The following is a 225,541-nucleotide window of genomic DNA, read 5'->3' as shown; positions in this document are numbered from 1 at the left end:
ACCAGGTACCGCGGGAGATCGAGGAAGCCGCGGCCGTCGACGGCGCCTCCAACCTGCGTACCCTGCTGGTCATCATCGCGCCGCTGGCGGTGCCCGGGGCGGTGGCCACCGGCGTGCTCGTCTTCATGGAGGCGTGGAGTGAGCTGTTCTTCGCGTTGACACTGACCAGTGATTACACCACCCCGCCAATCTTGGCTGGATTCCAGAGCCTGCAACACTTCAACTGGACGGTATTGGCGGCGGCGACGGTGGTGACATTGATCCCGCCAGTGGTCATCACCATGGTGTTCCAGCGCTATGTGGTGACGGCGCTGACCCAAGGCAGCGGCAAGTAGAGTGGTGGCGTGACTGTAGTCCAGCAAGCCACGGGCGCTACGGAGGCGACCGGCTCCATCAAGTCCGCCGAACGAGTCATGGACCTGCTCGACCTGCTGTCGCAGCACCGCGACGGACTGACGTTCGTCGCCATCCGGACCGCTCTTGGGCTGCCGAAGAGTAGTCTGCACGGGTTGTTGCGGGCGATGACCGATCGAGGCTATCTGAGTCTCGACCCGCAGGCCCGGGTGTACCGGGTCGGCATCAGGGTCTGGGAGTCCGGGCACGCCTTCCAGTTCGGACATCACCTGTCCCGGGTGGCGTTGCCGCATCTGGCCGCGCTGCGCGACGAGGTTGACGAGACCGTGCAGATGGCTGTGCTCGACGGACTGGAGAACGTCTACCTCGCCAAACAGGAGTCGGCGCAGCCGCTGCGGCTGGTGTCCGATGTCGGGCGCCGGCTGCCCGCGCACAGCACGGCGCTGGGCAAGATGCTGCTCGCGATGCTGCCCGAGGAGGAGTTCGACAGGCGCCTCGACGGGGCCACCCTGACCCGCTTCACCGACCAGACCGTCGCGGACGTGCCGGCCCTGCGCAAGGAGATGGCCGAGGTCCGGCTCCGTGGGTATGCCGAGGATCTCGGTGAGTACACCGCCGGGCTCTACTGCGTGGCGGCTGCGGTGTTCGACGCTCGCGGCACCGCGGTGGCCGCGATCAGTTGTTCGGTTCCGGTCGTCCGGCTCACCGATGGTACGAAGAAGCAACGCCAGTTCCTGGAACCCTTGCAGCGCACGGCCGCGGCCATCTCGCGAGACCTGGGTGCCCGCTGAGCGCTACCAGTTGACGGGCAATGGTGCCTGGATGCCGTCCTCGATGTACCGGAACTGTCCGTTGTGGACGGCCGCAGGCTCGTCGACGAGGCGTCGCAGGAGGTCCACCACCCTCGACGGCGGGTCGCCGCCAGCCGCCTCGATCCGCGATACCAACTCCCGCAGCGGCTGCCCATCCGGGCCGAGCCGGTCGGCACGCGCGCCGATGTGCTCCCAGATCTCGGTCCACACGTCGCCGGGGTGGATCGCGATCGCTGCGACCTCCGTACCAGCGACCTGCTCGGCCACGCACCGCGTGTAGAAGTTGAGTGCCACCTTGGTGGTGGCGTACGCGGCGACCAGTCCGGCGGGCGGATGCAGGGCCTGCGCGGAGGAGACGTTGACGATCCGGCCCCAGCCGGTCCGGATCATGTGCGGCAGGAAGGCCTCGGTCATCGCGACCGGCCCGAGCAGGTTGACGTCGACAGTCTGCCGCCACTCGGCGAGGTCGGTCTCGCCAGCCGGTGCGATCGGGCCGCAGACGCCGGCCGCGTTCACCAGCACCAGGCGGTCCCCGGGTCGCAGGGCGGTCGCGTCGTACGCCGTCCGGGCAGTCGCCGGGTCAGCCATGTCGGCGGCGACCGCGACAGTTAGGTCCGGATACCGATCGACCAGCGTGGCGAGCCGGTGAGCGCGCCTGGCCACCAGGGTTACCCGGTAACCCCGTGCCAGCAGATCCTCGGCGAGCGCGGCGCCAACTCCGCTGGACGCCCCGGTGACGACTGCCTTCATATTGCCTCTCTCGGATTGGTCCGGCCTGCGGGGACGGTCGTGCCCGGACCGTCCCCGGTCGGCGGCCACGACGCGATGAGTGCGGCCACCCGGTTCACCCAGCCGAGGCTGCCGGCTGGTGCCAGGCCCCAGTTGTACAGCCCGATCCGGTCGATCCCGGCGTCGGCGCAATGCTCCACAATGGACATCAAATTGTCCACTGTGGACGTTTGATGTGGCAGGAACGTCTGCACCACCTGTACGTTTGCTGCCGGTACGAGTCCGGTCACGTAGTCGATCTCGCGGGCGACTCCGGCCGGGTCGGGCGCGTAGGCGAGCAGGGTCAGCCCGTCGCAGACGCGGCTCAGTGCCTCGATATCGTGCCCCTCCTGCCAGGTCATCGGGGCCGGCTGCCCGAACCCGGCGACCGCGGCCACCGTCGCCACTCCGCTCGGGCGCAGCCGCGTGGTGATCCGCTCGAAGAGTCCGGTGACGACCGTGTTGCGCATGCGGACCCAGGCGTACAGGTCGGGCCGGCGTACCAGAGCCGCCGCCACCTCCTGTCCCTCGTCGGCGGTACGGGCGGCGGCAAGTGGCCCGTTCCACGACGTGGCCAGCGTTTCCGCCACCCAGTCGGCGAGGGCGGTGCCGTCCACGCCGATTCGTTCGCCCTCGACCAGGCAGGCCGAGCAGAAGCACAGCGATCGCAGCAACCGGCCCACCGGATCCAGCCGTACGGCGGAGAGCTGGTGCGGATGGCCGTGCCCGGCCATCGGGTAGGCGAGGCTCTCCAGCATCAGCGTGTCGAAGTACCCGGTTTCGCCGAGCGCGGCACACAGTTCAACGGCGTACCGGGCGACCTCGGGCTGGCTCGGGCACAGCCCGTGCGCCCAGTTGTCGCCGAAGCAGTTGCGCCCGGCCAGGTCCGGGTGCCGTTGAGCCAGGTCAGAATGGTGGAGCACGACCGTCCAGCCGGTGAGCCCAATCCCCGCGGCGGCGGCGGCCTTCGCCAACCGGGGGAAGACATCGCAGCCCGCGAGCGCGCCGAGCCGCGGTGTGAGGAGACCGAACCGGCCGGTGTTGATCGGGGTGTGCACCACGTTCGGTTCGATGAGCAGGTTGACCCTCTTGCGGCGGCGGGGGCGCAGCACCTCGGCGGAGTGGTACGCGGTGGCCACGGCGATCCGGCGTACTCCGCGCCCGGCCAACTCGGCCACCAAGGATTCCGGTTCTTCGTCCAACACGTCCCACGGATAGACGAACATGGTCAGCTCAGCCACGGGCAACGACCCTTTGTTCGCCATGGCCGGCCGCGCTGCGGTACAGCGCCTCGGTGATCGCGTCGCGTGCCATCTGTTCGGCGAGCGCCCGGTCGGGCCGGCTGACCACGACCAGTTTCACGTCGTCGCGAGCGGCCAGGGTCGGGAGGTGGACGCTACGCGACCAGGCTCCTGCGCTCAGTACTCCGACTCGGACGGCCATGGCTCTCCAAGTTCTTCAGCATGAACTGGTGTTCAGTATCATGGCCGTTTTACTCGATCGGTGCCGGGCCGGTCAAGGCCCGGCGGGCAGTGCGGTGGCGATTTGGGCCGCGGCGGCGCGCAGGGCCGGCAGGTACCGCTGGGCCCGCTCGGGCCCGGTGCCGGCCCGGGCTACCGGGATCGAGCAGCTGATCGCGGCGGGCGCCGCTCCGGCCGCGGTGCGTACGGGCACCGCCACGCAGTACAGGCCGACCATGTATTCGCCGTCGTCTTCTCCGTACCCCCGGGTTCGCACCAGCGCGAGTCGGCGCAGCAACTCGGACTTGTCGCTGATCGTCGCTTCGGTGAAGCGTTGCAGTCGCACCCCGGCGAGGCGGGCCCGTACCTGGTGTCCCGGCAGACCGGCGAGGAGGACCTTGCCGAGCGCGGTCGTGTGCGCGGGCAGGCGCAACCCGACGTCCGAGACCAGCCGCAGGGGTTGCGCCGACTCCTCCTTGGCGATGTAGACATTGTCCAGTCCGTCCAGGGTCGCCATCTGGATCGTCTCGTCCAACTCGTCACGCAGTACCCGCAGGATCGGCCGGGCCGCCGTGACGAGGTCCTGCGTCCGCGAGTAGGCCTGGCCTACCTCCCAGGCCCGGATTCCGACGCGGTAGCTGCGCGTGCGCGGCTCCAGTGCCAGGTAGCTGTGCTCGGTCATCACTTGCAGCAGCCCGTGCAGGCTGCTCTTGGGCAGGTCGAGCCGGGCGCGGATATCAGCAGCGGCTAATCCTTCCCGATGTCCGGCGACCAGATGCAGGATCCGCAGCACTCGCTCGGCCGACTTGATTGAGCCCTCCATGACCAGGCAATCTATCAACGGGGTCCAGAGATATGAACCGTGGTTCTCGAATGGAGCCAAGATCGGCGGTGGTTCACAGGTCGCGTAGCCGAGAGGCGTCGATGCGTCCCGTCCAGCGGGCGGAGGCCTCGGTTGCCAGGGCGGCGGTGCCGAGGACGGCGGCGAACAGCGCGCCGAGGAACGCCCATGGGACGACCGGATGCTGGGGCGGCGGATCGAAGATGCCGTTGAGGACCTTGACGAGCTCAAAGGCGATCAGCGCGCCGGTGACGAGCCCGCCGGCCACGCCCGCGATGACCAGGGCGCGTGCTTCCGTCCGGAGGAACCCGGCGCGTTGCCGGTTGTCGGCGCCCAGGACGGCGAGCGCGATCATGGATCGGCGGCGTTGCACGGCGCCGACGACGAGGATGAGTCCGGCGCTGGCGCTGGCCAGGAGCAGCCCGAACGCGAGGGTCAGGCTGGCCAGGCCGGACAGGCTGCCGGCGGCGAGCCCGGAGGCGGACGGGACGGCGACGCGGGGGGCGGTGATGTCGTTCACGAGCGCGCCCGCGGGGGCGTGGATGCGGGCCGCGACCTGCTTCGGACTGCTGGTGCGGATCAGCAGGGTCTGGACCGCGGACAGGCCGGTCGCCTTGGCAAGGTAGGAGCGGTTGGCGATGACGAAGCTGTCCCGCGGCGCGGTGGCGAATTCGGTGATGACGCCGACGACGTGGAACGACACCGTGGTGTAGCTGCCGGTCGCCGTCTTCAGCCGGAGCTGCACCAGGTCGCCGGTCCGCAGCTGGTAGTCGTGCAGGGTCTCCTGGGACAGCAGCACGCCGTCGGGCGTGTTGGCCAGGTTGTTCAGCACGGTGCGGATGGAGCTGCCGGGGGTGAAGGCGTCCTGGAGCGGTGCGGCCCGGCCGATCGTGGCGGGGTCGATGCCGTACAGGTCCTGCAGGTCGGGGCCGACGTACACGAGCCGGTGGCTGACCTGCTCCACGGCGGTGACGCCGGGCACGTTCGCCAGCGCCGGGTCGAGGGTGTTGGTGCTGTCCGGGGCCGTGGTGACGGCGACGTCGGACCCGACGGTCAGGGCGGTGTCGAGGCGGGCCTGCTGGTCGTAGGTGTTGGTGAACACGGCGGCCGAGACCGTCACGGCGACCGCGACGGCCAGGCCGGTGGCGCCGCGGGCGACCAGGCGCCGCCGGCGGCGGACCACGTCGCGGCGCAGGTCGGGCAGCCGGCCCGCGGTGTCGATGGTGGGCCGGCGGACGTGTCGGTTGAGCACGAACGCGGTGACGCGCCAGATGAGCAGGGCCATCCCGGGCCAGGCGAGGGCCGGGGCGAGCAGCGCGGCGTAGTTCACCGAGGTGACCGGCACGCCTTCGGGGACGACGACGACCTGGTAGCCGCCCCGCGCCGTCAGCCACCACATCACTGCCGAGCCGGCCAGGAGCAGCACGTCGAGTCCGAGCCGCAGGGCCAAGGGGGTACGGGCCTGGGGGAGTTGGGTGGCCCCGTCCTGCACGGTCGGGGACTCGCCACGCAGCAACCGCGCGACGGGCGCCAGTTCGGTACCGATCGCGAGCAGGACCCCCACGAGCGCGCCGACGCCGAACCAGACCGGCGAAAGATGGGCCGTGGGCCCCAGCGCCAGGGTGTTGGCGAGGATCGCGCCGACGGCGCCGAGGGCCGCCCCGAGGAGCCCGTCGGCCAGAGCGGTGAGCCCGAACAGCGTCGCGGCGCGCCGTGGTGTGACGCCGCGGAGGCGCAGTAGGGCCAGGTCACGACGCTGCCGGTCGTTTCGCAGCGAGATCACCATCGCGGTGACGACCGCCGACAGCACCAGTCCCGGCACGCCGAGCAGCAGCACGAGGAGGCGCGAGTACAAGGCGTCCTCGCGTGCTGCCGACAATGACACGCCGAGGTCGTTGCCGACCAGAGCCCCGCCGGCGATGTCGGCGACATAGTGGTTTACCCGCTGGGTGATCTCGTCGGCGGCAGCCGCCGGATCGCTGGGCAGCGTGGTGTGGTCCAGGCGGACGTGCAACTGACGGATGACGGTCGCCCCGGACGCCAACGAGCCGAACAGCGAGGGCGGGACGAGGAGCACGTTGTCGGGTGGGGCGCTGGCGCCGGAGCCGGCCGGCGCGCCTACCACCTGGAAGAAAGAGTCGGCGTTCGGGAGGTCCACGACGCCGGTGACGTTCACGTCCTTGCCGGAGCCCAGCACCGTGACGGTCGCGCCCGGCGCTGCGCCGAGGTTGGCGGCGGTCTGCTGCTGCAGTACCGCCCCGCCGGAGGTGCCGGCGAGCATGCGGATCTCGCCAGGAGCGAAGGACGCGTAGTCGTCCGGCATCGATACGACGTACGCCGAGCCCGTGGTACGGGTTCCGGCGGCTGAGACGAGCGTCAGCCCCGGCACCTTGGCGTAGTCGACGGCGCGGAACCCGGCGAGGCCCGTGACCCGCCCCAGTGCCTCGGCCGCGGCCGCCGCATCGCCGTTCGGGGTGACCTGGACCTGCCAGTCCACAGGCACCCGCTCGGCCGCGCGCAGCGTCAGGCGCGAGCCGGTCTGAGCCACGAACGAGCCGAGCGAGGCCAGGAAAGCGACCGTGAGGGCCACGGCGACGGCCGCTGCGAACGTCTCGGACGGACGTCGACGCAGTGACTGCAAAACGTAGCGGGGCGTCATCTGATGAGGTCCTCTTGGGTCAATGGGGCGATCACGAGCTGTCGGGGGAAGCGAGCGGCGAGCCGAAAGTCGTGGGTGGCCACCACGACGGTGGCGCCGGTGTCCGCGGCGTACTCGTTCAGGACGTCGACGATCCGGGCGCCGGTCGCCTGATCCAGCGCACCGGTGGGTTCGTCGGCGAGCAACAGGCGTGGCCCGACGGCGAGCGCCCGCGCGAGGGCTACCCGTTGCTGCATGCCACCGGAGAGCTCCGCGGGCAGCGCGTCGTCGGCCTGGGCGAGGCCGAGTGCCCTGAGCTGGTCGCGGCCCCGGCTTTCCGCAACGTCCGGAGCAACCCCCCGGACCCGCAGGCCGAGCGAGGCGTTCTGCAGCGCGGTCAGCTCGGGTACCAGCGAAGGAGCCTGCGGGACGTAGACGACATCCTCGGGTCTGAGTCGAAGATCAACGGTGCCGGCCGTCGGTCGCAGCAGACCGGCGAGCACCAGCAGCAACGTCGTCTTGCCCGAGCCGGACCGGCCGGTCAGCGCGTACCGGTCGCCCTCGTCGAGCACGACGGAGAAGCCGTCGAACACGACCCGGCCGGTGAACGCGACCTTGAGGGCGTCGGCGGACAGGATCATGCGAGTCTCCCGTCGATCAGGTGCACGACCCGGTCGGCCTGCTCGGCCACCGTGCTCGAGTGGGTCACGATGACGGTCGCGCTGTCGGGCGGACGCCACCGGCGCAGGAGTTCGAGGATGGTGGTCTCCTCGTCGGCGCTGACCTCGGCGGTCGGCTCGTCGGCGAGCAGCACGGTCGGGGCGCCGGCAAGCGCGACGGCCAGCCCCGCGCGAGCGGTCTCGCCGCCGGACAGCGTGCGGACCGTGGCGCGCCGTACGGCCCGCAGCCCCAGACCATCGAGAACCTCCTCCGGGGACGGCCCGCCGCCGGCGCGCAGGCCAGCCGCGAATTGAACGTTCTCCAGGACGCTGAGGTGTCCGAGCAGCCCGCTGCTCTGGGTCAGGACTCCGATGTGCTGGGCGCGGATCCGGGCGGCGACCGTCGGGGTCTGGTGGCTCAGGCGCTGGCCGGCGACATGCACCGAGCCCCCGTCCGGGTCGTCGAGGCCGGCGAGCAGGCCGAGCAGTGTGGACTTTCCCGAGCCGGACGGCCCGGTCACCGCCACGGTCTCGCCGGCCTGGCAGGTCAGCGACACGTCCAGCAGTGCGGCCACCTCGCTGTCGCCGCGGCGGTAGAACCGATGCAGCCCGCGCGCCTCCAGCGGCGTCACGTGAGCCGCAGACTTGAGATCATCGTCTTGTACGCGTCGACGTTGTCCGCCCCGACCGGGCCGTACAACTCCATGATCACCTCACGGCCCGCCGACACCAGTTCGTAGCGCTCGACCTCGTCGCGGTACTGCCGCCCGGTGACCGGGTCGGGTGCGGAGTTGCGCCGGTACACGATCCGCACGCCTTGACCGGCCGGGAAGGTCACGGCCGTGATGCCGCGCAGCTCGAAGGCTGCCTGGCTGCTCGTCAAGGCCGGGACATCCTGAGTCTTGGCGCTGTCGACCGTCGGAGGGGTGGTCGCAGTGCCGGTCATGGCCTGCACGCCGTTGAGCTTGTCGGTGAAGGTCACGACCGTCGTCCTCGTGGTCTCCGCCCAGCCCTCCGGATGCGTGAACGTGTACTTGCCGGCGGTGTTCGTGTAGCTGACGAACGCGATATTGTCCGGGATATCCCCGGCTGGGTTGCTCTCGGCGGGAACGGGCGCCTGTGCACCGCCCGAGGCGGCACCGGGTGCGGTCGTCGACGCCGGAGGGTTCGCCTGACCTGACGGAGGAGCGGTGCCGCCGCAACCGGCGATCAGCATCCCCGTGCTCAGCATCCCCATGACGAGCAGGCAGAGTCGTCTCATATGTCCGACGCTAGACAGGCCCTGGCCAGCGCCGAGCCAAGCGAAGGTAAAGGCGGCGTTTGCCTTCGTCGGCCTACAGTCGACGCATGGCGCGACCACGACGAGAACCACGGACCCGCAGCCTGCGCGCCCGGGTGCGGGACGCGATCGCGCTGGTGACGGTCCTTGCCCTGCTGCTGTTCGGTGTTCCGCTGGCCGTCGTCCTGGACCGGCTCATCACCACCCAGGCCCTGACCGCGCTGCAACGCGACGCCACCCGCGCCGTTGCCGCGGTGCCGGACAACACCCTCGAGGCCGGCACGCCGGTGCCGGTACCGCGCGGGACGGGCGACATCCGCATCGGGGTGTACGACGCGCGGGGCACCCGCGTCGCCGGCGTCGGACCGCCCACCTCAGCACTGGCGTCCCGGGCCGCCGACGGCCACGAGCACGACGGATCCGACAGCGGCGAGTTGGGCGTCGTGATGCCCGTCCTGTCGGACACCACCGTGGCCGGCAGCGTCCGCGCCGCCGTTCCTCTCGCGCAGCTGCGGGCCCAGGTCTACCGGGCCTGGGGACTCCTCGCCGCGCTCGCACTCGCCATCATCGGCGTCGCCGTCCTCTTCGCACGCCGGGCCGCCGTGCAAATCTCCCGGCCGTTCGAACAACTCGCCACAGCCACCCGGCACCTCGGCGACGGTCGGTACGACGTGCGGCTGCCTCGGTGGGGTATCGCGGAAGCAGATGCGGCCGGCGACGCGCTGCGGGACAGCGCCCGCGAGATCGACACCCTCGTGAGCCACGAACGCGCATTCGTCCGCGACGCCTCACATCAACTGCGAACACCACTGGCCGGGGTCCTGCTCTTCCTCGAGCAGCAACCACCCGACGTGGCCGCAGCGCTCACCCGCGCTCGCGACCTGGAGACGACGATCGCCGACCTGTTGTCGCTGCGCAGCCCGACCGCGACGGGTGCCTGCAACCCCGGCCGGATCGCCGGCGAGGCGGTGCGTCGCTGGACTACACCGGACCGGCCTGTCGTCCTGCGCACCGATCACACCGGCGACGTCGCCATCACCGGCCCCGCCCTCCGCCAGAGCCTCGACGTCCTGCTCGACAACGCGGTACGCCACGGCGGCGGCACGGTCACCGTCACGGTCGAAGCCTACGGCGAGACCATCGTCGTGGAGGTCGCCGACCAGGGGACGGGCTTTCCCGACGACAGCACGCCGGGCACCGGCCTGCAACTCGCGACCAACCTTGTGGAACGCGCTGGCGGGTCGCTGCTGATACGCCGCCGTGCACCCCGGGCCAGGGTTGCGCTCCTGCTGCCGCCCTCCCGACCGGCACCGGACGGTACGCCCGAAGCTCTGGCCTGACTGCGGTCAGTCCAGCTCGAAGCGGTAGCCGTACCCTCGCAGTGTGGCGATCCGGTCCCATCGCTCGCCGGCATCGGCCAGCTTGCGACGGACGTTTGCGACATGCACGTCCAGGGTCTTCGTCGATCCTGACCAGTGTTCGTCCCAGACCTGCTCCATCAGCTGCTCGCGCCGCACCGCCTCACCGGCGGAGGCGACCAGTACCGCCAGCAACTCGTGCTCCTTCGGGCGCAGCGCGATCTCCAGATCCCCCACCCACGCCCGCCGGGACCGCTGGTCCAGCCGTACCAGACCGGCCCGCAACTCCGGCTGCCCCGACTCGCCGCGCCGTCGCAGATGGGCCCGCAACCGGGCCAGCAGTTCGATCGGACGGTAGGGCTTCACGACGAAGTCATCGGCACCCCCATCCAGGGCCCGGACCGCATCAGCCTCGTCCGTGCGCGCGGTCACCACCACCACGACGGTGTCCGCGTATCGCTCGCAGATTTCGCCGCAGAGGTCCAAGCCGTCGCGGTCCGGCAGCCCAAGATCCAACAGGACCAGGTCGGCGACGCCGTCGTTCAACAACCGGCCGGCTTCCTCGGCGCGGCGTGCCCAGCGAACCTCGTGCCCATCCGCGGCGAGCAGCCCAACCAGGCCAGCGCCGAGGCTCTCGTCATCCTCGACGACGAGCACACGCGACGATGAGGCTTGCATCCCCCCAATGGTAGGCGGTTCGGCGCCGAGCCTGCCCGACGGCGTGATCAGGCGCCCGGCCGGTGCCCGGCCCGGGATGAAGACGACCGGGTCGGGCGCAGGTGTCAACGGCCAGGGCGAGCTCAATCCGGCCACGCCACGCAGCGCACCCCAGCAGCGACGGCGTGGTGGGCGCCCTCGGGCGCTGCTCACGCCCTGCATGTCGACGTCGAGATCGCCATACCACCGATCCTGGATTGGTCTTGGCGATGCCGGACCAATTCGGCCAGTGTTATTGCCGTGCGCCTGCTTCTGCCGCTGCCGACCGACCGTGTGGTGCTGCGCTGGACCATGCTGCTGTGCGGATTGGGGCTTTACGGGTTGAGCAGCGGGTTGATCCTGCAGGCGGGCCTGGGTGTGGACCCGTGGGACGTCCTGCACCAAGGCCTGGCCCGTACGTTCCGAGGGCAGGTCGGCACCTGGGCGATCCTCGCCAGCGTCGCCGTCCTGCTGCTGTGGCTGCCGCTGCGTGCACGCTTCGGCGTCGGCACGCTCGCGAACGCTGTGCTGGTGGGACTGTGCATCAACCTTACGGTCTGGCTGGTACCGGCGACGCACAGTCTTGCCCTGCAGGCGTTCCTGCTGGTGACCGGCGTCTTGCTCAATGCCTTCGCCACGGGCCTGTATATCGGTGCAGGTTTCGGGCCGGGGCCCCGAGACGGGTTGACGACCGCGGTCGCGGCCAGGGGACATTCGATCCGGTTCGTCCGCACCGTCATCGAGATCACCGTCTTGGTCGTCGGCTGGCTGCTCGGTGGGTCGGTGGGGATCGGGACCCTGCTGTACGCAGCGACTATCGGGCCGCTCACGCACATCACCATTCCGCTATTGAGGCCCGGCGTACCCGTTACACCCCCTGCCGGCGACAGGCGCTGATCGCGGCGGGGAGCCAGGGGTCAGCTGCGTCAGCCGCGCACTAGGCCGGGCCCAAGCGCGGCACCAGCACCGGGCAGCCCACGAACAGCCCGGCGACCGACAGCGCCGCACCGACCCGCGCGATGGCCAGGTACCCGTGAGCCGGCGAGGGTCATGTGGGGACGTTGGACGCGCCGGGGTTCGCTCGCCGAGCTGTTCGTGCTGTGCGACCGTAGTGCGGCTGCTCATCGCGGACCGGCCGCGGGTGCTCCGCCCGGTCGTCCCGAGAGGCTTGACGCGTGGCGCCGCTTCTGGCTGGTCTGGGCGCTGCTCGGGCAGGCCGACGGTGCGAGGCGGAGCAGGTGCTGCGGACCGGACCACGCCGCCACCTGACGCTGCTGCGGTGGGTGTTGCGGGCCGCCAGCGCCGCGAGCACGGTGGGATGCCGGTCACCACAACGAACATGGGCAGCCACGCGAGGATGGTCACTCCCTCGACCGTGAGCGCGGCAGCGCCGCCCGGCAGCTCACCGTGCGTGGTGCCGGGTGCACCGTTCGGCTGGCTTTTGGGATGCCGCGTTTAGCGTGCGGGGCCGTCGTCGCGTTCGCTGATGTGGTGGGCCTGGTCGTGGTCGGCTGCCTGGGGCGCGCCGGCGAGTTCGCGTTGCAGCGCGGTGAGGTTGGTGGGTGGGCTGAAGTACTTCAGCTCCCGGGCGATTTTCGCCTGCTTGGCCTTGGCTCGTCCGCGTCCCATTGCCTGCCCCCGTTCGTTGGCGGGTCGCCGCTGCGACCACTCGAGAAGTCCGTTCGTGTCGGACACGGTACCTCGATCCGGGCCCCGCGACGAGGCACCTGGGTTCGGGCGTGGCAGTCGGCTCAGTCCAATGTCGGGTCCACCCGGTTGCCTGGCGCGTGTGTTGGGGAGCCGGACCAGGTGCCCCGGATGCCGAACGTGCGTCCGGTGTCCGGGGCGCGCCGGGTGTGTGGTCAGCTCGCTTTGCGGTGTCGGGGGACGAGTGCTGCTGCGGCGTCGGCTTTGGCGCGTTCGAGCTCGAGTTCGTGGATGGAGGTGTACGTGTCGGCGGTGATGGTGATGGAGGAGTGGCCGAGGGTTTCCTGGATGTCTTTCATGTCGGCGCCGGCGGCCTTGAGGAGCACAGCGCCGACCCGCATGCGGCGGTTCGCCGCATGCGGGTCACGTCCGCCGATCGTTGCACGGATCACTTGGCCTGGAATCCGCCGTCGATGTTCAGGATCGCGCCGGCGACGAACGACGCCTGGTCGGACAGCAGCCAGTGGATGCCCGCGGCGATCTCCTGCGGCTGGCCCATGCGGCCCATCGGGTGCATCTCGGTGATGGTCGCCTCGTCGTACTGACCGAGCGTGATCGCGCGGGCGATGATGTCGGTCTTGATCGCGCCGGGGGCCACCGCGTTCACCCGCACACCCTGCGCCGAGTATTCGATACCTGCGGTCTTGGTCAGCCCGACGACCGCGTGCTTGGTGGCCGCGTATGGGCCACTGTAGGGGATGCCGTTGAGCCCGGCGATGGAGGCGAGGTTGACGATGGCGCCGCCGCGTCCGCCGGCGAGCATCTCCTTGATCTCGCGTTGCATGCACAGGAACAGGCCCATCACGTTCGTCGACAGCATCTCCTGGAACTTCACCGGATCGGCGTCGGCGATCGCGGCCGTCTCGTGGGCCAGGCCCGCGTTGTTGACCGCGTAGTCCAGGCGGCCGAACTCGGCGACGACGGAGTCGAACAGGGCGCTGATGCTGTCCTGCGAGTCCATGTCGGCCACCAGGAACGAGGCGCTGCCGCCGTTCGCCGTGAGCTCGGCGATCGTCTGCTCGCCGACGTCCTTGCGGCGGCCGCTCAGCACGACGTGCACCCCGTCCGCGACCAGCAGTCGTGCGGTCTCCTTGCCGATGCCGGTCGCGCCGCCGGTGATGACGGCGATCTTCTTGTCGCTGATCTTCTTGTCGCTGCTCATGATGCCGATCTCCTTGGCTTCCGCTGATCGCACGTCCTGTGCGCTGACATCAATTTAAGAGACCGTCGGTCTCTTCACAATAGACCAGCGGTCTTTTAGTTGCGTGACGTGTATCACGCGAGTCGCGAAGGCCGGACGACCGTAAGACACACAAGAGACCAGCGGTCCGGTGGGCGCTACCATGAAGCCGTGCCCGAAACGTTCCAGCGCGCCCGCAGCGATGAGCAACGCGAGATCCGCCGCGCCGCGATCCTCAGCACGGCGTCGGCGATGCTGCGTGAAGCGCCGGTCGCCGACCTGACGCTGAACGAACTGGCCCGTCGGGTGGGCCTGGCGAAGTCGAACGTGCTTCGCTACTTCGAGTCCCGCGAGGCGGTCCTGCTGGACCTGTTGACGTCGGAACTCGACCAATGGCTCAAGGCTCTCGGGGACGACTTGGGACGGCTCGGCGACGCCGGGGTGGACCGCCGCCGCATGCGCGTCGTTTCGGCCCTCCTTGACACCCTGAAGCAACGGCCCGTGTTGTGCGACCTGCTCAGTGCCCAAGCGGGCGTCCTGGAACGGAACGTCTCGGCCGATGTAGCGGCGAAGTACAAACGCGCCATGATCAGCGACGTCGAGGAGCTGGCCGGCATCGTCCGAGACCGACTCCCCGAGCTCGGCACGGTCGCGGCACACCAGTTCGCCGCGACCGTACTCATAATGTCGGGCGCCGTCTGGACCCACGCCCAGCCCTCCGACGCGATGAAGACGGCCTACGCACGCGAGCCGGAACTGGCGTCCCTGGCAATGGATTTCGGCCAGACGCTGAGCGGCATGCTGGATGTGTTCCTCAAGGGCCTGCTCTCGACCCCGCGAGCATGACCGCAGCACCGGAAGCCTCTGTCCGGGTCGGCCGCGACCGGGCACGGAGGCCTTCAACCTCTGATCGGGCGTGGAACTCCTCGAGTGCCGATGGGACGAGGATCGGTGCTTCGGCGAGGAGGAGTTCCACGCCGCTGTCGGTGACAGCGACGTGCATGGTGCTCAGCTGGGTGATGCGCACGGCACGCTGGGCGTAGGGGAGGAGCAGGTCATCGGCCGAGCGCGCCAGGGCGCCGCAGATCTTCAGTGATGGCGTCTGCTAGTCAGCCCAGGCGTCGGGCGCCTCAGTGCACCTGTCGAGTGGGCCAAGGGCTGACAGAGTCCGGGTGTTGAAGCGGATCCGCCACATCGTGCCGTCCTTGGCGAAGACTGCGATCTCGTCGTTGCCCGTGAAGCTGGCGCGGTCGAACAGCCACTCCGGCCCGGCGCCGGATGTCTGGTCGATGAAGCATGCGAGGTTCTCACTACCCTCGCGGCTGGTGAGGCCTTCGCGGGTGCGCACTCGCAGCACGATCCTGTCAGAGCTGAAGAACCCCGGAGATCGGTACGACACAACCTTGAAGTCGGCGGACGTGGCCACGACGGATTCGTCCGAAAGCGCGTCGCCCATGGAGTACCCGAGCATCCCCAAGAACAGCGCGACGGCCGCGACCAGTGCCGCGGCCGCCTGTGCGCTGAACCGTCGAGCGGCGTGCTGAACAGCGAGTTGAGCGGCCGTTGCGAGCATCGCAGCGGCGATGGCGACGCCCAGAAACGGATGGGCCAGCGGCCGCAGATACACGTGCCCACCGTTGGGCGGGTTGACCTGCAACTGTCCACCGTCGGCAGTCGCGAGAATCGCCACAGTGGCGATAGCCGCCGCGGCAACCAGAAGTCCGAGCGCAAGCCTGCGACGAACCTTTGTCGTCATGGTCGGCAGTCTCTCACGCTAACCCTTGCCGATGGGTGCTCGCGGGCATCGCAGGCAATACCGAGCACTGGCTGCGCCGGGAGGGCTACGCACCCCGGCAGTTCTGGCGCAACGCGCGACCGCAGGAGTAGAAGAAACAGCAGGCGTCCTCTTCTGCCGCCGATCGCGTGCGGCCGCCGGGCCGAGGTCTTGGTCGGTGAAATGACGTCCGTGTCCAGCCGGCTCCGTTTGCTCAGCCTATGGCTGGAACCATGAGACGGTGAGATCGAGACTGCGGAAGCTGCACATCGACGGTCGGGAGTACACCTGGAAGGCCGACGTGCGGGCGGCGCCCGGTCCGGACCACCGCAGGCATCGCTGCATCCGGATCCGGATCTGGGGTGGCGGCAAGACCGGCTGCGTCCTGCAGGCCGACGTGACCGAACGGCCGCAGCCAGCCTCGGCCGGGGAGTCATATCCATATCCGGTGGCGGCGGACGTCCGCGCACTAATCGACTACGGCCTACACGCCGGCTGGGTTCCAGACACCCGCGGCGGCACGTTCCAGGTCATGTCGGGAGCCGACGTGGCGCTGCCCGGCTTTGTGCTCACCGACCTGCTGTGGATCGCTGAGCAGCGACAGACCTAAAGTTGCTCCCGGGATGAGTCAAGGTCACCGGTCCAGGGCGATCCAATAGCGCCTGACCGGACCATCCCCGGTGTCGCGGCTGCCTTCCAAGACGCCGCCGTTGCGTTCGATCGTGCGGGCCGAGGCGACGTTGTCCGCGAGGCACAGGATGAGGACGCGGTCCAGGCCCAGGACGGCGCGGGCCTCGCCGAGCATCTCACCCAGTGCCCAACTTGCCAGCCCGCGGCGGCGCGCGAGTGGGCGTATGCCGTAACCGATGTGACCGATCTTGTCGTCGAAGATGTGCCGCAGGACGATTCCTCCGAGCACCTCACCGTCCTCGACGATCCAGCGCGGTGAGCCGTGCTTCTCGTCCGGACAGGGCTCCCCGGCCCAATGGGTCAGCCGGACCAGCTGATGCACCCAGGCGGCGAAGCCGCCGGGTGAGTCCACGTCGTCGTCGGCGCCCAGGCCGAAGCCGTCCTCGTGGAGGCCAGGGCCCCAGTCGTCGCGGCACTCCAGAAAGGCGGCGTGTAGGCGGACGGTCGGCAGGACCAGTTCAGGCATGCGGCGACCGTAGCCGGGGTCTGGCCGCAAGACGAGTCGCTACCCGCTCACTTCAAGAACGCCCAGAGGGCGATCCTGCCCCGAAACTCCCCACCCCGTTTGGGGGAGTACGAGGAGGCTGCGTTGGGCGCTCGAAGGCAGCCTCACTGCCACCGGAACGAAGGTTCCTCGCCGAAGCAAGGCCGGACGCGATGCGGACTCCTGAGCCATTCTAGTGATCTAGGTCACAGCTGATGGTATCGAAGAGGCCGATACCGCCGGGCGCCGCGCAGGCAGTGTCCGATTGATTTGCGAAGGAATTCGTAGCCGGCGAGTTTCGTCAGATGGAACGCACTCGCATGCCGCGGCACGTGTATCAAATCTCGTTGACTCCGGCGTGACTCGGGCGCGGGATGTCCTCCACGACGCCCTCGAACTGGGCGCTGCCGAGCGGGGTCGTGCCGGCCACCGGCGCCGGCTTGGCCGCCACGGCCACGGACGGTCTGCGCCGCCCCCTGACGGGTCCTGGCGATTGTGGGACTCTGGCACGATCATGGCCATGCCTCACCTTGATGACCGCGGAGACCTTGTGTGGACGATGCCGCTCACGCTCGTCGTCAGCGGGGTGGCGGTCCTGGTCGGCGTGGGGGCGGCGGTCGGCTACCGGATCACAGGACACGACGGCCCCAATGCGGTTACGGTGCTCGCCGGCGTCGCGGTGTTCGTCGCTGTGAGCGGCAGGATGGTGACTGCCCGCAATGAGCGGTGGGAGGGTGTCACCGAGCCGCCGACGATGCCGGTCCGGGTGCGGCGCGGCCGGGTGGTGATTCCGAGGCGGGACGTCACCGCCCGCATCCTGTTCGGAATTTTCGCCGGCGGCGTCGCCGTGTGGTTGCTCCCCGGCGCGCCGGCGGCCGGTGCCTGGGCCGCTTTCGGCCTGTTCGGGTCGCTCGCGATCCTGTTCGCGCTGCAGAGCTTCGCCGGCCGGGTGGTCGTCACGCCGACCGAGCTGGTCGTCCTCACCGTGTTCAACCGGCGCGCGATACCCCGCCACCTCGTTTCGGGGCTGCGCGGGACGGCCAGCGGTGCCGTTACGATCCAGATCGAGAGCCGGCGGGCCGTCACCGTGCCCGCCGGCCCGATCATCATCGGCGGGAGGTGGAACTACCGGCCCGCGGAGCTCAAGACCGCCGGACGGATCCAGGCCGCCCTGGCCGCTGTTCCGGCGGCGCCGCCCACAACCCGCAACGTGCTGGAGCGTCGGCGCCCGGTGACGATCGCCGCGGCGGTGCTGGCTACGGCCGCATTCCTCACGACGTTCGTCCTCATCATGTCCGGCGTGGTCGGCGGTTGACGAGCCACGGCCCGGGCCGCAACCGGACACACGGCCGAGACGACGGCCGACGGGCCACGGTCAGGGCGGAACCCGGCGCTCAGCCGGCGCGGTGACGCCGGCTGAGCCGTGGAGCAGCTCACGGACGATGCCCAGGTGGCCCGCGTGCCGGGCGACCTCCTCGATCATGCGGATGAGGCTCCCCGCATCGACGAAATCGTCCAGGTCAGACGCCGTCGAACTTGTTCAGGGTGCCCATCAGGGTCGCGAGTGAGGAAGCGCAATCGGCCTGCGTGGGGGTCGACGCGCGCAGGGCGGTGAGCACCGCGTCGATCTGGTCGTCGAGCTGGTGCCATTTGGTGGAGTCGCGCGGTTTGAGCCCGGCCTCGGCGTCGTCCCACGCCACCTCGAGGTCCTTCACGCGGATTTTCCCACCTGCCAGGTCGTTCTTGGCGACCTTGCCCTGGATGTCGTCGACGATTACGGCGAACTTGCTCAGGTCGCCCAGCCGGGTCGTCGGGTGCGCCTGACGCGCCGCGGCCGCAGTCCCGGTCGCGTTGCCGCCGCCCTGCTGGCCCGGCGCGACCGTGCCCTGCTCGAAACTGGCCTGCGTGTCCGTGGTCGGCTGCGATGCGTGCGCCGTGCTGAGCCCGAAACCGAGGACGGCAACAGCCAGGGCGGCAGCACCGGCCCACGCGTAGTCCCGGCGGTGGCCGCCAACCGGCCCGGCGCCCTTTTCAGCGACACCATGGCGGTTGACCAGTACCTGTTCGCGGACGACCAGCACGAGAATGACCGCGAAGAACAGCAGGCTGGTGGCGCTCGCGCCCAGCGCCAGCCCACCGAAGTCCTTGTCCTGGGTGAGCAGGTCGCCGAACGAGGCGCCGAGCGGCCGGGTGAGCACGTAGGCGATCCAGAATGTGAGCACTTGACCGGCGCCGAGGCGGTACGCGATCCAGGTAGCCAGGATCAGCCCGCCGAAGATCAGCGTGCCGTTCCGGAAGCCCAGGTTGAGTGCCTCGGTGGCCAGGTCACCGGCGGCGGTGCCGAGCGCGAACGTGGTCAGGATCGCGCACCAGTAGAAAGCCTCACGGCGGGGCGTGTCGATGGAGGCGATCGCGAGCGTGCGCTCCTGCCGATACCAGACGACGAACACAATCGCGAGGACGACCGAAAAAACGGTGGTGCTGATATAGAGGCTCACACCCAGCGTGTCGGTGAAGAAGTCGGTAATCTGGGTGCCGACGATGCTCACCAGCACCACGCACAACCAATAAATCCAGGGCGTGTACTTCCGGGTCCGGAATTGAACGACGAGCGCGGCCACGAGAACGGCGAACATTATCGCGTCGGTCACTGCGGGACCGAGGCCGACGTTCACGGTCAGATAGTCCGCGAACGTCTCCCCGATCGTCGTCGACAGAACCTTGATGACCCAGAACGTGGCGGTGATCGCCGGCACCTTCGTCAGCCACCCACGCGAACTCACCAGCCGATTTGCGGCAACGGACACAACTCTCCCCTTACGACAACCCTGCAGACATCGGTTTCGTAGAAATGCGGAGGGGAGCATAGGGTGGCAGCCCTGAAATCTTGCTGAAGAACTCATTTCGATGACGGTTACGCTGTGTGGCGCACGCGTCACCTTGGCCGAGCTGGTTCAGGCTCCGCCGATCTCTCTCGACAAGGCTGCCGATGGCATAGCGGCACAGTGCCACATCGACGGGCCCCCGGCGAGCTGGCTGCCTTGTCATATCGCAAATTGACATTCAGATCCGGCCGGGACGGCGCCCGGAGTTGGTGGCCCCGGGCGCCGTTGTGGGCTCAGCTCACGGTCAGTGCCGTGTCGTCGATGACGAACGAGGTCTGCAGCGAGGCGTCCTCGGTACCGCTGAACGAGATGGTGACCGTCTGGCCGGCAAACGCCGCCACGTTGAAGGACCTCAGCGTGTACCCGGACGCCTTGTCCAGGTTCGAGTACGTGGCCAGGGTGGTCGAGCCCACCTTCACCGTCAGCTTGTCATACGCCGTTGACGTCGTCGTCTCCGACGTGTCGATGTGCAGGTAGAACGAGAACGTGTACGACGTGCAGCCCGCCGGGATGCTCACCGACTGCGTGAGCGTGTCCGTGTGCGTAGTGCCGTACCCGTCCAGCCACGCCTTCCAGGAGCCCGAGTGCGCCGGCTCGCTCGACGAGTTGTTGATCACGCCGGAGGTCGCGGTCCACGGCGACGCCGAACCCGTCTCGAAGCCGGGGTTGCCGAGCTTCTGGCCCGGGCTGGCGCAGCCGCCGCCACCCGACGGGTTGATGGTCCACGTGAACGACGCGCTGCCGCTCTGGCTTCCGCTGGTCGCGGTGGCCGTCACGGTGTACGTGCCCGTCGTGGTCGGGGTGCCCGAGATGACCCCGGTGCTGGAGTTGATCGACAGGCCGGCCGGCAGGCCGGACGCCGACCAGCTGTAGGAGCCGGTCCCGCCCGACGCCGTCAGCGTCAGGCTGACCGCGATGCCCACGGTGCCGGTCTGGTTGCCCGGGTTGTTCACCGTCACGCCGCCGGTTCCGCCGCCGCCGACGATCGCGTGGGTCATCTGACAGCCGCTGACCTCGTTGGACCACGTGGTCTGCATTGCGAATGTGCCGGTGGAGAAGGTCACGTTCGCCGACGCACCGGCGCCGCTGCTGACCCACGCGCACTTGTCGGCGTTCTCGTAGCCGGTCGAGTCGGTCCAGCCGCCGGCCGGGTTCTGGTCGGTGATGGTCTCGGCGTACTCGTGCCCCTCGACGATGGTGACGCCGTCGAGCGTGCCGGGCGAGTTCACGAAGCCCTGGCCGCAGCTTGAGCCGGCGTCGGTCACGTACGGCATGTTGGTGAACGCGATGTCGCCGACGGACGAGCTGACCGCGCCGCCAGTCAGCGTGCTGTCGCCGTTCCAGTCGTGCCAGGCGCAGAACCCGCCGCTGGGGGTGTTGAAGCCGTCCGGCGTGGTGCCGTGCGGGGACACGATGACGTACTGCGCGTTGCGGTTGGAGGCCGCCGTGGTGTTCCCGAAATGCGACGCGGCGGCTACCGCCACCACGCCGAGCTGGTGCCCGGTCGCCGAGGACGGCGAGGCGGCACCGGTGTCCGCCCAGACGCCGGCGAGCGCGCCGCCCGTGGGGTAGCCGACGTAGGCCGAACCGGCCGGGCAGCTGGTGGCGCCGCTCGCGACACCCTCGCAGTACTGGGTCATCACGCCGGACCACAGCTCGTTGTTGGTGCCGACGCCCTTGAACAGCTGCTGCAGGCGAGGCGCCATACCCACCGAGTCGCCGGAGAACGTGACGTTGCCGTTGGCGTCGGTGCCGGTGGTGCCCCACTGGGAGCCATAGAACACCAGGTAGACCTTGGGCGCGCCGGTGGTGACGCCGATGCCGTCGACCCCGCCGCCGTAGCGGAGGTTTCCGGAGCCGACCGCGGGCGTCGCCGGGGCCGCGGTGCCCGGGTGCGCCGCCTCGTAGCCGCGCATCTGGTCGTTGACCTCGCGGGTGGGTACCGCGCCGTGGCGGTACGGGTGCGCATACGCCGGGGAGTACGGGTTGGGGGGTGCTGCCTGGGCCGGCGCGGCCAGGGCCACGATGGCGCCGGTCACGAGCGTGAGCGACGAGAGCGAGGCGAGGCCGATTCGGGCGGCCCAGCGGGGTGACACCGGACGTGTCATGGTCGGTCCCTTTCTGCGGGTTGCGCAAGGAGAGGAGCCTTGGACGCGCGCGGGTGGCGCACGCCTGACCCCGAGCGCCGGGGTAGGCGTCGAGGTCCGGGCCGACCATAGGGACGACTGCGTTCGTCGGTCAACGAATGTGAATGTATTAATATCCATGCATCTGGGCGCTCCGCCTGACCGCGTCGGCGCCGGCACCATGATCCACACCATTCGGCGCCGCATGCGTACATTGGAATGTGACACCTCGTTATCCCGAAATGAAAACGAGTATCGTTTGCGCGTCCGTCCCTGTCGAGGAGCGCCGATGCCGACGCCGTATGTCCCGCGCCACGAGCGAATCAGTGCGCTGTTCCGTGCCCTCGCGGCGCCGTTACGGCTGGCCATCGTCGAACTGCTCATCGTGCACCATCAGCTGCACGTCCACGAGATCGTCGAGGCGATCGGCGCTCCGCAGACGCTCACCTCACAGCACCTGCGGGTCCTGCGCGACGCCCGGCTGGTGGAACGGGCCCACGAAGGCCGGCACATGGTTTACCAGCTCGTCGATCCGGAGATCGCCTCGATCCTCGCGGCCGCCGTGCGGTTCTTCGGCGACCTGCCATGACACCGCGAGCCGGGCTGCCTCGCGTGAGCATGTCGTGCGAGGCAGCCCCGATCGGTGGTCATCCGGATACGCTGGCCATGCGGGTCTCGATGTGGCCGGTGAAGCGCTGCGACCAGGCCGGGTCGACGTCGACGGTGATCGTGAAGTCGTACCAGCCGTTGGTGTACGCAACGGCGTTGAACCAGTCGTCCACGGTCTGCCCGGCACCCACCAGGTAGGTCCAGGGGCCGTCCGTGCGGTACTGGTTCGAGGTGATGGTGAAGGTCATCGCTGACGCTGATGTGTTCTTCATCCGGAACCAGATCGCCTGCTTCCCGGTGTTGGGTGCCACCGCGTAGTAGCTGCTGACGAAGGCGTCCTTGCCGGCGGTGGTGGCGTTGCCGATGAGGCGGCGCAGGAAGCGGTTCGGGCCGACCATGCTCAGGTCATATTGGCCTGAGCCGTAGCCTGCCCCGATGTTGAAGTAGTCGGTTGCGGTGCCGCCGGCGTTGACCGTGTACTGCCAGGGGTCGCGGTTGCGGTACGCGTTGGGGTGGATCGAGAAATGGACCGCGCGCGTCGCCTCGGCGCCCTGGTTCACCATCTGGAACCAGGCCAGGATCTTGCCATTGGCGCCGAACTCGAGCCGGTCGAGGTATCCGTTGGGCTGGTAGGGCAGGGCTCTGGCCGGCCGGGTGCCGGGCTCCTGTGAGGGTAGGGCGTTGGTGCTCGGGGTCGGGTTGGGCAGCGTCTTGCAGTAGGCGTGGGTGATCACGCTTGTGGCGGGCAGCTGCGGCAGCCCGTACACGGGCGAGGCGAAGTCGAAGACGCCGGTGAGGTCGCCGACCACCATTCGGCGCCACGCGCTGATGTTGGGGCAGGTCGCCGGCGTGCCGAGCGCCGCGGTCCACCGTTCCAGGAACCGGATGGCGGAGGTGTGGTCGAAGACCTCCGAGCTCACCCAGCCGCCGCGGGTCCACGGCGAGATCACCAGCATGGGTACGCGGAAGCCGAGCCCGATCGGCACGCCGCCGAGGAACTCGTCCGTGGTGCCGCCCGGGGGAACCGGAGGCGGCACGTGGTCGAAGCAGCCGTCGTTCTCGTCGTAGTTGAGGAACAGCACGGTCGAGTTGAAGACGCTTGCGTCGGCGTTGAGGGCCTGGATCACGAGGTTGACGAAGTGCGCGCCGTCGCCGGGCGGGGCGGAGGGGTGCTCGGAGAACGCCTCGTTGGCGACCACCCAGGAGACCCGCGGGAGCGTGCCGTTGACGACGTCGGCCCTGATGGCGTCGGCGATCGCCTCGTGCGTGGGCTTCGTGCCAGGCACCGAGGCCATGCCGCGATCGTAGCGGGGGTTGCCCGGCGAGGCGCTCGTGAACTGCTGGAAGTAGGCCAAGCCGTTGTCGCCGAAGTTGTCGCTGGAGCGCTGGTAGACCTTCCATGTCACCCCGGCGTTCTGCAGCGCCTCGGCATACGTCTGCCAGGTCAGCCCCGACTCCTCGCCGCCGTCCTTGCTGTTCGCGTCGATCTTGCCGCTCCACAGGAAGGTACGGTTGGGTCCGGTCGCGCTCAGCGCCGAACAGAAGTAGGCGTCGCAGATGGTGTAGTTGTCGGCGAGCGCGAAGTGAAATGGGATGTCGCTTCGGTCGAGGTAGCCCATCGTGCGGACGTTGCCGACTCCTGAGATCCAGTTGTCGAGTTTGCCCGTGTTCCACGCCGCGTGCTGCGATGACCAGCTGTGCGCCAACTGCCCGTTGCACTGAGCAATGTCGCCGGGGTTCGCGCCGCCCGCGGGAAGGGTGCTGCTCATCTTCCACGGGTACTGCCACCCGGTGCCGTTGGGCTGGCGGAAGATCGAGCTGCCGGTGCTGGTCGTGACGGCGCTGCGGTCGCCGAAGCCGCGTACTCCCTTCAGGGTCCCGAAGTAGTGGTCGAAGCTGCGGTTCTCCTGCATCAGGATGACCACGTGCTGCACATCGGTGATCGTGCCCGTGGTCGCCGCGGCGGCCTTGGCCGGCGTGCCGGTTTGGATTCCCGGTGCCATCACCGCGCCTGCGGCGGCGCTTGCGGACAGCGTGACGAAGCTTCTGCGGCTGAACCGTCCCATAGGACGTCTCCTTCCTGGTGAGTCCTGATCGTCGGGCAGTGCATGAGCTGCCGAAGCGTGCGGAAACCCCGGTCGGGTCAGCCGACCCCGAAGACGGTCAGGACGGCGGCGTGGTCGGACGGCCAGGCGTTGCCCGACGGGTCGGACTGGGACGGGGTGCCTTCCCAGAGCGCGTCGGAGGACAGCACCGTCAGCGGCCCGCGGTAGTGGACGAAGTCAATGCGGTCCTGGGGCTCCGGCTCGCCTTGGTGGGAGTCGTACCCGTACCCACCGGCGAAGGTCTTGTCCACTGGGGACCACGTGTTGCCCGGATCCCGTGCCGGGTCGGGGTGGGCCTGGCGGTAGGAGTCGGTGAGGCCGGCGTTGGCAGGGGCCGTGGAGGAGGGCCAGGGGACGGCGCCGTACCCGCAGCGGGAGTTCGCGGCCGTCCAGTCCAGGTGCGACGGCGCGTTGAAGTCGCCCGTCAGCAGGACCGGGGTGCTCGCGGACGCGGCGAGGTCGGGCGCCATCGCGGCCATGATGTCGTTGATCTGGCCGGTGCGGCCGGAGGAGGCCTCCCGGTCGAGCAGCTGCTGCACCGTCAGGTGGCCGAAGCACGCGTCGTATGGGCCGTAGGGCGTGTACCCGAGGTGGGCGTTCCACAGCCGCAGCGAGCGCGAGCCGAGGTCGATCCGGGCCGCGACCGCCGATCCGGCGACGGTGGGCGTCGTGGCGGTGATCGGGTAGCGGCTCAGCACGGCGGTGTCGGCGTTCTGGAAGTACGACCACCCGAGCGCGGTGGCGAGCGCCTGCGCCGCCGCGCCCTCGTTCTCCTGGATGCCGACGACGTCGACGTCTCGCTCGAGCAGGAACTTGAGCTCCTTCTCGAGCCCGTTGGACACGACGGTGCCGCCGCGCCAGAGGTTCCAGCTCAGGGCGCGCAGCTGCGGTACGAGCGCTGCGGCCTGCACCCGGATCGTCACCGTCGCGTCGGCGGTCCCGGCGGCGGTCGTGGCGCGGATGCCGATGGTGGCGGTCCCGGCCGCGCTCGGCGTGCCCGTGACGGCGCCGGTGCTGGAGACCGTGGCCCAGGCGGGCCCGGACGTCTTGGCGAAGGTCAGCCCGGCAGTGTCGCCCTGCACGAGGCCGCCGACCGTGGCGGAGTAGGCGACGCCGACCTTGGCGTTGCGCAGGGTGAACGCCGTCGTGGGGAAGTGGGGCGCGCCGCTGCCGGTGATGCGGAGGTTGACCGGCTGGGCGAGCCAGGTGTACCCGTCGTTGTACAGGTAGTACACGATGTAGTCGCCGGCCGCCAGCCCGGACGTGGGCAGCGAGGCGGAGCCGCTGGCGCCCGCCGTGTAGGCCCAGCGTTCGGACTGGCCGACGTAGGCCTGGTTGACGGGGCCGTTGCCCGGGTTGTGGTACAGCCCGATCCAGTTCGTGCCGCTCGGCTTCGAGGTTGTGTACGTGGCCTGGATCGGCGTCCCGGCCGCGACCGTGGCCGAGGCGAGCGTGAGAGTTCCCGACGCGGCGATCAGCTGCAGCCGCACGGGCTGGGCGAGCCATGTGTAGCCGTCGTTGTAGAGGTAGTACAGGATGTACGCGCCCGGGGCCAGCCCGGCGGTCGGCAGCGAGCCGGAACCGCTCGCCGACGGCGCGTACGTCCACTTGGTGGACTGGCCGATATAGGCCTCGCCAACCGGGCCGTTGCCCGGGTCGGTGTACAGGCCGACCCAGTTGGTCGCGCTGGGGCGCGGCGTGGAGTAGCTGAACCGAAGCTCGGACCCGACCGTGACGGACGTCGCGACGAGCGAGCCGTCGGCCGCCGCGAGGACGGGCCGCGCAGGCGCGGCGACGGCCAGAGCGGCGACGAGGACGGCCAGCGCCAAGGGGAGGAGTCTGCGCATCTGGTCTCCAACTCATCGAAATTCATCAACCTGATGACTTTGGTTGGCCACACCGCGCAGGCGGTGTGGCCAACGTGAAAGCGGCCTATTTCGGTAGTGACCACTGCTGGTTGGCGGCTCCGGTGACGCAGTTCTGGATCTGGAGCTGGGTGCCGGATCCCCCCGAGCCGGGGTCGGTGAGGCAGCGGCCGGACTGCGGGTTGACGATGGTGCCGTTGGACTGCGGCTGCCAGGTCTGTGCGCCGGTGCTGTTGCAGGTGTACAGCTGAACGGATGTGCCGTTGGCGGTGAGGCCGCCGCTCACGTCCAGGCACTTGCCGAGTGCCTGCAGGGTGCCGTTCGATGCCACCGTCCAGAACTGTGAGGCGGTTTGGTTGCAGGTGTACACCTGGACGGGCCTGCCATCAGTGTTGATGCCCCCCGACACGTCGACGCACAGCCCGGCGTACCCGGTGATCGGGCCGGCCGGCGGCAGCTGCGGGACGGCTGACGTGCTCCAGCAGTTCCAGCTGTACGCGTCGCTGAGCGATCCGGCCTGGGCGAAGGCGGACTCGTTGTACGGGTAGCCCCATGCGCAGCCGTCGTTCATGTCGAGTGCGACGTGCGCGCCGGAGTCGGTGACGCACTTCCAGTCGTAGGCGGTGGTGCCGTCGCGGCTGACGCCGCCAATGTTGCCGATGGACTTGCAGTAGCTGTCGAGGTTCAGACCGCCGAGCCGCTGGAAAGCCGGCGCGGTGGTCATCGTGACGGTGACGCTGGTGGCGCCGGCGGGCAGGGTGACGACGCCGTTGGCGTTGTCGACCGTGCCGGCGCTGGCGGATGCGATGTTGCCGACGAACGCCGGGATCTCGAAGCTGACACCGCCGGCCGGTGCGGCACTGCTCAGTGCGAGCGTGACGGCGTTGCCACTGGTGGTGATGGTGGCGCCCATCCGGTTGCCGCCGGCGATGGGGTAGTTGGTCGCGCTGATGGTCTGACCGCCGCGCAGCCATTCGTTGGGAATCCCTCGGCCGACGATGACCTGGCCGTTGGACTTCTCGGCGATCAGGGAATCGAGCAGGACGAGGGAGGCGTTGGCCTGGCCCCACATGTGCGGGCCGGAGCCGGTGCCGGTCGTGGCGTGGTTGCCGGGGCCCCAGTTGGTCGGGCCGGCCGATGGGATGCCCTCCCACCACGAGAACGGGGCGCTCTGCGTATTGTTGATCATGAATTGGTAGCCGTAGATGCCTTCGGTGCGGTGTCTGGCGCTCGCCAGTCCGGCTTCGCCGTAGCCGGCGTTGTATCCGGTGCTGTAGCCGGCGTAGCCACCGTAGGTGTGCGGGGGCAGGCCAGCCAGGCGGGCGAAGCCGTAGTCGTAGGTGGCATCGACCATGGTGGCCAGTGGGCCGGTCTTCGCGGCTCCGAACAGATAGCCGTTCCAGTTCCAGCGGCCGAACAGCAGCATGGAGGCCCAGTTGGCGTCGTTGGTGTTGCCGCACACGTTGGCGGTGTTCGGGGCGTTGATCGCGCAGGGGATGTAGCTGAGGTTGTTGGCGGTGATGGTGGACTGGAGCTGGGTGTTCACCGCGGAGAGCAGGGTGCTGTACTGGTTGGCCGCCCAGGTGGCCTCGGCGGTGTTGCCGAGCTTGCCGGCGATGTACTGGTAGGCGAGCAGCCCGAGCAGCGCGGACTCGTCGTCGACGGTCCAGTAGCCGGTGGCGTCGATGGCGTAGGACGCCTTCATGGTCCCGCCGGGGCCGGTGGCGTTCGCGGCGATCTGGTGCGCGTTGGCCTGGATGGTGCCGAAGTTGGCGGACACGAACGCGGTGTCGCCGCTCTTCTGCAGGTACACCGCCCACGGCCAGCTGTACTTGTACAGCGCGTCCGGGTACTGGTTGTAGAAGAGGGTCTGCAGGTAGGCCTTCGCGTTGGACAGGTCGCCCTGGCTCAGCAGGTTGGTCAGGATGCCGGTCAGGTCGTGGTCGAACAGCTGGTCGTAGCCGTTTTCGCCGACGTTGAGGTTGTTGCCGTCCTTGACGATGTGCGTGTAGATGTAGCCGGCCTTGTAGGCGTTGACCAGTCGCGGGTCTGGGACGTTGATCTGGGCTATTCCGGCGAGCTTGGCGTCCCAGTACGACGTCATGTGGGCGTAGTGGGCGTCGAAGCCGCCGGCGGCGATCAAGCTGGCGTCGGCGGGCCAGGGGTAGCCGTTGCCGAATTTGTCGATGGCGGAGACGTAGTCGTGGTTGACGGTCTGGCCGGGCGACACCGTGTTCGGGACCGAGCTGAGTGCGAGGAGCTGGGCCGAGGGCGCCGGGTCTTCGGTGTGGGCGACGGTGTCGTGGTTGTAGACGCTCACGCGGGAGTACACGGCGACGTAGGCGTTGCCGCCGATCGTGACCTTGTCGCCGAAGTTGGTGATCGTGACCGTGGTGTTGTCGCGCTGGAACTGCGTGACCAGCGCCGGGTAGTAGCCGCCGGCGTTGAACCACTGCAGGCTGGCGGGGTTGTTGTAGATCCCGAATCCGACGGTGATGTTCTTGCCGGCGCGGATGTCGAAGCTTCCGTCGCGGTGGACGATCGCCGCGTCCTTGTCGCCGTCCCAGCCGATCACGGCGCTGTCCACCTGCGTGGTGTTGGCCTGCGCCGGCGCTGGGTACGCGATCTGCACTACCCCCGTCGCGACCAGCGCGGCGGACAATCCGGCCGCCAGCCGGCCGCGGGATCTGTGCTTGCTCATTCGGGGCGTCTCCTCCTCCGTTCGCGCCCCGCGCGGCCAAGCTGCACAGGGCGGCTATGGATCGAAAAAAAATCGTGAGCCGGACGTAACCATCGGGAGACATCTCTGTCAAGAGCGGGTCATGGAGTGCAACGTATTCATAACGGAGTCTTGCTACGTCTGAGGGGGCTGGTGTCACATTGGATCGGTCAAAAGAGCCGCCGCAGCGCTCCTGATGCCTCGCACACCCCAGCCGGACGCCCACCGGGGCGGCGCCGTCGGAAGGAAACATTATGGACAAAACCACCATCGCGCGCAGGACACTGCGCCGAGGCCCCGCCGTGGCCGCCCTCATAGCCTTGACAGCAGGGCTGGCGGCGTGTTCGCCCTCGGCGTCGAGCAACGACGCGGGCGCGGCGGGGGACCGCGGTCCGATCACGTTGGCCACCGGCAAGGACACGACCGGCACGCTGCAGAAGCAGCTGGACGCCTGGAACGGCGCACATCCCGACGAGAAAGTCACGCTGATCGAGCTTCCGACGTCGGCGGACCAGCAGCGTCAGCAGCTGGTGCAGAACGCGCAGACGAAGTCCGACGCGTACACGGTCGAGGGCTTGGACGTGGTGTGGACCGCCGAGTTCGCGGCACACCGCTGGATCGACGAGATCCCGGCCTCCTCGGTGCCGACGAGCTCGATGATCGCCTCGACGGTGGCGACCGGCCAGTACTTCGGCAAGCAGTACGCGATCCCCTATCAGACCAACGCCGGCGTCTTGTTCTACCGCAAGGACCTGCTGGACGCGATCGGCGCCGGGGCTCCCAAGACGTGGTCGGACATGCAGGCGGACTGCGCGAAGATCGCCAAGCTGCCGCAGGGCGCGGGCGTGGACTGCTACGCGGGCCAGTTCGACAAGTACGAGGGCCTGACCGTGAACTTCTGCGAAGCCGTGCAGTCGGCGGGCGGGTCTGTGATCGGCCCGGACGGCAAGCCGACGTTGAACACTCCGGCCGCCAAGACGGGGCTGCAGACGCTGCTCGACGCCTTCAACAGCGGCATGATCTCCAAGACCGCCACGACCTACAAGGAGGAGGACGGCCGCAAGCAGTTCCAGGACGGCAACCTGGTCTTCCACCGGCAGTGGCCGTACCAGTGGGATCTGGCGAACAAGACCGACGGATCCTCCAAGGTGGCCGGAAAGTTCGCGGTGACCGCACTGCCGGGCATCGGCACCTCGACCGGGTCCTCCACGCTCGGTGGACTGAACCTGGCGATCAGCGCCTACGGCAAGCACAAGGCCACCGCCGCCGACTTCATCAAGTTCCTGACGGGTGGGGACAATGAGCGGCAGGCCCTGGAGGACAACTCGACCGCTCCGGTCTACCCCGACCTGTACACCGATCCGGCGCTGCAGGCGAAGTTCCCGTACCTCGCGACGTTGAAGGCGGGGCTCGACACGGCGGTTCCGCGGCCCAAGGTCGCCAACTACGGTGACGCCACCAGCTTGATCCAGAACGACGTGGCCGCCGCGATCTCCGGGTCGATGTCGGTGGATGCCGCCTTGGCCGACCTGCAGTCCAAGCTGACCGCGCTGGTCAACGCCCAGTAGCAGACAGCTGCCCATGGCAAGGCGCCGACGGTCGTCGCGCGCCTTGCCTCCGTCGTTGATAGGAGGCTGCGTTGGTCACCGCCAGCGCCACCGAGACTCAGGCCAGCCGCCAGGCCAGACGAACACCCACCGGACGGATGACGAAGAGCCGGCTGGCCGTGGTGTTGCTGTCTCCGACCATGGCGTGCCTCGCACTGGTCGTCGGGTATCCCGTCATATCCGCGGTACGGCTGGCCTTCCAGATGCAGAGCCAGCACATCGACAAGACCACCGGTTACCTGACCACCACGACCTCGTTCGGGCTCGGCAACTTCACCGACGCCCTCACCGGGGACCAGGCGTCACGGTTCGTCAACGCTTTCTGGAACACCACCACGTTCACCGTCGTCTCGGTGGGGATCGAGACGGTCATCGGGGTGGCGATGGCGCTGGTGATGCACCAGGCGGTGCGCGGCCGCGCCCTGGTGCGCGCCGCGATCCTGGTGCCCTGGGCGATTCCGACGGCGATTTCCGGCCTGCTGTGGCGCTGGGTGTTCGCGTCCGACGGCATCGCCAACAGCCTGCTGAACGCCCATGTGCTGTGGACTGCTGACGGCTTCCCGGCCTGGTGCGCGGTGATCATCGCGGACAGCTGGAAGACGGCGCCGTTCATCGGTCTGCTGGTGCTGGCCGGCTTGCAGACCATTCCGGCCGAGGTCTACGAGGCCGCCCGGCTGGACGGGGCGACCGGGTGGAAGTCCTTCTCCAGGATCACGCTGCCGCTGGTGCGGCCGGTCCTGGTCGTCGCCGTGCTCTTCCGGCTCCTGGATGTGCTGCGCATGTTCGACCTGCCCTACGTGCTCATCGGCCCGCGCAAGGGCTCGGTGGAGACCCTCACCATGATCGCCGTGGACGAGATGCAGAACCTGCACTTCGGGGCGGCCTCCGCTTACGCGGTCGTGTTGTTCCTGTACATCGCGGCCGTGGTCACGGTGTTCGTCAGTGTTCTCGGCGCCGACGTCCTCGGCGCCTCCGGCCGGAAGAGGCCCGTCCGATGAATCGACCCCACACCCACCATAGCCGGCTGGCCTATGCCGGGACGGCGTTCATCGTCGCCTACTGCCTGGCGCCGTGCTACTGGATGGTGGTCTCCGCCCTTCGGCGCCCCAACGACCAGTTTTCCAACGCGCTGCTGCCAAACCCGGTCTCCCTCGACAACTTCTCCGCCGCGTTCGATCCGGCCAACGGTTTCGGCCGTGGTCTGTTGAACAGCCTGGTCGTGGCGGGCGCAACTACGGTGATCACGCTGGTGCTGGCGTCCTGCGCAGCCTATGCGCTGGCTCGGTTGCGGTTCCGCGGTAAGCCGGTCGTGCTCGGCCTGATCGCGGCCACGGCCATGTTCCCCGGCATCACGCTGCTGATCCCGCTGCTGAAGCTGTTCGCGGGTGTCGGTTGGATCAACACCTACCAGGCGATGGTGCTGCCAAGCCTGACGTTCGGGCTGCCGCTGGCCGTGTGGAACCTGACCGCGTTCTTCCAGCAGTTGCCACGCGAGTTGGAGGAGGCTGCCGAAATCGACGGGTGCTCCCCGGCCAATGCCTTCGTCAAGGTGATGCTTCCGCTGGCTGCCCCCGGGGTGTTCACAACCGCGATCCTGGTGTTCATCGCCTCCTGGAACGAGTTCCTGTTCGCGGTCAGCGTCGTGAACAAAAAGGACATGATGACGGCCAACGTCATCGTGTCGCTGTTCAACGGCCGCTACGGTTACGACCAGCCCTATGGCAGCCAGATGGCCGCAGGCGTCGCGGTGACGCTGCCGTTGGTGGTCGCCGTCCTGTTCTTCCAGCGCCGCATCGTCGCCGGGCTCACCGCCGGCGGCGTCAAGTAATCGCCGGTTCCTCGCGCCGCCGGGTCAGACCGCGGCGCGAGGAGCCCCGGACGATCAGTTCCGGTTCCAGGAGCACGGACAGCGGCGCGGATCCGGCTTGTCCCGGGATCAGCGCCTGCACGATCTCGGCACCGGCATGGGACAGCGGCTGGCGCACGCTGGACAGGTCCATGACCTCGGCCGACGGGGTGTCGTCATACCCGACCAGCGCCACCTGGTCGCCCGGCGTCAGTCCCAGGTCACGCACGGCCTGCAGTGCGCCGGCCGCCAGCGTGTCGGAGACAGCTATCAGCGCGGTCGGCGGATCCGCGCGCTCCAGCAGCTGCCGGGCCATCTTCGCCCCGCTCGTGAACGTGTCCTGGCCCCGGACGTCCAAGCGGTAGCTGCCGGCCAGCAACCCGTGCCGATCCATCGCGGCCACCCAGCCGTTCGAGCGGTCGTCCCCGACGCGGTGGCCGTCGGGGAAACCCAGGAACCCGATCCGGCGGTGCCCGGCATCGACAAGGTGGTCGACGACCAGCTCGACACCGCGGGTGTTGTCGATATCGACCCAGGACACCTCGCCGCCGTGCTCGGAGGCGCGACCGAAACAGACGAACGGCACCTGGGCTACGAGCAGTTGCGCCGGCCGGATGTCGTCCGGCCGCGGGTCGCAGATCACCACGCCGTCGACCGTGCCGGTCCGCCACAGCCGGATGCACGTGGCCGCCTCCTGCTCCGCGTCGTCGGCGGCGAACAACATCACATGCCGTTCTGAGGCCTGGCCCGCCTCCACCAACGCGTGCAGGAAACGGTCCTGCCAAGAGGTCAGGGCGTCCGAGGCAATCGGCTCGATCCGGCACGCGATCATCCCGCTGGAGCTTGCCTTCAGCGCCCGCGCCAGGCGGTTCGGCTGGAAATCCAATTCGGCCACCGCGCGTTCGACCCGCTCGCGCGTCTCAGGCCGCACCCTCTCCGGGTAGTTCAGCACGTTGGAGACGGTCTGCTTGGAAACACCAGCGGCCGCGGCCACGTCGGCCATCGTCACGGTCTCTGCCCCCGGCCGCTGCGGCGCGGTCTGGGCGGGCGCTGTCCTCACCTCGACCCCTCTCCCGTAGTCACATCGCCTAGGGTATCGTCCCGCTCAAGGTTTTTCGATAAAATTGCTGGCCGGCCCGCCGCTACAGAATCCTGCCCCTCCCTGACAGAATCGAGTCCGCTGTGGCCGCATCCACAACCGTCAGTTCCACCTCGTCGGCGCCGGTGGATCCGCAGTCTCCGGGAGCCGTCCCGCACAACCAGCCTGACGTGCACGACCTCCTGTGCACCGTTGCGGCTCCGGTCCAGTGGCTGTCCCGGCACAGCGGACAGACCGCTGGGGGCGTGGAAGGCCTATACATCGCCGACCGTCGCGCTCTCGCACGTTTGACCGTGACAATCGAGGGCGCGGACGTTCGTCCGATCGCAGGCGCTTTGACCGGCTCGGACTCTGCCCGCTTCCTGGCCCGGCTCTTCGGTCTCGGCGACGCCACCGGCGATCCGACCGTGACGCTTGAACGCCACCGCACCGTCCTTCCCGATCGGGGAGTCGAGCGACTGACCGTGGTCAACTCCTCCCGGGCCACGCTGTCGACGACGCTGATCCTTGCCGCCGGGACCGACCTGGCACCGATCGGCCTGGTCCGGGCCGGGTACCCAACGGCCCTGGTGGCGCCTGAGATCCGGACCGGCCGGGACGGGCTGATCTGGCGCTCCGAGGACGGCTACGCCGCTTCGCTGGTGGTCACCGAGCAGCAGACGGTCGCCGACGTGGCACCGGAGGCCGGGACCGTGAGCTGGCCGCTGACCTTGGAGCCCGGCCAGAGCTGGTCGGCAGAGGTCACGGTTCACATGGAGAGCGAGCCGGCGCGATCCCGGGGTTCCTTTGTGCCGCTGCCGGTCGCCGACCCGGACGCTCTGCTCACCGTGCCCCAGGTGCACAGCGCCGATCACCGTTTCGATGAGATGGTGTGCACAGGGTTTGCCGACCTGAAAGCACTGCTGCTGGCCGACTCCGCCGATCCCGGGGACGCGTATTTCGCCGCAGGATGCCCGTGGTACCTGACGCTGTTCGGGCGCGACTCGCTGTGGGCCGCACGGATGTCCCTGCCGCTCGGATGGCGTGTCGCCGCCGGAACCCTTCGAGCCCTGGCGCGGCGCCAGGGTCGAGCCGTGGACCGCGCCACCGAGGAGCAGCCCGGCAAGATCCCGCACGAGCTCCGCCCCGTCGACGGCGCGACCTGGCTGCCGCCGGTGTACTACGGCAGTATCGACGCCACACCCCTGTTCGTGGTGACCCTGGCCGAAGCGTGGCGTTGGGGCATGCCCGAGGACGAGGTCCGCGCCCTGCTCCCCGCGGCCGAAGCGGCCTTGACATGGATGGCCGTCTTCGGCGACGCCGACGGTGACGGGTTCCTCGAATACCTGCCCGGCAACACGGTCGGCCTGACGAACCAGGGGTGGAAGGACTCCGACGACGCCGTCCGCTTCGCCGACGGCACGCGCGCGACCGCGCCGATCGCCCTGTGCGAGGTGCAGGGCTACGCCTACGAAGCCGCGATGCAAGGCGCGCTGGTGCTGGAGCACTTCGGGCGGCCCGGCGCCGACGGCTGGCGAGCCTGGGCCGGCACGCTCGCTCAACGCTTCCGCCAGGCATTCTGGATCGACGACCCCGACGGCGCCTACCCGGCGATAGCACTCGACGGCCGCAAGCGGCCGGTGGACGGACCCGCCTCGAACATGGGCCATCTCCTCGGCACCGGAATCCTGTCGCAGCACGAGGAAAGCCTGGTGGCCGCGCGTCTCATCGGCCCGGAACTGTTCAGTGGCTATGGGCTGCGTACCCTGAGCGCACGTACTGCCGGCTACAACCCGTTGTCCTACCACGCCGGATCGGTGTGGCCCCACGACACGGCGATCGCCGCCTACGGACTGCACCGGTCCGGGCGGACCGAGCAGGCCGCGCGGCTCTTGTCCGGCCTCCTCGCCGCGGCACCCCACTTCGGCGGCCGCCTGCCTGAGCTGTTCGGCGGCCACCCGGCCGATACCGGCCTCGGACCCGTGCCGTATCCCTCGGCCTGCAGCCCGCAGGCGTGGGCCGCCGCGGTCGCACCGGTGGCCCTCACCGTGATGCTCGGCCTGCGGGTCGACATACCCGCCGGAGAGCACGAACAGCACCCCCCGAGGCAATTCGGAGTCAGGGAACTGTCCGTTCAAGGACTGCCCGTCGGGGCACACAGGACGACGGACACCGCACCGTGACAACGCTCAATGCAACGGTGCCGGGCCGGCACGCCGCGGCACCGCTTGGCGGGTCAGGCGACGGTACTTTCGCGAACGACGAGGGTGAACGGGGTGACGATGTCCTGCGGGTGCTCGGGGCCGTCGTGGACTGTGGCCTGGGCGAGGTTGATCGTCGCCACGGCGATCGCCGCCTTGTCGGGGGCGATCGTGGTCAGCCGCGGCGCGGTGTAGTTGCCTTCGTCGACGCCGTCGAAGCCCATCACGGCGATGTCGCCGGGGATGCTGAGGCCGCGGTCGCGGGCGGCGCTGAGTGCGCCGACGGCGAGCAGGTCATTGAAGCAGAAGACGGCGTCTGGCGGCTCGGGCAGATCGAGCAGGTGACGCATGGCTGCGGCGCCTTCGGCGCGGCTGTAGGCCTCGGCCCGCACGGTCAGTGCGGGATCGGGCGTGATCCCGGCGGCCCGCAAGGCGCCGAGGTATCCGTTGAGGCGTAGCGCGGCGGTACCGTGCCGGCCGGGCTGGTCGCCGATGGCCGCGATCCGGCGGCGGCCGAGGTCGACGAGATGCCGCGTCGCGGTTGTCGCGGCCGCCACGTTGTCGATGGCGACGTGGTGCGCCGGTGCGTGCAGGGCGCGTTCGCCGAGCAGGATCAGGGGAGTGCCGGTGGCGGCTTGCGCGAGATCGGTGGGGCGCAGGCCGATCGGGCTGAGGATGATGGCGTCCACGAGCGAGCGGTGCGCCACGTTGATGACGGCCATCTCCTTATCCCGCACGCCGCCGGTCTGCTCGATGAGGACGGTCCAGTCGTGCCGTGCTGCGGCGCTCATCACCAGCCCGCAGAGTTCGGCGAAGTACGGGTTGACGAGCTCGGGCACGGCGAGGGTGAGGAACCCGGTGCGGCCCTTGCGCAGGTTGCGGGCGCCGATGTTCGGGACGTAGCCGAGGTGGTCGATGGCCTCCTGAACCCGGCGGCGGTTCGCCTCCGTGACGAACGCGTATCCGTTGACCACGTTCGACACCGTCTTCACCGAGACGCCGGCGCGCGCGGCGACGTCCTTGAGCCTGGCGACCATCAATCATCCTCGCTTTCGGGCCCTGCCGATCCACGATACAACGTTGTAACGAATTTCTCCAAAGGTCTTTACAACGTCGTTCCAACGATGGAACATCGCTGCAATCTCCTGAGCTGGGACGGAAGGTCGATCCGATGAGATCACCATGGAAGATCGCTACAGTTCTTGCCATAGGCCTGCTGACGGCGGCGGGATGCGGCTCGGGTACAGCCGGCACGGACGACGGCGTCGTCTCGCTGAGCCTGTGGACCGGGTTCACCGGCCCGGACCGCCCCGCCTACGAGGCGCTGGTCAAGCAGTTCAACGACAGCCACCCCAAGATCAAGGTCACGATGGACGTGCAGCCTTGGGACGCCATCGGGCAGAAGCTGCCCGGCGCCTGGGCCACCGGACAGGGGCCGGACCTGGCAACGCCCAACTTCGATCCGGGCGTGCTGTTCACCTACGCGAAGACGAACTCGTTGCTGCCGTTGGACGAGGCGGTCGGCGACGGTGACGGCAAGCTCAACACCACGCTGTTCCCGAAGGCGGCCACCACCGCGTTCACCATCGACGGCAAGCTGTACGCCGCACCGGCCAACATGGCCACCCTCGTCCTCTACTACAACAAGGCGATGCTGTCCGCCGACGCCGTCGCCGTGCCGGCGACGGCCGACGAGTTCGCCGCCGCCGCGAAGAAGCTGACCAAGACCGACGGCGGCAAGGTCACGCAGTACGGCATCTCGCTCGCCGATCACGCGACCATCCAGATGTGGCCGATCCTGCAGTGGATGAACGGCGGCGACATCGTCGACGCGAAGGGCTGTGCCACCATCGCCCAGGCCCCCAGCGTGCAGGCGCTGCAGAACTGGGCCGATCTGGTGGCCAAGGACAAGGTGAGTCCGGTCGGGCAGACCGGCGCCGACGCCGACACGCTGTTCTCGGCGAAGAAGGCTGCGATGGAGATCAACGGACCGTGGGCCGCGGCCGGGTTCAAGGAGGCGGGGATCGACCTCGGCATCGCGGCCATCCCGGTCGGCGCCGGTGGGCCGGTCACGCTGGCCTCGACGGTACCGCTGGCGATCGGCAAGTCCACCAAGCACAAGGCGCAGGCGCTGGAGTTCCTGGCCTGGTGGACCGGCAAGACGGCGCAGGCCGCCTTCAGTGACGCGTCCGGGTTCCCGCCGGTTCGCACCGACGTCACGCCGAGCAATCCGGTCGTGGCGCCGTTCGCCGCCGGGCTGCCGCACGCCCGGCTCTACCTGCCCGGCCTGAGTACCTCCGCCAAGATCGATGCCGATGTCTACGTGCCGCTGATCGGCAAGATCACGCGAGGGGAGCCGGTCGAGCCGGCGGCGCAGGCCGCCGCCGAGGCGATCAACAAGATCACTGGCTGCAAGCCCTGACACGATGGCCAGTCCACCGCCTTCGCGGTGGACTGGCTCTCCACCGGAAGGACGGCATGACCACCGCCACCCTGACCCCGGCCACCGGGCGCGCGGCGCCACCCCGGGTCCGGCGCCGGATGCGCTTCAATCCGGCGTACCTGTACGTTGCGCCGAGCCTGCTGCTGATCGGCGTCTTCATCGCCGAGCCGATCGTCCGCTCGGGCTGGATGAGCCTGCACGACTGGACCGTCGGTGAGCAGACCCACACCTGGGTCGGCCTGGGCAACTACCGCGAGCTGCTGGGCGATGAGCGGTTCCGCAACAGCCTGATGGTCACCGGCCTCTACGCGGTGGTCGTGACGACCGGGCAGGTGCTCGGCGGTCTGGCCCTGGCGCTGTGGCTGCGGCGCACCACCTGGCTGACCTCGCTGCTGCGATCGGCGTTCTTCTTCCCGACCATCGCCTCGTTCGCCGTTGTGGGCGTGGTCTGGAAGTTCCTCCTGGACCCGCAAGTGGGTCTGGTCAACGCCTGGCTGGAGCCCGCCGGGCTGACCGGTCCGGGCTGGCTGACCGACACGAAGCTGGCGCTGCCCACCGTGATGGCGGTCGGCATCTGGAAAGGCGCCGGCTTCGCGATGATCGTGCTGCTCGCCGCCTTGCAAGGGGTGCCGCACACGCTCATCGAGGCGGCCACGTTGGACGGTGCGGGACGCTGGCAACGGCTGCGCGCGGTGATCCTGCCGGAGCTGCGCCCGGCGCTGCTGTTCACCACGGTGATCTCGACGGTCACCTCGTTGCAGCTGTTCGACCTGGTCTATGTGATGACCGGCGGCGGGCCGCTGTTCCACACCGAGTCCATCGTGGCCTATCTCTATCAGCGCGGCTTCGTGGAGTTCCGGTTGGGCTACGCCAGCGCGATCGCCTGGGTGCTGTTCCTGCTGATCCTCGCCGTATCACTGCTACAGCTGCGGATTGCGAGGCACGACGATGACGAGTGAGCCGGTCGCGGCGCCCGCCTGGCTGCCGGGTGCGCTGCGTGTCCTGCGGCACATCATCCGCTACGCCGCCTGGGCGGTGCTCGCCGTCGCCGCGGCCGCCACCATCCTGCCGTTCGTGTGGATGGTCGGGGTCTCCGTGCGTACTCCCGCCGACCTCTACGCCGACCCGGCGCGGCTGTGGCCGGGCCACTGGAGCCTGGCCGGATTCCACGCGGTCCTCTCGCAGCTGCCGTTCGCCCGGCTGGCGTTCAACACCTTCATCTTCGCCGGTGGAACCACGATCCTGCTCGTCTTCCTGGACTCGCTGGCCGGCTACGCCCTGGCCCGGCTGACATTCCGTGGCCGCCAGGCGATCTTCCTGGTCATCCTGGCCACGCTGATGGTGCCGTTCCAGATCACCATCATCCCCGTCTTCCTCACCCTGTTCGACCTGGGCTGGCTCAACACGTTCCAGGGGCTGATCATCCCGCGGGCCACCAGCGCGCTGGGAATCTTCATGCTGCGCCAGTTCTTCCGCACCCTGCCCCGCGAGCTCGACGACGCCGCCCACATCGATGGCGCCAACAGTTTCCAGATCTACTGGCGGATCGTCCTGCCGCTGGCGCGCCCCGCGCTGGCCTCGCTGTTCGTCATCCAGTTCATGGCCCTGTGGAACGACTTCCTCTGGCCCCTGGTCGTCTCCAGCACCCTCGACATGCGGACACTGCCGTCCGCGCTGACCCTGTTCTCCAGCCAGTCCGGCGTCGACCACGCCGCGCTCATGGCCGGCGCGGCCATCTCGCTGGCCCCGCTCGCCGTGGCGTTCCTGTTCGCCCAGCGCTTCTTCGTACAGGGCATCGCCACCACCGGCCTCAAGTGACCCCGAACCAGATGGGAAGTACCGTCGTGCTCACCTGCACTGTCACGCTCGACCCCGCCTTCGGCATCGCGGCCGTGGACCCGCGCCTGTTCGGCTCGTTCGTCGAGCACATGGGCCGCTGCGTCTACGGCGGCGTCTTCGAGCCGGACCATGCCGAGGCCGACACCGACGGGCTGCGTCTCGACGTGCTCAAGCTGGTCCGGGAGCTGGGCATCACCGTCGTGCGTTACCCGGGCGGCAACTTCGTCTCCGGATACCGGTGGGAGGACGGCGTCGGCCCGCTCGCCGACCGTCCCCGCCGGCTGGACCTGGCGTGGCGGTCGGTGGAGACCAACGCCTTCGGGGTCAACGAGTTCATGACCTGGACGCGCCGCGCCGGGGTCGAGCCGATGATGGCGGTCAACCTCGGTACCCGTGGCATCCAGGAAGCCTGTGACCTGCTCGAGTACACCAACCACCCGGGCGGCACGCACTGGTCCGACCTGCGCCGGGCGCACGGCGTCGCCGAACCGCACGGGATCAAGCTCTGGTGCCTGGGCAACGAGATGGACGGTCCGTGGCAGGTCGGCCACAAGAGCGCCGATGCCTACGGTGCTCTGGCCGCCGAGACGGCCAAGGCGATGCGGCAGGTCGACCCCGGCATCAAGCTGGTCGCCTGCGGCAGCTCCAACGACCGGATGCCCACCTTCGGCTCCTGGGAGGCGACCGTCCTCGACCACACCTTCGAGCACGTCGACTACATCTCGCTGCACGCGTACTTCGAGAAGCACGGGGAGGACAGGGCCGGATTCCTCGCTTCCGGCGCGGCCATGGACCGGTTCATCGACGGCGTCGTCGCCACCGCCGACCACGTTGCCGCCAAGAAGCGCTCCCGCAAGCGGCTGCAGCTGTCCTTCGACGAGTGGAACATCTGGTACGAGAGCCGGTTCGCCGGGCACACCAACCTCGAATGGGCGCAGGCGCCGCGGCTCATCGAGGACGAGTACACCGTCGAGGACGCGGTCGTGGTCGGCTCGCTGCTGATGAGCCTGCTGCGGCACGCCGACCGGGTGGGCGTCGCGTGCCTCGCCCAGCTGGTCAACATCATCGCCCCGATCCGGGCCGAACCCGACCGCCCGGCGTGGCGGCAGACGATCTTCCACCCGTTCGCGCTCACCGCCCGGCACGCCCGGGGCACCGTTCTGCGCGTCGAGCCGATCACCCCGACCTACGACACGGCGCAGCACGGCGACGTGCCGGTCGCCGATGTCGTCGCCACCCACGACCCCGACACCGGTCACCTGACGGTCCTCGCGGTCAACCGCAGCGAAACCGACGCTGTCACACTCACCGCCCACCTGCGGGCACTGCCCGACCTGCGGATCGTCGAGCACCTCGTCCTCGGCGGCGTCCCCGACGAACTGCTGCACACCAACAACGTGGCCGACCCCGACCGCGTCCAGCCGCGGACCGGCGACGCCAGCACCCTGACCGACGGCGAGCTCACCGCCGCGCTCCCGCCGGTCTCCTGGACCATGCTCCGCCTCGCACCTGCCGCCTGACCCAGGGCAGCGGCACTCCCAGCGAAGGAGACGCCATGCACCGCGCGCTACTGCGCACCCTCTCCGTCCTCTGTCTCGTCGCGGCCGCCACCGCGATCCCCGAATCGGCCGCCGCCGTCGGCGCCAACGTCATCTCCGTCGACGCGAGCGCGCCGATCGGCGTGGTCCAGCCCGGTGTCACCGGCCAGATGATGGAATGGGCGTCCGACGAGATGAACGGCGCCTGGGCCGAACGTGTCGCCGACCGCTCCTTCGAGACGGAGCAGGTGACGTCGGCCCGCAGCACCCTCTACGACGGCTTCACCGGGTCCACATTGGACGCCTCCCGGTGGACGCCGATGAGCCTCGACGGCGCGCCCGCCGGCACCGTCGCCCTGACCGGCGGAAACGTGCTGATCACCGCGGGTACGCCGGGCCGGTACGGGATCATGAGCAACCCGATCCCGGACAGCCGGTACGCCACGGTGAGCGTGGAGACGAAGATCATCTCGTACACCGGGACCAATGCCATTCTCAGCATCTACGGCGGGACCGGAGCCGGCGACTTCAGCCACTTCGCCGAGTTCGCGATCGAGGGCGGTGTGCTGAAGGTCTTCGCCGACGGCCAGCCCACCTGGGTCGGCGGTGCCGCGTCGACGCCGGCCACCCTGCGCGTCGACGTCTCCGGGCTGGCCGGAACCGCCCGTACCCTCGGCTTCTACTACAACGGCACGCTCGTGCACACACTGTCCGGCTTCACCGGCCTGCCCGGAACCTATCGCGCCTTCCTCTACGGCTGGTCCGGGGCCGTCACCGCCGACTACCTCACCATGACCCCGGACGGGACCTACGACGCTTTCGACGGAACGACCCTCTCCCCACGATGGACGCCCACCCGATTGGAAGGCGCTAGCAACGGCACGGTCGCCGTCGGCGGCGGCAGCCTCACCGTCACGGGCGGGGCGAACTCCCGCTACGGGGCGCTGTCGGACTACATCCGCAACAGCTCCACCGACTGGACCACGATCGACGCCCGGCTGACCGGCGTGAGCGGCACCAACGGGCTGCTCAACATCTACGGCGGCACCGGCGCCGGGGACTTCAGCAAGTTCATCGAGTTTGGCGTCGAGGCCGGCGTCGCCCGCGTCTTCACCAGCGACGGTACCGGCAACTTCACCGGCGGCGCGGTCACCCTGCCCGCCACGCTGACCGTCCAGATCAGCCCGTACTGGTCGAACGGGCGGCTGTTCCGGTTCTACCTCAACGGCACCAAGGTCCACGAGCTGGCTACCCGGTTCGACGTGCCCGCACCGGACTTCCGGCTGTTCCTGTACGGCTACGGCACCTCGACGACGACCTGGGACTCCGTCAATGTCCGACAAGTGCACATGCTGGACCGCTGGGACAACCATTTCGAAGGCGGGCCGGGCATCAGCGCCGCATGGACCAACTCCACCCTCGCCGGCGGCTGGGGCACCTCCAGCATGTCCAACAGCCAGATGGTGATCAACGGCGCCGCGAACAGTCGTTACGGCATCATGTCCCAACCGGTCTCCGAGTCCGACGTCTACGACTACACCGTCGAGGCCAAGCTCGACTCGTACACCGGCACCAACGGCCTGCTCAACATCTACGGCGGCACCGGGCGCGGCGACTTCTCCAAGTACGTCGAGTTCGGCGTCGAAGGCGGGACGCTGCGCGTCTACGGCGACGGCGTCACCCCCTGGACCGGTCCGGCGATCAGCCTGCCCGTGGTACTGCGCGTCGAGGTCGGCCGGTGGACCGGCGCCGGGCGCACCGTGAACTTCTTCGCCAACGGCCGGCTCGCGTACAGTCTCGCCTCCACGACAGCGGTCCCGAACGGCGACTACTCGGCCTTCCTCTACGGCTGGGGTACCTCCGTCACCAAGTGGGACTACCTCACCTGGTGGCGCACCGACGGCTGGGCCGAGGACGGCTACGCCGACCAGGCCGTCTACAGCCAGGACCGGACCGGCTACAACGGCACCTACGCCCAACGCATCGACATCACCCAGCACACCACCGGTCGCAAGGGCCTCAGCCAGGGCGCCATCGCCGTCACCGCCGGCCGCGCGTACCAGGTCAGCGCCTATCTCAAGCAGACGGCCCTGAGCAGCCCGGTGACCGTCACGCTCGGACCGGACGTCGGAGACAGCGCGAGCTATCCCGCGTACGCCGCCACGACGTTCAGCGGCATCGGCTCCGGCTGGACCAAGTTCACCGCGACCCTGACCTCGACCACCACCGACCCCTACGCGAAACTGTTCCTCGGCACGGCCGGCACCGGAACGCTGTGGATCGACATGGTCAGCGTCATGCCGCTCGACCCGGCCGAGGTGACACTGGGCGGCTGGCGCAAGGACTTCGTCGACGCGCTGACCGCCCTGAAGCCCGGCGCGATCCGCTGGCCCGGCGGCATCATCGCCGACAGCTACACCTTCACCGACGGCATCGGCCCGCGCGACAACCGCCCGCCCATGCACTACAACCAGTGGGACGCGCTCTGGCTGACCAACGACGTCGGCACCGACGAGGTCCTCGCGCTGGCGGCAGCCCTCGCGATCCCGGTCTATCTCAACGTCAACTGGGGCCGCGGAACCCCGTCGACAGCCGCGAACTGGGTCGAGTACACCAACGGCAGCGCGGCCACGACCTACGGCGCGCAGCGCGCCGCCAACGGCCGCAGCCAGCCGTGGAACGTCCACACCTGGGAGATCGGCAACGAGGTCTGGGGCGCGTGGACGCCGGGCTGGACGTCGGCGGCGAACTACGCCGCCAGCTACAACACCTTCCGGGACGCGATGGCCGCGAAGGACTCCACGATCGCGTTCATCGGCGAGGGCGGCGACGGCACCAACAACGACCAGACCTGGAACACCACGGTCCTGACCACCTCCGGCAGCCGGATGGACCACCTGTCGGTGCACTACTACAGTCCGCAGCCACTGCCCGCCAACTACGACAACCTGACCGTCTACCAGGCGTCGGTCGGTGCACCCACGGTCATCGGCGACCGCATGGCCACCGCCACCGACACCATCCTGGCCAGCGGCGGCGGCCGCGACATCAAGCTCGCCGTCACCGAGCACAACGCGATGTACTTCAACGAGGAACACCGCCGCACGCGCACCGTCGAAGGTGCCCTGCAGGAAGCAGGGCTGCTCAACCTGTTCATGCGCCGGGCGGACGCGAACGAGATCAACGGCGCGTCGGCGCTGGTGAACTTCTGGGACGGCAGCGCGATCCGGCTGGCCAACCGTGGCAGCTTCGTCACGCCGGGATATCTGGTGCAGAAGCTGGCCGCCACCCAGCGCGGCCCGCTGCTGCTCGACACCGCCGTCACCGGCCCCACGTACAACGCGCCCGCGCTCGGCAACCTGCCCGCCCGAAGCGGCGTACCGGTACTCGACGTCACGACCACACGGTCGGCGGACGGCACGAAACTGTACCTGTCGGTCGTCAACCGCGACCCCGCCGCCGTTCAGACCTCGACGATCAACCTCACCGGCGCCGGCGCGATCGGGTCCACGGCAAGCGTCGCCACGGTGACCTCGCCGGGCTACCTCGACCAGAACACCTGGCAGAACCCCGGTCTCATCCAGACCGCGACCAGCACCATCACCGGCGTCGGGGCGAGCTTCGACCACACGTTCCCGGCACACTCGTACACCGTCATCACCGTCACCATCGGCGCGAGCCCGGTCAGCGCGCCGACGATCATCGGGCGGGTCACCACCACCGGCGGCACGCCGATCTCGGGCGCCACGGTGAATGCCGGCGGCGGGCTCACCGGCACGACCGACGCCGCGGGCTACTACCGCATCACCGCGCCCGTCGGTACCTACACGTTGACCGCGTCCAAGGCCGGCTACACCACGAAGGTCCGCACCGCGGTCGAAGTCTCCACCCTCGGTGCCACACCGCTACCGCTCCGGCTCAGCTGACACCGCGCCGGTGCTGTGCCGCGGCATGCGGCACAGCACCGCGGGTACGGACGTTGCCGTGCGTGTCCTGGTTGGGCAGGTCGAGGCGCTGCTTAGCCGGTGAACTGCCGGAAGATGTTGCTGAAGCCGTAGTTCGGTTGGGTGATGCCGCTGCACGTACCGCTCAGGGTGCCGGTGGCGCATCCGAAGTCGCGGTTGATCGCCCAGAAGCTCAGTCGGGCCATGTGTTGCTGCTGAGCGAAGGCGAGCAGCAGCTGCGCGTCGGCCAGGGTGAATTTCTCGGTCGGATCGTCGTTCTGGCCGATCATCGGGGTTGCCGCGATCATGGCCCACAGCTGCGCGTCGCTGCGCCCGGGCAGCAGTGTCTTCAGCTGGCCCTGAACCTTCTTCAAGGCGTCGATACTGGCCTGACCCATCCGGCTGCCGGACACGCCGTCGTAGTAGTCCATGGTCATCGGGTTGACCACCTCGAATTCGAGGCCGCGGGCGACCGCCGACTGCAGGACGTAGAGGTTCTCGCCGCTGAGGCCGCTGGCCGGGCTGACCCCGAGCGTGAACGACAGGTGGAACGTCTTGCCGGCTGCGCGCAGGTTGTCCTGCATGATCTTCAGCGCGTCGTTGCGCTTGTCGACCACCGCGCGGTCGAGGTTGTTGTGTACGTCGCCGTGCTCGGCGTCAATGTCCAGGTACGTCGTCGCGTACGCGGTCAGCACGCTCTGGTATGCGGCGGCGATGGCCGCCGGTGTCGTGCAGTGGCTGACCAGGTCATCCGCGTCCCAGCCGCCGGAGGAGACGATGATGTCGCCTCCCATCGCGCGTAGCCGGGCCACGTTGGTCCGCAACCGATTGTCGTCGGTTGACCAGATCGGCTGGCAGTTGCCGGTGCCGTTGACGAATCCGAGGGTGTAGAACTTCTGCCCGCTGTCGGTGGCGAACTTCGCCACGTCGTCACCGATGAACGTGGCGATGTAGGGCGCGAAGGGAAACGCCTTGGCGGTCGGTGGGGTGGTGCTCGGTGGGGTGCTGGTGGGCGGGTTGGTGGGGCCGCCGCCGGGCAGCGTCCACTTCTGGTTGGCGCCGCCGCCGCAGGTCCAGATCTGCAGCCGGGTGCCGTCGGCCGAGCTGACCCCGGTCGCGTCGAGGCACTTGCCGGAGTTGGTGTTGACGAGCTGGCCGTTGCTGGCCGTCCACTTCTGCGCGCCGGTGCCGTTGCAGTCGTAGAGCTGCACCTTGGCGCCGTCGGCGGTGCTGGCCGCCGTCACGTCGAGGCATTTGCCGAGCGCCTGGATGCTGTTGTCGCTGTTGCCGACCGTCCAGGCCTGGGCGTTGGTGCCGTTGCAGGTCCAGAGCTGCACCGCGGTGCCGTTGGCGGAGCTGGCGCCGGCGACGTCGACGCACTTGCCGCCGAATCCGGTGATCGGCCCGCTGGAGGCGGCCGAGGCGGCCGTCATGCCGACGGCGGTCACGCCGATGACGGTGGCGGCCGTCGCGGCGATGGCGAACCCGACGCGGCGGCGCGGCCGGCGTCGGGCGGTGGTTGAGGGTGTCACGTGCGGCTCCCTTTCTGGGCGGCGCCCGCACCGGACCGTGTGGTTGGGGTGGTCCGCGTGTCGGGCGGGAGCAGTCCCCGGCCGACCGCGTGGGTGACGGCAGAGGTCGGATCTGTCAAGACTGTTAACAGATCTACCGGAGGCTATGCCCGCACCCGGGGCAAGTCAATACACGACCTAAATTAAGGTGCTGAGCTGCCGTTTCAGCGAGAATTTGCACTCAAGGCCGCAAGCTGAGCCCTGACTCGCGCGATGGTTGTAGCGCCGTCAGTGTCATCATCGAGCGCGTTGGTTTCGCGGATGTGTTCGGGTCCGGTCGCAAGGGCCAGATATCGACGCCACGCCCCGGCGGCTTCGTCCGATCGGCCCAGCTGAGCGAGGACCGCACCATGCGAGTGGAGCAGCCGCAGCTCAGCATGGGCGGCACCGTCACGGCGAAAAACCTTCAATGCGCGCTCCGCGTCATCGGCCGCCTCTTCGAAGCGACCCGTCCGCGCCAACGCCCGTGAACGACCCGAAAGTATGTGCGGTTCGAGAGAGAGGAGGTTTCCCGCCGGGCCGGCAAGCCGCCGAGCTTCATCGAACGCCGCTAGCGCGTCCTCGCAGCGCCCGGCCCAGAGGTATCCGAGTCCTAGGGAATGGACCGACATGGCCAGAGTCGGCTGGTCATCGAGTTCACGGACGACCGCCACTGACTGTTGGAGCATCGCGATCCGCTCGGCCGAATCCATCGGCAGCGTGACGCCCATGCTGCGATAGACAGCGGCCAAGCCGAGAGCATCGCTGGACTGGCGATACGCGGCGACGGCTTTCTCGAAGTACGTCCGGGCGCGGCCGTGCTGATCGGTGCGGGCGAAGTTGGAGGCCGCATCCCGGTAGACCTCGGCTCGTACTGCGAGATCGTCGACGTGTTCAGTCGCTGCGATCGCGAGGTCGGCGAAGGGCAACATGTCGCGCCGGGCATCAATCGCCTGGCTCATCGGCCGCCAGTCGAGCATCAGCAGGAGCGCCGACCGGTGGTCGCCCAGGTCGAGTGCTCGGCGGAAGGCGGCGTGCAGGACGTGCCGGTGCTCCGCGTACCACGCCGTTGCGCCAGTGCTTGACATGAACTCCTCGGCGACCACGCCGTTCAGCACATCGGCGGCCCTGGCTGTCGGGGTCTGCCCGAAGCTGGCGATCGCACGGCCGGCCGAATGGACGTAGTGATTGACGAGGCGGCGAGAGGCGTCGGCGAAGCCGTCGCCAAGCAGTTCGGTCGCGTACTCGCGAACGAGATCATGGAATGCGTACCGTTCGGGCCTCGTCGGACGAAGCACGTTGGCGCGAGTGAGCTCGTCCAGCACCTCGCGCGTTCGGCGGGCATCTAGCCCGGACATGCTGACCGCGGCAGCGGCCGAGATTTCCGGGCCCGGGTGAGCGCTGAGAACGGCGAACACCCGTGCGGCATCGTCGGTCAGACCCTGCCGTGACCAGGAAATGACGTTACTGAGGTCCACCTCCGCGCTTCCGGCGCTCAGCACGGGGAGTACAGGTCCCCCCACAGCGAACTCTGAGACGAACAGATCAAGCGGAAAGTGCGGATTGACCTGGGCTCGCGCAGCCACAACCGCGAGTGCGAGGGGAAGACCGCCGCAGGCTCGCCCGAGTCGTACCAGGGCTTCGCGGTGATCCCGGACCTGGTATCGGGGGAGCCGCTGAACGAAGAACTCGACGGCTTCCTCATCGTCGAATGGCTCAAGCACGATCGGCTCGACCTGATTGAACGCCACCAAGCCCGTCAGGGCATTGCGGCTGGTGATGATCGTCAGGTTGTCACCCGCGCCGGGCAGGAGGGGCTCAACCTGGTGGTAGTCGCGCGCGTTGTCGAGTACCAGGAGTACTCGCCGGCTGGCCAGGCGGCTGCGCAGCAATCCCGATCGGGCCCCGAGCGAATCGGGCATCGTCTGGGCCACCACGCCGAGGCCGTGCAAGAGGTCCTGAAGGGCATCGAGCGGATCGGTCGGGCGGGCCGCCGCGTCGAACCCTCGAAGGTTGACGTACAACTGGCCATCAGGGAAGTGGTCTGCGACGTCGGCCGCGTGCCGAAGCGCGAGCGAGGTTTTGCCCACGCCGGCCATCCCGGTGATGAGTAGGCGCCCGGAAGCGACCCGATCAGACGCAAGGGCGGCGAGTTCCGCTCGGCGGCCGGTGAAGGTGGGCAGAGGGCTGGGCAACTGCGCCGGAACGGTGTCCGTGGGGCCGAGGGTGGACCATTCCTCGGAGGCTCCGTCGCGCAGCGCAAGCGCGTGTGCCGTTTCGAGTGCCGCACCAGGTGACGTGCCGAGCTCGTCTCGCAGCGCCTCGCGGACTGTCCGGTAGACCGCCAGCGCCTCAGCGAGGCGACCTGTCCGATGCAGCGCGGCAATCTCATGCGCGCGAAGGGACTCGTCGAGCAGATGTCGACTGCCAGCCGCACGAAGCACCGGCAGCACCGCCGCGTGGTCATCAGAGGTCTCACAGAGCGTAGCCGCGGCGACGATGGCCCGAATGCGTTCATCCTCCAGGCCGACGAACACGGGGAGAGTGCGTAGCCGATCGTCGCCTGCAGGGGCGCTCGCGATGTCCAGTGCCGCAAGGTAGAGGCGGAGCGCATCGCGCCGATGGCCACTGTCGACCAGACGCACCGCTCGTTCGACGAGCGCGCGGAATCGCAGCACGTCGGAGTTCTCCGCGTCGAGTATCAGACGGTATCCGCGGCCCGCGGAGGTGATGTAGCGGCCCTTGTGCCGAGGCGGCAGACCTGGTTGACAGAGCCGCCGAAGGGCACCGATATGCCTGTGTACCTGATTGACTACCGACGCCGCCGGCTCGCCCGGCCAAAGCGCGTCGATCAATTCCGAGAGCGTGACCAGCTCGCTCGGTGTAGCGAGCAGCATCGAGAGGATCCCGCGCTGCTTGGGCTGAGTGATCTCAACGGCAACCCCGTCGCGGACAAGGCGGACGTAGCCAAAAAGACCGAAGCGGACTATTCCGCCGGTCTCGTGCTCTTCTTGCGCCATTCCACCCAAACGCTGTGCACCTCTGCCTCGCCCGTCCGGCCGACTGCCAGGGGCGCGGTCGAGGCTAGCAGCTCCCGAGCTCAATTCGTCCTGCTGGACAGCCGCAATGCTGCGGTCGAACGAGTCAGCCGCTCTCGCCTGGCGGCGATGCGAAGCGTGCCCCGGCCCATGGCGGTGGACCGGGGCACGTGTTGCGAGCCTCAGCAGGTCGCCTTGGCGGCGTCCTCGATGAGATCGGCGGTGATCTTCGGGTGGCTGATCATTGCGACGTGCGACGAGGTCGGCACTTCGACGACCTTGCGGGCCTTCGCACGGCTGTACATCCAGCGCTCGCAGTCCGGCGGGATCGCTTTGTCCTGGCCGGCGACCAGCCCCCACGACGGGATCGTCCGCCACGCGGCGGCCTGGGTCGGATAGATGAAGGAGTCCGCATCGAACGGCCGCTGGGTGGCCTGCAGGAGCCGGAACGTGGCGGTTGACACGTCGGCGGCGAAGGCGGCCTGGCCGTCCTTGCTCAGGTACAGGTCGGTTCCGGTGGTGCCGTCGGCCTTCGTGTAGGGGACCGGCACGCTCACCGGCAAGACCTGGCTGCCCGGGAACTTGTTGATGAGGTCCCCCTGCGTCTCGCCCACGTCGGGCACGAAAGCGGCGACGTAGACCAGCGCTTTGACGTTGGCCTTTCCGGCGGCGGCGTTGGTGATGACGGTTCCACCCATGGAGTGTGCGACCAGCACGATCGGCCCGCTGATGGAGTCCAGCAGACTAGCGATGTAGGGGGCATCAGTGGGGATACCCCTCAGCGGGTTCGACCCCGCGATCGTGGTGTAGCCCTTCTGCTGCAACTCCTGGATGGTCGCGTTCCAGCACGACGAATCGGCGTATCCGCCGTGCACCAAGACGATTGTCGGTTTCACCTTCGGGTTCTCCTTACTGGTAGCCGTTGGGGCTGCGGCCGCTACGGCCGTTCCCAGCGGGCTGGCTATCATCGCCGCCGACCCGGCCAGCGCCGTTCCAGCGGCCAGTACCTGGCGGCGGGAAACATTTCTACTCATGGGGCTCCTCACGGAATTGGGGGGCAAAGGAATTGGCCCGACAGGCAACTCGCCACCGTCGGCACGTGCGTTCACCCGATCGAATGCGCGGCCTCCGCGATGAGATCTGCCGTCGCGCGCGCCTGCGACAAGTACAGCGAATGGCTGGCTGCGACTTCCTTGACCGTCGCCCCCGCGCGGTCGGCCATTGCTCGCTGGGCCGGCGGCGGGATCATGCGATCCTCGGTCGCGACCAGGTACCACGAGGGCTTGTCGCGCCAGGCCGGTCGGGTGACGGCACCACCAAGCGCGTCGACACCCCACGGAACCTGCGAGTTGGCCATGAACAACGCCAGGCCCTCCGGCAGATCGGCCGCGAAGGCACTCGCGAACTTCTGCTTGTCGAGGAACAGGAAGCCGTCGACCGGCGGCGTGATCGGCGGCGCCGGCGTGCCGGGCGGCGGGTTCGCGATCAGCGTGTTGACGGATTCACCGCGATCCGGTGCGAACGCCGCAATGTAGACGAGCGCCGCCACTCGGTCGTGATCGCCGGCCTCCGTCACGACCACACCGCCATAGGAGTGGCCGACGAGGACCACCGGCGCGTCGACGGCATCGATCGCGCGGCGCGTGACAGCCACATCGTCAGCCAGCGACAGCGTTGGGTTCTGAACGACGGTGACCAGAAACCCTCGAGCGATGAGCAGGTCATGAACCTGCTGCCAGCCCGAGCCGTCGACGAATCCTCCGTGAACGAGTACGACGTGGGCAGCGGGAGTGCTCATGGTGGTCCCCCTGTGAACCATCGACCGGATAGGACATGGGGGACGTTAGGCAGGACAAGTGCGCATCTAGTGCGCAGTTAGTGATCGGGCAATCGGGCGCGCTGTGGCATACCTCGCATCGCAACGCTCGGCGGCGTGAGCGCGCACCTGCCGTCCGGCTTCGGTGGTTGCTTGCGTCAGGGCAGATCCCGGCGCAGGACGTAGTTCAAGCCGAACTCTGTCTCGGTGGAGCGGACGTCGATGTAGCCGAGCCGGCGGTAGAAGTCATGCGCTGTGATGCTCGCGCCGGTTTCCATGTGGTCGTAGCCGTCGATCACGGCCAGCGCCTCGATGTGGCGCATGAGGAGCCGTCCTATGCCGCGACCGGCGGCCCGGGGGTGCACGAACATGGTGTACACCTTGTTGCCGTCGCGGGAGACCGTGCCGGCGATCCCGTTTGCTTCGGCGACGAACATCTGCCGTTGCGTGGCGAGTTCCTTGACGCGTTGTTCGGTGAAGTGGTCGCACATCCGCTCGATGACCTCGCTCGGATAGTCGCGACTGTTGACCTCACGCAGGCAGCGTTCGATGAGCCCCGCCACGGCGAGGGCATCGGCGTTGTCGAACCGTCTTATCGTCACCATCGATCCATCTTGCCTGCATCAAGCGCAGCCGGCGCTCGTCAACCGACCGCGATACCGCGCTGCCCCTCGGCGAGGCGATCCTTCACGAACTCGCGGTGCCGCCGCAGGATGGCCTTGATGTTCGTCGGCACCGAGTCCAGGGTCGCGAGCAGGCTGTACAGCTGGCCGATGGCCGCCTGGGCGATCTGGTCGATGCGCTGCCGCGCCTCCTCGAGCTCGTCGGCGTTGCTGAACTGCGACTCGAACAGCGCCCGGATCGCGCGGAGGAAGTCGAGGTGGACCGCGGGCTCCCCGTCGACGAGAACGATCGCGTTGGCGGCTCGATCGGCCAGCCGCTGCACGACTGCGATGCTCAGCACCTCCTCGGCGGGTGCCGATGCGGGCACTGCCGGAAGGTCGTACGAGCTGAACATGCCGACGTAGTCCAGGAACATCAGGGCCCACCGGCCCTCCTGAATGCGGTCCACCATGGCCCGCTGCTCGTAGAGCTCGAGCTGGATCTGCAGCCAGTACGCATGGTGGTTGCGATGGCGCACCCGATGGTCGGGGTCGTGCTCGATGAGCATCTCGAGGATCGAGAGGTTGTCGTCGACCGGCAGCACCGTCTCGAACTCTGGATAAACGGTTTTCAATGCATTCAGCGCCAGTTCGCTGTCCAGCTCGCCGCTGAGACCGCCACCGGCGGAGCTGTTCGCGGTGGTGCGCAGCACGAGCATCCTGGTCAGGCCAACGATGCCGGAGAGCGTGTAGGTCTCCGGCGCCCGCAGCACCTCCACCGCGGCCGTCGTCAGGGCGGCCGGATACGGCCCGGGCTGCCGGAACAGCCGTAACAGGACGGCGGGGAAGAAGGCGCTGGTCACCCTCTCCTGCCACTGGGCGATCACCAGCTCGACGTCGACGTTGCCGGGCTCGAGCTGCAGGGCCATGAGGTCGAGCAGGTCGACGACCCATTGCCGCTGGGTGGGGTTGGTCATGTGCGCGCCCCGGGTGCGCAGCGGCTCCAGCAGCGTGTCCGCGCTCTCCGCGTGGCCGCGGGCGATGTTGCCGAACCAGATTGCCATCGTCTTGAAGTCCTCGTCGCTGACCTCGCCGATGAACCACATCAAGCGCGTCGTCTGCGGATCGATGCGCAGCGGGGCCAGCAGATAGTCGAGCAGGTCGTCATAGCCGACCTCGTAGGCGTGCACCCGGGACAGCGCGAGCACGGCCGCTTCGCTGGAGAGGCGCTCGCCGACGTGGGCGCCGAGCAGTGCCCGCGCGCCGTGCAGCAGCATCTCGGCGGAGAGCTCCTGGGCCTCGGCGGTGCGCTCGGCCAGGGTGGCGTTGGCTAGGAAGCCCTGGATGCCCGGCCGGCGCAAGTGGTCGGTCAGGCGCGTGATGAGTTCCTCCTCGGAGCTCAGTGACAAGCTCATCTGGGCGAAGCGCAGCGCTAGGCCGTCGGCGACCTGCTCGAATCCCAGCCGTCGCCAGACAAGCTCAACCAAGGCCAGGCGGACGATGGCATAGCCCAGCGCGGCCTTGTCCGGCTGGTCGCCGTCCAGCACGTCCGACGGGGCGTCGGCCCGTTGCAGCAAGGTCGTGCGCAGACCCTCTAACCGCGCGCGGATCGGGTTGACGATGCCCCGCGGCCAGCGGACCAGGGCGAACGAGCAGGCGGCGAGCGTCATGACGGCCAGCTCCTCGGCCAGCATGTCGACCATCAGGTCGTACCGGGAGGCGAGTTCGCTCCTCGTCCGCCGCAGCCCGATCTCCTCGGCGACGAGCCAGGACGTCTCGAGCACGTCGGCGAACTGGGTGCCGTCGATGTCGGCTGTCACATCGTCGCTCCGCCGCTGCTCGTCACCGGCCCAGGCCCAGCACCAGAGCAACAATGACAGCGCAACGACGTCGGAGTTGTCCCACTCCTGGGAGGTGACTGTGGCGCCGAGGTCGTCGGCGAGGCGGTTCGCCACCCGCAGGACGCCGGTTGCGTTCCGGCCGGTGACAGCGAGCGGGCTGCTCCGGGTTTCACGAGCGGGTCGAGCGACAGGGCGATCCAGATCCCGTTGGCGCAGGCGAAACGGCGCAGGCCCGCGACGGCCGGGTCGCGGCGGCCCAGGACGTCCACGAGGCCTCCGAGGCGACGGGTCACGATCGACTCGGCGAACAGCGCGACGAACTCGTCCTGCGCGTCGGCCTCGAGCGTCGCGGCCGACGGCTGCTCCTCACCGAGGAGGTCGAGCAGGATGCCGAGGATGCGGGTGTCGCCGAGGACGGCGTAGCTGTCCCGGCACAGCCGCCGCAGCCGACGCAGCGGGGCCGGGCCCGGGGGCCGGTAGAGCTCCGCGAGGCGGACCAGTTCGGGAACGTAGTTGACCATGGTTAACCCGAGCGCCGTCCGGGCGGTGGCGACCAGAGCCTCGAAGACCGCGGCCTGGATCTGCTCGGCGTCGCCGCGGAACTGCTGGGCGTATTCGGTCGGCCCGCCCAGCCGTGACAGGTGTCGTGCCGTCTTGTCGGTCCAGAAGGCGTCCGTGCGTTCTTGGCCGCGCAGGTCGAACCAGTAGAGGCCCCAGTACAGGTGCAGGAGCTCGGGATCGGCGACCGCCCGGTCGCGCCACTCGGACCGCAGGGTCCGGCCGGCGCGCGGGTCCACGCTGAGGGAAAGGGAGTTGTCGGTGTCCTCGAGCTTGAGCAGCGGACCGAAGTCCTTCCGGAGCCGCACAAGCCGGCTCGTGATGTCTCGGCGGGTCAGCGGCGTCTGGCTCAGGACGAGCCGGAGCACGGCCGAGCGGACGAGGTCGCCGCGGCCCAGCGTCGTCGCGAGGTAGCGGTCGGACCAGGTGACGTTGCCGGAGATCGCGGAGTCCGCGGCGAGGAGGTGGAAGAGCTCGAACGCCGCGAACAGGCGCACGTCGGTCCGCTCACTGCCGAGCGGCACGATCTCGCCGAGCATCGCCGAGACAGACAGTGAGTCGTCGGACAGCATCCCCTTGATCGTGGTGAATTGGGCCCGTTCGGGCGGAAGGCCGTGCTCCGCTACCAGCGCCAGGCTGGCCGGCACGTCGAGGGGCAGCAGGTCGTAGAGCTGGGTGCGCCGACCGGATAGCGGCGTGTGCCCGTTCGGAACGCCGCGCCGCAGCCGGGCCGTCGTCACGTCGAGCTTGATCGTGCTCTTCGCCGGATCGTCGGCTGCGTCGAGCATGACCCAGAGCTCCGGCATCTGAATCTTCACGTACAGGTCAAGGTAGCGCCGCATGACCTTCGTGGTCAGCGCGTCGACATTCGTCCAGTCGTCGACAACCACCGCGCGGTAGGGCGCCTTACGGGCAAACGCGACGGCGAGCTCGTCGACGAAGCGCTCGTACGCGTCGCTGTCGGTTCCGTCGCGCAGATCCTCCGCAAGGCGGGCCATCAGCGGCTTCTCCGGGTTGAGCCGCAGCCAGTTCGTCAGCAGTTGCCCGCCGACCAGCATCGCGCCCAGCCCAATCGTGACCGCGATCGACGCAGGCTTGAACAGCGCGCCGAGACCCCCGTGTACCTGCGGCACGGCCTGCAGGTACGACTGCAGCAGGGCGATGGGCAGGGCGAGCGCCGCGCACAACGCGATGAGCCCGGCCGTCAGCCATGGATTCGGGGGCCGGAACGTGGTCGCCACGCCGCTGCGGCGGGCCGCCTTGGCCACGGCGCCGCGGGGCAGGGTCCGCAGGATCGGCGGCAGACCGCCGAGCGCGCCGCCCTGGATCTCCAGGACCGTCAGCTGCCGATGCCTCGCGCGCACCGTGGCGGCGGCCAGGTCGGCCAGGTAGCTGACGCCGTCGCCCTTCCGCGCGCAGATCGCAAGGCACCGGAAGCCCTGATGCACCGCCCCGTCCACCTGTGCGATCTGCCGGGTCAGCACCTTCGTGAACGGAACGGTTTCCTGCGCCTGCGCGGTGCCGACGAGCTGGAGCAGCCGCTCATAGCCGGTTCCCGCTGGTTGTTCGAGGCCGTCGTCGGCCAGTGACCGTTTCGGAGACATCTTCTCGTCCTCGGATGACGCGGCCCGGAATCGCCACCGGTCGCAGCGGGGACGCTTCGTCGATCGAGCATGCACCTTGCGTGACGCGCGTCGACATCGTCGAAAGGCCAAATCGCCGGGTGTCTTTGTCGGCTGGTCGCGGCCATCCACCCGATCCGCCGGCGCCTCATGACCGAGGTCATTCCGAGCCGAGGGGCACTCCGCGCCCCAACCGTGCTGTTCGGCGAGGGCGGGGTGAGGCGCTGCCACCCGTGCCGGGCGAACCTTCTTGGGTCGGACGGCCCGATCGCAAGCGTGTGGGATGTTGGGGTGGAGGGGGCTACCGGCTTCCGTGGCGCCATCGAGGAAGTCCCGTGTACCACTGAGGGAGGCGGTCAGCATCCAGAACGCGGTATCGAGGTAAGTGACTTCTTCCACATCGGACCGGAGGGCCCGGTCAACGGTCTGGATCCCGAGCGCCGTACCTGCCGCTCGCGGGCCTCGTTCAACGACCCGGACAGCAATGTATGGCTGCTTCAGGAGATCACCAGCCGCCTTCCGACGCGAACGCCACCCCTGCGGTGTCCAGCCCAGGCGAGCCTGCGCTGGCCGGCCAGACCGTCGTGGTGATCGGCGGCAGCGCGGGCAGCGGTCGGGAGACCGCTCGACGCGGCCGGGCCGAGGGTGCCGAGGTCATCCTCACCGGCCGCGACGCCGACCGGCTCGCACAGGCAGCTCGCGACGTTGGAACTACGACAGAAGGGAACACTGAGATGAGCGTCGTCGTTGTTGCCACGGCCCATCCCCTGCCCGAGCACCGTGCCGAAGTTATCGCGGCCTTCGAGGCGGCGGTCGCCCAGGTGCACGACGAACCGGGCGTCGACCTCTACGCCCTCAACGAGGGACCCGACCGGCTCGTCATGATCGAAAAGTACGAATCCGAGCAGGCGCGATCGGCGCACGCCAAAGGTCCGGCCCTCGCCGACCTGCTCTCAGCGCTACGGGGCAAGCTCCGCGGCAACCTCGACGTGCAGGTCCTCGTACCGCACCCGGCCGGAAATCCTGACAAGGGCAGGCTCTGACGACCCGGCACCGGCCCGGCCTGTCCGCGAACTCGCTTTGCGCGGGCGCGATGCGACGGGGTCGATGGAGGACTCGACAAGGCCCGACCGGTGCGAAGGAACGCTCATGAAGCAGACCGGGGACGCCACCGGCGCGCATCTCGCCCGCGGCGGCCGGTACCTCATGAAGAAGCTGCCCGAGGTCACTCTCGCTTTTTGGATCATGAAGATCGCCGCCACCACGCTGGGGGAAACCGCCGGGGACTTGTTCGCCCAAACCCTCGAACTGGGGTACTTCCTGACCACGATCGCCCTGTTCGGCATCTTCGTGGTCACGTTGCTCGTGCAGTTGCGCTCCCGCAGGTACAACCCCTTCTCCTACTGGACGGTCATTCTGTCCACGAGCATGGCTGGCACCACCATTTCCGACTTCATGAACCGCGACGCGACCGCCAAGTACCTCCCCGCCGGCGCCGACGCGCTCGGGTGGGGGCCGCAAGGACTGGGACTTGGCTACCCGACCGGCGCGGCGATTCTCGTCGCATTGTTGATCGCCATCTTCGTGGCGTGGCGATACACCGGGCTCACGTTTGCGATCCGTGACATCGACACGTTCCGCGGCGAGGCGCTGTTCTGGGCAGCGATCCTGGTATCGAACACGCTGGGTACCTCGATGGGTGACTTCCTGTCCGACAGTTCCGGGCTGGGCTACGGCGGCGGCGCCCTGCTCATCGCCGGCGCCCTCGCGGCCCTGCTCGCCCTCAAGTGCGTTCCTTTTGTGCCGAATGTCGCATTGTTCTGGGCCGCGTTCGTGCTGACCCGACCACTGGGCGCCACAGCCGGCGACTTCCTCACCAAGCCCACCGCCAAGGGCGGCCTGGACCTCGGCACGCTCGGCTCGTCCGTAGTCCTGCTCACAGTCCTGTTCGCGCTCATGGCCTACGCCCACGTCAAGGACCGCAAGCGCGGCCCGCGTCTCCACGAGCGCCGCGCCGGAGCCGTCGGCGAGCATCTACCAGGAGAAGGGTGAACGACAGGATTTACGGGACCGTAACTTTCCGGAGAGTAACTTACGTAGGGCTTGGGCCCGCCCGGGCGTGCTACGGTGTGTCCCGTTGCAGTTGTGATTCCGAATACTTTGCCAGCGCCTGGTGGGTATCTGATCCCCCTGGGCGCTCTGTGTTTTTCCGGTCATCTCCGGGGGGCGATCAACACCGCGACACCTGGGCCCGCACGGCGTGGGTCCCGGATCCAGCCTTCGAAGGAGAAGACATGACTGTCGGTACTGTGAAGTGGTTCAACGCGGAAAAGGGCTTCGGGTTCATCACCCCGGACGGCGGTGGCGCGGACCTGTTCGCCCACTACTCGGCGATCGTTTCGAACGGCTTCCGGAGCCTGGACGAGAACCAGCGGGTCGAGTTCGACGTCACGCAGGGTGCCAAGGGCCCGCAGGCCGCGAACATCCGCGTCATCTGAACCGGCCGCCGACCGCGTGCCCGCCGCCCCTCGGCGGTCGGGCACGCGGTCGGTGTGTGTGCAGCACCCGCCCCCGAGGAGTCGTCATGTCCACAGCGTCGACGCAAGCCCGCACCGGAAGCCCGTACGCGCATCTGCTGCACCAGATCCGCGGCGCCGGACTGTTGGAGCGCCGCACCGGGTACTACATCTGGAAGATCACCATCACCGGTCTGCTGTTCGCGGCCGGCTGGACGGCGTTCGGGCTCATCGGGGACTCGTGGTGGGTCCTGATCGCCGCCGGCTTCCTCGCGTTCGTCTTCACCCAACTCGGGTTCCTCGGCCACGACGCCGGGCACAAGCAGATCTTCGCGTCCCGGCGGGCGAACTACGTGCTCGGGCTGCTACATGGCAACCTGGCCATCGGGCTGAGCTACGGCTGGTGGGTGGACAAGCACAACCGGCACCACGCCCACCCGAACACCGACGGCGCCGACCCGGACCTCGAGATCGGCGCGCTCGCGTTCACCTCCCGCCAGGCCGGCGCCCGCGGCCGCGTCGCCGCGTTCGCGTACCGCTACCAGGCGTTCTTCTTCTTTCCGCTGCTCCTGCTGGAGGGCCTGAGCCTGCGCGTGGCCAGCGTGCGCGCCCTGCTGGGTCGCACCGGACGTCCCCGCGTGTGGGAGTCGGTACTGTTCACCAGCCACATCGTCGGCTACCTCGGCGCGGTCTTCCTCGTACTTTCGCCGGTCCGCGCGATCGTGTTCATCCTCGTCCAGCAGGGTCTGTTCGGGCTCTACCTCGGGTGCAGCTTCGCGCCGAACCACAAGGGCATGGCCGTCCTCGCCGCCGGTGACCGCACCGACTTCCTGCGCCGCCAGGTGCTCACTTCGCGGAACGTACGCGGCCACCGGCTGACCGACTTCATGCTCGGCGGCCTCAACTACCAGATCGAGCACCACCTGTTCCCCAGCATGCCCCGACCGAACCTGCGCCACGCGCAGGCAATCGTCGAATCGTTCTGCCGCAGGCACGGCCTTGCGTACTGTCAGACGAGCCTGTTCGACTCCTACGCCCAGGCGCTGCGCCACCTGCATACGGTCGGGCGTACTCCGTACCCGGCCGGCGCCTGAGGCTGGTCGCCAGGAAACGCCGACGTGCCCCGACCGATCGGCCGGGGCACGTCCGGTGTCCGCGTCTACGGCTGGCCGACGAAGACGACCTGTACCGTGGCGGAGCGGGCGGTGGCGCTGGTCGGGGAGGGCGCGAACGTCACGGTGCCGGTTCCGCCGCAGGGCAAGACCAGCGTGGTCGGGATCTTCGCGCTGACCGCCCACATCTGCAGCACGATCGGGCTGCTGCCACTGGACGCGGGGCCGAAGTTCACCAACACCGAGTTGGCGGCGCTCCCCGTATAGCCGGCCTCGGCGGGGCTCGGGCCGATCACCGGGAGCACCTTGACGGTTTGGCCGTCCATCGGATGGCCGGTCTGGCCCGGGCGCACCGGGCCGAAGCAGGCCATCCGGATGGTGGCGTTGGCGGTCTGGTCGTTGACCAGGCCGACGAATGACTGGTTGGGCCCGATCGGGGCCGGGTCGATGACAGGGCCGGCGAACGCTGGCACGGGTGCGGCGACGAGGGCGCCGGCCGCGGCCAGTGACACACACCAGGAACGCAGCTTGCGAGACATGATTCCTCCGGAGGTGGAGCGGACGCCTGGCGGGGCATCCGTTGGGGGCAGCAAGACGGTAAGGCGCAAATCGTCGATGGTCAATGGCCAGTTGTTCTGCGTGCGACCTTGCCCGCCTCGGCCCGCGCGGCGAGCAGGTTGTCCAAGCTGCCAGCGGCCCGCCGTTGCGGACGACGAACAGATCACGTCGGCGTCGGCCAGCGCCTGCCGGCGCTAATTTGTTGTACTGCGGAAGTAAGAAACCGTGACATACTTTTGTAATGAAACCTTCCAGGGGCACCGAGCCGTCGCGTCCGAAGCCAGCGCCCGCCTGGTCGCCTCCTGCCGACCGTTCGCTCGCCGTGATGCTCGAGGTGCTGATCCATGGGCCGCTCTCGCGAACCGAGATCGCGCGCCGGCTGGAGCTGTCGCAGCCTTCCCTTTCGCGTCTGAGCGCACCGCTGCTCGACAGCGGTCTGCTCGTGGAGGGCGAGGAGCGCAGTGACGGGCGAACCGGTCGCCCCTCGCGCCCGCTCGACGTCATCGCCGGGTCGCGCCACTTCGTAGGGGTGAAACTCACCGGCGAAGAGGCGCTGGGCGTGGTCACTGATCTGCGTGCCAACGTGGTGGCCTCGGCCGCCCGGAGCCTGGCGAGTCGCGATGCCGAGGAGGTGGCCGACGTCGTGGCCGCCCTCGTGCTCGAACTGTCCGCCGGTGTGCCGGCCCTCGCCGCGCTGGGAGTTGGGCTGGGAGGCCTGGTCAACGACCAGAACGAGGTAGTCCGCGCGCCCTTCCTGGGGTGGGCGCGGATCCCGCTGGGCCGCATGCTGAAGCAGCGGACCGGTCTGCCGACGGTCGTCGAGAACGACTTGGTGGCGCTTACCGAGGCGGAGCACTGGTTCGGCGCCGGGAGGGGACTGGAGCGCTTCGCCGTGCTCACGGTTGGGGCTGGTGTGGGCTACGGCGTCGTCATTCACGACCGGATCGTGGTCGGCGAGGACTCCGGTGTGGGCCTGGTCGGCCATTGGCCCCTGCAGCCGTTCGGTCCGATGTGTCCCGAAGGTCACCAGGGTTGCGCGCAGGCGCTGCTCGCGGTGCCTTCCATCGTGAAGTCCGTGTCCACCGTGCTCAACCGGCCGCTCACCTACGATGCGTGTCTCGATCTGGCGGAGGCCGGCGACCCGGCAGCCCGCCGCATCATCGACGACGCCGGGCGCGGCTTGGGCCGTCTCATCGCGGCCGTCGGCAACCTCACCGTGCCCCAGCTGATTCTGCTTGGTGGTGAGGGCGTCCGGCTTGCGCGGGTGGCCGCCGCCGCGATCTCCCAAGGCATACAGCAGGACCGGGATCCGCGCGCCGGCGCCCTCGACATCCACATCCTCGACGGCGACGCGACCGAGTGGTGCCGGGGCGCCGCCGTCATGGCGATCCAGACGTACGTGCTGGGGGAGCAGCCGCGGCGGCGGCGATAGCTGGCCCCGGCCGGACCGAGAGTTCCGGGACTTTCTTTCTTGACGAATGCAATTAACATGAGTTTAACTACTCGGCATGATGCTGCTGGCCACACCCACGGCGGTCGCGGACGCGACCGCGGCGAGCGGCTTCGTGACTGTGCCTACCAAGGGGGCGATCGCCTGGCCGGAGATCGCCGCCGCGCTCGGCTTGTCCGCCGGCACGACCACCGGAGCGGTCCGGTCTGACTCGTCCGGACCGGGGGACCGCGTCGGTATCGGAGTGGGTGGCCACGCGGATCCCGCAGCGCAACATGATCTCATCCGTCCGCTGCCCGACCGTATTCGGGCACGGGGGTCGGCGGCGGTCGCCATCCAGCACCCGCTCCTCGGTCCCGTGTCCAGCAACGGCCGCTGACCCTGGGCCCGCCTGCGGTGAACCGGGCTGCACCCCGGTCACCATGCCCCTTCCCCCACCCATAGGAGTCTGAGCATCGTGCACACTGTACTCACCCGCCGGCGCATGCTGACAACCGGCACCGCCCTGCTCGCCACGGTGGCCATGTCGCTGTCGGCGTGCGGTGGACAGGACAAGCCCTCCTCGTCAGGGGACGCGCTGTCCGGCACCATCACCTTCTGGCACGGCTACAGCAGCGACGCCAAGGAGGTCAAGGTACTCCGCGAAGTGATCATCCCTGGCTTCCAGGCCAAACACCCGGGCACCACGGTCAAGGACGTCTCCGTCAAGGACAGCGACCTGCGGCAGAAGGTGCTGACCGCGGCGACGGCCGGGCAGGGACCGGACGTGCTGCGCGCCGACATCGCGTGGGTCAGCGAGATGGCCAAGCTGGGACTGCTCGACAAGCTGGACACATCCATGCCTGACTTCCAGACCTACGCGGGCAAGGTGTTCCCGGGCACGCTGGCCACCAATAAGTACCGCGACGGCTACTACGGCCTTCCGCTCGACACCAACACCCGCGTGCTGATGTACAACGCGGACGCCCTGACCAAGGCCGGTGTCACCAAGCCGCCCGCGACGTTCGAAGAGATGACGGCGCTCGGCGACAAGCTCGCCGGCACGGACGTGCAGGCCTTCTACGAGGGCGGGCTCGGCGGCTGGCAGATCCTGCCCTGGATCTGGTCAGCCGGCGGCGACATCACCGACGCCGACTACACGAAGGCGACCGGCCACCTCAACAGCCCGCAGTCCCTGGCCGGGGTGCAGCTGCTCTACGACCTGTACAAGAAGAAGCAGATCGCGAACAACATCACCGGGGCCACCGGCGGCGTGGACGGATCCACCGGCCTGCCGACCGGGAAGTACGCGACGATCCTCGACGGCCCCTGGATGTACCCGATCTTCGCCAGCCAGCACCCGGACTTCAAGGTTCAGGTGGCGCCGGTCCCGGCCGGCCCCGGCGGGAGCATCAGTGTCGTCGGTGGCGAGGACGCCGTCGTGTTCAAGAACTCCAAGAACAAGGCCCTTGCCCTGGAGTTCACGCGCTACCTGCTGTCCGACGAGGCGCAGACCGAGTTCGCCAAGGCGGGCCAGATGTCGGTGCTCAAGGACCTCGACCAGGCCGCGATCAACCCCACCTTCGGGCCGTTCGCGCAGCAGCTGAAGACCGCGCGTCCGCGTCCTCCGGTGCCCTCCTGGAGCAAGATCAACGACCTGCTGGAGAAGAAGCTGCAGGCTGCGTTCAAGGGCGAGACGAGTTTGCAGCAGGCGTTGGACTCCGCCGCTGCCGAAATTGACACCCTGCTCGCCAAGGACTGAAACGGCATGTCAGCCACCGTGCCCACCGTTGCCCGGCGCCCTCGCGCCGGGCAACGCCCCCCGAAGTTCGCATCGCCGCGAGGCCGCAGCCGCGCGCAACTCTTCGCCCGCCTCGTCCCATACCTGCTCCTCGCGCCCGCCATCGCGTTCTTCGTCACGGTCATGCTGATTCCGATGGGCAAAGCGGTCCAGGTCAGCCTGTACGAGTGGAGCCCGATGCCCGGCGCCGACAGCCCCTTCGTGGGCGGGGCGAACTACGCCCGGGCGTTCGGCGACGCGGAGTTCGGCCGCAGCGTGGTCAACGCGACCGTCTACATGCTCGTCACCGTGCCCGGCCAGATCGTCCTCGGGCTCGTCCTGGCGCTGCTGCTCAACAACCGGCTGCCGGGTCGCACGCTCTTCCGCGTGCTGTTCTACCTGCCCGTCGTCACCAGTTGGGTCGTGGTCTCGCTGTTGTTCCGCTACCTCTTCGCCAACGACGGCGCGCTCAACTGGCTGCTCGTCGAGGCGCTCGGCGTCTCCGGAGAGCGGGTGGGCTGGCTCGATTCACGCTGGACCGCCATGGTTGCGCTCTGTGCGCTCGGCATCTGGAAGGGCGTGGGCTGGACGGCGGTGATCCTGCTGGCCGGACTGCAGGGAGTCGCGGCCGACCAGTTGGAGGCGGCCGCTGTGGACGGCGCCGGCTACCTGCGCCGGCTGTGGCACATCACCTTACCCGCCCTTCGCCGCACGCTGCTCTTCGTGACCATCCTGCTCGGCATCGGCGGTCTCCAGGCGTTCATTCAGGTCCTGCTCCTCACCGACGGCGGACCCGCGGGACAGACCGAGATGCCCCTGACCTACGTCTACAAGCAGGCTTTCGACTTTCTCGACTTCGGATACGGCTCAGCGCTGGCCGTGCTGATGACCGCCGCCGTGCTGATCATCTCGATCACCCAGACCGCCATCTTCAACCGCCTCGACAGGGGGGTGCAATGATCTCCACGCCGGTGTCCCGCCGAATCGCGGCCGGGGCACGCCTGCTGGCCCTCGGCGCGGGTGCCGTGATCATGGTGCTGCCCCTGGTGTACATGATCAGCGTCTCGTTCACGCCGAACGTGCTCGCCTTCGCCTGGCCGCCCAGGCTGCTGCCGGAGCATCCCACTGCCGGCAACTACGTCGAGGCGTGGAACACCAACGACTTCGGCCGATACTTCGCCAACTCGGCAATGGTCGCCTGCGCCACGACGCTGCTCACCACGCTGCTGTCGGCGCTGGCCGCCTACGCCTTCGCCCGATTCACCTTTCCGGGTCGGACGCTGCTGTTCTGGACGCTGATGCTCGGCTTGATGGTGCCCAGCATCGTCATCCTCATTCCCCAGTTCCTGGTCGCCACCACGCTCGGCCTCACCGACTCGCGCACCGGCCTGGTCGTCTTCTACGTCGGCGGCGGCATCGCCTTCAACACATTCCTGTTGCGTGGCTTCTTCGAACGGGTGCCGGTCGAACTCGACGAATCCATGACAGTGGACGGAGCTGGCCCGCTGCGCCGCTTCGTCGCGTTGTACCTGCCCATTTCGCGGCCCGCCCTGGCCACCGCCGCGGTCTTCGCCTTCCTGGCCGCCTGGGACGAGTACTCATGGGCGCTGACCAGCATCACCGACCCCGAGAAGAGCACACTTCCCCTGGCCATCGCCCAGTTTCAAGGCTCGCACCTCACGAGCTGGAGCCTCGTGTTCGCCGCGTCGCTCATCGGCGTGGGTCCGGTCGTCCTGGTCTACCTGCTGGGCCAGAAGCACTTCGTCACCGGCCTGACCTCAGGCGCACTGAAATCCTGAAGGAGAACGAACCATGCTGCTCCCGAGCAAGGCCTCCTACCTGCCCGGCGAGAGCGTCCACATCGACGTGTCGCCGGCCGGCCACCAACGCCGGTTGAGCGTGTCGCACCTCGGCGTCGAGGTTGCCACGACGGACGTGCCATCCGGTGTGCACCGACTCGTCCTGCCCGTCTTGCCCGAGGGCGGCTACGCCGTCGCGCTGCTCGACGACCAGCACGACACGCAGTGGACCGCGGTCGAAATCCTCGCCGACCCGGTGTCGCGGCTGCGGTACGGGTTTGTGGCAAGCTTCGCGCCCAACCGCGACATCGACGCCGTACGGTCTCACTTTCGCCGGCTGCACCTCAGCGGCGCGCAGTTCTACGACTGGGCTTACCGGCACGCCAACCTGGTCGGCCCGGCCGAATACGAAGACCCGCTCGGCCAGCCGGTCTCCATCGACACCGTCCAACGGCTCGCCGGCGGGCTTCGTGACGGCGGCACGCTGCCCATCGGCTACGCCGCCGTGTACGCCGTCGGCAAGGACGAATGGCCGGCGTGGGAGCACATCGCGCTGGTCAAGCCCGACGGCACGCCCTACGCGCTCGGTGACTTCCTGCAACTGGTCGATCCCAGCGACCCGGCGTGGCTGTCGCACTTCACCGAGGACCTGCGCGCGGCTGTGCGTGCCGGAGGCTTCAGTGGTTTCCACCTCGACCAGTACGGATGGCCGCGCCACGCGATGCGTACGGACGGGCGGACGGTCGACGTGGCACGGGCATTCGACACCCTCATCCAGGCGGTCCGAACCGCACTGCCGGAGGCGACCCTCGTCTTCAACAACGTCAACGACTTCCCGGCCTGGGTCACCACCGCCAGTCCGCAGAACGTCACCTACACCGAGGTCTGGGATCCGCACCACACGCTCGCCGATCTGGCGGCGGTGGCGACTCGGTCGCGCACGCTCGCCCCGACCCGGCCCGCGGTCCTCGCCGCCTACCAGACGGTCTACGCGAACCACCCGGCCGAGGTCGCCGACCTCACGACCCGGTTCACCATGGCGACCGCGTTCTCGCACGGCGCCACCCAGTTGCTCGCCGGCGAGTCGGGCAGCGTGCTGGTCGATCCGTACTACGTACGCAACCATCGAGCCCTTCCGTCCACACTGGACATGCTCCAACGCTGGTACGACCTGCTGGTGGCCGCCGGCGACGTCCTGCTGGCCCCCGGACTGTCCGACATCACCCGATCGGTGGTCGGCGGCCTCAACGACGAGATCGACGTGATCGGCCCCGACGGCATCACCATGTCGCACGAGGCCCGGCCGGGCACGGTCTGGCGCCGGGTCGTCGACACGCCGCACGGCACCGTCATTCACCTGATCAACCTCACCGGCCAGGAGGAGGCGGGTTGGGACACTCCCAAGACCCCGCCGCCGCCGGTGACCGGTCTGCGGTTGCGGGCGCGTCTGTGCACGCCGGAGCTGCCGACGATACGCGTCGCGGACCCCGATCGCAGCCCGGCCTTCGCCGACGTGCCCGCCGTCAGGGAGGGCGAGCACGTCGAGGCGGATCTCCCGCCGCTGAACGTCTGGGAAGTCGTTTTCCTCCCTCGTTGACCGATCGTTCGCCCCTCGACCAGGAGTACCTCATGACAACGACCGATCGGGCCTGGTGGCGCGATGCGGTGATCTACCAGGTCTACGTCCGTTCCTTCGCCGACTCGGACGGGGACGGCATCGGGGACCTCGTGGGTCTCGCCCAGCGGCTGGATCACCTGACAAGCCTGGGTGTGGACGGCCTCTGGCTCAACCCGTGCTATCCATCCCCCGGCGCCGACCACGGCTACGATGTCGCGGACTACATCGACATCGACGCCCGTTACGGCGGCCTGCCGGCGTTCGACGCGCTGCTGGCCGAGGCACATCGACGAGGCCTGCGCGTGCTGATGGACCTTGTGCCCAACCACTGCTCCGTGGAGCACGAATGGTTCGTCGCGGCACGCGAGGCGCAGCCAGGCTCACCGGAACGCGAACGGTTCATCTTCCGCACCGGCCGCGACGCCGGTGCCGCTCCGCCCAACAACTGGCGATCCGTCTTCGGCGGGCCCGCATGGACCCGCGTCGACGGTACCGACCAGTGGTACCTCCACAGCTTCGATCCCAGCCAGCCCGACTTCAACTGGCGCAATCCCGACGTCGTCGAGTACTTCGACAAGGTGCTGCGGTTCTGGTTCGACCGGGGCGTCGACGGCATCCGCATCGACGTGGCACACATGCTCGTCAAGCGGGCCGACCTGCCCGACTGGACGTTCCCGCCCGACGGCGACTCGGACTACAACGGCTACGCGCAGAACCAGCCCGAGGTGCACGAGGTGCTCCGGCGATGGCGAGCGCTGGCCGACTCGTACGGCCGGGATCTGACCCTCGTCGGCGAGATATGGGTGCCCACGGTGACGGATCTGGCCGCCTACCTTCGCCCGGACGAGCTTCCGCAGGCGTTCTACTTCGACCTGCTCATGTGCCCGTGGGATGCGGCGGCGTTTCGAGCCTCGGTGTCCCGCGGTCTTGCGGAGATCGCCGCCACCGGTGCCACCATCACGTGGACCCTGGCCAACCACGACGTCCACCGCGCGGTCACCCGGTTCGGCCTGCGCGCCGCCGATCCACCCAGCTCCGCCGATCCGGTCGGCAACGTCGCCCGAGCCCGGGGAGACGTGGACATCGCCGGCGGACTGCGCCGGGCCCGTGCGGCACTGATGCTGCTCCTCGCCCTACCGGGGTCGGTCTACCTCTACCAAGGAGAAGAGCTCGGCCTGCCCGAAGTGCTGGACCTACCCGACGACGCACGTCAAGACCCGATCTGGTTCCGCTCCGGCGGCGCCGAGCACGGCCGCGACGGATGCCGCGTGCCCCTGCCGTGGCAAGCCGACGGTCCTTCACTCGGCTTCGGCCCGGGGCCACAGAGTTGGCTGCCACAGCCGGCCTGGTACGCCGAATACGCCGCGTCGGAACAACTCCGGACACCGAACTCGACGCTGCGCCTCTACGCTGATGCGCTGACCAGTCGCAAAGCGCTCGCCAGCGAACTGGCGGACCACGAACTGCGCTGGTTGGCCGTACCGGGACGACCTGACGTGCTCGCCTACCGGCGCGGTGAACTCGTCTGCGTCACCGTCTTCGGCGAAGAGCCGTTCACCCCACCATCGACCTGGGGCCAGATCGTGCTGGCGTCGGCTCCGGCAGACGGCGGACGACTGGCCGGCGAGTCCGCCGCCTGGCTGAAGCCGACGGGCTCGTAAGTCGCGGGCTGCAGCGGTTCGCGCCCTGACGGCCTATCGCGTGAACGGGCCGTCAGGGGGTAGGTGACAAGCATGAAGATCGGTGTGATCGGCGCCGGCAAGATCGGCTCTACGCTGGCCCACCTGTACACCGCGGCCGGCGACGACGTCGCCATCGCGAACTCCCGAAGTCCGGACACCCTGCGCGACCTCGAGCATCAGCTCGGCCGTCACGCCCACGCCGTCACCGCGGAGGAGGCGGCCCGCTACGGCGACGTCGTGATCGTCGCTGTGCCGTTCGGCCACTATCGGGACCTGCCCGCCAAGGCCCTGGCCGGCCGAACGGTGATCGACGCGACCAACTACAACCCGGAACGCGACGGGCACGACGAAGCGTTGGAGCACGGCGATGTGACCAGCAGCGAGCTGCTGCAGCGGCACCTTGCCGGCGCGCACGTGGTCAAGGCGTTCAACGCGATGCGCTGGGACCACCTGCGCGACCATGGGCGATCGGCCGGGGCGAACCGCCGGTACGGCATCCCGGTCTCCGGCGACGATCCGGACGCCAAGTGGCAGGTCTTCGACCTCGTCGAGCAGATCGGCTTCGAACCCGTCGACGCCGGTCCGCTCGTCGAGGGCGGCCGCAAGCACCAGCCCGGCACGGAGGTCTACACCGCGGACCTGTGGGCCGACACGCTGCACGCCCGCATCGGCATCGAGGGCACCTGAGCCTGCCGGTCAGGACCCCTCCGAGGAGAAGGAAGTTATCGGGTCAGCCAGCGGTCCAGTTCGGTGAGGATGTTTTCGATCTCCGGGCGCAACGCGTCGGCTATCTCGGCCGGGGTCTGGCCTTCTCGGGTACGGCGGCCTGACTCGCTGATGATGATCTGGAACACGCCAGCCAGCGCGATGCCCTGCAGGCGGGCGATCTCCGGTGCGATCGGGATCGTGTCGCTGATCGCCGCGGCCAGCGCGGTGGCCTGGCGGTCGGTCAGTTCCAGGGCCAGCCGGTTGACCGCGGGGCTGATGGCTGCCAGATAGCCGAGCGTGCCGCGGGCTATCTCCGGCGGCACGCCGCGGATCTCCGACACCGTCTGCAGGACGAAGTCGCGGATGGCGGCGGCCGGGCTGGTTCCCGCCGGCCGGGAGCGGATCAGGTCGCTCAGCCGGTCCTGTATCTGCTGCTCGCGGTCGGTGACCAGCTGTTCCTTGGTCGGGAAGTAGTTGTAGAGCGTCTGCTCCGCCACCTCCGCCTCGCGCGCGATCTCACTGACCGTCACCCGCTCGTAGCCCCGATCGGCGAACAACCGGGCCGCGGTCTCGGCGATGAGCCGGCGGGTGCGCGCCTTCTTGAGGTCACGAAGTCCGGTTCCAGCCACTCCCGGAGTCTACCAAGCCACAAAATTAGAGTGGACCAAAATTATGGATTAGACTCCAATAATCACTCCACGCGGAGGGAGCGCGCATGGGCGCCCAACGTCACGAACACGTACGCGAGCACGAGGAACCAGTGATGAGGTCTCCTGGTTCTCCCCGGTCCTTGCGGGGAGCTTGGATGGCCTTGGCCGGACTGTCCGCGGTGTTTTTGTTCGAGATGCTGGACAACTCGATCTTGAACGTCGCGCTGCCCACGATCGGACGCGACTTGCATGCGTCGACGATCGCGCTGCAGTGGGTGACGGGTGCGTACGCGGTCGTGTTCGGCGGGTTGATGCTGGTGTTCGGTGCGACGGCCGACCGGTTCGGCCGCCGGCGGATCATGCTCATCGGTCTGGTGCTGCTCGGTGTTGCGAGCCTGGCGACCGCGTTCGTCACGACAGCGGAGCAGCTGATCGTCGTCCGCGCGGTGATGGGGGTCGCGGCGGCGATGACGACTCCCGGGTCGCTGGCGCTGACTTTCCGGCTGTTCGACGAGGACAGCCTGCGCGTCCGTGCGACGACCCTCATTTCGACCGTGGGTCTGGTCGGGCTCGCGATCGGCCCGACGGTGGGTGGTTTCGTGCTCGCGATCGCTCCGTGGCAGGTCCTGCTGCTGGTGAACGTGCCGATCGCCGCGCTCGCCATCATCGGTGTACGAGCGGGCATCGCTGCGGACGAGCCGGCTGATCTGCACCGCGACCCGGTGGACGTCCTCGGTGCGGTGCTGGGCACGGTGACGATCGTGCTCACCCTCGTCGCACCGACACTGTTCGTGAACGAAGGCTCCGGCTCATGGGCGCCGTGGACGGCGACCGCCGCGGCCGTCGTAGGAGCGATCCTCTTTGTCCTGCGCGAGCGTTCGGCGCGTTACCCGCTTCTCGACCTGAAGCTCGTTGCTCGCCCGCTGGTTTCGAGCGGCCTGGCCTACAAGGCCGCCGCCGGGCTGGCAACCGCCGGTCTCGGTTACATGGTGACGCTGCAACTGCAGCTCGCCTGGGGCTGGACGCCCGCACATGCCGCGATCGGCATGCTGCCGCAGGTCGTCGTTCTCGTCGCGGGCGGCCTGTTCATCAATCCGTTCGTGCAACGGGTCGGTCTCGAGCGGGCCGCATGGCTCAGCGCTGCCGCGGTCGTGCTCGGACTTGCCGTCTACGGCCTGATGAGCAGTTTCGGATACCTGTGGGTCGCTGTCGCGCTCGTGCTCGTGGCCGCCGGGATGCGCGTGGTCGGCGTTGTCGCCGGGGTCAACGTTCTGCGTGGCCTGCCGAAGAACCGGACCACGATCGGCGCCGCGCTTACCGACACTGCCACCGAGGTCACCTCCGGCGTCGGCATTGCCGTTACCGGCACCATCCTCGCGGCCCTCTTCACCGGCGACATCGCCACATCGGACTGGAGCACGCAGCAAGCCGCGCAGTTCCAAGAGGCCGTCACCATCGCCGGCCTCACGCTGACGGCCGTGGCTGGAGCGCTCGTCGGCTGGGCGATCCTGCGCACGCGCAGCGCCGCGGACGGCCAGGCGAGCAAGTCAATGGCCGAAGTCTTCGGCGCGTAGACGTGACGTTCGGACGCGACACCCGAGGACGGGAAGGCACGCGGCGCAAGTGCGGGGAGTGGGTTGGAACGCCCGCTCCCCGCACTGTACCGGAAACACGGACGGAGAACTCTTCAGCGTCGCGTGAACGGTTCGGGCGTCGGTGTTCCAGGTGCACGCGGAACGAACTCCAAGTCCTCGAATTCGAAGTTCGCCTGATCTATGGCCTCCTGCCTGGTTGGGTGACAAGTGTCCGTCAGAACCTCCCAGTCGGCGGAGCAGTAGAACAGGTAGTAATCGGAGTCCCGGTCATATCGCGCAATCGCCAGGTTGGATACCATTTCCTCAAATCTGTCGACCGAGTGCCTGGTCCGACGAGTAGGCCGCTGCGCGCCACCCACTTGCGCGTACAGCTCGACCATGGCGCCGTCAAGAACTCTGGGCGCTGGCATGTTGACCTCCTACCTGTTCGGCGCCGTCGGTGTCCCTTTCGCGGCCTCCAGGCTCACGTCACTACGCGCCGCTCCCCGCCCGTGCCGGCGTACAACGCCACGACCTTCGTCGAGTGTGCACCGCCTCGGTGGGAATGTGGCGGGCCCGGGGCCGGACCCGCCACGTTCACCGCTACGCCGTCACGATCGAGGCAGGGTGGCCGTGCTGCGACTCCGGCCCAGGACTACCAGGCAGACGCCGGCCAGGAGCAGTGCGGTTGGTGGGTTCAGTGGCCGAGGAGCTTGTCGATGACTCCGGCCACCCAGAACTCGTACTCCCGCTGGGTCCACCCGCAGCCGACGACGAGCTGCTGGTAGACGTCGACGTCGAGCACTGCGGTCAGCCCGTCGCGTTCCTCGCCCGTCAGGGCGGCGCCCTTGACGAAAGTGAGGCCATGCTCGATGTTCTGCCGCCGGCGGGCGTCGCATATGACGAGATGCTCGGCGAGGCTTCTGTTGCCGGGCGCCGCTTGGCGCAGCGCCAGGTAGAGCGCGGCGGTGCGGTGGTGCACGTCAGTCAGCAGCGACGCCGCCATCGCCACCCGGGCCGGCCGGGCACCCTCGCCGAGCGCCGCAAACTCGGGCCGCTGCGTCAGTGGGACCGCGCTGGAGTCGCCTACAAGCGCCTCCTCCAGCGCAGTCACCAACAGGTCGGCCTTGGACGGGAAGGAGGCGTAGACGGTCTCGACCGCAACTCCCGCGGCGTGGGCGATGTCGCGCATGCCGGTAGCGGCCCAGCCTCGCTCGCGGAACAGGCGGGTCGCCGTCGCGAGTACCGCCGCGCGCGTCCTGGCCGCACGTTCCTCGCGGATCGGTGAGTGATAGTGCCGCCGGTACGCGGCTGCGATGCGCATGGGCTGCCCGCCTATTCGCCGGCCCGCCAGAGGAGATCGGCACGCCGGCGGTAGGGGCCTGCGAAGAAGCGCAGCAGTATGAACCGCGGCACCGCCGGTACCTCGCCGACGACGAGCTGGTAGCCCTCCGGGTCGATGCCGTCGAGCAGCCAGTGACCGACGAAGCCGAGCTCCGACAGGGGCTTGCCCTTGACGTTGCGTTCCTGGTCCCAGGCATGCCAGTCCGCGTGGGTGATGCTCGCCGACACCACCGGCATTGCCTCGGCGACCTCGCGTTCCAGGTGCGGGACGAGGACCGAGGTCAGGGCCTGCAGCGCGTCGTGGACTTCCACACGCTCGACATCGCCGGTAGACCCGGAGTAGGCCTGTCCGGCGGCCGCGAGCCGCTCGGCAGCCGGAGCGATCGCGCGATGGTCGGCCTCGAGAGACTCCAGCAGCGGCCCGGCGTCGGGATTGCGGTCGCGCACCATCGGCCACAGGCCCTCGTCTTCGCCGGTGTGGTGTTCGTGCAGGAAGCGCATCAGCCACGCGACATGCTCGCCGAGCGCCTGGCGTCGCCGCCCCTGCGGGTAGGGCTTCGCCGTGACGGCGTCACCGACGCGCTGCAGGTCGCGGGTAAGTGCCCGGTGCACGACGGCCATCATGCGGGTGTCTGCCGGTGCAACTGAAGTCGACATCCATGTCCTCCCTCAAGGCCATCGCAGGATAGGAGGGCGGCGAATTCAAGTACAACCTCGTTCTAGCCAATTCCGATTCGGACCGGTTAGGGCGATTCACGCCCGCGACTCGGGTGCCTTCAGGCGCCACTATGTCCACATCGGATGCTCGTTTCCGGTGCGGCATCGAGCTCTGCATCCGACGGCTGACCCGGGCCTGCGCCGCCGGCCCGGGTTCCCGCTCGTGCATCAAGGCAGGAACTGCTCCTCGAACTTGATGACGGTCCCGTGCTGCACCGTCAGCCAGAACGGCAGCACCGCGAGGTTCGGTGGGGTGAGCGCCATCCCCTTGTTCTGCTGCGTCAGGAATGCGGGGAAGGCGGCGAAGCTGATCGTCTTGGTGTCCGTGCCGCCCAGCGTCTTCAGCACCACACACTGAGCACTCGCGGCGACCGGCAGCGTCCGCAACGTCTTGTTGTTGTTGACGATCATGTAGTCGTTGTCCAGGCCGTTGGGGTCCTCCGGATGCTCCTTCTTCCACGCCGCCTGGGCCGCGTCGCCGGTCAGGAACTCGATCAGGTCGAATGTGACGGTGTTGTGGGTGGTGTCCAGGCCGGTGATGTAGGCGGCGCTGCGGCCGTCGGCCAGGACCGGTGAGGAGTTGGTCGACGGCTCGCCTGTGGTGGCCGCGGGCGTGGTGGTGGCCGCAGTAGTGGAGTCGGAGCTCGGGCCGACGGAGGCCGAGCGCCCCGTCGCCGTATCCCCGGTCGTCGCGGATCCGCGGCATCCAGTCGTCCCGGCCAACGCGAGCGCGAGTACGGCCGTCCCGCCGACTGCCAGGGTCCACATGTTTCCGCGCTTCATGCCCGCTCCCGCGTCGATGATCAGGTTGCGACACATGATGCGGGCTCCGCGGCCGATTTCCCGCCCACTGTCGGAACCTTGGCTTTCACTTACCAAGATCGACCCGATCCTCCGTCCCCGCCAGGACGCCTGAGGATCGAGCGCTCCGGCGCTCGACGCCATGCCTGGTGGATGCCGCACGCCGGCCGCGCCGCCGCTGTCGCTCGCGGGCGGACGAGCACCTCCTGTTGGGACAGGCTTCAGCTGATCCACTATTGCCATCGACGGCGATTGCCCTCAAAGTAGTGGCCACCGTCCATTCGACATGTGTCGATGCGAGTCACGGTGGGCTGCTACCTCAGGAGGAACGCCTTGGCAACCCCCGCGTCCCGCTGGAAACAGCGCCTCGCCACTCTCGCCACCAGTCTCGCCGTCACCCTCGCGGCATCCGTGGCGTGGGGCCTGCCCGCACACGCGGCCACCGTTGTGTACACCGCGCTGGGCGACTCGTACTCGTCCGGTGTCGGCACCCGCAGCTACTACTCGGACGGCACAAGCTGCCAACGCTCCCAGTACGCGTATCCGGTCCTGGTCAAGAGCCAGATCGGGGCCACCACGTTCGTCTTCGCCGCCTGTTCGGGAGCGAAGGTCGGCGATGTGCTCAACACCCAGCTCGGCAGCCTCTCCGCCTCGACGACCCACATAACCCTGTCGGTGGGTGGCAATGACGCCGGCTTCGGCAGCGTCATCAGCAAATGCGCCCTGCCGTGGCCGTACACCTGCTGGGGTGAGATCAACAACGCCAACGCGTACATCACCAACACACTGCCCGGTGCGCTGGACAACCTCTACAACCGGATCCGGGCGCTGGCGCCCAACGCTCGCGTCGTGATCGTCGGCTACCCCCGTCTGTTCAACGAGAGCGACTGCCAGTCGTTGTCCCGCATCAGCCCCGGAGAGCAGGTCGAGCTGAACCACACGGCGGACCTGCTCGCCACCACCATCCAGAGCCGGGCGGTGGCACACGGGTTCGCGTTCGCCGATCCCCGGCCCAGCTTCAAGGGCCACGCCGTCTGCGACGCGACCGAGTGGATCAACGGCATCTCGAACCCGACGTCGGAGTCCTACCACCCCAATCAGACGGGCCATGCCAGCGGCTACACGCCCCTGGTGAAGAACGCGCTGCAGTCCGCGACGGTCAAGGCCGCCGCCGCCGCGAAGTCCAAGAAGTAGAACGGGCGCGGCTCTTCTGAAGGAATGATCAACAAGGCTCCAGGGCTGACCCGGCTTGCGCCGGGTCAGCCCACCAGAGTGCCTGCCGCCAAAGACGGCGCGGCGTAGCCGCAGCGTGCGGATCGCCGCGAAACTGGACGTTGGCGCGGGGATAGTGGCGGCGTTGCCTTGAGTCCAGTATCCGGTGCCCGCCGCGACTTCGAGGACGTCGCGGCCGGTGAAGTGCGCAGGGATGATGTAGAACGAGTACCGATGAATGTTCGGCGGCGCAAGAAGCTCACCACCCGCCTGATGGCGTCGCTGTTGCGCGACGATCTGCCGGGTGTGCTTGCGGCTCTGCGTGCGGGAGCCGACCCGAACGCGCCGGGCCGCGACGGTACGACGCCGCTGTATCTGGCGGCCGTGCAGAGCGCGCCCGCGGCGGTACGGCTTCTCCTGGAGGCCGGCGCGGACCCCGACCTCGAAAGCGGGCGTGGTGAGCAGGGCACGCCGTTGACGGGTGCCTCGGCGTGGGGGAGCACCGACGTCGTACGCGTGCTCCTCGCGCATGGCGCGGACCCGAACCTCCGCGAGGACCACGGAAACGGGCTGTCGCCGCTCGACTGGGCCGTCCGGGGCGGCCATGACGAGACGGCGACGCTGCTCGTGGCCGCGGGTGCGGCCGATCGTCAGGGGCCCCACGAGTAGCGACCCGTTGAGGTTGTCGCCGATCGCCGCAATGGTCGCGAATACCAGCCGGCGCGCGCCGCGCCGGGCCCGGTCGTCACGCCGCCTGTGGTTGGTGGGCGATCAGGATCGGGCATTCGGCATGGTGCATGAGATGCTGGCCGACCGAGCCGAGCAGCAGGCCCGCGAAGCCGCCGTGGCCGCGGCTGCCGACCACCACCAGCTGGGCGGTGTGCGACGCCTCGACCAGTACCCGTGCCGGGCGGCCCCGTGCCAGCAGCGTCTCGAGCTTCACGTCCGGATACCTCTCCCGCCAACCGCCCAGGGAGGACTCCAGGGCCTCGCGCTCCGCAGCCTCGACCGCGCTCAGTGGTACCACCACCGGGCTCGGCGGTGCGAACGCCCGGATCGCGATCAGCTCCGTGCCGCGTGCCGCGGCCGCTTCGAACGCCAGCGTGAGCGCCGCATCCGTCGATGGCGAGCCGTCGACGCCGACGACGACCGGGCCATCGGTCGCCGTTGCGCGGCCGCGGACCACCGCCATCGGGCCGCGGGCGTGGGTCGCGACCTGCTGGCTCACCGAGCCCAGCAACAGGTTGGCCATGCCGCCGGCGCCGCGGTTGCCGACGACGAGCAGCCTGCTGTACTCCGTGAGGTCGAGCAGGGTCGGCGCGGGCGCCGCGTGCACGGACGTGCCGGTGACGGACACGCCGGGGTGGTGCTTGCGCACGTGTTCGACGACCTCGCCGACGGTGCGCTCGGCGCGCTCCTCGGCCTCGACGGCGATCACGGCGCTGTCGCCCTCGTAGTGCGCGGAGGGCCACGCGAACTGGTACGCGTACACGATCAATAACGGCGTCGCGGAGCGGGCCGCCTCGACGGCCGCCCAGTCCACGGCCTCGCGGGCCTCGATCGACCCGTCGTACCCGACAACGATGCTCGCTGCGGTCATCTCGCCCTCCTCGGAAGGTCCCCGAGTCGAGCATCGAACGAGCGACCGCGCGGAAACAGGGACGTTGGAGCGACCGCCGCGGGACCTTCGACCCGACCGGCGACCGGCCCCTCGCCGCACGATGGGCGCGATACGCACGCGAGAGGAGCGGGTCATGAAAGCCGCGCGTCCCGGCGCTGGCTCGCGGGCGGGCGCCGGTCGGCTGACGGCACGGGCCGAGGATCGACGCCGGTGACAGCGGTACGGTGCCGGGATGAGCTCGTTCCGGCATCCCGGCACCGTCCTGACCGACCACGTCCTGGAGGTGCCGCTCGACCACGACGCCCCGGCGGGCGAGACCATCTCGCTCTTCGCCCGCTCGGTCGTCGCGACCGACGGCGGCGACAAGCCGTGGCTGGTCTTCCTGCAGGGCGGCCCCGGCAGCCCGTCGCCCCGCCCGATCGGCCGCGACAGCTGGCTGGACCGTGCCCTGCGCGACTACCGCGTCCTGCTGCTCGACCAGCGCGGCACCGGGCGTTCCGCCCGGGTCAGCCGTCACTCGGTGCTGCGCCGCGGCGGCCCGGCCGAGCAGGCCGAGTATCTTTCCCACTTCCGCGCCGACAGCATCGTCCGCGATGCCGAGCTGCTGCGCCGGCACCTGCTCGGCGACGCACCGTGGAGCGTGCTGGGCCAGAGCTTCGGCGGCTTCTGCGCGGTCGCCTATCTGTCGCACGCGCCGTCCGGACTGCGCGAGGTGCTCATCACCGGCGGCCTGCCCGGCCTGACCGCCACCGCCGAGGACGTCTACCGCGCCACGTACCCGCGCGTGGCGGCGAAGAACGCGGCCCACTACGCTCGGTACCCGCACGACGTGGCCGCGGTCCGCGCGATCACCGAGCACCTGCTGACCCACGACGTCCGCCTGGCCGACGGCGCCCCGCTCACGGCGGCGTCCTTCCAGTCGCTCGGCCTCGCCCTGGGGAGCAGCACCGGCTCGCACGAGCTGCACTACCTGACCGAGGACGCCTTCGAGTCCCCGGGTGTGCTCTCCGACGCCTTCCTCGCGCAGGTACACCACCGCCTGAGCCTGGCCTCGACGCCGCTCTACGCGGTGCTGCACGAGGCCTGCTACGCCCAGGGCGCGGGTGCCACGGCCTGGGCCGCCCACCGCCTGCGCGCCGAACACCCGGCCTTCGACGCCGCCGCCGCGCTCGCCGGCGACGCCCCTGTCCTCTTCACCGGCGAGATGATCTACCCCTGGCAGTTCGAGACGGACCCGGCCCTGGCCCCGCTGCGAGAGGCGGCCGAACTGCTCGCCGCCCGCCCGTCCTGGCCCGCGCTCTACGACCCGGCGGCCCTCGCGGCGAACACGGTACCGGTGGCCGCCGCCGTCTACCACGACGACATGTACGTAGACCGCGAGCTCTCCCTGCGCACCGCCGAGGCGATCAAGGACGCCCGGGTGTGGGTCACCAACGAGCACGAGCACGACGGCCTGCGCGTCAGCTCCGGCGCCGTGCTCGACCGCCTGATCGCGATGGCGCGCGGCAACGCCTGACCCCCGGCGGCGCGGCATACGGTGAATTCACGGCGTCGCGAATTGTCCGCCCGGCGGCCATCGCGGTGCCCTGATTGGTGGGTGGTCAGTCCAGACGATTCGAGCTCGTGCCGTCGGCGAGGCTGGCGAGGTTGCTTGCTGATTCGAGCGTGTGCGCCGTGGGTGCTCGGGTCGCTAGGGTGGAGTGGTGGCGCGGCTACCGTGGGTGCACGGCGTAGGTCAGGTGCGTCACCCGCGGCGACGGCTCCGAACGGACCGGCTCCAGCGCGACCCTGGACGCATCCACGCCGTCGAACAGGCGGATTCCGGAGCCGAACAGCACGGGCGACAGCGCGATCGAGAACTCGTCGACCAGGCCGGCGTTCACGTACTCCAGGATCGTCGCGCCGCCGCCCGCGATGCGGACGTCGCGGTCGCCGGCGGCCTCGCGGGCCTGGTCGAGCGCGGCCTCGATGCCGTCGTTGACGAAGTGGAAGGTGGTCCCACCCGGCCGCTCCCAGGGGTCACGCTTGGTGTGCGTCACGACGAACACCGGCGTGTGGAACGGCGCCTCCTCCGGCCACGCCGCCTCGCCGGCGTCGAACATGCGCTTGCCCATCACGCTCGCGCCGGTGCGCTCGAACGTCTCCCGCACGATGTCGTTGTCGCGCCCCTCTTCCCCGCCCTCGCCGAGCTTCAGGTTCTCCCGAAAGAACCGCAGCGGGAAGATCCACTGCTGCAGTTCCATCCACTGCTGCCCCATCAAGTCCTCGAGGGACTCGGGCGCGCTGAAACCGTCCAGCGACATCGACACGCTGAAGAACACCTTCCCGGCCATCAGCCCTCCGCTCCCTTCCGAACGATCTCGGTGACGTAGGCCGCCAGGCTGCTCAGGGTCTGCTGGCCGCCCTCGATCGCGTGGTACTTCTCGACCGCCTCGTCGCGCAGTTCCTTGGTGGGGAACACCGTGCGCATGACGATCCGGGTCGCCGCACCTTCCGGCGCGAAGGTCAGGACCGACTCGAAGGCGTTCGGGTCGTCGCGGGACTCACCGTGCTGCAGCGCGATCCGCTCCGGTGGGACGATCTCGGTCCAGGTGATCCACTCGGAGTAGTCGGTCCCGTCCGGCCCGTGCATCACGAAGTCCCAGGCTCCGCCGACGCGGAACTCGAAGGACCGCGTGGTGGTGGTGAACCCCTCCGGACCCCACCACCGCGACAGGTGCCGGACCTCGGTGAACGCCTGGAACACCAGCTCCCGCGGGGCGTCGATGACCCGGGAGATCACGATCTCCCGGTCGGCCGTCGCCGGCTCCGCCCGCGTTTCTTGCCCTGCCCCTGCCATCGGTCATGCCTCCTGCCGTGCCTGCTTGAGGTCCTGCACGTAGGTGTCCAGCCGGTCGAAACTCTCGTTCCAGAACCGCTCGAACCCGCCGACCCACTCGTGGACCGGCCGCAGCCCGCGGGCGTCCAGGCCGTAGAGGCGCTGCTTGCCCACCCCGCGGACCCGCACCAGCCCCACCTCCCGGAGCACCCGCAGGTGCTTGGACGCCCGCGGCGGGCTCATCCCCAGCTCCTGGGCCAGGTCGGTCACCGGCCACTCACCCGCCCGCAGCAGCGCCAGGATGTCCCGGCGTTGTGGCTCGGCGATCGCGTTGAACGCGTCCGACGTCGTCGCTGCTCGTGCCATGGCAGCCACCATATTTTCCCATATGGGAAAACGTCAAGCCGGTTGGGTCGACGCGCGGTGGGGACAGTGGCCGGCGACATGAGGCGAAGGGATCCGATGCCGATTGGGGTCGTGCGCCACCGTCATCGCCGGGGTCAGCGGTCGGCCTCGGCTCGTGCTGGCGAGTCACCGACGCTGTCGAGCGTGAGAGGCTCCGTTGATTGCCGTTGTCGCCACGCCCCGGGCGGGATGCCGTGGTGGCGGCGGAAGGCGGTCGCGAAGGCGTACGGTGAACCGTATCCGACCGCTGCGGCGATGCCCGCGAGGTTGAGTTCGCCGGCGCGCAGGTGGTCTCGGGCAAGCGTCATTCGCCAGTCCGTGAGGTACTGCAATGGAGCTTGCCCGAGCGTGTCCCGAAAGGCTCGCGCGAAAGCGGCCCGGGACAGGCCGCTGATCGCCGCAAGCTCGGGCACCGTCCAGGGGTGACCGGCGTCTTCGTGCATGGCCTGCAGGGCGGTCTGCAGCCGCGGGTCCGCGGACGCCCGGTACCACCGCGGCGCGGCTGCGCTGCGCCGGAAGTCGCTGCGCAGGGCGAGGACGAGCAGCACGTCGAGCAGGCGATCCAGCACGGTCTGTTGACCAGGCTCCACGGTGGTGAGTTCGCGAGACAGCAGCATGATCACGTCGCGGAGTGGTTCATCGATCGCGGACGAGAGCGTCAGCACCGATGGAAGCGCGTCGAGCAGCCCGCTGCCGACATCGCCGGAGAATTGGTAGGCACCGCACAGGAACACTGTCGCGGCGGGGTCGGCGGCGGGTGCGCTCTGTGCGTGCTCGGCCCGGAACTCATCCGGCTCCATGCAGTCGGCACCCCGCGCGTGCGCGATGTGGTGAGCGGACCCGCCGCGCACGAGGGTGATCTCCCCGGGCAGGAGCTCCACCGCGTTCGCCGGGTCGTCGAGCCACATCCACGCCCGGCCCCGGGTGACAGCGTGCACGGCGAGCTGGATGGAGCCGCCCAACCGCAGTCCCCATGGCGGCATGACGACAGTGCGGGCGAAGACCGCCCCGGTCGCGCGCGCCCGCATCAGGTGGTCGTACAGCAGATCCACAGTCCCAGATTGTGAGTGACGCTCCATGAAGTCAACGCTTTGAGAGGATCACACAATAAATCCAGCGCATAGCGCATTGATACGCTCACTCCAGCGGCGAAAGACTGAGCACATGTTCAGATCACCAGCGACACTTGTCCTCGGCGGCAGCGGCAGGACGGGCTCGCTCGTCGCCAAGCACCTCGCGGATCGCGGAGCACGTGTCCGCACCGGGTCCCGGCACGGCAGCGACCTGCTGTTCGACTGGGACAACCCGGCCACCTACACGGACGCCCTCGCCGGAGCGGACCGCGTCTACCTCGTGACACCCGTGATGCGGGTGCGGTATGCGGATCAGGTCGCCGCGTTCCTGGACCGCGCCGAGGCCGCCGGCGTGCGTCACGTCACCCTCCTCAGCACCTACAACGGCGATCGGGCGCCACGCGAAATCGACGTCGCGGCCGTCGAGACCGACCTCGCCGGCCGGGAGGCGTTCACACACTCGATCCTGCGCCCCGCGTGGGTGATGCAGAACTTCACCGACGATCACCTCCCCGTCATCAACGGAACGCTCTGCGTCCCCAGCGGTGGCGGTACCGAGGCATTCGTCGACGCGGCCGACATCGCGGCGGTCGCGGCCGAGACCCTCCTCAACCCTGACGCACACGCAGGCGCCCGCTACGCTCTAACGGGACCGCAGGCCATCACCTTCGACGACGTTGCCGCGACCATCGCCGCCGTGAGCGGACATCCCGTCGTGTATCAGGACCTCGATCAGGAAACCTGGATCAACGGCGCCGTCGCCGCCGGCGTGCCCGCCGACTACGCCGCGATGCTTCGGTGGCTCACCGGCGCCATCATCGCCGGAACCGGATCCACGCCCACCAACGACATCGAGACCGTCACCGGCCGGCCGCCGACCAGTTTCGAAGCGTTCGCGCGGCGCGCCGCCGCCTGGACCTCGGAGGACAAGTGACCAAGTACAGCCGTGACAGCTCCAATTTCGGAGCCGACGGCCCCTTCTTCCGCATCATCCGCGAAGGGCTCGAAGGTCTCGCCGACGGCGAGGACTACTTCGACCTCCTCGCCGACGATGTGGTCTTCGAGTACATCATCTCGGTGCCCGGCTACCCCAGGCGCGTCGAAGGGCGACAGAACGTCATCGACCTGTACAGCGACTACGACGACTACATGACGGTGCACAGCGCTGACAGTCTCCGCGTCTACCGGGATCCGGAAGCGTCGGTGGTCGTCCTCGAATACGAGGTGCACGGCGAATCGGCGCAGACGGGCCGGCCGTACAACAACCGCTTCGTCTCCATCATTACGGTCAAGGACCACAAGGTGACGCACTGGCGGGACTACCTCGACCCGATCGCGGTATTCGACGCCGCGGGTTGGCCCGACACCCCCGCCTGAGATATCACGATCGAGTTCACCCGCCCGCGCACGAAGGTGTCGGTGGTGGCGTGGTCGACGCCAGCGTCAACTGCGCCTGGCGAGGCCTTGGGTCGGTGGGGGCGTGCCGGCGCGGGCCAGGATCCCCGCCGCGGCGACCGCGCAGGCACCGCCGATCGCGATGAGCGTGGTGCTGTACCCGGCGGCGGACGCGAGGGCGGCGGCGGCGAGCGGGGCGGCGGCTCTGGCGAGGGTGACTGGCGTGTTGAGGGTGCCGGCGATGGTGGCGTAGCCGGTGGTGCCGTACCGGTCGGCGAGCAGCGCGGGCGAGGCGAGGGAGGCGACGCCGAACCCGACGCCGAACGCGACCACCACGGCCACCGCGCCGGCCCGGCTGTCGGCGACCAGGGGCAGGGTGGCCGCGGCGACGGCCTGGACGGCGAACACGCCGGCCACGACGGTGGTCAGGCGGAGCCGGCGCCGGGCGCCGGTGAGCAGCAGCCGCCCGGTGACGGATAGGACGCCGAGCAGCCCGGCGACGGTGGCGGCGAACGTGGCCGGGTGACCTCTACTCGTCAGGAACCCGACGAGGTGGATGGTCATGGCGCTCATGGCGGCGCTGTGCGCGACGAACGCGGCCGCCAGCCACCAGAACCGGCCGTCCCGACGGGCTGCCCGGACCGCCGCGGCCCGCTCGGCGGCACTCGGTCGTGGCGTTCCAGCGTGCCGTTTCGCTGGCGGCCGTAGGACGACGGCGTGCAGCGGGACGGCGACCGCCGCGTACAGCACGGCGAGGAGCAGCAGGGTTGTGCGCCAGCCGTGGTGCTGCTCGAGGAGTCCGGTGAGCGGCATGAAGATGGTGGAGGCGAACCCGGCCACGACGATCATCGCGAGGATCGCCCGGGGGCGGCGGTCGGCGTCGAACCAGGAGACGATGACCGCGGTGGCGGTGTCGTAGAGGGCCATGGCCATGGCGACGCCGAGTCCGGCGAAGACGAGGTACAGCTGCCACAGCGTCTCGACCTGGGACCAGGCGACGAGCAGCGCGGCGCCGGCGAGTGACCCGGCGGTCATGAGCGCGCGGCCGCCGTGCCGGTCCAGCCACCGGCCGACCGGGATCGCGGCGGCGGCCCAGGCCAGGACCGCGGTGGTGAGTGCGCCGGTGACCGCGGCGGGGCTGGTGCGCAGGTCGGTCGCGATCGGGTGGAGCAGGACGGCGAAGGCGTAGTAGAGGCAGCCGTACCCGACGGTCTGGGTGACGGCGAACGCGGCGACGATCCGCCAGCCGTGGAAGATCGGCCGGTGGCCGCGAGCCTTGGCGGTCGCGGCCACCGGCGTGTCGGTGGTCATGCTCGGCGACGGGTCAGCTGCAGCAGGCATCGCCGGCTTGCTCGCCGCCGGGGCTGACGACGGGCAGCAGGGTCAGCGGTGCCGCGAGGAGCCCACCGCTGATCCCGGTGGCCAGGCCGCGGCCGGCCGGTGCGGCGACCGGGGTGGGGCCGCAGCACCCGCCGCCGGCGGCGTCGATGGTGGTGTCGCCGACAACCGGGTTGCTGTTACATACCCCGGTCTCCGGCAGGTCCAGCTGCACGTCCCGGGCCGCGTCCCAGTCACCGGCGAGGGCGGCGACGACGGAGCGGGCCTGCTCGTAGCCGGTGGCGAGCAGGAATGTCGGGGCGCGGCCGTAGGACTTGACGCCGATGGCGTAGAAGCCGGGCTCCGGGTGGGTGAGCTCGTCGACGCCGTGCGGTGGGACGGTGCCGCAGGAGTGCTCGTTCGGGTCGATGAGCGGGGCGAGGGCCCGGGTGGAGCCGAGGATCGGGTCGAGGTCCAGGCGTAGCTCGGCGGCGATGGCGTGGTCGGGCCGGAACCCGGTCGCCGACACGATCCGGTCCGCGGTGATCTCCCGGGTGCCGTCGGACGCGGTCACCCGACCGTTCCCGGCGGTGGTCAGGGCCTGGATCGAGTAGCCGGTGACGAGTTCGATGTTCCCGGCCCCGACGTGCTCCCGCAGCCGGGTGCCGATCGCGCCGCGGGCCGGCAGTGCGTCCGCGGCCTCACCGCCGTACGTGCGGGCCGGGCTGGCCGAGCGGATCGCCCACACGACGGACGTGCCCGGCACCTGGTCGGCGAGCTCGGCCAGGGACAGCAGCGTGTTCGCGGCGGAGTGCCCGGCGCCGACGACGAGGGTGCGCTTGCCGGCGAACCGGTCCCGGTCGGCGCCGAGCACGTCCGGCAGCGCGTGCTCGACGAAGGCCGTCGCGGTGTCCTCGCCGTGGGCGGGGATGCCGGAGGCGCCGAGGACGTTCGGGGTGGTCCAGGTGCCGGAGGCGTCGATGACCGCCCGGGCGAGCACGTCGGTACCGTCGGTGAGCCGGACGAGGAACGGCACGGTGTCGCGGCCGGCGGTGCGCAGCCGGTCGACGCCGAGCCGGGTCACGGCCTGGACCCGGGCGCCGTAGCGGACGTGGGGCTTGAGCGCGGGCACGTCGGCGAGCGGCTGCAGGTACTCGTCGGCGAGCCGGCCACCGGTCGGCAGCGTATCCGGGTCGGGCTCGACCCAGCCCGCGTCGGCGAGGAGCCGGCGGGCGGCGGCGTCGATGTTGTACCGCCATGGGGAGAACAGCCGTACGTGGCCCCACTCGCGCACCGCCGCGGCAGGCCGGTCGCCGGCCTCGAGGACGATGAACGGCAGGCCGCGCCCGGCCAGGTGCGCGGCGGCGGCCAGGCCGACCGGGCCGGCGCCGATGACGACGACCGGCAGGCCGTCGAGCTGGGTGGTCATATTGGAGATCCCTTCGCTTGTCTTGACGAATATCGAATCAGGAGAGCGGATTGCGCCCACACTGGGATGCGGTGGACGGGACTGGTCTAGCTGACGTGTGGGCTGCGACGTTCGATGAAGACCACGTCGCGCCACCGGTTGCCCTGGGTGACGTGCCGGGCGACCCGCTCGCGGACGCCGACGGTACGGAACCCGACGGCGTGATGCAGGGCCAGGCTCGCCGTGTTCTCGGGAAAGACGCCGGCCTGGATGGTCCAGATCCCGGCCGCCTCGGTCGAGGCGATGAGCGCCTGCAACAGTGCCCTGCCGGTTCCACGGCCCTGGGCGGCGGAGTCGACGTAGACGGAGTGCTCGACCACGCCCGCGTACACCGCCCGCGCCGACACCCGCGAGACTGCCACCCAGCCGAGCACCGCCCCGGCATCGTCGACAGCGACCAGGCGGTGCTCGGGTAGCTTCGACGCGTCGAACGCCACCCAATCCGGCGCGGTGTGCTCGAAGCTGGCGTTCCCGACGTCCAGCCCCGCCTGATAGATCGCCAGGACCGCGTCCGCGTCGCCGGCGGTCATCGGCCGGATGAGGGCGGTGACACGCGGTGTGCTGTTCATGCGCAGCCTCCGGTCGGAGTCGGGGCGGGCCGGCCCATGACGACGTCTGCGGCGGACGGGAAACACGCGATACACGCCTCGTTGACCCGGTAGTGCCGGGCCGTGCCGACCGCCTCCACCAGTACGAACCGGACCTCGGTGAGGATCTTCAGATGCTGCGACACGGTCGACTGCGCCAGCCCGACCGCCGCCACGAGTTCCCCGACGCTGAGCGGCCTGGCCTGGCGCGCCAGGTACTCCACGATCTGTACCCGCGACGGGTCGGCCAGGGCCCGGAACCACGACGCGTAGGTCTCCGCCGTCGCCCGGTCGAGCAGGTCGCCCACTATCCACCAGCTTCATCGTCTATCGCCGATCTACGATGAAACTCTAGCGGGGCTGGTGTTGATCAGCAACCCGGTCGCCACGACGAGCCGCGCCACCGCGGTCAGTGTGGCCGTCTCGACCCGGTCCGGGGTGTCGGCCGGGCTGTGGTAGCCGGCCATCCCGGCGCCGATGCCGACGGCGGCGAGACCGGCCGCGGCGTAACGGCGGTTGTCGGAGGCGACGGGCCCGGCGACGAGCGGCAGGCCGGTGTGCCGGCCGGCCTGGTCGAGCGTGGCGAGCAGCGCGTGCGCCGGCCCGCCGGCCTCCACCGCGGCCGCCTCATGCAGCTGGCCGGCCCCGTCGACGTTGACCACCAGCGGCGCCGCCCCGCTCGCGCGCAGCTGCTCGGCATGGTGGGCGGAGCCGAGCGCGCCGGCCTCCTCGCCGTCCAGCAGCGCCACGCACAGCCCGACCCCCTCGGGCAAGGTCCCGGCGAGGATGCGGGCAGCCTCAAGGACGACGGCCACACCGCTGCCGTTGTCGGCCGCCGCAGGCTGGCGCAGCCCGGGGTGGTCACCGACGCCGTCGTAGTGCGCGGTCAGCAGCAGTTCCGGCCCGCCTCCGGCGGTCCGCCACCGGCCGTGGATGTTGGCCGCGGGCACGTCGAGCCGGCGGATCGGCGTGTTGCCGCTGAGCCATCCGGCGCCGGCCGTGGCCGCGTGATGCACGGCGGTGTGGGTGGCCGTGTCGAGGGTGAGGATCGGCAGTGGCCCCGGGTTTGGCCCCGCGAGCATCGTGTACTGCCAGCCGTCCGCGTCGACGCCACGGCCAATCAGCAGCCCGAGGGCGCCGTGGGCGTCGCCGTAGGCGTCGAACAGGGTCATCCCGGCCGGCACCACCAGCCACCGCCCGGCCGGATCGCCGACCCCGGCGACGGCGAGTCCGCCGCGCCGAACGAGTGGCTGGTCGGCGGAGGCGAGGTGGACGGCGACGTCCCGGCCGAAGGTGAGCCGCTGCTCGGCGCCCCCGTCGGACCAGCGCACCGCCGGCGGGCTGTAGACCTCGGGGACGTGCGGCACGGCGAACGCCTCGAACGTCACCGCGGCGCCGGCGTCGCCGAGCTGCTGGGCCAGCCAGGCCCGAGCGGCGGCCCCGCCCGCGCTGCCGACCCGCCGCCCGGCGAACGCATCCCCGGCCAGCGCGGCCACGGTCGCCGCCATCCGCGCCCCGGACACCTGCCTGAGCGCCGAGTGGAGCCGGTCCAGGGCGGGCCCGGTGGCAGGCGCGGCTGACGGCTGGGCGGGCGTGTTCATCCGCAGCAACCCCGACCGACGGCGTCGGCCTTCGCCGCACTGCCGCAACAGGAGGCTTCCGCGGCCGCCTCGGCCGTGGTGCCGCAGCACGGCGCGCCCGCGGCGGCCGGCTCGGGCAGGGCGAGGGTGCCAGTGGGCGGGTTGCCGCAACAGCCGCTGGTCCCGGCGACGGTCAGCGCTGCGGCCGGGTCGCCCGCGAACCCGCCGGTCGTGGTGGTCTGGGTGTCGCTCATGATCGTGGTCCTTCGCTGTGGTGAGTGGTTGTCAAGGTCAACGACGTGGAGGGCGGGCCAGCCCAAAGGTCGGCCCGGCTGTGTTGGACGGTCAGCGCGGGCCGGTGATGGCCGTGAGGTGGGTGCGGGTTCGCTCGATCCGGGTGCGGGTGCGCTCGTCCGGCGTGGACACCGTGGCGCAGCCGTCACAGAACCGGACCCCGGTCTGCCGGCTCGCGCGGCGCAGCGTGCGGAACATATGACTGCCTCCAGATCATGACGCCAAGGCTGTCTCGACGTCTGTCAAATCAAACAGTTGCACGCTGATTTGAGATCTGTCAACCTAGAGGCATGTCGAAACAGCCGGCGGTGCTCACCCTGACCGACCTCAACGCGGCCGAGCCGTGCTGTAGCCCGCTCGCGCAGCAGCGCATCCCCGCACAGACCGCCGCCGTGCTCGCGCCGGCGTTCAAGGCTCTGGGTGACCCGGTCCGGTTGCAGCTGATGTCGATGATCGCCTCGGCCCCGGACGGGGAGATCTGCGTGTGCGACCTGACGCCGGCGTTCGAGCTGTCCGGGCCGACGATCTCGCACCACCTCAAGACGCTGCGGGAGGCGGGTCTGGTCGACGCCGACCGGCGCGGCACCTGGGTGTACTACCGGGCTCGGGCCGGCGTGCTGCGCCAGCTGGCCGGCCTGCTGGCGGTCGCGGAGCCCGCGGCCGCATAGTCACACCAGCGCGGCACCGCCCAGGCGCTGGGATGTCTGCCGCGCGGGGCGCCTCAGAAAGTGTTGGGTAACCGAGTAGCTACTTCTCGTTGAGTTCCTCGTTGAGGCGCCGGGCCGCTTCGGTCTCGATCGGGCCTTGCGGTTTGACGTCCTCACCGGCCAGGCGGGCCGCCATGAGCCTGATCATCGCCACTTTGATCATCGCTTCGGCGTGCGCGGGTTTGCGCTCGTAGTCGCGTGCCAACCGTCTGCACCGTCCCAACCAGGAGAACGTCCGTTCCACCACCCACCGTCGGGGCAGCACCTGGAAGCCTTTCACGTCCGCATTGCGGGGCACGATCTGCAACTGCACCCGACCGTGCTCGCGAGCCCAGTCCAGCAACCCCGCGTCGACCCGGTTGACGTACCCGCCGTCGGCCCAGACCAGGCCCAGCAACGGAAACTCATCGCTCACCCCGGCCAGGACCAACTTGGCTCCGGCCCGTTCCTGTACCGACGCGGCGTGCACCACTACCCGCAGCAGCAGCCCGAGCGTGTCGACGAGCAGATGCCGCTTGCGGCCCCGGGTGCGTTTGCCCATGTCGAACCCGATCGCCGTGCCACCCTGATGGCTGTGCGCGGTCTGCGAGTCCAGTACCGCGGCCGACGGCTGAGGGTCCCGACCGTCGGCCACCCGTACCGCGTCACGCAACCGGTCGTGCACCCGATCCCAGGTGCCGTCGGCGCTCCACCGCCGAAACCACCGGTACGCCACATCCCACGGCGCCAGATCGTGCGGCACCAACCGCCACGCACACCCGCTGCGCAGCACATACAGAATCGTGTCGATCACCAACCGGCGCGGGTACCGCAACGGCCGGCCACCCCGGGCAGGATCACGACGCGGCAGCAACGGCTCGATCACCGCCCACTGCCCATCCGTCAACGACGAGTCATACGGCGGCTTGCACACGCACGCACACACATCCGTGATCTTCGCTGATCGAGATCAGCGAAGATCACGGCGAGGTATCACAACACTTTCTCAGACGCCGGCGTCGCGGTGCCGTACCGTCGTCCGGCCGTCGGGGGTCGGTGTGATGCAGTGGCGGATGGCGGTGGTGTGCCGCACGGTGATCACGCTGCAAGCGATCCGGGTCAGGCTGGCCGCGGCCGCGACGACCGCGAGCGGTGGTACCGCTGTGGCGGACCACGCCCAGACGCCGATCACGGCCGTGTCGGTGGTGAGGGCGAGCGCGGCGACCGCCGTGGTCGCGGTGACCGCCTGGCGGGGGCCGGCTTCGGGGATCCAGCGGATGAGTCGGCCGGTGGTGGCCAGCGTGGCGCCGGCGGCGACGACTGCGAACGCGACCAATGGGACGACGGGGATGGCGGCCAGCAGCCCGGCCGGGCCGGTGCGCCAGGCGTGCGGCTGCAGCAGGAGGAGCCACCAGATGCCGACCAGCGGGCCGGTGGCGATGAACCAGGCGAGCGCGCGCCGGGCGTAGCTGGTGGCGAGTTCGGGGGCGAACGCGTCGGCGATGGCGGCTGGGCTGCCGAACTGCTCGATCGCCGCCGTGACGGCCCGGTCGGGCGGGAGGCCGGCGGCGGTGTGGTCGGCGATGGCTTGCTCCAGCCCGTCGCGCAGCTCGTCGAGGATGCTCGCCCGTCGGCGGCGGGGCCCGCGCAGCCCTGCGGCGATCTCGGCCAGGTATGCCGTGCGTCGCGCCTCGGCGGATGCCGTGGGCTGGGCGGCGTTCATGCCGTCGCCGGGCCCGGTCGCCGGGTCAGCACGGCGGTGACGGCGGCGGAGAACTGGTCCCAGACGGCGCGCTGCTCGCCGAGCGCGGCGTGGCCGGCCGGGGTGAGGTGGTAGGCACGGCGGCGGCGTCCACCGACGCTGTGCCAGTCGCTGGCGATCAGACCGGCTCGTTCCAGCCGGTGCAGCGCCGGATACACCGTCCCGGTCGGCAGGTCCAGTGCGCCGCCGCTGCCGCCGCGGAGGGCCTCGATGACGGCGTAGCCGTGCTGCGGGCCGGTTTCCAGGACCGCGAGCAGCAGCGTGTCGAGATGGCCTTTGAGCAGTTCCGGTCGCATTGGCAGCACGAACGCCTCCTGAGTTGCTTGCCGGCTCCAGCCCAGCACGCCTACTGTAGCGTCACAATACTTTGCGATGCTACATATGGGGGTGGTGATGGACGCGGATCGTTCGCTGGTCGATCTCGGGGATGCCACGGGCCTTGGCGTGGCGGTGGTGGGCCGCAAGGCGGCGGTCTTGGCCGAGCTGGCCGCCGCCGGGTTCGCGGTTCCGCCCGGCTTCGTGGTGTCCGCCGCCGCGCTCGACGACCCCCGGCTGGAGGAGTGGCTCACCGGTGCGGCCCGTCGCCTGGGTGCGGACCGGTTCGCGGTGCGGTCGTCCGGTGTGGCCGAGGACCTGCCCGGCGCGTCCTACGCCGGCCTGTACGAAACCGTGCTGAACGTGGCCGCTGGTGAACTCGGTGCGGCGGTGCGCCGGTGTTTCGCCGCGGCCGGCGCCGAGCGGGTCGCCGCCTACCACGGCCGCCGCGGCGGTCCGGGGGCGGCGATGGCGGTCCTGGTCCAGGTCATGGTGGACGCCGCCGCGGCCGGGGTGGCGTTCACCGCAAACCCGGTCACCGGCGACCGGGGCCAGACGATCGTCACCGCGGTCCGCGGGCTCGGTGAGCCGCTCGTGTCCGGGGAGGCGACCGGCGAGGAGTGGACCACCACCGGCGTGACCGCGAGGCTGACCCGGCCCGGCCCGCACGGCGCACCGGTGCTGACCGCCGGGCAGGCCCGAGCGGTCGCCGGCCTGGCCCGGCAGGTCGCTGCACGGTACGGGCAGCCGCAGGACGTCGAGTGGGCCATCGACCAGCGCGGCCGGCTGTGGCTGCTGCAGGCCCGGCCGATGACCGCGGTGCCGGAGCCGGTGTCGTGGACGCCGCCCGGGCCGGGGCTGTGGATGCGCAACTTCCGGCTCGGCGAATGGCTGCCAGAGGCGGTCACCCCGCTGTTCGGCACCTGGCTGCTCCCCGTGCTGGAGGGCGGCTACCTCGACGGGATGCACGGCAGCATCGGGGTCCGGGTGCCGTTCCGGTACGCGCTGGTCAACGGCTGGTACTACAACGCCACGCCGATCCCGTCCCCGGCGCTGCTCGCCCGCGTGCTGCGGCAGGGCCGCGGCCGGGCGATGCGGACCCTCTACCACGCGCTCTGGCGGGTGGGCCGCGACCCGGCCGCCGCCGACCGGGCCGTGCTCGCCGCCCTGCACCGGCACTGGCGCGACGAGCAGCTGCCCCGCTACCGGCACCTCGTCGCCGCCGCCGAGGCCGAGGCCGGCACCGCCGAGCCGCGGCGCCTTGCCGCGCTGGTGGAGCAGCTCGGCCGGGAAGCCGGGGTCTGCCTGTGGTACCTCGCGATCGTCGGCGGCTCGGCGTGGAAGATGGAAGCCTGCCTCACCCGGTTCGCCCGCCGACACCTCGCCGACGTGCTCCCCGACACCGACGGCGGCGCCCAGCCGCTGCTGCGGGGCTTGCCCGGTGCCCGACACGGTCTGCCACCGCACGCGGTGCAGAGCGTCGACTGGTATCACCCCCTCGCCGGCGACCTGCCCGCCACCGTGTCGACCGCCGGCGAGGACCGGCACGCCGAGTTGGCCGCGCAGCGAGTAATCACGCAGCAGCGGTGCGCGGCGGCGCTGGCCGACCGGCTCGACCTGGCGGCCCGGTTCGAGCGGCTGCTGCGGGTCAACCAGCGCTACGCCGAGATCCGCGAAGCGCAGGCCCGCGAGCTCACCCTCGCCTGGCCGGTGCTGCGCACCTGCGCACACCGCCTCGGCCGGCACCTCACCGACATCGGCGCCATCGGTGTGCCGGACGACGTCTACTTCTGGACCCGCGACGAGCTGCTCGCGAGCCTTGCCGGATCCGGCGGGCCACCGGCGGCTGCCGTGGCCGAACGGCGTGCGCTGTGGCAACGGCAGCGACGGCTCGCCGCACCGCTCACCCTCGGCCGGCCGCCACGGCTGATCGGCGACGTCATCGCCCGCACCGTCGCCCAGGCCCGCGGGCCCGTCACCACCGGCGATGGCGTGATCGTCGGACACCCGGCCTCCGCCGGACGGGCGAGCGGCCCGTCCGCATCGTCGACGGCCCGCAGGACTTCGCCGCCTTCACCGACGGCGAGGTGCTGGTCGCCAAGGCCACCGCGCCCGCGTGGACGCCGCTGTTCGGCCGGGCCGCCGGGGTCGTCACCGACGGCGGCACCCTCGCCGCCCACGCCTCCCTCATCGCCCGCGAATACGGCATTCCCGCCGTCGTCGGCACCGGCGACGCCACCCACCAACTCCGCACCGGTCAACTCGTCACCGTCGACGGCACCACCGGCACCGTCACTGTGCACCCGGCTGACCCGGCACCAGCGCTGACCCCATGATCGTCGTGCCAAGCAGACGCCCTGCCCGGCCCGTGCAACCACGGGCGAGCGCGGATCACGTCCGGATCAGACTCCGCGACAACGCCCTTGACTACGATAAATGACTCAGCAATCATTGAGTCAATGAACGTCGAGCTTTTCTCGTTGGAGGCGCGGGCCCGGGTGCACGCCGCGCTCGGCGACCCGGCCCGCCTCGCCATCGTCGACGCGCTCACCCTCGGCGACGCCTCGCCCGGTGAGATCGGCCAGGACCTCGGCCTGCCGACCAACCTGGTCGCGCACCACGTCAAGGTGCTGCAGGACGCCGGCCTGGTCACCCGCACCCGCTCCGAGGGCGACCGGCGCCGCACCTATCTGCGGCTCGTGCCGGAGGTCCTCGCCTCGCTCGCCCCGCCGCCACTGGCGGGCGCGGATCGGGTGGTGTTCGTGTGTACGCACAACTCGGCCCGTTCGCAGCTGGCCGCGGCGCTGTGGCGGGACCGGGTCGGCGGCCCGGTCGCCTCGGCCGGCACCCACCCGGCGGCCCGGGTGCACCCGCGGGCGGTGAAGGTCGCGCACCGGCACGGGCTGAGCCTTGACCCGGCTGGCACCGCGCACGTCGGCGACATCGTCCACGACGGCGACCTCGTCATCGCGGTCTGCGACAACGCCCACGAAGACCTCGCCGGCCCGGCCGCGCCGGTCCACCCGCGGCTGCACTGGTCGGTACCGGACCCGGTCCGCGTCGACACCGACGCTGCGTTCGAGGCCGCCTACATCGACCTCGCCGACCGCATCGACCGCCTCGCTCCAGCGGTCATCCCCGCAGGCGTCCCGGCCCCGCACCGCCCCGAGTAGCACCTGGAGTCCGTCATGACCGACGCGATCGCCCACTTCTACCACCCAGACCTCTCCGTCGATCAGCAACTCGCACTGCGCACCTCCGCCCAACGCCTCGCCCGCGAGTTCGACGGCACCTACAGCAGCGAGACCATCGAACGGTTCCTGCACACCAGCTACGACCAGTTCGCCAGCCTCTCCAGCGTGCCGAACTTCCTGCCGCTACTGGCCGAACGCTTCGCCCGCCAGCGGCTGCACGCCCTGGCCCGGGTCGAAGGGCATCACCGCGACGGCAAACCGGTCGTGCTGTTCCTGTGCACCCACAACGCCGGCCGCTCCCAGATGGCTCTCGGCTTCTTCACCCACCTCGCCGGCGACCGTGCTGTGGCCTGGTCCGGCGGGTCCGAGCCCGGGTTCGAGATCAACCCGTCGGCGATCGCGGCCATGGCCGAACGCGGCATCGACATCACCGACGAGTACCCCAAGCCATGGACCGACGAGATCGTCCGTGCCGCGGACGTCGTGGTCACCATGGGCTGCGGCGACGCCTGCCCCGTGTTCCCGGGCACCCGCTACGAGAACTGGGACATCGACGACCCGGCCGGCCTCACCGTCGCCGACGTCCGGCCGATCCGCGACGAGCTCGAACGCCGCGTCCGCCGCCTGATGGACCACCTCGCCGTCACCACCACCTGACCGCCCGATCCCAGACTGGAACCGCATCCTCGTGAACCCCACCCTGTGGCGACGCCTGCTCGCCGAGTTCGTCGGCACCGCCCTGCTCGTCGCCGCCGTCGTCGGCTCCGGCATCATGGCCACCACCCTCAGCCCCGGCGACGTCGGCCTGCAGCTGCTGGAAAACTCCGTGGCCACCGCGTTCGCCCTCGGCGCGCTCATCCTCACCTTCGGCCCGGTGTCCGGTGCGCACTTCAACCCGGTGGTCTCCGCCGCGGACTGGTTCCTCGGCCGCCGCACCGGCACCGGCCTGCCCGCCAGGGACCTCGCCGGCTACGTCGTCGCCCAGGTGCTCGGCGCGATCGGCGGGTCGATCCTGGCCGACCTGATGTTCAAGCTGCCCGCCGTCGACTTCTCCACCAAGCACCGTACCGGCGGCAACCTGTGGCTGGGCGAGGTCGTCGCCACCGCCGGCCTCCTGTTGCTGATCTTCGCCCTGGCTCGGTCCGGTCGGGCCGCGGTCGCCCCGGCCGCGGTCGGCGCCTACATCGGCGCCGCCTACTGGTTCACTTCCTCGACCAGCTTCGCCAACCCGGCCGTCACCATCGGCCGCGCCTTCACCGACACCTTCGCCGGCATCGCACCCGGCTCCGTGCCTGGGTTCATCGCCGCCCAGGTCGTCGGACTGGCCGCCGGTGTCGGGCTGCTGCTCGCCTTGTATCCGTCCGTCGGCACTGCCGCCGGTGACGTCGTCGTCGCCCACCCCGACGACGAGACTGTCCGTTCCTGACTACTGCTCACCGACCGCACGCTGTTCCAGGAGGAAGCGCCAGATGAGCGCCACCAAGCCCACCGTTTTGTTCGTGTGCGTACACAACGCCGGCCGTTCCCAGATGGCCGCCGGCTGGCTGCGCCACCTCGCCGGCGACACCGTCGAGGTCCGCTCCGCCGGCTCCGAACCCGCCGATCGGATCAACCCGGTCGCGGTCGAGGCCATGCGAGAGGTCGGCATCGACATCACCGCCAACACCCCGCGCAAACTGGACTGGGACACCGCCGAGTCCTCCGACGTGCTCATCACCATGGGCTGCGGCGACGTGTGCCCGGTCTTCCCCGGCAAGCGCTACCTGGACTGGAAGCTGGACGACCCGGCCGGGCAGGGCATCGAGGCCGTCCGGCCGATCCGCGACGAGATCAAGCGCCGCGTCGAGCAACTGCTCACCGAACTGCCCGTCGCCACCGGCTGACCGCGTCAGACAGGTTTGCGGTAGGCGACGATTCAGCGGTGACCGCCGCCGTCACCGCGGACCGCCGAGAGATCGGCGGTGCCGGGCCGGGTCAGGTTGACCGGGACGACGACCCGGTCGTACAGGTCCTCGCTGACGCCGCGGTCGAGCGCCGCGGCCCTGAGGGTGAGGTCGCCGTCGATGGCGTGGTGGGCGATCTGCGATGCGCGGTCGTAGCCGATCACCGGCGACAACGCGGTCACCATCATGACCGACCGGTCCACGTTGTGGCGCAGCCGTTCCTCGTCGAGTTCGGCCCCCTCGACGAGGAACCGGCGGAAGTGGTCGGCGGCGTCGGCGAGGATGCGGATCGAGTGCAGAACGTTGGTGATGACGATCGGCCGGAAGGCGTTGAGCTCGAAGTTGCCCTCGCCGCCGGCGATGGCGACGGCCGTGTCGGCGCCTTGGACCTGGATGCAGACCATGAGCATGGCCTCGGCCTGGGTCGGGTTCACCTTGCCCGGCATGATCGACGAGCCGGGCTCGTTGGCCGGCAGGTTCAGCTCGTGCAGCCCGGTCCGCGGCCCCGACCCCAGCCAGCGCATGTCGTTGGCGAACTTGAACAGCGCCACCGCGATGCCGCGCAGCGCTCCCGACGTGCGGACGAGCGCGTCGAGCGAGCCCTGGGCGGCGAACTTGTTGGGCGCGGTCACGAACGGCTTGCCGGTCAGCTCGGCGATGCTCTTGGCGGCGGCCGCGTCGAAGCCGGGTGGGGCGTTCAACCCGGTGCCGACCGCGGTGCCGCCCATGGCCAGCCGGTACAGGCCGGTCATCGTCGCGATGAGGTGGGCGCTCGCGTCGGCGAGCTGGGCGGCGTAGCCGGACCACTCCTGACCGACGGTCAGCGGGGTCGCGTCCTCCAGGTGCGTCCGGCCGATCTTGACGACGTTCGACCATTGCCGGCTCTTCTGAGCGGTTGTGTCGTGCAGCCGGGCCAGCGCCGGCAGCAGCTGCTCGTCGATCGCGGTCACGGCGGCGATGTGCATCGCGGTCGGGAACGTGTCGTTGGAGGACTGGCCCATGTTGACGTCGTCGTTGGGATGCACCGGGGTCTTGGAGCCCAGTTGTCCGCCGACGAGCTGGATCGCCCGGTTGGAGATCACCTCGTTGACGTTCATGTTGGACTGCGTGCCGGAGCCGGTCTGCCATACGTACAACGGGAACTCACTGTCGAGGCGGCCATGGATCACCTCGTCGGCCACCCTCGAGATGAGGTCGGACTTCCATTCCGGCAGCCGTCCGGCCCGCGCGTTGACGACCGCGGCGGCCTTCTTCACGTATCCGTAGGCGTGGTACACCTGTTTCGGCATGCGGTCGTCGCCGATGTCGAAGTGCACCAGCGATCGCTGCGTCTGGGCGCCCCAGTAGTGGTTGGCCGGCACCTCGACCGCGCCGAGCGAGTCGGTCTCGGTGCGGGTGCCGGTGGCGTCCAGACCGATCGGCACGTCGTGCACCTGGTATTGCACGGCGTCACCCGGCCTTGATCGGGCGATACGCCGGCTGCCACATGGTGTCCTGCACCTGCTGTACCGGATCGGTCAGCTCGGTTCGGGCCAGCCCCTCGGCGGCGGCGCGCTCGGCCACCGCCACGGCGACCGTGGCCGACACCGTCCGCAGGTTCTCCACCAGGGGCAACAGTGAGGCGCCCGGCGCGCTCACGTCCACCAGGCGGCCCACCGCGTCGGCCGCCGCGGCGAGCATCCCGTCGCTGACCTTCCGGGCGCGGGCCACGATCGTGCCCAGCCCCAGGCCGGGGTACAGCAACGCATTGTTCGCCTGCCCGATGGCGTACGTGACGCCGTTGTACGTGACCGGCGGTACCGGGATGCCGGTGGCGATCAGCGCGCGCCCGTCGGTCCACGGGATGAGCTGGTCCGGCATCGCCTCGATGCGCTCGGTCGGGTTGGACAGCGGGAAGATGATCGGCCGGTCCACGTGCCGGGCCATCTCCCGGATGATGTCCTCGGTAAACGCCCGATGCACCGTCGACGTGCCGATGAGCATGCTGGGCTTGACGTTCGCGACGGTCTCGCGCAGACCGACCTCGCCGTCGCGGCGCCAGCCGGCCACCTCGCGCGCCGGCCGGGCGTACGGCACCTGGAAGTCCCGCAGGTTGCTCATGTCGTCGGTGAGCAGGCCCTGCCGGTCGATACACCAGATCTGCCGGGTCGCCGCGTCGCGGTCCAGGCCGTCGCGGACCATCGCGTCGCGCAGTTGGTCGGCGATGCCCACCCCGGCGGTACCCGCACCGAAGATGACGATCCGCTGCTCGCGCATCCGCGTGCCGGCCACCCGGGTGCCGCTCAGCGCGGCGGCCAGCACGATCGCGCCGGTGCCCTGCATGTCGTCGTTGAACGTGCACACCCGGTCGCGGTAGCGCTCCAGGATCCGCCGGCCGTTGCTCGGGCCGAAGTCCTCCCAGTGCAGCAGGGCCTTGGGGAACAGCTTGGTCGCGGCCCGCACGTAGGCGTCGATGAAGTCGTCGTAGCGCTGCCCGCGCACGCGGCCGTGCCGGTTTCCGACGTACCTCGGGTCGTTGAGCAGCCCTTCGTTGTCCGTGCCCACGTCCAGCGACACCGGGATCACCCGGGCCGGGTCGATCCCCGCCGCCGCGGTGTACACGGCCAGTTTGCCGACGGCGATGTCGATGCCGCCGACGCCCCAGTCGCCGATCCCGAGGATCTCCTCGGCGTCGGAGGCGACAATCAGATCCACCTCGTCGGGGCCGAGCCCGAGGTCGGCGAGGGCCGTCTCCACCCGGTCGGGTTCGCCGATGGACAGGTACACCCCGCGCGGGCGGCGGTATTCGTGGCTGTACCGCTTGATCGCCTCGCCCACCGTCGGGTCGTACACCACCGGCAGCATCTCCCGCAGATGCTCGCCCAGCAGCCGGTAGAACAGCACCTCGTCGCTGTCCTGCAACATCGTCAGGAACACGTTCTTCTGCAGATCGGTCGGCTGCTCGTGATACTGCTCGTACGCCCGCGCGACCTGATCCTCCAAGCTCTGCACCGCCGACGGCAACAGCCCCGTGAGGCCCAGCGCCCGCCGCTCCTCGCGGCTGTACGCCGTGCCCTTGTTCAACAACGGAATCTCCAGCAGCTCCGCCCCGCGCGCGCTCGTCACGTAAGCACCGTCCTGCGCGCGGAACTTCCGCCGCGTCGCGACATTCGCCATTGCCGTCATGCCGGCCGCCTACCCCCGCGAGCCGTAGCCGCACCCGCCACGGCCGCGATTCACCTCCGTTGGTGACCACGGGGTTGACAGCCGAACTACCACTTGTCCGCGTTGCGCTCATGCTGTGGGGGTGAACCGCAGTCGCTGTCCGCGATGGCCGGCTCGGTTTCGCGCCCGCGGTACGACAACTGCTGGCTACGCTCCGAGCGTGCCTGTCCCTCCCGCCGAAGCGCCACGCAATCGCATGCTGGTGGTCGCGCTGCTGTTCCTGTCGACGTTGTTCTCAGCCTGTGATGCACATCCCGCCCGCGACGCGCGTTGGAGCGGCGGCGGGACGCCTTCGCCGGTGTCGAGCCCGTCGGCCTCCGGGCCGGGCGGCACCGCGCTGCAGGGTAGCGGCCCGCCCTCGGCCGAGACCTATCGCGACCGCCTACCGGCGTTCGGCAAGGCCCCGCCCGCGCGTCCGGTCACCCTCACCGTCGCCGACGGCGGTGACGTCCCGTGGATCTCACGGGTGCCGACCGATCAGCCAGTGGCGTTCGTGACCATCGACGACGGCTGGGTCAAGCATCCCGAGGCGGCCGAGCTGTTGCGGGAGGCGCACGTGCCCGTGACGCTGTTCCTCACCGTCAACGCGGTCAGCGACAACCCGGCGTACTTCAAGAAGCTGCAGGACATCGGCGCCGTCATCGAGGCACACACGATCACCCACACCATCCTCAGCGGCAAGTCGTACGTCTTCCAGAAGGACGAGATCTGCGGCTCGGCCGATCAGCTCGGCGCCCTCTACGGCCGGCGGCCGACGCTGTTCCGTCCGCCGGGCGGGATCGAGGACGCGACGACGCTGCGGGCCGTGCGCGACTGCGGGATGAAGGCCGCGTTCTTCTGGAAGGAGTCGGTCAACCAGGGCAACGTGTGGTACCAGGAGGTCAAAGCCATCCAGCCGGGTGACGTGATCCTCATGCACTTCCGGGCGCAGTTCGTCGAGGACTTCATCGCCGCGCTGCGGGCCATCAAGGCGGCCGGGTTGACCCCGGCCCAGCTGGAGGACTACTTCCCCTGACGGCGGTGGTGGTGGCGGCGCGCGGATGCGGGTGAGCGGCCAGGGCGGCTCACCCGCATCCGAACGTCCGATCAGTACCACGCATCGTGATGGTACCGACCCCCGTTGTATACCGCTCACAGCTTGCGGCTCTGCGATACAGGCGTGATACGTGTCGCGTACCTGCGCAGCCGCCCCCCTCGCGTCGATTCGGTATCCTCCGATCTCGGTGGGATTTCCCCCACGTCGGGCGCGGGAGTTCGGGCATCGATGGAGTTCGGGATTTTAGGTCCCCTCACGGTGACCGTCGACGGGCGTGCGCTGCACGTCGGAGGGCTGCACAGCCGGCTTGTCCTGGCCGGACTGCTGATCAACGCGGGCCGGCCGGTCAGTGTCGAACAACTCATCGACCTGGCCTGGCAGGAACCACCGGCGACCGTGCGTCAACAGGTACGCAACGCCGTACACCGATTACGTCACCTCTTCGACGCTCATCGCGACGGCCGCGAGGCTGCGTCGCTGCGCACGGTCCAGATCGGCTATCAGCTCGACCTCGGCGACAGCCGGCTGGACGCCGAGCAGTTCACGGCCGGCCTGGCGAGCGCCCGGCAGCTCGCCGCGAACGGTACGCTGATCGACGCGGTCGCGGCATTCCGCGGCGCGCTCGGACTCTGGCGCGGCGCCGCACTGGCCGGGCTGCCCGGCGCCGTGCTCGCCCGGCATGCGACCGGGCTGGAGGATCTCCGGCTGGCCGCTGTCGAGGAGTGCGCCGAGGCCGAACTGCGCCTGGGCCTGCACCGGCGGCTCATCCCCGAGCTGCAGCACCTGCTCGCCGAGCATCCGCTGCGCGAACGGTTCGCGACCCTGCTGATGACCGCCCTCATCCAGGACGGCCGACGACCCGACGCCATCCAGGTGTACCACGAACTGGTGCAGCGACTGCGGGATGAGCTCGGCATCGATCCGGGCGAGCCGTTGCGCGACGCCTACCTGGAGGCGATCCGCACCCTCGACCAACCATCACCATCGCCGGCCGAGGGCGAGACGGTACCGGCCGGCACGGCGACGACCAGCACGAACGATCCGCCGCGGTGTCTGCCGCGCCCACCGCTGCGCCTCATCGGCCGCGAACACGAGCTGCAACAGATCCTGGCGGCCGGCCCGGCCCTGGATCGGGCCGGGGCTCGCTCGCCGCAGGTCGTGGTCATCGACGGGATGGCCGGGGTTGGCAAGTCGGCGCTCGCGCTGACCGTCGCCCACGCCATGGCCGACCGTTTCCCCGACGCGCACCTGTTCATCGACCTGCACGGCCACAGCGAGCAGCAGCCGGTCACCACGCACGAAGCGCTCGGGACGCTGCTACGGCAGCTCGACCTCGGCCGGCAGGCGATGCCGGACAGCGTTCCCGACCGTATCGCGCTGTGGCGACGCCGGCTGCACGGCCGGCGCGGCATCGTGCTGCTCGACAACGCCGCCCGGACCGCCCAGATCGAACCGCTGCTGCAGCTCGACGGCCCCAGCCTGATCCTGGTCACCAGCCGCACCCGGCTCGCCCCGATCGACGGTGCCATCGCGGTGTCGCTGGACCTGCTCGACCCGCGTGACGCCGTCGCGCTGCTCCGGCACACCGCCGACCAGCGGGTCGACGACGATCCGGGCGCCGCGGCGGCGATCGTCGAGCTGTGCGGCCGGCTCCCGCTCGCGATCCGGCTCGTCGGGCACCGGCTGCGCCACCGCGCCCGCTGGAGCGCCGCCATGATGCAGACCCAGCTCGCCACGGCTGCCCGGGCGCCGATCACCATCAGCGTGGAGGGGCACAGCACGGCGGCAGCCTTCGACCTGTCCTACCGGCAGCTGTCCGAGCCGCAACAGCTGCTGTTCCGCCGGCTGGGCCTGCACCCCGCCGGCACCCTCGAGGTGTGGGCGGCCGCCGCACTGGCCGACCTGCCGGCGCACGACACCGCCGACCTGCTCGACGAACTGGTCGAGGTGAACCTGGTCCAGGCCGACATCCCCGGCCGGTATCGGCTGCACGACCTGATCCGCGCCTTCGCCGCGACCCTCGTCACCGACCAGGAACACCGGCCCGCGACGCTGCGGATGCTCGACGCCTATGTGCAGACCCTCGAGGTCGCCGGCCGGCACCTGGAGACGCACCGCTGGAACATCGGCGCACCGCAACCGACCGCCCGCCCCGGACAAGCATTCAGCACCTCCGCCGACGGTGCGGCGTGGGCGTTCACCAATTGGTCCACCATCGTCGCGCTGGTGGACATCGCCGAACAGGCCGGCGCGCACCGGCACGCCGCACTCCTGGCCCGCATGGCGTACCGCTCTGCCGAAGTGTTCGGCCTCAGCACCGAGGCGCTGCGGCTGGCCGAACGGGCGCTCGCCGCCACCGAGGCACTCGGCGACGACGCACTGACCGCGGACACCAACGCGCTGGCAGGAGCCCTGTACCTACGCCTCGGCCGGCACGCCGAGTGCCGCGCCTGCGTCGAACGGGCCACGCACCTGTACCAGCGATTCGGCAACGACCAGCTCGCACTCTCCATGCAGGTGAACACGACAGTCCTCCTGCGGCACGAGGGACGGCATCTCGACGCCGTGCGCACCGCCGAGGCGGCACTGTCGGTGGCCCGCGCCCGGCTCGACCGCTTCCTCGAAAGCAGGGCGCTGGTCGAGGGAGCCGCAGCACTGCACGAACTCGGCCGGCACGAGCAGGCCCGCCGGATGCTCGTCGACGCCGCCCAGGACCTGCGCCACCGCAGCGCGCATGCGCTCAGCATCGCCCTGGGCTGGCTCGGCAGCGTCCACATCGCCCTGCACCAGCCGGACGCGGCCGCGATCGCGCTGCTGTGGGCGATCAACCTGAAACGGCAACACGGCAACATCGGCGGCGCCGCCGAAGCACTCAGCGACTACGGACGGCTCCTCGCCACCGAGGGTAACCCCGAGGCTGCCCTGCGCTACCAGCGGCAGGCATACGAACAGGTCCGCACGACGGTCGGCGACGGCTACTTCGAACCGATCATCGCCAACCACCTCGGCGAGACACTCACCGTCCTCGGCCGCTACGACGAGGCCATCGCGTTCCACCGCCGCGCCCTCCGGGAAGCCGAGCACCGCCACTGGCCCTACGAACGTGCCCGCGCACGAGCCGGCATCGCCGCCGCGTTACGCCACAGCGACCCCGACGAAGCCGACGTCGTCCGCACGCAAGCGATCACCGAACTGGTCGCCATCGGCCTCGACCCCGATACCGCGTACGCCTTGGCGCATCGATCCGGTCAGTCAGGCACTCCCGCCGCCCCGGAAGCCAGAGCCCGGCGGACGGTGGTGCGCGGGCCGGTCAGTACGTGATGGTCAGGCACGCCACCCGGCCGCCGGCGGTGCCCGCCTCGCCGGCCCCCGTCTTCGTCTTCTCCTCGTGGATCACCAACGAGTACGGCCGGTGCTGCGGGGTCAGCGCCCACGGCTGGTCGGCGTTCGACTTGGCCTTGCCCTCGGCGTCGGTGGTGAAGTCCAGCCACACTTCGTTCTGCGGATTGGCGTACTTCGGGTCGTTGGACGGCGAGGAGCTCGCCGTCGGCTCCGGATGATGCTGGAAGTGGCCGCCGGCCGCCTTCGGATCCTTGCCGCACGGGTTGACGTGCAGGTGCGCCCCGTAGGTGCGCTTCGGGTTGAACCCGGTCACCGCTAGCGCGACCTTGGTGTGCCCGCCGACGGTGTGCAGGGTGAGGACCGCGGCGGCGGACGAGGTCGCCGCGGAGGTGTCGTACAGCAGCGCGGTGCTCCCCGGCGGCGCCGTCGCCGCGGGCTGGAAGGTGCCCTTCGCCGTCACCATCGCCGGCTCGGTGCCCGACGTGTTCGACGGCTGGGGCGGCGCCGACGCCGACGCTGCCGGCCGCTGCTGCGACGGCGAGTCGCTCCCGCAGCCGCCGGCGAAGAGCGCCGGCCCGAACAGGACCAGCGTGGCGGCAACTCCACGTTTCATCGCAACCCCCTCGTTGTCGGTGGGCGCCGGGGCGGGCGTCGGCGGCGCGACGACCAGCACCGGCACATACACCAGCCTGGCCGTCACCGGTGCGGCCGGACCCCGGACACCCCCGACGACCACCCGATGGGTCACCACCCGGAGCGCGAAGGGTTGCCCGGTTGCGCACGTGGCCGAGGACCCGCACGTGGGTGGCGGGACGGCCCGGCGCGTCACGGCCGTGCGGCCGCCAGGGTGAGGGCCATCGACAGGGCGCCGATCAGGGGTGCGTCGTCGACGAAGCTGGCGGCGGCCAGGCGGGGCGGGAACGGTACCGAACGATCCAGCACCGCCGCCACGCGCGGCAGGATGTGGTGTGCCGCGCCCATCAGGCCGCCGCCGATGACCACCCGCTGCGGGTCGAGGACGATGCTGAGGTTGGCGACCGTGCGGGACAGGGTGTCCAGGGCCTCGTCGAGCAGGCCGGCGACGCTCGGGTCGGGGTACGACTCGAACAGCTCGGCGGCGGTGACCGGGCGGCCCAGCAGGGCCGAGCCGCGGCGGGCCAGGGCGCTGCCGGAGATCGCCTCCTCCAGCGGGGCGCGGTCGTCGGCGAAGGCGGGCGCGTCCGCGGTGTCGCGCAGGTAGCCGATCTCGCCCGCGGCGCCGTTCGCGCCGGGCAGGATGCGGCCGCCGGCCACGAGGGCGGCGGACAGGCCGGTGCCCACGTTGACGTACAGCCCGGTGTCGGCGCCGCGCAGGGCACCCCAGCGCAGTTCGGCGACGGCGCCGGCGTTGACGTCGTTGTCGATGGCGACCGGGGTGTCGCCGAACGCCGCGCGCAGCAGGCGGGGCAGGGGCAGGCCGTCCCAGCCGGGGACGTTCGGGGCGAGGCGGACCACGCCGTCGCGCAGGACGCCGAACGTGGCGACGCCGACCGCGGCCGGCTCGGCGACGAGGTCGCGGGCGGCGGCCAGGGTGCGCTCGACGACCTGCGCCGCGCCCTCGGCGCCGCGGGTGTCCAGGCGCACCGTGGCGTGCGGCCGGCCGTCGGTCGCGCCGACCGTCGCCGTGCCCAGCGCGACCTTGGTACCGCCGAAGTCGATCGCCAGAACCCGCCGCGTCACCGGGGCCGGCCCGGCCGGGCGAGGGAGTCGATCGCGACGGCGACGGCGAGCACCGCGGCGGTGACCATGTACCGCACCGAGGAGTCGACGCTGAGCAGCAGCATGCCGTTGGTGATCGACTGGATGACGAGGATGCCGAGCAGCGCGGCGTAGGCCCGGCCGCGGCCGCCGAAGAGCGAGGTGCCGCCGATGACCGCGGCGGCGATGGCCATGAGCAGGGTGTCGCTGCCGCCGGAGCTCTGGTTGACCGCGGCGAGCCGGCTGGCGGCGATGATGCCGCCGAACCCGGCCAGGGTGGCGGAGGCCATGAACGCGATGACGCGGATGCGCACGATGCTGATGCCGGCGCGGCGGGCCGCCTCGGCGTTGCCGCCGACCGCGTACATGTGCCGGCCGAAGACGGTGTGGCGCAGCATCAGGTCGAGGGCGACGACGAGCGTGCCGAAGATGACGAGCAGCAGCGGTACCCCGCGGTCGGCCGACAGCACCGAAACGGCGACGGCCAGGACGGCGGCGAGCCCGCCCAGCCGCAGCGCGAGCCACAGCCCGGAGCCGACGGGCAGGTCGGCGGCGCGGCGCAGGCGCCGCTGGACGAGCGAGCCGGCGGTCCATCCGGCGACGATCGCGCCCGCGAGCAGCCAGCCGGCCCACGGGGGCAGCCAGGTGTCGCTCAGCCCGGCCAGAAACCCCTCGAAGGGCAGGTTGATGGTGCCGCCGCGGCCCAGGAGGTACAACATGAGGCCCTGCCACCCGATGAGCCCGGCCAGGGTGACGACGAACGACGGCATCCGCAGCCGGGTGAACATCCACCCGTGCACCAGGCCGATCAGCGCGACACAGCCCAGCGCCACGCCGACCGCGGCGACCGGGTTCCAGCCGTGCCGCACCGACAGGATCGTCATGACCACCGCGCACAGGCCGCTGACCGAGCCGGCCGAGAGGTCGATCTCGCCCAGCAGGATCACCATGATGACGCCGAGCGAGATGGTGCCGGTCGCGGCCATCTGCAGGGCCAGGTTGGTGAGGTTTTCGGCGGACAGGAAATGCTCGTTGAGGGAGCCGAACACCGCCGCGATGACGACGAGGCCGCCGACGACCGGCCACGCGCCGAGGTCGGCGCGGCCCGCGCCGCGCAGCGGGATCAGCGACTGGTACAGCCGCCCGGTCGTGGTGGTCACGCGATCTCCTCGGGCGCGGGGGCGGCGGCGCCGCCGGTGATGGCGGCGACGACGGCCTCGGGGGTGGACTCGGCGGTGGCGAACTCGCCGGCGTTGCGGCCCAGCCGCAGGACCACGATCCGGTCGCTGACCGCGCGCACGTCGGCGAGGTTGTGGGAGATGACGAGGACGGCCAGGCCCCGGTCGCGCAGCCGGCGGATCAGGTCGAGCACCTGCGCGGTCTGCTCGACGCCGAGCGCGGCGGTGGGCTCGTCCAGGATGACGACCCGCGGCTCGCCGATGAGGGCGCGGGCGATCGCCACGGACTGGCGCTGGCCGCCGGAAAGCATGGCGACCGGCACCCGGATGTCGCGGATGCGCACGTCGAGCGAGGACAGCAGGTCGCGCGCCGCGCGCTCCATCCGGATGTGGCTGAGCACGCTCCAGCGGCGCCGCTCCGCGCCGAGGAAGAGGTTGCCGACGACGTCGAGGTTCTCGCACAGGGCGAGGTCCTGGTGGACGGTGGAGACGCCGAGCCGCTGCGCGTCGTGCGGGCTGCCGATGCGCACCGGGGCGCCGTCGAGCCCGATCGAGCCACTGTCGGCGGTCACGACCCCGGACAGGACCTTGACGAGCGTCGACTTGCCGGCGCCGTTGTCGCCGACCAGCGCGACCACCTGGCCGGACGGGAGGTCCAGGCTCACCCCGTCGAGAGCCTGGACCGCGCCGTACCGCTTGCTGACGTCGGTTGCGGAGAGCACTACTGGATTCCGGCCGTGGTGCAGGCCGCCGCGACGGCGCCGGTGCAGATCTCGGAGGCCTTGTAGAAGCCGTCCTTGATGATGGTGTCCTTGATCTTGTCCGCGGTGACCGCGGTCGGGTCGAGCAGGAACGCGGGGATGTCGCCGGTACCGTTGGCCACCTTCGTCGGCGCGGCCGGCTTCTCGCCCCGGGCGAGCGCCACGGCCAGCTCCGCCGACTGCTCGGCCTCCCGCCGGATGTCGAGGTAGATGGTCATGTACTGCTCGCCGGTGAGGATCCGCTGTACCGCGGCGAGCTCGGCGTCCTGGCCGGTGATCGGCGGCAGCGTCGCGTACCCGGCGCGCTTCATCGCCGCGATGGCGCCGCCGGCCATGCCGTCGTTGGCGGAGAGCACCCCGACGACGGTGTCCCGGCCGAGCGCGGTGATGGCCTGCTCCATCTCCTGCTGGGCCTTGTCCGGGCTCCAGTCCGGGGTGTCGTACTCGCGGCCGATCTCCACCTTGCCGTCGAGGACCTTGTGCGCGCCGGTCTTGTAGTCGGCGGAGCTGGGGTCGGTGGGCGAGCCGTTGATCATGACGATCTTGCCGGCGTTCGCCTTGCCGGCCTTGTTCAGCGCGTCGAGCAGCGCCTGGCCCTGCATCTCGCCGACCCGGACGTTGTCGAAGGAGACGTAGTACTCGTACGTGATCCCGGAGATGAGCCGGTCGTAGGCGATGACCGGCACCTTCTTCTGCTTGGCCTGGTTGACCAGCGACGCGACCGCGCCGGCGTCGACAGCGTCGAGCACCAGCACGTCCGCGCCCTGGGTTAGGGCGGCCTCCACCTGCTGCTGTTGCTTCGCGGCGTCCTGGTCGGCGTTGGAGTACAGCACCTTGCAGGTCGCGCAGAGCGCGCTCACCTTGGCCTCGAACAGCGGCCGGTCGAACGCCTCGTAGCGGGTCGTCTTGGACTCCGGCAGGAACAGCGCGATGGTCAGCGTGTCCTTGCCGCCCTGCTTGTCACCGGTACTGCCGCCGCCACACCCGCCGGCGAGGACCGCCGCGGCGGTCAGCACTGCGACGAACCATCTGGCTCTCACGGAGGGCACCTTTCCTCGGAGGGTTCTCGCGAGGATGTTCGGGCACTCGGCCGACCCTTGGCAAGGTCCTTTACAAAATTGATAAGGGACCTTTCTGAACCCCTGTGGCACGCTGTACCCCGTGCAGACCACCGCCACCGCCAGCACGACCAGCGTGCTGCGGGTGATGAACGAGCGAGCCGTGTTCGCTGAGACCTTCCGCCTCGGCGCGGTGTCGCGCCCCGAGCTGGCCCAGCACACGGGGCTGTCCAAGCCGACCGTGGCCGGCGCCCTGGCCAACCTGGAGCGCGCCGGGCTGCTGCGCCAGGTCGGGATGCGCGCCGGCGCGGCCGGTCGCTCCGCGGTGCTGTACGAGGTGCGCCCCGAGGCCGGCTGGGTCTTCGCCGTCGACGTCGGCCGCTCCTACGTCCGTGTCGCCCTGGCCGACCTGGTCGGGCGGATCGTCGCGCGCAAGGACGAGCCGTCGCGCAGCGTGCGCGCCCGCGACCTCGTCGCGCAGCTCACCCGCCTCGCCGAGGAGCTGGCCACCGCGGCCGGCATCACGCGCGACGACATCACCCTGGCCGTCTTCGGTACCCCGGGCATCCACGACAAGGCCACCGGCGCCCTGCACCTGGCGCCGAACCTGCCCGGCTGGAACCGCCGCGGGAGCGTCGAACGCCTGGCCGGCATCGCCGGCGCGACCTACGTCGTGGAGAACGACATCGACCTGGCCGCCGTCGGCGAGGCCACCTACGGCCTCGGCCGCGGCGTGCGGCACTTCGTCTACGTCTCCATCGGCACCGGCACCGGCATGGGCATCATCATCGACGGCAAGCTGTACCGCGGCTTCCGCGGCGCCGCCGGCGAGATCGGCTACCTGCCGGTCGGCGAGGACGACCCGCTCGCCGACGAGCCGGCCGCCCGCCGGCGCGGCCTGTTCGAGTCGGTCGCCTCGGCCGACGGCGTGGTCGCCATGGCCCGCCGGCTCGGCCTGACCAGCGTGAGCACCGCGAAGGACGTCTTCGACGCCGCCCGCGCCGGCGTCGAGATCGCCCGCCAGGCGGTGGCGCGCGAGGTCGACCACGTCAGCCATGCCCTCGCCGGCATCACCGCGGTGCTCGACCCCGAGCTCGTCGTCCTCGGCGGCGGCGTCGGCAGCCAGCCCGGCGACCTGCTCACCACCCCGGTCGCCGAACGCCTGTGCGACCTCGTCGCGCTGCGCCCGCCACGCATCGAGGTCTCCACCCTCGGCACGGACGCCGTCCTGCTCGGCGCCCTCGCCGTCGGCCTGGCCGACGCCAGGGACCTGGTCCTGGACACCGCGGCCGCCGGCTGACGGGCGGCGGTGTCAGGGCGTGACGTCGACGTCGTGGCGGTTCGCTGCCATTGCCGCCGCGGCTTGTCGCAGTGCACTCCCCACGGCGATGACGGCGGGCGCATCGGCCGCGGTGGCGCGGGTGGCGGTGAAGACGGTGCGTTGGAGGCGCTCCTCCATCAGCGACTGTGTGGTGATCTGCGGCAGCGCCGCGGTGAGCAGCGCCGGTAGCAGGGCGACGGCTCGGCCGGAGGCCACGAGGGCGCCGAGCACGAGCCCGTCGTCGCTGCGATGCCTGATGCCGGGTTCGAAGCCTCCCAGACGGTTGCAGACGTTGCGCAGCACCGCGTCGAGGCCTGTCCCGCGGTGGCCGGTGGCCCACGCCATGTGCTCGCAGGCGGCGAGGGGGAGGGGGCCGCGCGTGGCCAGCGGGTGCTCGGGGTGCACGGCGAGGAGGACGTCCTCGCGCATCAGGTCGCGCCGGTGGATGTCGCGTTGGCGCCCGACGGGAACGGGGTCGTACTCGATGCCGACCACGAGATCGACGGCGCGTGAGCGCAGCTCGGCCAGTGCCGGCGCCGTCTCGCGCTGATGGACCTCGACCTGCAGGTCGGGCGCCGTTGTCGCGAGCCGGTCCAGCGTCGCGGGGAGCAGCGCCAGCGCTGGAGTCTGGACGATGGTCATCCGCAGCCGCCCGCGTGGTGCGTCGCCGATGCTCGCGAGTTCGGCTCGAACGGCCTCGTCGGCGGCGAGGGCGTCCGCCGCGTAGACGGCCAGCCGGCGACCGGCCGGGGTGAGTTCGACGTTGCGGCCGACTCGTCGCAGCAGCTTGGCGCCCGCCTCACGTTCGAGCTGGGCAAGCTGCGCGGACACGCTCGACGGGCTGTATGACAGCGCGTCCGCGACCGCGGCGACCGTGCCCAGCCGGGCCAACCCGTCCAGGAGGCGCAGCCGTCGCAGTTCCATAGTTCGGATTATCCTACGAATTTCCTTCGCGAATAGGAGCTGGTAGCGAACGTTAGCATCGGACACGCTGGCTGGCGTGATCCTCATCCCGCTCCTGCTCGCTCCGGCCGTCATGGCCGCTGCCGCCCTGATCGAACGACGGCTCGGCCCCTCGGCGGCCGGATGGGTCGCGGCGCTGCCGCTCGCGTTCGCGGTGGCGGTGGCCGCCGTGACGGTCGACGCGAATCCTCAGGCGGCGGGCTCGATGGCCCTGAGCGCGGCGGCGCACGTCCCCGCACAGGTCGTTCTCGGCGTGGTCCTCGCACGGGTCCTGCGGCGGCGTGGCCTGATCAGCGGTGCCGTGTGCGGCGCATCGGCCTACGTCATCTGCTCGTTCGTCGTCCACCAGGTGCCGGCCGCACTCGCGGTGGCCGTCGCGGTCGGCGCGCTCGCGGTCGCCCCACGGCTCATGCCCTCCGCGCAGCCGCGGCTCGGCTCGCCCCGCCACTGGTCGACCACGGCCCTGACCTGTCTGTGCGCGGCGGCCATCGTCGCAGCCGCCGTGCTGAGCAGCCGGCTCGCCGGCCCTGACCTCGCGGGCGCGATCGCGGCCTTCCCGACGATGTGTACGACGCTCACCGTGGTCGCGGTGACTCGCGACGGCGCGATCGCCGGCGTCCACACCCTGGTCGGCCTCGTGCGCAGCCTGCCCTGCTACCTCGCCTTCTGCCTCGTCGTCGCGCTGAGCGCCCCCGTGATCGGACTCGCCGGGGTCGGGCTCGGGCTGCTCGCCTGCCTGGCGATGGCGGGCGTCACGTGGCGACGGGTGCCGATCGCGCCGGCAGTCGGCTTCGACGCCGGTGGGTCTACCCGCTGGTGACAAGGTGCCGGGCGGCTGCCGCGATGTGGTTGGCGTCGATGCCGGCCCAGGCGAGGAGCTCTGCTCCACTGCCGGAGCCGGGCATGTCGCGGACGGCCAGGTGGGTGATGTGCAGGTCGGAAATGCCGTCGGCGACCAGGCTGTCGATGACGGCGCAGCCGAGGCCGCCTTCGGGATGGTGGTCCTCGGCGACGACGATGCGGCCGCCGGTGGCGGTGGCGGCCGCGGCGAGGGTGGTGCCGTCGATGGGTTTGACGGAGTACGCGTCGATGACCCGGGCGGTGATGCCGGCTTCGGCGAGGTTGTCGGCGGCGGCGAGGCAAGCGTGCAGCGTGACGCCGGCGCCGATGAGGACGACGTGGTCGTGGTCGCTTTCGCGCAGGACCTTGGAGCCGCCGATGGGGAAGGGTTCGCCGTCGGGGTACAGGACGGGGTAGGCGCCGCGGGTGGTACGCAGGTAGCTGATGCCGGGGTTGGTGGCCATGGCGTTGGTCAGGGCAACGGTGCTGGTGGCGTCGGCAGGGTAGAGCACGGTGGAGCCGTGCACGGCGCGGATCATGGCGATGTCTTCCAGACCCATCTGGGAGGGGCCGTCGGCGCCGATCTCGAGGCCGGCGTGGGAGCCGACCAGGCGGACGTCGACGCCGCTGATGGAGCCCATGCGGATGAAGTCGTAGGCGCGGGTCAGGAACGCGGCGAAGGTGGAGGCGAAGGGGCGGTAGCCGCGTGCGGCGAGGCCGGTGGCGGCGGCGATCATCTGCTGTTCGGCGATGAACATTTCGAAGTACCGGTCGGGAAAGGCACGGGCGAACTCGAAGGCATAGGTGGAGTTGTTGACTTCACCGTCGAGCGCGACCACCCGCGGGTCGCGGGCGCCGAGGGCGACCAGGGCGTCCCCGTATGCCTTGCGGGTGGCGACTTTCGCGCCGAGCTCGTAGCTGGGTCGCGCCTTGTCGCCGGCGGCGGCGGGCGCGCGACCGTCCGTGCCGCGGCCGGCCGGGCGCCGCGGGCCGCGGATGGTGAGGTGTCGCGGGCCGCCGAGTTCGGCGATGGCGCGTTCGGCCATGTCGGCGGGGAAGGGTTTGCCGTGCCAGCCTGGGCGGTCCTCGACCTCGGAGAAGCCTTTGCCCTTGACGGTTTTGGCGAGGATCACGGTGGGCCTGCCATCGGCATCGGTACTGTCGGTGGCGGTGGTGAGCGCCTGGTCGATGGCGGTCAGGTCGTGGCCGTCGATGGTCAGCACGCGGGCGCCGAAGGCTTCGGCGCGGGCCGCGTAGGCATCGAGGTTCCAGCCGAGTTCGGTTTCGCCGCGCTGGCCGAGCCGGTTGACGTCGACGATGACCGTGAGGTTGGACAGCCGGTAGTAGGAGGCCTTGTCGAAGGCTTCCCAGATGGAACCTTCGGCGAGTTCGCTGTCACCGCACAGGACCCAGATCCGGTAGGGCTTCTTGTCGAGGTACTTGCCGGCCAGGGCGACGCCGACGCCGTCGGGCAGGCCCTGTCCGAGCGAGCCGGTGGCCACGTCGACCCAGGGCAGCGCGGGGGTGGGGTGGCCCTGCAGGCGTTGCCCGAAGCGCCGGTAGTCGTGCATCAGCTCCTCGTCGGTGACCACGCCGACGGCCTTGAAGACCGCGTAGAGCAGGGGTGAGGCGTGACCCTTGGAGAAGATCAGGTGGTCGTTGGTGTCGGCGGACGGGTCGTCCCAGTCGTAGCGCAGGTGCCGCGCGACGAGCACGGCGAGCAGGTCGGCGGCGGACATGCTCGAGGTGGGGTGGCCGGATCCGGCGCTGGTGGACGAGCGGATCGCGTCGACCCGCAGCTGGGCGGCGAGCTGCGCGACGGTGTCCAGGCTCGTGTCAGGCGGGGTGGTGATCGTGGTCATGTCGGTTACTACCCGCCCGTCGCGGCGGCTAACGGTAAGCGGGCCGCCCGGTCAGTGCAAAGGGCAAACGTCCTGGCGTTCGCGCTATCGGGCCGCCCGAGCCGGCGGCCGGGAAATCGACCGCTGGGCGGTCGCCGCCCGCGGCGCCAACACCTGACCGGCACCGCCGCCGGTCACTCGCGCTCGGCACCGGCCTTCGCGCGGGCGGGCCGCTTCGCGAACGTCCTCAAGGCGGTCAGCCCGATCAATCCGGTGGCGATCGGGTTGAGGCCGACGACGAGGAACTGAACGGCCAATGGAACCCCGGCGAGCAGCCCGATGGTGGCCGTACCGGCCGCCGCGGCAGTGATTTTGAGGCCCGCGCCGATGGTGAAGACCTGCGCCCGGACGTCCTCGGGCGACAAGGCGTTGCGCGCGGTGAAGAGCGCGCCGACCAACGGCCCGAGGAAGAACCCGGAAAGGGCGAGCGCCGCGGTCAACACGGGCAGCGAGGTGGTGACGGCGCCGACCAGCACGGGGAGACCCGTACCGCACATGCCAAGCATGACCACGGCCGGGGCGAGCCGCGTGGGTGCCGGGCGGGCAGTCCACAGCAGCGAACCGAGCAGGCCGCCGAGCGCGACCGCGGAGAGCATGAGCCCGGACGCCGAGGCATGGTGGTGAGCCTTCGCCGCCAGTGCGACCACGACCGGCACCGCGCCGGGACCGAGTTGGCCGATGGCGCTGGCCAGGATCACGGTGGCCAGCGTCTTGTTCGCCACGATGGCCCTGGCCCCGCCGGTCAACGACGGCCGGCCCGTGGCTCCGGCCGCCCGCTCCTGCCGCACCGGCAGGGCCGCTGCCAGGACGGCGCCGGCGGCCGAGAATGCTGCCATCAGCAGACATGCGGCCGTACTGCTGACCAGACTCGCCGTAAGGCCGGCCAGCGCGGGCCCGCCGATACCGGCGAGGTTGTAGGTCAGCGCATCGACGCCGAAGATGCGCGGCAGTGACTCCGGCTTGGCGAGCCGGGAAACCTGGCTGCTGAGACCCCCGGTGAGCGCCGGCCCGCAGGAGCCGCCCAGGAGCAGGATGAGCAGCGACGTGCTCAGCGGCACGTGACCCAGGGTGATCGCGGTGAGCGCCAGCGAGGAGGAGAACCCGAGCGTGAGTCCGGCGATCGCCAGGGACGGCCGCCGTGCCCAGTCCGTCAGCGCCCCGACCACCGGCGCGGCGACGACGTGCGGAATCATCAAGCAGGCGACCAGCAACCCGGTGGCGCCCTCGCGATGCAACCGGTCAAAGGCCAGCAGGATCAGGGCGACACGCCCGCCCTCGTCGGCCGCCCGCACCATGACGGCGGCGCTCGCGTATGCAACCAAACGGGATGCGGGCACGCGCCACCCTAAGCGTCGGCGAGCCGATATGTCAGTCGTCGGCCAGCCAATCGATGGTTTCGGCGGCGGAGCCGGCCTCATAGCCGTCGCAGGCCGCGGATCGAATGTCGATCTCCCGATCGCCTGCCTCCGCGCGGGCCCTGACGTCGCCGTTCCGGTCCAGGAACGCCGTGTGTTCCGGCGTCAGACGCATCACGATCCGGTCCTCGTTCCAGTCGGCGGTCACCGTCACGATCCCGTGGTCGCCCTCTGCCATGAACTCGGCGATGCCGCGAAGTACCGTGAACGCCCAGACCAGCGTCGGCAGCCGAAAGTCGACCCGGCAGGAGAAGTCGATGGCCAGCGACCCGGAATCCTCGTCGAACCGGAACATCAGCTCGTCGTCTTGCGCCAACTCACCGAACACGGTCGCGTAGTCGCCTTCGAGCCACCGGTCGCATTCCTCGATCGCGGCGGGAAGCTCGTCGCGGCACGCCTCGCTGATGCCGGCCCACTGCTGTTCCGGCCATCCCGATGCCGGCTTGACCGGTGCTCTCAGGTACGCCTGCAGGCGCGGTTTGGCGACGGCGATCGCCGCCGTCAGGAACACCGTTTCGGACACCGAATGACCTCCCAGTACGCACGGCAACCCCGGTCGGCACTATAGATCGGCCGCGACCGGGCGGATGGCCGAGATTCCGCGGACGTAATGTGGGGTCGTGCGTTCGACGGTACCGGTGCTGCTGCTCGACCTGGACGGCGTGCTGAATCCGTTCGCCGCGCCGGCGTGTCCCGACGGCTACCAGGAACGTGTGTTCTTCGAGGGGGAGGGGCCCGAGCGGTACTGCGTGGCGCACGGGGACTGGATCCGCGAGCTCGCGGCCGCCGGGGAACTGTGGTGGGCCACCGGCTGGGGCGAGCACGCCAACGAGCGCTATCTGCCCCTGCTCGGCGTCGATCCGCTGCCGGTGGTCCGGTTCCCGCCGGCGCCGTTCGAGCCCGAACTCAAGGTTCCGGCCGTCGACGCCGTGGTCGGCGACCGCCCGGCGGCCTGGATCGACGACAACCACACCCCGACGGGCCGGCGCTGGGCCGCCGGGCGCGTGGCACCCACGCTGCTCGTGTCGATCGACCCGGCGATCGGGTGGACCCGCGCCGATGTGGACCGGGTGCTCGACTGGGTGCGGAGCCTGCCGCGGCCGGCCCGACCGCGACCGCCAGGGCGGTCGCGTCGGCATCCGCGGCCGTTTGGTCGACGGCAGGATGGAACGGGGAACGCGACGAACGCGTCGGATCGGGCGTGAAGCGACTTCTCCTCGTGCTGATGCTTGTCGGCGTCTGGTCCGGCGCGAACGGGTGCGGCACATCAGACGCCGGCGGCCAGCCGGCACCGGGCGCCGCACCCCTGCGGGGTTTCGGCATCGACGTGGACCAGGCGGTCTCGGCCCGCGTGCCGCAGGTACACCTGAAAACCTGCGGCACGTGGGGCTGCGCCGAGCAGGACGTGCCGCTGTTGATCGCCGGTCCGACGAGCAGCGCGCCCTGCCCGGGGGCGTCGACGGGTCCCGACGCGGTGGCGTGCGGGCCGGTGCAGCTGCCGGGTCCGGGGCCAGGGTACGGCTACGCTCCAGTGCCGCAGCTGACCCTCGACCCGGTGATCGTGACCGTGACGACGCCGGCGGGCGCGCCGACGCCGATCTCCGCGGAGGTGCGGGTACAGCCACGCCTGATCTGCCCGGACCCCGACGCCGGGCAGAGCGCGTGCGCGGGCGGCGCACCCCAGGCGCGGCTGCGCATCGCCGCGGACGGCACGGTCGACCAAACGGCCTGATCGGACGCCACGCCGCGAGCGCCCCGTCGTTTCACCGGGTGACGGTGTCGTCGGGCGCCGCGGTGTCGGCTGCCGGCGTGGCGGGATTGCGCTGGGGGCCCCGGAGGAGGACGTAGACGAACAGCACCGCCATGATGGTGAAGCCTGCCCACATGGCCTTCTGCCAACCCTCGACGAAGGACTCCTGGGCGGCGCGAATGAACGAGTGCGCGCGGGGTCCGGCTGCGTCGGCAGCTTCGAGGGCGTTGGCGATGCCGCCCCGGGCGGCGTCGGCGGCTGCGCCGGGGACTGCGTCGAGCCGGGAGTCAACGGCGTCGCGGTAGCCGGCCGACAGGACCGCTCCGAGCAGGGCGACGCCGAGCGCGGTACCGAACTCCCTGGTCACGTCGTTCAGCGCGGACGCGACGCCTTGGTGCTCGCGCGGCAGCGCGGTGGTGATGGCCTCGGTGGACGGGGTCATCGACAGGCCCATGCCGAGTCCCATGGCCAGCATGCCGGGCAGCACCGAGAGGTACCCGCCTTCGACGGAGACGAATACGGCCATGAGCGCCAGGCCGGCGCCGCCGAGGAAGATGCCGGACGCCATGGTCGAACGGCTGCCGATGCGCGCTGCCATCCGCGGCGCGAGGCCGGAGGCGAACATCATCAGCACCGCCATCGGCATCAGCGCCAGTGTGGAGCGCAGGCCGGACCAGCCGAGCACGGCCTCGAAGTACGGAAAGAGCACCACGAAGATGCCGGCCTGCACGCCGAACACCGCCAGGAGCGACACGGATCCGCTGGCCAGACCGCGCTCGCGGAAGAGCCGGACGTCGAGGAGCGGGGCCTTCTGGCGCAGCTCCCATGCCACGAAGCCGACGGCGGCGACGGCTCCGATGACGAGGCTCAGCAGCGTCACGGGCGCGGTCCAGCCCCGTTCGGGGCCTTCGTGGAGGACAAAGATGAGTCCGAGTACGGCGACCGCGGAAGTCAGCGAGCCGATGGCGTCGAACCGATGGTCCGACTGCTCGCGGGAGTTCGGGACCGACCGGACCGTCACGGCGGCGGCGGCGAGGACGAGCGCGACCGGCAGGACGAACAGCCACCGCCAGGTGGCCAGGTCGACCAGGAGGGCCGACAGGTACATCCCCAGGATGCCGCCACCGCCGGCGACGGCGGTCCAGACACCGATCGCCTTGGCGCGCTCTTCGTCGGGGAAGGTCGAGGTGATGACGGCGAGGGTGACCGGCATGATCATCGCCGCGCCCACACCGCTGATGAGCCGCGCGGCGAGCATCACCTCGGAGGAGGTGGCCAGGCCCGCGGCCGCGCTTGCCACCCCGAACACAGCGAGGCCGGCGAGGAGCACCGGCTTGCGGCCCAACCGGTCGCCGAGCGCGCCGAGCGGAAGCAGCAGTGCGGCGAGGCTGATCGTATAGATGTTGATGATCCACAGCACGGTGCTCTGTGCGGCGCCGAACTCGACAGCGAGCCTCGGCTGGGCGACGTTCAGGCCGGACACCGAGGCGATGACGGCCATGAGGGCGATACAGACCGCGATCAGGATCGCGCGACGCTGGCGTGGGTCGTGGATGGTCTGGTCGGCGTCGCCCGCCTGTGCGGACAGCTTCGTGCTCATCGGGTTTCCTGTCGAGCGGGCAGCGGGCATCGGCGCCGGGTGGCGCGCACGACGACGTCGTGGAGGAGGGCCTCTGCGCCCCCGTGACCGATGAGCGTCCGGTGGCGCTCCTCGGCGGTGACGATCTCCCACGCTGTCTCGTCCAGGCGCGCGGTGATGGCCGCGGCGGTGGCTGACGCCTCGGCGGGCGGATGGTGCCCGGACCCGTGGCCATGCTGGCTGTGATCGTGGCCGTGGCCGCCGCCGGTTGCGCTGTGGGTGTGGAGGTGACCGACGATCAGCAGGGTGCCGCCCGGTGCCACCCATCCGGCGATGCGGTCGTAGAACTCCAGCTGCGGCATCGCCGGATGGGCGTAGTGGGTCGTGACCAGGTCGAACCGCGTGCCAGGGTGCCAGACGCACAGGTCCGCCTCGACCCACCGCAGGCGCTCGGAGGCGCCGCTCGCCGTCGCGCGCTCGGCGGCGCGGGCGAGTGCCCCGGACGAGATGTCGGCCGCGGTCACCTGCCACCCGTGCGAGGCGAGCCAGATCGCCTCGGCGCCGGCGCCGCACCCCGCGTCCAGCGCCGTGCCCGGTACCAGCTCGCTGGTCTCACGAGCGAGGTACGGGTTCGGCGGATTCCCGCCCATGGATCCGGGACCGTCGGCGCTTCCGTGCCGCCAGTGCTGCTCCCAATACTCCTTGTCGAACCCATGTGTCATCGGTTGCTCCCGGTTCGTCTCACTAGGACCTGGTCCAGCGATGGTGACAATCGCGACGGCAAGTCGGCAAAGCCTGTTGCCGAATGGCAAACTCGGGGCATGGACGATGCAGTGGAGCGCACCCTCGATGCCGTCGGGCCGAGGCTGAAGCAGCTACGACAGCGGCGCGACGTCACCCTGGCCGACCTCGCCGAAGAGACGGGCATCTCCACCAGCACGCTCTCCCGGCTCGAGGCCGGCCTGCGCAGGCCCACGCTCGAGCAGCTCCTGCCGCTCGCCCGCGCCTACGGGGTGACCCTCGACGAGCTCGTCGACGCGCCGCCCACCGGCAACCCTCGTATCAACCTGCGCCCGATCGCCTGCAGCGACGGATCAACCATCCTGCCGCTGACCCGCAGGCCCGGAGGCATCCAGGCCTACAAGTTCGTCCTTCCGAGAGGAGACGACGACACCGAGCCCGACCTGCGCACGCATGAGGGTTACGACTGGGTCTACGTCCTCAACGGCACGCTGCGCCTGGTCCTGGGCGAGCACGACCTCATCCTCAAGCCCGGGGAAGCCGCGGAGTTCGACACTCGAACCCCGCACTGGTTCGGTGCCACCAGCGCCGGCCCTGTCGAGTACCTCAGTCTCATCGGGAAACAAGGCGAACGCGCGCACGTCCGCGCAGCCCCCAAGGCGCCGCCGTTGCGTACGGGTGCCGGGGGTTCATAGCCGAGCGGTGAAGCGGAGCAGCCGGCGCGTGATCGTGGCGGCGGCGACCGCGGTGAGGACGGCGGCGCCGACGCCGGCGAGCGCCGCCGCGGACGGTGCGCTGAGGTGGATGAGCTGGCCGGCCGGGGTGAGGGCGACGATGAGGCCGGTGAGTGTCGCGATGGCCGCCCAGGCGGGGAAGGCCGGGTTGGCGCGCCACGACAGGCCGGGTCGGGTGCGCAGGGTCCAGGCGATGGCGGCGTGCCCGGCGAGCCAGCCCAGGACGGCGGCCGCGCGTGCCGCGCTGAGGTGGGTGTGGGCGAGCAGGAGGTAGCCGGGCAGGGTGGCGAGGATCAGGGTGGCCGCGACGGTGACGATGGCGGCGAGTTCGGGCCGGTCGAGGAACCGGGCGCCGGGTGGGCGGGGCGGTTGGCGCATCGCCGCAGGGGCGGCGGGTTCGGCGATGAACGCCACGGAGGCACCGAGGTCCATGAAGATCTCGAGGAGCACGATGTGGACCGGGTCGAACGGGACGGGCAGGCCGGTGCCGAGGGCGGCGAGCAGGACGGTGACGAGCGCGAGCTTCGCGCCGAGGTAGAACGCGACCGCGCGGCGCAGCTGGGCGCTGATGTTGCGCCCTTTGGCGATCGCGGTGACGACGGTGGGGTAGGCGTCGTCGGTGAGGACGAGGTCGGCGGCGGCGCGGGCGAGTTCGGCGCCGCGGGCGCCGAGGGCGATCCCGACGTCGGCGGCGGCGAGGGCGGGGGCGTCGTTGGCGCCGTCGCCGGTGACCGCGACGATCTCGCCGCGGTGTTGCAGTGCGGTGACGACGCGGTGTTTCGTGGCCGGGGTGGCCCGCGCGACGACGGTGCCGTGCGTGAGCAGTGGTTGCAGGTCGGCGTCGGGGAGTTCGGCGAGTTCGCCACCGCGCGGGATGGACGGTCCGCCGGTGAGCCCGGCCCGGTCGGCGATGGCGGCGGCGGTGTCGGGGTGGTCGCCGGTGACGACGATGGTGGCCACGCCCGCGGTGGTGAGGGCGGCGGCGGCTTCGGCGACGCCAGGGCGTAGCGGGTCGGTGAAGGTGGCCAGCCCGACGTAGGTGAGGTCGGTTTCGGCGGTGTCTCGGTCCTGGGGGATGTCGGGCAGGGTGCGTTCGGCGAAGGCGATGATCCGCAGGCCCTGCCGGGCCACGTCATGCAGGTGCGCGTCGAGTTCGGCCCGGTGGGCCGGGTCGAGGCGGCAGCGGTCCAGTACGGCTTCGGGTGCCCCGGCGGCAGCGAGCCAGACACCGCCGGGGCCGGTGTCATGGCTGGGGTGGGCGCGGGAGACGAGCTTGCGGTGCGGGTCGAACGGGAACGCGACGAGGTCTTCGGCGGGGTCGGGTAGGCCGATCTGATGTGCGGCGTCGGCGAGTTGGGCCTCCATCGGGTCGCGGGCGGCGCCGGGCCGGGGTTGGGTGGCCAGCGCGACGGTGAGCACGTGGCGGCGGTCGCCGTGGATGTCGACGAGGTGGAGCTGGTTCTCGGTCAGGGTGCCGGTCTTGTCGGTGACGACGACGGTGACCGCGCCGAGGGTCTCCCCGGCGCGCAGCCGGCGCAGCAGTGCGCCGTGGCGGGCCAGCTGCCGGCCGCCGACGGCGAGCAGGACGACGACGAGAATCGGCAGTTCCTCCGGCACGGTGGCGAACGCGACGGTGAGCCCGGACAGGATCATGTCCTGCAGCGGCTGCCCGGCCAGCAGCCCGACGGCCGGGACGATGACGCTGGCGGCGATGGCCAGCACGAGCACGGCGCGGGCGAGCTCGGTCAGGGTGCGTTGCAGCGGCGTCGGGGGTTCCTTGGCGTCGGCGACCAGCTTGCCGAGCCTGCCGAGTTCGGTGCGGGCGCCGGTGGCCACGACCACGGCGGTGGCTTCCCCGGCCTGCACGGCGGTGCCCGCGTGCACGATGCTGGCCCGGTCGGCCAGTGCGGTCCCGGCAGGGACCGGTCGGGGGTCTTTGCCGACCGGGTGGGCTTCGCCGGTGAGGGTGGACTCGTCCACCCGCAGCCCCCGCGTGGTGAGCAGCCGCGCGTCGGCCGGCACGAGGTCGCCCACGGCGACCCGGACGACGTCGCCGGGCACAAGGTCAGCGGCGGGGACCTGACGGCCGTCGCCGAGGCGGGCGGTAGGGGCGCTCATCGCCCTGAGCGCGCCGATGGCGCGGGCGGCGCGCATCTCGGTGGCGGTCTCCAGCACGGCGACCGCGGCGATGACGACCGCGATCGCGACCGCGTCGGACAGTTCACCGAACACGGCCGAGAGCACCGCGACCGCGATGAGCAGCAGTTGCAGCGGCTCGGTGAACGACTCCGCCAGCTCCGGCAGCCACCGCTTCGGCTTGCGGCTGGTCACCGCGTTCGGCCCGTAGTCGGCCAGCCGTGCGGCGCGCTGCGGCTCGGCCAGCCCATCGGGTGTGCTGCCCAGCGCGGTCAGCACGTCGGGCACGGACAGGCCGCCGCCTGATCGGCCGCGATGGCGGCCGGCGCGTCGGTCATGCCTCACGCCTCCAGAGACAGGTCAACAGTGTGAGCGGGTCGTGGTCAGGGGATGGCCTCGGTGCTGCGGCCGGTGCAGTCGAGCAGTGTCAATCGATGACGATCACCGTGCCGATCACCATGAAGACACCGGGGACGATCCAGTGTCCGTAGCGCTGTACGACCTCGATGATCCTCTTGTGCGAGCCGAGCCAGGACCCGGCCAGGCACCACAGGGCGACGCCGGCGGCAAACACGGCGATCGTGATGAGGCTGCTGGTCAGGGCGATGGTGCGGAACATCGGGGTGTACACGCTGATGTTGTCCGCGCCGTTGGCGATGGTCACCCCGGCCACGGACAACAGCCCCGTCGCGGCCGTCGGGGCGGACAAGTCGTCATCGCCGTGCGCACGGATCGCCGAGATCAGGCCCTTGACGCCGAGAGCGAACGGCACGAGGCCGAGCAGCCCGACCCACCGGTCGGGCACGATGGTCAGGCCGAGTGCCGCGACCGCGGAGAGCGCCACGAGCACGCCGATTCCGGCGTACTGGCCGAGCCAGATCTGCCCGGGCCCTGGTTTGCCAGTGGCCCGGGCGGACAGGAACAGCACCGTCAGCACGATGAGGTCGTCAATGTTCGTGCCGACGAACACCCCGACCGCGGCGCCGAGCATTCCGAGTAGATCTCCCACGATCACGTATTGTCCATGCCCGACCGGTGCCTGCCGACCATGCGGCAGGCGAGGCGGGTTTCGTTGAGCTACGCGGCGAACGTGAAGATGCGGCCGCTGGGCGGCGGGAGTTGTGGTTGGGCGTGCAACTGGTGAACGCCCACGGAGAACAGCACGTCGGGCGGCGCGTGGAATGCCTGTTCGGTGAAGCCCGCGTCGGCGAACCAACCGCGGACGGCTGGGGTGAGATCGGGCGTACGACGGGTCCTGGTCCAGATCACCGTCGCGCGCGGTGCGCACAGCTTCGGCATGGCATTGACCGTTGCTCGCACGTCGGCATCGCTGATGTTGCCGAGCACGCCGGCGAGGAGGACCAGGTCGGCGGGGACAGCATCGTGGTACGCGGCGAAGTCCCCGGCATCAGCTTGGACGGCGGTGATCCCGTCGAGCCCGGCGGAGGCAATGCGGGCCCGGGCTGCGGCCACGTTGCGTGGCTCATATTCGATCAGCCAGGCCCGCACCCGTGTGGCGTCCGGCCGCTGTGCCAGGACGCCGATCAGGTCATGCCCTTGCCCCGCGCACACGCTGACCGCTCGAAGCGTGGTCTCCGGCCGCTCGTCAAGCCAGTCGCTGATGTGTTGCTGGACGAGCCGGAGCCGTCGCGACAGCGGGGACGTGTGGTCGCCGTACGGCAGGTGCCATTCGTGCCAGTCGGTCGAGGCCGTCATCGCTATGCGTCGTTCGTGGTGGCCGGGGGTTCGGAGGTGGGCTCGGGCGATGCGGCGGCGGGTGGGAAATGGACCGAAGGATCGGGGCAGATCATGTACGGCACCGGCCACGGGTATCCGCTGGGATGGACCGGCGCCGGCCAGCCCGGCGCCGGGGGTGTCGCGGTGCGCGGGACGAAGTAGCGGTGCGCAGGAGGCAGCGCCAGCAGTAGCACCACCGCGCACGTCAACATGAGCACCGCCAGCGCGCCGGCGCCGCCCGCCAGGATGGACACCTCGGAGAACGGGTCCGAACGCGAGTACAGGGTTTCGAGGAACTTGGACTGCTCCAGCGGTATCTCGCCGGTTCCGGAGGCATTGGGCCCGGAGACGTTCCCGCTGTCGAGCGCGAAGAAGAGCGGCGCGAACAGGAACCCGCCGCAGCCTTGCAGCATGCAGACCAGCAACTGCCCGCCCCCGGCGACGAAGACGAGGATCCGCGCGACGTTGCTGCCCCGCAGGACCGGCACCGCCGTCGCGGCGAGCCAGACCGCGAGCAGGAGCGTCGGCACGCCGAGGACCAGCGCCATGAAGACGTTTCCGAACCGCTCCGAGCTCACCTCGTCCGGGGCCGCGTCGGGCACCAGCGCGACGGCTCGGGAGATCTCACCGTCGAAGTGCACAGCGTACGCGACGACCAACCCGGCGATGCCGAGCAGCAGGGCGACGGCGGCGAGCTGCAGCCAGAACGCGACGGTCACCTGCGCGGGCCGGGCCGGACGTACGGCATCGACGGTCATGACGTTCAACAGTACGGGTGCGGCGTCACGCCCGGATACGCCCGTTCGGCCAGAAAATGGATCAACCCTCTTCCGTACCGAGCGGACCTCCGTTTCGTCTCCGTAGGATGTCGCGGTGACGGTGGTGCTGAAGCTCCTGCTGGCTCCGGCGCTGGTGGTCGCCTCCTCCCTGGCCGGACGCCGGTGGGGTCAGCGGGTCTCGGGCACGCTGGTCGCCCTGCCGATCGTGGCCGGGCCGATCCTGCTGATCACCTGTCGCCGCCTTCGCGCTGGCCCAGCTCGGTTCCCCCGGCGCTGTGCGGGTGCTGCACGGCGTTGCTCGGGGACTGCTCGGCTTCTCGGTCTTCTGTTTCCTCGTGGCCGTTCTCGTCGTGTCGCTCGGCACCGCCGCCGCGTTCGTGATCGCCCTGGCCGCCACGCTCACGGTTCAGGTGGCGTGGCGCGCGGTCACCGCGCGCCTGGCATCGCCTGCCGACTTGCCGGAGGAGGCCCTCCGGCACGTTCGTGCCGACCGTGTTCGACACCGGCGGTGCGCGGGTTCTCCCTGATCATGATCATGGACAACCCCGCGCACGCCGGTCGGGGACAGGTTGTTGAGCCACAGCGGATCAGGCGGGGACCTTGAGGGCGCGCCGTGCCGCGGCGATGACGAGGGAAATCAGCAGGGAGGTCACGACCTCTACCGCGATGGTGGCAAGTACCTGGGTCATCAGGGTCTCCTAGCAGGCAGATGGGAAATCGGCAGCGTTGATTCGGTGCTGGGCAGCGGACACGCCGGTGAATGAACGCTCAGGATGTAGGCGGCGCCGACCAGCATGCTCCCGGCATTGCCGAGCGAGCAATATGGGCACACGCCAATTCCTGCGCCGTAGCGGCGGTCTGGTCGGCAAGCTGGCCGAGTTAGCGGGCGCCCAGCATCGAGAGGGCCTTCGGCGAGGATCGCCGACTGCGGCCCGGACTATCGCTGTCCATCACTCGCCTCCCTCCGGTCATGACGCCACGGCGTCTGATCATCCGACACCGACGAGAGGCAATTCAGCTTCGGGAATTGATATCCCGGCCAGCACCTCTCTCGTTAGAGCTTTAGCACTCCACGGCGTAGCGCGGCCGTTAGGTCGCCACGCAGCCACTTGGCCTTTCCCCTTAATCCGGGAAGAGGTGTCCTGATCCGTAGCGTCTCTCGACGGGTGGGATCAGTGGCCTGTGTCCGTGGAGACGCCTCACCGAACGAGGTGTCCCATCTATCTTCCCGCAATTATAGCGCCTGTCTCGTGATGGCCCCGGGACACAACGGCGACAGCTCGCTTTTCGCGGTGCCGGCGTCGGCCTCCTGGCTGTTCACGGATTGCGGAACGCGCACCGGAATCGCACGCCTTCGCCGCATGACGGTGCGTCCGGGGGGCATCTCACGGTTTTCTGGGCCGATCTGGGGGGACCTCATGACGCAGCTAGTCGTCACATCGTACGGCGATCCGCGCGAGTCCGTATCGCTGCAGCGGGAGCCGGGCCTGCTGCTGGGTACTGACGACATCCTGGTCGAGATGGAGGCCGCGCCGGTCAACCCGTCCGACTTCCTGCTCGTCCGGGGCGACTACGGGGTCCGGCCGCGGCTGCCCAGCCCGGTCGGCGGCGAAGGAGTCGGGCGAGTGATCGACGCCGGTGGCGCTGCCGGCACGCGATTGGTCGGGCAGCGGGTCGTCATCCTGCCCACCTACGAACAAGGCACCTGGGCCGACAAGGTGGCGACCTCGTACCACAATGTGGTTCCCGTGCGAGAGGACGCCGATCCGTTGCAGCTCGCGATGCTGCCGATCAATCCGGCGACCGCGTACCTGTTGCTGCACAAGTACGCCAAGCTGGCCGCCGGCGACTGGGTCGGCCAGAACGCCGCCAACTCGGCCGTCGGCCGCTGCGTCATCGCCCTCGCCCGGTTGCAGGGCCTCAAGACCCTCAACATCGTGCGGCGCGAGGCCGCGGCCCAGATCGTTCGTGACGCCGGCGGAGACCGCGTGATTGTCGCCGGTGACGACCTGCCTGCCCAGATCGCCGACGTACTGGACGGTGCGGAACTCGCCCTGGCGCTGGACGGCACGGCCGGCCCGATCGTCGCCGACATCGCCGGTGCGCTCAGGTTCCGCGGTGTGATGGTCACCTACGCGTTCGTGACCGACGTACCCCCGGCCGTCCCGGCCCACGATCTCATTTTCAACGAGGTGACGCTCACCGGATTCTGGCTGATCAACTGGTTGCGCAACGCGCCACGCGCCGAGATCGAGCAGACCTACCGTACGCTGAGCGACCTTGTCGCCACCGGCGTGCTGACCGTCCCGATCGAGGCGACCTACCGGTTGGACGATTACCACGAAGCGTTCAAACATGCGATGACGCCAGGACGCACCGGAAAGATCCTGTTCACGTTCCCCTGATTAGCCACTCGGTGTGGGACGCAGAATGACCTTGTCGTAGTGGTTGTCGAAGAAATGGACGAAGGCGAGCGCCTCGGGTACGACGCCCATGCTGTTGCTGGTCGCCGACAGCAGGGCGGTGGCGTTCTGGCCTTGGACGGCGTACACGGTGAACCTGCGATTGGGGGGAAGGCCGCGGACGTCGATGACGATCTCGTCGAGTCCGGGAAGAGCCCGGATCTGGGCTGTGCCCACCCCGGTGACGCCTTGCACGTCAACGGGCAGGACCTCGTTGCGCGCGCCGAGTCCCTGCCGGCTCAGGTTCGCCGTGCTGGCGGCGCCGGTGCGGGCGACGTAGACCAACGCCATCGGCGACTGCCCGATGCGCAGGTTGTCGATCACGGTCATGGTCCGGGTGTCGATCACGTCGACGGCGTCGGAGTACTGCAGCGCCACGTAGACGCGGGTGTTGTCGGGGCTGGGCCAGATGCCGTGCGAACCGGCGCCGTGGTCGTGGATGCGCTTGACCAGCGTGGGTGGACCGCCGTTCGGCGAGCGGCGGTAGACGAGGGTCTGGTTCAGATCGCCGACGGTGAGGTAGGCGTAGTTGACGCCGCCGACGGTGACGAAGTTGGGGTGGTTGGTGCGCGGGCCGGTGTCCAGGACGGCCTCGACGCGGTGTGTGGTGGCGTTGAGCACGGTGGTGGTCTTGCCGTTGTTGGGCATGCCCAGCCAGATCTCCTTGCCGTCCGGGGAGATGGCCTCGTCGGACGAGCCGCCGGCGTTGCCTGGGATCGGAACCCGGGCGGTGATCCGGTGGCTGGCCACGTCGATCACGTCGAGCGCATCGGCTCGCAGATGGTTGACATAGGCCAGTCGGCCGTCCGGGCTGAACACCACTTTCGACGGGCCGTCTTCGGAGACGATACGGTCAACCACTCGATCGTTACGCCAGTCGATGACCGCGACGGTGTCCTGGCCGCGCTCGGCGACCCACAGCTGATTTCCATCGGGGGAGAAGAACCCCTCGTGCGGGGCGCGGCCGAGGTAGATGGTGCGTACGACGGTGTTGGAGGCGGTATCGATGACGTGTGCGGCGTTGGTGGTCACGTCGATGACATCGAGGTAGCGGCCGTCGCGGGAGAATCCCAGACCGTGGACGTTGATCTGGCCGTCGTACATCGCGCCCAGGACATCGGCGTCGGTATCCATCCGCACGCTACCCAGCGGGATCGTGCCCAGCACCGTGCCGGTCTTCGGGTTGATCACGCTGACCGTGTTGGAGTCCTGGTCAGCGGTGTAGACCCGGTCGTTCGCCGAGATCGGCTGGGCGCCGGGCAGTGCCGGGGCCTGCATCACGGTAGGCGGGCCGGTCGGGGTGACCTGCGACCGTGACCCACTGGCCGTCAAGGCCACGGCCGGGCAGAGCGCGATCGTCACGACAGCGGCCACAACCATCCTGCTCACGGCGGAACGGTGCCAGCGGTGGGGCAAACGCATGGCTACTCCTGCCAGTGATCGGCTGCACTGACGCAGGGAATCGATCTCACTGCCCCTTCGCGACCTGGGGAAACCTCTTCTCTCGAACGAGTCGCGCGAAATCGGATGAGCGGCCAGGGTGATGTCGGGGCACCCGTGGCCGGTCCTCGCTCACTCCTGAGGGCGCCCTCCTCGCCGGTCCGGCCAGACCTCGGGGATGACGTCGCTGAGCAGGAGGTCAGCCGCCTCGGAGGGGTCGGGGCCGAGGGGCGCCCCGACATAGCATTCGGTGTAGCCATGCGCCGCGGCCAGGTCGCGCAACTCGGTCATCGGACCGATGCAGTCCTCCGGTGAGCCAGAGATGATCAACGCGTCGGCGAGCGACTCGGAGCAGCGTTGCGCCGCGCCCTCGACACCGAGGCCGTTGTCGAACGCTGCCTTGACCTCGCCGGCCGACTCGACGTCGAGCCCGACCGCGGCGAGATCCGGCCAGAGTCTGGGGCTGCCCATCATCAGGGAAACCTGACGCCGGGCATGCGCCCGGGCCCGATCACGGTTCCTCGAGACCGAGATGTTGATGCCGAAGATCAACCTCAACGGAACGCTGTCGACAGGCCTCGCGCTGAGTACGTCGTCGAGCCCCGAGATCTCGCCGAAGCGTCCGGAGAGCAGCGCGGCCCGCGACAGCGTGGGTATCATGCTCGGCGAGATCAGGCCGTCCGCATGCGCCGCAGCGATGGCAAGGATCTTCGGGCCGATGCCGGCGACCACGATGTCCGGGCGTCGCCGCACCGGATAGGTCAGCTGGGCATTGGCCCCCGGGCGGTAGCCGAGCGCGGCGCCGAGGACCGGGAAGGCGTCCAGCGGGACCGGCTCACCGGTCCAGAGGGCGCGCATCAATGTGACCGCCTCACGAACCGCGCTCACCGGCCTGGCCTTCCGGAAGAGGCTGTTGACCAGGACGCCACCCGTGCCAATCCCGACCACGACCTCGCGGTCGTCGCGGACCAGCTCACCGATCGTGGCGACCGCGGACGCCATCTCGATCGGATTGCGGCCCACGGCGTAGGTGACGCCGGTGCCCACCCCGCAGCCGGCCTGGGCGAGGGCACCAAGCAGCGCGTAGACGTTGCGGGCGAGCATCTGGTCCGGAACCCACACCAGGTCCACCACATCGCTGAGCCGGCGGCCGACCTCGACCAGCTCCCGCGAATCGTGCCATGGCTGGATCTGGACGCCCAGCTTGGTCACGATGGTCGGGTAGGCGAGATGCGGTCGCCGGTCTGCGGAACGAGCATCATCGACTTGCCATCGCGTGCCGCGGCAGCGCCGTGAGCACGCGGACGATGAACTCCCGGAACTCCTCCATGAAGTGGCGCAGGAACCGCTCCGTGCCGGCGTCGGTGACATCGCCGGCGTCGGTGATCAGGCCCGGCCTGAAGCGGATGTACGCCTCCGGGTGGTTCATCTGCGGCGCATTGCAGTAGCCGAGCACGCTGCGCAGGCTCTGCTGAGCGACCGCGGTCCCGATCGCCCCCGGCGACGCGCCGATCACCGCGGACGGCTTGCCCGAGAACGAGTTGTCTCCCCACGGGCGGCTCGCCCAATCGATGGCGTTCTTCAAGCCGCCGGGGATGGAGCGGTTGTACTCCGGAGTCACGAACAGCACGGCGTCCACGGCGGCGATGGCGTCCTTGAGCGCCCGGCCTTCGGCCGGGAAGTCGTCATCGTAGTCGTAGCTGTAGAGCGGGAGGTCCTTGATCGGGATCTCCACGAACTCCAGGTCCGGCGGGGCCAGGCGGATCAGCGCCTTGGACAGCATGCGGTTGATGGAAGCGGTCGCCAGGCTACCGACGATGTAGCCCACCTTGTACCTGGCCATGTCGGTTCACCTTCCTGCTCTCTCGACTGGACCGTCAACCGCCTACCCGTTCTCGCCGGTCTCATCCGGGACATCCCAAAATCGCCCGAGCGCGGCCCGTCAGCTCAGCGCAGCATCCGGCGCGTGTCACCTTGTGTAGCTGAGCGAAGCTTGCGGCATGCAGAGTTTCGTCGATCAGCTCCCGGCCCTGTTCGGTGTCGTGCTGGGGGCCGCGGGGGCCATGGCGTCCAGCAGCCTGACCGACCGGCTGCGCTGGCGGCGCGACCAGGTGGTGCGGTGGGACCAGCGGCGGCTGGATGCGTACATCGCCTTCGCCGCCACGCTGAAGGAGATCCACGCTATTGCCTCACGGCTCATCGGCGCCGAGCGGGACGAGCGCGCGGCCAACCTCGTGCTGCTCGCCGCGGCCAATGTGCGCAGGACACAGGACTGGGAGTCGCTACTGCTGCTCGGCGACGAGGCCACCGTGGCGGCCGGACGGCGCTGGCGGGACGCCGTGGCGCAAACCGAGCGCGTCGCCCGGGCCGAGGCGGGGGACGTCGATGCGTGGCAGGCCGCCGTCAACGAGAGCGACCTGGCCCGCGACACCTTCCACGCCGCGGCCCGGCGAGGGCTGGGCGTCGGCGGCGGCTCGGTCGAGCAGTTCCACCACCTCCGCGCCAACCGCTGACTGACAAGGATCGGCACCCGCGAGGAGCCGACGACACGGTACGGTGAATAATCACGCGTCGTGTCGATCGTAGGTATGGATGCCGAGGTCCCGGCCGGCACTGTCGTCATCGTCATCGATGTTATTCGCGCCTTCACGACGGCCGCGCTCGCCTTTGAGCGTGGCGCGACGGAAATAGTCTGCGCGCCGTCGGTCGAGGCCGGCCGAGATCTGCGGCGGCGGCACCCGGGTCGCCTTCTGGTCGGCGAGACCGGAGGGCTCAAGCCGGCGGATTTCGACTTCGGGAACTCGCCGTTCGAGATGTCGATGGCGCAGCTTGACGGCCGGCGTTTGATCCAGGCGACGTCGAACGGCACGCGCGGGCTCGTCCGGTATCCGGCCCCGGCGGCGCTGCTCGCGGTGTCGGCACTGAATGTGAGTGCCAGCGCTCGATGGATCGGGAAGCACCACGCCGAGACCCGGTACACCCTGGTCTGCACCGGGCTGACCGCTGAGGACCGGGCCTGCGCGACCTACCTGAACGACCTTCTCCACGGGACAGCGCCGAGGCGGGAAGATCTGATCGCGGGCATCATGGACGGCGCCGCCGAGCATGCCCGTGCCTATGCACGGCAACCCGCGCACGAACGCGTCGATCTGTCCAGGGATCTTCCCTTCTGCTGCGATGTCGACCGGTCCGCATTCGCCATGGTGGGCGAAATCCGCCAGGATCACGTCGTGCTTGCCTGGGTGCCGTGCTGAACGAGGGTCAGCCGGCGGTCAGGACTTCGCGGAGCCTCGCGGCGAATTCCTCGGGCTTGCCCGCGTAGCCGGACTGACCACCGAGGAAGCCGCCGTGGTGGCTCGGGAACACCGTGGCCTGCTGGCCGAGCAGGGCCGCGGTGGCGACGGCCGTACGCGCTGTGTACGTGCCCGCCGACTCCTCGCCGACCGCGATCACGATCCGGGTCGATGCCGCGTTGAGCCGGCCCTTGTCGGGGCGGTAGTCGCTGATCGCCCACGAGTGCTTCGACAGCAGTGGATCGTCGCGGGTGCCGTCGTCGTCGGTCGGCATGCCGAGCATTGCCGGGTCGGCTGCGGGCTGGGCGAAGTAAGCGTCGGTGAACTCGCCCTGCCAGGACGTCATCGCGATGAACGCGGCCATGCCCGCGCCGAAGCCGTTCGCCTGATACGCCTCGTGGAACGCGGCCCGGGCGCGCTCGGCGCCTGCGGCGTCGGGAAGTACGGCGTTGATCGGCGGCTCGTGCGCCACCAGCGTGACAACGTCGCCGGGGTGGGTCGCGACCAGTTCGAGCGCGGTCACCGCACCGCCACTGCTGCCGAATACGTCGACCGGACCGGCGCCGAGCGCCTCGATCAGCAGGTGCAAGTCGGCCGCCTGCTGCTGCGGCGTGTTGTCGGACCGACCGTCCGCGCGAACGCTGCGGCCCAGGCCGCGCGGGTCGTAGGTGACAACGGTGCGGTCCGTGAAGTTGGCGGCGAGCGCGTCGAAGCCCACCGCCGTCATCGGCTGACCGATCATGAGCAACGCGCGGCCGTCAGCCGGCGAGAGGGGTTCACGGACGTCGTAGACCAGATCGGCGCCGGGCGCGGCGAGCGTGTGTGTCTGCATCGTCGTCATGAGGGTGAGCCTACGGCCAGGTGGCCAGCGCATGGCGGATCTCGCCGATCCCGCATAGCCCCCGGAAGGAAGGCGATATGACCGCAGCCGGCCCGGAAATCAACGCAGCACTCGCTGCGAGCCTGATACGCCCAGCCGCGCCGGACCGAACAGGAGCGGGCGTTCGCAGCCGTACTGCGGGACGCCTCCGGCGACTGACGGGCCGCCCCCGCCCCGTCAGGACGATGTGTCGTGTGCCGCGAGTGGCGGGGCCCGCCGGACGGCGGGGCTGGCGGTGGCGGTGATCGCGGCGATGAACATGACCGCGGTGAGCACCCATACGGCGCCGGTCGGGCCGAGGGCGGCGAGCAGATACCCGGCGCCGAGGGAGGCCAGCGGCATGACTCCCCAGGACAGGGTCATGGCCGCGCTGGTGACGCGGCCCAGCAGTTCGTTGGGGACCAGAACGGTCGCATAGGTGGCGATCACGACGTTCCAGAGCGGTCCAATGAACGCGCAGGCAGCGCCGATGACGCCGATCTGCAGCGGGCTGGCGGCGATGGTGAACAGGGGCAGCAGCGCGGCCCAGATCCAGTTGACGCCGATGATGACCGCTCGGGGGGTGACGTGGCGGTGCAGCCTGCTCGCCGCGAGGGCGCCGATCAGACCCCCGCCGCTGTAGATGCCGAGCATCACGCCGATGGTGGCGGAGGTGGCATGCTGGCGCTGGGCGAGCACGACGAGGATCAGGATGAGGGCCTGGAAGACCAGGTTGCTGACCGCGATCAGCACGATTGCGGTGCGGATGAGCGGGTGGCGCCAGACCCAGCGCAGACCTGCGGCGGCCGAGCGCCACAGCGGTTCGGCCGGTGCACTGGTCCGCTTCTGCAGGTCGCTGCGGATGAACAGCAGCCCGATGGCGCCGATGGCCAGGGACACTGCGTCGGCGAGGAACGGCAGGGCCCGGCCGAGGCCGAAGAGCAGGCCGCCCAGCGGCGGTCCGGCCAGCGCGGCACCGCGGCTTCTGGCCTCGTTCTGGGCCACCGCCGCGGGCACCTGGGCGGCGGGGACGATCATGGGGAGGGCGGCGCGCTCGGCCAGCCCGAAGAAGACGAAGCAGAGTCCCTGGGTGAAGGCGACCACGACGAGTTGGGTGATCGTGAGGATGCCCAGCCACATGGCGGCCGGGACGGTGGCGAGTGCCAGGCCCGCCACGATTTCGCTGACCAACAGGATCCTGCGGCGGTTCCACCGGTCCACGAGCGGTCCGGCGGGCAGGTTCGCGACGAGGAAGGGCAGCGTGCCGGCGGCTCCGACGAGCCGGCGTCGGTGGGGGATCCGCTCGTCGACAGTACGAGCAACGGCATCGCGGTGGCGCTGATCTGGGCGCCCAGGGTGGCGACGACCTGACCACTCCACAGGGCGACGAACTCGCGGTTGCGCCACAGCGAGGACCGTGCCGCGGTTCCCTGCGCGGCCGGGGAGGTGGTCACGGCGTGTTCCCACCGTCGGGAGTGGGGAACGCGTGGAACACCACGGAGATGTGCCGGCTGCCGGGGGAGGCCCGACCGGGTTCGCGGTGCCAGCTGGAGAGCAAGGCGATGTACTCCTCGCTGAACTGCGCCAACTCCTCGGCGGTGAGCATGGTGCCACCGAAGGAGTGCTGGGCGGCCGCGGCGAACTCGCCGAACGCCTCCCTGTCGGCGAGGTAGGCGGTGAGGTCGCGCTCAGCCCGCTCCATCCACTGCCGGCCGATCTCGTCGGCGGCGGCAGCGATCTCGGCGTCTGCCGGGCGGCGCGGCAAGAGGCTGCCGCAACCGAACGTGACCGCGCTGGTAGCGTGTGGCTGCATTCCAGCCAGCCCGCAGCGGCGGAGTGTTTTAGGAGCACCGCGTGGCCGTCATCCTCTCCGAGATCTCCCGCACCCTCAACGAGTACCTGCTCGTGCCGAACCTCACCACCGAGGACTGCACACCCGACGTCGTCGACCTGTCCGCCCCGATCGTCCGGCACCCCGTCGGGGAGACGTCCCCGCTGCGGATCGCGGTCCCGCTCGTCAGCGCGATCATGCAGGCGGTCTCCTCGCCCCGCCTCGCGATCGCCCTCGCCCAGACCGGCGGACTGAGCTTCGCGCACCAGAACCAGCCCATCGACGAGCAGGCAGCGATGGTCGGCGCCGTCAAGCGGCACAAGGCCGGCTTCCGGCACTCCGACATCAACACCAAACCCACCGCGACGCTCGGCGAGGTCAGCCGGCTGCTGAAGGCCGCCGAACGCGACATCGCCGTCGTCACCGACGACGGCACCCCCACCGGTGTCTTCGTCGGACTGATCTCCACCAGCGACTTCCACCCGCAGCGGCACGACCTCAACGACACCGTCGAGTCCCGTATGCGCCCAGCGGGCACGCTCGTCACCGCACCACCCACGATCTCGCTGTCGGACGCGAACACCCTGATCTGGGACCGCCGGCTCGATCTGCTCCCGATCGTCACCGCCGGGGGGCGGCTCGCCTCGATCGTGCTGCGCCGCGACTACGAGCTGCACAAGCAGTTCCGCAACGAGTCCATCGACGCCGACAAGCGGTTCCGGGTCGGCGCCGGGATCAACACCCGCGATTATCGCGACCGCATCCCCGCCCTGATCGAGGCCGGCGCGGATGTGCTGTGCATCGACTCCTCCGACGGCTACTCCGTCTGGCAGCACAAGACGTTGCGGTACGCGGTCGAAGAGCTCGGCGGGATCATCCCGGTCGGCGCCGGCAATGTCGTGGACGGACGGGCGTTCCGCTACCTCGCGGACGCCGGCGCGGCGTTCGTCAAAGTCGGCATCGGCGGCGGGTCGATCTGCATCACCCGCGACCAGAAGGGCATCGGCCGCGGCCAAGCCTCGGCCCTCATCGACGTCGTCGCCGAGCGTGACCGGTACGCCGAAGAAACCGGCGTCTACGTGCCGATCTGCTGCGACGGCGGCCTGCTCGCCGACTACCACATGGCCATCGCCCTCGCCCTCGGCGCCGACTTCATCATGCTCGGCCGCTACTTCGCCCGCTTCGACGAAAGCCCGTCCAACCTCGTCAACCTCGACGGGCAGCTGTTCAAGGAATACTGGGGCGAAGGCTCACAGCGCGCCCGCAACGTCGCCCGCTACGACCAGGGCGAAACCGAGCTGCCGTTCGAGGAAGGCGTCGACGGATACGTTCCCTACGCCGGCAGCCTGTACGCCAACGTCGCGCGTACCACGGCGAAACTGCGCGCCACCATGGTCAGCTGCGGCGCGACCACCCTGCGGGACTTCCACCGCGACGCGGTCCTCGTCCAGGTCTCGCAGCAAAGTTACTCCCAGAACGGCGCCGAGGTCCGGCTGCGCAGCGGCTCCAGCGGTGGCGCCCGGTAGCCCGGACGCACCGGTTCCTTACGTCGTCGAGGCGCGGTAGATGCCTGCGATGGAGGTGTCGAGCACCTGGTTGAACTCCTCGTCGGTCTGCTGGTGGCGCAGGTCCTCGGTCAGCGCTCGGGAGAAGCTGGCGATCAGGCCGTGGTTGCGAGCGAGCCGCGCGTCGGCGTCGTGCTGGGAGTAGCCGCCGGACAGGGCGACCACCCGCAGGATCTTCGGGTGCTCGATCAGCTCGGCATAGAAGTCGTCCTGGGTCGGAATGGAGAGCTTGAGCATCACCTGCCGCCCGTCCGGCAGTGCCGGCAGGCGGTCGAGGATGCCCTGTCGCAGCACCTGCTCGGCCGGCTGCTTCTCGTCGCTGTGGATGTCGACCTCGGGCTCGAGGATCGGCATGAGGCCGGCGTCGAGGATCCGTTTGGCGTAACCGAACTGTTGATCGAGTACGGCGGCGACGCCGGCCGGGTCGGCCCGGACGATGAACGAGCGCATCTTGGTGCCGAAGACGTGCCGGCGGGTGGCCCGCGCGAGCAGGTCGTCCAGCTTGGTGAAGGGCCTCATCAGCCGTACGCCGTCCTGCTCGTCGGCGAGCCCCTCGTCCACCTTGACGAACGGAACGACCTGCTTGTGCTCCCACAGGTACTGCGGAGCGGCCGTGCCGGCCACGTCGCGGTCCATGGTCTGCTCGAACAGGATCGCGCCGAGGACGCGGTCGCCGTCGAAGGCCGGCGCGGTGATGATCCGCGACCGGAACTCGTGCATGAGGTCGAACATCTCGTCCTCGGTCGCGTAGCCCGACTCCGGCACCCCGTACTGCGCCAGCGCCTTCGGCGTGCTGCCGCCGCTTTGGTCCAGGGCGGCGAGGAAACCGCGGCCGTACGCGATCTTTGACCGTTGCTCCTGGTTCATGCCCCGATCCTGGCACCAGCGCCGGCCGGCCGCCGACGTTATCGCGCATCACCAGGGCGCGATTTCCAGGTGAGCCCCATGGCGGTCGGGTGGCCCCACGCCCGGGGCCTCGAAGATCGAGACCGGCTGGGCCGGTAAGCTATTGTGTTCGCTACGCGATCCACAACGGTGTGGGATGAGCCAGTCACGCAACTGGAGTAGAACCCCGTCACACCGGAGGTGGCCTTGTCGACGCAGACCAAGCTTGAGTCGATCTTCAGTACCGTCGTGCGGCGCAACCCCGGTGAGCACGAGTTCCATCAGGCGGTGCGGGAGGTGCTCGACAGCGTTGCCCCGGCGCTGGACAGGCATCCCGACTATGCCGACGCGAAGATCATCGAGCGGATCTGTGAGCCCGAACGGCAGATCATCTTCCGGGTGCCGTGGGAGGACGATCGCGGCGAGGTGCACATCAACCGCGGGTTCAGGGTGGAGTTCAACAGTGCGCTCGGGCCGTACAAGGGCGGGCTGCGGTTTCATCCATCGGTGTATCTGGGCATCGTCAAGTTTCTCGGCTTCGAGCAGATTTTCAAGAACGCGCTGACCGGCATGCCGATCGGTGGCGGCAAAGGCGGCTCCGACTTCGATCCCAAGGGCCGTTCGGACCGCGAGGTGATGCGGTTCTGTCAGTCCTTCATGACCGAGCTGTACCGGCACATCGGCGAGTACACCGACGTGCCGGCCGGTGACATCGGCGTCGGCGGTCGTGAGATCGGCTACCTGTTCGGCCAGTACAAGCGCATCACGAACAGGTACGAGTCCGGGGTACTGACGGGCAAGGGGCTGAGCTACGGCGGCGCGCAGGTGCGCCGGGAAGCGACCGGCTACGGCGCGGTGTTCTTCGCCGACGAGATGCTGCGCGCCGTGGGCGACAGCTTCGACGGAAAGCGTGTCGTCGTCTCCGGCTCGGGCAACGTCGCGATCTACGCGATCGAAAAAGTGCATCAGCTCGGCGGAACGGTCGTGGCCTGTTCGGATTCCTCGGGCTACGTCTACGACGAGAAGGGCATCGACGTCGAGGTGCTCAAAGACGTCAAGGAGACCCGGCGGGCCCGCGTCGCGGAGTACGTCGAGGTCCGGTCGCACGCGTCCTTCGTCGCGGACCGAACCGTGTGGGAGGTGCCGTGCCAGGTCGCGGTGCCGAGCGCGACCCAGAACGAGATCAACGCGGCGGACGCCGCCGCGCTCATCAACGGCGGATGCGCGATCGTGGTCGAGGGGGCGAACATGCCGACCAGTCCCGAAGCGATCCGCGCCTTCGACCAGGCCGGTGTCCGGTTCGCGCCGGGCAAGGCCGCCAACGCCGGTGGGGTCGCCGCCAGCGCATTGGAGATGCAGCAGAACGCCATCCGCGACTCGTGGACGTTCGCGTATTCCGAGGAGCGTCTGCAGACCATCATGCGCGACATCCATGCCCGCTGCCATGCCACCGCCGAGGAGTTCGGCATGCCCGGCAACTACGTCGCCGGCGCCAACATCGACGGATTCCGGCGGGTCGCCGAGGCGATGCTGGCCCAGGGGCTGATCTGACGGCCCCTGAAACAGCGGTCCCGAATCACTTTCTGGAAGAAGCTCCGGCCGTCCACGGCCGGAGCTTCTCCGGGTTGCGTACCGCCCAGATGTGCCTGATCCGCTCGCCTGGGATGTCGAACGCCGCCACCGTCACGGTGACGCCGTCCAGCCGGGCTACCAGGCCTGGCTGACCGTTGACGGTGCGTTCCAGGATCGTCAGGTTGGATGCGCCATCGGCGAAGGCAACAAGGTAGCGTGCGATCCGCTCGCCGCCTTCGATCGGGCGGAGCGCGGTGCTGGCCAGGCCGCCGCCGTCGGCGATCGCCGTGGCGTCGGGGTCGAGCAGGCCGACGAGGGCGCCGATGTCCTTGGCCTCCCATGCCTGCTTGAACTCTCTGATGATGCCGGCCCGCCGGGCCGCCGGCGGCGCGGGCGCCTGTGACGCGGGAATCCGGCGACGGGCCGACGAGGCCAGCTTGCGACATGCCGCCGGCGTGCGGCCGACGATCTCGGCCACTTCGGTGAAGGGGTACCGAAAGACGTCGTGCAGGATGAATGTGACGCGCTCGGCCGGGGTCATCGATTCGAGCACGACGAGGAAGGCCATGTTGACCGACTCGTCGAGAGTGACCCGGTCGGCCGGGTCGTCTGTGGTGCCGCCCGGCCGTTCGTTGATCCACTCCGTACGGTCGGGCAGCGGCTCCGGGATCCATTCGCCGACGTAGCGCTCCCGCGTGGCCCGTGCCGAGCCGAGCACGTCGAGGCAGATGCGACTCGCGACCGTCGTCAGCCAGCCGCCCGGGGATTCGATGGCCTCCTGCTGCTGCCGGGGCATGGCGTACCAGCGGGCGTACGTCTCCTGCACGACATCCTCGGCATCGGCCAGCGAGCCGAGGAGCCGGTACGCGAGGTTGATCAGGTGACGCCGCCTGCCCATGATCACACTGAGGCTCGGATCGACCCGGCCGTCTTCCGGCCCGGATGGGGTGCTCACGGCTACCAGTTGTAGCCCAGGTTCACGGCAAGTGCGGCCACCGCGGTGGAGCAGAACACGGCCCATCCCACGAGCTTGCGGGAACCCACGCGCAGATGCGCGAAGAGCGCGCCGAGGAAGTACAGCACGAGGCCGGTGGCGGCGAGCGTCCCCAGCAGCGGCACGGCGAACCCGGCCAGCAGCCCCAGGGAGCCCGCGGCCAGCAGCATGCCCAGCACCGGCACCCACGACCGTGGCACGCGCTTCATGTCCGCCTGGGCCTTTGGATAGTCGTGGCCGATCAGGTAGGTGACGGCGGCGATGCCGTTGAAGACGGCGGCGACGATGGTGACCGTGACGTAAGCAGTGAACATGCTTCAAGGGACGAACGAGCCCGGTGAGATGTGAGGGCGCCGCGCTGTGACGTGAGGCACAAGCGGTCAGTGGATCCCGAGGTCCTGTGCGAGCTGCGGCAGGACCTGCGCGAAGGCTGTGCCGGCGAACTGCCAGTTGTGCCCGCCGTCGCCGGTGAACTCGTGGGACGTGGCACCCGCCGCGGCGGCGGCCTGCGCGAGCTGATGGGCGGCGACGATGCCTCTGGGATCGTCGGCGCCCGCGGCGAACCAGGCGCTGACCTGGTCGTACCGGCGGGTGGCGAGCAGGTACACGGGGTCGTGGGCGCGCTCGGCGGCGGCGGAGCCGTCGAACAAGGTGAGCAGGGTCGAGCGCGGGCCGTGCAGCGTCGGCCGCGACTCGCCGCCCAGGTCGACGAGGTGCCGGAAGATGCCGGGGTGGCGCAGGACGAGATCGGCCGCGCAGGTGCCGCCCTCGGAGAAGCCGACGACGGCCCACGTCGTGGCGTGGTGCGGGATGTGCAGCGTTGCGGTGACGAACGCGGGGATGTCGACGGTGAGGAAGGTCTCGGCGTTGCCGAGCGGCCCGTCGACGCACTCCGTGTCCCGGTACGTCCCGCCGTTCTGGTCGACGAAGACGAGTACCGGCGCGACTCCGTGGTGATCGGCGGCGTAGCCGGCGGCGGTGGTCACCGCCTTGCCCGCCTGCGGCCACTGGCTGGTCCAGCCCGGCACGCCGGCCAGCACCACGATGACGGGCAGGTTCGGGCGGTCGGCGGTAAAGTAGGCCGGCGGCAGATACACGTAGCCGGGCCGGTGCTGGAAATGTGAGATCGTCGCCGGCATGTCGTATACGCCGAGCAGGCCCTGCTCGCGCACGGCCGGAGGCGGCGCCCGCAGCGCCCGGTCGAGCGCGCCGCCGCCCAGCGCGCGCGTGTGGCCGAGGAGGTCGCCGACATTCGGCCAGACGGCGTAGACCTGGTCGAGGACGAGGAGGCCGCCGGCGAGCGTCAGCGGCACCGCGGACACGGCGGCGATCCGGCGGACGAGGCCCGGGCGGGACAGCGCGAACGGTACTCCGGCGATGGCCGCCACCGCGAGGGCGAACCACGCGGCGAAGATCGGCGGGTAGCGGTCACGGATCGTCCCGGTCACCCGCAACGTCACCACGGCCGCGACGGTGAGCACCAGCGCCGAGCCCCACAGCAACGGCAGCGTGCGCGACAGCCAGCGCTGGTCCCGGCGCGCCCACGAGCCGACCAGGGCGGCGAGGGCGAGCAGCTCGATCGCGCCGGCGGCGGCCGGGTTCAGCAGCGGCACGCCGTCGAAGAGCCCGGCGCCGGTGCCGAGGACGAGGGCGAGGAGCACCGCGACCACGGCCACGGCGCAGATGGTTCTGCGGTTCAGCCAGTTCATGGGTCACCGCCTCGTCAGGGCGCGGCACGGAAGACCCAGCCGCGCATGAGGACGAATCGCACAAGGGTGGCGGCCAGGTTGGCCACGACGAGCACGCCCATCTCCAGGACGCGGGACGGATGCTGGTTGACCCGGTTGAGCACGGCGAGCGAGCTGCTGGTCATGCCGAGTCCCAGCACGAAGATGAGGATGCCCTGGAACTGGTGGCGCACGGCGTGTGCCCGGCCGCGGACGCCGAACGTCAGGCGCCGGTTGACGGTGGTGTTGCCGACCGCCGTGACGAGCAGTGCCAGCAGGTTCGCCGGTTGCGCTCCGGCGTCCGGGCGCAGCACGGCATACAGCGCGAGGTAGGCGAGCGTACTGAGCACGCCGACGATCGCGAACCGCGCCAGCTGACGGGGCAGCCCTCGCGGTACACCGGGAATGGGGGGCGGCAGCGGCCCGCGGCCGAACTGGACCCGCAGCGCGGTGAGGGACGGCCGGCCGGTGACCGCCGCCTGGACGAGCCGCGCGATGCCCTTGAGGTCGGCGAGCGCGGTGGCGGGGATGTCGACCCTCGAGTCCGGGTCGTCGACCCAGTCGACGGGCACCTCGTGGATGCGCAGGCCGGCGCGCTGGGCCAGCACGAGCAGTTCGGTGTCGAAGAAGAAGCCGGTGTCCCGCACCAGCGGCAGCACCTGGTCGGCCACGTCCTTGCGGATCGCCTTGAACCCGCACTGCGCGTCGGAGAAGTGGGCGGCCAGCGTGCCACGCAGCAGCAGGTTGTACGAGCGGGAGATCCACTCACGTTTGGCGCCGCGGACGACGCGTGCGCCGTCGGACAGGCGCGTGCCGATGGCCAGGTCGGAGTGGCCGGACAGCAACGGTGCGACGAGGGGCAGCAGCGCCGCCAGATCGGTGGACAGGTCGACGTCGGTGTAGGCGAGCACCGCGGCATCCGACGCCGTCCACGCCGCCCGCAGTGCGCCGCCACGCCCCTTCTCGGCCACGTGGACGACGGCGACCTCGGGCAGCTCGGCGGCCAGGGCGCAGGCGACGTCGAGCGTGGCGTCGGTGCTGCCGTTGTCGGCGACGGTGATCTGGAACGGGTACGGGAACGTCCCGGTGAGGTTGGCGTGCAGCCGCCGCACACACGGCCGCAGGTCCGCCTCCTCGTTGTGCACCGGGATGACGATGTCGAGGACCGGCGCCTGGAGGCCGGACCGGGTGTCGCACGTCTGGCTGGGCGCGCGCGGAGGCCGGACATCGGTCACCGTCTCACCTCGAGAGGTCGTAGATGGTGATGCCGTCGATCGTGGAGGCCGGGTAGTGGTGCTGGACCCAGCCGGCGATCTGGGCGCTGTCGCTCGAGTGGCTGCCGCCGAAGGCGCGGGCGAACGGATCGTCGATGAAGTAATGGATCCGCTTGGCGGCGACGTCCCGCTGGAACTGTGCGAGCGTGGGCGCCGGGTCGGTACCGCTGAAGCCGCCGACCGCCATCGCGGGCCGCCCCGTGGCCAGCTGATAGGTCGCCGCACCGCGGGAGCCGATCGTCGCGACGACCCAGGTGTACGCGCCGGCGTTGCGCGTCAGCAGCGCGCGCACCCGCGGGTCGGGAGCACGGTCGGCCAGCAGCCGCGCCATGCCGAACGTGCCGGTAGTGCGCCCGCCGCCTGAGATGCCCGCGTCCGGCGATGCGCCGTCCATGCCGCCGCCCCGCCCGGCGCGGGCGCCGGGCACGGCGGGGCCCGCGGATACGAGCGGCCCGGACCGTGGCGCCGCGACGGTCTGCAGGCAGTACGCCACCGGACCGGCGAGGACGGCGACGAGCGCGGTGGCCGCGGCGACCGCCGCAAGCAGCGCCGTCCAGCGACGGTCGCGCCGGCGTTGTCCGGCCGGGCGCGTGAACAACGTCAGCGCGACCGCCGCGAGCAGTCCCGTCACCGCGACCACGGCGCGCAGCCACGGATGGAACGCGGCGCTGCGATCGAGGAGCAGGCAGGACCAGGCGGCGGTGCCGGCGACCACCGCGGCCAGCAGGAGCGAACCGGCCCGGTCGCAACGCAGTCGCCAGAGGGTGTGCGCGCCCATGCCGGCCAGCGCCGCCACCGCCGGGGCGAGCGCCAGCGTGTAGTACGGGTGGAAGATGCCGTGCATCAGGCTGAGGACCAGCGCGGTCACCACCAGCCAGCCGCCCCACAGCACGTATGCGGCCCGCCACCGCCCGGCCTGCGTGGGTGTCGCGGCGCTCCGGCCCGCCAGCGCGAGGCCGGCCACGCACAGCAGCACGGCGGCGGGCAGCAGCCAGGCGATCTGTCCGCCTGTCGCGGCGCCGAACATCCGGCCCCAGCCGGGCTCGTCGAAGCCGAAGCGCCGCCCGTCGAAGCCGGCGATCTCGTTGCCGGTGAGCCGGCCGAAGCCGTTGTACCCCAGGGCCAGTTGCATGACGCTGTTGTCGGTGGAGCCGCCGACGTACGGGCGGTACCGTGCCGGCGTCAGCTCGACGATCGCCACCCACCAGCCGGCGGACGCGACCATCGCGGCCCCGCCGAGCAGCACCTGCCGGACCCGGCGCCCGACCGGGGCCGGCGCGAACACCAGGTAGGCGAGCGCGAACGCCGGCAGGACCAGCAGCGCCTGCAGCATCTTGGTGAGGAAGCCGAAACCGACGCACGCCCCGGCGAGCACCAGCCAGCCGGTGCGCGCGTCCTCCACCGCCCGCACGAGCGCGTACGCGCCGGCGACGAGGGCCAGCATGAGCAGGGCGTCGGGGTTGTTGTACCGGAACATGAGCGTCGCCACCGGGGTCGTGGCGAGCACCGCCCCGGACAGCAGCGCCGGGCCCGGCCCGAACCACCGGCGTACGACCGCGTACAGCAACGCGACCGTCGCCACGCCCTCCAGCGCCTGCGGCACCAGGATGCTCCACGGGTTGAGCCCGAACAGCCGTACCGAGAGGCCGGAGACCCACAGCGCGCCCGGCGTCTTGTCGACCGTGATGAAGTTCGCGGCGTCGAACGACCCGAAGAACCACGCCTTCCAGCTCGTCGAGCCGGCCTGCGCCGCCGCCGAGTAGAACGAGTTGGCCCACCCGGACGCGCCGAGCCCCCACCCGTACAGCAGCGCGGCGACGACCAGGAGGACAACGAGCGCCGGCCTGGCCCAAATCGGGTCTCCGTCCCGGCCGCGCAGCAGCCGCCGGGAGACCATTGACCAACGGGATGCGCCGCCTCGAGATGTCTCGTCGACCGGCGGCAGTGCCGTGGACATGGCTCAACCGTAGCCTCCACGCCCGTCCGCACCGCCGCCGTCGACCGTGAACTTGCTGTGAGGTGGCAGGCGATTGCACCGCTCGCCGCTGGGTATGGCCGCCGCTGGGCTCGTACAGGAAGGCGAGACGCATGGCGCTGGTATCTCGACTGCTGGCTGCACGAGCGCAGGAGCGGCCGGAGGAGCCGGCGTTCATCGCCGCCGCGGACGGTCACGCGATGTCATGGGCCGCGCTGGCCGCGTACGCCGACCGGCTCCGCGAGCTGGCCGGCGTGCGCCGGTTGCCGCCGGGGGCGCGGATCGGTCTGGTCGTCGCCGACCCGCTGGCCTTCGCTGCCGTCTACCTCGGTGCGCTGGCCGCCGGCCTCACGGTGGTGCCCGTCGACCCGCGGCTGCCGGCGCCGGCCCTGGAGAGCCTCCTTGCCCGGTTGCGGGTCGACGTCGTCATCACCGACGCGCCGCTCGCGTCGCCGGTGGCGGGGGTGGAGACGTGGGTGGCCGAACGCGCCGCGCCGGTGCCGGTTGGCGTGGCCTCGACCGGCGTGCGGCCGAGCGCCGGTGCCGCGTCGCGTCCAGCCGTATTGCTGGCCAGCTCCGGCACGACGGGTGAGCCCAAGAGTGTCCCGCTGTCGGAGGCGCAGCTGCTGCACGCGGCGCGGCGGGTCGCCGGGCACCACCGGTTCGGGCCGGGCCAGCGCGGGTACAGCCCGCTGCCGCTGTTCCACGTGAACGCGCAGGTGATGGGATTGCTCGCGGCGCTGGTCAGCGGTGCGTCGCTGGTGCTGGATCGGCGCTTCGAGCCGGACGCGTACTGGTCGCGGGTGGCGCAGTGGTCACCCACCTGGCTGAACACCGTACCGGCGATGCTGCACGCCCTCACGGCGCAGCCCGCGCCTCCCGAGGCACCCGTCGCGCGGCTGCGGTTCGCCCGTTCCGCATCGGCGCCGCTGCCCGCCTCCACACAGGACGCGTTCACCGCACACACCGGAATCGCGGTGCTGAACACGTACGGCATGACCGAGGCGGCCGGTCAGATCACCGCCGATCCGCTCGACGTCTCCGCCCGGCGCGCCGGCTCCGTCGGGCTGCCGGTCGGCGTCGGGCTGGCGGTCGCCGGCCCGGACGGACGGCCCGTGCCGCCGGGGTCGCAGGGCATGATCGTACTGCGTGGGTGGCAGGTGGCCAGCCGGTATCTGGAGCCGGCCGGGCACGGGGCGGAAGCGAGCCGACCGGCCCGGGACGCGCGCGGGTGGCTGCCCACCGGCGATCTGGGGTTCCGTGACGAGGACGGCTACGTGTACCTGGTCGGCCGCGCCGACGACGTGATCAATCGGGGCGGGGAGAAGGTCCACCCGCAGGAGGTGGAGAACGTCCTGCTCGGCCATCCCGCGGTCAGCTCGGCCGCCGTGGTCGCCGCGCCGCACGAGCGGCTGGGCCAGGTGCCGGTCGCGTTCGTCACGCTCCGGCCGCACCGCACGGAAGCGGGGCTGGTCGAGGAGCTGGACCGGCTGTGCGCCCAGCGGCTGCCCCGCCGCAAGTGGCCGGTCACCGTCACCGTCACCGCCGAGCTGCCGACCAGCCCCACGGGCAAGGTGCTCCGCCGTGCCCTCCGCGCCGACCTGACGGTCCTGGCCGGCGGGCCGGCCCCGGGCGGTAGCCGGTGAGCGGGCCGCCGCGGCCGCTCGCCGATCTGCGCACGGCACCCGACGGCGGACCAGCCGCCCAGACGCGCCCGCCGCAGGACGTGCCACGCGCACCCGCCCACCTCGTCGCGGTCGACGTCGTCCGGGTGCTGACCGTTGCGCTCGTCATCGCCGTCCACGTGCTCGCGCAGCAGCCCGGCGGCGTGCGGTTGTCCAACGGTGCGCCGCTGATCGTGCTGCATGTCAGCCGCGAGGTGTTCTTCCTGCTCACCGCGTTCGTGCTCGCCTACAGCTATCGCGACCGCGCGCCGTCGCGCTGGTCGGCGTTCTGGCGGAAGCGGTACCTGCTGGTCTGCGTGCCGTACCTGCTGTGGAGCGCGGTGTACTTCCTCACCGACGGCGAGCCGCTCCGGCCGGTCGGCGACGCGCTGGCCGGGTTCGGGAACGATCTGCTGACCGGAGCCGCCCGCTACCACCTGTACTTCCTGCTGGTGACCATGCAGGTGTACCTGGTGTTCCCGCTGTTGCGCCGGCTGCTGCTGGCCACCCGCGGCCGGCATCGATGGCTGCTGACCGGCGCCGCCGTCTACCAGGTCGGCTGCTACACCGCCGTCCAGCAGGGATGGGGGCTCGGCGATCCGAGCGCGTACCTGCCCAGTTACCTGGGGTTCGTCGTGGCCGGCGGCGTGGCGGCGTGGCACGCGGAGACGCTCATGCGGTGGACCCTTGGGCGGGTGTGGTGGGTCTTCGCCGGATGCGCGCTCGCCGTCGCCGCGGGCGTCGCGGTCTTCTTCGTCCAGGCCTGGGGACTGGGGCAGCCCCCGGTCGTCGCCGGCGCCGTGTTCCAGCCCGTCGTCGTGGTGGAGAGCGTCGCCGTCGCCTGGGCGTTCCTGGCGTGCGGCGTCGCCTGGCAGCATCGGGGCGCACCGGGCCGGCGTCTGGTGCGCTCCGCCTCGGACGCCTCGTTCGGGGTCTACCTGGCCCACCCGTTGCTGCTGCAGGGTCTGCTCGCGGTGTGCGCGGCCACCGGCGTGACCGCCGTGGCGCAGCGCCAGCCCGGCCCGCTCGTCACCGCGGTCGCGGCGACCGTCGTTGCATTGGTCTATCTGGTGTGCTGGTCGGTGGTCGCGGTGGTGCTGCGCACGCCGCTGAGCCTCGCGCTGACCGGCCGCCCCCGACGCGGTACCCCGGGATGACCCCTTGAGGAGGATGCGATGCGAACGTCACCCGGCATCACGATGGTGATCGACAGTGGCCTGCCCACCGGTGCCTTCACCGATCTCATCACCAGCCACGGCGAGTACATCGACCTGGTCAAGTTCGGCTGGGGCACGGCCCTGGTCACCCGGGACCTCGATCGCAAGGTCGCGGTGCTGCGAGACGCCGCGATCGGGTTCTACTTCGGCGGCACGCTGTTCGAGCACCAGCTGTGGACCGGGCAGCTGGACGAGTACCTCCGCCTGGTCCGGCGCACCGGCGCCACCCACATCGAGGTGTCCAACGGCACCATCCCGCTGGACCAGCACGGCAAGGCCGAACACGTGCGGCGCCTGTCGCAGTACCGCCCCGTGCTGTCCGAGGTCGGCTACAAGGACGCCGACCGCTCGGCGCGGCTCACCCCGGCCGAGTGGGTCGACGCGCTGCACGAGGATCTCGACGCCGGCGCCTTCATGGTCGTCACCGAGGCCCGTGAGAGCGGCCGCAGCGGCATCGCCCGGGCCGACGGGCACCTGCGCCGGGACGTCCTGCACGCGGTGCTCGACAACGTCGACACCGGGCGGGTGATGTTCGAGGCGCCGACCAAGACGCTCCAGGTGGAGCTGATCAACGCCGTGGGCCCGGACGTCAACCTCGGCAACATCGCCGCCGCCGACGTCCTCGGGGCGGAGACGCTGCGCCGTGGGCTGCGGGGCGACACCCTGCTGCAGGTGGCCGCCGGCGTGGGCGAGACCGAACGCGTCCCGTCCCGCGTTCCGCCCGGCGCCTGACCCTGCCGTGTTCCCAACTGTCGAGGAGACCACCATGCGATCCACGCACGACGCCTTCCACGTCGCGGTGCCCACCCACGATCTCGACGAGGCGGTGCGGTTCTACGTCTTCGGCCTCGGCGCCAAGCTGGCCCGCCGCTACGACGACCGCGTCACGTTCGACTTCTTCGGTGACCAGCTCGTCTGCCACCTCGACGCCGCCGCCGTGGCCGCCGAACCCGTCGAGTATCCCCGGCACTTCGGTGTCACCTTCGCCCGCGCCGAGGACTTCGACCGGCTGCTCCGGCTGGTCGAACACCGCAAGCTGCGGGTCCTGTCCGGCCCCGCGACACGATTCGAGGGCACCGCCGAGCAGCACCGCACCATCTTCCTCGCCGACCCGTCCAACAACGTGCTGGAGTTCAAGCAGTACGAGGACCCGAGGCTGCAGTACTGACCATTGACCCGCCACTGAGCCGCCACCGATGCCCGTCGGCCCGGATCGTCGCGCCGGCCGCAGGCCGCCACTGCCCGCCGCGGCGGCGCTCGTCGCGCTCGTGTGCCTGGTCCTGACCGCGTCCCGCGCTCCGTCCGTCCGCACGCCGCCGGGACCGCCCGTCAGGTGGACCCAGACGACCGTCCCGATCGTCGTGGACGGCCTGCCCCGCAGTTACCTGCTGGCCCGTCCGTGGCCGGCCGGCGCGGCTCGGCTGCCCGTGCTGGTCACCCTGCACGGCTGCTGCGTCACTCCGGAGTATGAGCAGCAGCGCGGCGGGTTCGCCGACGTGACCGGGCCGGCGATCCTGGTGTACCCCGCCGGGATCGGCCAGTCCTGGAACGCGGGTAACTGCTGCGGCCCCGCCCAGGCGGGCGCGGTCGACGACGTCGCCTTCCTCACCGCCGTCGTCGACAACGTGCTCGACACCCAGCCCGACGCCGCCTCCGACCGGGTGTTCCTGGTCGGGTACAGCAACGGCGGAAAGATGGCCCTGCGGATGGCCTGCGCGGCGCCTCGACGCTTCGCGGCCGTCGCGTCGTACGCCGCCGTCAGCTCCATGCCGTGCCCGAACCCGGCGCCGACGTCACTGCTGGAGATCGCCGCCACCGGCGACCCGGAACTGACCATCGGCTCCGGCGGAACCACGCACACCCTCAACGGCTACCTCCAACCCACCGTCGACGCGCAGGTGGACCAGTACCGGCGGGCGAACCGCTGTCCCGGCACCCCGATCACCCACGCCCGGGGCAGCCTGACCACCAGCACGTGGCTGCGGTGCGGCACCGGGCGGTCCGTACAGCTCGCCGTCTACCAGGGCGGCAGCCACGACTGGCCACAGGGCGACGACGTCACCCCGTCGGGCGCGCAGGTGATCTGGGCCTTCTTCAGCATTGTCGGGGCGCGTTCATGAGTCGCGCAGCGGCATGGGCACGCTGGCGACGACGACGTCCGGGCGGGTCTTCAACGCGGCGGTGAGCGCGATCTCGAGATGGTTGTGCAGGAAGCGGTACCGCAGCCGGTCCGGCAGCGCCACCGGGATCAGCACGACGATCTGCTCGTCGTGCTGCTCGTGGAGCTCGTCGATGAACGCCACGATGGGGCGGGCCACCGAGGCGTACTCGGTGCGCAGGATCTTGAGTGGCACCCCGGGGTTCCACCGGCCCCACTGCCGGTCCAGCTCGCGGTCCCGATCGGCGTCGCGGCCGGTGTCCTCGACCACGACGTGGACCGCCACCACCCGTGGACTGATCGAGAGGGCTTCCGCGACCGCGCGCTGGGTCAGCCGGTCCACCGCGATCACCGGTACCACCACCATCGTGGGTTTGGCGTGCGGCCTGGCCGGAATCGTGTCGAGGCCGATGGCGCGCCCGAAGCGCGCGTAGTAGGCGTGGGTCCGCGCGAACAGCGCGATGAGCGCCGGCACGGCCAGCACGACCACCCACGCGCCGGCGGTGAACTTGGTGACCAGGAAGATCACGGTGGCCACCGCGGTCGTGGCCGCGCCGGCACCGTTGAGCACCGCCCGGTACTGCCACCGCCGCGGCCGGGTCTGCCACCAGTGTTTGACCAGCCCGGACTGGGAGAGCGTGAAGGCGGTGAACACCCCGATGGCGTACAGCGGGATCAGCGTGAGGGTCTGCCCGCGCACCGCGACGAGCAGCACCCCGGCCAGGCCGGCGAGCGTCCAGATGCCGACCGCGAACACCTGCCGCTCGTCGCGCAGGGAGAACAGGTGGGGCAGATAGTTGTCGCCGGCGAGCCGGCTGGTCAGCACCGGCAGTCCACCGAAGGACGTGTTGGCCGCCAGCATGAGGACCACGGTGATGGTCAGGGACATCACGTAGTACGCCCAGTCCCTGCCGACGGCGATGGCGATGACCTGGCTCAGGACGGTCTCACCCGAGCGGGGACCGATGTGCCAGCGGTTCGCGAGCACGGCCAGGCCCAGCAGCATCACGCCGAGGATGCCGCCGAGCAGCAGCTCGGTCCGCTTGGCCCGGACCACCCGCGGCTGCTTGAACAGCGGCACGCCGTTGGCGATCGCCTCCACCCCGGTCAGCGCGCTGCACCCGGCCGAGAACGCCTTCAGCACCAGCAGTACGCCCACGGCCTCCAGCCCTTGGGTGGGCACCAGCGGCCGGCCCTGGCGCGCCGCGTGCAGGGCCAGCGGGTGGATCAGGCCGATCGCGATCACGACCAGCAGGCCGACGATGAACACCATCGTCGGAAGCAGGAACGCCCGGGCCGTGTCGCCCAGGCCGCGCAGGTTGAGCCCGGTGACCAGGGCGAGGATGCCCAGGCAGATCGGGACCGTGGCCGGGCTCAGACCGGGGAAGGCCGACGTCAGCGACGCGACGCCGGCGGCGATCGAGACGGCGACGGTCAACGTGTAGTCCACGACGAGCGCGGCGGCGGCGAGCAGGCTGACACCGGGCGGGAAGTTCGCCCGGCACACCGCGTACGTGCCGCCGCCGCCGGGATAGGCCTCGATGACCTGGCGGTAGGAGAACACCAGGACGGCCAGTAGCACGACGATCGCGATCGAGATCGGCAGCACGAGATGCAGCGCCGCGAGTCCCGCCGTGGCCAGCACCACGATGATGGCTTCCGGTCCGTACGCCACCGACGTCAGGGCGTCGAGGGAGAGGGCGGGGAGTCCCTCGATCGGAGTGATCTGCTCCTTGGCCACCTGCCGTGCCCGCAACGGGGGCCCGATGAGGAAATGCCGTACCGCCGCCGCTGCGCCCATTGCCCGACCGCCCGCCTCAGCCCGCTCACGCCGCAACGATCATTCGTACCGACGCTACCCACACGGGCGCCGCGACGCTGCCGGTCGGCCGCGGTTGTCCGGTACATCCCTCCGCGCCACCACCCGGCGGTGACCGGCTGCACCGGCCTTGCGGACGGACTATACGAGCGTATAGTGAGCTGTCGGAGCGGATAGTCCGCCACACGTGTGTGTAAGGGGGTGCGGGTGATGGCGCGCCCGGTTGGCGATCCGGCGTTCGAGGACCTGACCGCTCGGGCGCGGATCAGGGACGCCGCGATCCGGCTGTTCGCCGAGCGTGGCATGGACGGCACGACGGTCCGCGACATCGCGCAGCAGGCCGGCGTGTCACCGGGCCTGCTGCGGCACCATTTCGGGTCCAAGGAGGCACTGCGCGAGGCGTGCGACGCCTACGCGCTGGACCGGTTGCTGAAGATCAAGGAGGAGTTCGTCCTCGACGGCAAGATAGCCAGCCCCGGCTTCCTGCCATCCGTGCATCCGACGATGCTGCTGCTGTACAAGTACGTCACCCGAGCCCTGCTCGACGGCTCGCCCAGCGCCGCGGCGCTGTTCGACGACATGGTGACGCTGACCGAGCAGTGGATCAGCAAGCACGCGCCGGACGTCACCGACGACTACCGGGGGTTCGCCGCGGTGATGGTCGGCATGCAGTCCGGGATCCTCGCGATGCACGACCACGTGTCCCGCGCGCTGGGCGTCGACATCTTCACCGCCGAGGGGCACCTGCGCATGGCCGGCGCCATGGCCGACCTGTACTCCCACCCACTGCTCGACCCCGAGTTCGTCGCCAAGGCCCGCCGAGCGATGGAGCCGCTGCGGGCACCCAATCCGCCTACCGCCGCCGGGACCGATCCCGGGGCCGAAGGAGCATGAAGATCATGACCGAGGCGATCCGCGCAGACGCACTGGTCAAGACGTTCGGGCGCACCCGCGCGCTCGATGGGCTCGATCTCGTCGTGCAGACCGGGGAGGTGCACGGTTTCCTCGGCCCCAACGGCGCGGGGAAGTCCACCACCATCCGGATCCTGCTCGGCCTGCTACGCGCCGACGCCGGCGCCGTCCGGCTGCTCGGCGGCGACCCGTGGCGCGACACCGCGGAACTGCATCGCCGCCTCGCCTATGTGCCCGGCGACGTCACACTGTGGCCCAACCTGTCGGGCGGCGAGGTCATCGACCTGCTCGGCCGGCTCCGCGGCGGCCTGGACACCAGGCGCCGCGCCGAGCTGCTGGAGCGCTTCGACCTCGACCCGAGCAAGAAGGGCCGGACCTACTCGAAGGGCAACCGGCAGAAGGTCGCCCTCGTCGCCGCGCTCGCCTCCGACGTCGAACTGCTCATGCTCGACGAGCCCACCTCCGGCCTCGACCCGCTGATGGAGGAGGTCTTCCGCCAGGTGGTCCGCGAGGAGCAGGAGCGCGCCGGCCGCACCGTCCTGCTGTCCAGCCACATCCTCGCCGAGGTCGAGGCGCTCTGCGACCGGGTCACCATCATCCGCGACGGGCGGGCGGTCGAGACCGGCACGCTCGCCGGCATGCGGCACCTGACCCGCACCTCGATCCAGGTCGACCTCGCCGGGCCGGCGACCGGCCTGGACACGCTGCCCGGCGTGCACGACCTGCAGACCCACAACGGCACCCTGCGCTTCGACGTGGACAACACGGCCCTGGATGCCGTACTGCGCCAGCTCACCACGGTCGGCATCCGGAGCCTGACCAGCCAGCCGCCGACCCTCGAGGAGCTGTTCCTGCGCCACTACGACCGGGCGCAGGCGGGCGGCAAGCAGCGCACGGAGGTGGCCCGGTGAACTCGCTGACCGGCACGCGCGCCCTGGCGCGACTGGCGCTGCGGCTCGACCGCGTCCGGCTGACCGTATGGGTGCTCGGGCTCGCGGTGATGCCGATGGGGACCGCGGCCAACTATTTCAAGCTGTACCCCACCGAGGAAGACCTGCGCGCGGTGAGCGGCGTGCTCAGCAACCCGTCGCTCGTCGCGCTGAGCGGCCCGCTGTTCGGCGTGTCGATCGGCGGGCTCACCGCGTGGAAGATCGGCGTGACCGAGTTCATCCTGGTCGGGCTGATGAGCCTGCTGACGGTCGTGCGGCACACCCGGGCCGAGGAGGAGACCGGCCGGCTCGAGCTCATCCGCGCCACGGTGGTCGGGCGGAACGCACCGCTCACCGCCGCCCTGCTCGTCACCGCGCTGGCGAACCTGGCCATCGCGGTACTGATGGCGCTGGGTCTGATGGCGACCGGCCTGCCGGTGGCCGGCTCGGTGGCGCTCGGCCTCGCGACCGGCCTGGTCGGGATCCTGTTCGCCGCGGTCGCGGCGGCGGCCGCGCAGCTCACCGAGAGCGCCCGGGCGGCCAGCGGCATCGCCAGCGCCGTCCTCGGCGGCACCTATCTGCTGCGCGCCGTCGGCGACACCGGGCCGACCTGGCTGAGCTGGCTGTCGCCGGCCGGCTGGGCCCTGCACGTGCGGCCGTACGCCGGCGAACGCTGGTGGGTGGCCGCGCTGTTCGTCGGGTTCGCGGCCGTCTTCACCACGGTCGGGTACACGCTCGCGGGTCGCCGGGACGTGGGCGCCGGCCTGCTCCCGGACCGGCCCGGGCCCGCCGCGGCATCCCCGGGCCTGCGCAGCCCGCTCGCGCTGGCCTGGCGGCTGCACCGCGGCCTGCTCCTCGGCTGGACCATCGGGCTGGCGCTGAGTGGGGCCGTCCTGGGTGGCGCCGCCGCCGGCATCGGGGACCTGAAGTCGCCGAACCAGCAGCTGACCGACATCCTGACCCGGATGGGCGGGCCCAGCGGCCTCACTGACGCGTTCCTCGGCGCGATCTTCGGCATCATCGGCATGGTCGCCGCCGCCTACACGGTGCAGGCGACGCTGCGGCTGCGCCAGGAGGAGAGCAGCGGGCGGGTCGAGGCGCTGCTGGCCACGCGGGTCGGCCGGCTGCGCTGGGCGGCGAGCCACCTGGCGTTCGCGCTGCTGGGCACGGCCCTGCTGCTGGCCGTGGCCGGTGTCGCCGGCGGTCTCGTGTACGGCGCGCAGGTCCACGACGTCGGCGGGCAGGTCGGGCGGCTGCTGGGCGCCGCGCTGGTGCAGCTGCCGGCCGCCTGGGTGCTGGCCGGGTTCGGTACCGCGCTCATCGGCCTGGTCCCGAGGCTCAGCTCGCTGGCCTGGGCGGCGCTCATCCTGTCCGTCCTGCTGGTCGAGCTCGGCGCGCTGTTCGGGCTGAGCGAGTGGGTCGTCGACGTCACCCCGTTCGCGCACGTGCCGAAGCTGCCCGGCTCGGCGTTCACCGTGATGCCGGTGCTGTGGCTCACCCTGATCGCGGTCGCCCTCGGCGCGGCCGGCCTCGCGGGGCTGCGCCGCAGGGACATGCCGGTGACGTGAGCACGCCCGGATCGAGGGCCGCGCGGCTCGACCCGCGCGGCCCTCGACCGGTTGCTGACCGGTTGCTGACCGGTTGCTGACCGGTTGTTGACCGGTTCAGCAGTAGGCCCGGCGGTCGCCGCCCCACGTGCTGTCCGAGGCCGGTAGCTCAAGGGGAAGCTCCGCCCGCAGGGTAGTGCCCTGGCCGCGCGGGCTGTCGATCGTGATCGACCCTTCGAGGGCATCGACCCGGTCGGCCAGCCCGCGCAGGCCGGCGCCGCGGGCCGGGTCGGCGCCGCCAACGCCGTCGTCGTGCACCGTCAGATGCAGCTTGTCGTCGCGAACCGTCACGTCGAGGCGAGCGTGCGAGGCGCGAGCGTGCCGGTCCGCGTTCGCCAGCGCCTCCGCGGCGATGTGGTAGGCCGCCATCTCGATCGGCTCGGGGAGCCGGCGGTCGAGGTGCACGTCGAGCTCGACCGGGACGCCCGAGCGCCGGGCCAGAGCTTTGAGCGCGGGTTGCAGGCCGCGGTCGGACAGGATCATGGGGTGGATGTCGCGGGAGATCTCCCGAAGGTCGTCCAGCACCCCGTTCAGCCCGTCCGGCACCGCGGACAGGTGCCGTCGCAGCTCCTGCAGCTCGGGCGGGACGCTCGACACCGCGCCGCCCGACTGGATGGTGATCGCGATGAGCTGCTGGATGCCGTGGTGCAGGTTGCGTTCGATCTGGCGCCGGGCCTGGTCGGCGGCGACCACCACGCGAAACCGGGAAGCCGCCAGATCGCAGCGCGCGCGGGTGTTGGCGATGGCGGTGGCGAGCAGGTCGGCGAATTCCGCAAGCCGTGCCTCGGCGTCGGGGGCCAGCGACCGCGTGCTCGTCACGGTGGCGTTCACGGCTCCCCAGAGGTGTCCCTCGACGAGGATCGGGGCGCCGACCGCCCCGCGGACGTGATGCCGGCGCAGGTAGGCGGCGATCGCGCCGGGGGCGTCGGCGTAGCTGTCCATCCGGGCCGGCCGGCCGGTCTTCAGGACCGTCGCCGTGACGCTGTGGCCGTCCAGCGGCAGCCGCGTGCCGGCCGGTATGTCGATGCCGGCGGATCGCCATGCGCCGACAAAGGTCGCGGTGCCGTCGCTCTCGTAGCGCACGACGTGCGCGCCGTCACTGCCGATGAGCCGCTGGAGATCCGCGGCGGCGGCATCCAGGACCGCGGCCGGTGCGGCGCCGCGCGCCACGCGGGTCGCGATGCGCCGCACCGCGGCCTGTTTCCTGGCGGCGCGGACGAGTTTCTCCACGCGTCGCTGCACGGAGTCGCCCATCACGTTGAACGAGCGCGTGAGGTCACCGACCTCACCCGTACCGGTCTCGGGAACCCGCTGGTCCAGGTCGCCTCGCGCGAGGTGGCCGGCCATGGCGGCGGCCCGGCGAACCGGCCGGACGATGACCCGGGCCGTGTACCCGACCACGACACAGCCGACCAGGATCGCGCCTGCCATGCCACCGACGACCGCTGTGACCGCCTGCCTGGCGGTCGTCCGGGCGTGCTGGTCACGATCGGCCGCGAACTGCCGCTCGCTCGTCGCGAACCGGTCGAGTTCGGCCTGCAGCTCGGCGATTCTGCGCTCGTCCTGCTGCAGCGTCGCCGTGCTGTGCGCGGCGGGATCGCCGCGCTCGGCCGCCTGCAGCACCGGCGTCGCGTGGTCGCGGATGTACGACTCGCTGTCCTGCGTGATCTCCTGCGCCTGACGGACTTGATCCGGCGTGCGGGCCAGCCGCTGCAACCGAGTGTTGGTGCGGGTCAGCTCGGCGTGCCGCTGATGCCACGTCTCCAGCAATCTCGGATCCCGGGTGACGATGAAGCCCCGCTCGGTCCGGTCGAGGTCAAGAACCTGCTGTTCAGCCTCCGCCTCGGTGGCAAGAAGCTCCACGGAACGTGCCGACATCCGGTCCGTTTCGCGATGCTGAAGAATCGCGACGAGTAAAGCGCTGAACGCGGCGCCGAAAACGAATATGAGTACTAGGTAGCCGATGATGAGGCGAGGAATCAGCCCACCACGCACGGCAGCCTCCGATCGTGATTTGCGGCTCCAGCGCCGCTATCAGGGCCGGCGACCGGCCCGCAGGGCCTTTTTAGTCGGAAAGAACGCGACGGCCGACGTTGCGGGCGCATTCGAGGCGGCGACCGTGATCCACAACCCATCGGGCGAGGGCGCCGGTCGCACCATAATGACAGCGAACCGAAACGCATTCAGGCCATTTTAATCTGCTTCCCAGCGCCGCGGCGCGCTTCTCGCGCATTGCATCGCGGGCGAATCAACGAAATGCCGGGGTGAACTGACGCATGGCTGCGGAATGGCGGAAGAAAAACCGGGGTCGCTCGTCCCGGCCGGGTGGGGCGTTCGCCTCTGACCGGTGCCGGTGGCCGGGGGCGACGGTGAAGGGGTGAGTGATCGTCGACCGCGCCGGCCCGAGCCGCGCTGCCCCGTCCGGCCCGGTGAACCGTGCACGCTGTGCCAGCCCGGTGCGACCGGCCCTCAGGACTGCGGGCTGGTGTACCTGGTGATGAGCGACCCCGAGTTGCGTGCCGGGGTCGCGGGCCGGCGGTGATGCTTCGTTGCGAAGATATCTTCGTCACCGATATATTGGGGCCATGGCGATCCCTATGCGTGAGCCGACGTTTCTCATCCTCACCGCGCTGGCCCGGGCGCCGATGCACGGCTACGGGCTGATCACCGAGGTCGCGGAGCTGTCCGGCGGACGCCTCGAGCTGCGGCCCGGCACGCTGTACGGCGCCCTCGACCGGCTCGCCGACGACGGCCTGGTGACCCTCGACCGAGAGGAGGTCGTCGACGGGCGAGCCCGCAAGTATTACCGCCTCACCGACCAGGGCGACGCGGCCCTGCGGGCCGAGACCGAACGCCTGCGCCGCAACGTCGAGGCCGCGAGCGCCCGCCTTGCCGCCCGCACGTCCCTGCGCCCGGTGACCGGCGTGGCCCGCACCCGCCCGGCCGCGCTCGGCGGTGCCGCATGACGGGCAAGCTGGGCGACCGCTACCGGGCGCTGCTGCGGTGGTACCCGGCCGACTACCGCGCCGAACGCGGCGAGGAGATCATCGGCACCTATCTCGACCTGGCCCGGCCCGGGCAGCGCCGGCCCCGGCCGGCCGACGTCGCCGACCTGGTCCGCGGAGGCCTGCGCCAGCACCTGCGGGCCCGGCACGCGCTCGGCCTCGCCGACGCCGTGCCGTTCGCCGCCTCGCTCGCCCTCGCTGCCGCCGCGGCCCTGGCCGGGGTGTGGCTGTTCCGCGCCGAGGTGATCACCGGCCCGGTCGCGCCTTTCTGGCATTCGGTCGGCCCGTTCGCGACCCTCGGCGCGGTGGCGTGGATCGTCTGGCTGCTCGCGCCCGTCGCGGCCTTCACCGGGCACGGCCGTCCCGCGGTCGCGCTCGCCCTGCTCGTCACCGCCGCGGTGGTCCCGTCCGCCGCGCTGACCCCATACACCCGTCCGCCGATGTTCGTCCTCGTCCCGCAGCTGGCGCTCGGACTCGTCGCCCTGGCCGTGCCGGCCCGGCGCTGGTCGCCCGCGGCGGCGGCCGGCATCGTGGCCGTCGCCGCGACCGTCGGGCTTGCGGTGCTGAGCCGGCCGGTCGGCTTCTACTACGGGATGCTCGGCGCGATGCCCTACGCCGCGCTCGTGCTCGCCCTGGCGATCGTCGTGGCCGGCGTCGTCTTCACCGCCCGCCGGGACCCGCGTGGCTGGTGGCCGGCGCTGGTGCTGCTCGGCCCGATACTCCTGCTCGGCCTGACCCTGCCGAGCTCGCGTCCGCAGCCGTGGCCGCAGTGGTCGGCGGCGGCCGGCTCGGCCACCGCCGCGGCGCTGATCGCGATCGCCGCCGTACCGGCGACGTTGTGGCTGTGGGGGCGCCGGACGCACCGGTCGCACCAACGCTGCCCCGCCTGCGGCCGGTGAGCTGACGGTGCCGCCCAGGCGCGGGACCAGGTATGTTCGGCTCGCGCTCGAGCACGCGGAGGTGGATCATGAGGACGGTGACCCGTCGAGTCGCGCTCCGGCGGACGGATCTCGACGGCGCCGTCCTGGCCGCCCCGCCGGAGTGCGTCGAGGTCCTTCGTCACCGGCCGCTCGTCACCGTCGTGCTCGAGCACCGCGTCCGGGGAATCACGCCGGCCAAGGAGGTCTTCGAGACCTCGCTGCGGCAGGACGCCGAGTGGCGGTTCGACGGCATCGCCTGGCCGGCGGATCTACGACCCGGGGCGCTGGTCGGCGTCTCCTGGCACGCCGCCCGGGACGAGGTCGTCATGCGCACCGTCGCGCTGGACGAACCGATGCGGATCGACGGCGTCGACTACTTCCACGAGTACGACCCGAAGGTCGTCACCCAGGAGTACGCCCCGGGCACGTCCAACCGGGGGAAGGTGCTGCACGCGGTGCGCCGGCTGGGCCGCGTCTTCGACGACGGCAGCGCCGTGTTCGCCGAGTCGGAGCTGCCCGCGCGCTGCGGGCTCGGCCGGGGCGCCCGCGGGTCGTTCCTGCTCCGCAACGCCGTCGAGCAACTGATCCGCGAGGGCTACGTCACCCGCGTGCTCGGCAGCGTCGACCCGGCGGGCCACCCCTCCTATCCCGCCGTCGACGGCGAGGAAGTCGCCGAAATGCTCTTCTATGCGCCGCTGATCGAGCCCGCCCCGCACTCCGGCGACGCCGATTCCGGCGACGCCGACCGCCGCGAGCACTGGGTCAACGGCTTCCTCCGCAAGCTGCCGGCGGGCGCCCAGCCGTCGGAGAAGCAGCTCGCGCTCCACCAGCAGGCCGTCGAGAACGAGCAGATCACCGCCGCCCCGCTGGCTCCCGGCTACACCTTTGTGAAGAAGCACCACCGCAACGGATGAGCGCGCAGCGGTGGACGCTCAGGCGGGCAGCGGCCAGACCGAGACCCGGCCGTGCTGGCAGACCAGAACCGTCGGCATGGTGACGCACTTCGGCGCGATGTACCAGTGCTCCGCCGTGCCGAACACCGTCAGGGCGCCGGTGTCGAGGTTGAGCCGCGCGACCTGAGATGGACCGGAGAGGCTTCGGCTCGCTACCAGGAGGACAGGCCCCGCCGCCTGACGGCCGACCGGATCCCAGCCGACGATCCGCCGGACGGTCCGGCCGGTCGCGGCGTCCACGACGAGTCCGCCGAGCGACGGGTCGTCGGGATTCGGCGCGGACAACGTTGCCAGCAGATGCTTGTCGTCGATCTGTTCGAGGCTCCGCCAACCGTCCAGACGCCACAGCTCGCGGCCGGTGTCGGGGTCCAGCGCGGCGATCGTGCGCTCGCCCCAGGCGCACAGCAGCATCCGTCCGCACCACCATATGGGCCCCCCGGCGGTCTCGGCCGCGCGCTCCCACAGCCGCCGGCCGGTGACCAGGTCGAACATGGCGCCACCCGGCTGACCGGTCTGGCCCCACCCGTTCGTGAGCAGCCGGTCGCCGGAAATGCTGAAGCCGCCGACGTGGCCGGGATCGTCCACCTTGGCCGTCCGCACGACCTCGGCCGACTCGGCGCTGCGCACCCGAAGCGTGCCGTCGGGGTCGAGTTCCGCGATCTCGACGCGGTACTCCGCGAAACCGAGCTCCGAGAACTCGTACGATCGGGCGCTGCCCGCGGGCGTGACGAACGACCAGCGGATGTCCCCGGTACGGGCATCGATGCCGACCAGTTGCCGGTCACTTCGCTGCTGCTCCTGCTGATCGTCGGCGCCCGGCGTGTCCGGGTCGGCGAGCACGACACCGGGCGCGCCGCTCAAGCCGTAGAACGACGGCTTGTAGCCGGTCCTGCGCCAGACCTGTGCCCCGGAGGCGGCGTCCAGCCCCACCAGCGTCGGCGTCGAGTCCTGATTCGGCCCCGCCACCGTCAGGACCACCCGCTCGTCGCTGAGCCCGACGAATTGCGAATGAGCATCGACCCGGCTGGCCCACCGCCGGGCGCTGTCGGGCATCCGGTAGGACTCCAGGACGGCTTGTGTCAGGTCGGGCTGCCGTATCAGGTAGAGGTCGTGGCCGAAGCTGCGGATGTTGCTGATCCCGTCGTCGCGCAGCACCGCCGACGGGGTCAGCGGCGTGACCGGCTGGGCGCCGGTGACGAGCGCGAACACCGTCACGAGCACCAGCCCGATCGCCGGCAGCCGCTGGGACGCGTGGCGCGGGCGGGTCGGCCGGTCGGGCGGCTCCCAGGCCTCGGACGTATCGAGCATGATCACGGCGGTCGGCGGCATCGGTTCAGGATTCCATGGACCGGGGAGAGTTCGCATGCCGCAATCGCCGATTCTCAGCCGTACCCGCCGGCGGCGGCCACCAGGCTCGGCCGTGGGTCAGGGCCGGAACGTCACGGTCACGGTCAGGCCGCCCTCCCGGCGGGGGGTCGCCGACAGCTCGGCGCCGTGGGCCTTCGCGATCGCCCGCACGATCGCCAGGCCCAGGCCGTAGCCGTCGCCGGTGGCGCGGACGCGCTGGGCGCCCAGTCGCTGGAACGGCTGGAAGAGGCGGTCCAGCTCGGCGTGCGGTACGACCGGACCGGTGTTGATGATCGTCAACGTCGACCCGTCGGTGGCGACATCGACCCGGCCGCCGTCGACGTTGTGCTTCACGGCGTTGTCGATCAGGTTGGCGACGAGGCTCTCGGCCAGGCTCTCGTCGCCCGGCACCGGGGCCGGGGACAGCGACGCCGTGACCGTGATGCCGCGGGCCCGCGCGGCGTCCGAGCGGGCATCCAGGGCCCGGCGGGCCACGGCGGCCAGGTCGAACGGGGCCGGGCGCTCGATGCCCTGCTCGCCGGTGGCCAGGGTGAGCAGGGAGTCGATGAGCCGGGCCTGTGCCTCGCCCAGGGCGAGGACCTCGCGTCCCGCGGCCCGCAGGCCGTCGCTGGACGCGTCCGGGTCGGACAGGGCGACCTGCAGCAGGGTGCGCTGCGCCGTGAGCGGGGTGCGCAGCTCGTGCGAGGCGTTGGCCACAAACCGGCGCTGCGCGGCGAACGCGGCCTCGAGGCGGCCGAACAGGTCGTCGAGCGTGCCGGCGAGCTCGGCGAACTCGTCGCGGCGGCCGGTCGGGCCGAGGCGGCGGTGCAGGTTGGTGGCCGAGATGTCCCGGGCGGTGTCGATGATGAGCCGCAGCGGGCGCAGGAACCGCCCCGCGATCACCCAGCCGAGCACGATCGACACGAGCACCATGACCGCGAGGGCGACCGCCGAGAGGCCGAGCAGGTGGTTGCCGGCGGTGACGGTGTCCGGGGCCTGCGGCGACGGGCCCTGCCCCTGGCCGGGGACCGGCACCGTCTCGCGGGCGCCGAGCAGCGGCACGAGCAGCAGCAGGGCGCCCGAGACGAGGAACGGCCCGGCGTACAGCAGGGTGAGCTGCCGCCGCAGCGTCCACCGGCGGGCCATCAGGGTGCACCGACCCGGTAGCCGGCCTCGCGCACGGTGTGGATGACGGGCGGGTCGCCGAGGCGGGCGCGCAGCCGGCGTACGGTCGTCTTCACCGTGGTCGTGAACGGGTCGGCGGCCTCGTCCCACACCCGCTCCAGCAGCTCCTCCGCGGACACCGGCCGGCCGCCCGCCGCCATCAGGCACTCCAGCACACCGAACTCCTTCGGGCTGAGGTCCAGCCGGCGTCCCGCCCGGGTGGCGGTGCGCTGGGCCGGGTCGAGGGTGAGGTCGCCGGCGGTGAGCACCGGCGGCAGCGCCGTCGCCGGGCGGCGGCCCAGCGCCCGGATGCGCGCCACGAGCTCGTCGAAGTCGAACGGCTTGGGCAGGTAGTCGTCGGCCCCGAGGCCCAGGCCCTCGACCCGGTCGCGCACGGTGCCCGACGCGGTCAGCATCAGCACCCGGCTGGCGGGGTGCGCGGCCACGATGTGCCGGCAGACGTCGTCGCCGCCGACGCCGGGCAGGTCCCGGTCGAGGACCACCACGTCGTACCTCGTGACGACCAGCCGCTCCAGCGCGTCGCCGCCGTCGAGCACCACGTCGACGGCCATGCCCTCGCGGCGCAGGCCGGTGCCGATCGTCCGGGCCAGGATCTCGAAGTCCTCAACGACGAGCACGCGCATGCCTCCACCATGCCAGCCACGCGGTGACACCGTGGTGTCACCGGCCGCCGCGTAGATCTGAGCCCATGCAACAGCCCATGCAACCTCAGCATGACGCCACGATCACCGTCGAGGGCCTGCGCAAGCGCTTCGGGCCCAACCTCGCGCTGGACGGCATGACGTTCACCGTCCGCCCCGGCAAAGTCACCGGGTTCGTCGGCCCGAACGGCGCCGGGAAGTCCACCACCATGCGGGTCGTGCTCGGCCTCGACGCCGCGGACGAGGGCACCGCGCTCGTCGGCGGCCGCGCGTACCGCACCCTGGACCGGCCGCTGTGCCACCTCGGCTCGCTGCTGGACGCCGCCGCCCTGCAGCCCGGCCGGAGCGCCCGCAACCACCTGCTCTGGCTCGCCCACTCGCAGGGCCTGCCCGGCCGCCGCGCCGACGAGGTCCTCGAGCTGGCCGGCCTCGGTGGCGTCGGGCGGCGCCGCGCCGGCGCGTACTCCCTCGGCATGCGCCAGCGGCTCGGCATCGCCGCCGCGCTGCTCGGCGACCCGCCCGCGCTGATGCTCGACGAGCCGTTCAACGGCATGGACCCGGAGGGCATCATCTGGATGCGTACCTTCCTGCGCGAACTGGCCGCGCAGGGCCGGGCGGTGCTCGTCTCCAGCCACCTGATGAGCGAGCTGCAGGGCGCCGCCGACCACGTCGTCGTCGTGGGCCGCGGCCGGGTCATCGCCGACGCGAGCGTCGCGCAGCTGCTGGCCGGCGCGGCCAACGGCCGGATCACCCTGCGCTCCTCGGCGCTCGCCGATGCCGCAGGTGTACTGCGTGAGTCCGGCGCCGCCGTCACCGCCAACGGCGACGGCACGCTCACGGTCGCCGGCCCGGCCGCCGAGGACGTCGTCGGCCTGCTGACCCGCGCCGGCGTGCCGTTCTCCGAGGTCTCCGCGCACCGCGCCACCCTCGAGGACGCCTACCTGGAGCTCACCCGCGACGCGGTCGAGTTCCGCGCCGCCGCGCCGGGGGAGGGGCGATGAGCTTCCTGCGGACACTGCGCGCCGAGTGGACCAAGCTGCGCACCGTGCGCGGCTGGGTGGTCGGCCTGCTCGCCGGGGCCGCCGTCATCATCGGCCTCGGCCTCGCGCCCAGCCGGCAGGGCTCCTGCGGCCAGCACGGCCCCGGCTCCGAGTGCACGGCGCTGCGCGGGCCGGAGGGGCAGGAGGTCACCGACAGTTTCACGTTCGTGCACCGCGCCCTCACCGGCGACGGCACCGTCACCGCCCGCGTCGCCGACCTGACCGGGCAGCTGCCCGACGACCCGCCGAACAACCGCGAGGGCGTCGCGCCGTGGGCGAAGGCCGGCCTCATCCTCAAGGACGGCACGCGGCAGGGCTCCGCGTACGCGGCCGTCATGCTCACCGGCGAGCACGGCGTGCGGATGCAGTACGACTACGTCCACGACGAGGGCCGCCCGGCCGGCGCCCCCGTCGCGCGCCGGCCGGTGTGGCTGCGGCTCAGCCGTGCGGGGGACACCGTCAAGGCCGAACAGTCCGGCGACGGCGCGTCGTGGACCACCGTCGGCACGGCCCGGCTGCCCGGCCTCCCGGCGACGGTCGAGGCGGGGCTCTTCGTCACCTCCCCGCAGTACTCCACCCAGGTCAACCAGGCCGTGGTGCTCTCCGGCATCCAGGGCGGCCCCAGCCTGGCCATCGGCACGTTCGACCACCTGGCCACCGCCGGGGCGTGGTCGCAGCAGTGGCAGGGCACGGTCGTCGGCGCCCCCAGCGGCCCCGCGGCAGGCCGGCTCGGCGAGATCGGCTTCGAGCCGGCCGCGGACGGGTTCGCCCTCACCGGCACCGGGGACATCGCCCCGGCCGTCTCCGGCGCGGCCGGCGGCGGCGTCACGATCAGCCAGACGCTCGCCGGCACGTTCGTCGGCCTCATCGTCGTGGTCGTCATCGGCGCCATGTTCGTCACCGCCGAGTTCCGCCGCGGCCTCATCCGCACCACCCTCGCCGCCAGCCCGCGCCGCGCCCGGGTGCTCGCCGCCAAGGCGCTCGTCGTCGGCGCGGCCACCTTCGCCGTCGGGCTCGTCGCGGCCGCGGTCGTCGTCGCGTTCGGCGTCGGCGTGCTGCAGGACAACGGGGTGTACGTCCACCCCGCCTCGACCGCGACCGAGCTGCGGATCGTGGGCGGCACCGCAGCCCTGCTCGCCGGCTGCGCGGTCCTCGCCGTCGGGCTCGGCGCCCTGCTGCGCCGGGGCGTCACCGCGGTCACCGTGTCGATCGTGGTCATCGTCCTGCCGTACCTGCTGTCGGTCACCGTCCTGCCGCTGCGCGCGTCCGACTGGGTGCTGCGCTTCACCCCCGCCGCGGCGTTCGCGCTGCAGCAGAGCGAGCCGCGGTGGCCGCAGATCGACAACGTCTACTCGCCGTCGGACGGCTACTTCCCCCTCGGCGCGTGGAGCGGCCTCGCCGTGCTCGCCGTGTGGGTCGCCGCGGTGCTCGGCGGGGCCGCGTACGCGCTGCGCCGGAGGGACGCGTGAGGACGGCCCTGCACGCGGAGTGGACGAAGCTGCGCACGTCGCCGGGGACGGCCTGGCTGCTGCTCGGCGTCGTCGCGGCCACGATCGGGCTGAGCGCGGCGGCCGCCGCGGCGGTCTCCTGCGGTACCGAAGGATCCGCCGGCTGCGCCGCCGACCTGACGAAGGTCAGCCTGACCGGCGTCCAGCTCGGCCAGGCGCTGGTGGCGATCCTCGCGGTGCTGGTGATCGGCAACGAGTACAGCACCGGCATGGTCCGCGTCAGCCTCGCCGCCGTGCCCCGCCGCACCCGGATGCTCGCCGCGAAGGTCCTGGTCACCGCGGCCGCGACCGGCGCCGCCGCGCTCGCCGGGGTGGCCGGCTCGCTGCTGGCCGGCCGGCTGCTGCTGCCCGCGCACGAGTTCCTGTGGCGCCCGGCGATCGGGTCGGTGCTGTACCTCGAGCTGATCGCCCTGCTGAGCCTGGGCCTGGCGACCGCGGTGCGCAGCCCGGCCGCCGCCGCGGGCATCGTGCTCGGCCTGCTCTACGCGTGGCCGATCGTCGCTCGGGTCGTGACGGACGAGACCTGGTCGCGGCACCTGCAGCAGATCGGGCCGATGAGCGCCGGCACCGCGGTACAGGCGACGAAGAACCTCGCGACCCTGCCGATCGGCCCCTGGGCCGGCCTGGGCGTGCTCGCCCTGTGGGCGCTGGGCGGCCTCCTGGCCGGCTGGCTGCTGCTGGTCGGCCGGGACGCCTGAGGGTGGTGACGGCCGCGGGCCGGTGACGGATGCTGGACGTTGGTGAACGTCGTCGGCGTGAAACGGCTGTACGAGGACCCGCCGGGTCTCGTGCCGGTCGCGTACCTGCCCGTCGGCGACCTCGCCGAGGCGCTCCGCGACGCGGGCGGCTGGCGGGCCAGGGCGATCGTCTGCCTGTCGTTCCTGGCCCGGGTGCGGCTCGCCCCGCTGTACGTGCTGGCCGTCGTGGTCATCGGACTCGTCCTCGACCACGCGGTCAGCCCGCAGACCGAGCTGCAGGTCGTGCTCGCCAACTCCAGCAACGTGGCCAACCTGCGCCAGCACAGGATCTGGACCCTGTTCACCAGCGCCTTCCTGCTCGACGGGGAGGTGCGCCCGTTCGTGATGGTCCAGCTGTTGCTGCTGTTGTCCGTGGCCGAGGTGCTGTGGGGGTGGCGCCGGCTACTCGAGGTGTTCTTCCTGTCCAACGCGGTGGCCAGCTGCCTGGTGTACGGCCTGCTGCTCGCGGGCGTCCGCGCGAACCGGATCGAAGACGCGATCACCGTGGCCAGCGACGTCGGCACGAGCTACGGCACGCACGCCGTCGCCGGCGCGCTCGCGTTCACCCTGCCCGTGCGCGCGCGGCGCTTCCTGGTGCCGCTGGCGCTCGGCGTCGCGCTCGTGCCGCTGCTGTCCGACGCCACCTTCACCGACGTCGGCCATCTGCTCGCCACACTGCTGGGCTTCCTCGCCGGCTGGCAGATGCGCCGCCGCCCGCTGGCCGGGCGCCTCCGCCGCCCGGCCCCGCTGCGCGCCGGCCGGACGGCGGCCTACTCGTTCGCCGACGTGGCGCAGGCCCGGGCGGCGCTCACGACGGTGCTGCGCCTGCAGGAGCGGCTCCGGCTGCGCCTCGACGACGCCGTCGTGGCCTGGTCGGACGGGGCGCGCCGGACACACCTGCGGGAGACCCGGGAGATGAGCGCGATCGACGGTGCCTGCGCGGGCGCCTGCTGGGGAGTGGTGCTGGGGACCTTCGCCGGCCTGCCGCTGATCGGCCTGGTGGTCGGCGCGGCCGGCGCCGCGGCGGTGGCGCATTGGCACGACGCCGGCCTGCGCGACTCCACGGTGGACGCGACCGTGCGCGCGCTGCCCGCCGGCCGGGGCGTGCTCCTGCTGCTGGGCGACCTCGGCGACCTCGGTGACCCGGCCGGCCAACCGGCGCTGGCCGGCGCGCTCACCGAAATCGGCGGAACACCCGTGCCCGGTGTCGTCGAGGGCGCGGGTGTTCCGGACTCGCGGTAGGGGACCGGCGGCGGGCCGTCACCCGCCGGTCGCCGCGTAGTCGATCGCGTCGAGCATCGCGCCGAGCACGTCGCATTTGAAGCGCAGCGCGGCCAGGGCCGCGTCCTGCTGCTCCGCGCTCGTGCAGTGGGTGAGGACGAGGCCGAGCGTGTCGGCGCTCTCCTCGCTGGCCACCGCGATCCTGGTCTCGAAGTACGTGAGGCCGTCCGGTTTGATCCAGTCGTAGTGCCGCCGCCACGCGGCGAGGCGCCGGCTCATCAGCTCCGGCGAGAACAGCTCGGTCAGCGCCGCCGCGACCCCCTCGGTCCACGGCCGGGTCTGGCAGAAGTGCAGGTATCCGTCCACGGCGAAGCGCACGCCGCGCAGCACGTGCCGCTCGTCGAGGACCTCCTCCCGGGACAGGCCGACCGCGTCGGCGAGGACGAGCCACTCGGCCAGCCCGCCCTCCTCCTCGTGCGCGCCGTCGTAGAACCGCACCCGCGGCAGCCACGCCCGCCGCACCTCGGGCAGCGGGCACCGCGAGATGATCGCGGCGTTCTTCTGCGCCAGGCAGCGCTGGTAGTACCAGCGGTTGGCCACCCACGACCGGATCTCGTCCGGACCGCAGCCGCCCTCGTGCAGCCGCACGTGGAAGGGGTGCCGGTCCCAGTAGTACTGCGCGAGCCCCTGCAGCGCCCCGGCGAACGCCTCCTGGCTCAGCGCGGCCGGCGGTGCCACGGGTCACCCGTGCCGGAGTAGGCGGAGATCTCGGGCCGGGTCTCCAGGCATTCCACCCGCGGGGCGTGCCACTGCCGGCGGTCCGGCACGGGTGTGGGTTGGGTCTGGTCGGTGGTGGCCAATGTTCGCTCCGTTCTGTGCGTCGTCCATGCGTCGTCGTTGTGGTCGGCCCGGCCGCGCCGACGGGCGCGCCGGGCTGCGATCGCGCTACCCGGCGCGGACCCGCCGAAACAGCTTTGCCGGGCCGCCGGCGGCGACCCCCCACGGGCGGCCATGAACGTTTCACCGGCGGCGCCCGCCTGACCTGCGCCGACGCGGCCGGTCGCATCGAAGCACGGAAAAGTGTCGTACCCGCGGCCTAGTGTCCGGGTCATGCGCCGCCCCGTCCTGATCAGTGCTTTGCTCGCCGCCGCGCTCGCCACGGCCACGCTGTCCGGCGCGCTGCCGGCGGCGGCCGCCGAGCCCTACCTCGACCCGAGCCTGCCGGTCCCGCAGCGCGTCGCCGACCTCATGTCGCGCATGACGCTCGACGAGAAGCTCGGGCAGATGACGCAGGCCGAGCGCGGGTCGGCGACGGCGGCCGACGTCACGCAGTACCGTCTGGGCTCGATCCTGTCCGGCGGCGGCTCGGCGCCCTCGCCGAACACCGCGGCGAGCTGGGCCGACATGACCGACGGGCTGCAGCGCGGGGCGCTGGCGACGCCGCTGAAGATCCCGCTGCTGTACGGTTCGGACGCCGTGCACGGCCACAACAACGTCGTCGGCGCGACCCTCTTCCCGCACAACATCGGGCTCGGCGCGACCCGCGACCCGGCGCTGGCGCAGCAGGTCGGCCGGATCACCGCCGACGAGGTGCGCGGCACCGGCGTGCAGTGGACGTTCTCGCCGTGCGTGTGCGTGGCCCGCAACGACCGGTGGGGCCGCACCTACGAGTCGTTCGGCGAGAAGCCGGAGCTGCCGGTGTCGATGGCGACGATCATCGACGGCTACCAGGGCGGCGGCGTGCTGGCCACCGCGAAGCACTACGTCGGCGACGGCGGCACCACCGGCGGCGTCGACCAGGGCGACACCCAGCTGTCCGAGGCCGACCTGCGCGCCATCCACCTGCCGCCGTTCACCGAGGCGGTGCGGCGCAACGTCGCCACCGTGATGATCTCGTTCTCCTCGTGGAACGGGCAGAAGATGCACGGCCACGACTACCTCATCAACGGCGTGCTGAAGGGCGAGCTCGGCTTCAGCGGGTTCGTCGTGTCCGACTGGAACGGCATCGACCAGATCGAGGGCGGGGCCGGCTTCACCCCCTCCGAGGTGCGCCGCGCGATCAACGCCGGCATCGACATGGTGATGGTGCCGACCGAGTGGAAGTCGTTCATCACCACGCTGCGCGGCGAGGTCCAGGCCGGCCGGGTGACGATGGCCCGCATCGACGACGCGGTGCGCCGGATCCTGACGAAGAAGTTCGAGTACGGGCTGTTCGAGCGCCCGTTCGCCGACCGCACGCTGACCGGCACCGTCGGCAACGCCGCGCACCGGCAGGTGGCCCGCCAGGCCGTCCGCGAGTCCCAGGTGCTGCTGAAGAACAGCGGCGTGCTGCCCCTGGCGAAGAGCGGCCGCATCTTCGTGGCCGGCAAGAGCGCCGACGACATCGGCCTGCAGAGCGGCGGCTGGAGCATCAGCTGGCAGGGCGCCGCCGGCAACATCACGCCCGGCACGACCATCCTGCAGGGCATCCGCGCCGCGGCCCCGCAGGCGACCGTCACGTACAACGCCACCGGCGCCGGCATCGACCGGTCCTACGCCGCGGCCGTCGCCGTCATCGGCGAGACGCCCTACGCGGAGGGCCAGGGCGACCGCCCCGGCTCGCTCGGCCTGGACACCACCGACCTGCAGACCCTGGCCACGCTCAAGGCGTCCGGCGTCCCGGTCGTCGTGGTGCTGGTCTCCGGCCGGCCGCTGGACATCGCCGCGCAGCTGCCCGACTGGAGCGCGCTGCTGGCCGCGTGGCTGCCCGGCACCGAGGGCGCCGGCGTTGCCGACGTCCTCTTCGGCGACTACGCCCCGACCGGCAAGCTCCCGGTGACCTGGATGCAGTCCGCGTCGCAGCAGCCGATCAACGACGGCGACGGCAAACCGGCCCTGTTCCCGTACGGCTTCGGCCTCACCTACACCACGACCCCGCCGCCCACAGCCCCCGGCCAGCCCGGCACGCCCACGGTCTCCGCGGTCACGAGCACCTCGGCCACCCTGACCTGGACCGCCCCGACGACCGGCACCACGGCCACCTCCTACCGCGTCTACCGCGCCGACACCCTCCTCGCGACGGTCGCCGGCACCACCTACCAGCTCACCGGCCTGACCCCCGGCACGACGACGCAGTACACGGTGGTGGCGGTCGACGCGGCCGGCCGCGCAGGCCCGCCCTCGGCCGCCGCCACGGTGACCACCCCGCCGAACACGTCGCCCCCGCCACCGTCGTCGTCCTGCGCCGTGGCCTACACGGTCAACGACTGGGGCGGCGGCTTCACCGGCGCGCTGACGGTCAAGAACACCGGCACCTCAGCCCTCAACGGCTGGACCCTGTCGTTCACCTTCCCCGGCACCCAGAAGGTGACCCAGGGCTGGTCCGCGGTGTGGTCCCAGTCCGGCGCCGCGGTCACCGCCCGCAACGAGACCTACAACCCGTCCCTGCCCGCGGGCGCCTCGCTCTCCCTGGGCTTCAACGCCACCTACACCGGCACCAACCCCCGCCCCACGTCCTTCACCCTGAACGGCGCCGCCTGCACCGTCTCCTGACATACGCGAACCCCGCCCCGCCCGCGACACCGCCGGGCGGGGGCGCAGGTCTCCGTTCGGCGAGCCGTCAGCCCCGGTACCGGTCGTAGGGTTGACGGTATGAGCCAGACGAACAGGGCGATCGTGCACACGGAGTTCGGTGACGCTTCGGTACTGCGTGAGGTCGAGCGGGAGATCGTCGAGCCCGGCCCCGGCGAGGTCCGGGTGCGGGTGGTGGTGTCCGGGGTCAACCCGACCGACTGGAAGCAGCGCACCGGGGCCACGGCCACGTCCGACGTCCCCGCCGAGGGCGCCGTGCCCAACCAGGACGGGTCCGGGGTGGTCGACGCGGTGGGCGCCGGGGTGACCGGGCTCGCCGCCGGGGATCGGGTGTGGCTGATGCTGGCCGCGTATCAGCGGCCCGGTAGCGGCACGGCGCAGCGGTACACGGTGGTGCCGGCCGATCGGGTGACGCCGCTGCCCGACGGCGCCGGGTTCGAGGCCGGCGCGAGCGTCGGTGTGCCCGCGCTGACGGCGCACCGGGCGCTCACCGTCCACGACGGCGCCCCGGCTCAGCTGGCCCCGGGCGCGCTCGCCGGCGTCAACGTGCTCGTCGCCGGCGGGGCCGGGGCCGTGGGCAACGCCGCGATCCAGCTTGCCACGTGGGCCGGCGCGTCGGTGGTCGCGACGGTCAGCTCGCCGGAGAAGGCCGCGCTCGCCCGCGCCGCCGGGGCCGGCCGCGTGGTGAACTACACCGAGCCCGACGCGGCCGCCCAGATCCGCGACGCGTTCCCCGACGGGGTCGACGTGGTCGTCGAGGTCGCCGCCGCGCACAACGCCGAGCTGAACCTGTCGGTACTGCGGCCGGGCGGCACGATCGCCGTCTACGCCAACGACGGCCGCGGCGGCCCGCTCGCCGTCGACGTGCGCCGGCACATGGTGCTCAACGTCCGCTACCAGTTCTTCGTGCTGTACACGCTGAGCCGGGAGGCCCTCGCCCACGGCGCCGCGGCCGTCAACGCGGCCCTGGCCGACGGCGGCCTGCGCTTCGGCGCCGATGCGGGCGTGCCGCTGCACGTGTTCGGGCTGGCGGAGACGGCCGCCGCCCACGCCGCCGTCGAGGCCGGCGCGGTCGGCAAGGTGCTGATCCGGGTCGACCCGTCCGCCACCGGCTGACCCGCGCCGCCCATCCGGTCGCAGGCCTGCTCGCTGACCAGCAAGGTACGATTTTTTGCGTGGGCAAGGAAAATGACCAGATCGGCGTCGTGACGGCTCTGGTGCGCACCGCTTTCCTGGTCAATGCCGTGTACGCCGAGTCGGGTCGAGGGCATGGCCTTACCCCGCAGCAGGGACAGCTCCTGTGCGTCCTGATGGCGCAGCCGTATGGCATGGGCGAGCTCAGCTCGATGCTGGGCTTGGCGAAGTCGAGCCTCACCGGCCTGGTGGATCGCACCGAGCGCAACGGCCTGGTCCGACGTGAACCGGACCCGCGGGACTCGCGGGCGGTACGAGTTGCGCTCACAACGCGGGGCGGCCGGCTCGCCGAGGAGTTCTACGCCGAGACCTGCCGTCGAATCGAGCACCTGCCGGTGAGCCTGACCGGCGAGGAGCGCACGACGCTCGCTGGCCTGTTGGGCCGGATCGTCCGGGACAACGCGGTGCCGATGGTCTTCATCGAGCTCGACGAGGCGGTGCCGGCCGCCAACCGGCAGTAACGCCGCAGCGACTGACGACCGGTGCAGCGGGCGGGTTCGTCACCCGCCCGCGCCGTCGTCGCGGCTGGGCACCATGCGGGCCTGTGGCGCTCAGCCGCCGTCCTTCGCCACCGCCTCCCGGACCGCCGGGACGATCTCGTTGGCCCATCGACCCAGGGACGTGATGTCGGTCGTGCCGCCGGTGGGCGAGAAGAGCATGAAGCCACCGGCACCGTGCTCCAGGACGGCGCCGGTGAGCTCCTCGATCCACTGGTCGACGGAGCCACCGAGCCAACCCCTTTCGCGGTCACGCGGGGTGGCGACCGGCCGGTCGGTGATGCGGCCCGGGAAGTTGAAGATCGTGCGGACCTCGCGCGGATCGCGGCCCACAGCGACCGCCGCGTCGTCGATGATCGGCCGCGACGACCGGTACCGCTCGCTGAGCCAGTCCGCCGCGTGACCGGGGATCCAGCCGTCGGCGACGCGGCCCGTGGCGGCGAGGGAGCGTGGGCCCACCGATCCGGTCCACACCGGCGGCGCCGTCACGGGAGCCGGCTCGATCTGTCGCACCCCGTAGTGCGGGCCCTGGTGGGTCACTGGACTACCGCCGCCGGCAAGCTTCTTCACGAGAACGATGGCCTCTTCGAACGCCTCGATGGCGTCTCCCGGTGACAGGCGCGGCACGCCCATGTCGGCGATCCGGTCCCACAACCCGCCGGCACCCATGCCCAGCACGATCCGGCCGCCCGACAGCGCCGACAGCGAGGTGACCGTCCGAGCCAGCATGGGCGGCGGCCGTAGCGGCAGGTTTGTTACGTTGGCGAAGCCGGACAGTCGTTGCGTGCGGCCCAGGACGAACCCGATGGAGGCGTAGGCGTCCAGCCGTCCGCCGATGTATGGATGGTCCGACAACGAGAACAGATCGAGCCCGTCCCGGTCGGCCTGCTGCGTCATCCGCAGCAGCTCCGGCCCGTCGGTGATGCCGCTGTGGGCTCCAAAACCGAACGACACTTTCCGTGCAGACAAAGCTCAGCCTTTCGTCGCGAAAACCGCCGAGGCGCGATCACCATATTAGTTCGTGTTGCGAACTTCAACCGCCCTGGTGGGAAATTGCCGGATCAACGCCGGTGGCTGAGCGGCCCGGACGCATGGCGGCCACGCCAGCCCGTCATGGCCGATACCGAGCCGCACGCCGAGGTTGAGGCGATCTCCGAGCACGACGCACGGGCTGACGCCACCGTCCTGCACTCCACCTCCTGGCGCGTCGAAGGCCCCCACCTGATCGTCGCGTAGTTGGCTGTCCTAGATCGGCCCGGACTGGTCCGCGATCACTGGCCGAGCGCACTGCCGATCAGCCATGGCGTACGGCACCTCGGCTTCCTCGTCGGGCCCACCGGCGACGGCACCGTTCGATCGCTATTGACTGGCGACTGGCCTGGCCCCGCCGCCTCGCAGCCTTTGCACCGGCGCTGGCGGGCATGTACGACCAGGTCCACGACAAGGCGGCATAGCCCGGAAGTATCGAGCTTCCCAGCCCACTGTCCGGCGATACGGGGGTCTTTTCATGCCCCGCGGCAGATAGGTCGTTTGATCGAAATTCGCCTGTATGCGCTGATCAGCGTGGTGAGAACTGGTCGACGGCGTGGACGTCGAACCGCATCTCGTGGTCGGGTTCGGCGCAATCCTCACCTGCGTACCAGGAGCCGTTGAGCCAGCCGATGAGCAGGGACCATGTTCGCACGGTCGTACGGCTGCCGGCGATTACCACCATGCCGTGGACGGTGTCGACGCGCGATGGCGGCTCGGTTCGGCCGTGCCATTTTGGCGGAAAACTCGATCTTGTGTGTGGGTCAGACCGCCAGGCATCGATTTCCGCCCGCGCGAGGTCATAGCCGGGGGTCTGCATCGTGACCGAGCGCTCGGACGCGGGGGGCCGGCGCAGCCAGCGGTGCAACGCTTGCAGGCCGGACGCGTCGAGGGTGGTCTGCGGGTGGACGTAGAACACCACCGGCGGGCTCGGCGACCCGTCGGCGTTGGCAACGAGGTGAGCGTGGTCGAGGGCCAGGAGCGTGCCCGGTCGGCGCTGGTAGCTCAGAGCCCAGAGCAACCTTGCGAGGCGATGTGTGCCAGCCAGATCCGACCGAACCATCCGGAATTCATGGCTGGCCTCGACGCTGAACTGGACGGGATCGGATGGGCGCAGCGTGAGGATCTGGTATGCCTTCGCCCCCAGCGTCAGCGATCGCAGCTGCACGCGGAGGCGATCCCGGCGTCCGCCGGTCACGCCGAGCTTCCATGTGCAGCCATGACTTCCCTTCGTTGTCGGCGGTGACCGATCGTAGGCTTGGCGCGCTGCGAGATCACCCGGTTTCCCGCTCGTCTTCGCACAAGCCGCTATCGCCGGCATCTGCGTGCGCAGTCCGGTGCCGGCCCCATGCCATCCGGGGCGCGCATGCCGAGGCATACGGCAGTCGCCACGGCGGTCCACTCAGGACGTCGATGAACTCCCCGGCTGCCTCGTACTCAAGGTCATAACCCCCAGGCTATTGGAAATGGTTCTCATTTTCGACTACGCTTCCGTTCCGGCCGCCGGCCCGCGCCGTCGCCGAGAGGTGGCCCCGCATGACCACGGCCGACGGCATCACCGAGCACCTACCACCCGTCAGGAGATCCTCATGGCCGTACCGAAACGTCGTATGTCACGCTCCAACACCCGCCACCGCCGGGCGCAGTGGAAAGCCTCTGCGCCGCAGCTCGTGCCGTGCCCCTGCCCGCGCAAGGAGCTGGTGCTGCCGCACCGGGCCTGCGCCCACTGCGGCCTGTACAACGGGCGTCAGGTGGTGGGCGAGGCGTGACCGGACGACTGCCGGTGACCGTGCTGTCCGGCTTCCTGGGCGCTGGCAAGACCAGCCTGCTCAACCACGTGCTGGCCAACCGTGACGGGCTGCGAGCGGCGGTGATCGTCAACGACATGAGCGAGGTCAACATCGACGCCTCCCTGGTCCGCGACGGCGGGACACTGTCGCGTACGGAGGAGAGGCTGGTCGAGCTGACGAATGGCTGCATCTGCTGCACGCTGCGGGATGACCTGCTCGACGAGGTGGTGCGGCTGGCCCGGCAGGGCCGGTTCGACTATCTGTTGATCGAATCCAGTGGGATCAGCGAGCCGATGCCGGTGGCGGCGACCTTCGCGCTCGGCACGCAAGACGGGCAGCTGCTCGACGGCCTGGCCCGGCTGGACACGATGGTCACCGTGGTAGACGCGGCGCACCTGCTGGCGCAGATCCAGGCGGGGGAGTCGTTGGAGCAGCGCGGGCTGTCGGCGTACGACGACGATGACCGCACCATTGCGGACCTGCTTGTCGACCAGATCGAGTTCGCCGACGTCATCGTGGTCAACAAGACCGACCTGGTCGAGCCGGCACACCTGGCGACGGTCGAAGCCCTCATCACCCGGCTCAACCCGGCCGCCCGTCAGGTCCGGGCGATACGGGGGCGGGTGCCGGTCGCCGATGTTCTCAACACCGGACGGTTCGACCTCGAAAGGGCCGAGACCGCACCCGGCTGGGTCGCCGAACTCAACGGCACGCACATCCCGGAAACCATCGAGTACGGCATCAGCAGCATCGTCTTCCGCGACCCCCGACCGTTCCACCCGCAGCGGCTGTGGGACCTGCTGACCGGGCGGCTCGACGAGTTCGGCGTGCTCCGTTCCAAGGGCTTTCTGTGGCTGGCCAGCCGACCGGACGTGCAGGGCCTGTGGTCACAGGCCGGTCCGTCCGGCCGGTGCGACCCGGTGGCCGTTCCCGTGGCCGCGTCCGGCGATTGGCCTGACGACCCCGACGAGCGCGCGGAACTGCTCGCGCGGTGGGACCCGGTGTTCGGCGATCGCCGGCAGGAACTGGTGCTCATCGGCGTGGGCCTGGACGGCGACGGCCTGCGGGCCGCACTGACCGTCTGCCTGCTGACCGACGGGGAGATCGCCGCCGGGGAGGACGCCTGGCGGGCCCTGCCCGATCCGTTCCCGCAGTGGGACCTCGGCGATGTGCATGACCACGACCACCCGGAACCGCTCCCGTTTCCGGTGTAACGATGCTGGCCGCCGCGCCGGTCTGGCACCCGGATGCCGTCCAGTACGGAGGTGGGCTGAGGGTTACGCCGGCTCGAGTTTGGCGGGTCTGGCTACGCAGCGGCGAGCGGCGCAGCGGCGCAGCAGCACGACCGCTTCCCAGGCGAGCAGGCCTACCACGGCGATCAGGAAGCCGGCGCCCAGTGCCACGGACCTTGTGTCGGCCGGCCGGGCCTTGGTGCCGTCGGCGAAGACGCGGACGTCCGTTGCGGTCGCGGGCAGGCGGACCTCGTAGTGAACGCCGCTCGTGCCCTCGATGACCGCTCGGGCGCCGGTCGGGTCGACCTCGCTCACCGTGCCCCGTACTTCGTCGGCGCCGGCGTTCCAGCGGGCCGAGCATGTGATGCGGGGACGTTCCAGCTGGTCGATGTCTTCGAAGCAGGTGCCCAGGTGCGCCGTGGTAAGCGACGCCCCGCGGGCGTATTCGCCCAGGCCGCCGCGGGTGCTGAGCAACGAGAGGAGGCTGATCAGGCAGAACCCGAGCAGGACCCACCTTACGACTCTGATCATTTGTGTCCTCACCTACGCCGCGCGAGCCCGGCGCCGCCACGTGCCTCCCCGATGGATTCGTGCACGCAAGCACGGTCGAATCACGTTGCACGAATCGTCCGACATCTTTTATAGCCGACGGCCGGAAAGGTGAGCTGCCCCGATGGGCTATGCTCGCGGTGAAGGGGAGTAGTCCTCTCGCCGGTCGTCGACATGCTGGAACCGCGCTGGTTCCCGGTGGCCGGGCCCCTGCCGGGGTGGACGAGACCTTCGACCAACACGTGATGTATGTCGCGTTGGGTCGAAGGCTCGGGTCTCCGGTGCCTCTCCCGACGCGGCGCAGGGAGAGGAAGAGACAACGATGACGCCGCAACGGTCCGCACTCCGAGTTGTCGCCGCGCTTGCGCTCGTGGTGTTCGGCGCCGGCCTGATGGCCGGCTGCACGAGCTCCACCAACGGCGCGACGGTGTCGTGCACCGTCAACTCGTGCACCGCCACGTTCGACCGTGGAGTGGACGCCTCCGCCTCCGTCCTCGGCATCGACATGAAACTCGTCGCCGTCGACGGGCAGACTGTCACGGTCGACGTGGCCGGCAACCGGGTCACGGTGCCGGTGGACGGTTCTCAGCAGGCCGACGGCCTCTCCGTGACGGTCGAGAAGGTCACCGATCAGCAGGTGGTCCTGAAAGTCAGCAAGGCATGAGTCCTTGGCGTGGCCGGTTGCATGCTCAGACGCCGGGTGGCGCCGGACGACCCGCCCAGCAGGGCAGTTGCGGCATCCGATGAACGCACCCGCCCGAGAAACCGTGAATCTTGCCCGGTACGCGTGGCTGGCCATGGCAGCGGCCATCGTCACCATCTCCCTGAAGTACGTCGCATATCTGGTGACCGGGTCGGTCGGCCTGCTGTCCGACGCGGCGGAGTCGGTGGTCAACCTGGTCGCGGCGATCATCGCCCTGGTCGCGTTGAAGGTTGCCGCTCGGCCGGCCGACGCCAGCCACAACTACGGTCACGGCAAGGCGGAGTACTTCTCGGCCGGCCTCGAAGGACTCATGATCTTCGTGGCGGCCGGCGTGATCCTGGTCAGCGCCGTCCGCCGGTTCCTCGACCCGGTACCGCTCGACAGCGTCGGCCTCGGCCTTGCGATATCCACCCTCGCCACCCTCGTCAACGGCGCGGTGGGGTGGCTGCTGATCCGGGTGGGCCGGCGGCACCGCTCAGTCACCCTCACCGCCGACGGCAAGCACCTGATGACCGACGTCTGGACGTCCGCCGGCGTACTGGTCGCCGTGGTGCTGGTCGTGGTCACCGGCTGGCAGCGGCTCGACCCGGTGGTGGCCGCCGTCGTCGGCATCAACATCCTGGTCACCGGTGGCCGCCTGGTGGTGCAGTCGGTGCGGGCACTGCTCGACGAGGCCGTCAGCCCGCAGGATCTGGCCGCCGTCATCGCTGCCCTCGACCCGTTCCGGTCCGACCAGGTCGCGATCCATGGGCTGCAAACCCGCCAGTCCGGCCGGCACCGCTTCGTCTCCATGCACGTCCTGGTCCCGGGCGACTGGACCGTCCAACGCGGACACGACCTCCTGGAACAGATCGAGGCGGCCGTCCGTGACGCACTTGCGGACAGCAGCGTGCTGACCCACCTGGAACCCCTCGAAGACCGCCGTGCCTACGACGACTACACCTACGACGGCCAGGCAACCTCATGATCTGCCCGCCGCATGCCGGGCACCACGGACAAGACGATCATCGGTCGTCGGCCTGCCAGTCCCACTGTCCGCGCGGGGGTACGGCGGCTGCCGGCGGATGCCCGCGGCGGTCGGTTCGGCGGGGCCGGGCGGCCGGGGTCGGGTCGGATGCCGCGGGTGTCGCTGGTGCGGGCCGGTGGCGGGCGGTGAACGCGGCGAGCGCGGTGGTGATCGGGACGGCGGCGATGAGTCCGATGGTGCCGACCACGGAGCGGACGATCTCCTGGGCCAGCAGCTGCGAGGTCAGTACCTCGCCGACGGGCTCGCTGCCGGCGGCGAGCAGCAACAGCAGCGGCAGTGAGGCTCCCGCGTAGGCGAGCACGATGGTGTTGACGACGGAGGCGATGTGTGCCCGGCCGATGCGGCTGGCGGCCCGGTACAGCTGCGCGAAGCCGAGGGTGTGGTTGGCGGCGGACAGCTCGGCCACGGTGAAGGACTGGGTGACCGCGATGTCGTCGAGCACGCCGAGGGAGCCGATGAGGATCCCGGCCAGCAGCAGTCCGCGCATGTCGACCTGGTGGTACATGAGGGTCAGGAACGACGATTCCTCGCTGGCGACGCCGTTGAGGCTCGCGGCGGCCGTGGCCGCCTGGGACAGCAGCCCGGTCAGGCAGAGACTGGCCAGGGTGCCGAGCACGGCGATCGACGTCGCGGTGTTGAAGCCGTGCGTGAGGTACAGCACGGTCAGCATGATCGCCGCGGCGCCGATCACCGCGACGAGCAGCGGCGGTCGGCCGGCGAGGATTGCCGGGACGATGAAGTACAGCAGGATGCCGAACGTGACGGCGAGCCCGGCGAGGGCGGTGAGGCCGCGCCACCGGCCGAACGCGATGACCGCGGCGGCGAAACAGGCGCCGAGGACCCACAGTTGTGTGCCGCGCTGGTGGTCGATGATCTGGTACTGCACCGGGCCGGCGGGCTCGCCGGTGACGATGAGCACCACGCGGTCCCCGGTCTGTACGGTGACGGCGCCGGGTCCGGCCGGCACGTCGGTGGTGACCACCCGGCCGCGGCCGACGCCGTCGGTGACCTCGACTTCGACGGTGCCGCAGTCCGCCGGTCTGCCGGTGGCTGCGGCTGCCGGGTCGTCCACGCCGGCGGGGCAGGCCGCGTGCTGCACCGCCCGGACCTTGCCGAACGCGCGGAGATCACCTCCGCCGGTGTCGGTGTGGTACCCGCCGCGTGGCCACAGCAGCGCCATCCCCACCGCGACCAGTACCGCCGCCGGCACCAGCACCGCCAGGCTGAACCGCGCCGCACGCCGGGACAGCCGCATCCGCCCGTGCCGGTGTGTGTGCCCGGTCTGGTCTCCCACGAGGCCGGGCGGGCGCGGCTGCCGCGTCACGTGAGGACCGGGATGAGGCTGGCGGCAAAGGCGAGATAGAACACGCTCGCGACGGTGAGGGTCCTGGCGTTGAACTTCCCGGCCCGCAGCAGTCCCAGGAGGTAGACGATCGCGACCATGGTCGCGATCCCGGAGATCAGCAGGGCACTGTCGAACCGCCACGAGGTGAACAGCAGACCCAGACCGCTGGGCACGGTGGCCTGGATCATCATCGCGCCGGAGATGTTCGCCAACGCCAGGGACGTCTTGCCCTGCCTGACCCAGATGATGGCGTTCATGATCTCGGGCAGCTCGGTGGCGATCGGGGACAGCAGCAGCGCGGTCACCGCGGCCGGCAATCCGAGCATCGGCCCGATGGTGTCGAGCTGGTGCACGAACAGCTGCGACGCGGCGAAGATGACCGCGAGCGTGACCAGGGTCTGGGTGATCACTGCCCAGGTTGCCGGGACGGCGCGGCGGCGTTGCAGCAGCAGCGGGGCGAGGTCCTCGCCGCCGCCGTGTTCGCCGCCGCCGCGGATCTCGCGCCAGAAGTACACGGCGTAGGCGGCGAAGAACAGCAGGCCCAGCCACGGCTTGATCGCGAACGCGACCAGACCGAGGGCCACCTTGACCACGAAGATCGTCAGGAACCAGCGCTGGTCCCGGGCAAGCTTCCCGAGATCACCGACCTCGTCACCGGGCGGCGTGGTCGCCGCCTCGGGCCCGCCGACGCTCGCCAGGACAGCGGCGTTGGCGCGCAGGCGGCGGCGACGGGCCAGCATCATCCAGCCGGTCACGCCGTACGCGACGGTCGCCAGCGCGAGCGGGCCGCCCATCGCGGCGCCGACGCCGATGTCTTTCTGCGCGCCGCTGGTGCCGAACACGACGGCCACGAACGTGACGACGCTTTCGGGCAGCGCCGTACCGAACGCGGCCAGGATCGTGCCGACGGCGAGGGGTCCGACCTTCAACCGTTGCCCGAGCCACTCAACGGCGTTGACGAACCACTCGCACGCCAGATAGATCACCGCAGCGCAGGCGATGAGCAACACGAAATGGATCACGGGGGGCCGGTTTCCTCTCCGCGTCACGCGCGGGAACCGAACTCCCGGGGGTACACCGGAGACCTCGACCCCGCGGCGACGCACACGTCACCATGGGTCGAAGGTCTCGTCCACCTCCCGACGGAGGCCCGGCTACCGGGAACCCATCAGGGTTCCAGCATGTCGACAACCGGCGAAGGACTACTCCCCTTCAATCGCGACCACTATAGCCGTAGGCCCGACCGGCCGGTAGTGGTCCCCGTCACCCGTGTCGCCGGGATGGGGTCTGTGCAGGACGACGTGATCAGCGCGCCGGGGGCGTGACCGCGGCGACCAGGGCCGAGCGCGGTGAGCGCTTGCCGAGCAGGTTCTGGGCGTACACGGCGTAGGTGTACTCCGTCGAGCCGTTCAGGCCCTTGAGGGTCACGTCGGTGCGGTTGGTCGTCGTGACCCGCGTCTCGGCCGCGCCGTTGACGGCGACCACCTGGTACGTCGTGCCGCCGATCCGGCTGGGGCGGTGCTGCCAGGTCAGCCGGACGCTGTTCGAGGTCACGTCCGTGACGGTCAGCAGCTGCGGGGCGGCGCGGTCGACGACGGTGCCGGCCGTACTGTTGCGGAACACCGTCGCCTCTCGCGTGTCCGTGCGAAGACCGTTGGGGCCGTTGATGAACCGCTGCCCCCAGGCCGTGCGGCTGTTGCCGTCGAAGTTGTTCACCAGGTCCAGATAGCTGTACTTCTTGTCGTTGCCGCTCCAGGACCAGCCGAGGAAGCCGAGGTGCTGCGCCTGTGCGTAGGCCATGATGGCGTCCTCGTCCGGCTTGCCCCACTCGTGCTGGCTGGAGAACTCGCCGATGACGATCGGCAGGCGGCGCTTGGTGAACGAGGTGAGATAGCTGTTGACCTTCGCGGCGGTGTTGAACATGCCGTACATGTGGATGTCGAACGCGGTGTTGCCGGTGGGGTCGGCGGCGACGATCCGCTCGGCGTTGTCGCGCATGACGAACGACTCGTCCTGGCCCCAGCCGGGGCCGTCGACCAGCAGCGTGTGCTTGAAGCCGGCGGCGCGCAGCCGGCGGATCGCGTCGGCCGTCTGCTGCGCCCAGGGCCACGTGGTGCCGTTGGCGAACGGCTCGTCGGCGATGTTGACCATGACGTAGTCCTCGTGGCCGATCAGCGTGTCGCGCAGGCTGAGCCAGAACTGCACCGCTTCCGCCATCGGCGCCGCCTTCTTGTCCTGGCCGAAGCCGGCGGTGTCGTGGGCATCGAAGATGCAGATCAGCCGGTTCTTCTCGCACACGTCGACGGCCGTCGCCACCTCCGAGGCCTTGGCCCGCCGCCATTGGTGGCCGATGCCGAGGGTGACCCGCACCGCGTTGGCGCCCGCCGCCTTGATGCCCGCGAACGAGTCGTTCTTGTTCGGGTACCACATGAAGTCGTGGTTGATGCCGCGCAGCACGAGGTCGCTGCCGTCGGCCTCGACGATCCGGCCGTCGCGCACCCGGATGCCGATGTGCGGCTCGGCGGCGTGCGCCCGGCCCGATGTCGAGAGCACGCCGAGGCCGGCCAGGAGTACGGCGATCGCCAGCACCGCTCTGGATGGGCCGGCGGTACGCGGTTGGGCCGGGCGGCTGGGGCGGGCCGGCAGAACGTATCCCACGGGTTCTGCGGCTACCCCGGGCCGGCCACTGCTACCCGCACCGCCGGGTGAACGCTCAGCCGACGGGCACCATGCGGGCCGCGGCGATGAACGCCTCCAGCTCGTGGGCGATGTCCGGTCCGGTCGGCTGGTAGAGGATCTCGGTGATGCCCCGCTCGGCGTATCCGGCGAGACGGTCGGCCAGCTGCCGGGCCGATCCGGTCACCGTCGTGGTCGGGATCGCGGCCCAGCTGCCGGCCGCCCAGGCGGCCCGGTCGGCGGCGTTGAGGGCGACCAGATGGTGGTCGTGGACCGCCAGGTGCCGCTCTCGTTCGGGAGCCCGGTTGACCACGTCCAGCCAGGCCTGCCCGCCGGGCAGCGCGGTCACGTCGCCGCCGAACTCGTAGGCGGCGTGGTAGGCCAGCGCGTTGCCCGGCCCGGCGGCGGCGCGGACCCGGGGTGAGTCCAGGGCCTCACCGTCGGCCAGCACGGTGCCGTGCACGCCGAGCGCCGCCCAGCTGAACTCCTTGGCGAACGCGGTCTCGTCGTTGATGCTGAACAGCCCGTCGGCCAGTTCCTTCGCGACGGCGAGACCCTTCGGGCCCAGCGCCGAGATCAGCACGGGCACGTCGATCGGGCGGGCCGGGGCGTGGCCGGCCGGGTGCAGCATGCGCATGCGGCCGCCGTCCCAGTCGACGGTTTCGCCGCGCAGCAGGGCGCGGAAGACGCGGACGTATTCGCCGAGATAGGCCCACGTGCTGGGCTTGGCGCCCATCGCGCGGGCGCCGGTGAATCCGGTGCCGAAGGCGACGGCGACCCGCCCCGGTGCCAGGGCGGCCAGGGTGGCCGCACCCGAGGCGTTGACCATCGGGTGGCGGAGGTTGGGCACCAGCACGCCCGGCCCCAGGCCGATGCGGTGGGTGCGTTGCGCGGCCAGCGCCAGCATCATCCACACGTCCGGGCTCTGCTGCGGGGTGTCGAACAGCCAGGCTCGGTCGTAGCCCAGTTGCTCGGAGACGGCGATGTGCGCCGGCGCGTCGAGGGAGGTCGGGAACTGGCTGGAAATCCTCATGAGCAGTCCTCTGATCGGATCAGGTGACCATCTCCGCGTGCTGCACCCAACGGTACCGTGGCCATGGTGTGTGGCCGCGACGCCGGCGGCCCGGCCGGCGTGCTCGCGGCCGGTGAACAGCCCGACGCCCGATCGCCGTGTGTCACGTCCACGGTCGTCGGTCGGCCACGGGTCACCGTCGGCGTCCACCCGGTCGTGGACCCATTCGCATCGCACGGGCACGGCGGTGCGCGGCGTACACCAGCAGCAGGGCGCTGCCGAGCAGGGTCGTGCCGGCCACCGGTGCCGGCCTGGCCGCCACGGCCACGCTCAGGCCGATGTTCGCGACGCTCAGCACCACGATCAGCCTCTCGAATCGCCACCATCGCCAGCGCCGGTGCCGACGCGCCGGTGGCCGGTCGGCGGTCAGCGCCGCCGCGGCGGCCAGCACGAAGGTCACCAGCACCGCGACCGCAACACCGTCGCGCACCAGCATCGACACACCCGCAGTCTGCCCGTATTTGCGTCTCCACGCAAATAGAAGTCATTCGTTGATACCGGCGGGCGCGGGCGAGCGCCATGGCACCGTGATTTCTCCTTCATCCGGCGTTCACCTGGTCCCCCTACATTTCCGGCGCACGCCGAAGTCGAAGGAGCCCCGGAAATGTCTGCTCTGCTCTCCGCCATCGCGGTCGAGGTGGTCAGCGCCCTGCTGATCTCACTCATCGTCACCGCGGTCCGTCGCCTCTTCAGCGCCAGGGCCGGCCGTACCGCCTGAAATCGCCCGATCCGTGGTTGATCGCGTGCGGCCCGGGTAACCGCCTCGCTTTGGGAGGTACTTACCCATGACGACGACCACACAGACAGCAACCTCCAACCCTCCGCGGACGCCTGCCACCGAGCCGTCTCGGCAGACCGCAACCCAGCGCCGCGGCACCCCGCGAAAGGCAACCGCGCCGGCGCGGCAGGCGGGGCAGCAGACCGAGCCGAAGAAGGCGCCACCCTCCCGCGCGAGACAGCGCAAGGCGGAGCCGGCCCGGGCCGGGCGGGCGCCCGAGTCCGAGCTGGTGACCTGGCACGACATGCCGATGCCGCACCTCAAGGTGCCGGTCGTCCACATGCACGTGCCGGACGTACGGTCCACCCTCGCCAACGTCAGGTGGACGGACCGCATCACGCCCGCCATGCGGCAGCCCAGGCAGCTGCTGTACTACGGCGGCGTCGGCGCGCTCGCCGTGCTCGGCGTCCTGGAATGGCCGGTCGCCCTCGCGGCCGCCGCCGGAGTCTGGGTGGCAACGCACCAGCGTCGTACTCCGGCCACCGCCGGGTGATGGCGGGGAGCGCAAGCCGGCCGTCCCGCGGCCGGCGCAAGGTATGGGCGCGGGACGGCTTGGCACACATCGAGGTCCGCGGCGCCCGGCAGCATCTGGTCACCGCCGAGCAGGGCAGGCTGCTCGAGGACGCGGTCGAGAAGCTGCGCGGCGTGGACTGGGCGGCGTGGAACGCGATGCTCGGCCGGCTGATCGTCAGTTACGACGCGGACGGGCTCGGCCTCGACGATGTCGTCGAGGCGGTCGCGGAGGCCGAGTCCGAGCACCTTCCCGCCGACGATTCGAGCGGGCGGGGGGACCTGGAGGCGGAGCCCCGTCATCGGCTCGCGCTGGCCGTCGACCTTCTGGCCGCCGCCGGATCGTTCGCGGCGCGGAGCCTGCGGCTGCCCGCGGCGCCGCTCGAACTGGCCGCTCTCGTCGCGCTGGTCGACCACGTGCCGGGGGTGCGCGCCCGCCTGCAGCGAGCGCTCGGCCCCAACAGGGCCGATCTGCTGGTCTCCGCGGTGGGCGCGACGATCCACGCCGTGAGCCAGGCTGAGCTGTCCTCGATCGCCGACGCCGCCCTGCGCACCGTCCTGCTGCGGGAGGCGTCGGCGCAGCGGGAGACCTGGCGGCGCAGGGCACCCGAGCTGACCGGGGACGCCGCCGCAGGCCGGGCCGACAGCCCCGACGGCGACCGGCCGGGTGAGCTGCCCGACGGCCCGATCGAGCGGTACGCGCACCGGGTCAGCGCACTGACGCTGCTCGTCGCCGCCGCGGTCACGGCGCTGCCCGCGGGCCTGCGCCGCGCGGCCCGGGTGACCGCGGCCGGTTCGCCGGTCCCCGCGTATGCCGGGCGGGAGGCGTTCGCGAGCGGGCTCGGCCGGCTGCTCGCGCGCCGCGACGTGCTCGTCCGCGACCGGGCCGCGCTGCGCCGGCTGGACCGGGTCGACACCGTGGTCATCGACGCGGGTGTGCTGACCGGCGGACGGCACGTCATCACCCACGTTGCGCCCGTGAACGGGACGGTCGAGGCCGCCTGGGAGGCCGCGACGCGGCTCGTCGACGGCCCCGGCACGCCGCCGGCCGGCGCCGACGGCTGGGCGCTCACCGACCTGCGCCGCCTGGACACCCCGATCCCGGACGCCGTCCTGGACGACGTGCGCTCCCACGACGGCGTCCGGGGGAAGCTGTACGCGCTGACCCGAGACGGCGGCGTCGTGGCCGTCGTCCTCGTGGAGCCGGCGCTGGATCCGCTGACCGCGGCCGTGATCGCGGCCGGCCGCCAGGTCGGGTCCGTGCTGCTCGCCGGCGCGCCGGCCGGTATCCGCCGCCGGGTGCGCACGGACGGTACCGTGCCCGGGGGCTCGCGCCTCGCCGCGTCGATCCGGGCGCTGCAGGCCGACGGGCACGTCGTGGTCCTCATCGGCGAGCGCAACGACGCCGCGCTCGCCGCGGCGGACTGCGGCTTCGGCGTGCTGCGCGAGGACCGCCGGCCCCCGTGGGGCGCCCACCTGATGGGCGGACCCGGCCTGGAGACGGCCTGGCTGCTGCTCGAAGCCACGGCGGTGGCGCGGGCGGTGAGCCGGCGCAGCACCCACGTGGCGTTGCAGGGTTCGGCGGCCGGCGCGCTGCTGGGGCTCGCCGAGACCACGCGACGCGGCGCCCGTCGTGCGTCGATCGCCACGGCCATCGCACACGGGGCCAACGTCGCCAGCGCGATGTGGTCGGCGCGTGGCCTGTCCCGCCGTACTCCGCCCGCGCCGCCCGTCGACGTCGCGTGGCACGCGCTGCCCGTCGGTGAGGTCATGCGGGCCCTGGACACGTCGCCGCGCGGCATCGACGAGGAGGACGCCGAGCGGCGCCGGCAGGCCCGGGGCGCGCAGGAGGCGCCCGATGTGCCGGCGGAGCGGGGGATCCTCGGCACCATCGTCGGTGAGCTCGACACCCCGCTGACGCTGCCGCTGGCCGCCGGTGCCGGCGTCTCCGCCGTGACGGGGGCGACGAGCGACGCTGTGCTGGTCGTCGCCGTCATCCTCGCCAACGCGGTGCTGTCCGGCATCCAGGACATGGCGGCCCGGCGCGCATTGAGCCGGCTGGTGAGCGAGGCGGCGCCGCGGGTCCGGCTGCGCCGCGCCGGCGTCGACCGGGTCGGCACCATCGACGAGCTGGTGCCCGGCGACGTCGTCCTCCTGGAGCCGGGCGACGCGGTGCCGGCGGACTGCCGGCTGCTCGACATCGTCGGCCTGGAGATGGACGAGTCCCCGCTGACCGGCGAGTCCGTGCCGGTCGTCAAGAGCGCCACCGCCACCCGCGCTGCCGCCATCGCCGAGCGCACCAGCATGGTGTACGCCGGCACCACCGTGGCCGCCGGATCGGCCACGTGCGTCGTGGTGGCGACCGGCACGGACACGGAGGCCGGCCGCAACGCCCTGATCGCGCTGCAGGAACCGCCGAAGAGCGGGGTCCAGCAGCGGCTGCGCGAGCTGACCAAGGCATCGCTGCCGGTGGCGGGTGCCGCGGCGGCGGCGCTGCTCACCACCGGTGTGTTCCGGGGACGGCTGGCCGAGTCGATCAACAGTTCGGTCGCGCTCGCGGTCGCGGCGATTCCCGAGGGGCTGCCCTTCATCGCGACCGCGGCCGAGCTCAGCGCCAGCCGCCGGCTGTCCCGGCGCAACATCCTCGTCCGCGATCCCCGCTCGATGGAGGCGATCGGCCGGGTCGACGTGATCTGTTTCGACAAGACCGGCACGCTGACCGAGGGACGCATCGCGCTGCGCAGCGTCTCCGACGGGCGCGAGCACGTGCCGATGGACGGGCTCACCGCGCGGTACCGGGAAATCCTCGCCGCCGGGCTCCGCGCGAGCCCGGCCCCGAACGGGCAGGAGGCGCTGCCCCATCCGACCGACCAGGCGGTCGTGGTCGGTGCCGCGGCGGCCGGTATCACCACCGGTGAGGCGGCCGACGGTTGGCGTCCCGTCCGCGAGCTGCCCTTCGAGCCGGCGCGCGGGTTCCACGCCGTCCTCGGTGCGGCCAACGGCGGCCAGGTGATCAGTGTCAAGGGCGCCCCGGAGATCACGCTGCCGCGCTGCGACAGCTGGCGCGTGAACGGGGAGGCGCGGCCGCTGACGCGGTCCGACCGGCAGGCGATCGAGGCGGAGGTCGACCGGATGGCCCGGCAGGGGCTACGGGTGCTCGCGATCGCGGAGCGGGCGGCGTCGGCACGGCGCCGCCTCGACGACGAGCGCGTCGACGACATGCAGTTCCTCGGCCTGCTCGGGCTGGCCGACCCGACCCGCCCGAGCGCCGCCGAGGCGATCGACCGGCTGCGCCGGGCCGGCATCAAGGTGCTCATGCTGACCGGCGACCATCCCAGCACCGCGGAGGCGATCGCCGCCGAGCTCGACCTGCTCGACGGCGGCACCGTGGTGACCGGGCCCGAGCTGGACAGCGCCGAGGCCGACGACGCGATCGTCGACGCGCTGGTGTCCAAGGCATCGGTCTTCGCGCGGGTGACCCCCGCGCACAAGGTCGCGGTCGTCCGCGCGCTGCACCGGGCCGGGTGCAGCGTCGCGGTCACCGGCGACGGCGCCAACGACGCCCCGGCCATCCGGCTCGCCGACGTCGGCATCGCGCTCGGCGAGCAGGCCACGGCCGCGGCCCGGCAGGCGGCGGACCTGATCGTGATGGACGGCCGGATCGAGACGATCGTCGACGGGGTGGTCGAGGGGCGCGCCATGTGGGCGTCGGTCCGCGAGTCGCTGGCGCTGCTCCTCGGCGGCAACCTCGGCGAGATCCTGTTCACCGTCGGCGGATCCCTCGTCTCGGCGACGCCACCGCTCAACGCGCGGCAGATCCTGTTCGTCAATCTGATGACGGACCTGCTGCCCGCGATCACGGTCGCCGCCCGGCCGCCGAAGCACGTCAGCCCCGACCAACTGGTCCGTGAGGGGCCGGAGGCCTCGCTGGGCAGGGCGCTGACCGGCAACGTGGTCCGCCGCGCGGTCGCGACCTCGGCGGCGACGGCGAGCGCCTGGCTGACCGCGAAGGCAACCGGGACGGCCGAGCGCGCCAGTACCGTGGCGCTCGCCTCCCTGGTCGGCGCGCAGCTGGGCCAGACCGCGCTGCTCTCCGGCGGGGACCCGGTGGTCCTCGGCGCCGCCGGCGCCTCCGCCGCGGCGCTGGTCGGTGTCGTACAGACCCCGGGCCTGAGCCAGTTCTTCGGCTGCCGGCCGATCGGTCCGGTGGCCTGGGGGATCGTCCTGGCCGCGACGGCGGCCGGCACGACACTCGGGGCGCTGCGGCTGCCGATACCGCTGCCGGGGCAGCCGGCAGCTCAATCCTGAGCTTCCCGAAGCACGGCGTCGGCCGCCCTGCGGTCTCGTGCGACCCGGACCAACGCCCCGGCCAGTTTCGGCAGCTGTGCCGTTGACACGAGGCCGGCGAGGTCGTCGGCCGATCGGGGCAGATGCAGCCGCTCCGCCCCGTCGGCGACCTTGGCGTCGGCGAACGGCGCGATGTCCGGCCACACCGCCTGTACCTCACGCAGGAAGATGTCGGCGCCCGTGGGTCCGATGCCGGGGAACTCGGCCAGCAGCCCGCGAAGCCGTTCGACGTCGCCGTCTGCCTCGCGGTGCAGGCGGCGCAGATCGCCGTGCCAGCGGTCCTGGCAGTGCTGGGCGGCGTCGCCGAGCATGGTCGCGGTCCGCTCCTGGTAGCGCCGGTAGTGGCCACGGGCCAGGGCGTCCACCCGGTCCTGCCAGGTCGCCTCGGTCATTCGTTGCGGTGTGCGGTACCCGGCCCGAAACAGCTCCCGGGTCGCGCCCACCGCGACACCGGAGGAGATGCGGGCGCTGAGCAACGTCGCGAGCACCAGCATCTGGTACAGGGGGGCGGGCTTGTCGGCCAGCGTGATGCCGGCCTCCTCGGCGAAGGTGGTGCCTTCGCGGTCCAGGAGCGCAGCAACTGTGCGCTCGTTGTTCAGTGTTGCCATGGTCCTGCTCCGCTCATCGAGAGCATCGCGCCGGCGCAACGTCAGCGGGCCGGCGGCCGTACCGGCGGCCGCCGATACCGCGAAGCTGCGCACGCGCTACCCGCTGCGGGCCGAACCTCCCCACGTCTTTTCCACAGCGTGCCCCCTGCGGCACGGCTCAAACGGGATTGGCGACGGCCGAACCCCGGCTATCGCAACGCCGATCGGAGCCGTGACGGCCCCGGCCGTCAGGCGACGCGGTGCAGCCGGCCGAACGTGCTCTGGTGGAACACCAGCGGCGGGACGCTGCGATCGGCGTCGAGGGCATGGACGCGGAGCAGGACGATGTCGTGGTCGCCGGCCGGGATCTCGCGTTCGATGCTGCAGTCGAGCCAGGCGCAGGCGCCGTCGAGCAGGATCTCGCCGCCCCGCGTCGCCCGCCACGTCACGCCGGAGAAGCGGTCGCCGCCGCGGGCGCTGAGCTGACGGCCCAGGTGCTCCTGGTGCGCGGCGAGCACGCTGACCCCCAGCCGCCCGGCGCGGCGCAGCGTCGGCCAGGTGGTCGACGTCCTGGCGATGCAGACCGAGACGAGCGGCGGGTCGAGCGACACCGAGGTGAACGAGCTGGCGGCGAGGCCGACGGGTGCGCCGTCGACCAACGCGGCCACGGCCGTGACGCCGCTGGGGAACGCGCCGAAGACCCGGCGCAGCTCGGCCGGGTGCAGCACCGCGCTCATGCTCATGTCGATGGCTGCCTTCCGTCGGGCCGAGGTCGGCGGCCCGGTCGCGGGCCGCCGACCGCACGGCCCAACCCTAGCACCTTCCCTATCGAATCAATAGGATTTAGTGCCGCCTTGCGGATCGAGGTGGTCCTCTCGCGGTGGCAGCGGGATCGGGCTGGCGTCGTAGCCCAGCGACACCAGGGCGGCGAACAGCCGCCCGGCAAGACGTCGAAGCGTGTCCATGTTATCACCCTGCGGCACGGCGGTGGAGCGGCACTTTCGGGCGGCTCCAGCGGTACTCCAGCGAAACTCTGCGGAAGGTCCACCCGTCGCGATCACGCTGAGCGACATCACCGCGTGAGAGACAGAGGACCTTCATATGCAGCTGCGCAGACCCATCGTCACCGTGCTCGCCCTGGTAACGCTGGCCGGGTGCGGCACCTCGGCGGCGTCCGGCGGCACCGAGGCCGCCGAGGGTGAGCCCCGCACCGGCGGCACGCTGAACTACGCGATCGACTCCGAGCCGAGCTGCCTCGACCCGCACGTCAGCATCGCCGACGCGACGGCGTTCATCACCCGTGGGGTGGTGGACTCGCTGGTGGCCCAGGACGCCGACGGCAGCTTCAAGCCGTGGCTGGCGAAGTCGTGGAAGATCTCCGACGACCTGCGGACCTACCGCTTCGACCTGCGCACCGACGTCACCTTCCACGACGGCACGAGGTTCGACGCCGCGGCCGTCAAGGCCAACTTCGACCGGATTGTGGCCAAGGAGACGAAGTCGCAGTACGCGGCCACGCTCATCGGGCCGTACACCGACACGACCGTCATCGACGACCACACCGTCGAGGTGCACCTCAGCCGCCCGTTCCAGCCGTTCCTGCAGGCGGCGTCGACGGCGTACCTCGGCATCCAGTCCCCGAAGGCGTTCACCGACTACGCGGGCGCGCTGTGCGAGCACGTCGTCGGGTCCGGCCCGTACATCTTCGAAAGCCACACCCGGCAGCAGAACGTGACGCTGCAGCGCGCCGCGGCCTACCCGTCGGCGCCGGCGACCGCCAAGCACACCGGCCCCGCGTACATCGACAAGATCGTCATTCGCTTCCTCGCCGAGAGCGCGACCCGGCTCGGCACGCTGACCAGCGGCGAGGTACAGGGCATCGGGGCTGTCCCGGTGCCGAACGTGGCCACCGTGCAGGCGAACCCGGGCCTGCAGCTGCTGCGCACGGACGCGCAGGGCGCCGTCTACACGCTCTACCCGAACACGTCGCGCGCGCCGTTCGACGACGAGAAGGTGCGGCAGGCGTTCCAGCGGGCGCTTGACCTCGACACGCTGGTGAAGAGCGTGTACTTCGGGCAGTACAAGCGGGCCTGGAGCGTCCTGTCGCCGAACACGAAGTACTACGAGCCGGCCACCGAGGGCCGGACGGTCTACGACCAGGCGGCGGCCAACCGGCTGCTCGACGGGGCCGGCTGGACGGCGCGCGACGCCGACGGCTACCGGGTCAAGGACGGCAAGCGGCTGCGGGTCGTCTGGCCGTACACCCAGCAGCAGGCGGCGGTGCAGCAGCGCGGCACGTTCGCGCAGGCGGTGCAGGCGGCCGAGAAGAACGTCGGTATCGAGGTCGTGCGGACCAGCGTGCAGACGGCGGAGCTGTTCGGCCTGGTGGCGAAGGCGGACTACGACGTGTTCGACGAGAGCTGGAGCCGGGCCGATCCGGACCTGCTGCGGATCTTCTTCCACTCCACCAGCAAGCCGCTCACCGGCCAGAACATCGCCTGGGTCAACGACCCGCAGGTGGACGACTGGGTCAGCGGCGCCACCACCACGCTCGACGAGACCCGGCGCAAGGACGCCTACGGCCACACCCAGCTGTGGGTGCAGGAGCACGCCGCCGCGTTCCCCGTGTACGTGCCGGCCTACCTGCTGGCGGCGTCGAAGAAGGTGCACGGGCTGCGGTCGGACCCGGCGTCGTTCCCGCTGTTCTACGACGCATGGCTCGCCGCGTGACCCTCGCGCGCTGGCTGGCGTGGCGCGTGGCCGGGGCGGCCGGTGTGCTGCTCGGCGCGGCCACGCTCACCTTCGTGGCCATGGAACTGATCCCGGGTGACCCGGCGCGCGCCCTGGTGGGCAGCGCGCCGGCGACCCCGCAGACGATGGCCGCGATCCACCACGAAATGGGGCTCGACCTGCCGCTGCCGGCCCGCTACCTGCACTACCTGGGCCGGCTCGCGGCCGGCGACCTGGGCCGCTCGTACCAGCTGCAGCAGCCGGTCGGCACGGTCATCGGCGAGCAGATGTGGCCGACGGTGCAACTGGCCCTCGCGGCGACCGCGCTGGCCTGCGTCCTCGCGGTCAGCGTGGCGACGCTGACCGCCGGGCGGTGGCGGTGGGCCCGCGGCCTCGCCCAGGCGGTCGAGCTCGTGGCCGTGTCGACGCCGAGCTTCTGGCTCGGCCTGCTGCTGCTGTCGGTGTTCAGCTTCCGGCTGCGGGCCCTGCCCGTCGGCGTGGACCAGGGCCCGGCGGCGCTGGTGCTGCCGGCGGTCACCCTCGCCGTGCCCGTCGCCGCCATCCTCACCCAGGTGCTCCGCGACGGCATGGAAGGGGCGCTGCGGCAGCCGTTCGTGCTGTCGGTACGGGCCAGAGGCGTCACCGAGCTGGGCGTGCGCGCCCGGCACGTGCTGCGCCACGGCCTCAGCCCGGCGGTCACCCTCTCCGGCTGGCTGGTGGGGCACCTGCTCGGCGGCGCGGTCCTGGTCGAGACGGTGTTCGCCCGGCCCGGGCTGGGGCGGGTCACCCTGTCGGCGATCAACACCCGGGACTTCCCGGTCGTGATCGCGATGGTGCTGTTCGTGGCGCTGGTCTTCGTCGTGGTCAGCACCACCGTCGACGGCCTCTACCGGGTCATCGACCCGCGGCTGCGGGAGCCGGCGTGACGACCCTGGAGACCCGCACGAGCCTGCGGGTGCCGCGGGCCGGCGTCGTGCTGGCCGGGCTGGTCCTCGTCGCGTTCGCCGTCGCCGTGGCGTTCCCCGGCCTGGTGGGCGGCGCCCGCCCGGACGTGGTCGACCCGCTGCTCACCCTGCGCCCGCCGGACGGCCGGCACTGGTTCGGCACCGACCAGCTGGGCCGGGACGTGTTCACCCGGGTCGTGTACGGCGCCCGCATCTCGCTCGCCATGGGGCTCGCCGCGACCGCGCTGGCGGTGCTGGTCGGTGCCGCGCTCGGGCTGCTGTCGGCGCTGTGCGGCCGGTTGGTCGACGAGGCGCTCATGCGGGCCGCCGACGTGCTCCTCGCGCTGCCCGGCATCCTGCTCGCGCTGCTGGTCGTCGCCGTGCTCGGCCCCGGACCGGTCAGCGAGCTGGTCGCGATCGCGTTCGCGGCCGTGCCGGGATACGCCCGGCTGGTCCGCGGCCAGGCCCTCTCGGTGCGCCGGTCCGACTACGTGACCAGTGCCGTCGCCGTCGGGGTGCGTCCGCTGACCCTGGTGCTGCGCCACGTGCTGCCCAACTCGCTGGGCCCGGTGCTGGTGCTGGCGACGCTCGGCACCGGCAGCGCCATCATCATCGGCTCGTCGCTGAGCTTCCTCGGCCTCGGCCCGCGCCAGCCGACCCCGGAGTGGGGCGCGATGCTCGCCGACGGCCGCGACTTTCTGTCCACCGCCTGGTGGGTGGGCGTGTTCCCGGGCCTCGCCATCACGGTCACCGTGGTGGCCGTGACCGTGATCGGCCGCCGCTGGCAACTGCGATTCGAGGGGCGGCGATGAGCCTGCTGCACGTCGAGGACCTGACCGTGTCCTTCCGCCGCGGACGGCGATCGGCGATCGACGCCGTCCGCGGGGTCTCCTTCACCCTCGATGCCGGCGAGTGCCTGGCCGTCGTGGGGGAGTCCGGGTCGGGTAAGAGCGTCACCGCCCGCACGCTCGTCGGGCTCACCGGGCCGGCCGCGCGGGTCGGCGCGGCGCGGCTGGAGTACGAGGGGCAGGATCTGCGGCGGCTGGGCCCGCGTGGCTGGCGGGCCGTGCGGGGCCAGGGCATCGGGCTGGTACTGCAGGACGCGCTGGTCGCCCTCGACCCGCTGCGGCCGGTCGGCGCCGAGATAGCCGAGGCCCTCGCCGCGCACCGGGTGCCGGGCGACCGGCGGACCCGGGTCGTCGAGCTGCTCGCCGAGGTCGGCGTGCCGGAGCCGCAGCAGCGGGCCCGGCAGTACCCGCACCAGCTCTCCGGCGGGCTGCGGCAGCGGGCCCTGATCGCCTCCGCCATCGCCGCCGGGCCGCGCCTGCTGGTCGCCGACGAGCCCACCACCGCCCTCGACGTGACGGTGCAGGCGCAGATCCTGGCGCTGCTCGCCGAGCGCAAGGCCGCCGGCGCCGCGCTGCTGCTGATCAGTCACGACCTGGCGGTGGTCGCCGGGCTGGCCGACCGGATCGCCGTGATGCGCGACGGTGTGTTCGTGGAGACGGGCCCGGCGGCGCGGGTGCTGGGCGAGCCGCAGCATGAGTACACCCGGCAGCTGCTCGCCGCGGTGCCCGGCGCGCGGCCGCGCGGTTCCCGGCTGTCCGGCTCCGGGCCGTTGCCGGTGCCGGTGCGCCCGGCCCAGCCGTCGGCACCCGTCGTCGAGGTGGCGGGCGTCGGCAAGGCATTCCGGGTCGCGGGCGGCGGCCGTCGCCAGGCCGTGCGCGACGCCTCGCTGACCCTCGCCGCGGGGGAGACCCTCGGCCTGGTCGGCGAGTCCGGCTCCGGCAAGAGCACGCTGGCCCGGATCGTGCTGGGGCTGCTCGCCCCCGACACCGGCCGCGTGCTGCTGGAGGGCCGGCCGTGGAGCGGCGTGCCGGAGCGGGAGCGCCGCCCCCGCCGCAGCCGGATCGGGGTCGTCTTCCAGGACCCGCTCAGCTCCTTCGACCCCCGGCACGTGGTGGGACGCATCGTCGCCGAGCCGCTGACTGTCCTGGGGCTGCCGCGGTCCGAGCGCCGGCGTCGGGTGGTGACGGTACTGGAACAGGTCGGCCTCGGCGCCGCGCTGCTTGACCGCCGCCCGGCCGAGCTGTCCGGCGGGCAGCGGCAGCGGGTGGCGATCGCCCGGGCACTCGCACCCCGGCCGGCGCTGCTGGTCTGCGACGAGCCGGTGTCCGCGCTCGACGTGTCGATCCAGGCGCAGGTGCTCGACCTGCTGGCCGACCTGCGCGCGGAGCTCGGCGTGGCGATCCTGTTCATCTCGCACGACCTCGGTGTCGTGCGGCACCTGTGCGACCGGGTGGCCGTCATGCACGACGGTGCGCTGGTGGAGCAGGGGACGGTCGAGGAGGTCTTCGCCACGCCGGCGCACGGGTACACCCGGCGGCTCCTCGACGCCGTCCCGCGGCTGACGACCGGGAGCCTGGACGGGAGCTTGGACGGGAGCCTGGACGGGCGTCTGGACCGCGCGCCGGCGGGCTGAGCGCCGGGCACCCCGGTCCACGGGTCAGACCCGGGAGGGTTCGCTGAGCACGCGCCGGATCCGGCCGAGGTCGAGGTCGATGGAGAACCGCGACGGCACGTGGACCGGGGGCGGGTCGAGCACGGGGTCGGAGGCGAGCACGGCCTGGTGCAGCCGGCGCAGTGCCGGCGACGGCTCCAGGCCGAGCTCCTCGGACAGCACCGTGCGCAGCCGGGTGAAGACCTCCAGCGCGTGCACCTGCCGGCCCGAACGGTACAGCGCCAGCATGAGGTGCGCGTGCAGGTTCTCGTGGACCGGGTGTCGCTCCACGAGCGCGCTCAGCTCGCCGATGAGCTCCTGGTGCCGGCCCAGGCGCAGGTCGACCTCGATCCGCCGCTCGATCGTGCTGAGCCGGCTCTCCTCGAGGCTGGCGATCCAGGTCCGCAGCACCGGCCCCGGCTGGATGTCGACCAGCGCGGGTCCCCGCCAGACCGCCAGGGCATCGCGGAGCGCGGCTGCGGCCACCGCGTCGTCGCCCGCGCCCAGCGCCTGCCGGCTGTCGCGGAGCCGGTCCTCGAACGCGTCGACGTCCAGCTCGCCGGGGCGCGTGACGAACAGGTAGCCCCGGTCCCGGGTGACCAGCCGCTCCACGCAACCGGTCCCGCCCCCCGGGTCGCCCGGCGGGCTGTCCTTGGGCGCGCCGCGCAGCATCCGCCGCAGCTGCATGATGTAGGTGTGCAGCGTGGACACCGCGCTGGCCGGAGGACGGTACTCCCACAGCTCCTCGATGCACTGGCTGACCGGGACCACCTGGTTGGCGTTGAGCAGCAGCAGCGCGAGCAGTTGCCGCTGCTTCGGTGCGGTCGGCACCTTGATGGCCTGGTCGGCGCACATCAACAGCGGACCGAGCACTCCAACTTTCATGCCTCTCCTATCGGAGAAATAGGATTTTGCCCCTACGAATCCCTATGCGTCTTTGCGGGATTCATTGAACGCTATCTCAGTGTTATTCGGGGGTCAAGCGTTGTGACGTTTACGATCGCGTCGCCGGAGAACGGTATGCGCGGATGAACAGATCGGCCGCATCCATGCAGATATCGTCGATCTCGTCGGGAGAAATGGACACCGTGCCGTATTTCGAGCGTTGCTGGCCCTCATACGTCAGCAGCGACACGAAGTGTGCGGCGGCCCGGGCCGGTCGCTCGGCGACCAGCTCGCCCCGGGCGGCGAGCAGCGCGATCCGCTGGGTCAGAAACCCCAGCAGTTTCGGCGCCGAACCGGCCTCGCCGTCGCCGCACGAGCGGTGCAGCGCCGGGTGGTAGGCCACCTCGGCGATGATGAGCCGGCGCAGCGCCGACACCTGCGGGTCGAGGGCCGTGCTCAGGAACTGCCGGCCCAGCACAAGCAGGTCGTGCTGGAGCGCCGCGGGGTCGGTCAGCAGGGACTCGTCGAAATCGGTGGCCCGGTCCGCGCCGCTGCGCGCCTCGTCGACCACGGCGATGAAGAGCCGTTCCTTGTCGCCGAAGTGGTTGTAGATGGTCTGCTTGGAGACCCCGGCCTCCGCCGCGATGGTGTCGAGGTTGGCCCGCTCGTAGCCGGACGTGATGAAGACGTGGGTCGCGGCCCGCATGATGGCGGTGCGCTTGCCCGGCAGGCCGCGGGGCGCCTCGACGGGTGTCGCCGCTGTGGTCATGTGCACCCCCATCCGCCGGTCATACTAGACCGTACAGTCTAGATCGGGTCCAGTCCAGGGCTTGTCCAGGGCTTGTCCGGGGCTTGTCCGGGGCTTCGGACAGCGGTCACCGGCGGCTCACCAGTCGAGGCCGCCGTGCACCTCCACGACGGCGCCGTTGACGTAGCCCGCGTCGGGGCCGGCCAGGAACACCGCGACGGCCGCCACCTCCGCGCCGGTGCCGGGCCGGCCGGAGGCCAGCCGGGGCCCGTAGCGCGCCCAGACCGCCGCGTTGCCGATCAGCTGCTCGCCCATGCCCTCCGCGATGATCCCGGGCGCCAGGCAGTTCACCGCGATGCCGCGCGGCGCCAGCTCGACGGCTGCCGTCCGGGTGAACGCCTCGATCGCCGCCTTGGACGCGCTGTACGCCGCCGCCCCCGGCGTGACCCGCGTCGCCAGGGCCGACGAGACGGTGAGAATCCGCCCGCCGCCGGCGCGCTCCAGCGCCGGCACCGCCGCCTGCACCGTGTGGAAGGTGCCGGCCAGGTTCGTCGCCAACACCTCGGCGAACGCCTCCGGCGCCAGGGTGGCCACCGGGCCCGGCCGGCTCGCCCCGGCGTTGGCCACGGCCACGTCGACCCGGCCGTAGCGCCGCTCGATTCGGTCGAACAGCTCGCGCACCGACTCCGCGTCGGTCACGTCGACCTGCTCGTCGCCGTCCCCGGCGCCGCGGGCGGCCACCACGACCGTCGCGCCCTCCGCCTCGTACGCCTCGGCGATGCGGCGGCCGAGGCCGCGCGTCCCGCCCGTGATGACCGCCACGCGGTCCCGCAGTCGCAATCCCGTCACGGTGCCAGCCTCACCACGGCGCGTCGAACCGTGGTGGAAGACCCCTGGAGCGGGGCTCCAGGCGCCGCCCAGGTTGGGCTCCATCGACGCTTGCCACGGTTCTGGACATGGCAGAAGCGAGGCAAGACCGGCGCCGGGTCGCCATCACCGGCATCGGGGTGATCGCCCCCGGCGGTACCGGCACCAAGGCGTTCTGGGAGCTGCTCACCAGCGGACGGACCGCCACCCGGACCATCACCGCATTCGACGCCGGAGCGTTTCGCTCCCGGGTCGCCGCGGAGGTCGACTTCGACCCGGGCGCGGCCGGGCTGACCCAGCAGGAGGCCCGGCGGATGGACCGGGCCGCCCAGTTCGCCGTCGTCGCCGCCCGGGAAGCGCTCGCCGACAGCGGGCTGGACTTCGCCAACCGTGACCCGGCCCGCACCGCGACCGTCATCGGCAGCGCGGTCGGCGCCACCACCTCGCTGGAGCGCGAATACGCGGTGGTGTCCGACGCCGGCCGGCACTGGCACGTCGACCATCGCTACGCGGTGCCGCACCTGTACGACTACCTCGTGCCGAGCTCGCTCGCCGCCGAGGTCGCCTGGGCGGCCGGCGCTGAGGGCCCGGCCGCGGTCGTCTCCACCGGCTGCACCTCCGGGCTCGACGCCATCGGCCACGCCGTCGACCTGATCCGCGAGGGCTCCGCCGACGTGGCGGTCGCCGGCGCCACCGACGCGCCGATCTCCCCGATCACCGTGGCCTGCTTCGACGCCATCAAGGCCACCACCGCCCGCAACGACGACCCGGCCCATGCCTCCCGGCCGTTCGACCGCAGCCGCGACGGGTTCGTGCTCGGCGAGGGGGCCGCCGTGCTCGTCCTGGAGGAGCTCAGCGGGGCCCGGCGGCGCGGCGCCAAGGTGTACGCCGAGATCGCCGGGTTCGCCGGCCGGGCCAACGCCTTCCACATGACCGGCCTGCGCCCCGACGGCGTCGAGATGGCCGACGCGATCCGGGTGGCGTTGCGCGAGGCCCGGCTGGACCCGACCGCCGTGTCGTACCTCAACGCGCACGGCTCCGGCACCAAGCAGAACGACCGGCACGAGACCGCGGCGGCGAAGCTGAGCCTCGGCACGCACGCGTACGCGATCCCGGTCAGCTCCATCAAGTCGATGATCGGGCACTCGCTCGGCGCGATCGGCTCCATCGAGATCACCGCGTGCGCCCTGGCCATCGAGCACGGGGTGGTACCGCCGACGGCGAACCTGCACGAGCCCGACCCCGAGTGCGACCTGGACTACGTGCCGCTGGAGGCGCGCGAGCACCGTACCGACGTCGTGCTGTCGGTCGGCAGCGGCTTCGGCGGCTTCCAGAGCGCGATGGTGCTGGTGAAGGCGTGACCGTCGTCATCACCGGCATCGGGGTGGTGGCCCCGAACGGCCTCGGCACCGAGGCGTACTGGCGCTCCACATTGGACGGCCGCTCCGGCATCGGCCGGATCACCCGCTTCGACCCGGGGTCGTACCCGGCCCGGCTGGCCGGCGAGGTGCCCGGCTTCGAGCCGCGGCGGCACCTGCCCGGGCGGCTGCTGCCGCCGACCGACCACATGACCCGGCTCGCCCTGGTCGCGGCCGAGCAGGCCCTGGCCGACGCCCGGCTGGACCCCGCCGGGCTCCCCGAGTACGCCGCCGGGGTGGTCACCGCCAGCGCGTCGGGCGGCTTCGAGTTCGGCCAGCGCGAGCTGGAGAAGTTGTGGAGCAAGGGCGGCGACCACGTCAGCGCGTACCAGTCGTTCGCGTGGTTCTACGCGGTCAACACCGGCCAGATCTCCATCCGGCACGGGCTGAAAGGCCCCAGCGGCGTCCTCGTCACCGAGCAGGCCGGCGGCCTCGACGCCCTCGCCCAGGCACGCCGGCACGTGCGCAAGGGCGTCGCCGTCGTCGTCACCGGCGGCGTCGACAGCGCGCTGTGCCCGTGGGGCTGGGTCGCCCAGCTCGCCAACGGGCGGGTCAGCGCCGGCGACGACCCCGGCACGGCGTACCGCCCGTTTCACCGCGACGCCGCCGGCTACGTGCCCGGCGAGGGCGGCGCCATCCTCATCGTCGAGGACGCGCACGCCGCCGGTGCCCGCGGCGCGACGCCGGTGGCGGTCGTCGCCGGGTACGCCGCGACGTTCGATCCGCCCGCCGGCAGCGGGCGGCCCGGCACCCTGCGCCGCGCCGTCGAACAGGCCCTGGCCGACGCGCGGGTCGCACCGGCCGACGTCGACGTCGTGTTCGCCGACGCCGCCGGGGTCGCCGACCTCGACCGGGCCGAGGCCGGCGCGCTCGTCGCGGTGTTCGGGGCACACGGCGTACCCGTGACCGCGCCCAAGACCATGACCGGCCGGCTCGCCTCCGGCGGCGCCGCGCTCGACCTCGCCACCGCCGCGCTCGCGCTGCGCGACGGGATCGTGCCGCCGACCGTCAACGTCGACCCGGTCGGCTACGACCTCGACCTCGTCACCACCGCCCGCCCCGCCCGGCTGCGCACCGCCCTGGTGCTCGCCCGGGGGTTCGGTGGGTTCAACGCGGCGGTGGTTCTCACCTCACCCACAGCGGAAGGAGCACGAGCATGAGCTACACCGCGCTGAACCTCGACGAGCTGCGCCGGATCCTGCGCGAGGTCGCAGGCGAGGACGACACCACCGGCCTGGACGCGGAGATCGCCGACGTACCGTTCAGTGAGCTCGGCTACGACTCCCTCGCCCTGCTCGAGCTGGCCGGCCGGGTGGAGCGCGACTATCGGGTCCGGCTCGCCGACGACACGGTGGTCGAGGCGCGCACCCCCGGCGACTTCGTGGAGCTGGTCAACCTCGCCCTGGCCGGTGAGCGATGAGCTTCGCCCTGTGCGCCGGCTGCCGGATCCCGCTGTACGCCCCGCGGCTCGCCCGCAACCTCGGCGTCTGCCCCGAGTGCGGGCACCACCACCGGCTCGGCGCACCCGAGCGGATCGCGCAGCTGCTCGACCCGCACAGCGTGCGGCCCCTGCCGGCGCCCGCGGCCGAGCCGGCCCAGGACACCGATCCCGGGTACGCCGGCAAGCTGGCCCGCGCCCGCGCGGCGACCGGCCTGTCCGAGGCCGTGGTCTGCGTGCGCGGCACGATCGAGGGCCTCCCGGTGATCGCCGCCGTCATGGACTTCCGGTTCCTGGGCGGCAGCCTGAGCGCCGCGGTCGGCGAGCTGGTCACCCGGGCCGCCGAGACCGCCCTGGCCGAGCGCACCCCGCTGCTGCTGGTGCCCGCCTCCGGCGGCGCCCGGATGCAGGAGGGCACCGTCGCGCTCATGCAGATGGCCAAGACCAGCCAGGCCCTCGCCCAGCTCGACGAGGCCGGCATCCTGACCGTCGCGGTCATCACCGACCCGACCTACGGCGGGGTCGCCGCTTCGTACGCCTCGCTGTGCGACGTCACCGTCGCCGAGCCCGGCGCCCGGCTCGGCTTCGCTGGCCCGCGGGTCATCGCGCAGACCATCGGCCGGGCGCTGCCGCCGTCGTTCCAGACCGCCGAGTACCTGCTCGAGCACGGCCTGATCGACGCGATCCGGCCGCGGCCGGCGCTGCGCGGCACGCTGGCCCGGCTGCTCACCGTCGGCACGCGCCGCGAGGGGCCGCCGCAGCCGTCCGGGCCGGGCGACGCGGTGCTGCGCGACCCGGCCGGGCTGCCCGAGCGCGACGCGTGGGAGACCGTCCGGCAGGCCCGCAACGTCGACCGCCCGACCACCGTGGACTATCTCGGCCGCATCTTCACCGACGTCGAACGGCTGCACGGCGACCGGATCGGCGGCGACTGCCCCGCGATCGTGGGCGCCCTGGCCCGCCTCGACGGCATCCCCGTCCTCGTCCTCGGCCACCAGAAGGGCCACACCGCGCGGGAGCTGGCCGCCAGCCGCTACGGCATGCCGACCCCGGCCGGGTACCGCAAGGCGGCCCGGCTCATGCGGCTGGCCGCGAAGCTGGGCCTGCCCGTCGTGACGCTGGTCGACACCCCCGGCGCGTACCCCGGACCGGAGGCCGAGGAGCAGGGTCAGGCCATCGCCATCGCGGAGAACCTGCGGCTGATGGCCGGCCTGCCGGTGCCGGTCGTGGCGGTCGTCACCGGCGAGGGCGGCAGCGGCGGAGCCCTCGCGCTGGCCCTCGCCAACCGGGTGCTCGTGCTGTCCGGCGCGGTGTACTCCGTGATCAGCCCCGAGGGGTGCGCCGCCATCCTGCACGGCGACCCCGTGATGGCGCCGCAGGCCGCCCGGTCGCTGCGGCTGACGGCGCCCGACCTGTTGCGCCTCGGCATCGTCGACGGCGTGGTGCCGGAGCCGCCCGGCGGCGCGCACACCGACACGGCCGAGGCGGCGCGGCTGCTGCGCGCCGCGCTGGTCCAGGAGCTGCGGGCGCTGCTGCCGCTGAACCCGCCGCGGCTCATCGTCGGCCGGCACGCGCGGTTCCGCCGCTTCGGCGCCCCAGTACCCCAGGTGGCGGCGTGACCTCGGATGTGTTGGACGCCGTCCGGGAGACGGCGCTGCGGCTGGCCGCCGCCGGGCAGGCCGTGCCGGAACTGGTCCGGGTCCGTTCGGGCGATGTGTGGGTGGAGCTGCGCTTCCCCGCCGCACAGAACACCACAGCAGTGGGTGCAGACGCGTCATCGTCAAGTCGGCGGCGGGCGGCGGCGGTCGCGGCATGCGGGTGGTCGACCGAGCCGCCGACCTCGCCGAGGCCTATGCCCGCACGCGGGCCGAGGCGCAGGCCTTGTTCAACGACGACCGGGTGTACGTCGAGCGGTACCTGCCGCGCGGCCGGCACGTCGAGATCCAGGTGCTGGCCGACGGGCGCGGCGGCGCGGTACACCTCGGGGAGCGCGACTGCTCGGTGCAGCGGCGCCACCAGAAGCTGATCGAAGAGACCCCGGCGCCGGGGCTCGACCGCGACCTCGTCCGGCGGATGGGCGAGGCCAGCGTGCGGGGCGCGCTGGCCGCCGGTTACGTCGGTGCCGGCACCTTCGAGTACCTCGTCGACGACGCCGGCGGCTTCTCCTTCCTCGAGGTCAACTGCCGCATCCAAGTCGAACACCCGGTCACCGAGCTGGTCACCGGGCTCGACCTGGTCGCCGAGCAGCTGCGGATCGCCGCGGGCGCGCCGCTGGGCTTCACCCAGGCCGACGTCGTGCCCCGCGGCGCGGCGATCGAGTGCCGTGTCAACGCCGAGGACCCGCGGCGCGGGTTCGCCCCGGCGCCGGGCCGGCTCGACGAGTTCGCCACGCCCGGCGGCCCGTTCGTGCGGGTCGACACTCACGCGTACCCCGGCTACCGGATCCCGGCGGCCTACGACTCGCTGCTGGCGAAGCTCGTCGTGTGGGCGCCCGACCGGGACGCCGCGATCGCCCGGATGCGCCGCGCCCTTGCCGACCTGCGCGTCAGTGGCGCCGGGGTGCGCACCACCGCCGAGTTCCTGCACGGCGTCCTGGCCGACCCGGCGTTCCGGGCCGGCACCCACGACACCGGGCTCGTCGCCCGGCTTCAGGCGACCCCGCCACCGAAGGAGGAAGCATGACCGCACCACACCGGCACGCGCTCGTCACCGGCGCCACCAGCGGGATCGGCCTCGCCGTCGCCGGAGCGTTCGGCGCCGCCGGGATCAGCGTATACCTGTGCGCCCGCGATCGGGACGCCGTCGCGCTGACCGTCAAGCGGCTGCGCGACGACGGCCTCGACGTCGACGGGCAGGCGGCCGACGTCCGCGACGACGGCCAGATCCGCACCCTCGTCGCCGGCGCCGTGCAGCGGTACGGCCCGATCGACGTCCTGGTCAACAACGCGGGCCGCAGCGGCGGCGGGGTCACCGCGCAGATCGCCGACGAGCTGTGGGACGACGTGATCGCCACCAACCTCACCGCCGTCTTCCGGCTGACCCGGGAGGTGCTCAACGCCGGCGGGCTCGCCGGCCGGGCCGGCGGGCGGATCATCAACATCGCCTCCACCGGCGGCAAGCAGGGCGTGGTGCTGGGCGCGCCGTACTCCGCCTCGAAGCACGGCGTCGTCGGGTTCACCAAGGCCCTCGGCCTGGAGCTGGCGAAGACCGGTGTCACGGTCAACGCCGTCTGCCCCGGTTACGTGGAGACGCCGATGGCGCAGCGCGTGCGGGCCGGCTACGCCGCGGCCTGGGACACGACCGAGGACGACGTGCTCGACCGGTTCCAGGCCAAGATCCCGCTCGGGCGGTACTCGACCCCGCAGGAGGTCGCCGCGCTGGTCGGCTACCTCGTCACGCCCGCCGCCGCCCCGATCACCGCGCAGGCGATCAACGTCTGCGGCGGACTCGGCAACTACTGAGGAGCCTTGATGTCAGAACAGCACCTCGTGCACGACATCGCGGTCGCCGCGCCGCCCGGCACGGTGTACGCGCTGCTCGCCGACGCCACCGGCTGGCCGGCCCTGTTCCCGCCGACCGTGCACGCCGAGGTCGCCGAGCGCACCGGCGACAGCGAGCGGCTGCGGCTGTGGGCGACCGCCAACGGCGCGGTGAAGGCGTGGACATCCCGGCGTACCTTCGACGCCGCCGCCCGCCGGATCACCTTCCGGCAGGAGGTCTCCGCGCCGCCGGTCGCCTCGATGGGCGGCACCTGGATCGTCGACGACGGGCCGGACGGCGGCAGCCATGTCACCCTCACGCACGACTACCGCGCGGTCGAGGACGACCCGCAGGCCCTCGACTGGATCTCCGCGGCCGTCGACCGCAACAGCACCGCCGAGCTGGCCGCCCTCAAGGCCGGCGCCGAGCAGGGCGACCGGGCGTACACGTTCGAGGACTCCGTCGAGTGGCGCGGCACCGCCGCCGACGCGTACGCGTTCATCTGGGAGGCCGACCGGTGGACCGACCGGCTGCCCCACGTACGCGGCGTCGACCTGCGCGCCGAGGGAGACGACGTCCAGGTGCTGCGGCTGGAGACGCTCGCCACGGACGGCTCGAGTCACACCACCGAGTCGGTGCGGGTCGGCCGGCCGGGGCAGGGCCGGATCGTCTACAAGCAACTGCTGCTGCCCACGCTGGTCTCCGTCCATCTCGGACAGTGGACGTTCGAGGAGGCGGGCGGCCGGGTGCGCGCCACTTCCCGGCACACCGTCGTGCTGAAGCCGGGCGCGCCGGAGGACCGGCGGGCCTTCGTCCGCGAGGCCCTGGGCGCCAACAGCCTGGCCACGCTGCGCCACGCCGCGGGAGTCTCGGCATGACGTACGCGCGGGTCCAGCAGTTCTACGCGGCGCAGATGCGGCTGCTCGACGATGGCAAGGCGGAGGAGTGGGCGGCGACGTTCACCGAGGACGGCGAGTTCGGCCAGGACCGCCGCCCCGCACCGCGGCGGGGCCGGCTCGACATCGGCGCCGGGCTGCGCCGGGCCGCCGACGCGCTTGCCGAGCGGGGCGCCGTGCGCCGGCACTGGCTCGGCATGCTCACCGTCGACGAGCGCCCGGACGGCACCCTGCACACCCGGTACTACGCGCTGGTCATCGAGACGCCGCGCGGCGGCGTGGCGGCGCTGCACCTGAGCACCGCGGTCGACGACGTGCTCGTACGGCACGGCGACAGCTACCTGGTGCGGTCCCGGTACGTCGTGCACGACGGCCACACGGCGTGACCCTCGAGGAGTTCTACGTCCGGCAGCTGCGGCTGCTCGACGACGGCGCCGTCGAGGAGTGGGCGGACACGTTCACCGCCGGCGCCGTCTTCACCCAGCACGCGCCGGCGGGCCGCACCTTCGCGGGCGGCGCGCCGGCCGTGCGGTCGGGGCGCGTGGCGATCGCGGCGGCACTGCGCGCGGCGGTCGCGAAACGGGCCGGCTCCCGGGTCACCCGCCGGTACTGGCTGGGCATGCTGCGCGCGGACGGTGCGGGCCGGACCCGCTGGCTGGCGTTCAACATCGAGACGCCGGTCGGCGGGCGGCCGGTGCTGCACAACAGCACCGGCGGCGAGGATCTGCTGGTGCCGGCCGGCGACTCGTGGCGGGTCCACCGCCGTACGGTCGTCCACGACGCGGCAGCGCCGCCGACGGCCGGATAGGTGGCGGGTCCCCGCCACCTAGAGGACCCCGCGAAGGCCCGGACGGACCCCGGTCCGTCCGGGCCCTCGCGTCCTCAGGCGTGGCAGGGCAACGGGCCGCCGTGGTAGGCCTCCATGTCCGGGAAGACCGCCGCCGACGGCAGGTAGGCGCCGGGCGCGGCGCCGGCGAGCTCCGCGTACGCGCGGTGCAGGTTCGCCACCAGGCGTTCCGGCTCGCCCCATGCCGCGAACTCGCCGAGGTCGGCGCAGCGGGCCACCTCCAGCGGCGTCGCCCCGGCCGCCCGGCCGGCCCGGGCCAGGGCGTCCAGCCAGCGCAGGTACCGCAGGGTCGCCGCCACGGCCTCGGCGCCGGCGACCGGGCCGTGGCCGCCGACGACGACGGCCGGTTCCAGCTCCAGCAGGGCCTCGGTCGCCGCGATGCTGCCCGGCAGCGAGCCCATCAGGATGAACGGCGTGTGCTCCGGCAGCACCAGGTCGCCGGCGTAGAGCACGCGCTGCTCGGGCAGCCAGGCCACCACGTCGTTGGTGGTGTGCGCCGGGCCGAGATGCCGAAGCTGCACAGTGCAGCGTCCCAGGCGGATGGTGAGCCGGTCGGTGAAGGTGACCGCCGGCAGGGCCGGCGGCAGGTCGCCCCAGTCGACGTCCGGCCAGACGTGGCGCAGCGCGGTGCCGCGGGCCGCCATCTCGGGCCGGGCGGCGTCGTGCGCCACGACCGTGGCCGGCGGGGCGAACACGGCGTTGCCGAGGTGGTGGTCGCCGTGGTGGTGGGTGGTGACGATCAGGCCGGGCGGGCGCGGGTCGAGCGCCGCGACCGCGTCGCGGAGGGCCAGCGCGCGGGCCTTCGTCGCGGCGGTGTCCACCAGCAGCGTCCGCCGGTCGCCGACCACGACGCCGGCGTTGTTGACGCACCAGCCCCCGCCGGGCTGGACGAAGGCGTACGCGCTGGTGCCGACCTCGACCAGCGCGGTCACCGGCGGCCCGCCGGGCCCCGGGCCGTCACCGCCGCCCACCCGCCGGCGCCTTGCCGGGTCCCCGCGGCTCCCGCTCCTCGCCCGGGCCGGCGCCGGCGAACACCACGTCGCAGACGTGCGGTTCGCCGGTGGAGACCGCGGACACCCGCAGCGCCGTGCGGAAGGCCTCCTGGGACGTAGCGGTCCGGAAGGCCTCGAGGTCCCGCCATTCGGCGATGTTGACGTACACGGACGGGTCGCCCGTCGAGCGGAGGAGCTGGTAGCGCAGCAGGCCCGGCTGGGCGCTGAAGAACGCGGCGACGTCGGCGTAGATGCGCTCGAGATCCTCGGCGGATCCGGTGACACGCAGGGTGTTCACGAACACGACCGTCATGGTTTCCACGGTCGTTCCGGCCGGTCGAGCGCTCCTGGAGTTCCGCTGCATCGGCGCCGCCGATCGCTTGACCCCACTAGACTAGTAGGTCTAACGTACTGCACTGACAAGTCCAACTGAATGGGAGCGACCATGGAGACCGACCGCAGCGGCCCGGACTGGGCGGTGCTGTCCCTGCTCTGTCTCGGGCAGGTGATGGTGGTGCTCGACGTGTCGATCGTGAACGTCGCACTGCCCGCGATCCGGTCCGACCTCGGCTTCAGCGAGTCCGGGCTGCAGTGGGTCGTCAACGCCTACGCGCTGGCCTTCGCCGGATTCCTGCTGCTCGGGGGGCGGGCCGCGGATCTGTTCGGCCGGCGCCGGATGTTCATCACCGGGCTGGCGGTGTTCACCGCCGCGAGCCTCGTCGGCGGACTCGCACAGGACCAGCTCACCCTGATCTTCGCCCGCGGTGCGCAGGGCATCGGCGGCGCGATCCTGTCACCCGCCACGCTCACCCTGCTCACCACGACCTTCGTCGAGGTGCCCAAGCGGGCCCGGGCGATGGCCGCGTGGAGCGCCGTCTCCGGTGGCGGCGCCGCGCTCGGCTCGGTGCTCGGCGGCGTGCTCACCGACCTGGTCAACTGGCGCTGGATCCTCTTCGTCAACGTGCCGATCGGCGTCGGGGCGATCCTCGCGGCGCGGGCGCTGCTGCCCGAGAGCCGCGCCGAGCAGGCCAACCGCCGCCTCGACCTGGTCGGCTCCGTCCTCGTCACCGCCGGGCTCGTCGCGGTCGTCTACGGCACGGTCAACAGCCAGGCCCACGGCTGGGGCGACGCGGTGACCCTCGGGCCGCTGCTCGGCGGGGCCGCGCTGCTGATCTGGTTCGTCGTGCACGAGGCGAAGGTCGCCGCGGCGCCGGTCGTGCCGCTGCGCCTGTTCGCCAACCGGGGCGTCACCGTCGCCAACCTGGTCATGTTCTGGCTCGGCTGCGCCGTCATCGCGCACTTCTTCTTCCTGTCGCTGTACCTGCAGAACGTCCTGAGCTACGACCCGCTGCGGGCCGGCCTGGCGTTCCTGCCCGGCGCGATCGCGATGACCGCCGGCGCCTACGCCGGGCCGCCGCTGCTGAAGCGGGTCGGCGTCCGGCCGCTGCTGATCGGCGGGCCGCTGCTGTCCGGCGTGGGGCTCGGCTGGCTGGCGCTGATCCCGGTCGACGGCCGCTACGCCGTGCACCTGCTGGCGCCGATGATCCTGGTGACCCTCGGCGCCGGCATCGCGATGACGCCGCTGGCGATCACCGCCACGTCCGGCATCGAGCGGCACGAGGCGGGGCTGGCCTCGGGCGTCATCAACACCACCCGGCAGGTCGGCGGCTCGATCGGCCTGGCCGTGCTGGCCACCGTGGCCACCACGAGGGCCTCGTCGCTGCTCGGCGGCGGCACGGCGCAGGCGAGCGCGGTCGTGTCCGGATACCGGCTGGCGTTCCTCTTGGGCGCGTTGTTCGCCGTGGTGGGCGCGGTGACCTCGCTCGCCGCGCCCGGCCCGGCGCCCGCGCCGGCTCAGCCGGCGCCGAGCCGGGCCGAACCGGCCGAGGCCACCTCGTAGGGGTGTGGGGGATGGTGGCCCGGCGTCGTCGGCGGATCGATGCCGGGCCACGGCCACGTCGCGGTGGCGGATCGGTCAGGCGAAGGAGAGAGCATGGTCGGTCACCCACGTGCGGAACGTCCGGGGCGGGCTCCCGGTCACCTCCTCGACGGCGGGGGAGACCCGCGCGCGCAGCGGGTCCCCGTTGGCTCGCCCCTCCAGCACCGCCTCGGCGACGGCCCGCGGCATCCGGCGGGCCATGGCATCGAGGGCCTCGTCGTGGGTCAGCGGCGCGAACCGCACCTCCCGGCCGAGGACGTCGGCCAGGATCGCCGCCTGCCGCGCCGGGGTGAGCGCCTCCGGGCCGGTGACGGCGTGCACCCGCCCCGCGTGCCCGTCGAGCAGCGCCCGCACCACGACGGCGGCGATGTCCCGGGGGTCGACGACGGCCGCGGGCAGGTCGGCGTAGGGTGCGCGGACCAGCCCGCCGGAGCGTACGGGTGGCGCCCAGTCCAGCGCGTTGGACATGAACCCGTTCGGCCGCACGATCGTCCAGTCCGGGCCGGCCTCGCGCACCGCCGCCTCGCCGTCGGCGTGCCACCGGCCGAGCCGGCCCAGCGGCCGCTCCTGCACCGCGAGGGACGACAGCGCCACGAGGTGCCCGACGCCGGCGGCGGCGGCCGCCCGGGCCAGGTTGCGATCGTGGCCGGCCTTGTCCGGGCCGATCGAGAGCACGAACGCCTGACGCACGCCGGACGTCGCAGCGGGCAGCGTCGCGGGGTCGCCGAGGTCCCCGGCCACCACCTCCACGTCCGCCGGGAGGCCGGCCCGGGCCGGGTCGCGGGTCAGGGCGCGCACCCGCGCGCCGGCGTCGAGCAGTTGCCGCACCACGGCGCGGCCGAGGGTTCCGGTCGCACCGGTCACCAGGATCGTCATGGGCTCGTGTGTACCGGCCGTGCCTGGAAGGCCGCTCGAGCCGCCGCCACGACCGGCGGCGCGGTGGAGGGCGGCTCCACGGGCGCTCCACCGCGCGAACCTACCGTCGAGCCGCAGCAGCCGCCGACGAAGGAGCCGCCGATGGAGATTCTGGAGATCGCGTCCGGGTACCGCCGGGCCCGCCTGTTGTCCGCCGCCGTCGAACTGGGCGTGTTCGGCGCGCTCGCCGAGGCGCCCGCGACGGCCGCCGAGCTGACGGACCGGCTGGGCCTGCACCCGGCCGGGGTGCCGGACCTGCTCGCCGGGCTGGAGGGGCTGGGCCTGGTGCAGCGGCGCGACGGCGCGTACCACAACACGGCCCCGGCCGACCGGCACCTGGTGCCCGGCCGGCCCGGGCACCTGGGCGGGTTCCTCGACTTCCTGGACCGCACGCTGCACCCGGCGTGGGACCACCTCGCCGAGAGCCTGCGCACCGGCCGCCCCGCGAACCGGCAGGCCCACGGCGGCGACCCGTACGCGCCGGTCCACGCCGAGGCCGCGAGCCGGACCGCCTTCTTCGACGCCATGGACGTGCTCAACGCGCCGATCGGGGCCGCCCTGGCCGAGCTGGACTGGTCGCGGTACACCAGCGTCGTCGACGTCGGCGGCGCCCGCGGCAACATCGCCGCCCACCTCGTCAAGGCCCACCCGCACCTCAGCGTCCGGGTGTTCGACCTGCCCGGCGTCGAGCCGGCGTTCGACGCTCACGTGGCGTCGCTCGGGCTGGCCGGGCGGATCTCCTTCGTCGCCGGTGACTTCTTCGCCGATCCGCTGCCGGCGGCCGACGTGCTGCTGTTCGGGCACGTGCTGCACAACTGGCCGGTCGAGCGGCGCCGGTTCCTCGCCGCCGCGGCGCACGCGGCGCTGGCGCCGGGCGGCACCGCCCTGGCGTACGACCCGATGATCGACCCGGCCCGGCCGCAGCTGCCCAACGTGCTGGCCAGCCTCAACATGCTGGTGTGGTCGGCCGGCGGCGCCGAGTACAGCCCGGCGGATGCGATCGGCTGGTTCGCCGGGGCCGGCTTCGCCGACGTCGACGTCGCCCCGCTGGTCGCCACCACCAGCCTGCTCACCGCGCGGAAGGCCTGACGGTGGCGGTTCGGCAGGCCCGCGACCTGGACGCCACGCGCCGGGCGCTGACGTGGTGGCTGGGGCGCAGGCTCGACGCCGCCGGCCTGAGCGTCGAGGCGGTGCGGGCGCCGGCGACCACCGGCTTCTCCGGCGAGAACCTCGTCGTCGACGCCACCTGGATCGGACCCGACGGGCAGACCGCCCGGCGGTTCGTGGTGCGGGTCGCCCCGACGACGTTCCAGCTGTTCCCGCGGCCGCGGTTCTGGCAGCAGTACCACGTGCAGCGGCTGCTCGCCGAGCGCTCCGACGTGCCGGTGGCGCCGGTGTTCGGCTTCGAGCACGACCCGCAGGTGCTCGGCGCGCCGTTCTACGTCCTGGGCCACGTCGCCGGCTCGGTGCCGGCCGACCTGCCCAGCTACCACACGGCGGGCTGGCTGTTCGAGGCGTCCGGCGGCATTCAGGCCCGGGCGTGGAACCACGGCGTCGAGGTGCTGGCGCGCATCCACCGCTTCGACCCGGCCCCGCTGGCCGGGCACCTCGGGCCGGCCGGCGCCGCCGCGCAGCTCGACGAACTCGCCGGCGACGCCGGCTTCTTCGGCTGCGCCGAGCACCCGACCGTCCACCGTGGACTGGAGTGGCTGCGCGGCAACCTGCCCGCCGACGACCGCCCGCCGGTGCTGCGCTGGGGCGACGCGCGGCTGGGCAACCTGGTCTTCGCCGGCGGCGCGGTGCGGGCGGCGCTCGACTGGGAGCTGGTCGGCCTCGGCGCGCCCGAACGGGACCTGGCCTGGTACCTGCACCTCGACCGGCACCTCAGCGAGGGCATCGGCGCGCCGCGGCTGCCGGGGCTGCCCGACGCGGCGCGGACCGTCGCCGCGTACGAGCGGGCCACCGGCCGCCCGGTCCGGGCGCTGGACTGCTACCGGGTGCTCGCCGCCGTGCAGTTCGCGATGCTCACCGCGCGGCTGGCCGTCCTCGCCACCGGGCACGCGCTGCTGCCCACGGACTTCCCACTGCACCGCAACGCTTCGCGACTGCTCGCGAACATCCTGGAGGAGGTCGGAGGATGAGACTGTCCATTTTGGACCAGTCACCGGTCGGCGACGGGTACTCGCCCGCGCAGGCCCTGCACAACACGGTCGAGCTGGCCGAGCTGGCCGACCAGCTCGGCTACACCCGGTTCTGGGTCGCCGAGCACCACGCCATGCACTCGCACGGCAGCAGCGCGCCGGAGGTGGTCGTCGCGACGATCGCGGCGCGCACGTCACGGATCCGGGTCGGCTCCGGCGGGGTGCTGCTCGGGCACTACAGCCCGTTCAAGGTGGCCGAGGTGTTCCGTACCCTCGAAGCGCTGCATCCGGGCCGGATCGACCTCGGCATCGGCCGATCGCCCGGCTCCAGCCCGCTGGAGAGCTACGCGCTGCGCAGCGTGCGCAGCCTCGCCCCGGCGCCGGACGAGTTCGACGACAAGCTTGTCGAGCTGCTCGCATTCCTGACCGACGGCTTCCCGCCCGGGCATCCGTTCCACGACGCGGTGGTCACCCCGGCCGGCACCGGCGTGCCCGAGGTGTGGCTGCTGGGCTCCAGCCCGCGCAGCGCGGTCGCCGCCGCCCAGCTCGGCCTGCCCTACGCCTACGCGCACTTCATCAACCCGGCGCCGACGCGCGACGTGTTCGCCGGCTACCGGGCCCGCAGCGGCGGCGCCGGCAAGGCGATCCTCGGCATCGGGGTGTACTGCGCCCCCACCGACGCCGAGGCGGAGCGCATCTACGCCACCCAGCGGGCGTTCCGCCGCCGACTCGGCCACAACGACGTGCGGCCGGTGCCCAGCCCCGAGCAGGCGCTGCTGGAGCTGTCCGACGGCGACGACCCGCTCGGCGCCGAGCGTTTCGAGTTCCCGCGCTACATCCACGGCACCCCGGACCGGGTCCGGGACGGGATCCTCGCCATCGCCGAGGCGACGGGGGCCGACGAGGTCATCGCGCTCGCCACGATCCACGACCACCGGGACCGGCTGCGCTCCTACGAGCTGCTCGCCGAGGCGTTCGCGCTGAGTCCGGTGCCCGCCTGAGAGGACGCACCATGCGCTTCGGCATCAACCTGTTCCCGACCGTCGGCCCGGCCGACAAGGACGCCGCCGAGTACTTCGACGACGCCCTGGCCCTGGTCGAGCTGGCCGAACGGCTCGACTTCCACCACGTCAAGACCGTCGAGCACTACTTCTTCGCCTACGGCGGCTACAGCCCCGACCCGGTCACCTTCCTCGCCGCCGCGGCCGCCCGGACCAGCCGGATCCGCCTGGTCACCGGCGCGGTGATCCCGGCGTTCACCCACCCGGTGAAGCTCGCCGGCAAGCTGGCGATGCTCGACAACCTGGCGCACGGCCGGCTCGACGTCGGCTTCGGCCGCGCGTTCCTGCCCGACGAGTTCGCCGCGTTCGGGGTGCCGCTGGACGAGAGCCGGCCCCGCTTCGACGAGGGTGTCGAGGCGGTCCGCCGGCTGTGGACCGAGACCGACGTGGTCTTCGAGGGGCGCTTTCACCGGTTCGGCCCGGTGACCCTGCTGCCCCGGCCCTACCAGCGGCCGCACCCGGCCGTCCTCGTCGCCACCGCGATCACGCCCGAGTCGGCGGAGGCGGCCGGGCGCAACGGCTACGGCCTGCTGCTCGTGCCGTCGATCAACAAGCGGGAGAAGGTGCAGGAGATGATCGCCCGGTACCGGGCCGCCCGCGAGACCGCCGGGCTCGACCCCGCCGGCGGTGACATCCACCTGTCCTACAACTGCTACCTGGCCGAGGACGCCGACGAGGCGTACCGCCTGGGCCGCCGCTACAGCGAGTGGACCAACGGCAAGCTGCTCGAGGCGGTGTCGGCGTGGTCGACCACCCGCAGCGAGCAGTACGCCGGCTACGAGGAGATCGTCAGGAAGGTCAGCTCCGCCGACTTCGACCGCCAGCTGGGCGACGACCGGGTGCTGGTCGGGACGCCGGAGGCGGTGCTGGACCGGCTGCGGCGGATCCGGGAGTGGTTCGGCGAGTCGACGATCAGCCTGCAGGTGGTGTCGGGCAACATGCCGCTGGCGGAGTCGGAGCGCACCGTCTCGCTGTTCGCCAAGCACATCCTGCCCGAGTTCGCATAGTCGTGGCGCCGGTACCGCCCGCAACCGTGCGGGCGGTACCGGCGCTCGTCGTGTGGTACGGGACAGGAGCCGTACGGTCAGGGCAGGAACTGGGCGACCGCGGCGGCGAAGGCGGCCGGCTCGTCGACCCAGGGGTAGTGGCCGGCGCCCGGCAGGGTGACGTGCTTGGCGTTCGGGAAGCCGGCCGCCGCCACGTCGCCGACCTCCACGCCGGTCAGCCCGTCCCGGTCGCCGGTGAGCACCAGCACGGGCGCGGTGACCGACCGCAGCGACGTCAACCAGGCGTTGTCCGTGCCTGCCCAGAAGCCCGTCCACGCCTCCAGCGCGAAGTCCGCGCGCTGGGTGGCCGCGTGCTCCCGCTGCCGGGCGTCCCAGCGGCCGTACGCCGCGGGCGTGTACCGGTCCAGCACGTCCAGGACCAGCTCCGGCGCGGCGGTCGGCGGCAGCGTGAGGAGCTCGCCGGCGGCCTCGGCGACGGCCGGGTACCAGGGCTGCGCCGCCCGCGCCGCGAGGATGCGCCCGGCGTCGCCGCCGCCCTGGCCGTACAGCTGCGGGCTCGGCGACACGAGCACCAGGTGCCCGACCGCGCAGCGGTGCGCGGCGGCCCAGGCAGTGGCCACGACCGAGCCGGCGGAGTGGCCGAGGACGTCGGCCCGGTCGATGCCCAGATGCGTGCGCAGGGCGTCGACGTCCTCGGCCAGGGACGGGTAGGCGTAGCTGCCGGGGTCGGCCGGTCGCGGCGAGGCGCCGGTGCCCCGGGCGTCGAAGCGGATCAGCCGCCGGGTGGCGGCAAGGCCGCCGAGGTCCTCCAGGTATCGGGCGGCGCGCGGGCCGCCGGGAACCAGCAGCAGCGGCGGCCCGTCGCCGATCGACTCGTACTGCAGGACCGTGCCGTCGGATGCGGTGAAGTGTGCCATGCCGTCGACGCTAGGAACGACGGCTGGAGCCCACCTACAGCGTCAGCACAGCCTTGCCGTTGACCCGCCGCCCGTGCAGCGCCGCGAGCACCGGCCCCGGATCGGTCCACGCCGCGGTGACCGCGACCTGCGGGTCGAGCCGCCCCCGCGCCACCAGGTCGAGCAGCCCGGCCAGGTCGCGCCCCACCGGGCGGCGCGGCGTCTCCCGGAACAGGTGCACGTATCGCAGCGTCACCCCCGGGCGCGACCGGCCCCAGTCGAGGGGCAGCTCCAGCGGCGCCCGGCTGGTGTTGCCGAAGCTGACGACCTGGCCGTCGGCGCCGACAGCCTGGAACGCCTGCCGCAGCACGGGTCCGCCGACGCTGTCCAGCAGCACGTCGACCGGCTCGGTGACCGGTTCGTCGTAGGTGCCGACAGCGGCGGCGCCGAGCCCGGTCAACCCTTCCGCCCGCTGCGGCGAGCCGACCCGGGCGAGCACCCGCGCCCCGGCGGCGGCCGCCAGCTGGACGGCGACCCGCCCGACGCCGCCGCCGGCCCCGGTCACCAGCACGGTGCGGCCGAGCAGCAGGCCGGCGTTGCGCAGCGTGTACAGGGCGGTCAGCCCGGCGACGGGCAGCGCGGCCGCGGTCGCGTCGGGGACGCCGCCGGGGATGACCGCGAGGTACCGGGTCGGGACCGCCACCCGCTCGGCGAACCCGTCCCGGTCGACGGCGAGCCCGACGACCCGGGTGCCGGCCGCGGGCCCCTCCGCGCCCGGCCGTTCGACGGTGCCGGCGACGTCCCAGCCCAGGCGGCTGCCCGCCGGCTGGAGCGCCGCGACGGTGAGGTCACCGCGGTTGAGCCCGACGGCGCTGACCCGGATCACGGCCCGGTCCGCCGCGGCGATGGGCTCCGCAATGTCGTCGGCGAGGGCGATGCCGAGCTCGCCCTCGCCGCTGCTGACCAGCGCGCGCACGGTCAGCCGGTGGTGGCGGCCGGTTCGGCGCCGGCGTCGGGCAGGTCGCGCGTGGCGAACGCCTCCACGTCGAAGCCGCCCGGGGTCGACAGCGGCAGCACCCGCAGCTTCAGGTGCGAGGCGAGCGGGTTGCCGTACAGCACGTCGGTCAGTTCCTCGTGCGAGGCGACGTCGTAGATGTTCAGCCCGCCCGACTGCCCGACGACGATCCAGCTGTGCTTGATGATGCCCTTGTCGATCAGGCCCTGGATGTAGCCGAAGCCCTCGGGCAGCCGGTGACGGAACTCGTCAGCGCTGATGCCGGCGGGCGCCTGCTGGGTGAACACGGCGAAGAGTGGCATGGTGAGCCCTTCCGATCGGTGGTGTTCGCCAGCGTCGCCGCCGCCGGTGGAGCCTCGCTGGAGGTCGGCTCGGCGCCCCCTCCAGGCCGCCGCCCGGCTACGACTGGGTGGTGGTCCTGGGCAGCGTCAGGCTGAAGGTGAGTCCGCCACCGGGGGTGTCGTGGCGGTGCAGGGTGCCGCCCATGGCCTCGGTGAGCGCCTGCGCGGTGCGCACCGGAAGGCTGCCGTCCGGGATCGGGCCGGTCGTCCCGCGCGCCGGCCCCGCGGGGCGTGGTTCGTGCGGGGCCGGCGCGCCGGGGCCATGGTCGATGATGTTGATCGCGAGGCTGTCGGGCAGGACGCTGACGGTCACCGTGGCCGGCGCGGTGCACGGGTTGCGGTCCAGGGCGTTGGTCGCGAGGCTGGTGACCGCGCGGGTGAGCAGGTTGGCGTCCGCGATGACGTCCGGCAGGTCTTCGGGAGTGTCCACGACGATGTCGTGCCCTCCCGGCCCGAGATCGTCGAGCGCCGCCGACAGGACGTCGTCGAGCTCGACGGGGCGCAGATGGATGTCCAGCGCCCCCGCGCGGGCCTGCCCCAGGTCCTGCAGGTCGGTGAGGCGGGTCGCGATGCGGGCGAGGCTGGCCTGGCCGGTGGCGGCCAGCTCGTGCCGCTGTTCGGCGCCGAGCGGGTCGTGGGTTGCGAGCCGGTCCAGCGTGTCCTGCATCTGCGCGAGTGGCGCCTGCAGTTCCCGCTGGGTGGCCAGCAGCAACGTGGTGCGCGCGCTGTCGGCGGCGATCTTCTGGTCGGCGTCGGCGGCGCGCGCGGCCAGCTGCTGGCGGTCCAGGCAGGCGGCGATCTGGACGGCGCAGGCCACCAGAACCCGCTGGTCGCTGTCGCCGAGGACGCGGCCCCGCCCGGCCAGGGTGAGCGTCTCTCCGACCGGGACGCTGGTGTCGGCCTCGGCGGGATGCTCCGGTGGCCGCTCGCCCGACGAGGCCAGCACGTGCCAGTCCGGTCCGGGGCCGGGTTCCCGGTCGAGCAGGCTGACCGCGTCCAGCCCGAAGAGCTGCCGTATCTGCTCCAGCTGGGCCGGCAGGTTGTGGCCGCCCAGCGCGGCGCCGGCCAGCGTGCTCAGCGCACCGGCCTCCGCCGACGCGCGTGCGGCGCGGCGGGTCTGCCGGGTCGCGGTCTCGATCGCCCAGCTGACGAACGTCGCGACGACGACGAAGACGGCCATTGCCGCCGCGTCGTCGGGTCTGGCGATGGCCAGGCTGTGCAGCGGGGGCGTGAAGTAGTAGTCGGCCAGCAGGGCGCCCGCCACCGCTGTTGCCAGTGCCACGTACAGCCCTCCGGTCAACGCCACCGCGATCACGGGGAGCAGGTAACCCAGCAGGGCGCTGGAGAGTGTGAACCGTCCCTGCAGCCCGACCATGGTGAGGGTGGGCAGCAGCAGTACCGCCAGGGCGGCACCGGCCACGTACCGTCGCACACCGAACCCGCGGCCCGCGCGTGGCAGGCGCAGCCCGGGCGGGCCGGCCGCGTGCTCGTGCGTGACCATGTGCACGTCGATCGATCCGGACAAGCGGGTCACGCGGACACCCACGCCTTCGCCGGTCAACGCCGACGCCAGCCAACCCCGGCGACTGGCCCCCAACACGATCTGCGTGGCGTTCTCGGCCTGGGCGAACTGGATGATCGCCTTGGCCACGTCGTCACCGACGATCTGGTAGTAGCGGCCGCCCATCGACTCCACGAGCGCCCGCTGGGTGGCCAGCGCCGACTGGCCGCCCAAGGCCAGCCCGTCACACGGCATCACGTGCACGGCGAGCAGATCGGCGCCCTGGATGCGCTCCGCGACGCGGGCGGCACGCCGGATCAGGGTCTCGCCCTCCGGGCCACCGCTGAGCGCCACCAGGATCCGTTCGCGGGTCTCCCAGCCCGTGGCGATGCCGTGCTCGGCCCGGTACCGCTGCAGGCCCTCCTCGACCCGATCGGCCAGCCACAGCAGGGCCAGCTCCCGCAGCGCGGTCAGGTTTCCGGGCCGGAAGTAGTGGGTGAGCGCCGCCTCGATCCGGTCCGGCGGGTAGACGTTGCCGTGCACCATCCGCCGGCGCAGCGCCTCCGGCGTCATGTCGACCAGCTCGACCTGCTCCGCCCGCCGCGCCACCGCATCCGGCAGCGTCTCCTGCTGGGTGACCCCGGTGATCTGGCGTACCACGTCGTTGAGCGACTCCAGATGCTGGATGTTGAGGGTCGTGACCACGTCGATGCCGGCGTCGAGCAGCTCCTCGACGTCCTGCCAGCGCTTGGCGTTTCGACAACCCGGGACGTTGGTGTGCGCCAGCTCGTCGACCAGCGCCACCTGCGGGTGCCGGGCCAGCACCGCGTCCAGGTCCATCTCGGTGAACCGGGCGTCGCGGTAGCCGCACTCACGGCGGGGCACCACCTCGAGCCCGTCGGCCATCGCCGCGGTCACCTTCCGGCCGTGTGGTTCCAGGAATCCGATCACGACGTCGGTGCCCCGGGCTCGGCGGCGCTGGCCCTCGGCCAGCATCGCGTAGGTCTTGCCCACCCCGGGCGCCGCGCCCAGATAGATCCGCAACCGACCCCGTGCCACGGAGGACTCCCCACTGCCAGGAACGCCGTGACGATCTCCTCAAGTATGAAGCGCGGCCGTCGTCATCGGCCCCGGGGACACGGTCCTGCCGGGGGTGCGCGATCATTCGCCCGCCGCGGATGAGCTGCCTCAGGGGGATTTCGGGCTGCCGTACCCGCCGCCGCCCGGTGTCTCGACGACCAGCACCTCGCCGGGCCGGACGTCGACCGAGTCGCAGCCGGCGAGGTGGACGACACCGCCGTCGGCGCGTTCCACCCGGTTGGCGCCGAGCGCGCCCGCCGAGCCGCCCGCCATGCCGTACGGCGGCACCCGGCGGTGGCCGGACAGGGTGCTGACCGTCATCGGCTCGCGGAACCGGATGCGGCGCACCGCCCCGTCCCCGCCCCGCCACCGCCCGGCGCCGCCGCTGCCGCGCCGGACGACGAACTCGTCGAGGAGCACCGGGAAGCGCCATTCGAGCACCTCGGGGTCGGTCAGCCGGGAGTTCGTCATGTGGGTCTGGACCACCGATGCCCCGTCGAACCCGTCGCCGGCGCCGGAGCCGGATGCGACGGTCTCGTAGTACTGGTGTCGTGCGTTGCCGAAGCTGACGTTGTTCATCGTTCCGGACCCTTCGGCCTGGACGCCCAACGCGGCGTAGAGCGCGCCGACGATCGCCTGTGACGTCTCGACGTTGCCGGCGACGACGGCCGCGGGGTAGGCCGGCGCGAGCATCGAACCGTCGGGCACCACGATGCGCAGCGGGCGCAGGCAGCCGTCGTTGAGCGGGATGTCGTCGGTGACCAGGGTCCGGAAGACGTACAGCACCGCCGCGGTCACGACCGACGAGGGGGCGTTGAAGTTCGTGTCCAGCTGCGGTGACGTCCCGGTGAAGTCGATCGTCGCGCCGCGGTGGGCGCGGTCCACGGTGATCCGCACCGAGATCGTCGCGCCGGAATCCATTTCGTACCGGTACTCGCCCTCGGCGAGGGCGTCGATGACCCGGCGTACCGCCTCCTCGGCGTTGTCCTGGACGTGCCGCATGTAGGCCTGCACCACGTCCAGGCCGAAGTGGTCGATCATCTTGCCGACCTCTTCGACGCCCTTGGCGTTCGCGGCGACCTGCGCGCGCAGGTCGGCGAGGTTGGTCGTCGGGTTCCGGGAGGGGTACCGCCCGCCGGTGAGCAGCCCCAGCGTCTCCTGCTCGCGGAACACGCCGTCCTCCACCAGCAGCCAGTTGTCGAACAGCACGCCCTCCTCGTGCACGTCGCGGCTGGTCGCCGGCATGGAGCCGGGGGTGAGCCCGCCGATCTCCGCGTGGTGGCCGCGGGAGGCCACGTAGAACAGGATCTCCCGCCGCCCGGCACCGGGGACGGGGCCGAAGACGGGGGTGACGACGGTGACGTCGGGCAGGTGCGTGCCGCCGTGGTACGGGTCGTTGATCGTGTACACGTCGCCGGGCTTCATGGCGGTGCCGCGGCGGCGGACGACCTCCTTGACGCTGACGCCCATCGAGCCGAGGTGGACCGGGATGTGCGGCGCGTTGGCGATCAGGTTGCCGTCCGGGTCGAACAGCGCGCACGAGAAGTCCAGCCGCTCGCGGATGTTCACCGACTGCGCGGTCGACTCCAGGCGGGCACCCATCTGCTCGGCGATCGACATGAACAGGTTGTTGAAGATCTCCAGCAGCACGGGGTCGACCCGGGTCGTCGTGCCGGATGTCTCGGCGGCCGGCCGCTCCCGTTCCATGAGGAGATGGCCGAACCTCGTCACCGCGGCTCGCCAGCCCTCGTCGAGCACCGTCGTCGCGTTCGCCTCGGCCACGATCGCCGGGCCGCGGACCGTGTCGCCCGGGCGCAGCCGTTCCCGCTCGTGGAGCGGCACCGCGCGCCATGTCCCGCCGGTGTACAGCCGCGCCGTGCTCGCCGGCGCCGCATCGGCGGCCCCGGCCGGCGTGCCGGTGGGCTCACCCAGCCGGGAGAGGTCCGGCTGTTCGGTCAGCCCGACCGCCTCGACCGAGACCGCCTCGACGATCAGCGGCCGGTCCATCAGGAAGGAGTACATTCGCCGGTACGCGGCCTCGAACGCCGCCACCATGGCGTCAAGGTCGGCCAGCTCCACCGGCACCGCGGTGTCGGTGCCGTCGAAGCGCAGGTGCACGCGCCGGCTCACCCGGATCCGCTGGGCCGGGATGTCCGGGATGTCCGGGATGTTCTGGTTCAGCAGCTCCGAGCGCGTCGCCGCCTCCAGGGTGTCCGCGACCTCGGTCAGCCGCCGCATCGACGCGGGCTCCAGGCGGGCCTCCACCGACTGTTCGCGCATGGCGGTCGTGTCGGCGAGGCCGATGCCGAGGGCGGACAACACGCCCGCCATCGGCGGCACGACCACGGTGCGGATGCCCAGCGAGTCGGCCACCGCGCACGCGTGCTGCCCGCCGGCCCCGCCGAACGTGGTGAGCGCGTACTCGGTGACGTCACGGCCCTTCTGCACCGAGATCCGCTTCACCGCGTTGGCCATGTTGGCGACCGCGATCCGCAGGTAGCCCTCGGCGGCCTGCTCCGGGGTGCGCTCGTCGCCGGTCCGCCGGGCGATGTCCGCCGTCAGGTCGGCGAACCGCCGTCGCACCACATCGGCGTCCAACGGCTGGTCGCCGTCCGGGCCGAAGACCCGGGGGAAGGTTGCGGGCTGGACCCGGCCGAGCATCACGTTGGCGTCGGTGACGGTGAGCGGCCCGCCGTTGCGGTAGCAGGCCGGCCCCGGGTCGGCCCCCGCCGAGTCCGGCCCGACCCGCAAGCGGGTGCCGTCGAAGTGCAGGATCGACCCGCCTCCCGCGGCGACGGTGTGAATGTCGATCATCGGCGCGCGCAGCCGTACGCCGGCGATCTCGGTGTGGAACACCCGCTCGTACTCGCCGGCGTAGTGCGACACGTCGGTGGAGGTGCCGCCCATGTCGAAGCCGATCACCTTGTCGAAGCCGGCCAGCTGCGACATGCGCACCATGCCGACGATGCCACCGGCCGGACCGGACAGTATCGCGTCCTTGCCGCGGAAGTGCCCGGCCTCCGCCAGCCCGCCGTTGGACTGCATGAACATCAGCCGTACGCCGGGCAGGCGCGCCGCCACCGCCTTGACGTAGCGACGCAGCACCGGCGACAGGTAGGCGTCGACGACCGTGGTGTCGCCGCGCGGTACCAGCTTCATCAACGGGCTGACCTCGCTGGAGCACGAGACGTGGTGGAAGCCGATCCGCTCGGCCAGTCTGCCGATCTCCCGTTCGTGGCCCGGGTGCAGATGGCTGTGCAGGCAGACCACCGCGACCGCGTGGATGCCCGCATCGTGCGCACGCCGCAGGTGGCTGGCCAGCCGTTCGACGTCCGGCGCACGCAGCACCGTGCCGTCGGCCGTCAGCCGCTCGTCCGCCTCGATCACCCGCTCGTAGAGCATCTCCGGCAGGACGATGCGCCGGTCGAAGATGCGTGGGCGGTTCTGGTAGCCGATGCGCAGCGCATCACCGAAGCCCTTGGTGATGACCAGCGCGGTGCGTTCGCCCTTGCGCTCCAGCAGCGCGTTGGTGGCGACCGTGGTCCCCATCCGCACCGTGTCGACCTGGTCCACCGGGATGGGTGCGGTATCGGGGATGCCGAGCAGCGCCCGGATTCCCGCGACCGCCGCGTCCTCGTAGCGCGCCGGGTTGTCCGACAACAGCTTGTGCGTCACCAGCCGGCCGTCATCCGGCGCCCTGGCGACGAGGTCGGTGAACGTGCCACCGCGGTCGATCCAGAACTGCCAGCGCCCCGCTGCCATCCGGATCGCCTCCTTCCGCCTCCGCGCGGGCCACGGTGACCGCGCCCGCCCCGGAGACGCCTATACCCGCGCCGCGTGCCTTGGAGTGCGGCGTTGCGCCCTCCAAGGCACGCGCGCGCCGGGACTCACCCCTTGCGCGGGTGGGTGCTGAAGAACTGCCAGATCGTGTCGGTGGCGTCCAGCGCCTTCGACGGCGGGGGCAGCCCGAGCATCCGCTCCGCCGCCGGCATCGACGTGCCGCCCGGCCACTGGTGCCCGGCGCCGGCGATGGTGATGAGCTCGACGTCGCGCCCGTCGGGGCAGTGGGCCACCGACGTGGTGACGTCTGCCTTGGTACGCGTCTGCGGGGCGGAACACCGCGCGGTCTTGCGCCACTGGTCGATCTCGTCGGGCACGGACACGGCGTCGATCTTGACCGGAATCAGCCCTTGGCCGTCGTTGTTCATCTTCCCCGGCCGGCTGTCGTACGGAACGATGTCGTCGCCGGTGCCGTGGACATGGATCACGGAGATCGGTGCCGGCGACGGGCACTGCCCGAGCTGCTTCCCCGCGACCACCCCGATCGCGGCGAATATGGTGGTGTCGCAGGCCAACCGGTAGTCGAGCATCCCGCCGTTGGAGATCCCGGTGGCATAGATCCTGGCCGGATCGATCGGCAGGCCGTCCGAGACGGCGGCCACCATGGCGCGGATGAACGCCACGTCGTTGACGCCGCTGTTGACCGAGGGGCCGCAGCACTCGGCGCTGACGACCCAGGATCGGAAGAGCCCATCCGGGTATGCGACCACGAACCCCTTACGGTCCGCCTCGGCATCCCAGCCGTATGCCATCTCCGCCTGGCGGCCGTCGCCCAGGGCGCCGTGCAGCATCACCACCAGCGGCACCGGCTTCGACATCGAGAGCTTGGCCGGCCGGTACAGATGGTACGTGCGCTTCCTGCCGTCGACGGTGATGGTTTGGTCGGTCGACCCGACGGCAACGGCCGGGCTCCGCAGCTGGGGCGTGGGAGCGGTCGGCGTGGCCGTCCCCTGCCCCTGCGTACGTGCCGTATCGCAGCCGATCAGCACGATGAGCACGCCCACGGCCGCCACCGCCCACGCGGTACGACTGACGGACGCCGCACTTCTGGTTCGCCGGATCATGAAGCCTCCGCCTCTCTTGACAATTCGGCACTCCTCGCTGAGGGCCGCCGGCCGGTCGGCGCCGGGCACCGACCGGCCGGCGGGACGGGATTGCGGTCGCGGCAGAGCGTCATCACCCCGCGGCGGAGGTGCGGAGCCGGATCAGTTCCCAGCCGCCCTCCGGGATGTTGTCGGCCTTGTTGGTGCGGAGGTTCATCGGGTTGGCCATGCCGAGGTAGATGGCTGATCCGTCGGCGACCATGGTGCGGATGCCGTAGTTGAGGTAGTTGCCGAGTCCGGTGGTGTCGATCGGTTTGGCGGCGTGTTGCGGGTCGGTGAATGCCCACAGGTCGGCGCCGTAGGATGCCGGGTCGGGGGTGCCGAGTGCGGCCTGGACCCCGGGCCGGGCGCCGGCGGGTGCGTACCTGCTGATGTAGCCCCAGTCCATGGTGCCGACGTAGAGTGCGCCGCCGGTCACGACCATGGACCAGGTGTAGTTGTTGTAGGCGTTGCCGAATCCGGATGCGCCGAACTTGGGCGTGTAGTTGGTTGGGGCCTGCCGCCAGGCGCCGGTGCCGTTGTTGGCTTTGGAGTCGTAGGCGGGCAGTGTTGCGGCGCCGTAGAGCAGGTCGACGGCGGGGCGGTTCTTGTCGAGGCTGCCGGCGCGGA

At 71.2% G+C, this 225,541-nt stretch carries 206 protein-coding genes, 3 pseudogenes and 1 riboswitch (1 of these 210 cut by a window edge); of the genes and pseudogenes, 100 read left to right on the top strand and 109 right to left on the bottom strand.

Annotated features, from left to right (window positions below; genetic code table 11):
* Together ACGFI8_RS26850 and ACGFI8_RS26845 are read left to right on the top strand one after the other, a co-directional pair.
* Window positions 1–335 carry the 3' portion of a carbohydrate ABC transporter permease gene (locus ACGFI8_RS26850; protein WP_392808969.1) on the top strand. It extends 496 nt beyond the left edge of the window, so only the last 335 of its 831 coding nucleotides appear in the window; its start codon lies beyond the left edge, outside the window; the stop codon is at window positions 333–335.
* A gap of 9 nt (window positions 336–344) precedes the next feature.
* A complete protein-coding gene (locus ACGFI8_RS26845) occupies window positions 345–1,145 on the top strand; it encodes an IclR family transcriptional regulator (protein WP_392808966.1) in 801 nt (266 codons plus the stop codon).
* A 3-nt stretch (window positions 1,146–1,148) separates the two neighbouring features.
* Here the strand turns inward: ACGFI8_RS26845 and ACGFI8_RS26840 are convergent, their stop codons facing one another.
* The 8 genes from ACGFI8_RS26840 to ACGFI8_RS26805 form a co-directional block, all read right to left on the bottom strand.
* Window positions 1,149–1,916 carry an SDR family NAD(P)-dependent oxidoreductase gene (locus ACGFI8_RS26840; protein ID WP_392808965.1) on the bottom strand — a complete coding sequence of 256 codons (768 nt, stop codon included), beginning with the start codon at window positions 1,914–1,916 and terminating at the stop codon, window positions 1,149–1,151.
* Window positions 1,913–3,175, bottom strand: a complete 1,263-nt coding sequence (locus tag ACGFI8_RS26835) for a hypothetical protein (protein ID WP_392808964.1) — start codon at window positions 3,173–3,175, stop codon at window positions 1,913–1,915. The genes ACGFI8_RS26840 and ACGFI8_RS26835 overlap by 4 nt, the downstream gene beginning before the upstream one ends.
* Window positions 3,168–3,296, bottom strand: a complete 129-nt coding sequence (locus ACGFI8_RS26830) for a hypothetical protein (RefSeq protein ID WP_392808962.1) — start codon at window positions 3,294–3,296, stop codon at window positions 3,168–3,170. Before ACGFI8_RS26830 ends, ACGFI8_RS26835 begins: the two co-directional genes overlap by 8 nt.
* 153 nt (window positions 3,297–3,449) lie before the next feature.
* Window positions 3,450–4,217 (bottom strand): IclR family transcriptional regulator, encoded by a 768-nt coding sequence (locus tag ACGFI8_RS26825; protein WP_392808961.1) that lies wholly within the window; start codon window positions 4,215–4,217, stop codon window positions 3,450–3,452.
* 73 nt (window positions 4,218–4,290) lie between these two features.
* Window positions 4,291–6,894, bottom strand: coding sequence for an FtsX-like permease family protein (locus ACGFI8_RS26820; RefSeq protein ID WP_392808959.1), 2,604 nt, complete (start codon window positions 6,892–6,894; stop codon window positions 4,291–4,293).
* Window positions 6,891–7,514, bottom strand: a complete 624-nt coding sequence (locus tag ACGFI8_RS26815) for an ABC transporter ATP-binding protein (protein WP_392808957.1) — start codon at window positions 7,512–7,514, stop codon at window positions 6,891–6,893. The genes ACGFI8_RS26820 and ACGFI8_RS26815 overlap by 4 nt, the downstream gene beginning before the upstream one ends.
* Entirely contained in the window at window positions 7,511–8,164 is a 654-nt protein-coding gene (locus ACGFI8_RS26810) for an ABC transporter ATP-binding protein (RefSeq protein ID WP_392808956.1), read from the bottom strand. The genes ACGFI8_RS26815 and ACGFI8_RS26810 overlap by 4 nt, the downstream gene beginning before the upstream one ends.
* Complete coding sequence (locus tag ACGFI8_RS26805) at window positions 8,161–8,904, bottom strand: hypothetical protein (protein ID WP_392808955.1); 744 nt, start codon at window positions 8,902–8,904, stop codon at window positions 8,161–8,163. Before ACGFI8_RS26805 ends, ACGFI8_RS26810 begins: the two co-directional genes overlap by 4 nt.
* Here ACGFI8_RS26805 and ACGFI8_RS26800 point away from each other — a divergent pair.
* The gene (locus ACGFI8_RS26800; protein ID WP_392808953.1) at window positions 8,880–10,151 is read left to right on the top strand and encodes a sensor histidine kinase; all 1,272 of its coding nucleotides are present in this window, start codon (window positions 8,880–8,882) and stop codon (window positions 10,149–10,151) included. The two genes, ACGFI8_RS26805 and ACGFI8_RS26800, sit on opposite strands and share 25 nt — an antisense overlap.
* A gap of 6 nt (window positions 10,152–10,157) precedes the next feature.
* Here ACGFI8_RS26800 and ACGFI8_RS26795 read toward each other — a convergent pair whose 3' ends face one another.
* The gene (locus ACGFI8_RS26795; RefSeq protein WP_392808952.1) at window positions 10,158–10,826 is read right to left on the bottom strand and encodes a response regulator transcription factor; all 669 of its coding nucleotides are present in this window, start codon (window positions 10,824–10,826) and stop codon (window positions 10,158–10,160) included.
* Window positions 10,827–11,177: 351 nt separating this feature from the next.
* Here ACGFI8_RS26795 and ACGFI8_RS26790 point away from each other — a divergent pair, with 351 nt between their 5' ends.
* Window positions 11,178–11,762, top strand: a complete 585-nt coding sequence (locus ACGFI8_RS26790; RefSeq protein ID WP_392808985.1) for a YitT family protein — start codon at window positions 11,178–11,180, stop codon at window positions 11,760–11,762.
* Between the two features lie 558 nt (window positions 11,763–12,320).
* Here ACGFI8_RS26790 and ACGFI8_RS26785 read toward each other — a convergent pair.
* The 3 genes from ACGFI8_RS26785 to ACGFI8_RS26775 form a co-directional block, all read right to left on the bottom strand.
* On the bottom strand, window positions 12,321–12,494 hold the full coding sequence (locus tag ACGFI8_RS26785; RefSeq protein ID WP_392808951.1) for a DUF3073 domain-containing protein: 174 nt from the start codon (window positions 12,492–12,494) through the stop codon (window positions 12,321–12,323).
* A 233-nt stretch (window positions 12,495–12,727) separates the two neighbouring features.
* Window positions 12,728–12,964, bottom strand: coding sequence for a hypothetical protein (locus ACGFI8_RS26780; RefSeq protein ID WP_392808949.1), 237 nt, complete (start codon window positions 12,962–12,964; stop codon window positions 12,728–12,730).
* Entirely contained in the window at window positions 12,961–13,734 is a 774-nt protein-coding gene (locus tag ACGFI8_RS26775) for an SDR family NAD(P)-dependent oxidoreductase (RefSeq protein WP_392808948.1), read from the bottom strand. Before ACGFI8_RS26775 ends, ACGFI8_RS26780 begins: the two co-directional genes overlap by 4 nt.
* A gap of 189 nt (window positions 13,735–13,923) precedes the next feature.
* Between ACGFI8_RS26775 and ACGFI8_RS26770 the strand changes: the two genes are divergently transcribed.
* A complete protein-coding gene (locus tag ACGFI8_RS26770) occupies window positions 13,924–14,598 on the top strand; it encodes a TetR family transcriptional regulator (protein ID WP_392808946.1) in 675 nt (224 codons plus the stop codon).
* A gap of 70 nt (window positions 14,599–14,668) precedes the next feature.
* Window positions 14,669–14,848, top strand: a complete 180-nt coding sequence (locus tag ACGFI8_RS26765; RefSeq protein WP_392808945.1) for a hypothetical protein — start codon at window positions 14,669–14,671, stop codon at window positions 14,846–14,848.
* A gap of 9 nt (window positions 14,849–14,857) precedes the next feature.
* On the opposite strand, the gene ACGFI8_RS26760 is transcribed toward ACGFI8_RS26765, so the two are convergent.
* Window positions 14,858–15,508 (bottom strand): hypothetical protein, encoded by a 651-nt coding sequence (locus tag ACGFI8_RS26760; RefSeq protein ID WP_392808944.1) that lies wholly within the window; start codon window positions 15,506–15,508, stop codon window positions 14,858–14,860.
* A 259-nt stretch (window positions 15,509–15,767) separates the two neighbouring features.
* Here ACGFI8_RS26760 and ACGFI8_RS26755 point away from each other — a divergent pair, with 259 nt between their 5' ends.
* Window positions 15,768–16,136 carry an integrase gene (locus tag ACGFI8_RS26755; RefSeq protein ID WP_392808943.1) on the top strand — a complete coding sequence of 123 codons (369 nt, stop codon included), beginning with the start codon at window positions 15,768–15,770 and terminating at the stop codon, window positions 16,134–16,136.
* 24 nt (window positions 16,137–16,160) lie between these two features.
* On the opposite strand, the gene ACGFI8_RS26750 is transcribed toward ACGFI8_RS26755, so the two are convergent.
* A complete protein-coding gene (locus ACGFI8_RS26750; protein WP_392808942.1) occupies window positions 16,161–16,682 on the bottom strand; it encodes a GNAT family N-acetyltransferase in 522 nt (173 codons plus the stop codon).
* 538 nt (window positions 16,683–17,220) lie between these two features.
* Here ACGFI8_RS26750 and ACGFI8_RS26745 point away from each other — a divergent pair.
* The gene (locus ACGFI8_RS26745; protein WP_392808941.1) at window positions 17,221–18,015 is read left to right on the top strand and encodes a hypothetical protein; all 795 of its coding nucleotides are present in this window, start codon (window positions 17,221–17,223) and stop codon (window positions 18,013–18,015) included.
* A gap of 60 nt (window positions 18,016–18,075) precedes the next feature.
* Here the strand turns inward: ACGFI8_RS26745 and ACGFI8_RS26740 are convergent, their stop codons facing one another.
* The 3 genes from ACGFI8_RS26740 to ACGFI8_RS26730 all read right to left on the bottom strand — a co-directional run bounded on the left by ACGFI8_RS26740 (window position 18,076) and on the right by ACGFI8_RS26730 (window position 21,693).
* Window positions 18,076–18,183: a hypothetical protein gene (locus tag ACGFI8_RS26740; RefSeq protein WP_392808940.1), complete on the bottom strand. Its 108-nt coding sequence runs from the start codon at window positions 18,181–18,183 to the stop codon at window positions 18,076–18,078.
* A gap of 37 nt (window positions 18,184–18,220) precedes the next feature.
* Complete coding sequence (locus ACGFI8_RS26735) at window positions 18,221–19,507, bottom strand: hypothetical protein (RefSeq protein ID WP_392808939.1); 1,287 nt, start codon at window positions 19,505–19,507, stop codon at window positions 18,221–18,223.
* A gap of 311 nt (window positions 19,508–19,818) precedes the next feature.
* Window positions 19,819–21,693 carry a putative Ig domain-containing protein gene (locus tag ACGFI8_RS26730; protein ID WP_392808937.1) on the bottom strand — a complete coding sequence of 625 codons (1,875 nt, stop codon included), beginning with the start codon at window positions 21,691–21,693 and terminating at the stop codon, window positions 19,819–19,821.
* Window positions 21,694–22,000: 307 nt separating this feature from the next.
* On the opposite strand from ACGFI8_RS26730, the gene ACGFI8_RS26725 reads away from it, so the two are divergent.
* Window positions 22,001–22,300: an ArsR/SmtB family transcription factor gene (locus ACGFI8_RS26725; RefSeq protein WP_392808935.1), complete on the top strand. Its 300-nt coding sequence runs from the start codon at window positions 22,001–22,003 to the stop codon at window positions 22,298–22,300.
* A 58-nt stretch (window positions 22,301–22,358) separates the two neighbouring features.
* Here the strand turns inward: ACGFI8_RS26725 and ACGFI8_RS26720 are convergent, their stop codons facing one another.
* The 3 genes from ACGFI8_RS26720 to ACGFI8_RS26710 all read right to left on the bottom strand — a co-directional run bounded on the left by ACGFI8_RS26720 (window position 22,359) and on the right by ACGFI8_RS26710 (window position 28,991).
* A complete protein-coding gene (locus ACGFI8_RS26720) occupies window positions 22,359–24,386 on the bottom strand; it encodes a phosphocholine-specific phospholipase C (RefSeq protein WP_392808933.1) in 2,028 nt (675 codons plus the stop codon).
* A gap of 77 nt (window positions 24,387–24,463) precedes the next feature.
* Entirely contained in the window at window positions 24,464–26,272 is a 1,809-nt protein-coding gene (locus ACGFI8_RS26715) for an endonuclease/exonuclease/phosphatase family protein (RefSeq protein WP_392808931.1), read from the bottom strand.
* Window positions 26,273–26,357: 85 nt separating this feature from the next.
* Window positions 26,358–28,991 (bottom strand): ricin-type beta-trefoil lectin domain protein, encoded by a 2,634-nt coding sequence (locus tag ACGFI8_RS26710; RefSeq protein WP_392808930.1) that lies wholly within the window; start codon window positions 28,989–28,991, stop codon window positions 26,358–26,360.
* A gap of 272 nt (window positions 28,992–29,263) precedes the next feature.
* On the opposite strand from ACGFI8_RS26710, the gene ACGFI8_RS26705 reads away from it, so the two are divergent.
* The 3 genes from ACGFI8_RS26705 (at window position 29,264) to ACGFI8_RS26695 (ending at window position 32,444) form a co-directional block, all read left to right on the top strand.
* Entirely contained in the window at window positions 29,264–30,577 is a 1,314-nt protein-coding gene (locus ACGFI8_RS26705) for an ABC transporter substrate-binding protein (protein ID WP_392808928.1), read from the top strand.
* A 71-nt stretch (window positions 30,578–30,648) separates the two neighbouring features.
* On the top strand, window positions 30,649–31,614 hold the full coding sequence (locus tag ACGFI8_RS26700; protein WP_392808926.1) for a carbohydrate ABC transporter permease: 966 nt from the start codon (window positions 30,649–30,651) through the stop codon (window positions 31,612–31,614).
* On the top strand, window positions 31,611–32,444 hold the full coding sequence (locus ACGFI8_RS26695) for a carbohydrate ABC transporter permease (RefSeq protein WP_392808925.1): 834 nt from the start codon (window positions 31,611–31,613) through the stop codon (window positions 32,442–32,444). The genes ACGFI8_RS26700 and ACGFI8_RS26695 overlap by 4 nt, the downstream gene beginning before the upstream one ends.
* Here ACGFI8_RS26695 and ACGFI8_RS26690 read toward each other — a convergent pair.
* Complete coding sequence (locus tag ACGFI8_RS26690) at window positions 32,437–33,465, bottom strand: LacI family DNA-binding transcriptional regulator (RefSeq protein ID WP_392808983.1); 1,029 nt, start codon at window positions 33,463–33,465, stop codon at window positions 32,437–32,439. The two genes, ACGFI8_RS26695 and ACGFI8_RS26690, sit on opposite strands and share 8 nt — an antisense overlap.
* 179 nt (window positions 33,466–33,644) lie before the next feature.
* On the opposite strand from ACGFI8_RS26690, the gene ACGFI8_RS26685 reads away from it, so the two are divergent.
* The gene (locus ACGFI8_RS26685; protein WP_392808924.1) at window positions 33,645–35,723 is read left to right on the top strand and encodes a glycogen debranching N-terminal domain-containing protein; all 2,079 of its coding nucleotides are present in this window, start codon (window positions 33,645–33,647) and stop codon (window positions 35,721–35,723) included.
* A gap of 53 nt (window positions 35,724–35,776) precedes the next feature.
* Here the strand turns inward: ACGFI8_RS26685 and ACGFI8_RS26680 are convergent, their stop codons facing one another.
* The gene (locus tag ACGFI8_RS26680; protein WP_392808922.1) at window positions 35,777–36,778 is read right to left on the bottom strand and encodes a LacI family DNA-binding transcriptional regulator; all 1,002 of its coding nucleotides are present in this window, start codon (window positions 36,776–36,778) and stop codon (window positions 35,777–35,779) included.
* Between the two features lie 134 nt (window positions 36,779–36,912).
* On the opposite strand from ACGFI8_RS26680, the gene ACGFI8_RS26675 reads away from it, so the two are divergent.
* From ACGFI8_RS26675 to ACGFI8_RS26655, 5 genes are read left to right on the top strand one after another with little or no spacing between them, the layout of a single operon-like run.
* On the top strand, window positions 36,913–38,163 hold the full coding sequence (locus ACGFI8_RS26675) for an extracellular solute-binding protein (protein WP_392808921.1): 1,251 nt from the start codon (window positions 36,913–36,915) through the stop codon (window positions 38,161–38,163).
* 56 nt (window positions 38,164–38,219) lie between these two features.
* The gene (locus ACGFI8_RS26670) at window positions 38,220–39,143 is read left to right on the top strand and encodes a carbohydrate ABC transporter permease (RefSeq protein WP_392808919.1); all 924 of its coding nucleotides are present in this window, start codon (window positions 38,220–38,222) and stop codon (window positions 39,141–39,143) included.
* Window positions 39,133–40,002, top strand: coding sequence for a carbohydrate ABC transporter permease (locus ACGFI8_RS26665; protein ID WP_392808917.1), 870 nt, complete (start codon window positions 39,133–39,135; stop codon window positions 40,000–40,002). The genes ACGFI8_RS26670 and ACGFI8_RS26665 overlap by 11 nt, the downstream gene beginning before the upstream one ends.
* Before the next feature lie 11 nt (window positions 40,003–40,013).
* Entirely contained in the window at window positions 40,014–41,543 is a 1,530-nt protein-coding gene (locus ACGFI8_RS26660) for an alpha-N-arabinofuranosidase (RefSeq protein WP_392808915.1), read from the top strand.
* 35 nt (window positions 41,544–41,578) lie between these two features.
* A complete protein-coding gene (locus ACGFI8_RS26655; RefSeq protein WP_392808914.1) occupies window positions 41,579–45,487 on the top strand; it encodes an alpha-L-arabinofuranosidase C-terminal domain-containing protein in 3,909 nt (1,302 codons plus the stop codon).
* A 92-nt stretch (window positions 45,488–45,579) separates the two neighbouring features.
* Here the strand turns inward: ACGFI8_RS26655 and ACGFI8_RS26650 are convergent, their stop codons facing one another.
* The 7 genes from ACGFI8_RS26650 to ACGFI8_RS26620 all read right to left on the bottom strand — a co-directional run bounded on the left by ACGFI8_RS26650 (window position 45,580) and on the right by ACGFI8_RS26620 (window position 56,514).
* The gene (locus ACGFI8_RS26650; protein WP_392808913.1) at window positions 45,580–47,037 is read right to left on the bottom strand and encodes a ricin-type beta-trefoil lectin domain protein; all 1,458 of its coding nucleotides are present in this window, start codon (window positions 47,035–47,037) and stop codon (window positions 45,580–45,582) included.
* 203 nt (window positions 47,038–47,240) lie between these two features.
* On the bottom strand, window positions 47,241–50,075 hold the full coding sequence (locus tag ACGFI8_RS26645; protein ID WP_392808912.1) for a BTAD domain-containing putative transcriptional regulator: 2,835 nt from the start codon (window positions 50,073–50,075) through the stop codon (window positions 47,241–47,243).
* Window positions 50,076–50,275: 200 nt separating this feature from the next.
* Window positions 50,276–50,989: an alpha/beta fold hydrolase gene (locus ACGFI8_RS26640; protein WP_392808910.1), complete on the bottom strand. Its 714-nt coding sequence runs from the start codon at window positions 50,987–50,989 to the stop codon at window positions 50,276–50,278.
* A 209-nt stretch (window positions 50,990–51,198) separates the two neighbouring features.
* Window positions 51,199–51,891, bottom strand: coding sequence for an alpha/beta fold hydrolase (locus tag ACGFI8_RS26635; protein ID WP_392808908.1), 693 nt, complete (start codon window positions 51,889–51,891; stop codon window positions 51,199–51,201).
* A gap of 176 nt (window positions 51,892–52,067) precedes the next feature.
* Window positions 52,068–52,514 carry a GNAT family N-acetyltransferase gene (locus ACGFI8_RS26630; RefSeq protein ID WP_392808907.1) on the bottom strand — a complete coding sequence of 149 codons (447 nt, stop codon included), beginning with the start codon at window positions 52,512–52,514 and terminating at the stop codon, window positions 52,068–52,070.
* 38 nt (window positions 52,515–52,552) lie between these two features.
* Window positions 52,553–54,331 carry a hypothetical protein gene (locus ACGFI8_RS26625; RefSeq protein WP_392808905.1) on the bottom strand — a complete coding sequence of 593 codons (1,779 nt, stop codon included), beginning with the start codon at window positions 54,329–54,331 and terminating at the stop codon, window positions 52,553–52,555.
* The gene (locus tag ACGFI8_RS26620; RefSeq protein WP_392808903.1) at window positions 54,328–56,514 is read right to left on the bottom strand and encodes a hypothetical protein; all 2,187 of its coding nucleotides are present in this window, start codon (window positions 56,512–56,514) and stop codon (window positions 54,328–54,330) included. The genes ACGFI8_RS26625 and ACGFI8_RS26620 overlap by 4 nt, the downstream gene beginning before the upstream one ends.
* A 506-nt stretch (window positions 56,515–57,020) precedes the next feature.
* On the opposite strand from ACGFI8_RS26620, the gene ACGFI8_RS26615 reads away from it, so the two are divergent.
* From ACGFI8_RS26615 to ACGFI8_RS26600, 4 genes are all read left to right on the top strand, one after another.
* Window positions 57,021–57,575 carry an SDR family NAD(P)-dependent oxidoreductase gene (locus ACGFI8_RS26615; protein ID WP_392808901.1) on the top strand — a complete coding sequence of 185 codons (555 nt, stop codon included), beginning with the start codon at window positions 57,021–57,023 and terminating at the stop codon, window positions 57,573–57,575.
* A gap of 106 nt (window positions 57,576–57,681) precedes the next feature.
* Complete coding sequence (locus tag ACGFI8_RS26610; RefSeq protein ID WP_392808900.1) at window positions 57,682–58,584, top strand: hypothetical protein; 903 nt, start codon at window positions 57,682–57,684, stop codon at window positions 58,582–58,584.
* Window positions 58,585–58,826: 242 nt separating this feature from the next.
* Entirely contained in the window at window positions 58,827–59,030 is a 204-nt protein-coding gene (locus ACGFI8_RS26605; protein WP_392808898.1) for a cold-shock protein, read from the top strand.
* Between the two features lie 86 nt (window positions 59,031–59,116).
* Entirely contained in the window at window positions 59,117–60,142 is a 1,026-nt protein-coding gene (locus ACGFI8_RS26600) for a fatty acid desaturase family protein (protein WP_392808897.1), read from the top strand.
* Window positions 60,143–60,207: 65 nt separating this feature from the next.
* On the opposite strand, the gene ACGFI8_RS26595 is transcribed toward ACGFI8_RS26600, so the two are convergent.
* Window positions 60,208–60,699 carry a hypothetical protein gene (locus ACGFI8_RS26595; protein WP_392808895.1) on the bottom strand — a complete coding sequence of 164 codons (492 nt, stop codon included), beginning with the start codon at window positions 60,697–60,699 and terminating at the stop codon, window positions 60,208–60,210.
* A gap of 344 nt (window positions 60,700–61,043) precedes the next feature.
* Between ACGFI8_RS26595 and ACGFI8_RS26590 the strand changes: the two genes are divergently transcribed.
* The 8 genes from ACGFI8_RS26590 to ACGFI8_RS26555 all read left to right on the top strand — a co-directional run bounded on the left by ACGFI8_RS26590 (window position 61,044) and on the right by ACGFI8_RS26555 (window position 69,713).
* Entirely contained in the window at window positions 61,044–62,150 is a 1,107-nt protein-coding gene (locus ACGFI8_RS26590) for an ROK family protein (RefSeq protein WP_392808894.1), read from the top strand.
* 76 nt (window positions 62,151–62,226) lie between these two features.
* Window positions 62,227–62,547 (top strand): hypothetical protein, encoded by a 321-nt coding sequence (locus tag ACGFI8_RS26585; RefSeq protein ID WP_392808892.1) that lies wholly within the window; start codon window positions 62,227–62,229, stop codon window positions 62,545–62,547.
* A gap of 78 nt (window positions 62,548–62,625) precedes the next feature.
* On the top strand, window positions 62,626–63,909 hold the full coding sequence (locus ACGFI8_RS26580; RefSeq protein ID WP_392808890.1) for an extracellular solute-binding protein: 1,284 nt from the start codon (window positions 62,626–62,628) through the stop codon (window positions 63,907–63,909).
* Between the two features lie 6 nt (window positions 63,910–63,915).
* Window positions 63,916–64,887 carry a carbohydrate ABC transporter permease gene (locus tag ACGFI8_RS26575; protein WP_392808889.1) on the top strand — a complete coding sequence of 324 codons (972 nt, stop codon included), beginning with the start codon at window positions 63,916–63,918 and terminating at the stop codon, window positions 64,885–64,887.
* Complete coding sequence (locus ACGFI8_RS26570) at window positions 64,884–65,726, top strand: carbohydrate ABC transporter permease (RefSeq protein WP_392808888.1); 843 nt, start codon at window positions 64,884–64,886, stop codon at window positions 65,724–65,726. Before ACGFI8_RS26575 ends, ACGFI8_RS26570 begins: the two co-directional genes overlap by 4 nt.
* A 13-nt stretch (window positions 65,727–65,739) precedes the next feature.
* Complete coding sequence (locus tag ACGFI8_RS26565) at window positions 65,740–67,323, top strand: glycoside hydrolase family 66 protein (RefSeq protein ID WP_392808887.1); 1,584 nt, start codon at window positions 65,740–65,742, stop codon at window positions 67,321–67,323.
* Between the two features lie 32 nt (window positions 67,324–67,355).
* On the top strand, window positions 67,356–69,005 hold the full coding sequence (locus ACGFI8_RS26560) for an alpha-amylase family glycosyl hydrolase (protein ID WP_392808885.1): 1,650 nt from the start codon (window positions 67,356–67,358) through the stop codon (window positions 69,003–69,005).
* Between the two features lie 72 nt (window positions 69,006–69,077).
* The gene (locus ACGFI8_RS26555) at window positions 69,078–69,713 is read left to right on the top strand and encodes an NADPH-dependent F420 reductase (RefSeq protein ID WP_392808883.1); all 636 of its coding nucleotides are present in this window, start codon (window positions 69,078–69,080) and stop codon (window positions 69,711–69,713) included.
* A 35-nt stretch (window positions 69,714–69,748) separates the two neighbouring features.
* Here ACGFI8_RS26555 and ACGFI8_RS26550 read toward each other — a convergent pair whose 3' ends face one another.
* A complete protein-coding gene (locus ACGFI8_RS26550; protein ID WP_392808882.1) occupies window positions 69,749–70,363 on the bottom strand; it encodes a TetR/AcrR family transcriptional regulator in 615 nt (204 codons plus the stop codon).
* Between the two features lie 176 nt (window positions 70,364–70,539).
* Between ACGFI8_RS26550 and ACGFI8_RS26545 the strand changes: the two genes are divergently transcribed.
* Window positions 70,540–71,958, top strand: a complete 1,419-nt coding sequence (locus ACGFI8_RS26545) for an MFS transporter (protein WP_392808880.1) — start codon at window positions 70,540–70,542, stop codon at window positions 71,956–71,958.
* Window positions 71,959–72,655: 697 nt separating this feature from the next.
* Here ACGFI8_RS26545 and ACGFI8_RS26540 read toward each other — a convergent pair.
* From ACGFI8_RS26540 to ACGFI8_RS26530, 3 genes are all read right to left on the bottom strand, one after another.
* Window positions 72,656–73,282 (bottom strand): TetR/AcrR family transcriptional regulator, encoded by a 627-nt coding sequence (locus tag ACGFI8_RS26540; RefSeq protein ID WP_392808879.1) that lies wholly within the window; start codon window positions 73,280–73,282, stop codon window positions 72,656–72,658.
* Between the two features lie 11 nt (window positions 73,283–73,293).
* Complete coding sequence (locus ACGFI8_RS26535) at window positions 73,294–73,959, bottom strand: hemerythrin domain-containing protein (RefSeq protein ID WP_392808878.1); 666 nt, start codon at window positions 73,957–73,959, stop codon at window positions 73,294–73,296.
* 228 nt (window positions 73,960–74,187) lie between these two features.
* Window positions 74,188–74,802, bottom strand: a complete 615-nt coding sequence (locus ACGFI8_RS26530) for a hypothetical protein (RefSeq protein WP_392808877.1) — start codon at window positions 74,800–74,802, stop codon at window positions 74,188–74,190.
* A gap of 351 nt (window positions 74,803–75,153) precedes the next feature.
* Here ACGFI8_RS26530 and ACGFI8_RS26525 point away from each other — a divergent pair, with 351 nt between their 5' ends.
* Together ACGFI8_RS26525 and ACGFI8_RS26520 are read left to right on the top strand one after the other, a co-directional pair.
* A complete protein-coding gene (locus ACGFI8_RS26525) occupies window positions 75,154–76,014 on the top strand; it encodes an SGNH/GDSL hydrolase family protein (protein ID WP_392808876.1) in 861 nt (286 codons plus the stop codon).
* A gap of 252 nt (window positions 76,015–76,266) precedes the next feature.
* On the top strand, window positions 76,267–76,701 hold the full coding sequence (locus tag ACGFI8_RS26520; protein ID WP_392808875.1) for an ankyrin repeat domain-containing protein: 435 nt from the start codon (window positions 76,267–76,269) through the stop codon (window positions 76,699–76,701).
* Between the two features lie 76 nt (window positions 76,702–76,777).
* Here ACGFI8_RS26520 and ACGFI8_RS26515 read toward each other — a convergent pair whose 3' ends face one another.
* Entirely contained in the window at window positions 76,778–77,632 is an 855-nt protein-coding gene (locus ACGFI8_RS26515; protein WP_392808874.1) for a universal stress protein, read from the bottom strand.
* A 253-nt stretch (window positions 77,633–77,885) separates the two neighbouring features.
* Here ACGFI8_RS26515 and ACGFI8_RS26510 point away from each other — a divergent pair, with 253 nt between their 5' ends.
* Entirely contained in the window at window positions 77,886–79,169 is a 1,284-nt protein-coding gene (locus ACGFI8_RS26510; RefSeq protein WP_392808873.1) for an alpha/beta fold hydrolase, read from the top strand.
* A gap of 196 nt (window positions 79,170–79,365) precedes the next feature.
* Here the strand turns inward: ACGFI8_RS26510 and ACGFI8_RS26505 are convergent, their stop codons facing one another.
* The 4 genes from ACGFI8_RS26505 to ACGFI8_RS26490 all read right to left on the bottom strand — a co-directional run bounded on the left by ACGFI8_RS26505 (window position 79,366) and on the right by ACGFI8_RS26490 (window position 81,928).
* Entirely contained in the window at window positions 79,366–79,986 is a 621-nt protein-coding gene (locus ACGFI8_RS26505) for a dihydrofolate reductase family protein (protein WP_392808871.1), read from the bottom strand.
* Complete coding sequence (locus ACGFI8_RS26500) at window positions 79,986–80,492, bottom strand: SRPBCC family protein (protein WP_392808869.1); 507 nt, start codon at window positions 80,490–80,492, stop codon at window positions 79,986–79,988. Before ACGFI8_RS26500 ends, ACGFI8_RS26505 begins: the two co-directional genes overlap by 1 nt.
* Before the next feature lie 3 nt (window positions 80,493–80,495).
* The gene (locus ACGFI8_RS26495) at window positions 80,496–80,837 is read right to left on the bottom strand and encodes an ArsR/SmtB family transcription factor (protein ID WP_392808867.1); all 342 of its coding nucleotides are present in this window, start codon (window positions 80,835–80,837) and stop codon (window positions 80,496–80,498) included.
* A 134-nt stretch (window positions 80,838–80,971) separates the two neighbouring features.
* Window positions 80,972–81,928, bottom strand: a complete 957-nt coding sequence (locus ACGFI8_RS26490; protein ID WP_392808866.1) for an AraC family transcriptional regulator — start codon at window positions 81,926–81,928, stop codon at window positions 80,972–80,974.
* 112 nt (window positions 81,929–82,040) lie between these two features.
* Here ACGFI8_RS26490 and ACGFI8_RS26485 point away from each other — a divergent pair, with 112 nt between their 5' ends.
* Both ACGFI8_RS26485 and ACGFI8_RS26480 read left to right on the top strand, forming a co-directional pair.
* Window positions 82,041–82,883: an NmrA family NAD(P)-binding protein gene (locus ACGFI8_RS26485; RefSeq protein WP_392808865.1), complete on the top strand. Its 843-nt coding sequence runs from the start codon at window positions 82,041–82,043 to the stop codon at window positions 82,881–82,883.
* Window positions 82,880–83,326 carry a nuclear transport factor 2 family protein gene (locus tag ACGFI8_RS26480; protein ID WP_392808864.1) on the top strand — a complete coding sequence of 149 codons (447 nt, stop codon included), beginning with the start codon at window positions 82,880–82,882 and terminating at the stop codon, window positions 83,324–83,326. The genes ACGFI8_RS26485 and ACGFI8_RS26480 overlap by 4 nt, the downstream gene beginning before the upstream one ends.
* A gap of 66 nt (window positions 83,327–83,392) precedes the next feature.
* Here the strand turns inward: ACGFI8_RS26480 and ACGFI8_RS26475 are convergent, their stop codons facing one another.
* From ACGFI8_RS26475 to ACGFI8_RS26445, 7 genes are all read right to left on the bottom strand, one after another.
* Entirely contained in the window at window positions 83,393–84,685 is a 1,293-nt protein-coding gene (locus tag ACGFI8_RS26475; RefSeq protein ID WP_392808861.1) for an MFS transporter, read from the bottom strand.
* Complete coding sequence (locus ACGFI8_RS26470; RefSeq protein WP_392808860.1) at window positions 84,669–86,090, bottom strand: FAD-dependent oxidoreductase; 1,422 nt, start codon at window positions 86,088–86,090, stop codon at window positions 84,669–84,671. Before ACGFI8_RS26470 ends, ACGFI8_RS26475 begins: the two co-directional genes overlap by 17 nt.
* An 86-nt stretch (window positions 86,091–86,176) precedes the next feature.
* Window positions 86,177–86,698 carry a GNAT family N-acetyltransferase gene (locus ACGFI8_RS26465; RefSeq protein WP_392808858.1) on the bottom strand — a complete coding sequence of 174 codons (522 nt, stop codon included), beginning with the start codon at window positions 86,696–86,698 and terminating at the stop codon, window positions 86,177–86,179.
* Window positions 86,695–87,024, bottom strand: coding sequence for an ArsR/SmtB family transcription factor (locus ACGFI8_RS26460; RefSeq protein WP_392808857.1), 330 nt, complete (start codon window positions 87,022–87,024; stop codon window positions 86,695–86,697). The genes ACGFI8_RS26465 and ACGFI8_RS26460 overlap by 4 nt, the downstream gene beginning before the upstream one ends.
* A 30-nt stretch (window positions 87,025–87,054) precedes the next feature.
* Window positions 87,055–88,317, bottom strand: a complete 1,263-nt coding sequence (locus ACGFI8_RS26455; protein ID WP_392808856.1) for a M28 family metallopeptidase — start codon at window positions 88,315–88,317, stop codon at window positions 87,055–87,057.
* Window positions 88,314–88,550, bottom strand: coding sequence for a hypothetical protein (locus ACGFI8_RS26450; protein WP_392808855.1), 237 nt, complete (start codon window positions 88,548–88,550; stop codon window positions 88,314–88,316). The genes ACGFI8_RS26455 and ACGFI8_RS26450 overlap by 4 nt, the downstream gene beginning before the upstream one ends.
* Window positions 88,551–88,641: 91 nt before the next feature.
* Entirely contained in the window at window positions 88,642–88,788 is a 147-nt protein-coding gene (locus ACGFI8_RS26445) for a hypothetical protein (protein WP_392808853.1), read from the bottom strand.
* Window positions 88,789–88,880: 92 nt separating this feature from the next.
* Between ACGFI8_RS26445 and ACGFI8_RS26440 the strand changes: the two genes are divergently transcribed.
* Window positions 88,881–89,258 (top strand): ArsR/SmtB family transcription factor, encoded by a 378-nt coding sequence (locus ACGFI8_RS26440; RefSeq protein WP_392808852.1) that lies wholly within the window; start codon window positions 88,881–88,883, stop codon window positions 89,256–89,258.
* Between the two features lie 79 nt (window positions 89,259–89,337).
* Here the strand turns inward: ACGFI8_RS26440 and ACGFI8_RS26435 are convergent, their stop codons facing one another.
* The 3 genes from ACGFI8_RS26435 to ACGFI8_RS26425 are packed head-to-tail and all read right to left on the bottom strand — an operon-like array spanning window position 89,338 to window position 91,334.
* A complete protein-coding gene (locus ACGFI8_RS26435; RefSeq protein ID WP_392808850.1) occupies window positions 89,338–90,222 on the bottom strand; it encodes an IS5 family transposase in 885 nt (294 codons plus the stop codon).
* 60 nt (window positions 90,223–90,282) lie between these two features.
* A complete protein-coding gene (locus tag ACGFI8_RS26430) occupies window positions 90,283–90,999 on the bottom strand; it encodes a permease prefix domain 1-containing protein (protein WP_392808848.1) in 717 nt (238 codons plus the stop codon).
* Complete coding sequence (locus ACGFI8_RS26425; protein ID WP_392808981.1) at window positions 90,996–91,334, bottom strand: PadR family transcriptional regulator; 339 nt, start codon at window positions 91,332–91,334, stop codon at window positions 90,996–90,998. The genes ACGFI8_RS26430 and ACGFI8_RS26425 overlap by 4 nt, the downstream gene beginning before the upstream one ends.
* 76 nt (window positions 91,335–91,410) lie before the next feature.
* On the opposite strand from ACGFI8_RS26425, the pseudogene ACGFI8_RS26420 reads away from it, so the two are divergent.
* The 6 genes and pseudogenes from ACGFI8_RS26420 to ACGFI8_RS26395 form a co-directional block, all read left to right on the top strand.
* Window positions 91,411–92,163, top strand: a pseudogene (locus tag ACGFI8_RS26420) (PEP/pyruvate-binding domain-containing protein); the annotation flags it as partial.
* Window positions 92,164–92,240: 77 nt separating this feature from the next.
* Window positions 92,241–93,689 carry a PEP-utilizing enzyme gene (locus tag ACGFI8_RS26415; protein ID WP_392808979.1) on the top strand — a complete coding sequence of 483 codons (1,449 nt, stop codon included), beginning with the start codon at window positions 92,241–92,243 and terminating at the stop codon, window positions 93,687–93,689.
* Window positions 93,690–93,812: 123 nt separating this feature from the next.
* Window positions 93,813–94,526, top strand: a complete 714-nt coding sequence (locus tag ACGFI8_RS26410; protein WP_392808847.1) for a helix-turn-helix domain-containing protein — start codon at window positions 93,813–93,815, stop codon at window positions 94,524–94,526.
* A gap of 15 nt (window positions 94,527–94,541) precedes the next feature.
* On the top strand, window positions 94,542–95,204 hold the full coding sequence (locus tag ACGFI8_RS26405; protein WP_392808846.1) for an arsenate reductase ArsC: 663 nt from the start codon (window positions 94,542–94,544) through the stop codon (window positions 95,202–95,204).
* Window positions 95,205–95,235: 31 nt separating this feature from the next.
* Window positions 95,236–95,973 carry an aquaporin gene (locus ACGFI8_RS26400; RefSeq protein WP_392808844.1) on the top strand — a complete coding sequence of 246 codons (738 nt, stop codon included), beginning with the start codon at window positions 95,236–95,238 and terminating at the stop codon, window positions 95,971–95,973.
* A gap of 43 nt (window positions 95,974–96,016) precedes the next feature.
* Window positions 96,017–96,430, top strand: a complete 414-nt coding sequence (locus tag ACGFI8_RS26395) for an arsenate reductase ArsC (RefSeq protein ID WP_392808842.1) — start codon at window positions 96,017–96,019, stop codon at window positions 96,428–96,430.
* A 32-nt stretch (window positions 96,431–96,462) separates the two neighbouring features.
* Here the strand turns inward: ACGFI8_RS26395 and fumC are convergent, their stop codons facing one another.
* Window positions 96,463–97,914 carry a class II fumarate hydratase gene (gene fumC / locus ACGFI8_RS26390; RefSeq protein ID WP_392808840.1) on the bottom strand — a complete coding sequence of 484 codons (1,452 nt, stop codon included), beginning with the start codon at window positions 97,912–97,914 and terminating at the stop codon, window positions 96,463–96,465.
* Between the two features lie 25 nt (window positions 97,915–97,939).
* A complete protein-coding gene (locus ACGFI8_RS26385) occupies window positions 97,940–99,595 on the bottom strand; it encodes an NAD-dependent malic enzyme (RefSeq protein WP_392808838.1) in 1,656 nt (551 codons plus the stop codon).
* A gap of 259 nt (window positions 99,596–99,854) precedes the next feature.
* On the opposite strand from ACGFI8_RS26385, the gene ACGFI8_RS26380 reads away from it, so the two are divergent.
* The gene (locus ACGFI8_RS26380; protein WP_392808836.1) at window positions 99,855–100,709 is read left to right on the top strand and encodes a polysaccharide deacetylase family protein; all 855 of its coding nucleotides are present in this window, start codon (window positions 99,855–99,857) and stop codon (window positions 100,707–100,709) included.
* Window positions 100,710–100,853: 144 nt separating this feature from the next.
* Window positions 100,854–104,051, top strand: a complete 3,198-nt coding sequence (locus ACGFI8_RS26375; protein WP_392808835.1) for a BTAD domain-containing putative transcriptional regulator — start codon at window positions 100,854–100,856, stop codon at window positions 104,049–104,051.
* On the opposite strand, the gene ACGFI8_RS26370 is transcribed toward ACGFI8_RS26375, so the two are convergent.
* The 5 genes from ACGFI8_RS26370 to ACGFI8_RS26350 all read right to left on the bottom strand — a co-directional run bounded on the left by ACGFI8_RS26370 (window position 104,041) and on the right by ACGFI8_RS26350 (window position 108,788).
* Window positions 104,041–104,772, bottom strand: coding sequence for a superoxide dismutase family protein (locus tag ACGFI8_RS26370; protein ID WP_392808833.1), 732 nt, complete (start codon window positions 104,770–104,772; stop codon window positions 104,041–104,043). The two genes, ACGFI8_RS26375 and ACGFI8_RS26370, sit on opposite strands and share 11 nt — an antisense overlap.
* Window positions 104,773–104,897: 125 nt before the next feature.
* Window positions 104,898–105,791, bottom strand: coding sequence for an ROK family protein (locus tag ACGFI8_RS26365; RefSeq protein WP_392808832.1), 894 nt, complete (start codon window positions 105,789–105,791; stop codon window positions 104,898–104,900).
* Entirely contained in the window at window positions 105,788–106,969 is a 1,182-nt protein-coding gene (locus ACGFI8_RS26360) for a sugar ABC transporter permease (protein ID WP_392808831.1), read from the bottom strand. The genes ACGFI8_RS26365 and ACGFI8_RS26360 overlap by 4 nt, the downstream gene beginning before the upstream one ends.
* Window positions 106,966–107,709: an ATP-binding cassette domain-containing protein gene (locus tag ACGFI8_RS26355; protein WP_392808830.1), complete on the bottom strand. Its 744-nt coding sequence runs from the start codon at window positions 107,707–107,709 to the stop codon at window positions 106,966–106,968. The genes ACGFI8_RS26360 and ACGFI8_RS26355 overlap by 4 nt, the downstream gene beginning before the upstream one ends.
* Window positions 107,709–108,788 (bottom strand): sugar ABC transporter substrate-binding protein, encoded by a 1,080-nt coding sequence (locus tag ACGFI8_RS26350; protein ID WP_392808828.1) that lies wholly within the window; start codon window positions 108,786–108,788, stop codon window positions 107,709–107,711. Before ACGFI8_RS26350 ends, ACGFI8_RS26355 begins: the two co-directional genes overlap by 1 nt.
* 121 nt (window positions 108,789–108,909) lie before the next feature.
* On the opposite strand from ACGFI8_RS26350, the gene ACGFI8_RS26345 reads away from it, so the two are divergent.
* Window positions 108,910–110,106, top strand: coding sequence for an ROK family protein (locus ACGFI8_RS26345; protein ID WP_392808826.1), 1,197 nt, complete (start codon window positions 108,910–108,912; stop codon window positions 110,104–110,106).
* A gap of 12 nt (window positions 110,107–110,118) precedes the next feature.
* Here ACGFI8_RS26345 and ACGFI8_RS26340 read toward each other — a convergent pair whose 3' ends face one another.
* Window positions 110,119–111,051, bottom strand: coding sequence for a LysR family transcriptional regulator (locus ACGFI8_RS26340; protein WP_392808824.1), 933 nt, complete (start codon window positions 111,049–111,051; stop codon window positions 110,119–110,121).
* Window positions 111,052–111,127: 76 nt separating this feature from the next.
* Between ACGFI8_RS26340 and ACGFI8_RS26335 the strand changes: the two genes are divergently transcribed.
* Entirely contained in the window at window positions 111,128–111,910 is a 783-nt protein-coding gene (locus tag ACGFI8_RS26335) for a hypothetical protein (RefSeq protein ID WP_392808823.1), read from the top strand.
* On the opposite strand, the gene ACGFI8_RS26330 is transcribed toward ACGFI8_RS26335, so the two are convergent.
* The 3 genes from ACGFI8_RS26330 to ACGFI8_RS26320 form a co-directional block, all read right to left on the bottom strand.
* Window positions 111,897–113,792, bottom strand: a complete 1,896-nt coding sequence (locus tag ACGFI8_RS26330) for a transketolase (RefSeq protein WP_392808822.1) — start codon at window positions 113,790–113,792, stop codon at window positions 111,897–111,899. The genes ACGFI8_RS26335 and ACGFI8_RS26330 overlap by 14 nt on opposite strands.
* Before the next feature lie 173 nt (window positions 113,793–113,965).
* Complete coding sequence (locus tag ACGFI8_RS26325; protein WP_392808821.1) at window positions 113,966–115,168, bottom strand: MFS transporter; 1,203 nt, start codon at window positions 115,166–115,168, stop codon at window positions 113,966–113,968.
* Between the two features lie 31 nt (window positions 115,169–115,199).
* The gene (locus ACGFI8_RS26320) at window positions 115,200–115,769 is read right to left on the bottom strand and encodes a hypothetical protein (protein ID WP_392808819.1); all 570 of its coding nucleotides are present in this window, start codon (window positions 115,767–115,769) and stop codon (window positions 115,200–115,202) included.
* 97 nt (window positions 115,770–115,866) lie between these two features.
* Between ACGFI8_RS26320 and ACGFI8_RS26315 the strand changes: the two genes are divergently transcribed.
* A complete protein-coding gene (locus tag ACGFI8_RS26315) occupies window positions 115,867–116,451 on the top strand; it encodes a hypothetical protein (RefSeq protein WP_392808817.1) in 585 nt (194 codons plus the stop codon).
* Window positions 116,448–116,978 (top strand): hypothetical protein, encoded by a 531-nt coding sequence (locus ACGFI8_RS26310; protein ID WP_392808816.1) that lies wholly within the window; start codon window positions 116,448–116,450, stop codon window positions 116,976–116,978. The genes ACGFI8_RS26315 and ACGFI8_RS26310 overlap by 4 nt, the downstream gene beginning before the upstream one ends.
* A 31-nt stretch (window positions 116,979–117,009) precedes the next feature.
* Here the strand turns inward: ACGFI8_RS26310 and ACGFI8_RS26305 are convergent, their stop codons facing one another.
* Both ACGFI8_RS26305 and ACGFI8_RS26300 read right to left on the bottom strand, forming a co-directional pair.
* A complete protein-coding gene (locus tag ACGFI8_RS26305; protein WP_392808814.1) occupies window positions 117,010–118,596 on the bottom strand; it encodes an MFS transporter in 1,587 nt (528 codons plus the stop codon).
* Window positions 118,593–119,297, bottom strand: a complete 705-nt coding sequence (locus tag ACGFI8_RS26300) for a class I SAM-dependent methyltransferase (RefSeq protein ID WP_392808813.1) — start codon at window positions 119,295–119,297, stop codon at window positions 118,593–118,595. Before ACGFI8_RS26300 ends, ACGFI8_RS26305 begins: the two co-directional genes overlap by 4 nt.
* 99 nt (window positions 119,298–119,396) lie before the next feature.
* Between ACGFI8_RS26300 and ACGFI8_RS26295 the strand changes: the two genes are divergently transcribed.
* Entirely contained in the window at window positions 119,397–120,011 is a 615-nt protein-coding gene (locus ACGFI8_RS26295; RefSeq protein WP_392808811.1) for a helix-turn-helix domain-containing protein, read from the top strand.
* Here the strand turns inward: ACGFI8_RS26295 and ACGFI8_RS26290 are convergent.
* The 4 genes from ACGFI8_RS26290 to ACGFI8_RS26275 all read right to left on the bottom strand — a co-directional run bounded on the left by ACGFI8_RS26290 (window position 120,006) and on the right by ACGFI8_RS26275 (window position 124,681).
* Entirely contained in the window at window positions 120,006–122,474 is a 2,469-nt protein-coding gene (locus ACGFI8_RS26290; RefSeq protein ID WP_392808809.1) for a cation-translocating P-type ATPase, read from the bottom strand. The genes ACGFI8_RS26295 and ACGFI8_RS26290 overlap by 6 nt on opposite strands.
* Before the next feature lie 139 nt (window positions 122,475–122,613).
* On the bottom strand, window positions 122,614–123,195 hold the full coding sequence (locus ACGFI8_RS26285) for a cadmium resistance transporter (protein ID WP_392808807.1): 582 nt from the start codon (window positions 123,193–123,195) through the stop codon (window positions 122,614–122,616).
* A 68-nt stretch (window positions 123,196–123,263) separates the two neighbouring features.
* The gene (locus tag ACGFI8_RS26280) at window positions 123,264–123,902 is read right to left on the bottom strand and encodes a methyltransferase (protein WP_392808805.1); all 639 of its coding nucleotides are present in this window, start codon (window positions 123,900–123,902) and stop codon (window positions 123,264–123,266) included.
* 2 nt (window positions 123,903–123,904) lie between these two features.
* Window positions 123,905–124,681: a hypothetical protein gene (locus ACGFI8_RS26275; RefSeq protein WP_392808804.1), complete on the bottom strand. Its 777-nt coding sequence runs from the start codon at window positions 124,679–124,681 to the stop codon at window positions 123,905–123,907.
* A gap of 296 nt (window positions 124,682–124,977) precedes the next feature.
* Here ACGFI8_RS26275 and ACGFI8_RS26270 point away from each other — a divergent pair, with 296 nt between their 5' ends.
* Together ACGFI8_RS26270 and ACGFI8_RS26265 are read left to right on the top strand one after the other, a co-directional pair.
* Window positions 124,978–125,229, top strand: coding sequence for a hypothetical protein (locus tag ACGFI8_RS26270; protein ID WP_392808802.1), 252 nt, complete (start codon window positions 124,978–124,980; stop codon window positions 125,227–125,229).
* 512 nt (window positions 125,230–125,741) lie between these two features.
* A riboswitch (M-box (ykoK) riboswitch) is annotated at window positions 125,742–125,920 on the bottom strand.
* A 35-nt stretch (window positions 125,921–125,955) separates the two neighbouring features.
* The gene (locus ACGFI8_RS26265; protein WP_392808977.1) at window positions 125,956–127,107 is read left to right on the top strand and encodes a zinc-dependent alcohol dehydrogenase family protein; all 1,152 of its coding nucleotides are present in this window, start codon (window positions 125,956–125,958) and stop codon (window positions 127,105–127,107) included.
* Here the strand turns inward: ACGFI8_RS26265 and ACGFI8_RS26260 are convergent, their stop codons facing one another.
* The 3 genes from ACGFI8_RS26260 to ACGFI8_RS26250 form a co-directional block, all read right to left on the bottom strand.
* Window positions 127,108–128,544 (bottom strand): hypothetical protein, encoded by a 1,437-nt coding sequence (locus tag ACGFI8_RS26260; protein WP_392808975.1) that lies wholly within the window; start codon window positions 128,542–128,544, stop codon window positions 127,108–127,110.
* Between the two features lie 192 nt (window positions 128,545–128,736).
* Complete coding sequence (locus ACGFI8_RS26255) at window positions 128,737–129,816, bottom strand: LLM class flavin-dependent oxidoreductase (RefSeq protein WP_392808801.1); 1,080 nt, start codon at window positions 129,814–129,816, stop codon at window positions 128,737–128,739.
* 46 nt (window positions 129,817–129,862) lie between these two features.
* Complete coding sequence (locus ACGFI8_RS26250) at window positions 129,863–130,447, bottom strand: NADPH-dependent FMN reductase (RefSeq protein WP_392808799.1); 585 nt, start codon at window positions 130,445–130,447, stop codon at window positions 129,863–129,865.
* Window positions 130,448–130,604: 157 nt separating this feature from the next.
* On the opposite strand from ACGFI8_RS26250, the gene ACGFI8_RS26245 reads away from it, so the two are divergent.
* Both ACGFI8_RS26245 and ACGFI8_RS26240 read left to right on the top strand, forming a co-directional pair.
* A complete protein-coding gene (locus ACGFI8_RS26245; protein ID WP_392808797.1) occupies window positions 130,605–131,117 on the top strand; it encodes a hypothetical protein in 513 nt (170 codons plus the stop codon).
* A 75-nt stretch (window positions 131,118–131,192) separates the two neighbouring features.
* Complete coding sequence (locus ACGFI8_RS26240) at window positions 131,193–131,858, top strand: 2-phosphosulfolactate phosphatase (RefSeq protein WP_392808796.1); 666 nt, start codon at window positions 131,193–131,195, stop codon at window positions 131,856–131,858.
* Window positions 131,859–131,865: 7 nt separating this feature from the next.
* Here ACGFI8_RS26240 and ACGFI8_RS26235 read toward each other — a convergent pair whose 3' ends face one another.
* The 3 genes from ACGFI8_RS26235 to ACGFI8_RS26225 form a co-directional block, all read right to left on the bottom strand.
* Window positions 131,866–132,738, bottom strand: a complete 873-nt coding sequence (locus tag ACGFI8_RS26235) for an alpha/beta fold hydrolase (RefSeq protein WP_392808794.1) — start codon at window positions 132,736–132,738, stop codon at window positions 131,866–131,868.
* Window positions 132,739–132,954: 216 nt separating this feature from the next.
* Entirely contained in the window at window positions 132,955–133,977 is a 1,023-nt protein-coding gene (locus ACGFI8_RS26230; protein ID WP_392808793.1) for an MFS transporter, read from the bottom strand.
* A 229-nt stretch (window positions 133,978–134,206) separates the two neighbouring features.
* Window positions 134,207–134,569: a hypothetical protein gene (locus ACGFI8_RS26225; protein ID WP_392808792.1), complete on the bottom strand. Its 363-nt coding sequence runs from the start codon at window positions 134,567–134,569 to the stop codon at window positions 134,207–134,209.
* 41 nt (window positions 134,570–134,610) lie between these two features.
* Here ACGFI8_RS26225 and ACGFI8_RS26220 point away from each other — a divergent pair, with 41 nt between their 5' ends.
* Window positions 134,611–136,113, top strand: a complete 1,503-nt coding sequence (locus ACGFI8_RS26220) for an IMP dehydrogenase (protein ID WP_392808791.1) — start codon at window positions 134,611–134,613, stop codon at window positions 136,111–136,113.
* Between the two features lie 18 nt (window positions 136,114–136,131).
* Here the strand turns inward: ACGFI8_RS26220 and ACGFI8_RS26215 are convergent, their stop codons facing one another.
* Window positions 136,132–137,019, bottom strand: coding sequence for a fructose bisphosphate aldolase (locus ACGFI8_RS26215; protein ID WP_392808790.1), 888 nt, complete (start codon window positions 137,017–137,019; stop codon window positions 136,132–136,134).
* 225 nt (window positions 137,020–137,244) lie between these two features.
* On the opposite strand from ACGFI8_RS26215, the gene gdhA reads away from it, so the two are divergent.
* Window positions 137,245–138,588, top strand: coding sequence for an NADP-specific glutamate dehydrogenase (gene gdhA / locus ACGFI8_RS26210; RefSeq protein WP_392808789.1), 1,344 nt, complete (start codon window positions 137,245–137,247; stop codon window positions 138,586–138,588).
* 25 nt (window positions 138,589–138,613) lie between these two features.
* Here gdhA and sigJ read toward each other — a convergent pair whose 3' ends face one another.
* From sigJ to ACGFI8_RS26185, 5 genes are all read right to left on the bottom strand, one after another.
* Window positions 138,614–139,564: an RNA polymerase sigma factor SigJ gene (gene sigJ / locus ACGFI8_RS26205; protein ID WP_392808786.1), complete on the bottom strand. Its 951-nt coding sequence runs from the start codon at window positions 139,562–139,564 to the stop codon at window positions 138,614–138,616.
* 2 nt (window positions 139,565–139,566) lie between these two features.
* Window positions 139,567–139,917 (bottom strand): DoxX family protein, encoded by a 351-nt coding sequence (locus tag ACGFI8_RS26200; RefSeq protein WP_392808785.1) that lies wholly within the window; start codon window positions 139,915–139,917, stop codon window positions 139,567–139,569.
* 66 nt (window positions 139,918–139,983) lie between these two features.
* The gene (locus ACGFI8_RS26195) at window positions 139,984–141,312 is read right to left on the bottom strand and encodes an alpha/beta hydrolase (protein WP_392808784.1); all 1,329 of its coding nucleotides are present in this window, start codon (window positions 141,310–141,312) and stop codon (window positions 139,984–139,986) included.
* A gap of 14 nt (window positions 141,313–141,326) precedes the next feature.
* Entirely contained in the window at window positions 141,327–142,565 is a 1,239-nt protein-coding gene (locus ACGFI8_RS26190; RefSeq protein WP_392808783.1) for a glycosyltransferase, read from the bottom strand.
* Window positions 142,566–142,569: 4 nt separating this feature from the next.
* Window positions 142,570–144,561, bottom strand: a complete 1,992-nt coding sequence (locus ACGFI8_RS26185) for an ArnT family glycosyltransferase (protein ID WP_392808781.1) — start codon at window positions 144,559–144,561, stop codon at window positions 142,570–142,572.
* A 131-nt stretch (window positions 144,562–144,692) separates the two neighbouring features.
* On the opposite strand from ACGFI8_RS26185, the gene ACGFI8_RS26180 reads away from it, so the two are divergent.
* From ACGFI8_RS26180 to ACGFI8_RS26160, 5 genes are read left to right on the top strand one after another with little or no spacing between them, the layout of a single operon-like run.
* The gene (locus tag ACGFI8_RS26180) at window positions 144,693–146,225 is read left to right on the top strand and encodes a class I adenylate-forming enzyme family protein (RefSeq protein ID WP_392808779.1); all 1,533 of its coding nucleotides are present in this window, start codon (window positions 144,693–144,695) and stop codon (window positions 146,223–146,225) included.
* Window positions 146,222–147,400, top strand: coding sequence for an acyltransferase (locus tag ACGFI8_RS26175; RefSeq protein WP_392808778.1), 1,179 nt, complete (start codon window positions 146,222–146,224; stop codon window positions 147,398–147,400). Before ACGFI8_RS26180 ends, ACGFI8_RS26175 begins: the two co-directional genes overlap by 4 nt.
* An 18-nt stretch (window positions 147,401–147,418) precedes the next feature.
* Entirely contained in the window at window positions 147,419–148,192 is a 774-nt protein-coding gene (locus ACGFI8_RS26170; RefSeq protein WP_392808777.1) for a phosphosulfolactate synthase, read from the top strand.
* A gap of 34 nt (window positions 148,193–148,226) precedes the next feature.
* Entirely contained in the window at window positions 148,227–148,628 is a 402-nt protein-coding gene (locus ACGFI8_RS26165) for a VOC family protein (RefSeq protein WP_392808775.1), read from the top strand.
* A 28-nt stretch (window positions 148,629–148,656) separates the two neighbouring features.
* Window positions 148,657–149,580, top strand: coding sequence for an alpha/beta hydrolase family esterase (locus tag ACGFI8_RS26160; RefSeq protein WP_392808773.1), 924 nt, complete (start codon window positions 148,657–148,659; stop codon window positions 149,578–149,580).
* Here ACGFI8_RS26160 and ACGFI8_RS26155 read toward each other — a convergent pair.
* Window positions 149,575–151,419 (bottom strand): APC family permease, encoded by a 1,845-nt coding sequence (locus tag ACGFI8_RS26155; protein WP_392808771.1) that lies wholly within the window; start codon window positions 151,417–151,419, stop codon window positions 149,575–149,577. The two genes, ACGFI8_RS26160 and ACGFI8_RS26155, sit on opposite strands and share 6 nt — an antisense overlap.
* 228 nt (window positions 151,420–151,647) lie before the next feature.
* Between ACGFI8_RS26155 and ACGFI8_RS26150 the strand changes: the two genes are divergently transcribed.
* From ACGFI8_RS26150 to ACGFI8_RS26140, 3 genes are read left to right on the top strand one after another with little or no spacing between them, the layout of a single operon-like run.
* Window positions 151,648–152,331: a helix-turn-helix domain-containing protein gene (locus tag ACGFI8_RS26150; RefSeq protein WP_392808770.1), complete on the top strand. Its 684-nt coding sequence runs from the start codon at window positions 151,648–151,650 to the stop codon at window positions 152,329–152,331.
* 5 nt (window positions 152,332–152,336) lie between these two features.
* Window positions 152,337–153,260: an ATP-binding cassette domain-containing protein gene (locus ACGFI8_RS26145; protein WP_392808769.1), complete on the top strand. Its 924-nt coding sequence runs from the start codon at window positions 152,337–152,339 to the stop codon at window positions 153,258–153,260.
* Complete coding sequence (locus tag ACGFI8_RS26140; protein ID WP_392808767.1) at window positions 153,257–154,846, top strand: ABC transporter permease; 1,590 nt, start codon at window positions 153,257–153,259, stop codon at window positions 154,844–154,846. Before ACGFI8_RS26145 ends, ACGFI8_RS26140 begins: the two co-directional genes overlap by 4 nt.
* Window positions 154,847–154,942: 96 nt before the next feature.
* On the opposite strand, the gene ACGFI8_RS26135 is transcribed toward ACGFI8_RS26140, so the two are convergent.
* Entirely contained in the window at window positions 154,943–156,748 is a 1,806-nt protein-coding gene (locus ACGFI8_RS26135) for a HAMP domain-containing protein (protein WP_392808766.1), read from the bottom strand.
* A gap of 514 nt (window positions 156,749–157,262) precedes the next feature.
* Between ACGFI8_RS26135 and ACGFI8_RS26130 the strand changes: the two genes are divergently transcribed.
* The 4 genes from ACGFI8_RS26130 (at window position 157,263) to ACGFI8_RS26115 (ending at window position 159,724) form a co-directional block, all read left to right on the top strand.
* Complete coding sequence (locus ACGFI8_RS26130; RefSeq protein ID WP_392808764.1) at window positions 157,263–157,427, top strand: DUF6767 domain-containing protein; 165 nt, start codon at window positions 157,263–157,265, stop codon at window positions 157,425–157,427.
* Between the two features lie 43 nt (window positions 157,428–157,470).
* Complete coding sequence (locus tag ACGFI8_RS26125; protein ID WP_392808762.1) at window positions 157,471–157,851, top strand: PadR family transcriptional regulator; 381 nt, start codon at window positions 157,471–157,473, stop codon at window positions 157,849–157,851.
* Complete coding sequence (locus tag ACGFI8_RS26120; protein WP_392808760.1) at window positions 157,848–158,789, top strand: hypothetical protein; 942 nt, start codon at window positions 157,848–157,850, stop codon at window positions 158,787–158,789. Before ACGFI8_RS26125 ends, ACGFI8_RS26120 begins: the two co-directional genes overlap by 4 nt.
* Before the next feature lie 68 nt (window positions 158,790–158,857).
* On the top strand, window positions 158,858–159,724 hold the full coding sequence (locus ACGFI8_RS26115; protein WP_392808759.1) for a hypothetical protein: 867 nt from the start codon (window positions 158,858–158,860) through the stop codon (window positions 159,722–159,724).
* An 18-nt stretch (window positions 159,725–159,742) separates the two neighbouring features.
* On the opposite strand, the gene ACGFI8_RS26110 is transcribed toward ACGFI8_RS26115, so the two are convergent.
* From ACGFI8_RS26110 to ACGFI8_RS26100, 3 genes are all read right to left on the bottom strand, one after another.
* The gene (locus tag ACGFI8_RS26110; RefSeq protein WP_392808758.1) at window positions 159,743–161,092 is read right to left on the bottom strand and encodes a PQQ-binding-like beta-propeller repeat protein; all 1,350 of its coding nucleotides are present in this window, start codon (window positions 161,090–161,092) and stop codon (window positions 159,743–159,745) included.
* Window positions 161,093–161,188: 96 nt separating this feature from the next.
* Window positions 161,189–162,256: a sensor histidine kinase gene (locus ACGFI8_RS26105; protein WP_392808757.1), complete on the bottom strand. Its 1,068-nt coding sequence runs from the start codon at window positions 162,254–162,256 to the stop codon at window positions 161,189–161,191.
* Complete coding sequence (locus ACGFI8_RS26100; protein ID WP_392808756.1) at window positions 162,256–162,918, bottom strand: response regulator transcription factor; 663 nt, start codon at window positions 162,916–162,918, stop codon at window positions 162,256–162,258. The genes ACGFI8_RS26105 and ACGFI8_RS26100 overlap by 1 nt, the downstream gene beginning before the upstream one ends.
* Window positions 162,919–162,995: 77 nt before the next feature.
* Here ACGFI8_RS26100 and ACGFI8_RS26095 point away from each other — a divergent pair, with 77 nt between their 5' ends.
* Genes ACGFI8_RS26095 through ACGFI8_RS26080 form a run of 4 tightly spaced genes read left to right on the top strand, consistent with a single transcriptional unit; the run spans window position 162,996 to window position 167,463 of the window.
* The gene (locus ACGFI8_RS26095; protein ID WP_392808754.1) at window positions 162,996–163,937 is read left to right on the top strand and encodes an ATP-binding cassette domain-containing protein; all 942 of its coding nucleotides are present in this window, start codon (window positions 162,996–162,998) and stop codon (window positions 163,935–163,937) included.
* Entirely contained in the window at window positions 163,934–165,445 is a 1,512-nt protein-coding gene (locus tag ACGFI8_RS26090) for an ABC transporter permease subunit (RefSeq protein ID WP_392808753.1), read from the top strand. Before ACGFI8_RS26095 ends, ACGFI8_RS26090 begins: the two co-directional genes overlap by 4 nt.
* The gene (locus tag ACGFI8_RS26085; protein ID WP_392808752.1) at window positions 165,442–166,182 is read left to right on the top strand and encodes an ABC transporter permease; all 741 of its coding nucleotides are present in this window, start codon (window positions 165,442–165,444) and stop codon (window positions 166,180–166,182) included. The genes ACGFI8_RS26090 and ACGFI8_RS26085 overlap by 4 nt, the downstream gene beginning before the upstream one ends.
* Window positions 166,183–166,239: 57 nt before the next feature.
* Window positions 166,240–167,463 (top strand): rhomboid-like protein, encoded by a 1,224-nt coding sequence (locus tag ACGFI8_RS26080; RefSeq protein WP_392808751.1) that lies wholly within the window; start codon window positions 166,240–166,242, stop codon window positions 167,461–167,463.
* Window positions 167,464–167,481: 18 nt separating this feature from the next.
* Here ACGFI8_RS26080 and pqqC read toward each other — a convergent pair whose 3' ends face one another.
* Both pqqC and ACGFI8_RS26070 read right to left on the bottom strand, forming a co-directional pair.
* Window positions 167,482–168,180, bottom strand: coding sequence for a pyrroloquinoline-quinone synthase PqqC (pqqC, locus tag ACGFI8_RS26075; protein WP_392808750.1), 699 nt, complete (start codon window positions 168,178–168,180; stop codon window positions 167,482–167,484).
* On the bottom strand, window positions 168,159–168,302 hold the full coding sequence (locus ACGFI8_RS26070; RefSeq protein WP_392808748.1) for a hypothetical protein: 144 nt from the start codon (window positions 168,300–168,302) through the stop codon (window positions 168,159–168,161). Before ACGFI8_RS26070 ends, pqqC begins: the two co-directional genes overlap by 22 nt.
* A gap of 250 nt (window positions 168,303–168,552) precedes the next feature.
* Between ACGFI8_RS26070 and ACGFI8_RS26065 the strand changes: the two genes are divergently transcribed.
* From ACGFI8_RS26065 to ACGFI8_RS26055, 3 genes are all read left to right on the top strand, one after another.
* A complete protein-coding gene (locus tag ACGFI8_RS26065; RefSeq protein ID WP_392808747.1) occupies window positions 168,553–170,973 on the top strand; it encodes a glycoside hydrolase family 3 N-terminal domain-containing protein in 2,421 nt (806 codons plus the stop codon).
* A gap of 99 nt (window positions 170,974–171,072) precedes the next feature.
* The gene (locus ACGFI8_RS26060) at window positions 171,073–172,128 is read left to right on the top strand and encodes a zinc-binding dehydrogenase (protein ID WP_392808746.1); all 1,056 of its coding nucleotides are present in this window, start codon (window positions 171,073–171,075) and stop codon (window positions 172,126–172,128) included.
* A gap of 59 nt (window positions 172,129–172,187) precedes the next feature.
* Window positions 172,188–172,667: a MarR family winged helix-turn-helix transcriptional regulator gene (locus tag ACGFI8_RS26055; protein WP_392808745.1), complete on the top strand. Its 480-nt coding sequence runs from the start codon at window positions 172,188–172,190 to the stop codon at window positions 172,665–172,667.
* A gap of 90 nt (window positions 172,668–172,757) precedes the next feature.
* On the opposite strand, the gene ACGFI8_RS26050 is transcribed toward ACGFI8_RS26055, so the two are convergent.
* Window positions 172,758–173,672 (bottom strand): LLM class flavin-dependent oxidoreductase, encoded by a 915-nt coding sequence (locus tag ACGFI8_RS26050; RefSeq protein WP_392808743.1) that lies wholly within the window; start codon window positions 173,670–173,672, stop codon window positions 172,758–172,760.
* Between the two features lie 144 nt (window positions 173,673–173,816).
* Between ACGFI8_RS26050 and ACGFI8_RS26045 the strand changes: the two genes are divergently transcribed.
* Window positions 173,817–173,939, top strand: a complete 123-nt coding sequence (locus ACGFI8_RS26045) for a hypothetical protein (RefSeq protein ID WP_392808742.1) — start codon at window positions 173,817–173,819, stop codon at window positions 173,937–173,939.
* Between the two features lie 322 nt (window positions 173,940–174,261).
* On the opposite strand, the gene ACGFI8_RS26040 is transcribed toward ACGFI8_RS26045, so the two are convergent.
* Window positions 174,262–174,930, bottom strand: coding sequence for a hypothetical protein (locus ACGFI8_RS26040; protein WP_392808740.1), 669 nt, complete (start codon window positions 174,928–174,930; stop codon window positions 174,262–174,264).
* A 391-nt stretch (window positions 174,931–175,321) separates the two neighbouring features.
* Between ACGFI8_RS26040 and rpmF the strand changes: the two genes are divergently transcribed.
* On the top strand, window positions 175,322–175,501 hold the full coding sequence (gene rpmF / locus ACGFI8_RS26035) for a 50S ribosomal protein L32 (RefSeq protein ID WP_392808739.1): 180 nt from the start codon (window positions 175,322–175,324) through the stop codon (window positions 175,499–175,501).
* The gene (locus tag ACGFI8_RS26030; RefSeq protein ID WP_392808737.1) at window positions 175,498–176,736 is read left to right on the top strand and encodes a GTP-binding protein; all 1,239 of its coding nucleotides are present in this window, start codon (window positions 175,498–175,500) and stop codon (window positions 176,734–176,736) included. Before rpmF ends, ACGFI8_RS26030 begins: the two co-directional genes overlap by 4 nt.
* A gap of 63 nt (window positions 176,737–176,799) precedes the next feature.
* On the opposite strand, the gene ACGFI8_RS26025 is transcribed toward ACGFI8_RS26030, so the two are convergent.
* Window positions 176,800–177,285 carry a hypothetical protein gene (locus ACGFI8_RS26025; protein ID WP_392808736.1) on the bottom strand — a complete coding sequence of 162 codons (486 nt, stop codon included), beginning with the start codon at window positions 177,283–177,285 and terminating at the stop codon, window positions 176,800–176,802.
* Between the two features lie 340 nt (window positions 177,286–177,625).
* On the opposite strand from ACGFI8_RS26025, the gene ACGFI8_RS26020 reads away from it, so the two are divergent.
* Window positions 177,626–177,967: a hypothetical protein gene (locus ACGFI8_RS26020; RefSeq protein ID WP_392808734.1), complete on the top strand. Its 342-nt coding sequence runs from the start codon at window positions 177,626–177,628 to the stop codon at window positions 177,965–177,967.
* Window positions 177,968–178,070: 103 nt separating this feature from the next.
* Window positions 178,071–178,973 (top strand): cation diffusion facilitator family transporter, encoded by a 903-nt coding sequence (locus ACGFI8_RS26015; protein WP_392808733.1) that lies wholly within the window; start codon window positions 178,071–178,073, stop codon window positions 178,971–178,973.
* Between the two features lie 37 nt (window positions 178,974–179,010).
* Here the strand turns inward: ACGFI8_RS26015 and ACGFI8_RS26010 are convergent, their stop codons facing one another.
* The 5 genes from ACGFI8_RS26010 to ACGFI8_RS25990 form a co-directional block, all read right to left on the bottom strand.
* Entirely contained in the window at window positions 179,011–180,288 is a 1,278-nt protein-coding gene (locus ACGFI8_RS26010) for a YibE/F family protein (RefSeq protein ID WP_392808974.1), read from the bottom strand.
* Between the two features lie 65 nt (window positions 180,289–180,353).
* Complete coding sequence (locus ACGFI8_RS26005; RefSeq protein WP_392808732.1) at window positions 180,354–181,400, bottom strand: sodium:calcium antiporter; 1,047 nt, start codon at window positions 181,398–181,400, stop codon at window positions 180,354–180,356.
* Window positions 181,401–181,683: 283 nt separating this feature from the next.
* Entirely contained in the window at window positions 181,684–182,967 is a 1,284-nt protein-coding gene (locus tag ACGFI8_RS26000) for a cellulase family glycosylhydrolase (RefSeq protein WP_392808730.1), read from the bottom strand.
* Between the two features lie 124 nt (window positions 182,968–183,091).
* Complete coding sequence (locus tag ACGFI8_RS25995; RefSeq protein WP_392808729.1) at window positions 183,092–184,087, bottom strand: LLM class flavin-dependent oxidoreductase; 996 nt, start codon at window positions 184,085–184,087, stop codon at window positions 183,092–183,094.
* 172 nt (window positions 184,088–184,259) lie between these two features.
* Window positions 184,260–184,568, bottom strand: coding sequence for a hypothetical protein (locus ACGFI8_RS25990; RefSeq protein WP_392808728.1), 309 nt, complete (start codon window positions 184,566–184,568; stop codon window positions 184,260–184,262).
* Window positions 184,569–184,911: 343 nt separating this feature from the next.
* On the opposite strand from ACGFI8_RS25990, the gene ACGFI8_RS25985 reads away from it, so the two are divergent.
* Complete coding sequence (locus ACGFI8_RS25985; protein WP_392808726.1) at window positions 184,912–185,397, top strand: hypothetical protein; 486 nt, start codon at window positions 184,912–184,914, stop codon at window positions 185,395–185,397.
* The gene (locus ACGFI8_RS25980; RefSeq protein WP_392808724.1) at window positions 185,397–189,722 is read left to right on the top strand and encodes an HAD-IC family P-type ATPase; all 4,326 of its coding nucleotides are present in this window, start codon (window positions 185,397–185,399) and stop codon (window positions 189,720–189,722) included. The genes ACGFI8_RS25985 and ACGFI8_RS25980 overlap by 1 nt, the downstream gene beginning before the upstream one ends.
* Here ACGFI8_RS25980 and ACGFI8_RS25975 read toward each other — a convergent pair.
* The 3 genes from ACGFI8_RS25975 to ACGFI8_RS25965 form a co-directional block, all read right to left on the bottom strand.
* The gene (locus tag ACGFI8_RS25975) at window positions 189,713–190,369 is read right to left on the bottom strand and encodes a hypothetical protein (RefSeq protein ID WP_392808722.1); all 657 of its coding nucleotides are present in this window, start codon (window positions 190,367–190,369) and stop codon (window positions 189,713–189,715) included. The genes ACGFI8_RS25980 and ACGFI8_RS25975 overlap by 10 nt on opposite strands.
* 227 nt (window positions 190,370–190,596) lie before the next feature.
* Window positions 190,597–191,091 (bottom strand): flavin reductase family protein, encoded by a 495-nt coding sequence (locus ACGFI8_RS25970; RefSeq protein WP_392808721.1) that lies wholly within the window; start codon window positions 191,089–191,091, stop codon window positions 190,597–190,599.
* 90 nt (window positions 191,092–191,181) lie between these two features.
* Complete coding sequence (locus ACGFI8_RS25965) at window positions 191,182–191,313, bottom strand: hypothetical protein (protein ID WP_392808719.1); 132 nt, start codon at window positions 191,311–191,313, stop codon at window positions 191,182–191,184.
* 136 nt (window positions 191,314–191,449) lie between these two features.
* Between ACGFI8_RS25965 and ACGFI8_RS25960 the strand changes: the two genes are divergently transcribed.
* The 4 genes from ACGFI8_RS25960 to ACGFI8_RS25945 are packed head-to-tail and all read left to right on the top strand — an operon-like array spanning window position 191,450 to window position 196,504.
* On the top strand, window positions 191,450–193,078 hold the full coding sequence (locus tag ACGFI8_RS25960; protein ID WP_392808717.1) for an ABC transporter substrate-binding protein: 1,629 nt from the start codon (window positions 191,450–191,452) through the stop codon (window positions 193,076–193,078).
* On the top strand, window positions 193,063–194,004 hold the full coding sequence (locus ACGFI8_RS25955; RefSeq protein WP_392808716.1) for an ABC transporter permease: 942 nt from the start codon (window positions 193,063–193,065) through the stop codon (window positions 194,002–194,004). Before ACGFI8_RS25960 ends, ACGFI8_RS25955 begins: the two co-directional genes overlap by 16 nt.
* On the top strand, window positions 194,001–194,834 hold the full coding sequence (locus ACGFI8_RS25950) for an ABC transporter permease (protein ID WP_392808715.1): 834 nt from the start codon (window positions 194,001–194,003) through the stop codon (window positions 194,832–194,834). The genes ACGFI8_RS25955 and ACGFI8_RS25950 overlap by 4 nt, the downstream gene beginning before the upstream one ends.
* On the top strand, window positions 194,831–196,504 hold the full coding sequence (locus ACGFI8_RS25945) for a dipeptide ABC transporter ATP-binding protein (protein ID WP_392808713.1): 1,674 nt from the start codon (window positions 194,831–194,833) through the stop codon (window positions 196,502–196,504). Before ACGFI8_RS25950 ends, ACGFI8_RS25945 begins: the two co-directional genes overlap by 4 nt.
* 24 nt (window positions 196,505–196,528) lie before the next feature.
* On the opposite strand, the gene ACGFI8_RS25940 is transcribed toward ACGFI8_RS25945, so the two are convergent.
* The 3 genes from ACGFI8_RS25940 to ACGFI8_RS25930 form a co-directional block, all read right to left on the bottom strand.
* Window positions 196,529–197,407 (bottom strand): BTAD domain-containing putative transcriptional regulator, encoded by an 879-nt coding sequence (locus tag ACGFI8_RS25940; RefSeq protein ID WP_392808711.1) that lies wholly within the window; start codon window positions 197,405–197,407, stop codon window positions 196,529–196,531.
* A 109-nt stretch (window positions 197,408–197,516) separates the two neighbouring features.
* Entirely contained in the window at window positions 197,517–198,176 is a 660-nt protein-coding gene (locus ACGFI8_RS25935; protein WP_392808709.1) for a TetR/AcrR family transcriptional regulator, read from the bottom strand.
* 117 nt (window positions 198,177–198,293) lie between these two features.
* Window positions 198,294–199,004, bottom strand: a complete 711-nt coding sequence (locus ACGFI8_RS25930; protein ID WP_392808708.1) for an SDR family NAD(P)-dependent oxidoreductase — start codon at window positions 199,002–199,004, stop codon at window positions 198,294–198,296.
* Window positions 199,005–199,111: 107 nt separating this feature from the next.
* Here ACGFI8_RS25930 and ACGFI8_RS25925 point away from each other — a divergent pair, with 107 nt between their 5' ends.
* The 9 genes and pseudogenes from ACGFI8_RS25925 (at window position 199,112) to ACGFI8_RS25885 (ending at window position 207,062) form a co-directional block, all read left to right on the top strand.
* The gene (locus tag ACGFI8_RS25925; RefSeq protein ID WP_392808706.1) at window positions 199,112–200,383 is read left to right on the top strand and encodes a beta-ketoacyl-[acyl-carrier-protein] synthase family protein; all 1,272 of its coding nucleotides are present in this window, start codon (window positions 199,112–199,114) and stop codon (window positions 200,381–200,383) included.
* The gene (locus ACGFI8_RS25920; protein WP_392808704.1) at window positions 200,380–201,600 is read left to right on the top strand and encodes a ketosynthase chain-length factor; all 1,221 of its coding nucleotides are present in this window, start codon (window positions 200,380–200,382) and stop codon (window positions 201,598–201,600) included. Before ACGFI8_RS25925 ends, ACGFI8_RS25920 begins: the two co-directional genes overlap by 4 nt.
* A complete protein-coding gene (locus ACGFI8_RS25915) occupies window positions 201,597–201,860 on the top strand; it encodes an acyl carrier protein (RefSeq protein ID WP_392808703.1) in 264 nt (87 codons plus the stop codon). Before ACGFI8_RS25920 ends, ACGFI8_RS25915 begins: the two co-directional genes overlap by 4 nt.
* Complete coding sequence (gene accA, locus ACGFI8_RS25910; RefSeq protein ID WP_392808702.1) at window positions 201,857–203,497, top strand: carboxyltransferase subunit alpha; 1,641 nt, start codon at window positions 201,857–201,859, stop codon at window positions 203,495–203,497. The genes ACGFI8_RS25915 and accA overlap by 4 nt, the downstream gene beginning before the upstream one ends.
* A gap of 154 nt (window positions 203,498–203,651) precedes the next feature.
* A pseudogene (locus tag ACGFI8_RS25905) lies at window positions 203,652–204,542 on the top strand (acetyl-CoA carboxylase biotin carboxylase subunit); the annotation flags it as partial.
* A gap of 14 nt (window positions 204,543–204,556) precedes the next feature.
* Window positions 204,557–205,339 carry an SDR family NAD(P)-dependent oxidoreductase gene (locus ACGFI8_RS25900; protein WP_392808700.1) on the top strand — a complete coding sequence of 261 codons (783 nt, stop codon included), beginning with the start codon at window positions 204,557–204,559 and terminating at the stop codon, window positions 205,337–205,339.
* Between the two features lie 9 nt (window positions 205,340–205,348).
* Complete coding sequence (locus tag ACGFI8_RS25895; RefSeq protein WP_392808698.1) at window positions 205,349–206,236, top strand: aromatase/cyclase; 888 nt, start codon at window positions 205,349–205,351, stop codon at window positions 206,234–206,236.
* Window positions 206,233–206,640, top strand: a complete 408-nt coding sequence (locus tag ACGFI8_RS25890) for a nuclear transport factor 2 family protein (RefSeq protein WP_392808697.1) — start codon at window positions 206,233–206,235, stop codon at window positions 206,638–206,640. The genes ACGFI8_RS25895 and ACGFI8_RS25890 overlap by 4 nt, the downstream gene beginning before the upstream one ends.
* Window positions 206,637–207,062 (top strand): nuclear transport factor 2 family protein, encoded by a 426-nt coding sequence (locus ACGFI8_RS25885; RefSeq protein ID WP_392808695.1) that lies wholly within the window; start codon window positions 206,637–206,639, stop codon window positions 207,060–207,062. Before ACGFI8_RS25890 ends, ACGFI8_RS25885 begins: the two co-directional genes overlap by 4 nt.
* 74 nt (window positions 207,063–207,136) lie before the next feature.
* Here ACGFI8_RS25885 and ACGFI8_RS25880 read toward each other — a convergent pair whose 3' ends face one another.
* The gene (locus ACGFI8_RS25880) at window positions 207,137–208,072 is read right to left on the bottom strand and encodes an MBL fold metallo-hydrolase (RefSeq protein WP_392808694.1); all 936 of its coding nucleotides are present in this window, start codon (window positions 208,070–208,072) and stop codon (window positions 207,137–207,139) included.
* The gene (locus ACGFI8_RS25875; protein WP_392808692.1) at window positions 208,059–208,406 is read right to left on the bottom strand and encodes an antibiotic biosynthesis monooxygenase family protein; all 348 of its coding nucleotides are present in this window, start codon (window positions 208,404–208,406) and stop codon (window positions 208,059–208,061) included. Before ACGFI8_RS25875 ends, ACGFI8_RS25880 begins: the two co-directional genes overlap by 14 nt.
* A 132-nt stretch (window positions 208,407–208,538) precedes the next feature.
* On the opposite strand from ACGFI8_RS25875, the gene ACGFI8_RS25870 reads away from it, so the two are divergent.
* Complete coding sequence (locus ACGFI8_RS25870) at window positions 208,539–209,993, top strand: MFS transporter (protein ID WP_392808691.1); 1,455 nt, start codon at window positions 208,539–208,541, stop codon at window positions 209,991–209,993.
* A 75-nt stretch (window positions 209,994–210,068) separates the two neighbouring features.
* Here ACGFI8_RS25870 and ACGFI8_RS25865 read toward each other — a convergent pair whose 3' ends face one another.
* A complete protein-coding gene (locus ACGFI8_RS25865) occupies window positions 210,069–210,908 on the bottom strand; it encodes an NAD(P)H-binding protein (protein ID WP_392808690.1) in 840 nt (279 codons plus the stop codon).
* 141 nt (window positions 210,909–211,049) lie between these two features.
* Here ACGFI8_RS25865 and ACGFI8_RS25860 point away from each other — a divergent pair, with 141 nt between their 5' ends.
* From ACGFI8_RS25860 to ACGFI8_RS25845, 4 genes are read left to right on the top strand one after another with little or no spacing between them, the layout of a single operon-like run.
* The gene (locus tag ACGFI8_RS25860; RefSeq protein ID WP_392808689.1) at window positions 211,050–212,036 is read left to right on the top strand and encodes a methyltransferase; all 987 of its coding nucleotides are present in this window, start codon (window positions 211,050–211,052) and stop codon (window positions 212,034–212,036) included.
* A 2-nt stretch (window positions 212,037–212,038) separates the two neighbouring features.
* Window positions 212,039–213,088: a phosphotransferase family protein gene (locus ACGFI8_RS25855; RefSeq protein WP_392808688.1), complete on the top strand. Its 1,050-nt coding sequence runs from the start codon at window positions 212,039–212,041 to the stop codon at window positions 213,086–213,088.
* Window positions 213,085–214,089 (top strand): LLM class flavin-dependent oxidoreductase, encoded by a 1,005-nt coding sequence (locus ACGFI8_RS25850; RefSeq protein WP_392808686.1) that lies wholly within the window; start codon window positions 213,085–213,087, stop codon window positions 214,087–214,089. Before ACGFI8_RS25855 ends, ACGFI8_RS25850 begins: the two co-directional genes overlap by 4 nt.
* 11 nt (window positions 214,090–214,100) lie before the next feature.
* Complete coding sequence (locus ACGFI8_RS25845) at window positions 214,101–215,156, top strand: LLM class flavin-dependent oxidoreductase (RefSeq protein WP_392808684.1); 1,056 nt, start codon at window positions 214,101–214,103, stop codon at window positions 215,154–215,156.
* Window positions 215,157–215,233: 77 nt separating this feature from the next.
* Here the strand turns inward: ACGFI8_RS25845 and ACGFI8_RS25840 are convergent, their stop codons facing one another.
* The 7 genes and pseudogenes from ACGFI8_RS25840 to ACGFI8_RS25810 form a co-directional block, all read right to left on the bottom strand.
* The gene (locus tag ACGFI8_RS25840; RefSeq protein WP_392808682.1) at window positions 215,234–216,073 is read right to left on the bottom strand and encodes an alpha/beta fold hydrolase; all 840 of its coding nucleotides are present in this window, start codon (window positions 216,071–216,073) and stop codon (window positions 215,234–215,236) included.
* Window positions 216,074–216,107: 34 nt separating this feature from the next.
* A complete protein-coding gene (locus ACGFI8_RS25835; RefSeq protein WP_392808680.1) occupies window positions 216,108–217,028 on the bottom strand; it encodes a zinc-binding dehydrogenase in 921 nt (306 codons plus the stop codon).
* A gap of 2 nt (window positions 217,029–217,030) precedes the next feature.
* Window positions 217,031–217,369, bottom strand: a complete 339-nt coding sequence (locus ACGFI8_RS25830; RefSeq protein ID WP_392808678.1) for a muconolactone Delta-isomerase family protein — start codon at window positions 217,367–217,369, stop codon at window positions 217,031–217,033.
* A 97-nt stretch (window positions 217,370–217,466) separates the two neighbouring features.
* Window positions 217,467–219,968, bottom strand: a complete 2,502-nt coding sequence (locus ACGFI8_RS25825) for a DUF4118 domain-containing protein (protein ID WP_392808676.1) — start codon at window positions 219,966–219,968, stop codon at window positions 217,467–217,469.
* A gap of 129 nt (window positions 219,969–220,097) precedes the next feature.
* Window positions 220,098–223,751 carry a hydantoinase B/oxoprolinase family protein gene (locus tag ACGFI8_RS25820; RefSeq protein WP_392808675.1) on the bottom strand — a complete coding sequence of 1,218 codons (3,654 nt, stop codon included), beginning with the start codon at window positions 223,749–223,751 and terminating at the stop codon, window positions 220,098–220,100.
* A gap of 125 nt (window positions 223,752–223,876) precedes the next feature.
* Window positions 223,877–224,842, bottom strand: coding sequence for an alpha/beta hydrolase family esterase (locus ACGFI8_RS25815; protein WP_392808673.1), 966 nt, complete (start codon window positions 224,840–224,842; stop codon window positions 223,877–223,879).
* Between the two features lie 163 nt (window positions 224,843–225,005).
* Window positions 225,006–225,541: pseudogene (locus tag ACGFI8_RS25810) on the bottom strand (hypothetical protein); the annotation flags it as partial.

Origin of the sequence: Dactylosporangium sp. NPDC048998 (genome assembly GCF_043197855.1) — a bacterium.
Taxonomy (GTDB): domain Bacteria; phylum Actinomycetota; class Actinomycetes; order Mycobacteriales; family Micromonosporaceae; genus Dactylosporangium.
The sequence above is the reverse complement of the archived record's forward strand: the minus strand, read 5'-3'. Positions and strand labels throughout refer to the sequence as shown.

Excerpts from the sequence above, each read along its gene's own strand:
- ACGFI8_RS26840 (WP_392808965.1), bottom strand. The coding sequence starts at position 1,916 with ATGAAGGCAGTCGTCACCGGGGCGTCCAGCGGAGTTGGCGCCGCGCTC.
- ACGFI8_RS26825 (WP_392808961.1), bottom strand. The coding sequence starts at position 4,217 with ATGGAGGGCTCAATCAAGTCGGCCGAGCGAGTGCTGCGGATCCTGCAT.
- ACGFI8_RS26820 (WP_392808959.1), bottom strand. The coding sequence starts at position 6,894 with ATGACGCCCCGCTACGTTTTGCAGTCACTGCGTCGACGTCCGTCCGAG.
- ACGFI8_RS26815 (WP_392808957.1), bottom strand. The coding sequence starts at position 7,514 with ATGATCCTGTCCGCCGACGCCCTCAAGGTCGCGTTCACCGGCCGGGTC.
- ACGFI8_RS26800 (WP_392808953.1), top strand. The coding sequence starts at position 8,880 with ATGGCGCGACCACGACGAGAACCACGGACCCGCAGCCTGCGCGCCCGG.
- ACGFI8_RS26790 (WP_392808985.1), top strand. The coding sequence starts at position 11,178 with ATGCTGCTGTGCGGATTGGGGCTTTACGGGTTGAGCAGCGGGTTGATC.
- ACGFI8_RS26785 (WP_392808951.1), bottom strand. The coding sequence starts at position 12,494 with ATGGGACGCGGACGAGCCAAGGCCAAGCAGGCGAAAATCGCCCGGGAG.
- ACGFI8_RS26775 (WP_392808948.1), bottom strand. The coding sequence starts at position 13,734 with ATGAGCAGCGACAAGAAGATCAGCGACAAGAAGATCGCCGTCATCACC.
- ACGFI8_RS26760 (WP_392808944.1), bottom strand. The coding sequence starts at position 15,508 with ATGACGACAAAGGTTCGTCGCAGGCTTGCGCTCGGACTTCTGGTTGCC.
- ACGFI8_RS26750 (WP_392808942.1), bottom strand. The coding sequence starts at position 16,682 with ATGCCTGAACTGGTCCTGCCGACCGTCCGCCTACACGCCGCCTTTCTG.
- ACGFI8_RS26745 (WP_392808941.1), top strand. The coding sequence starts at position 17,221 with ATGCCTCACCTTGATGACCGCGGAGACCTTGTGTGGACGATGCCGCTC.
- ACGFI8_RS26740 (WP_392808940.1), bottom strand. The coding sequence starts at position 18,183 with ATGATCGAGGAGGTCGCCCGGCACGCGGGCCACCTGGGCATCGTCCGT.
- ACGFI8_RS26730 (WP_392808937.1), bottom strand. The coding sequence starts at position 21,693 with ATGACACGTCCGGTGTCACCCCGCTGGGCCGCCCGAATCGGCCTCGCC.
- ACGFI8_RS26725 (WP_392808935.1), top strand. The coding sequence starts at position 22,001 with ATGCCGACGCCGTATGTCCCGCGCCACGAGCGAATCAGTGCGCTGTTC.
- ACGFI8_RS26720 (WP_392808933.1), bottom strand. The coding sequence starts at position 24,386 with ATGGGACGGTTCAGCCGCAGAAGCTTCGTCACGCTGTCCGCAAGCGCC.
- ACGFI8_RS26715 (WP_392808931.1), bottom strand. The coding sequence starts at position 26,272 with ATGCGCAGACTCCTCCCCTTGGCGCTGGCCGTCCTCGTCGCCGCTCTG.
- ACGFI8_RS26710 (WP_392808930.1), bottom strand. The coding sequence starts at position 28,991 with ATGAGCAAGCACAGATCCCGCGGCCGGCTGGCGGCCGGATTGTCCGCC.
- ACGFI8_RS26705 (WP_392808928.1), top strand. The coding sequence starts at position 29,264 with ATGGACAAAACCACCATCGCGCGCAGGACACTGCGCCGAGGCCCCGCC.
- ACGFI8_RS26695 (WP_392808925.1), top strand. The coding sequence starts at position 31,611 with ATGAATCGACCCCACACCCACCATAGCCGGCTGGCCTATGCCGGGACG.
- ACGFI8_RS26690 (WP_392808983.1), bottom strand. The coding sequence starts at position 33,465 with ATGGCCGACGTGGCCGCGGCCGCTGGTGTTTCCAAGCAGACCGTCTCC.
- ACGFI8_RS26680 (WP_392808922.1), bottom strand. The coding sequence starts at position 36,778 with ATGGTCGCCAGGCTCAAGGACGTCGCCGCGCGCGCCGGCGTCTCGGTG.
- ACGFI8_RS26675 (WP_392808921.1), top strand. The coding sequence starts at position 36,913 with ATGAGATCACCATGGAAGATCGCTACAGTTCTTGCCATAGGCCTGCTG.
- ACGFI8_RS26670 (WP_392808919.1), top strand. The coding sequence starts at position 38,220 with ATGACCACCGCCACCCTGACCCCGGCCACCGGGCGCGCGGCGCCACCC.
- ACGFI8_RS26665 (WP_392808917.1), top strand. The coding sequence starts at position 39,133 with ATGACGAGTGAGCCGGTCGCGGCGCCCGCCTGGCTGCCGGGTGCGCTG.
- ACGFI8_RS26660 (WP_392808915.1), top strand. The coding sequence starts at position 40,014 with ATGGGAAGTACCGTCGTGCTCACCTGCACTGTCACGCTCGACCCCGCC.
- ACGFI8_RS26655 (WP_392808914.1), top strand. The coding sequence starts at position 41,579 with ATGCACCGCGCGCTACTGCGCACCCTCTCCGTCCTCTGTCTCGTCGCG.
- ACGFI8_RS26645 (WP_392808912.1), bottom strand. The coding sequence starts at position 50,075 with ATGGCGCAAGAAGAGCACGAGACCGGCGGAATAGTCCGCTTCGGTCTT.
- ACGFI8_RS26635 (WP_392808908.1), bottom strand. The coding sequence starts at position 51,891 with ATGAGCACTCCCGCTGCCCACGTCGTACTCGTTCACGGAGGATTCGTC.
- ACGFI8_RS26630 (WP_392808907.1), bottom strand. The coding sequence starts at position 52,514 with ATGGTGACGATAAGACGGTTCGACAACGCCGATGCCCTCGCCGTGGCG.
- ACGFI8_RS26620 (WP_392808903.1), bottom strand. The coding sequence starts at position 56,514 with ATGTCTCCGAAACGGTCACTGGCCGACGACGGCCTCGAACAACCAGCG.
- ACGFI8_RS26615 (WP_392808901.1), top strand. The coding sequence starts at position 57,021 with ATGGCTGCTTCAGGAGATCACCAGCCGCCTTCCGACGCGAACGCCACC.
- ACGFI8_RS26610 (WP_392808900.1), top strand. The coding sequence starts at position 57,682 with ATGAAGCAGACCGGGGACGCCACCGGCGCGCATCTCGCCCGCGGCGGC.
- ACGFI8_RS26605 (WP_392808898.1), top strand. The coding sequence starts at position 58,827 with ATGACTGTCGGTACTGTGAAGTGGTTCAACGCGGAAAAGGGCTTCGGG.
- ACGFI8_RS26600 (WP_392808897.1), top strand. The coding sequence starts at position 59,117 with ATGTCCACAGCGTCGACGCAAGCCCGCACCGGAAGCCCGTACGCGCAT.
- ACGFI8_RS26595 (WP_392808895.1), bottom strand. The coding sequence starts at position 60,699 with ATGTCTCGCAAGCTGCGTTCCTGGTGTGTGTCACTGGCCGCGGCCGGC.
- ACGFI8_RS26590 (WP_392808894.1), top strand. The coding sequence starts at position 61,044 with ATGCTCGAGGTGCTGATCCATGGGCCGCTCTCGCGAACCGAGATCGCG.
- ACGFI8_RS26585 (WP_392808892.1), top strand. The coding sequence starts at position 62,227 with ATGATGCTGCTGGCCACACCCACGGCGGTCGCGGACGCGACCGCGGCG.
- ACGFI8_RS26575 (WP_392808889.1), top strand. The coding sequence starts at position 63,916 with ATGTCAGCCACCGTGCCCACCGTTGCCCGGCGCCCTCGCGCCGGGCAA.
- ACGFI8_RS26570 (WP_392808888.1), top strand. The coding sequence starts at position 64,884 with ATGATCTCCACGCCGGTGTCCCGCCGAATCGCGGCCGGGGCACGCCTG.
- ACGFI8_RS26565 (WP_392808887.1), top strand. The coding sequence starts at position 65,740 with ATGCTGCTCCCGAGCAAGGCCTCCTACCTGCCCGGCGAGAGCGTCCAC.
- ACGFI8_RS26560 (WP_392808885.1), top strand. The coding sequence starts at position 67,356 with ATGACAACGACCGATCGGGCCTGGTGGCGCGATGCGGTGATCTACCAG.
- ACGFI8_RS26555 (WP_392808883.1), top strand. The coding sequence starts at position 69,078 with ATGAAGATCGGTGTGATCGGCGCCGGCAAGATCGGCTCTACGCTGGCC.
- ACGFI8_RS26545 (WP_392808880.1), top strand. The coding sequence starts at position 70,540 with ATGGCCTTGGCCGGACTGTCCGCGGTGTTTTTGTTCGAGATGCTGGAC.
- ACGFI8_RS26540 (WP_392808879.1), bottom strand. The coding sequence starts at position 73,282 with ATGCGCATCGCAGCCGCGTACCGGCGGCACTATCACTCACCGATCCGC.
- ACGFI8_RS26535 (WP_392808878.1), bottom strand. The coding sequence starts at position 73,959 with ATGTCGACTTCAGTTGCACCGGCAGACACCCGCATGATGGCCGTCGTG.
- ACGFI8_RS26530 (WP_392808877.1), bottom strand. The coding sequence starts at position 74,802 with ATGAAGCGCGGAAACATGTGGACCCTGGCAGTCGGCGGGACGGCCGTA.
- ACGFI8_RS26520 (WP_392808875.1), top strand. The coding sequence starts at position 76,267 with ATGAATGTTCGGCGGCGCAAGAAGCTCACCACCCGCCTGATGGCGTCG.
- ACGFI8_RS26515 (WP_392808874.1), bottom strand. The coding sequence starts at position 77,632 with ATGACCGCAGCGAGCATCGTTGTCGGGTACGACGGGTCGATCGAGGCC.
- ACGFI8_RS26510 (WP_392808873.1), top strand. The coding sequence starts at position 77,886 with ATGAGCTCGTTCCGGCATCCCGGCACCGTCCTGACCGACCACGTCCTG.
- ACGFI8_RS26505 (WP_392808871.1), bottom strand. The coding sequence starts at position 79,986 with ATGGCCGGGAAGGTGTTCTTCAGCGTGTCGATGTCGCTGGACGGTTTC.
- ACGFI8_RS26500 (WP_392808869.1), bottom strand. The coding sequence starts at position 80,492 with ATGGCAGGGGCAGGGCAAGAAACGCGGGCGGAGCCGGCGACGGCCGAC.
- ACGFI8_RS26495 (WP_392808867.1), bottom strand. The coding sequence starts at position 80,837 with ATGGCACGAGCAGCGACGACGTCGGACGCGTTCAACGCGATCGCCGAG.
- ACGFI8_RS26485 (WP_392808865.1), top strand. The coding sequence starts at position 82,041 with ATGTTCAGATCACCAGCGACACTTGTCCTCGGCGGCAGCGGCAGGACG.
- ACGFI8_RS26475 (WP_392808861.1), bottom strand. The coding sequence starts at position 84,685 with ATGCCTGCTGCAGCTGACCCGTCGCCGAGCATGACCACCGACACGCCG.
- ACGFI8_RS26470 (WP_392808860.1), bottom strand. The coding sequence starts at position 86,090 with ATGACCACCCAGCTCGACGGCCTGCCGGTCGTCGTCATCGGCGCCGGC.
- ACGFI8_RS26465 (WP_392808858.1), bottom strand. The coding sequence starts at position 86,698 with ATGAACAGCACACCGCGTGTCACCGCCCTCATCCGGCCGATGACCGCC.
- ACGFI8_RS26455 (WP_392808856.1), bottom strand. The coding sequence starts at position 88,317 with ATGAACACGCCCGCCCAGCCGTCAGCCGCGCCTGCCACCGGGCCCGCC.
- ACGFI8_RS26450 (WP_392808855.1), bottom strand. The coding sequence starts at position 88,550 with ATGAGCGACACCCAGACCACCACGACCGGCGGGTTCGCGGGCGACCCG.
- ACGFI8_RS26445 (WP_392808853.1), bottom strand. The coding sequence starts at position 88,788 with ATGTTCCGCACGCTGCGCCGCGCGAGCCGGCAGACCGGGGTCCGGTTC.
- ACGFI8_RS26440 (WP_392808852.1), top strand. The coding sequence starts at position 88,881 with ATGTCGAAACAGCCGGCGGTGCTCACCCTGACCGACCTCAACGCGGCC.
- ACGFI8_RS26430 (WP_392808848.1), bottom strand. The coding sequence starts at position 90,999 with ATGAACGCCGCCCAGCCCACGGCATCCGCCGAGGCGCGACGCACGGCA.
- ACGFI8_RS26425 (WP_392808981.1), bottom strand. The coding sequence starts at position 91,334 with ATGCGACCGGAACTGCTCAAAGGCCATCTCGACACGCTGCTGCTCGCG.
- ACGFI8_RS26415 (WP_392808979.1), top strand. The coding sequence starts at position 92,241 with ATGGCTGCCAGAGGCGGTCACCCCGCTGTTCGGCACCTGGCTGCTCCC.
- ACGFI8_RS26410 (WP_392808847.1), top strand. The coding sequence starts at position 93,813 with ATGAACGTCGAGCTTTTCTCGTTGGAGGCGCGGGCCCGGGTGCACGCC.
- ACGFI8_RS26405 (WP_392808846.1), top strand. The coding sequence starts at position 94,542 with ATGACCGACGCGATCGCCCACTTCTACCACCCAGACCTCTCCGTCGAT.
- ACGFI8_RS26395 (WP_392808842.1), top strand. The coding sequence starts at position 96,017 with ATGAGCGCCACCAAGCCCACCGTTTTGTTCGTGTGCGTACACAACGCC.
- ACGFI8_RS26340 (WP_392808824.1), bottom strand. The coding sequence starts at position 111,051 with ATGGAACTGCGACGGCTGCGCCTCCTGGACGGGTTGGCCCGGCTGGGC.
- ACGFI8_RS26330 (WP_392808822.1), bottom strand. The coding sequence starts at position 113,792 with ATGACCACGATCACCACCCCGCCTGACACGAGCCTGGACACCGTCGCG.
- ACGFI8_RS26305 (WP_392808814.1), bottom strand. The coding sequence starts at position 118,596 with ATGAGCACGAAGCTGTCCGCACAGGCGGGCGACGCCGACCAGACCATC.
- ACGFI8_RS26300 (WP_392808813.1), bottom strand. The coding sequence starts at position 119,297 with ATGACACATGGGTTCGACAAGGAGTATTGGGAGCAGCACTGGCGGCAC.
- ACGFI8_RS26295 (WP_392808811.1), top strand. The coding sequence starts at position 119,397 with ATGGACGATGCAGTGGAGCGCACCCTCGATGCCGTCGGGCCGAGGCTG.
- ACGFI8_RS26280 (WP_392808805.1), bottom strand. The coding sequence starts at position 123,902 with ATGACGGCCTCGACCGACTGGCACGAATGGCACCTGCCGTACGGCGAC.
- ACGFI8_RS26275 (WP_392808804.1), bottom strand. The coding sequence starts at position 124,681 with ATGACCGTCGATGCCGTACGTCCGGCCCGGCCCGCGCAGGTGACCGTC.
- ACGFI8_RS26265 (WP_392808977.1), top strand. The coding sequence starts at position 125,956 with ATGGCCCCGGGACACAACGGCGACAGCTCGCTTTTCGCGGTGCCGGCG.
- ACGFI8_RS26260 (WP_392808975.1), bottom strand. The coding sequence starts at position 128,544 with ATGGTTGTGGCCGCTGTCGTGACGATCGCGCTCTGCCCGGCCGTGGCC.
- ACGFI8_RS26250 (WP_392808799.1), bottom strand. The coding sequence starts at position 130,447 with ATGGCCAGGTACAAGGTGGGCTACATCGTCGGTAGCCTGGCGACCGCT.
- ACGFI8_RS26245 (WP_392808797.1), top strand. The coding sequence starts at position 130,605 with ATGCAGAGTTTCGTCGATCAGCTCCCGGCCCTGTTCGGTGTCGTGCTG.
- ACGFI8_RS26240 (WP_392808796.1), top strand. The coding sequence starts at position 131,193 with ATGGATGCCGAGGTCCCGGCCGGCACTGTCGTCATCGTCATCGATGTT.
- ACGFI8_RS26235 (WP_392808794.1), bottom strand. The coding sequence starts at position 132,738 with ATGACGACGATGCAGACACACACGCTCGCCGCGCCCGGCGCCGATCTG.
- ACGFI8_RS26225 (WP_392808792.1), bottom strand. The coding sequence starts at position 134,569 with ATGCAGCCACACGCTACCAGCGCGGTCACGTTCGGTTGCGGCAGCCTC.
- ACGFI8_RS26215 (WP_392808790.1), bottom strand. The coding sequence starts at position 137,019 with ATGAACCAGGAGCAACGGTCAAAGATCGCGTACGGCCGCGGTTTCCTC.
- ACGFI8_RS26200 (WP_392808785.1), bottom strand. The coding sequence starts at position 139,917 with ATGTTCACTGCTTACGTCACGGTCACCATCGTCGCCGCCGTCTTCAAC.
- ACGFI8_RS26195 (WP_392808784.1), bottom strand. The coding sequence starts at position 141,312 with ATGAACTGGCTGAACCGCAGAACCATCTGCGCCGTGGCCGTGGTCGCG.
- ACGFI8_RS26185 (WP_392808781.1), bottom strand. The coding sequence starts at position 144,561 with ATGTCCACGGCACTGCCGCCGGTCGACGAGACATCTCGAGGCGGCGCA.
- ACGFI8_RS26180 (WP_392808779.1), top strand. The coding sequence starts at position 144,693 with ATGGCGCTGGTATCTCGACTGCTGGCTGCACGAGCGCAGGAGCGGCCG.
- ACGFI8_RS26170 (WP_392808777.1), top strand. The coding sequence starts at position 147,419 with ATGCGAACGTCACCCGGCATCACGATGGTGATCGACAGTGGCCTGCCC.
- ACGFI8_RS26165 (WP_392808775.1), top strand. The coding sequence starts at position 148,227 with ATGCGATCCACGCACGACGCCTTCCACGTCGCGGTGCCCACCCACGAT.
- ACGFI8_RS26160 (WP_392808773.1), top strand. The coding sequence starts at position 148,657 with ATGCCCGTCGGCCCGGATCGTCGCGCCGGCCGCAGGCCGCCACTGCCC.
- ACGFI8_RS26155 (WP_392808771.1), bottom strand. The coding sequence starts at position 151,419 with ATGGGCGCAGCGGCGGCGGTACGGCATTTCCTCATCGGGCCCCCGTTG.
- ACGFI8_RS26150 (WP_392808770.1), top strand. The coding sequence starts at position 151,648 with ATGGCGCGCCCGGTTGGCGATCCGGCGTTCGAGGACCTGACCGCTCGG.
- ACGFI8_RS26145 (WP_392808769.1), top strand. The coding sequence starts at position 152,337 with ATGACCGAGGCGATCCGCGCAGACGCACTGGTCAAGACGTTCGGGCGC.
- ACGFI8_RS26125 (WP_392808762.1), top strand. The coding sequence starts at position 157,471 with ATGGCGATCCCTATGCGTGAGCCGACGTTTCTCATCCTCACCGCGCTG.
- ACGFI8_RS26120 (WP_392808760.1), top strand. The coding sequence starts at position 157,848 with ATGACGGGCAAGCTGGGCGACCGCTACCGGGCGCTGCTGCGGTGGTAC.
- ACGFI8_RS26115 (WP_392808759.1), top strand. The coding sequence starts at position 158,858 with ATGAGGACGGTGACCCGTCGAGTCGCGCTCCGGCGGACGGATCTCGAC.
- ACGFI8_RS26110 (WP_392808758.1), bottom strand. The coding sequence starts at position 161,092 with ATGCCGCCGACCGCCGTGATCATGCTCGATACGTCCGAGGCCTGGGAG.
- ACGFI8_RS26105 (WP_392808757.1), bottom strand. The coding sequence starts at position 162,256 with ATGGCCCGCCGGTGGACGCTGCGGCGGCAGCTCACCCTGCTGTACGCC.
- ACGFI8_RS26100 (WP_392808756.1), bottom strand. The coding sequence starts at position 162,918 with ATGCGCGTGCTCGTCGTTGAGGACTTCGAGATCCTGGCCCGGACGATC.
- ACGFI8_RS26095 (WP_392808754.1), top strand. The coding sequence starts at position 162,996 with ATGCAACCTCAGCATGACGCCACGATCACCGTCGAGGGCCTGCGCAAG.
- ACGFI8_RS26090 (WP_392808753.1), top strand. The coding sequence starts at position 163,934 with ATGAGCTTCCTGCGGACACTGCGCGCCGAGTGGACCAAGCTGCGCACC.
- ACGFI8_RS26065 (WP_392808747.1), top strand. The coding sequence starts at position 168,553 with ATGCGCCGCCCCGTCCTGATCAGTGCTTTGCTCGCCGCCGCGCTCGCC.
- ACGFI8_RS26060 (WP_392808746.1), top strand. The coding sequence starts at position 171,073 with ATGAGCCAGACGAACAGGGCGATCGTGCACACGGAGTTCGGTGACGCT.
- ACGFI8_RS26045 (WP_392808742.1), top strand. The coding sequence starts at position 173,817 with ATGGCCGATACCGAGCCGCACGCCGAGGTTGAGGCGATCTCCGAGCAC.
- rpmF (WP_392808739.1), top strand. The coding sequence starts at position 175,322 with ATGGCCGTACCGAAACGTCGTATGTCACGCTCCAACACCCGCCACCGC.
- ACGFI8_RS26025 (WP_392808736.1), bottom strand. The coding sequence starts at position 177,285 with ATGATCAGAGTCGTAAGGTGGGTCCTGCTCGGGTTCTGCCTGATCAGC.
- ACGFI8_RS26020 (WP_392808734.1), top strand. The coding sequence starts at position 177,626 with ATGACGCCGCAACGGTCCGCACTCCGAGTTGTCGCCGCGCTTGCGCTC.
- ACGFI8_RS26010 (WP_392808974.1), bottom strand. The coding sequence starts at position 180,288 with ATGCGGCTGTCCCGGCGTGCGGCGCGGTTCAGCCTGGCGGTGCTGGTG.
- ACGFI8_RS25995 (WP_392808729.1), bottom strand. The coding sequence starts at position 184,087 with ATGAGGATTTCCAGCCAGTTCCCGACCTCCCTCGACGCGCCGGCGCAC.
- ACGFI8_RS25985 (WP_392808726.1), top strand. The coding sequence starts at position 184,912 with ATGACGACGACCACACAGACAGCAACCTCCAACCCTCCGCGGACGCCT.
- ACGFI8_RS25980 (WP_392808724.1), top strand. The coding sequence starts at position 185,397 with ATGGCGGGGAGCGCAAGCCGGCCGTCCCGCGGCCGGCGCAAGGTATGG.
- ACGFI8_RS25975 (WP_392808722.1), bottom strand. The coding sequence starts at position 190,369 with ATGGCAACACTGAACAACGAGCGCACAGTTGCTGCGCTCCTGGACCGC.
- ACGFI8_RS25970 (WP_392808721.1), bottom strand. The coding sequence starts at position 191,091 with ATGAGCATGAGCGCGGTGCTGCACCCGGCCGAGCTGCGCCGGGTCTTC.
- ACGFI8_RS25965 (WP_392808719.1), bottom strand. The coding sequence starts at position 191,313 with ATGGACACGCTTCGACGTCTTGCCGGGCGGCTGTTCGCCGCCCTGGTG.
- ACGFI8_RS25960 (WP_392808717.1), top strand. The coding sequence starts at position 191,450 with ATGCAGCTGCGCAGACCCATCGTCACCGTGCTCGCCCTGGTAACGCTG.
- ACGFI8_RS25955 (WP_392808716.1), top strand. The coding sequence starts at position 193,063 with ATGGCTCGCCGCGTGACCCTCGCGCGCTGGCTGGCGTGGCGCGTGGCC.
- ACGFI8_RS25945 (WP_392808713.1), top strand. The coding sequence starts at position 194,831 with ATGAGCCTGCTGCACGTCGAGGACCTGACCGTGTCCTTCCGCCGCGGA.
- ACGFI8_RS25940 (WP_392808711.1), bottom strand. The coding sequence starts at position 197,407 with ATGAAAGTTGGAGTGCTCGGTCCGCTGTTGATGTGCGCCGACCAGGCC.
- ACGFI8_RS25935 (WP_392808709.1), bottom strand. The coding sequence starts at position 198,176 with ATGACCACAGCGGCGACACCCGTCGAGGCGCCCCGCGGCCTGCCGGGC.
- ACGFI8_RS25925 (WP_392808706.1), top strand. The coding sequence starts at position 199,112 with ATGGCAGAAGCGAGGCAAGACCGGCGCCGGGTCGCCATCACCGGCATC.
- ACGFI8_RS25915 (WP_392808703.1), top strand. The coding sequence starts at position 201,597 with ATGAGCTACACCGCGCTGAACCTCGACGAGCTGCGCCGGATCCTGCGC.
- accA (WP_392808702.1), top strand. The coding sequence starts at position 201,857 with ATGAGCTTCGCCCTGTGCGCCGGCTGCCGGATCCCGCTGTACGCCCCG.
- ACGFI8_RS25900 (WP_392808700.1), top strand. The coding sequence starts at position 204,557 with ATGACCGCACCACACCGGCACGCGCTCGTCACCGGCGCCACCAGCGGG.
- ACGFI8_RS25895 (WP_392808698.1), top strand. The coding sequence starts at position 205,349 with ATGTCAGAACAGCACCTCGTGCACGACATCGCGGTCGCCGCGCCGCCC.
- ACGFI8_RS25890 (WP_392808697.1), top strand. The coding sequence starts at position 206,233 with ATGACGTACGCGCGGGTCCAGCAGTTCTACGCGGCGCAGATGCGGCTG.
- ACGFI8_RS25875 (WP_392808692.1), bottom strand. The coding sequence starts at position 208,406 with ATGACGGTCGTGTTCGTGAACACCCTGCGTGTCACCGGATCCGCCGAG.
- ACGFI8_RS25870 (WP_392808691.1), top strand. The coding sequence starts at position 208,539 with ATGGAGACCGACCGCAGCGGCCCGGACTGGGCGGTGCTGTCCCTGCTC.
- ACGFI8_RS25865 (WP_392808690.1), bottom strand. The coding sequence starts at position 210,908 with ATGACGATCCTGGTGACCGGTGCGACCGGAACCCTCGGCCGCGCCGTG.
- ACGFI8_RS25860 (WP_392808689.1), top strand. The coding sequence starts at position 211,050 with ATGGAGATTCTGGAGATCGCGTCCGGGTACCGCCGGGCCCGCCTGTTG.
- ACGFI8_RS25850 (WP_392808686.1), top strand. The coding sequence starts at position 213,085 with ATGAGACTGTCCATTTTGGACCAGTCACCGGTCGGCGACGGGTACTCG.
- ACGFI8_RS25845 (WP_392808684.1), top strand. The coding sequence starts at position 214,101 with ATGCGCTTCGGCATCAACCTGTTCCCGACCGTCGGCCCGGCCGACAAG.
- ACGFI8_RS25840 (WP_392808682.1), bottom strand. The coding sequence starts at position 216,073 with ATGGCACACTTCACCGCATCCGACGGCACGGTCCTGCAGTACGAGTCG.
- ACGFI8_RS25830 (WP_392808678.1), bottom strand. The coding sequence starts at position 217,369 with ATGCCACTCTTCGCCGTGTTCACCCAGCAGGCGCCCGCCGGCATCAGC.
- ACGFI8_RS25820 (WP_392808675.1), bottom strand. The coding sequence starts at position 223,751 with ATGGCAGCGGGGCGCTGGCAGTTCTGGATCGACCGCGGTGGCACGTTC.